This window comes from Cupriavidus oxalaticus (genome assembly GCF_016894385.1).
In the GTDB taxonomy this organism is placed as follows: domain Bacteria; phylum Pseudomonadota; class Gammaproteobacteria; order Burkholderiales; family Burkholderiaceae; genus Cupriavidus; species Cupriavidus oxalaticus.
Window position 1 is genome coordinate 560,966 of sequence record NZ_CP069812.1, and the last position, 226,081, is coordinate 787,046.

Below are 226,081 nucleotides of genomic sequence, written 5' to 3' on the forward strand. Positions count from 1 at the left end.
GCTGGCGCGCCAGATGCGCGAGATCTCGATCCGCCTGTACAAGGAAGCGGCCGAGTTCGCCGCCACGCGCGGCATCATCATCGCCGACACCAAGTTCGAGTTCGGCCTGGACGACAACGGCGTGCTGACGCTGATGGACGAGGTGCTGACCGCCGACTCGTCGCGCTTCTGGCCGGCCGATTCGTACCAGGTCGGCACCAACCCGCCGTCGTTCGACAAGCAGTTCGTGCGCGACTGGCTGGAAGCCGTGCGCATCGACGGCAAGCCGTGGCCCAAGACCGCGCCAGCGCCGCAACTGCCGGAAGACGTGATCGAGAAGACCGCGGCGAAGTATCGTGAGGCGCTGACGCGGCTGACGGGTGAAGCGCTGAAGTAATTTCGTTGCCACCGGCTTTTCAGAAGCCAATGGTGTTCCCCTCTCCCCGCATGGCGAGAGGGTAGGGTGAGGGGTGGTTTAGCAAGGCACCACGCATCGAGAAGCGCATGGCCCTCACCCCCGGCCCCTCTCCCGCAAGCGGGAGAGGGGAGCAAACAAGCAAGGATCAAACGTGAGCAAGCAAGACAAGCCGCTGGTCGGCGTCGTGATGGGCAGCAGTTCCGACTGGGACGTGATGCAGCACGCGGTGGCCATGCTGAAGGATTTCGGCGTGCCGTTCGAAGCCCAGGTGGTGTCCGCCCACCGCATGGCCGACGACATGTTCCGCTATGCCGAGAGCGCGCGCAGCCGCGGCATCCGCGCCATCATCGCGGGCGCCGGCGGTGCCGCGCACCTGCCGGGCATGATCGCCGCCAAGACCATCGTGCCGGTGTTCGGCGTGCCCGTGCCGTCGAAGTACCTGCGCGGCGAGGATTCGCTGCTGTCGATCGTGCAGATGCCCAAGGGCGTGCCGGTCGCCACCTTCGCCATCGGCGAGGCCGGCGCCGCCAATGCCGCGCTGCATGCCATCGCCACGCTGGCCACCACCGATGACACGCTGGCCGCCGCGCTGGAAGCCTTCCGCGCGAAGCAGACCGAAGCGGCGCGCGCCATGACTTTGCCGCTGTAATGCTGCCGCTGTAATGCTGCCGCTGTAATTCTCCGGACCCACACGGAACCGAGCAATGCCGACCGATATCCATCCCTACCTCTCCGAAGCCCACACGCCGGAATCGCGCGCCGAGTTCGGCGTCGACCGTCCCGACGCGCCCATCCTGCCCGGCGCGTGGCTGGGCATGCTGGGCGGCGGCCAGCTCGGCCGCATGTTCACGCATGCGGCGCAGGCGATGGGCTATCGCGTGTGCGTGCTCGATCCCGACCAGGACAGCCCGGCGGGCGCGGTGGCCGACAGGCATATCTGCGCCCAGTACACCGACGAGGCCGCGCTGGCCGAGATGGCCAAGCTGTGCCCGGCGGTGAGCACCGAGTTCGAGAACGTGCCGTCGCTGTCGCTGGACCGGCTCGAGCAACTGGGTTCGTTTGTCGCGCCGCGCGGCTACTGCGTGTCGATCGCGCAGAACCGCATCGGCGAGAAGAAGTTCTTCGCCGCCTGCGCCGAGCGCACCGGTGTGCCCACGGCCCCGCACTGGGTGATCCAGCACGACGCCGACGTCGACCAGCTGCCCGACCACGTATTGCCCGGCATCCTCAAGACCGCGCGCATGGGCTACGACGGCAAGGGCCAGGCCCGCGTGAAGACGCGCGACGACGTGCGCGCCGCGTGGAAGGCGATGCAGCACGTGCCGTGCGTGCTGGAGCAGATGCTGCCGCTGGCCTATGAAGTCTCGGTACTGGCCGCGCGTGCCGCGGACGGTTCCACCGCGACCTGGCCGCTGGCCGAGAACGTGCACCGCGACGGCATCCTGTTCTCGACGGAAATGCCGTCGGCCAGCGTCTCGCCGGAGATCGCCGACCGCGCCCGCGCCGCCGCCGCCGCCATCGCCACGGAAATGGGCTATGTCGGCGTGCTGTGCATCGAGTTCTTCGTGCTGACCGACGGTTCGCTGGTCGCCAACGAAATGGCGCCGCGCCCGCACAACTCGGGCCATATCACCATGGATGCCTGCGAGACCAGCCAGTTCGAGCAGCAGGTGCGCGCCATGGCCCGCCTGCCGCTGGGCAGCACGCGCCAGCATTCGGCCGGCAAGATGCTGAACCTGCTGGGCGATGTGTGGTTCGAGTTCGGGCTGGAGCGCACGCCCGCCTGGGACGAGGTGGTGGCGCAGCCGGGCGCCAAGCTGCACCTGTATGGCAAGAACGATGCGCGCCCGTCGCGCAAGATGGGGCACGTCAACTGCATCGGCGAACATGCCGAGGCTGCCGACGCTGCCTTTGCCGCCGCCGCGGCGGCACTGCATATCCCGCTCTGACGCAAGGAACACGATGTCGCCGCGCACGCCCACGGCCGCTGAACTCGATGAAGCCGTCCGCCTGCTCGAGGCGGGGCAACTGGTCGCTTTTCCGACGGAGACGGTCTACGGCCTTGGCGCCGACGCCGAGAATCCCGAGGCGGTCGGCCGCATCTTCGCGCTGAAGGGGCGGCCGTCCAACCACCCCGTGATCGTGCATGTGGTCGACGGCGCGGATATCGGCTACTGGACCGACGAGGTCCCGGAGGCCGCGCAGAAGCTGATCGATGCATTCTGGCCAGGGCCGCTGACGCTGATCCTGAAGCGCGCTTCGCATATCGATGCCGCGGTGGCAGGCGGGCAGGACAGCATCGGCTTGCGCTGCCCGTCGCATCCGGTGGCGCAGGCGCTGCTGGCGCGCTTCAAGCGCGGTCGCGGCGGGATTGCGGCGCCTTCGGCGAACAAGTTCGGGCAGGTCAGCCCGACTACCGCGCAGCATGTGCGGGATGAATTTGGCGATGCGGTTTATGTGCTGGAAGGTGATGGGGTCGAGGTCGGGATTGAATCGACCATCGTCGACCTGTCGCGCCTGGACGCCGGCGTCGGGCCGGTCTTGTTGCGTCCCGGTGCCGTCACGGTCGGGATGCTGGCCCAGGTACTGGGCGAAGCGCCGCTGCCCCCCGATGCCGCCGCGCCGCGCGCGTCAGGCACGCTGAAGGCCCATTACGCGCCGCACACGCCCTTGTTGCTGGCGGATGCGCAGGCGGCTGCCGCGCGGCTTGTCGCGCTTCCCGGCGATGCGCGCGTGGCGTGGGTAGGACGCGCGCCATTGGCGGACCAGCGCTGCACCTGGGTGCAGGCGCCGGGGGATGCCGCTGCATATGCGCAGGAGCTATACCGGCTGTTGCGCAAGCTCGACAAGCAGGGCTATTCGCAGCTGGTGTTCGAGACGTTGCCTGAAGGGCAGGATTGGGCCGGGGTGCGGGATCGGCTGGAGCGGGCGGCTGCGGCGTTCGGGGGCTGAAGCAGGACAAGGCGGGCGCTTCCAGGCGCACCAGCCCTTACTCGCACCAGCCCTTACCCCAATAACCGCAACGCCGTATAAACCGCCATCCCCACCGCAATCATCCCCACCATCCGCCGCGTCAGCAGGTAGAACGCAGTGGCCACCACCCCCGCCATCAGCTTGTAGTTCGACAGGGCCGCGGTGAAATGCCCCTGCCACGTCATCAGGTCCGGCAGGATGATCGCCGCCAGCGCAGCCGCGGGCGCATAACGCAGTGCCCGCTGGATGCGGTCAGGCACCGAGACGTGCTCGCCGGCCATCAGGAACAACGCGCGCGTAATCACCGTGACCACGGCCATGCCCACCAGCGCGATCCAGATCTCGACATGGCTCATGCCCGGTCTCCCGGCGGCGCATCGGCCGCATTGCCGATCGGCGCAGACTTGCGCCGACGGATACCCCGCAGTGCAGCGCGCGCCGCCAGCTCATCGCTCGCCATGCCCGCAGCGATCGCGCCCACCACCGCCACCACCAGCCCGAGCCGGTACGGCAGGTCAAAGCACAACAACGCCAACACTGCCGAAATCACCACGGCCATCAGCGTCGAGCGCGAATTGATGGTGGCGATCATCACCGGGATCAGCGCCATCGTGCCCGCCAGTCCCAGCCCCCAGCTGTCCGGAAACAGGCTCGCCAGCACGATGCCGAGGATCGACGACACCTGCCACATCGCAAAGTTGATCAGCGCCATGCCCCAGAAGTAGCCTTCCTTGCCGGGCTCGTAGCCCGGCGTCGAATACTTCTGCATGAAGTAGACGAAATGCAGGTCGCCGTTGAAGAACCCCAGCACCGTGCGCCGCGCCAGCGTCAGGTAGCTGAAGTGGGGCTGCATGGCGGCGCTGAAGATGACGAAGCGCAGGTTGACCATGGCGGCGGTCAGCCAGATGGTCCACAGCGGCAGCCCGGCGGCGAACAGCGGCAGCACCGCCAGCTGCGCCGAGCCGGCATAGACCAGCAGCGACATGCCGATGGCTTCGGGCACGGTCAGCACCGATTTGCTCATCGCCACGCCGGTCACCAGCCCCCACGAAAACACCGCGGGAAGGGATGGGGCAAAGCGGCGCACGCCGGCCATGAAGCCGTCGCGTTCGGCGGGTGCGAAGCGATGCCAGAAGCGCAACCACACCGAGGGTCGTCGGAAAGTCATGTCAGAGGAAGGGGGCGATGCAGGCCCGGGGCCGGGGGCCGGCCCGGAAAGCTGCCGCCGCAGAACGCGGCCGGCACCCTGGCATTATAGGGTCGGAACGCGCCCTGGTAAGCGGGCGCTTAACAAAATGGCGCGCCGGCGTTGGCGGCAGGCCACGCCGGGTGGCCCGGCGGGCGCAATCGTGCGCGCAATCTCAGGGCGCGCCGCGATACACCCATTGCATCAGCGCGTCGTGCGCCCCCCGCGCCTGCGCGGCGTTGGGGTGGTTGATCATGCTCACCAGCACGTAGCGGCTGCCGTCTTCCGCGTCGACATAGCCGGCCAGCGCGCGCACGTCGGCCAGCGTGCCGGTCTTGAGGTAGCCGCTGCCGGCCGCATTGGCGCCGGTCAGCCGGTTGCGCAGCGTGCCGTCGACGCCCAGCACCGGCAGCGAATCGACCAGGGCCGGGCCCACGTTGCTGGCCGCGGCCTGCTGCAGCAGGCGCGCCATGTCGTAGGCGCTGATGCGTTCCTCGCGCGACAGGCCGGAGCCGTTGTCCAGCACCAGCCCGGGCATGTCCAGCCCCTGCTTCGCGAGCCAGCGCCGCACCACGCGGATCGAGCGCTCGGGGCTGGCCGGGCCGCCGCGGTCCAGCTCGGCGCCGATGGTCAGGAACAGCTGGCGCGCCATCACGTTGTTGGAGAACTTGTTGATGTCGCGCACGATGTCGGACAGCGGCAGGCCATAGTGGCGCGCCAGCAGCACCGCGCCGCGCGGCACCTTGCCGCTGCGCAAAGCCGGCAGGTGGGTAAAGCGCCCGCCTGCGCGCTGCCATTCGGCGACAAAGCCGCCCCAGGTGAATTCCGCGTGCGACAGCGTGGCGATATTGAGCACGTGCTCGCCGCAGTCGCTCGAATAGTCGCCGGCGAACGATGCCAGCACGGTGCCGTCGGACTGCGGCTGCACGCTGGGGGTGGCACGGCTCTGCCAGTCGCCGCAGCGGCCGTTGGTCAGCGCCAGCTGGTTGTCGAGCCTGAGTTGCGCCAGTTCCGGCGTGACGCTGACCGCCACCGTCTGCGTGACGGGATCCGGCGTCAGCGTGAACGACAGGGTCTTGAAGGCATAGAGCAGGGCATCGGGGCCGACGTTGTAGGCGCGCTGCGCTTCGCCGTCGATGGTGCCGTTGCCGTCCAGGCCATCGGCAAAGTAGCTGCGGTCCAGCACCAGGTCGCCGTTGATGGCGGTGGCCCCCCCGGCGCGGGCGCTGGCGACCAGCTTGGCCATTTCCTCCGGCACCAGCTTGGGATCGCCGCGGCCGCGCAGGTAGACATTGCCGTTGACGGTGCCGTCGAAGCCGGGCTGCGCGTCGGCGTAGAGCGAGGTCTGCCAGCGGTATTCGGGCCCCAGCAGCTGCAGGCCGGCGAAGGTCGTGACCAGCTTCATGGTCGAGGCCGGATTCATCGGCTGCTGCGCGTTCCAGCTGGCGCGCGCGCTGGGTGCGCCCAGCTTGACCACGTAGAAGCTCGTAGCCGAAGCCGGCACGCCGGCGCGGCGCAGGGCCGCGGCCACCTGCGCCGGCACGCCGGCCTGCATCAGGCCAGCATCGGCGGAAGGCGTGGCTCTTGCCGTCTTGCCGGCAATCTGGTCTTTCTGTGCCTTCGCGCTTTTCTGGACCTTCTGGGCCTTCTGGACCTTCTGGGATTTTTGTACCTTGGCCGGCGCCTTGGCCAGCGCCGGCGCGATGACAGGCCCGCCGGCCATCAACAAGGCGGCGGCAAGAAGAGGCGACAGGCGGCGCAGCAGCGCGCCAGGGCGCGATGCGGTTCGCGTGGCGGTTGTTCTTGGCATGGCGGCCATGTTAACGCATGGCAAGCGCCTGCCGGATGACAGCGGGCTGGCGCTCAGCCTGCGCGCGGCGGGGCCAGCCGGGACAGCAGCGATTTCAGCGTGGCCTGGTCGCTGTCCGACAGCGCGCTGCCCACATGCGCGTCATGCTCGACCACGGCGCGCGTGGCAGCGTCCAGCGTCTTGCGGCCCGATGGCGTCAGCACCAGGCTGTAGGCGCGCCGGTCGCCCGCCGCCGGGCGGCGCGCCACCAGTTTCATCTCTTCCAGCGCATCGACCAGCAGCACCGCGCCCGAGCGCGCAATGCCCAGGATGTGCGCCAGCTCGGTCAGCTTCAGGTGCGGATTGCGCGAGATGATCACCAGCGCCGAGAAGCGCGGCGGGGTGATCTGCCATTGCGACAGCGACAGCACGAAATCCTCATAGATGCGGATCTGCGCGCGGCGGATGGCGTAGCCGATCAGGCTGTCGAGCACGCCATAGTCGACATTCGGCACATGCGGATCGAAGCCGCCGTCGGCCACCGCCGGATCCGGCGCAAGCGGCTCGCGTGGCTTGCGCCGCGCGCTGGCGGTGTGGGTGCTGCCAGTCTTGCCTGCCGCGGCGGGTGCGTCGGAGGCACCGGATGCGTTTGGAATCATTGCAGTAGTTTCCAGTTGCCGTTGTCGATCGTCAGCATAACGCGGCCGCGCTGGTCAAAGCCATAGTGGTCTTGCCCACTGTAATTGAGCACGCCGTGCGACACCACGATGTCCCGCTCGGTCTCCAGCGCGTGGCGCAGCGCCTGGCGGAAGGCGGGCGTACCCGGCTTGGCGTGCTTCAGCGCCACCGGCACGATCCGCTCCAGCACCAGCCCGGCATCGTAGGCATGGGCGCCGAACTGCGTGCGCGACTCGGCGCCGTATTGCTTCTCGTAGCGGGTGACGTAGTCGAGCCCCGGCTTGCGCACCGGATCGCCGGCTGGCAACTGCTCCGGCACGATCACCGGGCCCGCCGGCAGGATCGCGCCATTGACCAGGCGTCCGCCGATGCGGATCAGGTCCTTGGTGGCGGCCCCGTGGGTCTGGTAAATGGCGCCGCCGTAGCCGCGCTCGCGCAGCGTGGTGTGCGGCAGCGCCGCACCGGTGCCTGCGCCGGCGATCAGGATGGCGTCGGGTTTGGCGGCGATCAGCTTGAGGGCCTGCGCGGTCACGCTGGTATCGGCGCGGCCGTAGCGCTCGGTGGCGATCAGGCGCAGGCCGTTGGCCGTCGCCGCGGCGGTGAAATCCTTCAGCCAGGTTTCGCCATACACGTCGGCAAAGCCGATAAAGCCGACGGTCTTGACGCCCCGGGTCTTGGCGGTGGCGGCGACGGCATTGGCCATCAGCCGCACCGGCTGCGCCAGCCGGAAGGTCCAGGCGCCCCGGCCGGGCTTGAGCTCGATCGGCGAAAAGGCGAGCTGGACGGTCTGGCTTTCCTCGGCGACCTCGGCAATGGCGATCGACGGCGCGACCGCGGATGAGCCGAGAATGATGTCGACCTTATCCTCGGAGACGAAGCGGCGCGCAACCCTGGCGCCCTGGCTCGGATCGGAGGCGTCGTCCAGCACGATGTAGCGCACCGCCTCTCCGCCGATCTTCTGCGGCAGGTACGGCATCGAGTTTTTCTGCGGGATGCCGAGCGAAGCGGACGGGCCCGTGGTCGACAGGCTGACGCCCACGGTGATGTCGGCCAGCGCGGCGGTGGTGCTGAAGGCGAGGGCGGTGGCCAGCGCCAGGCGGGTGAGCCGGGTTGGTTTCAGGGGCGCCATGTTGTCTCCTCTTGATTTTTTCTGGTTGGATCTGACGGATCGGGACGCTATCGCCCGCCGCCCTGCAACGACTGCCGGTCGAACCCCGCCAGCTGCTTGTAGCGCAGCGAAATCGCCTCCAGTTCGGCGCGCGGAATCACCTCGCCGATATCGCTGAACCCCTGCGGCGCGCGTTCCTCCGCCAGCTGCATCACCTGCTCCGGCCCGTTCATGCGGTTGCGCAGCACGATACCGGCAGTGCGCGGCAGGCGCTCCGCCTCGTATTCGCGCAGCGCGTAAGGCGTGTCTTGCGTGCCCAGCAGGCTGTCGAGCAGGTAGCGCGCGTCCAGGATCGCCTGCGCGCTGCCGTTCGAGCCGATCGGGTACATCGGGTGTGCGGCATCGCCAAGCAGCGTGACGCGGTCGACGGTCCAGCGCGGCAGCGGGTCCTTGTCGACCATCGGGAATTCGTAGATCGCCCCGGCACCGTCGATCAGCGCGGGGATGTCGATCCAGTCCCATTGCCAGCCGGCAAACTGCGCCCGGAACACCGACTTGTCGACCTGCTTGTTCCAGTCGCTACGCGGCGGCGTGTCGGAAACGCTGTCGGGCACGCGCAACTCGGCGATCCAGTTGACCAGCGCACGACCCTGCCGGCGCAACGGCTCGGAAATGGGATAGGCGACGAACTTCTGGTCCTGGTGGCCGGCCATGAACATCGAGCGGCCGTCGAGGTAGGGGGGCGCCTCGGTGACCGCGCGCCACAGCATGCGGCGCGAGAAGCGCGGCGCATCGCCGGTGGGGTAGAAGTGGCGGCGCACCGCGGAATGGATGCCGTCGGCGCCGACCAGCACGTCGGCGCTGGCTTCCACCCCGGCACCATCGCCGCGGCGGCGCAGGACGAAACGCGCCGGCCCGCGCGCGCCGGTATCGAGCACGGTCTCGAACGCATGCCCGGTGCGGACCGCATCGGCACCCAGCCGCTCGACCACGGTGCGATGCAGCAACATCTGGAACTCGCCGCGATGGATCGAGAACTGCGGCCAGTCGTAGCCCGCCGCCAGCCCGCGCGGCTCATGCCAGATGCGCTGGCCCAGCTTGTTGTAGTAGGCGAGCGACGAGGTCTCGATCGCGAGCTCGGCCAGCGCGTCGCGCAGGCCGAGCCCGGACAGGATGCGTACCGCGTGCGGCAGCAGGTTGATGCCCACGCCCAGCGGGCGCAGCGATTCGCTGGCTTCCCAGACTTCGGCGTCGATGCCGTGGCGGTGGCACAGCAGCGCCAGCGTCAGCCCGCCGATGCCGCCGCCGGCGATTGCGATCTTCATGTTGTCTCCCCGCTTGCGGCGCGCAGCGACGCGCCCGGCCTGTCGAATTTGTTATGGAGTATAACAATTCGCATCCGCACGACAAGGTGGGAAAACACCCCGGCGTGGCCTGTCCGGGGTCAGGAAAAACCCGGCCTCAGCCGGCCGCAGCGCCGTCCGGCCGGGCGGCAGCGTGTTTCAGGGATGGCACCGGGAACACGATGTCGTAAAGCCAGTTGTACACCAGCGCGTAGACCATGTAGAAGACGGCCACGGCGATATCCATGACCAGCGCATCGAGCAGGCTGATGTTCAGGTACCACGCCAGCGCGGGCAGGAACACCACCAGCAGGCCCAGCTCGAACAGGATCGCGTGCAGCACCCGCACCACGACCGACTTGCGCAGCTGGCCGGTCCAACGCAGCATGGCCTTGTCGAACAGCAGGTTGTACAGGTAGTTCCAGCCCGTCGCGATCAGCGACGCGACCGCGCCGATCAGGCCCATCTGGTGCAGCTCGTAGCCAAAGGCCCAGCTGGCCAGCGGCGCGAAGATCAGCAGGCCGACGACCTCGAAGCCAACGGCGTGGCGGATCCGGTCCCGGGTAGTGCGCATGGGTTTTCTCCTGCGATGCAAGAATTCAGACCGGGCCAAGTCTATCTGCTTTGCAGGGATTGCCAAGTTGGATACTATCGTCAAAACAGATAGATCTTACAAAAGGGCGTCGTATGAGTCTCTCGTTGGACCAACTCCAGGCTTTCGTCGCTGCTGCGGAAGCCGGCTCGTTTTCCGCCGCCGCGCGCCGGCTCGGCAAGGCCCAGTCAGTGGTCAGCGCCGCCGTGTCGAACCTGGAGATCGACGTCGGCAATGCGCTGTTCGACCGCGCCGGCCGCTATCCCGTGCTGACCCCGGCCGGCGAGCGGCTGCTGGCGGAAGCGCGCGTGATCCTGGAGCGCTGCGAGCATTTCCGCGGCGTGGCCAAGAGCCTGGGCGAGGGCGTGGAGACGCGGCTGGTGCTGGCCGTCGACGAGTTGTACCCGGAGGAAACGCTGGGCCAGCTGCTCGAAGCGTTCTCCGGCCGGTTTCCGGCGGTCGAGCTCGAAGTGCTGTTCCCGCTGATGGAAGACGTGAGCCGGCTGGTGCTGGAGGGCGGCGCCGACCTCGGCATCATGTGGCGGCAGGAAGTGCTGCCGCCCGAGCTGGGCTTTCATGCGCTGGGCTGGATGCCGATGCAGATCCTGTGCGCGCCCGATCATCCGCTGGCGTCGCAGCGCGTGGACTGGGAAGAGCTGAAGCGCTACCGCCAGCTGATGGTCGCCACGCGCACCGACAGCGAAGAGAAGATGCGCCTGCGCGTGGCGGCGGATGTGTGGTGGGTGGAGAGCCAGTGGGTCATCGTCGAGCTGGTCAAGCGCGGGCTGGGCTGGGCGTTCGTGCCGTGGCACGTGGTGGCCAACTCGCCGGCCGCGGCGCAGCTGGTGTCGCCGCCGCTGGCGTTCCAGCAGCAGGACTGGCCGGTGGCGATGGAACTGGTGTGGCACAAGCAGCGGCCGCTGGGCAAGGCCGCCACCTGGCTGCGCGAGCGCATCTGCGCGCAGCCATTGCCGAACGCGCCGCAGCGCGGCGCCTAGCGCTGGCCGACCGTCGTGGCGGGGGCGGCGGGTGCGGCGCCGGCGGTCGTACCCTCCAGTGGCTGCGGATGCCAGTTGCCGCCCAGCGCCTTGATCAGCACCACCGCCGCCGTGTACTGGCGTCCGGCGATCGACAGCGCGGTGCGCTCGGCGGTGTAGGCAGCGGTCTGCGCCGTCAGCACGTCGAGCAGGCCCGCGGTGCCGGCGCGGTAGCGGTTGTTGACCAGCGCCAGCGCCTCGCGCGCGGAGCGCAGCGCGTCGTTCTGCACTACCGCCTCTTGCTCCAGCAGCCGCTGCGCGGCGAGGTTGTCCTCGACTTCCTGGAACGCCGACAGCACGGTCTGGCGATAGTTGGCCACGGTCTGGTCATAGGCGGCCACGGCCTGCGCCTTGGCCGCGCTGCGCAGCCCGCCGTCGAACAGCGTGCCGGCCAGTCCGCCGCCGATCGACCAGATGCGGTCCGGCAGCGACATCCAGCGCGCCAGCGTGCTGGCGGTCAGCCCGCCGCTGGCCGACAGCGACAGCGTCGGGTAGTACGCGGCCTGCGCCACGCCGATCTGCGCGTTGGCCGACGCCATGCGACGCTCGGCCGCGCCGATGTCGGGCCGGCGCTCCAGCAATTCCGAAGGCACCGCGGCCGGCACGCGCGGCGGGGCCTTGCCGAATTCGTCCGCGGCCAGCGACAGCGCCGCGGGCGGCTTGCCGACCAGCACGGCGATGGCGTGCTCGAGCTGCGCGCGCGTGATCTGGATGTCGATCTGCTGCGCCTGCGCGCTCTTGAGCTGGGTCTCCGACTGCAGCACGTCGGAGCGTTGCGCGGTGCCGGCGGCGTACTGGTTCTGCACCAGCTGCAGCGACTTCTGGTAGTCGGCCACGGTGCGGTCGAGCAGCGCCTTCTGCGCATCGGCCACACGCAGCAGGAAATAGCTCTGCGCCAGCGTCGCCTGCGTCGACAGCAGCGTCGACGCCAGGTCGGCCTGGCTTGCCTGCGCGCTGGCTTCGCTGCTTTCCACCTGGCGGCGCACGCGGCCCCACACGTCGATCTCCCACGTCGCACCCAGCGTCAGGCTCTGCCCGTTGAGCGTATTGCCGCTGGCGCCGCGCGCACGCGACGCACCGGCCTGCGCATCGACGGTCGGGAAGAAGCCGGCGCGGGCCGCCTGCAGCGCGGCCACGGCCTGGCGGTACTGCGCTTCGGCCGCCTTGATGTTCTGGTTGGAGATCTGCACTTCCGACATCAGCGCATCGAGCTGCGGGTCGCCAAAGACCGTCCACCAGTCGGCGCGCGCGATGGCATCCTGCGGCTCGGCGGTCTTCCAGTCGCCGCGCCAGGCATTGGCATCGGTCGTGGTGTCGGTGCTCGCATCGGTGGCTTCCTTGAAGGCTTCCGTCACCGGTGCGTCGGGCCGCTTGTAGTCGGGACCGACCGCGCAGCCGGCCAGCAGCAGCGCGCACGCGAGCGGCAGCGGCAGGGCATGGGCCAGGAATCGGCCAAACACGGGCTTGAACAAAGGGCTAAACACAGGGCTAAACACAGTCATGTGGAATCTCTGCAAATTCAGACGGCGGCCGGCTGGTCAGGCGTGCCGCCGCGGCGGCGCCGGCGCCAGGCCTTGACCTTCAGGCGCCAGCGGTCCAGCGTCAGGTAGACCACCGGCGTGGTGTACAGCGTCAGCAGCTGGCTCACCACCAGGCCGCCGACAATCGAGATGCCCAGCGGCGCGCGCAGCTCGGCACCGTCGCCGCGGCCGATCGCCAGCGGCACCGCGCCCAGCAGCGCGGCCATGGTCGTCATCAGGATCGGGCGGAAGCGCAGCAGGCAGGCGCGGTAGATGGCATCGCGCGGCGACAGCCCTTCGCGGCGCTCGGCGTCGATGGCGAAGTCGATCATCATGATCGCGTTCTTCTTCACGATGCCGATCAGCAGGATCACGCCGATCAGCGCGATGATGCTGAAGTCCGTCTTCGACGCCATCAGCGCCAGCAGTGCACCTACGCCAGCCGAAGGCAGGGTCGACAGGATCGTCAGCGGGTGGACATAGCTTTCATACAGCACGCCCAGCACGATGTAGATCGTGACCAGCGCGGCCAGGATCAGGACCGGCTGGCTCTTGAGCGAATCCTGGAACGCCTTGGCGCCGCCCTGGAAGTTGGCGCGCAGCGTTTCGGGCACGCCGATGCGCGCCATCTCGCGGTTGATCGCATCGGTTGCCTGCGACAGCGAAGTCCCTTGCGCCAGGTTGAACGAGATCGTCGATGCCGCGAACTGGCCCTGGTGGCTCACGCCCAGCGGCGTGCTGGTCGGGATCACGCGCGCGAACGCGGACAGCGGCACGCGGTTGCCGTTGCCGGTGACGACGTAGATGTCCTTGAGCGCGTTCGGGCCCTGCAGGTACTCCGGGCTCAGCTCCATCACCACGCGGTACTGGTTGAGCGGATGGTAGATGGTCGACACCAGCCGCTGGCCGAAGGCGTTGTTCAGCACCGCATCGACCTGCTGCGCGGTCACGCCCAGGCGCGATGCCGCATCGCGGTCGATGATCACGGAGGTCTGCAGGCCCTTGTCGTTGGTGTCGGTGTCGATGTCCTCCAGCCCCTTCAGGTTGGACAACGCCGCGCGCACCTTGGGCTCCCACGCGCGCAGCACCTCCAGGTCGTCGGACTGCAGCGTGAACTGGTACTGCGAGCTGCTCTGCCGCCCGCCGACGCGGATGTCCTGCACCGGCTGCAGGAAGAGCCTTGCCCCCGGTTCCTTCGCCAGCTTGTCGCGCAGCCGCGCAATGATCGCGTCGGCCGATTCCTTGCGCTCCGCCAGCGGCTTGAGCGTGACGAACATCTGCCCGGTATTGCGCTGCGAGCCGCCGGTAAAGCCGGTCACGTTCTCCACCGCCGGGTCCGACTGCACGATCTTGATAAAGCTGTCGAGCTTGCCGCGCATGGCCTGGAACGAGGTGGCCTGGTCGGCGCGGATAAAGCCGATCAGCCGGCCCGTGTCCTGCTGCGGGAAGAAGCCCTTGGGCACGATCACGTACAGGTACACGTTGAGCGCGATGGTGGCGATCAGCACCAGCCACACCAGCGGGCTCAGCCGCAGCGCGGTGGACAGCGAACGCGCATAGCCATCCTGCAGCCACTGGAACATGCGCTCGGTGGCGCGGAAGAAGCGTCCCTGCTTCTCCGGTTCCACCGGCCGCAGCATGCGCGCGCACATCATCGGCGTGGTGGTCAGCGACACCACCAGCGACACCAGGATCGCCACCGACAGCGTGATCGCAAACTCCTGGAACAGGCGCCCGACGATGCCGCCCATCAACAGCAGCGGAATGAACACGGCAATCAGCGACAGGCTCATCGACAACACCGTGAAGCCCACCTCGCGCGCGCCGCGCAGCGCGGCCGCCAGCGGCTTCATGCCCTCCTCGAGATGGCGCGAGATATTCTCCAGCACCACGATGGCATCGTCGACGACGAAGCCGGTGGCGATCGTCAGCGCCATCAGCGACAGGTTGTTCAGCGAGAACCCGGCCAGGTACATCACCGTGAAAGTGCCGATCAGCGAGACCGGCACCGCCACGCTGGGGATCAGCGTCGCGCGCACGTTGCGCAGGAAGATGAACACCACCATGATCACCAGCGCCACCGAGATCATCAGCGTGTGCTCGACCTCGCGCAGCGAAGCGCGGATGGTGGGCGTGCGGTCCATCATCACGTCCATCGAGATCGCCGCCGGGATCATCTTCTGCAGGTTCGGCAGCATCTCGCGCACGCGGTCGACGGTCTCGATGATGTTGGCGCCGGGCGAGCGGTTCAGCACCAGCAGCACCGACGGCTTGCCGTTGGCCGAGCCGGCGTTGCGGATGTCCTGCACCGAATCGACCACGTTGGCCACGTCGCGCAGTCGCACGGGCACCGCGAACGAGTTGGGGCCGCTGGTGGCGCTGGCGCCCCCGGTGGCGCCGCTGGTGATGGTGGTGGTGCCGCTGCTGGTGGTCAGCGTGGTCACGGTGACGCCGTTGACCACCTTGGTGCTGACGCCGCCGCTGGCGGTCGCATTGGCGGTGCTGGCGATCAGCGCGCCCGCCGACGCCGACGAGTAGGTGCCCGGCGTGGCGTAGCGGATGATCAGCGGCATGTAGTCTTCCGCCTTCATCATCTGGTCGTTGGCGTAGACCTGCCAGTTGTTGCTGGCGTTCTCCAGCGTGCCGAGCGGCCGGTTGGCGTTGGTCGCACTGATGGTGTTGCGCACGTCCTCCAGCGAGATGCCGTAGTTGTTCAGCGCGGTCGGGTTCAGCTCGACCCGCACCGCCGGCAAGGAGGCGCCGCCGATGGTGACCTGTCCCACGCCTTCCACCTGCGACAGCTTCTGCGCGAGGATGGTCGAGGCCGCATCGTAGAGCTGCCCGCGCGTCATCGTGGGCGACGTCAGCGCGATGATCATGATCGGCGCGTCGGCGGGGTTGACCTTGCGGTAGGTCGGGTTGTTGGGCAGGCTGGTCGGCAGCGTCGCGCGCGAGGCGTTGATCGCCGCCTGCACGTCGCGCGCGGCGCCGTCGATATCGCGCGACAGGTCGAACTGCAGCGTCACGCGGGTCGAGCCAAGCGAGCTGCTGGAGGTGATTTCCGTCACGCCGGCGATGGTGCCGAGCGCGCGCTCCAGCGGCGTCGCCACGGTGGCGGCCATCGTTTCCGGGCTGGCGCCAGGGAGCGACGCCGAGACCGAGATGGTGGGGAAATCCACCTGCGGCAGCGGCGACACCGGCAGCAGCCGCAGCGCCGCCAGCCCGGCCAGCAGGATGCCGAGCGTGAGCAGCGCGGTCGCGACCGGGCGATGGATAAAGGCAGCCGAAAGATTCATCGCGGGGTGGACTCCTGCGCCGGCTCCTCGCCCGTGCCGCCTTCCTCCGGATCACCGAAGCGGCGCTTGCGCCAGCCCTTCACGCGCGTGGCCACGCGGTCGAAGGCCAGGTAGATCACCGGCGTGGTGAACAGCGTCAGCACCTGGCTGACCAGCAGGCCGCCCACCATGGTCACGCCCAGCGGCTGGCGCAGCTCGCTGCCGATGCCGGAGCCCAGCATCAGCGGCAGCGCCGCCAGCAATGCCGCCATGGTGGTCATCAGGATCGGGCGGAAGCGCAGCAGGCAGGCCTGGAAGATCGCGTCGCGCGGCGTCATGCCGCCTTCGCGCTCGGCCTCGAGCGCGAAGTCGATCATCATGATCGCGTTCTTCTTGACGATGCCGATCAGCAGGATGATGCCGATGATGGCGATGATGCCCAGGTCCATCCCCGCCACCAGCAGCGCCAGCAGCGCGCCCACGCCGGCCGACGGCAGCGTCGACAGGATCGTGACCGGGTGGATCGTGCTTTCATACAGCACGCCCAGCACGATATACATCGTCACCACCGCGGCCAGGATCAGCCACAGCGTGTTCGACAGCGACGCGCGGAACGCCAGCGCCGCGCCCTGGAAGCTGGTCTGCATCGAGATCGGCAGGCCGAGTTCCTGTTCCACCCTGGTGATCTTGTCGACCGCGGCGCCAAGCGATTCGCCATGCGCCAGGTTGAACGAGATCGTCGCGGCCGGGAATTGCCCCTGGTGGTTGATCACCAGCGGCCCGGTGCGCTCGGTGATGCGCGCGAACGCGCCCAGCGGCACCTGTCCGCCGGAAGAGGAGGGCAGGCGCAGCTCGGTCAGCGATTGCGGGCTGGTGCGGAATTCCGGCATGGTCTCGAGCACCACGCGGTACTGGCTCGACTGCGTGAAGATGGTCGACACCAGCCGCTGGCCGAAGGCGCTGTACAGCGCGCTGTCGATCACCGCCGTGGTGATGCCGAAGCGCGCCGCGGCGTCGCGGTCGATATCGACATAGGCGCGCAGGCCGTTGTTCTGCTGGTCGCTGGTGACGTCGCGCAGCTCGGGCTCCTGGCGCAGGCGCTCCACCAGCCTCGGCACCCACGTGGCGAGCGTCTCGGGATCCGGATCCTCGACGGTGAACTGGTACTGCGTGCGCGAGACCTTGTCCTCGATGGTCAGGTCCTGCACCGGCTGCGTGAACAGCGACACGCCGCCGAGGCTCTGCACCGCCTGCTGCAGGCGCTGCGTGACCACGTCGATCGGGTCGCGCTCGCCCTTGGGCTTGAGGTTGATCAGCATGCGCCCGGCGTTGAGCGTGGTGTTGCTGCCATCCACGCCGATGAACGACGACAGGCTCGCCACCGCGGGGTCCTGCATCACCACCTTGGCCACTGATTCCTGCTTGCGCGCCATGGCGCTGAACGAGGTGGTCTGCGCGGCCTCGGTGATGCCCTGGATTACGCCGGTGTCCTGCACCGGGAAGAAGCCCTTGGGCACCAGCAGGTACAGCAGCACCGTCAGCGCCAGCGTGGCCACCGCAACGACCAGCGTGGCCCTCTGGCGATCGAGCACCCACTCCAGCCCGCGGCCGTAGCGCTCGATCACGTTGTCGAAGAAGCGGCCGGTGGCACGGTGAAAGCGCGACAGCTTCTCTTCCGGCACATGGTGCAGCAGGCGCGCGCACATCATCGGCGTGAGCGTCAGCGATACCACCGCCGAGATCAGGATCGACACCGCCAGCGTGATCGCGAACTCGCGGAAGAGGCGCCCCACCACGTCGCCCATGAACAGCAGCGGGATCAGCACCGCCACCAGCGAGAAGGTCAGCGAGATGATGGTGAAGCCAATCTGCTTGGAGCCCTTGAGCGCCGCCTGCATCGGCGAATCGCCCTTCTCGATGTAGCGCATGATGTTCTCGATCATCACGATCGCATCGTCCACCACAAAGCCGGTGGCAATGGTCAGCGCCATCAGCGTCAGGTTGTTGATCGAGAACCCGGCCAGGTACATCACGCCGAAGGTGCCCACCAGCGACAGCGGCACCGCCACGCCGGGGATGATGGTGGCAGGGATATTGCGCAGGAACAGGAAGATCACCATCACCACCAGCACGATCGCCAGCAGCAGCTCGAACTGCACGTCCTCGACCGAGGCGCGGATGGTGGTGGTGCGGTCGGTCAGCAGCTGCACGTGCACCGATGCCGGCAGCGCGTTCTGCAACTGCGGCAGCAGGGCCTTGATGCGGTCGACCACCTCGATCACGTTGGCGCCGGGCTGGCGCTGGATGTTCAGCACGATCGCGGGCTTGTCGTTGGCCCACGCGGCCAGGCGGCTGTTTTCGGGGCCGTCGACGATCTCGGCCACGTCGGTAATGCGGATCGGCGCGCCGTTCCTGTAGCCCAGGATGATCTGGCGGTACTCGTCGGCGGAGCGCAGCTGGTCGTTGGCGTCGATGGTCGAGGCGCGCTGCGGGCCGTCGAAGCTGCCCTTGGCGCCGTTGACGTTGGCCGAGCCGATCGCGGTGCGCAGGTCGTCGATCGACATGCCGAGCGAGGCCAGCGCGGTCGGGTTGGCCTGGATGCGCACCGCCGGGCGCTGCCCGCCGCTGATGGTGACCAGGCCCACGCCCTGGATCTGCGAGATCTTCTGCGCCACGCGCGTATCGACCATGTCCTGCAGCTTGGGCAGCGGCATGGTGTCGGACGTCATGGCGATGGTCATGATCGGCGCATCCGCCGGGTTGACCTTGCTGTAGACCGGCGGCATCGGCAGGTCGGACGGCAGCAGGTTGCTGCCGGCATTGATGGCGGCCTGCACCTCCTGCTCGGCCACATCCAGCGGCAGCGTCAGCTCGAACTGCAGCGTGATCACCGAGGCGCCGCCCGACGAGGACGACGACATCTGCTTCAGGCCGGGCATCTGGCCGAACTGCCGCTCCAGCGGCGCGGTCACCGACGAGGTCATCACGTCGGGGCTGGCGCCGGGGTAGAGCGTGGTGACCTGGATGGTCGGGTAGTCGACCTCCGGCAGCGCCGACAGCGGCAGCAGCCGGTAGGCCACCAGCCCGGACAGCAGGATGGCCAGCATCAGCAGCGCCGTGGCGACCGGGCGCTCGATGAAGAGGCGTGAGGGGTTCATGCGCGGTCCTTACTGCTGCTGCTGCTGCTGCTGCTGCTGCTGCTGCTGCTGCGGCTGGCGGCGCGGGCTTTCCGCAGCCGGGGCACCCGGGGCACCCGGCGCACTGGCGCCGCCGGCGCCGTCGCGGCTGCGCCGGCCGCGACCGCGCGGCTGGCTGGCCGGCACCGTGGCCGCGGCGCGCGCGGCCGGGTCGACCGCCTCCACCGTCATGCCTTCCTTGAGCCGGTCGGCGCCATCCACCACCACGCGCTGGCCGGGCGCCAGGCCCTTGAGCACCGCATTGCGGCTGCCATCGCCGGGTCCGAGGGTGATCACCTGCACCTTGACCTTGCTGGCGTCGTCCACGGTGTAGACAAAGGTGCCCTGCTGGCCGCGCTGGATCGCCGCGACCGGGATCACGGTGGCGTCCTTGAGCGTGTCCACGCGCGTGCGCACGTTGACGAACTGGTTGGGGAACAGCATGCCGTCGGCATTGGGGAAGACTGCCTTGAGCTTGACCGTGCCGGTGGTGGTGTCGATCTGGTTGTCGGTGGTCAGCAGCTCGCCTTCGCCGAGCTGGTTGCGCACCTGGCGGTCCCAGGCCTGCACCGGCAGCTTTTCTCCGGCGTTGAGCTTCTTCAGCACCGACGGCAGGTTGTCCTCCGGGATGGTGTACATCACGGCGATCGGCTGGATCTGCGTGATCAGCGCGATGCCGTTGGTGTCGCTGGTGTTGACGATATTGCCCGGATCGACCTGGCGCAGGCCGATGCGGCCGGACACCGGCGCCACGATCTTCGTATAGCCCAGCTGCAGGCGCGCGTTGGCGACATTGCCCTGGTCGGTCTTGACCACGCCCTCGTACTGGCGCACCAGCGCGTCCTGGGTATCGACCTGCTGCTTGGAGATCGAGTCCTGGCCCAGCAGGGTGCGGTAGCGCTGCTGGTCCAGCCGCGCGTTCTGCAGCAGCGCCTGGTCGCGCGCCAGCTGGCCCACGGCCTGGTCCAGCGCGGCCTGGAACGGGCGTGGGTCGATCTCGGCCAGCACGTCGCCGGCCTTGACCATCTGGCCCTCCTTGAACAGCACCTTCAGCAGCGGGCCGGACACCTGCGCGCGCACGGTCACGTTCGAGACCGGGGTCACGTTGCCCAGCCCGTTCAGGACCACGTCCATGTCGCGCTGGGCCACGGTGGCAACCACCACCGGCGAGCGGGGCATGCCGGCGCCTCCGCCCGGGCCGCCGGGACCTCCTGCACCGGGCCTGCCGGCGCCGCCCGGGCCGCCTGCGGTGCCTTGGGGGGCGTCACCGCGGTGGGCATACCAGTACCAGCCGCCCCCGGCGAGCAGCAGCACCAGCAGCCCGGCATACAGCCGGCGCCGGTTCCTGCGCGGCGGGGTGCCGCCGGGCGGCAGGGGCGGGCGGGAAGACGGGGACGGGGAGGGGTTAGGTTGGCCTTGTTCGGGGTTGGACATGTCCGCAATCCTGGGAGCGGCGCGCCCGGCGCGCCGCGGTGTTCTGCTGGCAAGTGACGATGCAGCAGTATGCCGCAACGCAATCGGCGCCGGCCGGCCGCGCGGGCAGCGCGCTCAGGGGCCGACCGGCGTGCCGGCAAGTGCCGTGCAGCGCGCATGGCGCGGCGCCGACGGCAAGTCATGCGGCAAGGATAATGTGCGGGCGCGGACGCCCGTATTTCGGCGCCCGGCGCTTTTATTACAGAGGATTACCAACGAGCCGGGTGTAACCTCCGGAAACAAAACCGCCCGGCCGATCCGGCATGTGCGCAGCCCGGGCTGACTATCATGTGCCTATGCGAACGAACCAGCCTACCCAGATCCTCGTCGTCGACGACGATCCCGAACTCCGCGACCTGCTGCGCGAGTACCTGACCCAGCAGGGCTTTGCCGTCTCGGTACTGCACGACGGCGACGGCCTGCAGGCGCGCCTGGAGCGCGAACGGCCGGCGCTGATCGTGCTCGACCTGATGATGCCCAAGGTCGATGGCCTGACCGCGCTGCGCAACCTGCGCGCCAAGAACGACGACATCCCGGTGATCCTGCTCACCGCCCGCAGCGACGAGATCGACCGCATCGTCGGCCTGGAGATCGGCGCCGACGACTATCTCGGCAAGCCCTTCTCGCCGCGCGAGCTGCTGGCGCGCATCAACGCCGTGCTGCGCCGCAAGCTGGCCCGCCCCGCCGCGGCGCCCGAGGACCGCGAATCGGTCGCGTTCGGCCCGTTCCGTGTCAATTTCCGCCAGCGCACGCTGACCCGCGCCGGCCAGCCGCTGTCGATCAGCGATACCGAATTCGCGCTGCTCAAGCTGCTGCTGATGCATCCGCTCGAAGTGCTGTCGCGCGAGCGCATCGTCGAGCTGATGTATGGCAGCGCCAGCGGCATCAGCGACCGCGGCATCGACGTGCAGATCTGGCGCCTGCGCCGCCTGCTGGACGAAGACGCGCAGCGCCCGCGCTATATCCAGACCGTGCGCGGCCGCGGCTACACCTTCGTGCCCGACGAAGCGGAAGAGATTCCCGCCGAGCTTTCCGATTAAAGCCCGCGGCGGCCGGCCGTTTTATCGCCTGACGCGCCGCCGCGTGCCACCCGAGCCTGCTTCCCGATGAAGTTGCGACGTATCGACACCCTGTTCGGCCGCATTGCCTTGCTGATCGCGGCCGTGCTCGTGATCAGCCATTTCTCGTGGCTGGCCATCCTGCGCATGGACCGGCGCCAGCAGCAGGTCGACTATTCCGTGGAGCAGATGCTGTTCCAGCTCGACAGCATCGAGCGCGCGCTCGATGCGCGCCCGCCGGCGAAGCTGCCCAGCCTGGTGGAGACCGCCGACACCGCCAGCGCCGATGAGCACGCCACCGTGCCCAAGGGCGGGCGTTCGCGCCGCCTGGTCGAGCAGTTCATCGCGCGGCTGCCGCAGGGCACCGAGGTGCGCCTGGAAGACGAGACCACGCCGCGCATCTGGATCAAGCTGCCGAGCCGCGCGGACTGGATCGCGATGCCGATCCTGTGGGTCCACAACCCGCCGCCAGACAACCGCCTGGTGCCGGGCGTGATGCTGGTGGTGGGCGTGGCCATCGTGTTCGCGCTGCTGATCGCGTGGCAGCTGCAGCGGCCGGTGCGCGACATGGCCAACGCGGCCGAGTTGCTGTCGCGGCAGCGCGAAGTGCCGCGCCTGCGCGAACGCGGGCCGCATGAGCTGCGCCAGCTGATCGAGCGCTTCAATCGCATGGTGGCCGACCTGGCACGCATCGACCAGGAGCGCAACACCATGCTGGCCGGCATCGCCCACGACCTGAAGACGCCGCTGGCGCGGCTGCGGCTGCGCGCCGAAATGCTGGCCGATCCCAAGGCCGCCGCGGGGGTGACGCGGGACGTGGATTCGATGCAGGCCATCGTCGAGCAGTTCCTGAGCTTCGCGCAGACCAGCGAATCCACGGCCCGCCCCGTGCCGGTGGACCGGCGCGTCAACGAACTGGCGGCGTCGCTGGCCGAGCAGGAGCGCCAGGTGGTGCTGTCGCTGGGTGCGGGCGAGGGCTTCCGCATGATCGCGACGCAGCTGGACCGGATCATCGGCAACCTGGTCGACAACGCCTATGCCTATGGCAAGCCGCCGGTATGCATCGCGACCACGCGCACGCCGGACGGCTACCTGCTGGTGGTCGAAGACCATGGCGAAGGCATCCCCGAAGCGGACAAGGAGCGCGTCACGCTGCCGTTCGTGCGGCTGGACCCCGCACGCGGCGGCAATGCGCATTCCGGGCTGGGGCTGGCGATCGTGGATCGGCTGGTGCGGCAGGCCGGGGGCAAGCTCAACCTGGTCAATGCGCACGGCGGGGGTTTCCGTGTGGAGATGCTGTTTGGCGGGGCGACGGCGGCATGAGTCGGAAGCGTGATGCTGCGGCTGCGGCTGCGGCTGAACGCGTCGCTGCGCTCGCTTAGCGTTTTCGCTGGAAACCCCCCTGGCCTTTGCTTCCCGCTGGTTTGCTCCCCTCTCCCGCGCGCGGGAGAGGGGCCGGGGGTGAGGGCCGGAGCCTCGACGAAGTCACGCCGTAACCCGCTCGCCAATCCCGCAGGTTGCCGATGCACCAAACTCACTCAATCGCTCGCGGTGAAGCCCGAGGCCTCGACCGCGGGCTTCCATCGGGCCCGCTGTGCCAGGATGGTCTTGCGCAGCTCCGCCGCGGGCTGGCCGTTCATCTCCATCCCCAATGTCGCCATCTTGTCCCGCACGTCGGGCGCATTGACCGCTTCCAGCAGCGCTTTCTCTAGCCGGGCGGCCGTGGCGGGCGGGGTGCCGGGCGGCGCGAATGCCGCATACCATCCCGAGGCGGCCTCGAAGCCAGGCGCGCCGGCTTCGGCCAGCGTCGGCACATCGGGCAGCAGCGCCGAGCGGCGGGTTCCGGTCACGCCGAGGAAGCGGATCTTGCCGGCGCGGTACAGCTCCATCTGCCCCGCGATGGCATCGATGCCGATCGGCAGCGTGCCGCCGATTTCGTCGGTCAGCATCATGACCACGCCGCGGTACGCGGTGGGCACCAACGGCACGCCGATGGCCTTGCTGAGGTTCATCACGCCGAAATGGATGCTGCCGCCGAGCGTGACCAGCCCGACCCCGCCTTTTGACGGATCGCGCTTCACCCATGCCAGGTACTCCGGCATCGTGCGGTACGGCTGGCTGACGCTGGCCGATGCCACCAGCGGCACGTCGGCCAGGTAGGCGACCGGCAGCAGGTCCTTGTCCGGGTCATAGGGCAGGCGCTTGTAGGTCAGCGGAAAGATGGTGAAGGGTGGCGCCGGTGAAATCAGCAGCGTCTTGCCGTCGGCAGGCGCGCGGCGGACGTTGTCCAGCGCCAGCCGCGCCGACGCCCCCGGACGGTTTTCCACCACCACCGGCGTGTCGAGGGAAGTGCGCAGCTTCTCCGCCAGCGTGCGGGCGAAGATGTCGAGGGCGCCGCCGGCCGCGAACCCGACCACGATGCGCAGCGGGGTATCGCCCGGGGCCGCCTGCGCGGTGGCCGGCAGCGAAGCGATGCCAAGGGCAAGGGAAATGCCGACTGCGAGGCTGCGCAGGGCGAATCGGACTGGCATGGTGTCTCCTGTAGGAAGCGGGATACTTCGGTGATCAGGCGGCGTGCATCGAGGTGTGCTCGTCCAGCGGGTAGATCGGGCGGCGCAGGTTGCGGAAAGGGAACTGGCTGTAGTCGGAGCTGCATACCCCCGGTCCGGCCACCAGCACGATCTCTTTCGCGATCGGCTCGAAGCCGGCCCGGAAATGCTGGCGCGACTTGATCAGGACATATTTGCGGCGCGACAGGTCGATGCCGGCGTGCGTGAACACGCCCGTATCGAACGGCTCCTGCGGTTGCTCGCAGACCACCACCAGCGTGCCGCCGACGTCGAGCACCGCCGTGCGCCCGAGGCTGAGCTGCATGCCGGTGAACATCGGTCCCGTCACCTGGTAGCTGCCGTCCGTCACGCAGCGGACGCGGCCGGTCAACCGTAGAGGCTTGCCTTTCAGGCCAAGCGCCGGCGTGTCGGTCTTGCCGCCCACGTCCACCGTCACGGTATTGCCGACACCGGCCGCGACCAGGATGGCGACAGCGGCCGGATCCCAGTATGGGCCCGCGACAACATCCTCCAGCCCCTGGCGCAGCACTTCGCCAAGCACGGTCATTTCATCGGTCGGTCCGCCCGCGCCACAGTTGTCGCCGTGGTCGACCAGGATCACCGGGCCGGCCTGCGCAGCGCGCGCCCGCGCGATGGACACCTCCATCGGCTCGAGCGGAAAGACGAAGTCGGCGCGTCGTGCCCATGCCGCGGCGCAGAGTTCGTCGAGCAGCCGCGCGCCCGCGCTGGTGCGATCGGCCTGGTTGCCATCCGCCACCACCAGCACCGTCAGCCCGGTATGCGGGATGTCCGCCAGCGGGAAGCCGCCGAACACGGAGACGTTCAGTACCTCGCCGTCGCGCTCGGCGGCGATGGCCCGGTCCATGATGTCCTTCATCGGCTGCTCGCGCGGCGTCTGGCGCAGCATGTGGGTGAGCATGGGCAAGGTCCGCCACAGCATCACGGGACGGGCTTCGCCCCGCAGCGCGGCCATCAGCGTCCGCGCCGCGCGCGCGCCGGTTTCGTACACGTCCACGTGCGGGTAGGTGCGGTAGCCGGCGATGACGGTGGCGTTGTCCACCAGTGCCGCGCTGAAATTGGCGTGGAAATCGAGCGAGACGGCAATCGGGATCCCGGGCGCGGCGGCGCGGATCCGGGCCAGCAGTTCGCCTTCCGCGTCGGCAAGGCCCTCGGCCACCATCGCGCCGTGCAGGTCGAGCATGACGGCGTCGCAGCCTGCCCGCACGGCCTCGATGATCGTGGCCGACATCGATTCGAAGGCCTCGCGCGTGACCACGCCGCTGGGTACGGCATTGGCCATCAGCGGCATCACGAACTCGTCGCCCTGGGCCCGCACCAGGTCCATGAATGCCGCCGCCGCGCTGTTGGTGCCCTGGCACGCGCGGGCTGCGTCGTCGCCGTAGAGCGGGGCGCCGGTGCTGCTGCCGCGGCTGAAGGCCGACAGCGGCGTGGGAATCGGCGAGAAGGTATTGGTCTCGTGCCGCATCAGGGCGATGACGAAGCGCATTAGGTTGCTCCCGGTGAAGTGGGTCTGACGCAAGGTCAGGTTCGATGCCAGTGTCGACGTCAGTTGGATTCGAGGTTGACCGTGCGCGCGATTGCGCCATAGCGCACGGTTTCCGCATGGATCAGGCGCCGGCTCTCGGCGGGCGTGGTCAGGACCGGCTCGTAGGCGAGCGCCTGCAGCCGCTCCAGGAAATCCGTTTCCTGCACGCTGGCGCGGACTTCCCGGTACAGCCGTTCGACGATGGCATCCGGAGTGCCGGCCTTGGCGACCAGTGCCAGGTTGGCGCGCACGAGCAGGGCGTCCTTGTTGTCGGGCACCTGCCGCTCCAGCCTGGGGAACTGTGCGACCGTCTCGGTCTGCAGCACGGCAAGCGGCTTGACCTTGCCGTCGCTCACATAACTGACGGACGAGCCGATGACATCCACGTGCGCATCGGTCTGGCCACCGATCAGGTCCGACATCGCCGGCGGCGATCCACGGTACGGCACGATGGTGAAGTCCAGGCCGTTGCGGCGTTTCCAGTCCGCCAGGCCGAGGTGTGCCGCGCCGGCGACCGCATTGATGCTGATCGAGACCTTGCCCGGATGCTTGACGATGTAGTCCTTCAGCCCGGCCAGCGTCATCGGCTTGCGGTCCGCGCGCGCCACGATCCAGTGCGGCACGGTGTTCACGATGGTGACGGGCGTGAGATCCCGGTCGGGGTGGTAGCGCAGTCCCTTGACCGTATGCGGGTTGATGTTCAGCGTGCCGTCGCTGGCCAGCAGCAGGGTATGGCCGTCTGCCTTTTCCTTCAGTACCGACATGACGCCGGGCACGGTGGCCCCGCCTGCAATGTTCTCGACCACGACCGGCTGGCCGAGCCGCTGCTCGAGCTTGCGGGCAAGGGTGCGTCCCACGATGTCGTAAGAGCCGCCGGCGGGGAACGGCACCACCAGCCGCAGTGGCCGGTCCGGCCAGGCTGCGGCGCCAGCCGCGTTCATGGCGAGCATGGTGGCGCCCGCAATCACGCCACGGATGATCGTGGCAAGCGAAATCGCTTTGTTCATCGGTTCTCCTCCTGAGGTCTGTTGCCTCGTGTCTGCGCGATGGGATGGGCCGACTATAAGGGATCGATGTCTCTACCAAAAGCGAATAAAAGTCGTGTTATGTTGAGAAAATGGTTAACTCATGAAATGCGGCGAATCCCGCCTTTCCTCTTCATCTGCTCATGCCGAACGATCCGCTTTCGCTTTCCGTTGCCGATGCGCGCGACGCCGCACACGCCCTGCTGGGCCGGCTGAAGCTGCGCCACCTGCGCCTGGTCCTGGCGCTCAGCGAAGCGCACACCGCCGCGGCGGTGGCCGAGCGCCTCCACGTGAGCCCCGCCGCGGTGTCCAAGGCACTGGGGGAGATCGAGGACATCGTCGGCACGCCGTTGTATGTCAGGGGCCGCCGCGGCCTGGTGCTGACCGAGCCGGGGCGCGAGATGGCGGCACATGCCATGGTGCTGCTGGCACAGTTCGAGCGGCTGGCGGAGTCGCTCCACGCGGTGCGTGCTGGAAGCCAGGGCGAGGTACGCATCGCCTTCCGCACGATCTCCGTGCAGCCGCTGCTGGCGCAGGCCATGACCGATTTCCATCGCGACAATCCGCGCGTGGAAATCAGCGTGGTCGAGGGCGGCATCGGCGAAATGACCGAGCAGCTGGTCGACGGCTCGCTCGACCTGCTGTTTGCCTACGACGATCCCCGCTTGTCGCGGCGGGCCCTGCGCACGGCACCGGTGGTGCCGGCGCAGAAGGTGGTGGTCGTGGCCAGCCGCGACCATCCGCTGCTGTCGCGCCGAAAGCTCACGGCCCAGGCGTTGTCCTCCGAGCGGTGGTGCATACCCGCGGCCGGCTCGCGCATGCTGCATCTGCTTTACACGGCCTTCCACGGCTTTGGCGTGGCGCCGCCAACATCCGGCATCCGCACCAGCGACGTGGCCGCTACCGCGAGCCTGATGCAGACCGGCCACTACCTCGGCGTATTCCCCGAGCGGATTGCCGCCCAGCTTTGCGAGGCCAAGGTGGCGCGGATCCTCCGCTTCGATCTGTGCAGCCACGTGGAGCCGGTAGTCGCGGTCTGGAATGGCGAAGTCACGCCGCGGCCAGCGGCGCAGCGTTTCCGCGAGCTGGTCGTCGACCGCGCCAACCTGGGCACGTGGCGGCACGAGGACGTGCCCCTGCTGGGTGCGCGCGCCGTGGCCGCGGCAAGCATCGTGGACCGGTAAGCGAACCGCTCAACGAACCGCTCAACGAACCTCTCAACGGATCGCTCGACCGGTCAGCACGCAGCCGGCAACAATCGCGCAGCGGGCCAAAAGCCGTCTCAGGATTTCCTCCATTGACAAAGCGGCAAGCGGCCGCACAGCCACGCGCCTGCTCGCCGGCGGCGCAGGGCGGCGCCGGCTGGCCCAAGCGAATCTCCCCAACTGGACCTATCGAGCCCAGCGCCGCCGCGCCTATAAGACCAGGGGGCCGCAACGATCCACGCGCCCCGACCGTCCCGCAGTCAGTGACATCCCACCGCCGCCTTGCCTGCCCGCGGCGCCTTTAGGTCCTTTAGGTCGTGCCATCTCTGGTGGTGCCGGTGCTGTCCGCCGGCACCCCGGACATGAAGGGAGAGCCGATGTTGACGTGTTTCAAGCAGATGGTGCGCGCCGGCGCGCACTGCGGTACCGCCGCCTTGCTGATGTCCGCCGCCGTCCAGGTGCAAGGCCAGGAAGCCACCCGCGGCGGCAATCTCAATGTCCTGTCGATCACCGCCATCAATTCGCTCAACCCGGCGATCCAGTCGGGCGTGGCCACGGGCGTGCCGGCGGCACAGTTGTTCGCCAGCCTGCTGCAGGCCGATGCGAAATGGCAGTTCCACCCCTACCTGGCCGATAGCTGGAGCGTGTCCGCGGACGGACTGCGCTATACCTTCAAGCTCAACAAGGACGCGAAGTTCCATGACGGCAAGCCCGTCACCTCGGCCGACGTCGCGTTCTCCGCCGAGACCGTCAAGGCCAACCATCCCTTCGGCCCGGCCATGCTGGCCGCGCTGGACAAGGTGGAGACGCCGGACGCCCATACCGTGGTGTTCCAGCTGAAGCAGCCCAATCCGGCGCTGCTGCTGGCCTCTTCCACGCCGGCGCTGATGCCCATCCTGCCCAGGCATGTCTACGGCGACGGGCCGATCCGGCAGAACCCGAAGAACAATGCGCCGGTCGGGTCGGGGCCGTTCCGCTTTGTCGAGTACAAGCCGGGGGAATACCTCACGCTGGCGCGCTTCGACGGCTACTTCCGCAAGGGCAAGCCGTACCTGGACAAGATCACCTACAACATCGTGCCGGACCGCGCGGCCGCGGCGCTCGCCATGCAGCGCGGCGACATCCACTACGTTGCGTTCGCGCCGTTCCGCATCGCGGACGTGGACCGGCTGGCGGCGGATCCCAAGCTGACCGTCACCCGCAGCGGCTACGAGGGCGTGGGCTCGCTCAACTGGCTGGCGTTCAACATGCGCGAAGGCCCGCTCGCGAACGTCAAGGTGCGGCAGGCCATCTCGTACGCCATCGACCGCGACTTCATCTCGCAGAAGCTGCAGCGCGGCCGCTCGCAGCCGGCGTGGGGGCCGGTGCATCCGGCCAGCCCCTTCTACAGCAAGACGCTGGAGCCGTACAAGCTGGACCTGGCGCGCGCCAACAAGCTGCTGGACGAGGCCGGCTACCCGCGCAAGGCGGACGGCACGCGCTTCGCGCTGCGCCTGGATTTCCTGCCGGGCGCGCCGGATACCTCGCAACTGGTGGCGGAGTACCTGCGCCCGCAGCTGGCCAAGGTCGGCATCCAGGCCCAGCTGCGCCCCTCGCCGGACTTTCCTACCTGGTCGCAGCGCATCGCCAACTGGGATTTCGACATGACCACGGACTCGGTCTTCAACTGGGGCGACCCGGTGATCGGCGTGGCGCGCACCTACCTGTCGGGCAACATCAAGAAGGGCGTGATCTGGTCCAACACGCAGGGCTACGCCAACGCCGAGGTGGACAAGCTCCTTGCCGAAGCCGCCGCCGAGACCGACGCCGCCAGGCGCGCCGCGCTCTACGAGCGCTTCCAGAAGATCGTCAACAGCGAGGTGCCGGTGGCCTGGCTCAACACCGCGCCGGTCAGCACGGTGGCCAGCAAGAAGCTGCGGGGCGTGCCCAACAGCATCTGGGGCGCGTTCGCGCCGTTCGACGAGGTGTACTGGGCCCGGTGAGCCCCGCCATGCCGCGGGGAAGGGGGCATCCGCATCGGCGGCAGGCCGCCTTCCCCCCGGCAGACCGACCATCGCAGATCGTCAACCAAGGGGAGCCGTTCCGCATGCATACCCTGTTCTACCTGTCGCGCCGCGTCGGCGCCGGCGCCCTGATGGTGCTGGCCGTGGTGGTGCTCAATTTCCTGCTGCTGTCGGCCGCGCCCGGCGATGTCGCGGACGTGATCGCGGCGCAGTCCGGCGGGGCCACCGCCGAACAGCTGGCCGCGCTGCGTGCGCAGCTGGGCCTGGATGCCGGGCTGCCGCAGCGGCTGATGGCCTACGTCGGCAACGTGCTGGCGGGACGCCTGGGCGATTCGCTGTTCTTCCACCAGCCGGTGACCACGCTGATCTTCGAACGCGTGCCCAACACACTGATGCTGGTGCTGCCGGCGCTGCTGCTGGCAGTGGTGGCCGGCACCCTGCTGGGCGCGGTGTCGGCACATCGCCCGCGCGGCGCCGTCAGCGGGCTGGTGACCTTCCTGTCGCTGGCCGGCTTCGCCGCGCCGGTGTTCTGGAGCGGCATGATGCTGCTGATCGCCTTTGCCTACTGGCTTCCCGTCTTTCCGGCCTCGGGCATGTACACCATGGGGCAGCGCGCCGAAGGCTGGGCGCTGGCGCTGGATGTGCTGCACCACCTGGTGCTGCCGGTGGTGTCGCTGGCGCTGATCTACCTCGCGCAGTACAGCCGCCAGGCGCGCGCCACCATGCTCGACGTGCTGGGCGCCGACTATATCCGCACCGCGCGCGCCAAGGGTATGAGCGAGCGCGTGGTGGTCTACCGGCACGCGCTGAAGAACACGCTGCTGCCCATCGTCACCCTGGCCGGGTTGCAGTTCTCGCATGCGCTGGCAGGCGCGGTGCTGGTCGAGACAGTGTTCAACTGGCCCGGGCTGGGCCGGCTCGCGTCGGACGCGGTGCTCAACCGCGACTATCCGCTGATGCTCGGCATCCTGCTCATGTCCAGCCTGCTGGTGGTGGTGGCCAACATCCTCACCGACTACCTCTACAGCCTGCTGGATCCCCGCATTCGCACCGGAGACTGACATGAATACCGGATGGAAGCTGTTCCTGCACAACCGCGGCGCGGTGCTTGGCGCCCTGGTGCTGCTTGTTATCGCGCTGACCGGACTGGTCGGCCCGAGCCTCTACCCCGTCGATCCGCAGGACGTGGTGGCCGCGCCGCTGTCGCCGCCATCGGCCGATGCGCCGCTGGGTGCCGATTACCTTGGGCGCGATGTGCTGGCGGGCCTGGTCCATGGCGCCGGTGTCACGCTGGCCATCGGCCTGGCGGCGACCGCGGCGACGCTGGCGATCGGCGTGCTGGTCGGCGCGCTGGCCGGCTATTACCGTGGCTGGATCGACAACGTGCTGATGCGCCTGACCGAGTTCTTCCAGGTGCTGCCGCCCATCCTGCTGGCCATGGTGCTGGTGGCGGTGTTCGGCGCCAAGATCGGCACGGTGATCCTGGTGATCGGCCTGGTCAGCTGGCCGCCGCTGGCCCGGCTTACCCGCGCGGAATTCCTCAAGCTGCGGGAGCGCGAGTTCGTGCGTGCCGAGCGCGCCATCGGCACCGGGAGCGGCAACATCATTTTCCGCGTGATCCTGCCCAATGCCTCGCCGCCGCTAATCGTGGCGCTGGCGCTCAATGTCGGCGTGGCCATCCTGTTCGAATCCGGCCTGGCCTTCATCGGGCTGTCCGACCCGGACATCACCAGCTGGGGCTACATGATCGGCAGTTCGCGCGACCAGATCTTCGAAGCCTGGTGGTCGGTGATGTTCCCGGGCATGGCGATCTTCTTCACCGTGCTGGCCATCTGCCTGGTAGGAGACGGCCTCAACGATGCCCTCAACCCGAAACTGCGCCAGCGATAAAGGAGGCCGCATGCCGCTGCTAGAAGTCGAAGGGCTGTGCGTGGACTTCCGCACTGCCAGGGGCCCGGTACGGGTGCTGGACGAGGTGGGCTTCCACCTGGAGGCTGGCGAGGTGCTGGGCATCGTGGGGGAGTCGGGCTGCGGCAAGAGCATGACCAGCCTGTCGCTGCTGCAACTGGTGCCGGCGCCGGGCCGCATCAGCGGCGGCGCCATCCGCTACGGCGGGCAGGATCTGCTGGCGCTCGGCCCCGCGCGCATGCGCGACGTGCGCGGCCGCGACATCGCCATGATCTTCCAGGAACCCATGACCGCGCTCAACCCGGTCTTCACCGTGGGCCAGCAGATCGTCGAAACCATTGTGCGCCATCGGGGCATGGGCCCGCGCGCTGCCCGCGCCGAAGCGGTGGCGCTGCTGGACGCGGTCAGGATCCCGGAGCCGGCCCGCCGCGTGGACCAGTATGCGCACGAGCTGTCGGGCGGCATGCGCCAGCGCGCCATGATCGCCATGGCACTGGCCGGCCAGCCCAAGGTGCTGATCGCCGACGAGCCGACCACCGCGCTCGACGTGACCGTGCAGGCGCAGATCTTCGACCTGCTGCGCGACCTGCGGCGCCAGCTCGGCACGGCGATCATCCTGATCACGCACAACATGGGCGCCATCGCCGAGCTGGCCGACCGCGTCATGGTGATGTACGCCGGACGCAAGATCGAGGAAGGGCCGGTCGATACGGTGCTGGCCCATCCCTCCCATCCCTACACGCGCGGCCTGCTGGATTGCGTGCTGCATGTGGATGCCGCCAGAGCCGTGCATGACAACGCGCCAGCGCCGCTGCCGGAAATCCCGGGCGTGGTGCCGGCGCTGGACCAGCTCGGTGCCGGCTGCGCCTTCGCGCCGCGCTGTACGCGGGCGGCAAGCCGCTGCGGGAGCCTCCCGCCGCTGTTCGACAACGGTGGCCACCTGGCCGCCTGCTGGCTGCGCGAATCCGCCAATGCGGCGCCGGCCGCCATGATCGGAGAGGGTTGAACCATGTCGATGCCCATGTCACCACCATCCAGCCACGACGTCCTGCTCGACGTGCGCGACCTGCGCGTGCACTACAGCCTGCGCCGCCCGCACCCCTTTGCCGCCGCGCCCAAGGTATATGCCCTGGATGGCATCAGCTTCCAGGTCCGGCGCGGCAGCGCCTTCGGCATCGTCGGCGAATCGGGCTGCGGCAAGTCCACCACCGCGCTGGCCCTGATGCAGCTGATCCAGGCCACCGGCGGCCATGCCTCGCTCGATGGCATCGATTTGCTGCATGCGCGCGGCAATGCGCAGGCGCGGATGCGCCGCCAGGTCCAGATGATCTTCCAGGATCCGTATTCCTCGCTCGATCCGCGCCAGCGGGTGGAAGCCATCATTGCCAAGCCGATGCGCCAGCTGACGGGCATGGATGCGGCACAGATCGCTGCCAGGGTCGATGAACTGATGGGGCTGGTGGGCCTGCGGCCGGACCAGAAGCATCTGTTCCCGCACCAGTTCTCGGGCGGGCAGCGGCAGCGCATCGGCATTGCGCGCGCCCTGGCCGTGGATCCCGCGCTGGTGGTCTGCGACGAGCCGGTTTCGGCGCTGGACGTGGCGATCCAGGCCCAGGTCATCAACCTGCTGGCGCGCATCCAGCGCGAGCGCAGGCTGACCTACGTGTTCATCTCGCATGACCTGGCGGTGGTGCAGCACCTGTGCGACGAGGTGGCGGTGATGTACCTGGGCCGCATCGTCGAGCGCGGCAGCCGGGCGCGCCTGTTTGGCGCGCCGCTGCATCCCTATACGCATGCCCTGATGTCCGCCGAGCCTGCGCGGCATCCCGCGGAGCGCGCCAGCCGCTCGCGCATCCGGCTGGAGGGCGATCCGCCCAGCCCGCTGAATCCGCCCGCCGGCTGCCATTTCCATACGCGTTGCCCCGTTGCCGAGGCCCGCTGCCGGACCGAAGCGCCCGCGCTGCGCCAGTTCGGCGCCGACCATGCGGTGGCCTGCCATCGCGTGGAACTGGTGCAAGGCCTGCCACGCTCGCCCATGGGCGGCAGCGCCGCAGGCCGGCTGGCGCTGGTCGCGGCGTGAATGCACACGGCCTTGGTGGCGTCCTTCCCGCCATCGCCATCCCAACCACGATCCCGCAAGCAGGATCAACCCGGAGACCAGATATGAGCCAAGCGACCGTCACCGTCTACGCGGCGCGCAAGATCATCACCATGAACCCCATCCAGCCTGTTGCCACCCATGTCGCCGTGCGCGACGGGCGCATCCTCGGCGTGGGGCGTGCGCAAGACATGGCCGGGTGGGGCGCGGCGACGCTGGATACCCGTTTTGCCGACAAGGTGCTGATGCCCGGCCTGATCGAGGGGCACTCGCACCTGCTCGAGGGCGGCATGTGGAAATTCGTTTATGTCGGCTACTACGACCGGCGCGGACCCGACGGACGGCTGTGGCCCGGCCTGAAGAGCTTCGACGCCGTGGTGGCGCGCCTGCGCGAAGCCCAGGCGCAGCTGCAGGATACCGCGCAGCCGCTGCTGGCGTGGGGCTTCGATCCCATCCACTTCGGCCGTGCGCGCATGACCGTGCGGCACCTGGACCAGGTGTCGGCCACGCGCCGGATCGTGGTCATGCACGCCAGCATGCACCTGATGAACGTCAACACCGCCATGCTCGACGCCGCCGGTATCGATGCCGAGACCCCCGTGGACGGCATTGCGAAAGACAGCGACGGCCTGCCCACCGGCGAACTGCAGGAGTTCGCCGCCATGTTCCTGGTGTTCAAGACCATCGGCAATGTGTTCTTCGATGCCGGACAGACCGAAGAGGGCATCCGCAACTTCGGCCGCGTGGCGCAGCAGGCCGGAGTGACCACCGCGACCGACCTGGTCAACAGCCTGGACGCGGATGCCGTCGCGAACCTGAGCCGCGTCACCGCCGATCCGGACTTCCCGGTGCGCATGGTGCCCGCCTACGCACCGCTGCGGGACCTGCAAGGCGGCGGCGCGCAACGCGTGGCCGAAGCCATGGCAAGCAACACCGACAAGCTGCATTTCGGCCTGGTCAAGCTGGTGGTCGACGGCTCGATCCAGGGCTTTACCGCGCGGGTGCGCTGGCCGGGCTACCACAACGGCGCCGCCAATGGCCTGTGGCTGGTGCCGCCGGCGCAGATCGAGGAACTGCTCGCCGTCTATCACCGGGCCGGGCTGACCGTGCATATCCATACCAATGGCGACGAAGCCACCGAGCTCGCGCTGGACGCGGTCGAGGGCGTGCTGCGCGCGCATCCGCGCTGGGATCATCGCCACACGCTGCAGCACTGCCAGCTTGCCGATGCCGCCCAGTTCCGGCGCATGGCGGCGCTCGGCATGTGCGCCAACCTGTTCGCCAACCACCTCTACTACTGGGGCGATGCGCACCACGCCATGACGGTGGGGCCGGATCGCGCCAACCGCATGAACGCCGCCCATACCGCGCTGCGCAGCGGCGTGCCGTTTTCCCTGCATTCGGATGCGCCGATCACGCCGATCGGGCCGCTGTTCACCGCCTGGTGCGCGGTCAACCGCCAGACCGCGAGCGGGCGCATCCTGGGCGAGGGCGAGCGCATCCCGGTGCAGGACGCGCTGCATGCCATGACCCTGGGTGCCGCCCATACGCTGCGCCTGGACCACCTGGTGGGCAGCATCGAGGTGGGCAAGCAGGCGGACTTCGCCGTGCTCGACGACGACCCGCTGGCGGTGCCCCCCGCCGCGCTGCGCGATGTGCCGGTATGGGGCACGGTGCTGGGCGGCAAAGTGTTCGCCGCACCCGGAAACGCATGATGCGGCGCCCGGACATTCCCCTGACGGTGCTCGGCGGCTTCCTCGGCGCCGGCAAGACCAGCCTGCTCAACCACCTGCTGCGCACGCAGCAGGGCGAGCGCGTGCTGGTGATGGTGAACGATTTCGGTGCCATCAACATCGATGCCGAACTGATCGCGAAAGCAGCGCCAGGCATGCCCGAGGGCATCGTCAGCCTGACCAACGGCTGCGTGTGCTGCTCGGTTGGCGGCGACCTGATGCAGGCCTTCCTGACGGTGCTGAAGCTCCCCGAGCCGCCCGGGCGCATCGTGGTCGAAGCCAGCGGAGTGGGCGACCCGGCCCGCATCGCGCAGCTCGGCCGCGCCGGCGGCGGCTTCCGCAGCGAGGGCGTGGTCACGGTGGCAGACGCCGAAGCCGTGCGCCGGCTCGCCGGCGACCGCTATGTGGGCGATACGGTGCGCGCCCAGTTGCGCGCGGCGGACCTGGTGCTGCTGAACAAGGCCGACCTCGTCGGCGCGGGTGAGCTCGACGCGCTGCGCGGCTGGCTGGGCACGCAAGTACCGGATGCCCGGGTGATCGCATGCCAGCACGGCCAGGTCGATGCGCGCCTGATCCTGGGACCGGCACCGGGCGCCATCGAAGCCGCGGCACGGGCCGGGGCAGGCAGGGAGGGCGGGCATGGCGTGGCGATGGACACCGACCACGCTGCGGCGTTTTCCGGCAGCAGCTTCGCTTCCTCCATCCGCTTCCGCCGCGCGGCGCTGGAGGGCGCGCTCAATGCCTTGCCGCCGCAAGTGTTGCGCGGCAAGGGCATGGTGTTCCTGGAGGGGGAGGACAGCCCGCGGCTGCTGCAGATCTGCGGCAAGCGCTGGACCCTGGAGCGTCCCGGGCCACCGGAAGCGGCAGCGCGCTCACGCATCGTCTTCATTGCCGCGAAGCAGGCAGAGGGGGCGACGTTCGATCCCTGGCGCCATTTCAGTCCGGCGCTGGCCGGATAGCGCTCAGACCTTCTTCTTGTCCCCGATCCGGCTTTCCTTGCCGGCCAGCAGCTTGGCAATATTCTGCCGGTGCCGGGCGATCAGCAGCACGCTGATCGCGAAGATGGCGCCGGTCATCACGTCCACACCATTCATCAGCACATAAAAGAACGGCGCGAAGATGGCAGACACCAGCGCCGCCAGCGACGAATAGCGGAAGAAGAACGCAATGATCAGCCAGGTGGCCAGCGTGCCCAGCCCCAGGACCGGGTCGATCGCCAGCAGGATGCCGGCCGCCGTGGCCACGCCCTTGCCGCCGGCAAAGCGGTGGTACAGCGGGAACAGGTGGCCGAGGAATACCGCCAGCGCCACCATGGCCAGGCCGGTTTCATTCAACCCGTAGGCGGGGCCGAAGCGCGCCGCCAGCCACACCGCCAGCCAGCCCTTCAGCGCATCGCCGATCAGCGTCAGGATCGCGGCCTTCTTGTTGCCGGTGCGCAGCACGTTGGTCGCCCCCGGGTTGCCCGAGCCGTACGAATGCGGGTCCGGCAGCCCCATCAGCTTGCTGACGACGACAGCAAAGGAAATCGAGCCGATCAGGTAGGCGGCGAGGGCGAATATCAGGTTAGGCAGGTTAGCCATGTGCAGTGGGGTGTTTTCAAGCTGGCGCGATTGTAGCGCGGCGGCGCCCTCACCACGTCCGTGACTTCCCGGATTGGCATGCGCGGCCGCCGTGCGCGTGGCGCGAGGTGACGGCTGGGGCGCCTGGCCGGTGTTTCAGTCAGGCAGCGCGCATTGGACCGGTTGGGCATCGACCAGTCCGTGCAGCAGCTTCGGGTTCAGGCTGACGAGGTAGCCGCGCCGCCCGCCGTTGATGTAGATGCGCTCCAGCTCCAGCACCGTGGCCTCCACATACACCGGCATGCGCTTGCGCGTGCCGAACGGCGAGGTGCCGCCGACCATGTAGCCGCTGTGGCGCTGCGCCACCTCCGGCTTGCACGGCTGCACGCTCTTGCGCCCGGTCTGGCGCGCCAGGTTCTTGGTCGAGACCGAGCAGTCGCCGTGCATCAGCACCACCAGCGGCTGCGCGCGCTCGTCTTCCATGATCAGGGTCTTGACCACGTCGTGCTCGGGAACGCCGAGCTGGCGCGCCGATTCTTCGGTGCCGCCATGCTCGACGTATTCATAGGGGTGTTCGCCGAAGGCCACGCCCTGCTTGCGCAGGAACTGGGTGGCGGGGGTTTCGGAGACGTGCTTGTTCTTGCTCATGGCGATGGTGCCGCTCAGTGCCACTCAGCCGCGCGGATGGTGCTGCTGGTGCAGCTCGCGCAGGCGCTCGCGCGCGACGTGGGTGTAGATCTGCGTGGTGGAGATATCGGCGTGGCCGAGCAGCAGCTGCACCACGCGCAGGTCGGCGCCGTGGTTGAGCAGGTGCGTGGCGAAGGCGTGCCGCAGCGTGTGCGGCGACAGCGGCGCGTGCACGCCGGCATCGCGCGCGTGGCGCTTGATCAGGTGCCAGAACGCCTGCCGCGTCATGCCTTCGCCGCGCTGCGTGACGAACAGCGCGTCGCAGGCGCGCCCGGCCAGCAGCGCGGGACGCGCGCTGGCGAGGTAGCTGCGCAGCCAGTCGGCGGCCTGCTGGCCGAACGGGACCAGCCGTTCCTTGTCGCCCTTGCCGCCGACCACGCGCGCCACGCCCTCGTTCAGGCCGATCTCGATGGTCTTCATCTGCGTCAGCTCGGACACGCGCAGGCCGCTGGCGTACATCAGCTCCAGCATGGTGCGGTCGCGCAGGCCCAGCGGCGTGCCGGTGTCGGGCGCTTCCAGCAGCGCATCGACCTGCGCCTCGGTCAGTGTCTTGGGGTAGCGCGGCGGCTGCTTGGCGGGGCGCAGCAGCAGGCAGGGATCGGCTTCGACGATGTGCTCGCGCAGCGCCCACTGGTAGAAGCGCCGGAACACCGCCAGCCGGCGGTTGGCCGACGACGCGCGCGTCTGCGTGTGGCGTGCGTTGAAGTAGGCCGACAGCACGCTGTCGTCCACGCCGGGCAGCTCGCCATGGCCTTCGTGGCGCAGCCAGCGCGCCAGCAGGGTCAGGTCGCGCCGGTAGGCGTCGATGGTGTTCTGCGACAGGCCGTCTTCCAGCCACAGCGCGTCGCAGAAGCGGCTGACCAGCGCCGCGTCGGCATCGCCGGGAGCCGTGGCGAGCTCTGGTGGTGTGTCCGCCGCCACCGTCCGTGACACGGGGCTCATATCAGCATGGCGCCTTCATGGCGCAGCAGCCAGCGTTTGACGTCGAGGTAGAAACCATCTTCGGCATGATGGGAGAAACCGCCGATGCCGCGGGCCGAGACCACGCGATGGCAGGGGATCACGATCGGGAACGGGTTCTGGCCGCAAGCCTGGCCCACCGCGCGCGGCATCGCGCCGATGGCCCCGGCAATGGTGCCGTAGGTGGTGGTGGCGCCGCGCGGCACGGCGGCGATGGCCTGCCAGACGCGCTGCTGGAAATCGCTGCCCGCCGGTGCAAGGGGCAGGTCGAAGCGCGCGTCGGGGTTGGCATAGTAGGCCGCCAGCTGGGCTTCCAGCCGGGCCACGAGTTCTCGCGTCAGCGCATCGGCTGCCGGCGCGCGTGCTTCGACGTGTCCGGGCAGGTAGACGATGGCCCGGATGCGTTCGCCGTCCGTGCGCACGCCGACCTTGCCGAACGGGGCAGGGAGGATGGCATCGTAAGTGGCTGGCATGGCGGTCCGACTGCTGACTGGGGCGAATGCTGGATTTTAGTGCTTTTTGCGTTGGCAAGAAAAAAGGCCGCCTTCCGGCGGCCCCTTGCTGCAAGTCTGGCAAGTGCTGCAAGCCGGATTACTGCTCCAGCTTGATGTTCTGCACCTTCACCAGGTTCTTCATCTTGTCGAACTCCTTCTTGATCTCGGCCGCGTGCTGCGCCGGCGTATTGCCCGACGGCTCGGCGCCGGCGGTGCGCAGGCGTTCCTGGAAGCCCTTGTCCTGCAGCGCCTTGACCGCGGCGTCGTTCAGCTTCTTGATAACGTCGTCAGGCGTGCCGGCCGGCGCCACCAGGCCGTACCAGGCCGGGTCGTTCGGCTCCTTCAGGCCCATTTCGCCGAAGGTCGGCACGTCCGGCAGCGAGTCCAGGCGCTTGTTCCAGGCCACTACGATCGGGCGCAGCTTGCCGGCCTTGATGTAGGGCATCGACGACGGCAGGTTGTCCACCATGATCGGCACCTGGCCGGCCAGCACGTCGTTCAGCGCCGGGCCCGCGCCGCGGTAAGGGATATGGACCATGAAGGTCTTGGTCGAGACCTTGAACTGCTCGCCCAGCATGTGGCCGAAGCCGCAGGTGCCCGACGACGCATACGAATACTTGCCCGGATTGGCCTTCAGCACAGCCAGGAATTCCTTGTAGTCCTTGGCCGGGAAGTTCGGGTTGACCGCGATCACGTTGGCCACGTTGGCCAGGTTGGTGATGGGCTTGAAGTCCTTGATCGGGTCGTACGACAGCTTGGGGTTGCAGGCCGGGTTCACGGCCATGGTCGACACCGTCGAGATGCCGATGGTGTAGCCGTCCGGCGCCGCCTTGGCGATCGCGTCCGCACCGATCGAGCCGCCCCCGCCGGCGCGGTTTTCCACGACCACCGGCTGGCCCAGGATGCGGCTCATCTGGTCGGCGGCACCGCGGCCGACGATGTCGGTGGTGCCGCCCGGTGCGAACGGAATAATCAGGCGGATCGGCTTGGTCGGATAGCTCTGGGCGTGCGCCGTGGTGGCGGCGGCGGCCAGGGCCAGGGTCAGAGCGAGTTTGCCAGCTTGCATGAGATCATGTCTCCCGTCAGAAATCCGGGCAGGGTGCTGCCCGGAAGCAAAGAAACCGTCGCGGTGCCACAGGTAAAGGCACGGCGGCGGCAGCGTAAAAGAGGTCGGCCCTTGTCAGCCGCCGAGCAGTCCGCGCTTGACGTCCGGGTCGACCGGATGGTCGCCCAGGAACACCCGCAGCACGGCCTGGTAGAAGTCTTCGCCAGGGATCGGACGGCCGCGCGGCGTGCCGTTGATGGCGATGACCGTGCCCGTCTGCGGGGCAAAGTCCAGGTTGATCACGTCGCCCTTGTGCGCGTTGCCGACCTCGCCCAGGGTGCGCTCGAACTGCACCAGCCGCGCGGCCAGGCCCTGCACCTGCGCTTCGCTGTGGTTATCGCGGATGCCCTGGCGGATGGCGCGGGCAAAGGCGGGCGGTTCGGCCTCGCGCAGCATGCGCAACTGTAGCCGCTTGGCGCCGGGCGTGCCGAGTACCACGGTCGCGTTGCGGGCTTTTTCCTGCAGGTACAGCGCGGCCACGTAGCCCTTGGTCAGGAAGCGCGCGCGCAGCGCGGCGCCGTTGAGCTGCAGCTCCTTGCCGCCCACGCGCGCGGCATCGTCGAAGCGGATCCCTTCCATCTCGACCGCGCGCGCCGGCATGGCACCGGCAGCCGTGGTGGCGCACAGCATCACCAGCAGGGCGGCCGCGCGCGAGCGCAGGCGGCTGGTCATGACGGTGGGCAGGCCAGGGCGTGAACGGGAGCGAAAGTGGGTGTCCGGGCCTGGCGGCGCGGAACGGATGCGGGACAACATGGCGGCAGGGCATACAACTTGGCATGCCATGCTGACCCAAATCTGGAAAAATACCTATCCGTATCTGCCCTAGTCTGCACATTCCCGCGCACCGGCCGTTATTTCTTCCCCCACGCGGCCGGGACCATGGCCGGATGCGAGGCAGATGCCGCGCCGTGCCCTCGCCCTAACAACAACGACAATGTCTTCTGCTCTCCTGCTGGTGCCGGACTTCAGCCTGATCCTGATCGGCTGGCTGCTGGTGCGCTATTCCCCCTTCGACCGCGCCTTCTGGGGCGGGGTGGAGCGGCTGGTCTACTTTGTGCTGTTCCCGGCGCTGCTGCTGCAGTCGACCAATGCCGCGGTCTTCGATTTCTCTTCCACCTCGGCGATGCTGGGCCTGGCGCTGCTGGCGCTGGCCGTCGGCATGGCCGGCGGCTACGCCGTCAAATGGGTGCTGAAGCCCGATGCGCTGAGCTTTGCCTCGGGCCTGCAGACCGCCTTTCGCTTCAATTCCTATATCGGCCTGGCGCTGGCGTCGCGCCTGGGCGGCAGCGAGGGGCTGGCGCTGATGGCGGTGATCGTCGGCTGCACCGTGCCGCTGTGCAACGTGGCGGCGGTGTGGGCGCTGGCCCGGCACGGCGAGACCGCGCTATGGAAGGAACTGGCGCGCAACCCCCTGATCCTGGCCACCGCCGGCGGCCTTGCGACCAACCTGCTGGGCCTGCACCCGCCCGAGGTGGTGGCGATGACGCTGAACCGGCTGGGCTCGGCGTCGACCGCGCTGGGGCTGATGACGGTGGGCGCCGGGCTGCAGATGAGCGGGGCGACCGGCACGGTGGGGCCGGTGGCGTGGTGGACCGGGGTCAAGCTGCTGGCGATGCCGTGCGTGGCGTGGCTGGTGGGCCGGCACCTGCCGCTGACCGCGCTGCAGTACCAGGTCGTGGTGCTGTATGCCTCGCTGCCGACCGCGTCGAGCGCCTATATCCTGGCGGTGCGCATGGGCGGCAACGGGCCCATGGTGGCGGCCACGATTTCGGTGATGACGGTGGGGGCCATCGTTACCACGCCGCTGTGGCTGGCGCTGGTCAGCTAGTGCGTGCGGGCTCGCCCTGCGCGAGTGCCCAGTCGATATGCTCCTGCACCAGCGGCGAAGCGGAATCGCGCCGCGCCTGCAACGCGGCCCGGACGCGCGCGGCCAGCGCGGCGTCTTCCGCGCGCGTGCCCGACAGCGCCGCGCGCAGGCTGTTGCCAAGCCCCACCGCCAGGTTGCGCAGCCAGCGCTCATGGCCGATGCGGCGGATCGGGCTGCCCTCCAGGCGCTGGTTGAACTCGTCTTCGGTCCACTGGAACAGCGCCATTATGTCGGGCGCGTCCAGGCCATTGCGCACGTCGAAATCCGGCACGCTGGCCACGTGCGCGAACTTGTTCCACGGGCAGGCCAGCTGGCAGTCGTCGCAGCCATAGACGCGGTTGCCCATCGGCGCGCGGAATTCGACCGGGATCGGGCCCTTGTGCTCGATGGTCAGGTAGGAGATGCAGCGGCGCGCATCGAGCCGGTAGGGCGCGACGATGGCGCGCGTGGGGCAGATGTCGAGGCAGCGGTGGCAGTTGCCGCAGTGGTCCGTTTCGGGCGCATCGGCCGGCAGCGGGATATCGACCAGGATCTCGCCCAGGAAGAACATCGAGCCGCCGTCGCGGTCGAGCAGCAGCGTATGCTTGCCGCGCCAGCCGAGTCCGCCCTGGCTGGCCAGCGCCACTTCCATCACCGGCGCGGAATCGGTGAAGACACGGTAGCCGAATTTGCCGATCTCAGCCTCGATCCTGCTGGCCAGCTGCTGGAGACGGCTGCGCAGGACCTTGTGATAGTCGCGGCCGCGCGCGTACAGCGACACCACCGCGGTGGCCGGGTCGCCCAGCCGCGCCAGTTCGCGCCGGCGCCAGTCGGGGGCGCCCGGCGGGGTCTCGGTGGCGGGGACATAGGGCATGCGCGCCACGATGGCGCGGACCGTGCCCGGCACCAGTTCGGCCGGACGGGCGCGCCGCAAGCCGTGGTTCGCCATATAATCCATGTCGCCGTGGCAACCCTGCTCCAGCCAGGCCAGAAGCCCCGGTTCGGCGTGGCCAAGATCGACGTCGGCGATGCGCACCGACGCAAAACCCAGCGCGGCGCCCCAGGCGCGGATGGATTCCGCAAGCGCCGCCAGCTCCTCAGGGTCGGCCTGGCCGGCGTGGCCGGCGTGGCCGGATTGCCCTGGAGCGTTTGCGGGAACACTGTGCGCGCCTGGCGCGCTGGCCGGCGGCTTGACTGCTGGGTCGATCATCCCTGAATTGTACGCAATGCCCTTGCTCGAAGAACGCACCCTGACGCTGCCCGACGAAGCCGCCACCGCGCGCCTGGGCGCCGCGCTGGCCGCCACCGTGCAGACCATGCCGCCGCGCGCGGTGCATGTGCAGCTGTCCGGCGACCTCGGCGCCGGCAAGACCACGCTGTCGCGCGCGGTGCTGCGCGCGCTCGGCCATGCCGGCAAGGTGCGCAGCCCCACCTACACGCTGTGCGAGCCTTACGAGGTGGCCCGCGCCGACGGCTCGCCGCTGACGGTCTACCATTTCGACCTGTACCGCTTCGCCGATCCGGAGGAGTGGATCGACGCGGGTTTCCGCGACTGTTTTGCCGAACCGGCCTTCAACCTGGTCGAATGGCCGGAGAAGGCGGGCCGCCTGCTGGGGGAACCCGACCTGCACGTGTTGCTCCAATCGGACATGGTACGGCCGGCCGACAGCGAAAAGCTCGCGGGCGATGCCGGCGAGCGGCGCATCGCGACGTTGCGCGCCTATACTCACACTGGACTTTCCTTGCTGAACGCATGCTGATCAAGCGACTAGCCACCGACCGCCCCGATGGACCAGACGGCCTGCTGCCGGCGCGCCGCAAATGGATGGCGCAGGCGCTGAAGCTGGGCGCGGGCACTGCCGTGCTGACGTTGGCCGGCCCGCAGATCGCGTTCGGCGCCGGCATCGTCGCGGTGCGCGTGTGGCCGGCCGAGGACTACACCCGCGTCACCATCGAATCCGACGCGCCGCTGGCCGCGGTGCACCAGATGATTCGCGATCCGGACAGGCTGGTGGTGGATATCGACGGCCTGGACCTGTCGCCCACGCTGCGCGAGCTGGTGGCCAAGATCACTCCCAACGACCCGTATATCCAGACCGTGCGCGTCGGCCAGAACCGCCCGCGCGTGGTGCGGATGGTGTTCGACCTGAAGGAGAGCGTGGCGCCGCAGGTGTTCACGCTGTTGCCGATCGGCAGCTACCGCAACCGGCTGGTGTTCGACCTGTACCCGGTCAACCCGCCCGACCCGCTGTGGAAACTGGTGCGCGACACCGAGGACAAGCAGCGCCGCTTCGCCACCTCGGACCCGGCCCCGGGTCCTGACAGCATCGCCGGCGCCCCGGCCGGGGCCGAGGAAGATGCCATCGGCGCGCTGGTGCGCAAGTTCGACGAGAAGGGCGAAGTGCCGGCCACGACTGCGCCGCCGCCCCCGGTGGTTGCGGCCCGGCCCAGGCCATCGGCCCCCGTGGTGCCCAAGCCTGATGCCCCGGTGGTGCCGCCGGTTGCGCGCGACAACCCCACCGCCGAGCGCCCGTTCAAGATGCGCCGCCTGCTGACGGTGGCCATCGATCCCGGCCACGGCGGCGAAGACCCGGGCGCGATCGGCGCCGCCGGCTCGCGCGAGAAGGACGTGGTGCTGCAGATCGCGCACCGGCTGCGCGCCAAGATCGACGCGCAGCCCAATATGCGCGCGATGATGACGCGCGACGCCGATTTCTTCGTGCCGCTGAACGTGCGCGTGCAGAAGGCGCGCCGGGTGCAGGCCGACCTGTTCGTGTCGATCCACGCCGATGCCTTCCTGTCGCCGGAAGCCAATGGCGCTTCGGTGTTTGCGCTGTCCGAGCGCGGCGCCTCCAGTACCGCGGCGCGCTGGCTGGCCAACAAGGAAAACGCCTCCGACCTGATCGGCGGCGCCAACATGGGCAACAAGGATGCGCAGGTCGCGCGCGTGCTGCTGGACCTGTCCACCACCGCGCAGATCAATGACAGCCTGCAGGTCGGCAAGACCGTGCTGGGCGAGATCGGCGGCATCAACCGGCTGCACAAGGCGCACGTGGAGCAGGCCGGGTTTGCGGTGCTGAAGGCGCCGGACATCCCGTCGATCCTGATCGAGACCGCGTTTATCAGCAACCCGGCGGAGGAGCGCAAGCTTAACGACAGCGCACACCAGGAACAGCTGGCGAATGCCATCCTGCGCGGGATCAAGGCGTACTTCGCGAAGAATCCGCCGCTGTCGAAGAATCCGTCGGTGTGATCGGAATGGACGTAAAAAAACCGGGCATGCCCGGTTTTTTTACGTCCGTGCCGCCTTACGCCCGCGCCGCCGCGCGATCCTCCAGCAGCGCATCCCGGTTGGCGTAGCGCGACGCAATCACCGAGCAGACGATCAGCTGCAGCTGGTGATAGACCATCAGCGGCAGTACCAGCAGCCCCAGCGCGGGATGTCCGGCAAACAGGATCTTTGCCATCGGGATGCCGTTGGCCAGGCTCTTCTTCGAGCCGCAGAACACCGCGGTGATTTCGTCCTCGACCGAGAAACCCATGCGGCGGGCGGTCAGCGTGGTGAAGCCCAGCACCACGAACAGCAGCACCGCGGCAATCAGCATCACCGCGCCGATGGTCTGCCACTGGTACTGGTGCCACAGGCCTTCGGCAGTCGCATCGCAGAACGACGAATAGACGATCAGCACGATCACGCCACGGTCGATCTTGGTGGTGATCGGCTTCTTCTTCGCCAGCCAGTTGCCGATCAGCGGGCGCAGCAGCTGGCCCAGTGCGAACGGCAGCAGCAGCTGCAGCGCCACGCCGGTGAGCGCCTTGCCCAGCGGCATCGAGGCGCCGCTGGCGCTGATCACCAGCCCCATCAGCAGCGGCGTGACCAGCATGCCGATCAGGCCCGAGATGGTGGCGTTGAAGATGGCGCCCGACACGTTGCCGCGCGCCATCGAAGTCATGGCGACCGACGACGACACCGTCGACGGCAGCGCGCACAGGAAGAACACACCCAGCAGCAGGTCCGCCGGCAGCGTGTTGTGCAGGGCCAGCATCAGCAGCGCGCCGACCACCGGGAAGACCACGTAGGTGAACGACTGCACGAACACATGCAGGCGCCAGTTCTTGGCGCCCGCCACCAGCTTGTCGCGCGACAGTGCCGCGCCATGCAGGAAGAAGACCAGTGCCACGCCCACGCTGGTGACCACGCCCAGGTGCAGCGGACCCTTGCCGGTGCCGATTTCCGGGGCCGCCAGGGCGATCGCGATGGCGGTCAGCATGATGAGGACGAAGCCGTCGATCAGGTCATAAAGTTTCTTGAGTTTGGCAAAAAGACGAGACATGACTGCGGTTGGTTAGGGTTTTGCCTAGTATTGGACGCCAGCCGGGTCTAGAATGCAAATTCATTTATAGAATCTATTTATCCGGTCGTTGCATGAATTACACACTGCGCCAGTTGCGCGTCTTCCTGGCGGTGGCCAGCAGCGGCGGTTTCAGCCGCGCCGCCGACGTGGTGGGACTGACCCAGCCGGCTGTCAGCCGCGGCGTGGCGGAGCTGGAAGAGGCACTTGGCGTCAAGCTGCTTGACCGCACCACGCGTGAAGTGGTGCTGACCGATGCCGGGCACGCGCTGGTGCCGGCGCTGGAGCGGCTGCTGGGCCAGCTCGACGATACGCTCGAAGAAACGCGTCAGTTAGGTGAACGCTATCGTGGGCGCGTCGTCATAGCCGGCGCTCCGACCATTTCCGCGCGGCTGATGCCGATGTATGTCGCCGCCTGCGCCGCGCAATACCCCGATATCCGCCTGACCGTGCGCGACAACGTGCAGGCCGACGGCCTCGAGCAGGTCCGCGCCGGCGCCGTCGATTTCGGCGTGCTGATCGATCCGCTGGTGCGCGAAGGGCTGGCGGTAGAGCCGGTGGCGACCGACCCGTTCTGCTTTGTCTGCCGGCGCGACCACCCGCTGGCGCAGTCGGCAACGGTGCCTTGGTCGGCGCTGCACGGCATGCGGCTGGTGCTGCTGGACTTCGCCTCCGGCAGCCGGCCGCTGATCGACCGCATCTTCGGCCGCCACGGCGTGGCGCCGCAGGTGGTGCAGGAACTGGGGCACTCGGCCAGCGTGTTCGGCATGGTCGAGGCCGGCATCGGCGCTTCCGTGCTGCCCTCTTTCTCGCTGCCGCTGCCCGCCGCATCGCCGCTGGTGTGGCGGCCGCTGGTGCCGCGCGAGGAGCGCAGCATCGTCATGGTCCGGCGCGAGGACCGCTCGCTGTCGCCGGCCGCGGCGGCGGTGTGGGCGCTGGTGCGGCGCCTGACGCTGCGCGTCGAGGCGCCCGCGATGGGCGCTGCGGCCTGAGCGCCGGAGCCTGCTTACTTCGGCTGCATCCGGATCGCGCCGTCGAGGCGGATCACTTCGCCGTTCAGCATCGTGTTTTCGATGATCGCGCGGGCCAGCCTGGCGTACTCCGCCGGGCGGCCCAGGCGCGGGGGGAACGGAACCATCTTGCCGAGGGCGTCCTGCACTTCCTGCGGCATGCCGAGCAGCATGGGCGTTTCAAAGATCCCCGGGGCGATGGTCATGCAGCGGACGCCGTCGCGGGACAGGTCGCGGGCGATGGCCAGGGTCATGGCGACCACGCCGCCCTTGGAGGCGGCATAGGCGGCCTGGCCGATCTGGCCATCGAAGGCGGCCACCGAGGCGGTGTTGATGATCACGCCGCGCTCGCCCTCGCTGTCGGGAGTGTTCTGGACCATGGCGGCGGCGGCCAGGCGGATCATGTTGAAGGTGCCGACCAGGTTGATGCGGATGGTCTTGTCGAAGGCATCCAGCGGATGCGGGCCGTTCTTGCCGACCGTCTTGTTGGCGGTGGCGATGCCGGCGCAGTTGACGAGGCCGGACAGGCGGCCCAGTGCCTGGGCGGCGGCGACCACGGCCTGGCCGTCGGCCTCGGAGGTGACGTCGCAGCGGATGAACAGGCCGTTCAGTTCGGTGGCGAGGGACTGGCCGGTTTGTTCGTTGAGGTCGGCGATGACGACTTTGGCGCCGGCTTCCGCCAGCATTCTTGCCGTGCCGGCGCCCAGGCCGGAGGCGCCGCCGGTGATGATGAAGACGTTGTCTTGGATTTGCATTTTGCGGTGTCTCCTTTGGGTGGTGTTTCCGTTTACGTAAACGTCAACTATTGTACGGGGTGGGGGTTGTTGTGCAAGGGGGATGGGCCCCGTGCTGGCATCTGGTGGATACTTGATGTGCCCGGTTCCGCCCTGAAGGGCGGGTAACTTTTTGTCCGAGCGACAAAAAGTCACCAAAAAGCGCGTTTACGGCCCTGCGGGCGGCCATTCTTATCGTAGTAGGCGACGGCTTTCGTACGGGGCTTTGCTTCGTTGCAGGGCAGGACTGCCTGACGCCTTGGTGCGCCACGGTGGCTTGGGATTGAAGCGGGGATTGAACGAGCCCAGAGCTGTGAGTGGGCCCTGCTGCTGGCGGCGTGGTAGGAACGCCTTCGGCTGCGCTGCGCGCGGCCCCAAAGAAAAAGCGGCCCGTGGGCCTAATGCCGTTCAGTTAAGGTATCAAGCCCCACCGTCATTCCCGCGAAGGCGGGAATCCAGCGTCTTTTGAAGTCACTGGGTTCCCGCCTTCGCGGGAACGACAGTGGTTAACTGAACAGCATTAGGCCCCTGGGCCGCCTTTTATTGTCGTATCGTTCGACTGCCGATTATTTCAGCGCGTCAAACACTTGCGCCGTGATCTCGTCGACGTTGCCGACGCCCGAAATCTTCCGGTACTTCGGCGGCGCGACCTTGGCGCTGGCGTCGCCCTTGGCGGCCCAGTCCGAGTAGTAGTCGACCAGCGGGCGGGTCTGCTGCGAGTAGACGTCCAGGCGCTTCTTGACGGTTTCTTCCTTGTCGTCGTCGCGCTGGATCAGCGCTTCGCCGGTTTCGTCGTCGATGCCTTCGGCCTTGGGCGGGTTGTACTTGACGTGGTAGGTGCGGCCCGAGGCCACGTGCACGCGGCGGCCGCTCATGCGTTCGATGATGGCGTCGAACGGCACGTCGATTTCCAGCACGTAGTCGATTGCCACGCCGGCGTCCTTCATCGCCTCGGCCTGCGGGATGGTGCGCGGGAAGCCGTCGAACAGGTAGCCGTTCTTGCAGTCGTCCTGCTTCAGCCGGTCTTTCACCAGGCCGATGATGATGTCATCCGACACCAGTCCGCCCGCGTCCATGACCTTCTTGGCCTCCACGCCCAGGGGCGTGCCGGCCTTGACCGCCGCGCGCAGCATGTCGCCGGTGGAGATTTGCGGAATGGCGAACTTCTCGCAGATGAACTTGGCTTGCGTGCCTTTGCCGGCGCCGGGTGCGCCCAACAGGATCAAACGCATTTACGGGTCCTCAGAGTTTTGAATCTGGTGTGGCGGGAGATCAGAAGGAGGGTAATGCCGCAACTTGACGCAAGACTTACTGCTGTCTTGTCGGATGTCGACGGCATTTGGCGCAGGCACACGCCCACGCGGACGTCCGGCGGCGGCTGCCAGGGGGATGGCGGCGCGGCGCACCAGTCGGGCTCTATCTTTATCTCCCCACCGGGCCTTGGCCGGCAGCGCGTTGGCGCACAGCCGGGGCGGCCCTGTATCGGCAAGCATTATGCCATGAGGCGGCGCCGATCCGGCCTGAAATCCGCCCCCCGGTTCAGGTTGCAGCAGTTTGAACCTGAGCGGGCGGCCGGCCGGGCCGGGTGGCGTTCAGGGCCCGTCCTGCGCCATCGACTCGGCCCACAGCACGCGCACGCGCTCCAGGTCGGCCGGGGTGTCGACGCCGGGCGCCGGCGCGGCAGCGGTTTCCACCACCGCGATGCGCTCGCCATGCCACATTGCGCGCAGTTGCTCCAGCGCCTCGGTCTGTTCGAGGGGCGCGGCGGCCAGGGTCGGGAAGCGCCGCAGGAAGCCGGCGCGATAGGCGTACAGGCCGATATGGCGCAGCACCGGCATGGCCGGCAGCGGCACCTGGGCCATGGCGGCGGGCACGGCCGGCACGCCCGCCCAGGCGTCGCGCGCCCACGGGATCGGCGCGCGCGAGAAGTACAGCGCGCGTCCGGCGGCGTCGCACACGACCTTGACCACGTTGGGATTGAAGACCTCGGCGATGTCGTGCAGCGGGTGGGCCGCGGTGGCGATGGCGCAGTCGGCGTGCTGCGACAGGTGCAGCGCCACCTCGTCGATCAGCGTCGGGTCGATCAGCGGCTCGTCGCCCTGTACGTTGACCACGATGGCGTCGTCGGGCAGCCCGAGTTGCGTTGCCACTTCCGCCAGCCGGTCTGTGCCGGTGGGGTGGTCGGCGCGGGTCAGCACGGCTTCGATGCCATGGTCCGCGCAGGCCTGCGCCACGGACGGGGCGTCGGTGGCGACCACGGTGCGCCGGGCCGACGAGGCATGGGCGCGTTCGGCCACGCGCACGATCATCGGGCGCCCGCCGATATCGGCCAGCGGCTTGTCAGGCAGGCGGGTCGAAGCGAGCCGCGCGGGGATGACGACGGTGAAGGCCGGGACGGTCATGGTGCTGACTCAGTGGTTCTCAGTTGCCGTTGGCCGGCGCGTCCGGGTCGATGGCACGGCCCGGCACCGACTGGCGCGCTTCGTCGGCCAGCATCACCGGGATGCCGTCGCGGATCGGGTATGCGAGCTTGTCGGCGTGGCAGATCAGTTCCTGCGCGGCGCGGTCGTACTCCAGCTTGCCCTTGCACAGCGGGCAGACCAGGATTTCAAGCAGCCGGTTGTCCATCTCGGTGTTCCTCGTTGCGCCCGGCGCTGCCGGACGTGGCCGCCGCGGACTGCGCGGTCGGTGCGGTGTTGATATGCGCCAGCACGGCGCTGCGGATTTTGTCGATCAGGCCCGCGTCGATCACCGGCCTGGTCGGCACGACCCAGATGCGCGGGTCGTCGAAGCGCTCGCATTTTACGGCATCCTTCTCGGTGATCAGGATCACGTCGGCATCGAGCGCGTCGGCGTTGCCGGCGAACGGGTCGTCGGCAAAGTCATAGTGGTCGGGCAGCGGCAGCGTCTTCGGCGACAGGCCGGCACCGCGCAGGCTGGCGAAGAAGCGCTCGGGGTTGCCGATGCCGGCCGCGGCCAGCACGCGCCGCCCGGCAAAGGCGGAAACCGGCCGTGCCATGGCCGGGTCGTTGAGCTGCCAGGCGTCTTCCAGCTCCAGCCGCATGCCGTAGACAGCGGGGCGGTCGGGCGTGGCGCGGAAGTTGGGATCGTTGACCAGCGTGGCGTCGCGCGGGCGCGTCAGCGGTTCGCGCAGCGGGCCGGCCGGCAGCATCAGGCCATTGCCGCCCATGCGCGTGTCGAACATCACGATCTCGAAATCGCGCTGCAGCTTGTAGTGCTGCAGGCCGTCGTCGAGCAGCAGCACGTTGACGCCGGGGTGCGACACCAGCATGGCCTGCGCGCACAGCGCCCGGTCCGGGAACACCCACACCGGCACATCGGTGGCGCGTGCGATCAGCAGCGGCTCGTCGCCGACGTCGCTGGCCTGCGAGGTCGGCTTGACCCGGCGCGGATGCTTCAGCTCGACGCCATAGCCGCGCGATACCACGCCGGGCCGCAGCCCGGCTTCGGTCAGCGCATGGGCCAGCGCGATCACGGCCGGCGTCTTGCCGGTGCCGCCCACGGTCACGTTGCCGACCACCACCACCGGCATCGGCAGCCGCGTGGACTTGAACCAGCCGCGCCGGTAGCCGTGCCGGCGCACCCGCGCCACCAGCCCGAACAGCAGCGAGAACGGCAGCATGACCCAGGCAAACCAGCCGCGGCGCTGCCATTGGGCGGTCACGAAGTCGGCGAGGGCATGGCGGGGAGCGGGCATGGACGCGGCGGGTCGGTCAGATCGTGGATGGGATGGGATTGTAGTGCGCTCGGGATCTCGCATCCCGAAAGGGAGGGTCGGCAGAAACGCGCAAATCAACCCATTATGGGCACTGCGCAGCGCATGGGGCAAGCCCGGCCAGGCGCCGTGCCCGACCGCAAGGCCGCCGGTCCCTGCTTATGCGGGGATGACGATGGCCCGCGCTCAGCGCGGCTGCGCGCCCTGCGTGGCGAAGGTCAGGCGCGACAGCCCGGCCAGCCGCGCGGCTTCCATCACGTTGACCACCGCCTGGTGGCTGGCCTGCGCGTCGGCGTTGACGATCACCACCGGTGGCTGGCCATCCCCGGCGGGCCCGGAGGCGGCGCGCAGGTGGTCGGCCAGGCTGGTGACGTCCTTCTGCTCCAGCACTTTCTTGTTGACCGAGTAGACCCCGCGCGACGACACCGACACCACGATTTCCTGCGGCCGCTGCTGGGCGCGCTCGGCGTCGGCGGTGGGCAGCTGGATCTGCAGCTCGGTATAGCGCGAGTAGGTGGTCGTGATCATCAGGAAGATCAGGATCACGAGCAGCACGTCGATCAGCGGGATCAGGTTGATCTCCGGCTCTTCGCGCCGCTGGCGGGAACGGAATCGCATGGCGTGGCGGGTCCGTGATCAGCTGCGGCGCTGCGGCAGGATCGCGTCCAGGAACGCGGTGGCACGGAATTCCAGCTCGGCCACGTAGTCGTCCACGCGGCGGCGGAAGTAGCGCCAGAAGATCAGCGCCGGGATCGCCACGATCAGGCCGAAGGCGGTGTTGTACAGCGCCACCGAGATGCCGTGCGCGAGCTGTTCCGGGTTGGCGCCGGTGCCGCCCTGGCTGCCGAAGATCTCGATCATGCCGATCACGGTGCCCAGCAGGCCCATCAGCGGCGCCACCGAGGCGATCGTGCCGAGTGCGTTCAGGTAGCGCTCCAGCTCATGCGCGACGGCACGGCCGGCTTCCTCGACCACATCCTTGGCGGCGTCGCGCGAGGTGTGCGGTTGCAGCACCACATGGCGCAGGCCGGCGGCCAGCACGCGGCCGAGCGGCGAATCCTGTTCGAGCGTGTTGACCACTTCCGGCGTGGCGCGGCGCTGCTGCGCGGCGGCCAGCGCTTCGTCATAGAGCCGGGGCGGCAGCACCTTGCTGCGCTTGAGCGACAGGAAGCGTTCGACGACCAGTGCCAGCGCAAGGACCGAGGCCAGCAACAGCGGCCAGATCGGCCAGCCGGCCGCTTGAATGATGGAAAACAATTGGACCCCCGGGATCACAACCCAATAAAGAAACCCCAACCAGCTGGTCGGCATGCCTTGAGGCACGTCTGCACGCAGCGCGCTCCGGCATTGCTCTGAAAAATCAGGCGCAACTCTAACCCGCGGCCTGCCGCGCGGCAAGCGACGGCAGGGCTGGCTGTCTCGGGCGCGCATCGGCGCCGGCCGATGTCGCCGGCGGCTTTCCACAGGGTGCAGGGACAGCATTGTGGATCGATTGTGGAAAGCCGCCGGACAAGCGATGCAAGTGCTTGATTCGCAAAAGGAAGCTTGGGTCTGCTTAAAAATTGTGCAGAGCCGCGTGGAAGGCTCGCGACGCTTGCCGCACATCAGGGAAAAACGGCTGGGATGCAGTTGTAACCCCCTGTCTGGTCGCTGGCGCGCGATGCGAGGCGGTCTTCCACATGAGTGCGGGACAGGATTGTGGACCGGTTGTGGACAGGTGTCGGAGAAGCCACCTAAGTCATTGATTTTAAAGGTTAGGAATGTGATTGCTTAAAAAACAGGCAAATGCGCGCTGACGCGTCCCCCAGCGGGGCGGCGGCGCGTCGCGTGGGTAAACCCGTGCTTTTCCACACCGGGCAGGGAGAGGATTGTGGACGGCCTGTGGATAAAGTCTGGAGAGGTAGGCTAACCCATTGATTTTATGAGGTATGCGAGGGGCTGCCTGGAAATTAGGCAATCCATCGCTTATCGCCGTTCCACATGATGCCTTGCCGACGCGTGGCATGACATGCCGGCTACGCCGCCTGGGGCGTGACGCTGACCACGCTTGACCGGCAAGGCCGCGGTAAAGTCGGGTAAACCCCGTACTTTATCCAGAGAATCTGTGGATAACTTTGTGAACAAGCCCCATCCGTACTCGCTAAGTGGTTGATGCAAAAGAGAATTAGTTATATTGCCTACTTTTTATTGCGGTCATAAAACTCATAAAAATCAAAGAGTTGTACGAAACAATGCGGCCTGCGGGGCAGCATCCGGCTATCATCGCTACCCTCTTGACAGACCAGTTATGCTGTGGACATGTCCCATTAACGCCGCTCGACCGGCGTGCGCCATGCCCGACCTGACCAGCTTTTCGCGTGACGCTTCCCCCACCGGTTCACGTAGTGGCCGTGAAGTCATTCCTGTCGGCGAGCTGAACCACACCATCGCCCGATTGCTGGAGCGCAGCTTCCCGCTGGCCTGGGTGCGCGGCGAGATCTCCAACTTCACCCGTGCGGCCAGCGGCCACTGGTATTTCTCGCTCAAGGATGCGCGCGCCCAGATCCGCTGCGTGATGTTCCGCGGCCGCAACCAGCATGTCGACTTCCAGCCGCGCGAGGGCGAGGCGGTCGAGGTGCGCGCCGTGGTCACGATGTACGAGGCGCGTGGCGAACTGCAGCTCGGCGTGGAGGCGATGCGCCGCGCCGGCCTGGGCAACCTGTACGAAGCCTTCCTGCGGCTGAAGGAAAAGCTGGCGCAGGCCGGGCTGTTCGCCCCCGAGCGCAAGCGGCCGGTGCCGGTGCACCCGCGCACCATCGGCGTCATCACCTCGCTGCAGGCCGCCGCCCTGCGCGATGTGCTGACCACGCTGCGCCGGCGCGCGCCGCATGTGCCGGTGGTGGTCTACCCGGTACCGGTGCAGGGTGCCGGCGCAGCGCAGAAGATCGCCGACATGATCGACCTGGCCGATGCGCGCCGCGAGTGCGACGTGCTGATCCTGTGCCGCGGCGGCGGCAGCATCGAAGACCTGTGGTCGTTCAATGAAGAAGTGGTGGCGCACGCGATCGCGCGCTGCGCGCTGCCGCTGATTTCCGGGGTGGGCCACGAGACCGACTTCACCATTGCCGATTTCGTTGCCGACGTGCGCGCGCCCACGCCGACCGGCGCGGCCGAACTGGTCAGCCCCGACCGTGCGCACCTGCTGGCGCGGACCCTGCGCGGCCGCGACGCGCTGGCGCAGGCCATGCGCCGTGCGCTGGACCTGCGCGCCCAGCACCTGGACTGGCTGGCGCGGCGCGTGCGCAGCCCGCAGGCGCAACTGCAGGAGCGCCGCGCGCGCGTCGACAATCTGGCCCGACACTTGCGGTCGGCATTGCGCGACACCGTGGTGTCGCAGCGCCACCGCCAGCAAGTGCTGGCGATGCGCTGGCGCGCATGCCGGCCCGACACGGCCGCGGCACAGGCGGACCTGGCACGGCTGCGGCAGCGGCTGCAGGCCGCCGCCACGCGCCGCCACGAGCGCGCCGGCCAGCGCCTGGCGCGCGCCGCCGGTGCGCTGGAGCTGCTGGCGCCGCAGCGCACGCTCGAGCGCGGCTACGCGGTGCTGCTCGACCAGCGCGGACGCGCGCTGCGCTCGCCCACCGAGATCCGCCCGGGCAGCGTGGTCGAGGCGCACCTGGCCGAGGGCGTGGCCGACCTGTCGATCGCCGGCGTGCAGGCGAAGCTGGGCGATTTCTGAGGGTGCTCCTTAGTGGCCCGAACTTGCCCAAGCAAGGTGTTCTCCCTCTCCCCTCAGGGGAAAGGGCTGGGGTGAGGGTGGTCTAGCCAGGCACCACATCAAGCAAGGCCAACGGTTTTCACCCGCGGGTGTCAGCCTTTGACCCGCCTGCCCTCACCCCCGGTTGCTCTCCCGCCAAGCGGGAGAGGGGAGCAAACCGGCGCCTTTCTCAATCGCCCCGGAAACCCGCCTCCGGACCAACTAACATCGGAGCAGGGGGCATAGGCCTGCGGTTTGCGTGGGTATTACAAGTCCCCTACAATCGGCAATTCCGGACCCTACAACCCCAACCCACAGAGACAGAACAATGGAACACAAGCTCCCCCCGCTTCCGTACGCGCATGATGCCCTGGCTCCGCACATCTCCAAGGAGACGCTGGAGTTCCATCATGACAAGCATCACCAGACCTACGTCACCAACCTGAACAACCTCATCAAGGGCACCGAGTTCGAGAACGCGACCCTGGAAGAGATCGTCAAGAAGTCGTCGGGCGGCATCTTCAACAACGCTGCCCAGGTGTGGAACCACACCTTCTACTGGGATTCGCTGAAGCCGAACGGCGGCGGCCAGCCGACCGGCGCCCTGGCTGATGCCATCAACGCCAAGTGGGGCTCGTTCGACAAGTTCAAGGAAGAGTTCACCAAGGTTGCCGTCGGCACCTTCGGTTCGGGCTGGGCCTGGCTGGTGAAGAAGGCCGACGGCTCGCTGGACCTGGTGTCCACCTCCAACGCCGCGACGCCGCTGACCACCGACGCCAAGCCGCTGCTGACCTGCGACGTGTGGGAACACGCCTACTACATCGACTATCGCAATGCCCGTCCCAAGTACGTCGAGGCATTCTGGAACGTCGTGAACTGGGACTTCGCCGGCTCGAACTTCGCTGGCTGATCCACGGCCAACGCTGCACCAGTGAAAAGCCCCGGAATTCCGGGGCTTTTTGCTGGGTATTTGATTTTGCCGGGTACTTGAAGTTCGCCGTTCGCGCCGCTCACGGCTTCTGCGAGGTCACCTGCGAAGCCAACTGCCGCGCCATCTCGAGGTGGTGGTTCAGCGTCGGCAGCGTCTGCCGCGCGAAGGCCTTGACGCCCTCGTCCTTGGCGTCGTCGGCGGCCTTGCGGAACAGCGCCACCGCCTCCTGGTGGGCATCGACGCCGATCTGCCGCGCGTAGGCGCTGTCGAACGCGCTGCCGCTGAGCTTGCCCAGGTTTTCCAGCTCCTGCTTCTTTACTTCCGGCGGCGACGCTGGCAGCTGAATGCCGAGCTTTCTCGCCAGCTGGAGCATCTTCTCGTCCGCGGCCTGGTGGTCGCGGATCATCTGCGCGGCGAAGGCCTTGACCGCTTCGCCGCTTGCGCGCGTCTGCGCGAGCTTGCTGGCCGCGATCTCCAGTGCGCTGGCCTCGGCCGCGTCGCGCAGGAACAGCGCGTCCTTGTTCGGCGCCATCGCGGTGCCTGGCTTGTCCGACAAGGGCGCCGCATAGGCACCGGTGGCAAGCAGCAGCGCCATCGCTGCAAGGGTCGTCTTGGGGATGGATCGCAGCATGACAGCCTCCTCAGTCCTGTTTCGGTTGCCCGTTCGACGCCATCAGTCCGCCATCGACGGGGAGGTTCACGCCGGTGACAAAGCGCGCATCGTCGCTCGCCAGGAACGCGATCACCGCGGCGATGTCTTCGGGCTCCGCGGTACGGCCCAGCGCGATACGGTCGCGAAAGCGCTCAATCAGCGCTTCGTCCTCGAACATGTCCCTGGTCAGGTCGGTGCGCGTCAGCGACGGGCACACGGCATTGACGCGCACGCCGTCGCGGCCATAGTCCATGGCCAGCGCGCGCGTCAGGTTGCTGACGCCGCCCTTGGCGGCGTTATAGAAGGACAACCCCCAGTCGCCGCCCAGTCCCGATACCGACGACACATTGACGATGCAGCCGCGCGACTTGAGCAGCGCGGGCATGGCGGCGCGGCAGCCGTGGAAGACACCGTCGAGGTCGATCGCGGTCACCTTGCGCCAGTCGTCGAGGCTGGCCTCGGTGATGCGGCCCTCGACCGCCACGCCGGCGTTGTTCACCATCACGTCGAGCCGCCGGAACCGCTGCAGCGCCGCCGACACCAGCGCTTGGACCTGCTCCCACTGCGAAACGTCGGTGACCTGCACCAGGCGGCGGCCCTCGGGCAGCGTGCCGGCGATGGTGTCGAGCTTCTCGCGCGTGCGCCCGGCAAGCACCACGCTGGCGCCTTCTTCGGCAAAGCGGCGCCCGGTCGCCGCGCCGATGCCCGATCCTGCGCCGGTCACGATGACCACCTTGTCGGTAAAGCGTTGCATGAAGTCTGCCTCCTCTGTGAACACGCGGGTTCGAGCCGATTTCAACGTCCTTTTTCAACGTCCCTTTTTTTCAACGTCCCTTGGAATCGGGTACGCGGGTCTGGTCGATGCTGGCGCCGCCGCTGCCGGTGCGCGGCTTGCCGTGCAAGCCATCGCGGTCGACCTTGCCGGCGCTTTCCGACGCCGGCTTGGGTTGGTCGCGGCCAGGCAGGCCGCCCGCCGTATGCGGTTCCCTGGGCACGTCGCCCAGATCCCGGGCGAGCCCGCCGGGATTGGTCGGCGTGGCGCCCGGCGTGCTCGCCGGCGCCACCCCGGCGCCGGGCGGCGGGATGGTCTGGCTGCCTATGGGGCCCTTGTCGGTGCGCACGCCGGTGCTGTCGATCTTCTGGGCCAGCGCGCCGCCGGCCAGCAGCGACAGCAGCGCGGCGGCGGCTGCAAAGCGCGAGGAAAAGCGGATGCGCATGGATCTCTCCTGGAGTGACAGTGTCCTGCTGTTGTTGCGCAAAGCATTTGCCGGGCCATGGACTGGACACCGGCCTGCGTCAGCGCGGCCGGTCGCTGGCGGGTCGTCATATCGCACTTTCTACAAGCGCTGGCGGTTCTTACAGGCGTCATCGGCGGCATGCCGTGTGGTCGGGGAGGGGCCGGGGAGGGGCCGGGGATGGGCCCCCCATGTGTCCGGTCCGCCGCAGCCGCGCTGCCGTGGAACGAAAGTTGCGCGCCATGCAGAAGTGGCCGCGCCGCGGCCGATGCCTCAGGAGGTGCCATGAAACAAAGCAAGCACGACACGTCGGGCGACCCGTCGCTCGACCAGCGCCAGGGACTGGATGACCGCGAACTGCAGGAAAACGCGGCGGAAAACCAGCGCGCGCGCGAACGCGCCGCGGCGGACTGGGAGCATGCGGCTTCGCATCGCAAGGACGAACCCAAGGAGCAGTCCGCACGGCGGCGCGAAGAGAGGCCCGGCCGCGGAGACTTCCCGCCCGGCGTCGGCAAGCGCGACCTGCACGACCCGGGCAGCCGCGATCCCGATGCGCCGCCCACCGTGAACCGTTCCTGATACTGGCTAGCTTTCACCGCGCGCCAGCCGCGCGGCGGCGCGCAGGCTGCGCACGATGCGGTCGAACGCGGCCGCGCGCGCGTCGTCGGAACGCTGGCGCAGCGCGAACGACGGGTGATACGTGGCGATGACGAGCCGGCCCTCGTGCTCGACCGGCGTATCCATCATCGTGCCCAGCGTCACGCTCTTGCGGCCCAGCACCGCGCGCGCGGCGGTGGCGCCCAGCGCGACGATGATCCTCGGATCCACCTGCTTCAGCTCGCGCTCGAGCCACAGGTGGCAGGCTTCGATCTCCAGTTGGCCCGGCGACTTGTGCAACCGCCGCTTGCCACGCAACTCGAACTTGAAGTGCTTGACCGCATTGGTCATGAACAGCTTGTCGCGGTCCAGCCCGGCCTGTTCCAGCGCATCGTCCAGCAGGTGTCCCGCGGGGCCCACGAACGGCGAGCCCTGCAGGTCTTCCTGCGAGCCGGGCTGCTCGCCCACCAGCATGATGCGCGCGTGCGACGCGCCGGCGCCGGGCACGCCCTGCGTGGCGTTGCGCCACAGCGGGCAACGCCGGCATTCATTCAGTTCGGCACGGCTGACTGGTGGCTTCCTGCGCTCGGGCATGGCATCGCTACAACATCGGTTATTGGAAAGGAAGGGAATCAGCCTTGCGCGGCTCGCTGGCCGACAGCGACCAGTAGCGCTCCGGCGCGCACAGGTCGCACAGCTGCGCTTCGCCGAGCATCTGCACCTGGCTCTGGTAGGCATTGACCGCGTAGCTCTTCTGGGCCAGGAGCTGGTTGACCGGCAGGTTCACGGGGGTCGCGTGCAGGCCCGCACGCAGGCATTCGGCCAGCCGTTGCTGCAGCACACCGGGCAGGCGGCGGTAGATCGCGTCTTCGTAGTACAGCCACTGCACCGGCAGTGCCGGCGCCGCTTGCGCGCGCGCGGGCACCAGCAGCGCCGCCCCCGCCGACGCGCGCGCCTGCGCCTCGTGCATCAGCAGGCGGCAGGCGTCATGCGCCAGCACGTGGTCGGAATGGAACAGGCCGAGCGGCGCCGCCACCATGCCGTCGGCCAGCATCAGCAGCACCGGCTGCAGGCTGTCGGCGATCTCGCGCGGCGTATGGCTGCGGCCGTACTGGCTGTCCGGGAAATCGAGCCAGACCGCCTGCGCGCCCAGCATGCCAAGCGCGCGGTTGTCTTCGCGCCGGCGCGCGAGCATCGCCTGCTCGGCGCTGTCGAAGCCCGCGGCGCGGTCCCGGCCCGGTGCCACCACGCCGGCGGCCGGCACGCCGGCGAAGATCGTCACCACGCGCGCGCCGCGTGCCGCGGCGATCAGGCCGCCGCAGCTGAACACCGCGTCGCCCAGGTGCGGTGAAATCACCGTCACCGGGCCGGCTATGTCGGTCACCATGGAATCACCATTGCCATCGCCACTCTGCCGTCGCCACTCCAGGTAGCCGCGGCTGCCCAGTTGGCGGGCGAGGTGCGCCACGTAGATATTCTGGCCGCCGCAATCCGTGCTGCCGACACTGGCCAGCGGCGAAGCGTGTTCACTGATGAGCGCGATCTTGCGCATGGTGGACTCCTGTTTGCCGCCACGCCCGCCAATGCGGGCCGACCTGGGCAGGCGCTGGCCTCAGCAGCTAGGGTGCCAGTGCGGGAACCCGGTGCATGCGCTGCGGAATGGGACGAGACGCTGCGCATGGTGGCGGGGTGAGCCGCAAGGGAACCGAAGGCAATCCGTTCAGCCTTTGCCGCGGGCCAGGCCATTTCCGGTGACAATGCCGCTGCCATGGCCGTCCAGTGCCCCACCCGCGCCTTTGCGCGCGGAGGTACCGGCCGAGACGGTGCAGCAGACCAGGTAGTACGCCCGTTTCAGCGCCATCGCGGCCTGCACTTTCGCGCCTGCTGCGGCGCTGGCAAACGCCTCGTGCAAGCAGTGGTCGATACTGTCGGCGGTGCCATGCTGCTCGAACAGCCCCTCGGGCCGCTGTGCCCATAGCGTGAGCAGGACCCGTTGGCGTTGCGCCATCGTATGCGGTGGCCATACCCGGTCGCGGCTCAGCAGTTCCAGGCGGGTCGCCAGCAGGGTCTCGAGGAACAGGGTGGGCCGCGCAGCGCGCGGGGCGGGGGAGGCCGGCTGTAAGGCCGGTGCGCAGGCAGCGCAGGCTACCTCCGCCGGATCGGTCTCCGCGGGCGCGTCGTGATGCAGGAAGAGGGTCATGGCGGTGAGGCGGCTTCCGCGGCTGCCACTCATGCGAAGCATGGCGCTGCGCCCCGGTGCCGGAGTCTGGTTGCGCTTGCGCGCTCACAGGTATCGCTGCAAGGAGCGTTCCACCGCGCCTCCGAGGCGGCAGGCGCGGCGCCAGCCAGCGTGGTGCCGCACCCTGCGGGGATTATTGCAATGCTGCGCGTAAATCCGGCCCGGGCGTTCGCGGCCGCACCGGCGATCTCGGGGCGACGTGGGGGCGACCTGGGGCGAAATTGCGCGCGAAACCTGCGCCGCTGTGCATCAGGCCACGCGCAGTTCCCGGATGGCGTTCAGCAAGGCCTCCAGTGAAACCGGCTTGGTCAGGTGGGCGTCGAAGCCTGCCTGCATCGACTCCCGGATATCGTCCGGCCGGCCATAGCCGCTCAATGCAATCGCGGTCAGCTTGTGCAGGTGCGGCTGGCGGCGGATGGCGCGAATGAAGTCCAGCCCCGACATGCCGGGCATGCCGATGTCAGACAGCAACAGGTCGGGACAATGCTGCCCGAGGCGGTCCAGTGCCTCCTGCCCGCTGGTGGCGACCGATACGCTGGCGCCCTCCATTTCGAGCAGCAGCTTGAAGGTCTCGACCGTGCCGGAATCGTCGTCGACCAGCAGGATCTCGGTGCCGCCCAGCGGCAGCGACGGCGCGGGCGCCGGCGTGGTGTCGGCCGCGATTTCCTCGCGCAGCGGGAACGTCACCGTGAACACCGAACCCTTGCCGATCCCGTCCGAATTCGCGCGCACCGTGCCGCCCTGCATGGTCGCCAGCTCGCGTACCAGCGACAGGCCGATGCCAAGGCCGCCCTGCCGTGCGCTCGGCGCGGTGCCCTGGCGAAACATATCGAAGATATGCGGCAGGCTCTGCGCGTCGATGCCAACGCCGGTATCGCGTATCTCCAGCACGCCTTCGCCGCGCTCTCGCGCCAGCGAAACCCTGATGCTGCCGCCGGCGCTGGTGTACTTGAGCGCATTGCTGATCAGGTTCCAGACCACCTGCTCGACCCGGGTCAGGTCGGCGTCGATCATCAGCGTGCCGGCCGGCAAATCGCGCTCGAGCGCGATGCTCTTGCGCCCGGCCTCTTCCTCGATGGCGCGGCAGACGCGGTCGACCACTTCGTGCCAGTCGACCGGCGCGCGCGCAATCGACAGCTTGCCGGTGCGCAGGCGCGACATGTCGAGCAGGTCGTCGATGATGTGCGCCTGGCCGATCACGGTGCGCCGGATGGTGCCGGCGGCGCGCTGGATCACCGGGTTGCCGCGCGCTTCGGGGGAACGGATGATCAGTTCGGCGCTGGCGCTGATCAGGTTGAGCGGATGCTTGAGTTCGTGCGACACCACGGCCAGGAACTCGTCGCGCATGCGTTCGGCACGCGCGTCGGCGCGTTCGCCGGAGAGCGCATCGGGGGAAGCGATGACCCCCTGGCGCCCGGTGCGCGTGGCCAGCCGCGTCAGCGCCACTTCGTCGAGGTTGCGCATGATCTTGGCAAAGCCGCTGAAGCCGCCCTTGTCCAGGCGCGACAGCACGCCGCTGGCGCGGAAGCGGCTGCCGTCCTTGCGCTGGTGCCAGCGGTCTTCTTCAACGCGGCCGTACAGGCGCGCCTGCGCCATTTCTTCCTGGGCAATGCGGGCGGCACGGTCTTCGGGCGTGTACAGGACTTCCGCCTCCTGTCCGAGCATCTCCGCCTCGGCATAGCCGAAGATGCGTTCCGCGCCGGTGTTCCAGCTGGTGACGCGGCCTTCGTCGTCGAAGGTGATGATGGCGTAGTCGCGGGTGCTTTCGGCCACGATATTCATGCGCTTCTCGCCTTCGCTGAGGCGCTCTTCCGCGGTGCGGCGCGAGGTGATGTCGATGAACGACAGCACCGCGCCCTCGATGCGGTCCTCGGTGGTGCGGTACGGCAGGAAGCGCGCCAGGTACCAGCAACCGTCGTTGCTCTTGACCTCGCGTTCGATCAGGCGCAGGGAATCGAAGGCTTCGCCGGCATCGTCGGCAAGCTTGTCGTAATCGAGCCGGTGCGTGATATCGAGCAGCGAACGGCCGATGTCGGACGGGATGATGCTGAAGACATCGGTGGCACGCGGGGTGTAGCGCTTGATGCGCAGGTTGCGATCGACGAAGACCGTGCCGATGTCGTTGGCCATGATCAGGTTCTGCAGGTCGTCATTGATCTTGCCGGTTTCCTCGACCTTGGACTTGAGTTCGGCGTTGACGGTGGTCAGCTCTTCATTGATCGACTGCAGTTCTTCCTTGCTGGTCTCCAGCTCTTCCGTGGTCGAGCGCAGCTCCTCGTTGATCGCCTGCAGTTCTTCGTTGGAGGCCTTCAGCTCCTCGGTCGAGGTCTCGGACTGCTCGATGGTGGCCTGCAGCTGCTCCTTGGTGCGATGCAATTCGCGTTCGAGCTGCGCGATCAGCGGGTCGCGCTCGTCGGCGGCCTGGCCGCGCGGCGTCGCGCTCATGCTGTCCTCGACCTCATCGAACAGCACCAGCACGAAGTCGCCGTTGGCTTCGGCGTCGTGTACCGGGCGCGCGGTCATGTTGACGAAGAACTGCCTGCCGTCGCGTTCGAGCTGCACGCGCCTGGCCTCGACGCTGTGGTTGGTCTGCAGCGCCTGGTAGATCGCGGTACGCAGTTCCAGCCGCAGTTCCTGGCGCACCGCGCCGATGATGTTGTGCGAGGGCACGCCGCCGGCGTACTGCAGGAAGCGCCCGGCGCGGTCCGACAGGTGCACGATCTCGGAATCGCGGCTGACCAGCACGCTCGGCGGCGCGTGCTGCTCGATCAGGCGCTGGTGCAGGTCGCCGAAGGAGAACTTGCGCTTGCCGGCGGGCTGCAGCACCGTCACCGGCGAGCGCGCATTGAGCATGCCGGCCGACAGCGGCAACGGCGTTTCGACGCGCACCGCGACGTTGGCGCGGTAGATGCGGGCCTTCTTGTCGACCACCGAAAACAGGTTGCTGACGCTGTCGGCGGCTTCGGAGCTGCCCAGGAACAGGTAGCCGCCCGGGCGCAGCGCGAAATGGAAGGTGCGCAGGATCTCGGCCTGCGCCTCGCGGTCCAGGTAGATCAGCAGGTTGCGGCAGCAGATCAGGTCCAGCCGCGAGAACGGCGGATCGCTGAGCACGTTGTGCAGCGCGAACAGCACGCGCTCGCGCAGCTCCTTGCGCACGCGGAAGTGCGTGCCGTCCTTGGTGAAGAACTGCCGCACCCGCGCCGGCTCGACGTCGGCGATGATCGGTTCGGGGTACAGCCCGTTGCGCGCGATCGCCACGGCGCGTTCGTCGATATCGGTGGCAAAGACCTGGAACGGCAGCTGGTCGGGGGTCTGCGACGACGTTTCCTGCAGCAGCATGGCCAGCGAATACGCTTCTTCGCCGGTGGCGCAGCCAGGCGCCCAGACCCGGATCGAGTCGTTCTCGGTGCGGTCCTGGAACAGGCGCGGCAGCACGTCGGCGCGCAGCAGGTCAAACGCTTCCCTGTCGCGGAAGAAATTGGTCACGCTGATCAGCATGTCCTGCAGCAGCGGTGCCGTTTCTTCCGGGTGCAGGTGCAGGTAGTCGCGGTATTGCTGCAGGTCCGTCAGGCCATTGACCTGCAGCCGGCGCTCGATGCGGCGCAGCACCGTGGCGCGCTTGTAGTGGCGGAAATCATGCGAAGTGCGGGTGCGCAGGATCACCATGATCTCGCGCAGCGCGCGCTCGTTGCTTTCCGATGGCGGCGCGGGCTCGGGTGCGTCTTCTTCGTCGGGCGGCCTGGGCAGCTGGATATGGCTGGCGGTATTCCACAGGTCGAGCAGGCGCTGCGGGATCTCGTTGGCGCGCATGACGAAGTCGACCAGGCCGGTGCTGATGGCTGTGCGCGGCATGCTCGAGTATTCGGCTTCCTCCGGCTCCTGGGCGATGGTGATGCCGCCCAGCTCCTTGATGCGGGTCAGCCCGACCGAGCCGTCGGAGCCGGCGCCGGACAACACCACGCACACGGCGCGCTGGCGATGGGCATCGGCCAGCGAGCGGAAGAACAGGTCGATGGCCGCGCCGCGGCCGTCGCGGCGTTCCTGCGGGCCCACGCGCAGGTAGCCGTCGATCATGGTCAGGCTGTGGTTGGGCGCAATGACGTAGACGTGGTTGGCTTCGATGCGCGTGGTGTCGGTGACCTGCCGTACCGGCATGGTGGTGTGTGCCTGCAGCACCGGCGCCAGGTTGCTGGCGTGGTCGGGCGCGAGGTGGACGACGAGGACAAAGGCTGCGCCGGTGCGGGCGGGCAGCCCGTCGAATACCTGGATCAGGGCTTCAATACCCCCGGCGGACGCGCCGATCCCGACCACGGGAAAGACGAGCTGGCTGGACAGGGGGCGTTCACGATTCTTGGCCATCGCTGCGTGGATAAGTTGGGTGCGCCGGCCGGGTGCGGCGCTATCCCTCGCGGAGCCAGCCTTCGATGCGCTTCGCGGACGCTGCAGCGCGGCCCGCTGCCTCGGTGTACCGGCGTGATTCGCCGGTTTCGCCGACTTGCATATGATACGCCGCAATCTGCGTGTAAAGCTCGCGCTGTTCGTGCAGCGCGCGCAAGGCATCGAAGAGCGTGTGTTCGAGTGAGCCATCGGCGGCGTGGCGCAGCGTCGACATGCCGAAGGCATGGCCGGTGTGGCAGCGGAAGCGTGGCGGCTGCGTGTCGCGCATCTGCCAGAGGGCGCCACCGCATTCAGGGCACGTCAGCGCTGACGGCAGCGCAATCCTTTCCACGGCCTCGATCGAGGAGGGGCCCAGCGCTACGCCGTGCTCGATGCGCAACGATTCGGGCAGCTCGGCGAAGGGGCCTGCCGCGGAGCCGGCCAGTTCCACCAGCCTGGGCGCGATCGCCGCCAGCGGCAGCACGTAGTCGGGCGGCGAGGCGCGCATGGCGTTGCGCGGCATGTCGGCCGCGAAAGCGCTGTCGGGATCCTGCACGATGGTTACGCCGCCGCACTGGCGCACTGCGCGCAGGCCGGCCGCGCCGTCGTCGAGCTGGCCGGTCAGCACTGCCGCGACCACGCGGTTGCGGCGCGCCACGGCCGCGCTCCGGAACAGCGGATCGATCGCCGGCCGCGCAAAGTTCTCTTTCGGCCCGCGCACCAGCTGCGCATGCTCGTCGACGATCATCAGGTGGTGGTCGGGCGGCGCCACATAGATCGCGCCGGGCCGCAGCGGCTCGCCATCGCGGGCATGGCGAGCCGGCAGCGGCCCGGCGCTCGCCAGCATGTCGGGCAGCATGCTCGGATTGGCGCCGATATGCAGCACGGCCAGTACGGTCGCCTCCAGGCCGGCCGGCAGACCGGCGGCGATTTCCCGCAGCGCATCGACGCCGCCGGAAGAGGCGCCCAGGACTATGGTGTCGCGCTTCATGGAATCTCGGGTGGGTTTCAGGCCGCTGCCCGCAGCGGGAATCGGTCGGCAGGCTGCCGGCCTACTCCACGGTGGATACCTCTGCCGGCACGTCGGGCGCGGCAGCGGTGCCGGTGGCGATGCCGGTGCCGGATGGCTGGACGATGGCCGGCGCCGCCGCGCGTATCCGCAGCACGGTCTGGCGCGAGGTGTTGAAGCGCCGCGCGGTTTCGCTGACCGTCTGGCCTTCCGCCAGCGAGCGCAGGATGGCATCGCGCTCGTCGGGCTTGTGCTTGGGCGGGCGCCCCACCGCCCGGCCCATGGCCTTGGCCGCAGCCAGGCTGTCGCGCACGCGCGCGCTGCGCGTGCTGCCCTCCAGCGCGGCCACGGCGCGCAGCACCATGACCGCCTCCGGCGGTGCGGCGCAGGCCAGGTTGGCGCGGCTGAGCTGCACGCAATGCAGCGCCACCCCGAGCAGGCGGAACCGGCGGATCGTGCCCAGCACTTCCTGCACGCTCCAGCCCAGGCAGCTCAGCTGCATCGTCACCAGGGTATCGCCGGCCCGCACCCGTTGCAGCAGCGACAGCAGCCGCGGCCGTTCGGCCGCGGGCACCGAGGCCGGCTCGCACTCCCAGAAAGCACGGCGCAGGTCCACGGTATAGCCGGCCCGGTCGGCTATGCGCAGTTCGTCTTCCATCGCTTCGAGGTCACGGGCGCGGTTCGAGTAGATGAAGGTAGACGTCATGAGGATTCCTCGTTCTGGTTTTCGTCTCCGGTCGCGCGGCGCGGCGTCCCTCCGGGCAAGTCCGGCAGGCGACCTCTTTCTTCTGATTAGCAAAACTCGTCCCACCAGCAGGGGGCGGCAAGATAGTGACGGTTAACGTGCTTGTGTGTGCATTCCTGACATGTACGTAAAACAGGTTTTACGTACTCTCTGCGGACGCGCTGTGACTGCTATAAGGCGCTGCCGGAAGCCGGAGCGTGGCCGGCGCAGCGCTGTTTCGGCTATCTCCCTATCTCCTTTACGGCGCGGTGCTGGGGCAAGGCCCGGGTCGACATGCGCCTGCGTGGGCCAGGCCCGAAGGTTGACCCGCAGGTTGGCGGTTCTGGCCCGTTCGACAGTCGTCCTCGGGGCGTCGGCAGCGCCTTGGCGGGCACAAATAACAACCCTTCGCGCAGGAATTGCAATGATTGCCGGGCGCGCGTGCCGGATCCGTGCCGCTGTTGCCCCGGCCCCACCATGTGCGGGCCCGGCACAGAACCTGCCTGCCTGGTCGCAAAGCCGGGTCAGGCCGGCTCCCCACTCAAGCTCCCAGGAGGCAATCGTGGACAAGTCGAAGATTCCCGCAGACCAGGCCGAGGCCCTCGGCGCCTTGATGGACGATCACCGCGCGGTCAAGAAACTGTTCAAGGCGTTCAAGGACACCGGGGACCGGCATGAAAAGAAATCGATCGCGCTCGAGGTCTGCCAGCAGCTGACCGTGCATGCCACCATCGAGGAAGAGATCTTCTACCCGGCGCTGCGCGGCGTAGGCGATGACATCGACGACATGCTGGACGAAGCCCAGGTCGAGCACCAGGTCGCCAAGGACCTGATCGCGGCGATCGAGGAGGACCCGGCAGGGGATATGCTCGAAGCCAACTTTACGGTGCTGTCCGAGTACGTCTCCCACCATATCGAGGAAGAGGAAGGCGAACTGTTCAAGCACGCGATCAAGGCGAAGGTCAACCTGCGCGACGTGGCAGCGGCCATGGCGGCGCGCAAGGAAGAACTGATGCAGCAAACGGCCTGATTGCTGATTGCTGACTACGGATCGCCGCGGGCCGGGTACGTAACCTGAGCGCAGCGGATGGACTTCAGGCGATTTGGCTTCAGGCGATTTGAAGGAGTCGCACAAGGCCGCGCCACCTGCGCCGCTTGCCGGGCGGCTACGATGGCGCGGTCTTGACTGCCGTACCCCGTTTGCCCATGACCTTTGTCGTGACGGATGCCTGCATCCAGTGCCGCCACACCGACTGCGTCGAAGTCTGCCCGATGACGTGTTTCCACGAAGGGCCCAACTTCCTCGCCATCGACCCCGACCAGTGCATCGACTGCTCGATGTGCGTGCCGATGTGCCCGGTGGGCGCCATCTATTCCGAGCATGACCTGCCTGGCGACAAGCGCCATTTCATCGCGCTGAACGCCGAGCTGTCGCGCCGGCCGGACTGGCCGCCGCTGCTGCAGGCCAAGGGCCCGATCGCGGGTCACGAGCAATGGGCGGATCATCCTGACCGTCTGGCACTGCTGGCGCGCTAGCGCGTGCCGGTGTAGTCGGGAAACGCTTCGTCCAGCGTCAGCACGCTGCCGGTCAGCGCGCCGTCATAGCCCGGCAGCGCATCGACGCGCTGGCGGAACGCCTCGCTGGTCAGCGCGCCGACCGCGCCGGACAGCGCCGCGCTGCGCAGCATCGATTTTTCGATGGCGAAGAAGTAGCGCTCCTTGATCACCGGCTCGAAGCCCAGCCCGAAGCGCCGCGCCGCGGTTTCCACGCCGAAGCCCACATCCGCCATGCCGCTGCCGATATACGCCGCCACCGCGGCGTGGGTGAACTCGCCGTTGCTGTAGCCCTCGATCCGTGCCGGGTCGATATGGCGCGCGGCCAGCATCAGGTCGAGCAGCAGCCGCGTGCCCGAGCCCACCTGCCGGTTGACGAAGCGCACCTCGCGCCGGGTCAGGTCTTCCAGCGTGCGGATCCCGAGCGGGTTGCCCGGGCGCACGAACAGGCCCTGGCTGCGCACCGCCAGGTGCACCAGGCAGTGCGTGCCGGGCTTGAGCCAGGTGGTGAAGTGGCGCCACATGCCGTGCTCGAACTCGCCCACCGGCACATGGAAGCCGGCGATATCGCACGCGCCCTCGGCCAGCGCCGCCACCGCCTCGACGCTGCCGCAGTACTTCAGGTCGTGCCGCACCTGCTGCTCGTCGAGGAAGTCGCGCAGCGCGGCCACCGCGAAACCATGGCTGGCATGCAGCCGCACTGCCGCCCCGGACTGCTCCATCAGCTTCTTCAGTTCGATTTCCAGCTCGGAGGCCAGGCTGTCCAGCGTTGGCGACAGCCGCGCGCCGATCCGCTTGCTGGCCCACACCAGCTGCTGCGCCAGCGGGGTCAGCGCGCTGCCGCGCCCGCGGGTCTTGTCGATCAGCGGGCCGCCGAACAGGGCCTCGGCGTCACGCAGGATGCCCCAGGCGTAGCGGTACGACAGCGACACCGCCTGCGCGGAGTGACTGATGCTGCCCGATTCCTCGATATGGCCCAGCAGGGCGACCAGCCGCGACACGTCGAGGGCCCCGGCGCCGGGGCTGCCGTCGTCGCGGATTTGCAGGTGGGGGAGGATCGAGATGCGAAGCATATGAAAAAAATAGCTTATTGATAGACCGTTGTCACTCTCATATATTGCATCCACGGGCCAAACGGCAGGGTTGAAGGCTCGGAAATAGGAAAAAAATAGCATATAGAGGGTCCGGCGGCCATGCTGAGAGCCCCAGCGACCCCACAGGAGACGCCATGCCAGACACTGCTCCCAACGCCCAGGCCTGCGCCGCCGCGATCGACGCCATCGTGGCCGCGCGGCAAGACATGCCGGGCGCATTGCTGCCGATCCTGCACGAGATCCAGGATACGCAGGGCCATATCCCCGAGGCCGCCGTGCCGGTGATCGCGCGCGCGCTGAACCTGTCGCGCGCCGAGGTGCATGGCGTGATCACCTTCTACCACCACTTCCGCCAGCAGCCGGCCGGCCGCCATGTGATCCAGGTGTGCCGGGCGGAGGCTTGCCAGGCGGTCGGCGCCGAGGCGCTGGCAGAGCATGCCACGCGCTCGCTCGGCTGCGGCTTCCATGAAACCAGCGCCGACGGCGCGGTCACGCTGGAGCCGGTGTACTGCCTGGGCCAGTGCGCGTGCGGCCCGGCCGTGATGGTCGGCGAGCGGCTGCACGGCTATGTCGATGCGAAGCGCTTCGATGCGCTGGTCCGGTCGCTGCGCGAAGCACAGGCCGCCAACGAAACCGCGGAGGTCCAGGCATGAGCGCCGCTGTCAACTCCACCGTCAACACCATCTTCGTGCCGCGCGATTCCACCGCGCTGGCGCTCGGCGCCGATGAGGTGGCCCGCGCGATCGAACGCGAGGCGGCCCGCCGCGGCGAAGCGGTGCGTATCGTCCGCAACGGCTCGCGCGGCATGTTCTGGCTGGAGCCGCTGGTCGAGGTGCAGACCGAAGCGGGGCGCGTGGCCTATGGCCCGGTCAGCGCGGAAGACGTGCCGGCGCTGTTCGATGCGGGCCTGCTGCAGGGCGGCGCGCATGCGCTGGCGCATGGCCTGACCGAAGAGATCCCGTTCCTGAAGAAGCAGGAGCGCCTGACCTTTGCCCGCATCGGCATCACCGACCCGCTGTCGCTGGACGACTACCGCGCGCACGAGGGGTTCGCCGCCCTGGAGCGCGCGCTGTCGATGGCGCCCGCCGAGATCGTGCAGGAAGTCACCGATTCCGGGCTGCGCGGCCGCGGCGGCGCCGCCTTCCCGACCGGCATCAAGTGGAAGACCGTGCTGGGCGCGCAGTCGGCCGTCAAGTACATCGTCTGCAATGCCGACGAAGGCGACTCGGGCACGTTCTCCGACCGCATGGTGATGGAAGACGACCCGTTCATGCTGATCGAGGGCATGACCATCGCCGGCCTCGCGGTGGGCGCCGAGCAGGGCTACATCTACTGCCGTTCCGAATACCCCCACGCCATCGCCGTGCTGGAAAGCGCGATCGCCATCGCCCACGCGGCCGGCTGGCTGGGCGACGATCTGCGTGGCAGCGGCAAGCGCTTCCGCCTTGAAGTACGCAAGGGCGCGGGCGCCTATGTCTGCGGCGAGGAAACCGCGCTGCTGGAAAGCCTGGAAGGCAAGCGCGGCGTGGTGCGCGCCAAGCCGCCGCTGCCGGCGCTGGAGGGCTTGTTCGGCAAGCCCACGGTGATCAACAACGTGATCTCGCTGGCCACCGTGCCGGTGATCCTGGCGCGCGGCGCGCAGTACTACCGCGACTACGGCATGGGCCGTTCGCGCGGCACGCTGCCGTTCCAGCTGGCCGGCAACATCAGACAGGGCGGGCTGGTGGAAAAGGCGTTCGGCGTCACGCTGCGCGAGCTGCTGGTCGACTACGGCGGTGGCACCCGCAGCGGCCGTGCCATCCGCGCGGTGCAGGTGGGCGGCCCGCTGGGCGCCTACCTGCCGGAGTCGCGCTTCGACGTGCCGCTGGACTATGAGGCCTATGCCGCGTTCGGCGGCGTGGTCGGCCACGGCGGCATCGTAGTGTTCGACGAGACCGTCGACATGGCGAAGCAGGCGCGCTACGCGATGGAGTTCTGCGCCATCGAATCGTGCGGCAAGTGCACGCCGTGCCGGATCGGCTCGACCCGCGGCGTCGAGGTGATGGACCGCATCATCGCCGGCGAGCAACCTGTGAAGCACGTCAAGCTGGTGCGCGACCTGTGCGACACCATGCTGTACGGCTCGCTCTGCGCCATGGGCGGCATGACGCCGTACCCGGTGCTGTCCGCGCTGAATGAATTCCCCGAGGACTTCGGCCTCGCCCCCAACCCGGCCCACGCGGCCAAGGCGGCGTGAGCTGACGCCAGAACAGAAAACGGGAGACAAACCATGGACTGCCGCGATGTGATCGATTTCGGTACCCCCGCCAGCGAATCGACCCAGCTGGTCACCCTTGAAATCGACGGCGTCAGCGTCACCGTGCCGGCCGGCACTTCGGTGATGCGCGCCGCAATGGAGGCCGAGGTCAGCGTGCCCAAGCTGTGCGCCACCGACAGCCTCAAGGCCTTCGGCTCGTGCCGGCTGTGCCTGGTCGAGATCGAAGGGCGCCGCGGCTATCCGGCCTCGTGCACCACGCCGGTGGAAGCCGGCATGAAGGTGAAGACGCAGAGCGACAAGCTCGCCGACCTGCGCCGCGGCGTGATGGAGCTCTATATCTCCGACCACCCGCTCGACTGCCTGACCTGCCCGACCAACGGCAACTGCGAGCTGCAGGACATGGCGGGCGTGGTGGGGCTGCGCGAGGTGCGCTACAACGACGGCGGTCCGGAAGCAAAGCCGATCGCCACGCACACCGCGCTGGAGAAGGACGAATCGAATCCTTACTTCACCTATGACGCCTCGAAGTGCATCGTCTGCAACCGCTGCGTGCGCGCCTGCGAGGAAACGCAAGGCACCTTCGCGCTGACCATCAGCGGACGCGGGTTCGATTCCCGAGTCTCCCCCGGCACCAGCCAGTCATTCATGGACTCGGACTGCGTCTCGTGCGGCGCCTGCGTGCAGGCGTGCCCGACCGCGACGCTGACCGAGACCTCCGTCATCAAGCTGGGCCAGGCCTCGCACAGCACCGTCACCACCTGCGCCTACTGCGGCGTGGGCTGCTCGTTCAAGGCGGAGATGAAGGGCAACGAGGTCGTGCGCATGGTGCCGTACAAGGACGGCAAGGCCAACGAAGGCCACGCCTGCGTCAAGGGCCGCTTTGCCTGGGGCTACGCCACGCACAAGGACCGCATCCTCAAGCCGATGATCCGCGCGAAGATCACCGATCCGTGGCGCGAAGTGTCGTGGGAAGAGGCGATCGGCTACGCCGCATCGGAGTTCAAGCGCATCCAGGCGAAGCACGGCAAGGATTCGATCGGCGGCATCGTGTCGTCGCGCTGCACCAACGAAGAGGGCTACCTGGTGCAGAAGCTGGTGCGCGCCGCCTTCGGCAACAACAACGTCGACACCTGCGCGCGCGTTTGCCATTCGCCCACCGGCTATGGCCTGAAGCAGACGCTGGGCGAATCGGCCGGCACGCAGACCTTCAAGTCGGTGGAAAAGGCCGACGTGATCATGGTGATCGGCGCCAACCCGACCGACGGCCACCCGGTGTTTGCCTCGCGCATGAAGAAGCGGCTGCGCGCCGGCGCGAAGCTGATCGTGGTCGATCCGCGCCGCATCGACCTGGTCGACTCGCCGCATATCCGCGCCGACTACCACCTGCAGCTGCGCCCCGGCACCAACGTCGCGCTGGTGACGTCGCTGGCGCACGTGATCGTCACCGAAGGCCTGCTCAACGAAGCGTTTATCGCCGAGCGTTGCGAGGACCGCGCGTTCAACCAGTGGCGCGATTTTGTCGCGCAGTCGGAGAATTCGCCCGAGGCGATGGAAAGCGTCACCGGCATCCCGGCGGAACAGCTGCGCGGCGCCGCGCGCCTGTACGCCACCGGCGGCAACGCCGCGATCTATTACGGCCTGGGCGTCACCGAGCATGCGCAGGGCTCCACCACCGTGATGGGCATCGCCAACCTGGCCATGGCCACCGGCAATATCGGCCGCGAGGGCGTGGGCGTGAATCCGCTGCGCGGGCAGAACAACGTGCAGGGCTCGTGCGATATCGGCTCGTTCCCGCATGAGCTGCCGGGCTACCGCCACGTATCGGACTCGACCGTGCGCGGCATGTTCGAGGCCGCGTGGAATGTCGAGATCAGCCCCGAGCCGGGCCTGCGCATTCCCAACATGTTCGAGGCCGCGCTGGGCGGCAGCTTCATGGGCCTGTACTGCCAGGGCGAGGACATCGTCCAGTCGGACCCGAACACGCAGCATGTGTCCGAAGCGCTGTCGTCGATGGAATGCATCGTGGTGCAGGACATCTTCCTGAACGAGACCGCCAAGTACGCGCACGTGTTCCTGCCGGGCTCGTCGTTCCTGGAGAAGGACGGCACCTTCACCAATGCCGAGCGCCGCATCTCGCGCGTGCGCAAGGTGATGCCGCCCAAGGCCGGCTACGCCGACTGGGAAGCCACCATCCTGCTGGCCAATGCGCTCGGCTACCCGATGGACTACACCCATCCGTCGCAGATCATGGACGAGATCGCGCGCCTGACGCCGACGTTCTCCGGCGTCAGCTACAAGCGGCTGGACGAGCTGGGCAGCATCCAGTGGCCGTGCAACGCCGACGCGCCGGAAGGCACGCCGACCATGCATATCGACGCCTTCGTGCGCGGCAAGGGCAAGTTCATCATCACCAAGTATGTGCCGACCACCGAGAAGATCACGCGCGCCTTCCCGCTGATCCTGACCACCGGCCGCATCCTGTCGCAGTACAACGTGGGCGCGCAGACGCGGCGCACCGACAACGTCTACTGGCACGCCGAGGACCGGCTGGAGATCCATCCGCACGACGCGGAAGAGCGCGGCATCAAGGACGGCGACTGGGTCGGCGTGCAGAGCCGCGCGGGCGATACGGTGCTGCGCGCCATTGTCAGCGAGCGCATGCAGCCGGGCGTGGTCTACACCACCTTCCATTTCCCCGAGTCCGGCGCGAACGTGATCACCACCGACAACTCGGACTGGGCCACCAACTGCCCGGAATACAAGGTCACCGCGGTGCAGGTGATGCCGGTTGCGCAGCCGTCGGCCTGGCAGCAGCAGTACCACGACTTCAACACGCAGCAGCTGCAGTTGCTGGAAGCGGCCAGCGCGGATCCGGCACAAACCGCCGCGCAGGCGGCAAACTGAGCGGAGGGCGACATCATGATGCGCTGCATGCAGTCACCGCAAGCCGATCCAGCTGCGCTGGACGAGATGCCGACCCACAGCACCTTTGCCGTCAGCCGCTGGCGGCAGGGCGAAATCTCGCTGAGTCCCGACGAGGTGGCCGAGGAGGTACCGGTCGCGCTGGAATACAACGGCATCTCGCATGCGGTGATGCTGGCCACGCCGGCCGACCTGGAGGACTTCGCGCTCGGCTTCAGCCTGAGCGAAGGCATCGTCTCGACGGCGCGCGATGTCTATGACATCGAAGTCGACATGCGCGAGCATGGCATCGCGGTGCGGCTTGATATTGCGTCGGAAGCGTTCATGCGGCTGAAGGACCGCCGCCGCTCGCTGGCGGGGCGCACCGGCTGCGGCCTGTGCGGGACCGAGTCGCTGGAGCAGGTCATGCGCACGCCGGCACCGGTGCGCAGCGGCGCCAGCTTCCATACCGACGTGATCCAGGCTGCGTTCGTGCAGCTCCAGCTGCGCCAGGCACTGCAGCACGACACCGGCGCCACCCACGCCGCCGCATGGCTGCGTGCCGACGGCCATGTATCGCTGGTGCGCGAAGACGTGGGGCGCCACAACGCGCTCGACAAGCTGGCCGGCGCGCTCGCGCGCAGCGGCGAGGACATCGCCACGGGCGCGGTGCTGGTGACCAGCCGGGCCAGTTATGAAATGGTGCTGAAGACCGCGGCCATCGGCGCCGGCGTGCTGGCGGCAGTGTCGGCACCGACGGCGCTGGCGGTGCGGCTGGCCGAGCAGGCCAATGTCACGCTGGCCGGGTTCGTCCGGGCCGGCGCGCACGTGGTCTATGCCCATCCCCAGCGCCTGCAACACGGCCTGCAACACGGCCTGCAACACGAAGCGAGCCTTGTATGAACGTCGAGAACCTGATCACCATGGCCAACCAGATCGGCAGCTTCTTTGAAGCGATGCCGGATCGCGAGGAGGCGGTCTCCGATATCGCCGGGCATATCAAGCGCTTCTGGGAGCCGCGCATGCGCAGGGCGTTGCTGGGGCACGTCGATGGCGAATCCGGCGTCGGGCTGGATGCCATCGTGCAGGAGGCGCTGGCGCGGCACCGGAGCGTGCTGGAATAAGGAGGCTTGCCGGCGCCGTGCGTCAGGCGCTGCCACCGTATTCCAGCTGCGGATACCAGTCCCCACCGCGCCCTTCCGGCGTGGTATCCAGCAACGTCCAGAGCGGGTCCAGGTCCGGCGCGCCGCGCGGATCCTGTCCGGGATCGGCCGTGAGGGCATACATCTCGCCGCTCCAGAAGTGCCGGATCTTGCCGTCGCGGCGCGTGAAAACCGTGTAGCCGGGCACGTCACCGTCTTCCGGGCTGACATAGTCCCGCGTGAATGCGCCGTCGACGTCGGCATAGACCTTCAGTCTGGTCCAGCCGCGCGCCTTCTTCGCCTGCAGCAGGCGCTCGACCGGCGAGCGGGCGACCATCGCCAGCGCCACGCGCTGCTCGATATCCGGCACCTTGTGGTCCCATGATCCCATCAGCGATGTGCACATCGGGCAAGGCCGTTCGCGCTGCGGCCCGAACATGTAGCTGTAGACCACCAGGGTGTCCTTGTCGCCGAACAGTTCCTCCAGCGTCACGGGACCGTGTTCGCCCTGGAAGGCATAGCGTTTGGTGACTTCGCCGCCGGGCGGCAACCGGCGGCGTTGCGCTGCAACGCGTTCGATATGCCGCCGCAGTTCGATCTCTTCAGCCAGCAGCGCATTGCGCGCCTTGCGGTACTCGGCGCTTTCGTTGGGGAAATGAACCGGATTGCGCTGCGCCAGGTCCGTGGCGGGGGTGAGTGTTGCCTTGGCATCCATGTCGGCCCTCCTTGTCAGGCTAGCTTCCCGGAACCGCCATGCAAGGTGCGCTGCCCGCCACCAGGCGGGCTCGCGGATGGCATGGCCCGTCATGGTTGGTGCCCGCCCGGCAGGGAATCGTTCCCGCGCCGTATGTCCCGGGGCGTCACTTCAGCCGCAAAGGCTCCAGCAGCGCCCCGTCGTATTCCGGATGCGAAATCCTGCCCAGCTCCAGCATGCGCCGCAGGATATAGACCTGCCGCTGCCGCGCCCGGCGGGGGTTGGCAACCGGGTTGTTCGCCGAGGGCGCCTTGGGCAGGCCGGCCAGCATCGCGGATTCGGCCAGCGACAGTTGCGCCAGCGGCTTGCCGAAATAGGTCTGCGACGCATCGGCGAAGCCATACGCGCCCTGGCCGAGATAGATCTTGTTCAGGTACAGCTCGAGGATCTCGTCCTTGCTCAGCGCGTCCTCGATCCGGTACGACAGCAGCACCTCGTACAGCTTGCGCGTATAGGTCTTGTCGCGCGACAGGTAGAAGTTGCGCGCCACCTGCATGGTGATGGTCGACGCGCCCTGCGACAGGTCGTCCGACAGGTTGGCAACGCCCGCGCGGACCACGCCGACGTAGTCGATGCCGTCATGCACGTAGAAGCGCTCGTCCTCGATCGCCACCACGGCGTCGATCAGCTCGCGCGGATAGCGCGACAGCGGGACGTAGTCAGCGGTGCGGCGGAAATCCGTCAGTGCGTCGAGCGGCGGCAGCTGCCGCTGGACGGCGAGGATGGCAACGGTGGCAAGCAGCGCGCCGCCGACCACGGCGAGCACCAGCAGCTTGACGAAGGCGGACCAGAGGCTTTTCATGCCGCGTATTGTGCCAGCCGCGGGCGGCGGGTAGCGCCGCGCGGGTTTTCCGGCTGGATGGCGTCCTCATATCCAGCCCAGCCAGCGCCAGTACGTGGCCGCGAACAGCAGCATCAGGGCATAGCCGACGATGGTGACCGGGATGCCGATGCGCGCGAACTGGCGGCCATTGAAGGTCTCGGTGCCCAGGCAGACCATGTTCTGCGGCGCGTTGATCGGCAGGATAAAGCCGAAGCTCACGGTAAAGCCCAGCAGCATGGTGATGCCGACGCGGTTGATGTCGCCCGGCAGGGTCTGCAGCACCGAGATCAGGATCGGCAGCAGCGCCGCGGTCAGCGCGGTGGCGCTGGCAAAGCCCAGGTGGATCAGGATCAGGAACGCCGCCAGGATGGCGAATACCATCACCGCGCCCTGCGTGGCCAGGCCCGAATGCGTCACCACGAACTCGCCGAGCCACTGGCCGGCCTTGGTGGACAGCAGCGCCGTGCCCAGGCTGATGCCGACGCCGAACACGATCAGCGTGCCCCACGGCGTGCGCTGCTGCATGGTCTTCCAGTCCATCACGCCGATGCGCGGCAGCATCAGGATCACCAGCCCGACAAAGGTCACGGTGGCGGTGTCGAAGCTGTGCAGCTTGCCTTCGGTGGCCCAGAACAGCAGCAGGCCGATCGACACGGCGGCCAGGCGCTTCTGCGGGGCGGCCATCGGGCCCAGGCCGGACAGCTCGCGCTGCACCGCTTCCTTGCCGCCGGGAATGGCTTCGGTCTCGGGCGGCAGCAGCCAGCGCACCAGGAAGTAAAGCACCACCGACATGACGATGGCCCATGGCGCGCCCGCGATCAGCCATTGCAGCCAGGTGATCCGCTCACCGAGCAGCTTGTCCATGAACCCCACCGTCAGCAGGTTCTGCGCGGCGGCGGTCTGGATGCCGACGTTCCAGATGCTGGTGGCCTGCGCCACCGTGATCATGATGCCGGCGGCGATATTCGACTTCTTGTCGACGCCGAACGCGGCGATCACGCCCATCATGATCGGCACCACGCACGCGCTGCGCGCGGTGGCGCTTGGCACCACCAGGCTCAGCGCGATGGTGACGGCGATCGTGCCGATCAGGATGCGGCGCGTGCTGGTGCCGATGGCCGACAGCGTCACCAGTGCGATGCGCCGGTCCAGCCCGGTCACGGTCATCGCCGCGGAGATGAACAGTGCCGCGGCCACCAGCGCCAGCGCGGTGTTGGAGAAGCCGGCCAGCGCCATGCCCAGCGCCCGCGAGGTGCCGTACTGCACGCCAGGGTCGTTGACCGTCGGCGCGAAGCCGATCAGCCCGGCCATCAGCGAGGTGATCATGATCGCGCTGGCCTCGTACGACACCGCCTCGGTGATCCACACCACGATGGCGAAGGCAAGGATGGCCAGCATGCGCTGGCCGGCAATGGTCAGGCCTTCGGGCTGCGGGATCGCGAGTACGGCGAGCAGCACGGCGACGGCGACGAACAGGCCCCAGTGCAGCGTCATCCTGGGCGCGGTGGCGCTGGCGGCTTCAGGGGCCGCAGGGGCCGCAGGGGCCGTGGGTGCAACTGGCGGAGTCGGGGAGGCCGGGGAAGCTTGAGAGGTATCGGGCATTGCCGTCATCCTTGTCGTTGATGATCCCTCGTCGGATGTCGGCAGCCGCGCCGGGCTTGCTCCGGCGGCCGGGCTCCTGGCCTGGCCGCCGCGTTCGACATGATAGGAATTGTCCGAGCCGGCAGGGGCGCTGTCGAGGCTCCGAATTGCCTCATTGCGCCGGCAATGATTCAAATCAAGTTTGATTTCGAACGACGGATTTTTGCGGCGGCTGCGCTATCCCATCTGTAAAGGCTGGCGCCACAAGGCGCGGCGGGCGATGCGGCGCACACGCCGCCACAGCCGGCCCACCGGGTGATGCATGCGTCGGTGTGATCTGAAATAATTGGAGCCGATGATGAAGGTTTTGGTACGCGGGCTGAAGGCAGGGCTCAGCGCTGCGGCGCTGCGCAAGGCACTGGCAAAGTACGCCAGCATCCGCTCGGTCGAGCTGGTCGAGGCCGGCGACCCGAGGCACCCGTGGGCCTGGGTCGATATCGACGCCGGCGCCCTCGCGGTGTGGAAGCTGGTGGCGCGGCTGGACCGGCGCTATGTCGCCGGCTGCCATCTGCGCTGGCATGTGCCGGCCTACCGCGGCCGCTGACGCGGCCAGCTGCCACGCCCGCATCGACAAGAACATTCAGGGAGCAACCATGAACAAGTGGTTTCAACGGGCGTTGCCGCAGGCCCACGCGATCGTGTCGCCGGGACCGGCGGCAGTGGACAGCACGGTCGGCAACGCGGCACTGGTCTTCGACACCATCAGCAATGCGCGTGACCTTGGCGGGCTGCGCGGCGCAGCCGGCCGCCGCGTGCGCAGCGGCCGGCTGTACCGCAGCGGCAACCCGGCGCTGGCCAGCGCGGCCGACCTGGAGCGGCTGCATGCGCTCGATCTCGACATGGTGGTCGACTTCCGTTCTCCCGGCGAGAAGTCGCCGGACGAGGCCGGCTTCGGCGCGCGCTTCAACTGGGTGGCGGTGCCGGTGCTGGACGGCAGCATGGCGATGGACGTGCTGATGCCGCGCCTGCGCGCCAGCACGCCGGCGCAGATCGACGGTTTCATGCTGGAGGTCTACCGCGATTTCCCGGTGCGCTACCGCGACGCCTTCGGCGGCTTCATGCAGACCGCCCAGGAGGGCAAGACGCTGCTGTTCCACTGCACCGCGGGCAAGGACCGCACCGGCTTTGCGTCGCTGCTGCTGCTGTCGGCGCTGGGCGTGGCGCAGGACGATATCCTGGCCAACTACCTGGAATCGAACCAGCGCAATGCCCGCTTCAACGAAACGGCGCTGGCACGCATGGCGCAGCTGGGCGTGAGCGCCGAGGCCATGATGCCGCTGCTGGAAGTCCGTGCCAGCTATCTCGATGCCTCGCTGCAGGCCATCGAGCAGGGCTGGGGCAGCGTCGACAACTACCTGGGCGACGCGCTCGCCGTCGACGTCGCGCAGCTGCGCGCGCACTACCTGGAAGACTGACGGATCGTGCCCATGCTTGAACTCCAGGGAGCCATCTGGTTCCGCTCCGGCTCGCAGGACTGGGGCGGCAAGGACCGCATCGCGCTGCTCGCCGCCATCGGCGAGCACGGTTCGATCACCGCAGCCGCGCGCGCGGTAGGCATCAGCTACAAGGCCGCGTGGGACGCCATCGACCTGATGAACAACAGCGCCGGCGAAGCGCTGGTGGTGCGCGCCGCCGGCGGCAAGGGCGGCGGCGGCACGCGCCTGACCGCGCGCGGCGAGCAGCTGATTCGCACCTACCGCGCGCTCGAGGACGAGCACCGGCGCTTTGTCGCGCAGCTGTCGCGGCTGGGCGAGGGCGCTGCCGACGACATCCACCTGATGAGGCGAATGATGATCAAGACCAGTGCGCGCAACAAGCTGTTCGGGCGTGTGGCCAGCGTGCGCGGCGGCGCGGTCAACGACGAGGTGGTGCTGGCGCTGCCGGGCGGGCAGCAGATCGTGTCGACGATCACGCATGAAAGCGTCGAGACGCTGGGGCTGGCCGCAGGCGTGGAGGCGTTCGCGCTGATCAAGGCGTCTTCGGTGCTGGTGGGCCTGCCCGACCCGGGCGTGCGGCTGTCGGCGCGCAACCAGCTGCCGGGCGTGGTGTCGCGCGTGATGCCTGGGGCGGTCAATGCGGAGGTGGTGATCGAGCTGGACGGCGGCGGCACCATCGCGGCGATCGTTACCAATGGCAGTGTGGAGACATTGGGGCTTGCCGCGGGCGTGCCGGCGGTGGCGGTGTTCAAGGCGTCCAGCGTGATTTTGGGGGTGGTGGGGTGAGGGTGGGGTGCTGACGGGCTTCACTTCGTCGATGCGCTGGCCCTCTCCCCCGGCCCCTCTCCCGCAGGCGGGAGAGGGGAGCAACCCGTTGGTATGCAAGAGCGTTGGAACTTGCCAATACCCCTGGCGATCGCAGACCTGCTGCGCCCTCAGGCCACGCGCGCCGACGCCGGCGCGTAAACCGGCGGATGGTGGCGGCCGGTGCCGCTGCCAAAGATGCGGCCTTCGCGGATCTCGAGCACGTGGTCGCCCAGCGCTTCCACGTCGGCGGGATCGTGCGAGATCACCAGCATGGGCACCTCCAGGCTCGCCTGCAGCGCGCGCAGCTCTTCGCGCATGCGCGCGCGCAGCGCGGGATCGAGCGCGGAGAAGGGCTCGTCGAGCAGCACGATGTCCGGCTCGGCCACCAGCGCGCGCGCCAGCGCCACGCGCTGCTTCTGGCCGCCGGAGATCTCGGCGGGATAGTTGCCGACGATCTCGGCCAGGCCGAAGGCGTCGATCCAGCGCTGCGCCTGCGCAGGCATCGCGCCGCGGCGCGGATTGCGCCAGCCGCGCGCCAGGCCGAAGGCGACGTTCTGGCCCACGGTGAGGTGCGGGAACAGCGCATATTCCTGGAACAGGTAAGCCACGCGGCGCTGCTGCGGCCGTATGTCGATGCCGGCCTCGCTGTCGAACAGCGTGCGCCCGTTCAGCACGATGCGGCCGCTGTCCGGCGGCAGCAGCCCGGCAATGGCGCGCAGCGTCAGGCTCTTGCCCGCGCCCGACGGCCCGAACAGCGCAATGCGGCGGCTGTCCGAATCGAAATCGATCTCAAGCTCGAAGTGCCGGTCGGCCGACACCATCTGCTTGCGGATGCTGACATGCATGCTCATGGCTAGGCCCGGGTGGCGCGCGGGCGCGGGCGCCGGCGTTCGTACGTGTCGGCAGGATTGCGCGCGGTGGCGGGCACCAGCCGGCCGGCAACCACCAGCAGCAGCACGCACGTGACCGAGGTCACCAGCACCAGCAGGTTGGCGGTGTTGTCGTCGCCGGCCTGCACGGCCTCGTAGATCGCCACCGACAGCGTCTGCGTGCGCCCGGGCAGGTTGCCGGCGATCATCAGCGTGGCGCCGAACTCGCCCAGCGCCCGCGCGAAGGCCAGCAGCACGCCGGCGATGATGCCGCGCGCGGCCAGCGGCAGCGTCACGCGGAAGAAGATGCCCGATTCGGAAACGCCCAGCACGCGCGCGGCGTTTTCCAACTGGTGATCGACTCCTTCGAAGGCAGCGCGCGCCGACTTGAGCACCAGCGGGAAGGCCACGATGGTCGAGGCCAGCACCGCGCCCTGCCAGGTAAAGATCAGCTCGATGCCGAGGCTGGACAGCCACTCGCCAAACACGCCGCGCCGGCCCACCAGCACCAGCAGATAATAGCCGAGCACGGTGGGCGGCAGCACCAGCGGCAGCGTCAGCACCGCGTCGACCACGTCGCGCAGCGGCGAGCGCCAGCGCGCCAGCGCCCACGCCGCGCCGACGCCAAGCACGGTGTTCAGCGCGGTGGCCCAGCCGGCAACCTTCAGCGATAACAGCAGCGGGACCCAGGCGGCATCCATGGCGTGGCGGAAATCAGGGCTTCTGGAAGCCGTAGCGCGACAGGATTGCCTGGCCTTCCGGCGACGCCACGAAGTCGACGAACTGCGCCGCTTCCTTCTGCTGGCGGCTCTGGCTGGTGATGGCGATGGGGTAGGTCACCGGGGTGCGGCTCGGCACGCGCACGGCCACCTTGACCTTGTCCGGCATCACCGTGGCGTCGGTGGCGAAGACGAAGCCGGCCTCGACCTCGCCGCGCGCCACGTAGTCCAGGCTCTGGCGCACGTTCTGCGCCGGCACGCCCTTGGCGGCGACCGCGTCCCACAGCCCGGCGGCTTCCAGCGCGCCGCGGGTGTAGCGGCCGACCGGGACCGAGGTCGGGTTGCCGTAGGCGATGCGCTTGACTTCCGGGCGGGTCAGGTCCTGCAGCGAGCTGATATTCAGCTTGCTGTCCGACGGCACGATCAGCACCACCTCGTTGGCGGCGAAGTTGCGGCGCGAGGCCGGCGCGACCACCTTCTCGGCCTCGGCCTTGTTCATCGCCTCCTGGTCGGCCGAGGCGAACACGTCGGCCGGGGCGCCCTTGACGATCTGCTGCATCAGCACGTCGGACGCGCCGAAGTTCAGCACCACCTTGGTCCCGGGATGGGCGCGCTCGTACGACTCGGCCAGCGACTTGAAGGCGTTGGTCAGGCTGGCTGCGGCGGAGACCACCAGGTCGGCGCCGAAGGCCGGGGGGGCCGCCAGCGCAAGGGCGGCCAGCAGGGCACCGGCGGCGCCGGCAAATACGGAGCGGCGCCCGGTGCGGGCGGAGCGGAACGCGGACATGGGAATCCTCTGCGAAGCGGCCAGCAAGGCTGGCGCTGGTATGGGTGGACTGTCAGGCGCAATATACGTCCGTATATAGCGGTGCGTCAATGATGCGCCATGCACGCTGTCATGGGTATTCGGGTGCGGATAAGTGCGGTATCAGGGGCTGCGAATGTGCCCCGGGGCGGGCGAGGCTGGGGGCTGGCGCCATTGCGGCGCCAGCTTGTCCGGCTTCAGGCCGGTGGCGTGCCTTCCTTGAACAACGACTTCAGCTGGGTGCGCAGCTCAGGGGTGTCCTGGTGCTGGTGCACCGCGACCGCGTGCTGGACCGCGGCTTCGAGCAGTTCGTCCTCGCTGTCGGCGCTCAGCGCAACCGTGCAGCCGATGTCGCTCGGGTAGTCGCGGCAATCGATAAACTTGCGTCCCATGGTGCCTCCTGTCACCGGCCGCGCGGCCGGCGTATCCAGTATAGGCAGGGGACCGGCCACTACAGCACCGGCGTTAGCACCTTGCCATCGGCCAGGAACGCATCGAGATTCTGCAGCGTCAGCGCGGTCATCGCGGCGCGGGTCTCGTGCGTGCCGCTGGCCATGTGCGGCGCGAGCACGACGTGGTCGAGCGCCAGCAGCGCGGCCGGCACGTCGGGCTCGTCCCGGAACACGTCGAGGCCGGCGCCGCCCAGCCGGCCCTCGGCCAGCGCCGCCACCAGCGCGTCTTCGTCGATCACGCTGCCGCGCGAGACATTGACCAGGATCCCCCTGGGCCCGAGCGCGTCCAGGATCTCGCGCGACACCAGCCCGGCGGTTTCCGGGCCGCCCACGCAGGCCACCACCAGGAAGTCGGACCATGCGGCCAGCGCCTTCAGGTCCGGCTCGAAGCGCCACGGCGCGCCATCGCGCGGGCGGCGGTTGTTGTACGCGATCTCCATGTCGAAGCCCTGCGCGCGCCGCGCCACGATCTCGCCGATGCGGCCCAGCCCCAGGATGCCGAGCTTCTTGCCAGAGACCCGTGTCGTCAGCGGAAAGCCGCCCTGTGGCCAGCGCCCTGCGCGCACGAAGCGGTCGCCGTGGGCAATGCCGCGCGCCGCGTCGAGCAGCAGGCCGAAGGCCAGGTCGGCGACGCAGTCGTTGAGCACCTCGGGCGTGTTGCTGACCTGGATGCCGCGCGCGCGGGCGGCGTCCAGCGCGATGGAGTCATAGCCCACGCCGAAGCTGACGATGGCCTGCAGCGCCGGCAGCGCGTCGATCAGCGCGGCGCTGCAGCCATGGCGCGCCGAGGTCACCACCACGCGCACCTGCTGGCCGTGCTCGCGCGCCCAGGCGAGCGCATCGCCCTGCTGCCACAGCGCGATGGCACCGTACTGTTGCCGGAGCGTGGCATTGGTCTGCGGCGCGAGCGGGCCGACCTGGAGGATCTGGATGATCTGGGGTGAGGGCATGGGGCGTAGCGGGTAGCGGCGGAGGGAGCGGAGATGGTAGCGCAAGCCCCCGCGCCGTGCAGGCCACGCAGCCCCCGGGGCGCCTGTTGGCGTGCGAACTTGTGCGATGTTCGTGCGCCGCCGGGTTATGCTGCGGCATCTTTTCCTTGTCTGACACCGCCATGAAAACCATTTACCTCGCCGGCTTCGACGTCTTCCGCAAGGACGCCATCGCCTGGGGCGAGCAACTCAAGTCGCTGTGCGCGGCGCATGGCTTCACCGGGCTGTATCCGCTCGACAAGGCGGCACCGGCAGGCCTGCCGGCGCCAGACACGGCGCGCTGGATCTATGACGCCAATATCGCGCTGCTGCGCCGTGCCGACATGGTGATGGCCAACCTCGACGATTTCCGCGGGCCGGGAGAGCCGGACTCGGGCACGGCCTTCGAGGTGGGGTTCGCGGTGGCGCTGCAGAAGCCGGTATGGGGCTACAGCGCGGACCTGGGCACGGTGCGCGACCGCGCCACGGTGGTGACCGACGAGGAAGGCCGGCCGCTGGATGCGCGCGGGTTTGTGGTGGAGGATTTCGGCTTGCCCGTGAACCTGATGCTGGCGTGCCCGGTGAAGCTGGTGCGGGGCGGGGCGGCGCAATGCCTGGCGGCGATGGCCGAGGCCGTCCACCGGCGCGCGGCGGAGGCTGCGGCGCGGCGGGGACGGGATGCGGCGGCGCGGGGGGATGACTGAGGGCTGTTCCCGACCGCTGGTTTGCGCCCCTCTCCCGCTTGCGGGAGAGGGGCCGGGGGAGAGGGCAGGAGGGTCAAAGGCTGAGGCCCGTGGGTTTAAACCGTTAGCCCCGCTTGATGTGGTTCCTAGCCAGACCACCCCTCACCCCAACCCTCTCCCGCCGCCGAGGGGAGAGGGAGAACACCTTGCTTTGGCTAGCTCCCGCGGCTTGGGTGCAACTTCCTTCCGGCAGGCGCCGTCGCCTTCGGTTTATCGCCGCAACGCCTCAACCCCCGCCGCAATATCCTTCGCCGTGCTTGCCACGATCTCGCGGTAAGCCGCCACCACGCCATCGACCTCGCCGGGCGCGGGCAACTCCGCCTGCGTCCGGCCGCTGACCACCTTGCCGTCCGGCAACCGCCGCACCGTCCAGTTGATCGTGGCGCCCGCGCGCTGCCCGACTTCCGCGTCGAGCCGCAGCACTTCCGTCGTGATCCGATACAGCGGCTGCACGTCCGACAACCCCTGCTGGTAGGTATCGACCGCGCCCAGCGTGGCCTGCAGGCGCTGCGACAACGCATCGCGCAGCTCATCCGGCAGCGGCGACGACCAGCGCGCGAGGTCGAGCAGGCGCAGGCTGGCGTCATTGCCGCCGTCGCGCACTACCAGCTGCGGCCGGTTAAGGCGCTCCGGCACACGCACCGGCGCGACTTCCAGCCACAGCGTGCTGGCCGACGGCGCGGGTGTTGCCGCCGGCAGCGTGGCGACTGCCATGGGACCTTGCGCCAGCGTGTAGTAGCGCGGCTCCGGCGAGGCGCAGCCTGCCAGCACCGCAGCGCCCATCACGCCGGCGATGGCACAGCGCGCGAGCGCGGCGGAAACGGTAAGGCGCTTCATCAGTCTTTCTCCGGCTTGCCGCGCAGCAGCGCTTCGGGATGGCGTTCGAGGTAATCGGTCAACGTGCGCAGCGACGTGGCGGTGCGCGTCAGTTCCTGCAGCATGCGGCGCGTGTCCTGCTGCAGCGGGGCATCGGACGCCAGCGTGCCATTGGCCGCAGTCAGCGTCTTGCGCGCGTCCTGCAGCGCCGCCAGCACCTGTGGCGCGACGTCGCCGTTGAGCTGCTGCACCAACTTGTCGGCCGTGTCGAGCGTCTTGTTCAGGCTCGCCACGGTCGTGCGCAGGTCCTGGCCGATCTGGTCGAACGGAATCTTGTCGATGCGGTTGACGATCTCGCCGACCTGCGCCTGCAACTGGTCGAAAGTGCCGGGCGTGGTGGCGAACTCGGGAATCGGCGCGTCCAGGTTCACCTGCGCCGGCGGCGCCTTCGGGAAGAAGTCGAGCGCCACGTACAGCTGGCCGGTCAGCAGGTTGCCGGTGCGCAGCTGCGCGCGCATGCCGCGCTTGAGCAGGCCCTCGATGATCTGCCGGGCGCGCGCGCGGTCTTCCACGTCGCGTTCGCGGAAGCCCATGCGCGACGGGTACAGCTCGACCACCACCGGCATGCGGAACGCCTTCTTGTCGCGCTGGTATTCGATGCCGATCGAGCGCACCTGCCCCACGATCACGCCGCGGAAGTCCACCGGCGCGCCCGGCGACAGGCCGCGCACCGACTGGTCGAAGTTGAGCACGGCCAGCGTCGGCGCCAGTTCCTCGGGCTCCTTCATGGCCTCGGACTGGTCGGCAGCCAGCAGGAATTGCGTATTTTCCGCGGCGGCATCGGTGGCGGTGGTGCGCTCCGGCGCCTGGAACGCAACGCCGCCCAGCAGCACCGTCACCAGCGATTGCGTCGACAGCTTGAGGCCGCCGGCATCGAGCTTGAGGTCGACGCCGCTGGCATGCCAGAAGCGCGTGTCGGCGGTGACCAGCTTGTCATAGGGCTTGTTGACGAACACGCGCAGCGTGATGTCGCGCCCGTTGGGCTCCAGCTGGTAGGCCACCACCTGGCCCACCTGCACGCGCCGGTAGTAGACCGGCGAGCCGATGTCGAGCGAGCCCAGCTCGGACGCGCGCAGCACGAACTGCTTGCCGGATGCGTCGGTGGTCACCACCGGCGGCACTTCCAGCCCCTTGAATTCGCGCGTGGTCTCGCTGGACTTGCCGGCATCGACGCCGATATAGGCGCCCGACAGCAGCGTCTCCAGCCCCGACACGCCGCTGGCGGCGAAACGCGGGCGCACCACCCAGAAGCGCGTGTCGGCCACGGCGAAGTTCTCGGCGTCCTTGGTCAGGTCGATCGACGCGATCACGTGCGAACGGTCGCGCGCGAGCCGTACCGCCTTGACCAGGCCGATATCGACATCCTTGTAGCGCACCGCGGTCTTGCCGGGCGTCAGGCCCTCGGCGGTGCGGAAGCTGACGGTGATCTCCGGCCCGCGCGAAGCCAGCGTGTGCACCAGCAGCGACACGCCCACGACCGCCGCGACGATCGGGATCAGCCATACCAGCGATGGCAGCCAGCGCGCGCGGCGCCGGCGCTCGGGCCGTGGCAGGCCTGGGGGACCGGGTGGGGCGGACGGGTTGGGCGGATGTTGTTCAGTGTCGGGCATTGTCGTCTTCCAGCGAATCCCACAGCAGGCGCGGATCGAAGCTGAGCGAGGCCAGCATGGTCAGCACCACGACCGCGCCGAAGGCCAGCGCGCCGCCGCCCGGGATGATGGTGGCCAGTGCCCCGGCCCGCACCAGCGAGGCCAGCAGCGCCACCACGAAAATATCGAGCATCGACCAGCGGCCGATCACCTCCACCAGCCCGAACAGCCGGGTCTGCTGCCGGATGCGCCAGGTCGCGCGGAAATGCACCGACAGCAGCAGGAAGGTGAGGATCACCATCTTCAGCAGCGGCACGATGATGCTGGCGATCAGCACCAGCACCGCCAGCAGGCGCGAGCCGGACAGCCACAGGTAGATCACGCCGGACAGGATGGTGTCCCGCTGGGTGCCGAGGATCGATTGCGTGACCATCACCGGCAGCATGTTGGCCGGGATGTAGAGGATAAAGGCCGCCAGCAGGAAGGCCCAGGTGCGCGCCAGGCTGTCCGGCTTGCGGTGGTGCAGCGTGGCGCCGCAGCGCGGGCAGGGCTCGCCTTCCAGCGTGCGCGGGCTGACCAGGTCGCAGGCGTGGCAGGAGAGCAGGCCCAGGCGGCTGGCGGTGGGCACCTGCGGCAGCGGCGTGCGTTCGTCGTCGTCGGTCAGTTCGGCCACCACCTCGCGCGCGAGCCGGCGCGGGCGGGCCAGGGGGCCGGGGCCCGGCGGCCGTGGCGGTTGCGGCGGTTCCGGCGGTTCCGGCGGTCGTGCGTTCGTCATCGGCCGCCCTCGCCGGGACCACCCGGCGCGCCCGCGTCATCGTCCGGTGTTTCCAGGTAGCGCCACAGGTCGCGCGGGTCGAACGAGAGCATCGCCGCCAGCACGATCACCAGCGCGGCGAACGACCACAGCGCAATGCCAGGCAGCACGCGCGCCATCGTGGACAGCTTCACCAGCGTGACCAGCACGCCGATCATGAAGACCTCGATCATGCCCCACGGCCGCGTCCGGCGAATGCCGCGCACGATGCGGTCGAAGCCCACGGGCATGCGGTGCTGCGCCATCGGCACCAGCAGGTACATCATCATCAGCAGCTCGGACAGGGGGAACAAGATGGTGGTGGCGAACACCAGCGCCGCCACCAGCGCCATCTGGTCGTCGTACAGCGCCTGCACCGCGCCCAGCAGCGTGGTTTGCGTGCGCACGCCCTTGAGGTCCATCTCGACGATGGGGTAGGCGTTGGAAACCAGGAACAGGATCAGCGCGGTGATCACCAGCGGCAGCAGGCGCCGGTAATGGCGCCGGCTCTCGCGGTACAGCTCGCCGCCGCAGCGCAGGCACAGCGCGCGCTCGCCGGGCGAGATCGGGGTGCGCTCGTAGACCGCATCGCAGTATTCGCACGCCACCAGCCGGCGCAGCGCGGCGGGCGAGGTATCGGGCAAGGCGGGCGCGGGGGCGTTGTCGGGACCTGCCATCAGCCGTTCAGCCGGGGTGCTTGCCGGTGGCCGCCGGCGGCACGTCGGGGTTGTCGACCACGGCCGCTGCCGCCGTCGCTGCCGGCACGGGTGGCGCTACCGCAGGCGCGCCGCCCGGCTTCAGGTCTTGCGCGAGATCCTGCGCCAGCTCGTCCTGCGAGCCGATGGTCCAGTCGCGCAGCAGCGCATACGCCACCGCCAGCAGCGTCGGGCCGATGAATACGCCCAGGAAGCCGAATGCCAGCGCGCCGCCCAGCACGCCCAGCATGATCCAGATCAGCGGCATGCCGGTGCCCTTGCTGATCAGCAGCGGCTTGACGACGTTGTCGGCCATGCTGACCACGCCCGCGCCCCAGATCACCAGGAAGATGGCCCAGCCGGTGGACCCGGTGTGGTACAGCCACAGCGCCGCCGGCAGCCACACCAGCGGCGGGCCCACCGGCACCACCGACAGGAAGAAGGTGACGAAGCCGAGGATGGCCGCGCCCGGCACGCCGGCGATCCAGAGCCCGATGCCGGCCAGCACCGCCTGGATAAAGGCGGTGCCGAGCACGCCATAGACCACGCCCTTGACCGTGCTGCCGGCCAGTTCCAGCAGGTGGTCGGCACGCTCGCCGGCAATGCGGCGCATGCCCGCGCGCAGCCAGGCGATGGCGAACTCGCCGCCGGTATAGAAGAAGAACGCCAGGATGATCGACAGCGCCAGCTGTCCCAGCCCCGCGCCGATCGACAGGCCGGCGCCGAGCAGCGCATGCCCGACCGGCGCGATCAGCTTGCGCAGGTTGGCCACCATCTCGGAATCGGCGTTGACGATGCGGTCCCACGAGCCTTGCAGGTAGGTGCCGACATAGGGCAGGCTGCTCAGCCATTGCGGCAGCTGCGGGATGCCCTGCTCCATGTAGCGGTTGACCAGTGCCGACAGGTCGTCCAGGTGCGCCGAGAAGCTGGCACCGGCGTAGACAAAGGGCCCCAGCACGATCACCGTGGCCAATAGCACGCAGATCAGCGCCGCCAGGCTGCGCCGGTTGCCGAGCCAGCGCGACAGCACCGTGTACGGGTACCACGAGCTGTAGGCCAGGATCGCGCCCCACAGCAGCGCCGTGGTGAACGGCGCGAGCACCAGCAGCGAGCCGCCGATCAGCACGATCAGCGCAAAGACTGCAGCAATCTTCTCGATTAACTGGCCGGAACTCATCGATGGCTCTCCCTGGGCCCGCCGGTGTGACGGAAACGGCGTAAATATAGCCTACGCCGGGGCGGGCGATGCCAAAGGGCTGCTGGAGGGGTGCTTCAGGCGCCACCACCGCGGTGCGCCGGCGCAGCATGCCCGGACGTATCCACAGTGCCATAGCTTTGTGACGTTGAACAGCGCGGTGCGGGAGAGACGGCGGCGCGCTCAGGTGCGCTGGCTTGCCTTCCTAAGTTGCCTTCCTAAGCCGACACGACAGCAGACGCTCAGCCCGGCACGGCCATCACGCCGCTCTTGAGCAGCGCGGCAACCAGGTCGGATTGCGTCACCATGCCGACCACGCGGTGCTTGTCGTCGATCACCGGCGCATGATGCAGGCCGCCATCGGAGAAGGCCTGCGCCAGTTCCACCATCGGCTGCTCGGGACGGGCGGTGACCACGGCGCGCGTCATCAGGTCGCGCACGGTGCCGGCCAGCCGGCGCGCGCCGGTATCGCGCTGCGCGGCGAAGAAGTCACTCTGAGTGATGATGCCTTCGAGCCGGTTGTTCGCATCGACCACGGGCAGCGCCTTGATGCGGTGCCGCGACAGCAGGTGTCCGGCCTCGTGCGCCGGCTGCTCCGGCCGCACCATGACGACGTCCCGCGACATGATCTCGCCGCACAGCACGTTGCCGAAGTGGCGCCGGTACGCGTGCAGCTGCGCCGCCACCAGGATGGCTTCCAGGTCGTCTTCTTCGATGTCGAGGAATTCGCCGCGTGCCTGCAGGGCCGCGTCCAGGTCGGCGCGGGTAAAGCCCACGCGCTGCGTCGGCGGCACGTCCCGGGTGCCATGCTGCACCGCGGGCTCGGGCGGGCGGTGCGGGTAGCGCCGCTGCGACAGGTTGTTGAAGGCCAGCGCCATCAACAGCAGCAGCATCGAGTTGAACAGCACCGGCACCACCACGAAGCCGAAACCGAGCGCGCTGACCGCCGGCCCGCCGAATACCGCCGTGATCGCCACGGCGCCGCTGGGCGGGTGCACGCAGCGGAACTGGAACATCACGGCAATCGCCACGGCCACCGCTGTTGCCGCGGCAAGGCCCGGGTCCGGAATCCAGCGCGCGCAGGCCACGCCTACCAGTGCCGCAAACAGGTTGCCGCCGATGATCGACCACGGCTGCGCCAGTGGCGAAGACGGCACTGCGAACAGCAGCACCGCCGAAGCGCCCATTGGCGCGACGAACCAGGGATTGAATCCGCCCAGCGTCTGGTGGCTGATCCATTCGGTGCAGAACAGGCCGAGCAGCGCGCCGAGGCAGCTCTTGATGCGCTCATGGCGGTTGGCAGCGACCGGCAGCGGGACAAAAGTGCGCAGCCATGCACGGGTATTTTGCGCCAGCGAGGCGTCAGCGGGGGCGGTTGGCATTCTTGGACGGGGGCGGCTTGGGAATGGTGCACGTAATATATCACGGGATGATATATTTGGCCGCCTTTGGTGCAGTGCATCCCTGTCTTGGGGCGTGATGCACCGCACAAGCGCAAACAGGACAAGAGCAAACAGGAGTCGCCCCCCATGTCGTTCCCTGCGTCATCCACCGCCGCGCCCGTCGAGAAGCGTGACTACACAGTCAACCGCCGCCTGCTGATGCTGTCGGCGATCGCCCTCGGCATCGGCGCGCTCAGCACCGTCGCGGCCAGCGTGCTGGTCAACCTGATCCGCTTCTTCACCAACCTGTTCTTCTACCAGACGCTGTCGCTGGCCGAGACTTCGCCGGCAGACCATGCGCTGGGCGCGTGGGTCATCGCCGTGCCGGTGATCGGCGGCCTGGTGGTGGGGCTGATGGCGCGCTACGGCAGCGACAAGATCCGCGGCCACGGCATCCCCGAGGCGATCGAGGCGGTGCTGTTCGGCAAGAGCAGGATGTCGCCGCGGGTGGCGGTGCTCAAGCCGCTGTCGTCGGGCATCGTGATCGGCAGCGGCGGGCCGTTCGGCGCCGAGGGGCCGATCATCATGACCGGCGGCTCGCTGGCGTCGCTGCTGGCGCAGTACCTGCACCTGACCGCCGGCGAGCGCAAGGCGCTGCTGGTGGCCGGCGCGTGCGCGGGCATGACGGCGATCTTCGGCACGCCGGTGGCGGCGGTGCTGCTGGCGGTGGAACTGCTGCTGTTCGAGCTGCGCCCGCGCAGCCTGCTGCCGGTGGCGCTGGCCTGCGCGGTGGCCGGCTTCCTGCGGCCGCTGTTGTTCGAGGCAGGCCCGCTGTTCCCGCTGCAGACCGCCGCCGCCGGCACGCCCGCGCTGGCTTCATGCGTGATCGCCGGGCTGTTGTGCGGCGCGCTGGGCGCGGGGCTGACGCTGGCGCTGTACCGCACCGAGGACGCGTTCTCGCGCCTGCCGCTGCACTGGATGTGGTGGCCGGCGATCGGCGGGCTGGTGGTCGGCATCGGCGGCTATTTCGAGCCGCGCGCGCTGGGCGTGGGCTATGACGTGATCGGCGACCTGCTCAACCACCGCATCGCCATCGGCATTGCGCTGGGGCTGCTGGCGGTCAAGGCGGTGATCTGGATCGCGGCGCTGGGTTCCGGCACGTCGGGCGGCGTGCTGGCGCCGCTGCTGATGCTCGGCGCCGGGCTGGGCACGGTGCTGGCCCCGTGGCTGCCGGGCGGTTCGCCCGAGCTGTGGGCGCTGGTGTGCATGGCCGGTGTGCTCGGCAGCGTGCTGGGCGCGCCGCTGACCGCGATCGTGTTCGCTTTCGGGCTGACGCACGACACGCAGGCGCTGCTGCCGTTGCTGCTGACGACGGCGGTCGCTTACGGCTTCTCCGTGCTGACCATGAAGCGCTCGATCATGACCGAGAAGATCGCCAGGCGCGGCCTGCATATCTACCGCGAATACGGCGTCGATCCGCTCGAGCGCGCCCATGTGGGCGAGCTGATGACGCATGCGGTGGTGACGATCGATGCCGACCTGCCGGTGGCCGATGCCATGGCGCGCTATTTCGGCGAGCACGCCGCGCATCGCGCCTATCCGGTGGTGGCGGGCGGGCGCGTGCTGGGGATGCTGGAACGCGCCGCCATCCGCGGCGCGGCCGCCGGCGAGGTGCCGCCCGGCCTGCGCTGCCGCGACCTGCTCAGTGCGCCGGCGCATGTGCTGCTGCCTGAACAGACCGCACGCGCGGCGGCGGGGAGCATGGCCACGCTCAGCGTGGCGCGGTTGCCGGTGGTGGAGAGCGTGGACAGCATGCGGCTGGCGGGCATCGTGTCGTTGCGCGACCTGCTGCGGGCCAGTTCGCAGGTCCATCACGAGGAAGCGCGGCGCGAGAGGTTGCGGGGGCGGGCGGTGGGTTGAGGGTTCGTCTGCAAGAGCGGTCGAGCCAGCTGCGAACCCGAGCAGACGCTCCCCTACCCAGGAACCCTTGCTACCTCATTGATTCCGTTAGCACCACCGAAGCTTCAAATGCCACCGTCATTCCCGCGCAGGCGGGAATCCAGCGTCTTTGAAGTCCCCGCAGGGGACAAAAAGCCACTGGGTCCCCGCCTTCGCGGGGACGACAACCGTTGGTGACTGGCAAGCAAGCCGGCACGTGCAAGCGTGCAACCAGCTGCGCTATTTGTACGTCGACAACAAAATACTCGTCTCCGTAGCACTGATCCCCTCGATCAACCGAATCCTATCCAGCGTCCGGTCAAACGCCTCCAGCGTATCCGCACGCAGCTCCGCAATGATGTCCCAGCGCCCGTTGGTGGTATGCAGCGCCTGCACGTTGGGCTCGCCCCTGAGCGCCTGCAGCACCGCGCGCGCCTTGTTTCCCTCCACCGCGATCGTCATCCACGCGCGGATCCGGTGCGCCTCGGCCTCGGGCCGCAGGCGCACGGTATAGCCGACGATCAGTCCTTCCTTCTCCAGCTTGTCGATGCGGTTCTGCACGGTCGCGCGCGACACGCGCAGCGCCTGCGCCAGCGCGGTGACCGGCGTGCGCGCGTTGTCGCGCAGCAGGGAGAGCAGCTGTTGATCGGTAGCGTCCATGGGCTTGCGGGGCGTTCTGTCGATTTGCCAATGAAGCCTGGCGTTTTGCTTGATGAAAGGAACAAATTGCACAACTTGCTGGCTATTAGTTAACACCAGCCTGCACCAGAATGCAATCGACTGAATTCTTCCCAGAACCCCAAGAAAAGGAGCCGCCGTGATTCACACCCCCACGATCCTGCTTGTCGAGCCGACCTTCTACGACGTGTCGTACAGCATCAATCCGTGGATGGACCCCGACGCCTGGGCGCGCGATCCGCGCGGCATGCACCGCGACGCCATGCAGTCCTTCGACGCACTGCGCACGGCGCTGGGCCGGGCCGGCTTCACGGTGGAAGTGGCCGCGGGCGCGCCCGGCCTGCCCGACATGGTTTTCCCGGCAAATGCCGCCGTGGTGCTCGACGGCCGCGCACTGCTGGCACGCTTCCGCTACCCGCAGCGCCGCGGCGAAGAAGCGCCGTTCGCGCAGATCTTTGACGCGCTGCGCGAGCGCGGCCTGCTCGATGACGTGGCGCTGCTGCCCGAAGGCTGTTTCCAGGAGGGCGCCGGGGACTGCATCTGGGATGCTGGCCGCGGCCATTTCTGGGCCGGTTTCGGGCCGCGCTCGTCGCACGGGGCGGCCACCGCCGTGTCGGAGTTCTTCGGCAAGGAAGTGGTGGCGCTGGAGCTGGCCACCGAGCAGAGCTACCACCTCGACGTATGCTTCTGCCCGCTGTCCGGCGGCGAGATCCTTTACTACCCGCCGGCCTTCAGCGAAGCGTCGCTGCGCGCGCTGCGCGCGCGCCTGCCGGCGCGCCTGCGCATCGAGGCCAGCGCCGACGACCTGCGCCACTTCAGCGTCAACGCCGTCAACCTGGACGACCAGGTGGTGATGACCCGCACCACGCCGCACCTGCGCACCGAACTGGGCCGGCGCGGCTATCAGTTGCACGAGGTCGACCTGACCCCATTCATGCTGTCCGGCGGCGGCGCCTATTGCATGACGCTGCGGCTCGACCGCAGCAGCGGGCCCGGCATCGCCGCGGCCGCGGCCTGATGGAGCCAATCATGAAAGAGACCGCCCGTTCGCTGTTCCTCGACGCCAACGACGTGGCCCGGCTGGTGGCCGCGCTCGGCGTGCAGCCCGCCATCGTGCAGATGGCCGAGCATGTCCGCCAGGACTTCCTGCGCTGGGATGCCTTCGACAAGTCCGCCCGCCTGGCCAGCCATTCCGCGCGCGGGGTGATCGAGCTGATGCCGGTGAGCGACGGCATCCAGTACGCGTTCAAGTACGTCAACGGCCATCCGCGCAATGCGCAGCATGGCATGCCGACCGTGATGGCGTGCGGCCTGCTGGCCGAAGTGGAAACCGGCTTCCCGCTGATGCTGGCCGACCTGACGCTGGCCACCGCGCTGCGCACCGCCGCCACCTCGGCGCTGGCGGCGCAGGCGATGGCGCGGCCGGGCGCGCGCACCATGGCGCTGATCGGCAATGGCGCGCAGGCCGAGTTCCAGGTGCTTGCCTTCCACGCCATGCTGGGCGTGCGCGAGATCGCGGCCTACGACGTCGACCCCGCCGCCACGGCACGGCTGATGCGCAACCTTGCCGGCGTGCCGGGGCTGGTGATCCGCGCCGCCGAGTCAGTGCAGGCCGCGCTGGACGGCGCCGACATCGTGTCCACCGTGACCGCCGACAAGACCCGCGCCACCATCCTGACGCCGGCGCAGGTGCGCCCGGGCATGCACCTGAACGCCGTCGGCGGCGATTGCCCCGGCAAGACCGAGCTGCATGCCGACATCCTGCGCCAGGCCCGCATCGTGGTGGAGTATGAACCGCAGACGCGCATCGAAGGCGAGATCCAGCAGCTGCCCGCCGATGCGCCGGTGACGGAGCTGTGGCAGGTGCTGGCCGGCGCCGCGCCGGGCCGTGCCGCGGCCGACGAGGTGACGGTGTTCGATTCGGTGGGGTTTGCGCTGGAAGACTACGCCGCGCTGCGCTGGCTCTATGCCGCCGCGCATGCCCGGCGCGCGGGCAGGGCGGTGGAGCTGGTGGCGATGCCGCCGGATCCGCGCAATCTCTATGGCTGGATGATGGCGCAGGCCGAAGGCCGCGACGCCGGGCTGGAACTGCCGCGGCTGGCGTCGCTGGCCTGATTGCGGAAGCGCTCCCCCTCGGTGCGAGGGGCGCTCAACTCAGCCTGCGCGCCCCATCATCAGCTGGGCGCGCAGGAAGCCCTTGACCTCTTCCAGCGAGGGCGTCTTCAGGAACACCATGATGCCCCAGTGCTGCAGCGCGTCGGCCACGCCATCGTAGGCTTGCCGGTTGGTGATCACGGCAAAGATCACGTGCTGGCTGGCAAAGAAATTCTGCAGTTTCTCGATGGTGGCCGACTCGGCGTCGTTGAGTTCGTCGACGTAGTACAGCACCACGCGCGGATGCGCGCTGACCGAGGTGATGACGGTGTCGAGCACATCGTCGACCACCACGCTCTTGAGCGGCAGGCCCCACTTGCCCAACTGGCCGTGAATGCGCTGCGCTTCCTGGTGGTTGGGATGGAACACCACCAGGTCCAGGCCATGGGGCGTTGCGGTCTCGGGCCCGATGCGCGTCGCCAGCAGGCGATGCACGGTTTCCTTGTGGATGCGCCGATGGCCGCCGTTGGTCTTCCAGGCGCCAAGTTCGCCGCGCTCTACCATCTTCTGGACGGTGCCCAGCGAGACATTGAGCAGTTTTGCCGCTGTACGCGTGCTGTAGTAAGGCTTTTCAGCCAGTGCCGGATCCAGTTTCATCCAATCACCCGTAGTCCTGAAGGCAGTCCGCGCCTGCAAGGCGCACGCGGTACCAGGCACCTGCGCCACGTATTGTCACTGCCAATGGTTGACTGACCCTGTGTCCTGGCCGCTCCCCCGCCGGCCGGACGATTATTTATCGTCGATTTGACGTTTTTGTCATTTCCCGCAGACTGCCCGCACTTGATGGCTTTGCATGTCCCGGGTCCGGATTTGCCGGAAGCCCATAATATGCCGCAAAGGTCAGGTAATCAGTAAGAAAAAACTACAAAATCATCGAACTTTTGTTTTTCAGCGCACGCTGAGGACTGGCCCCGGTCCCGGGACTCGCCGTCAGTAACTGGAGACATCGGGCTGCCGGGGTGGTTCCCCGCGCTACCGGCGCTAGCGGCGCTACCGGCGTTACCGGTCTTGCAGGCCGTGCTTGCGCACCTTGTCGAACAGCGTGGTCTTGGCCACGCCCAGCGCCTCGCTGGCGCGGCTGAGGTTGCCGTCGTGCCTGCGCATGGCGTCGGCGATCAGCGCGCGCTCGAACTGGTCGACCGCCTGCGCCAGCGGCAGCGCTTCCGGGGCGGCGGTGCCCTGGCCGGGGTTGCAGCCCAGCCCGAGGACGTGGCGCTCGGCCAGGTTGCGCAACTCGCGCACATTGCCCGGCCAGGGGTAGGCCACCAGCGCCGCCAGCTCGGCCGCACTGGCGGGCACGGCCTCGCGCTCGAAGCGCAGCGCCGCCTGCGCGACGAAATGCTCGAACAGTGCCGGCACGTCTTCGCGCCGCTCGCGCAGCGGCGGCAGCTCCAGCGTGATGACGTTCAGGCGGTAGTACAGGTCGGCGCGGAACTGGCCGGCATCGGACAGCGCGCGCAGGTCGGCCTTGGTCGCCGCCACCACGCGCGCGTTGACCGGCACCGGCTGGTTCGAGCCGAGCCGCTCCACCACGCGCTCCTGCAGCACGCGCAGCAGCTTGATCTGCAGCGGCATCGGCATGCTCTCGATCTCGTCGAGAAACAGCGTGCCGCCTTCGGCGTGCTCGATCTTGCCGATGCGTCGGCGCGCGGCACCGGTGAACGAGCCCGCCTCATGGCCGAAGATCTCGCTTTCGAACAGCTGTTCGGGCAGGCCGCCGCAATTGATGGCGACGAAGTGGCGCGCATGGCGCTGGCTGGCCTCGTGCAGGCAGCGTGCCACCAGCTCCTTGCCGGTGCCGGTCTCGCCGTGGATCAGCACGTTGGCGTCGGTGCCGGCGAGGTCGGCGATCAGCCGGCGCAAGCGCTCGACCGCGGGCGAATGGCCGATCAGGCGGGTTTCGAGTTTTTCGCGTCCGGCCAGACGTTCGCGCAGTTCTGATACTTCCAGCGCGAGCCGGCGCTGCTCCAGCGCGCGGCGGGTGGCGTCGACCAGCTGCTCGGGCGAGAACGGCTTTTCCAGGAAGTCGTAGGCGCCTTGCTTCATCGCCTGCACCGCAAGCCCCACGTCGCCGTGGCCGGTGATCATGATCACCGGCAGCGCGGGGTCACGTTCGCGCAGCTGCGCCAGCAGTGCCATGCCGTCCATGCCGGGCAGGCGGATGTCGCTGACCACCACGCCGGCATAGCCGGGGCCGGCCTCGCGCAGCGCTGCTTCAGCGCTGGCCACGCCGCGCGTGGCTAGCCCTTCCAGGCGCAGCGCCTGCTCGCAGCCCAGGCGCACGTCGGCATCGTCCTCGACGATCAGTACGGTCAGTTCAGGCGGCATGTTTCGGATCCTGTGCCCTCGGCTCGTGCGGCGCCAGCGGCAGCACCAGCGTGAAGGAGGCACCGCCGTCGGGGTGGTTGGCGGCGGACAGGCTGCCGCCGTTTTCATTGAGGATGCCGGCCGACAGGGTCAGGCCCAGCCCCAGCCCCTGTCCGGCGGGCTTGGTGGTGAAGAACGGCTCGAACAGCCGTGCGAAGGCTTCCTCGGACAGGCCGGCGCCGTTGTCGCGCACGGTCAGGTGGGCCATGGCGCCGCTCACGTACGCATGCAGCGCGATGCGCGGCGCGGGCCGGCCGGCGACCGCGTCGAGCGCGTTGCCAAGCAGGTTGACCAGCACCTGTTCGAGCCGGTTGGGGTCGCAGATCACGGCCAGCTCGGGGTCGACGTCGCGGAGCAGTTCAGGCTGAACCGCTTCCACACGGGTCTGCAGCAGGAACAGCGCGTTGTCGACCGCCTCGCCCAGGCGGGCCTGGCCGCGGCCGTTGCCCGACTTGCGCGCAAACGACTTGAGCGCGCCGGTGATGCGGCCCATGCGCTCGACCAGCCCGATGATGGTGTCGAGGTTGGTGCGCACGGTGGCGTAGTCGCCGCGATCGAGGAACTTGCCTGTGTTGCCGGACAGCGTGCGCAGCGCCGCCAGGGGCTGGTTGAGCTCGTGCGCGATACCGGTCGACATCTGGCCCACCGCGGCCAGCTTGCCGGCCTGCAGCAGGCCGTCCTGCGCCTGGCGCAGCACGGTCTCGGCGCGGATGCGCTCGGTCACCTCGGCCTGCAGCCGGTGGTTGGCGGCGGACAGGTCGATGGTGCGCTCGGCCACCTTGCGCTCCAGCTCGCTGTTGGCCGCTTCCAGCGCGGCACGCGCGGCCAGGCGCTCGTTGACGATGCGCCGGCGTACGTTCCAGGCCGCGCCCAGCAGCAGCACGAAGGCAGTCAGCACGCCCGCCAGCGTGGCGCTGTTGAGTGCTGCCACGCGCGCCTGCGAGGTATTGGTCAGCAGCGTCAGCTGCCAGTCGGTGCCGGGCAGGGCGGCGTGCTGGGCCAGCATCGGCGGCCCTCGGCGCAGGCGCACCAGTTCGTCGCTGCTGCCCCCGGTTTCATTGGCAAGCTTGCGTACCGAGACCAGCGGCAGCTGCGGCAGCGGCGCGCGGTTGTACTGCAGGCTGCGCGACAGCCGCTGGCGTGCCTCGTCCGAGAGCGGGCGCAGCGCGGCCAGCTTCCACGACGGGTCCGAGGCGAGGATCACGACGCCGTTCTCGTCGCTCAGCAGCATCTGGCTGTCGGCGCCCTGCCAGCGGTTTTCCAGCGGCTCCAGCCCGATCTTGACCACTGCCACGCCGGCCGGGTTGTCGCGCTCGCCCAGCGGCGCCGACAGGTAGTAGCCCGATTCGCTGCGGGTGGTGCCGACTCCGTAGAAGCGGCCGAGCTGGCCTTCCATGGCGGCCTGGAAGTAGGGGCGGAAGCTGAGGTCCTCGCCCAGGTAGCTGTCGGGGCGCTGCCAGTTGCTGGCGGCCAGCACCTTGCCGTGGGCGTCCAGCACATAGACCACGCGCGTGCCGGCGCGGGCATTGAGCGAACTCAGGTATTCGTTGGCACGGGCCACGCGCGCGGCGTCGTCCGGGCGCAGCAGCAGTCCGGAGATGCGCTCGTCCAGCGACAGCAGGCCGGGCACGTAGTCGTAGTGCGCCAGCTCGCTTTCCAGCGCCTGCGTGTACAGGCGCAACTGCACCTGGCCGCGCTCGGCCTGGCGCGCCAGCGCATTGTCGTAGCTGTAGCGGTAGCCGAGCGCGCCGGCCAGCCCGATCAGCACGGCCAGCGCCAGCAACGCCAGCAGCGGCGCGGCGCCGCGCAGGCCATGGGGCAGGCGCGAGGGCGTGGCGGGTGTGGCGGCGGGCGCGTGCGGAGTGTCGCCTGGAGGGTGGAGCGGGCCGGTCATCAGGAAGTCTGGTCAGGCAAGGGCGAAGCGGCCGCGCTGGCGGGACAGTGATCCATGGCAGTCTTTTCGGGGACCGGGGCGGCGCGGGTGCCTACTTTTACCACACCGGCGCTACGGTGCCCGCGTCGTGGATGCAAAAAGGCCCGGTTGCCTTGTCGGCAACCGGGCCCTGGCACGCCTGGCAGGCTGTGTTACTTGCCGGCCATGGCCTGGACCGATGCCAGGCTGGTGGTGGTATCCGCGACGACGGGTTCATCCTCGTCGGACAGTACCGGCGCGCCGATGGCGCCTTCGCTTTTGGCGACGACGGCGGTGGCAATGGCATTGCCCAGCACATTGGTCACGGTGCGACCCATGTCGAGTACGTGGTCGATGCCCAGCACCAGCAGGATGCCGGCCTCCGGCAGGCCGAACATCGGCAGCACGGCGGCGACCACCACCAGCGAGGCGCGCGGCACACCGGCGATGCCCTTGCTGGTGACAAGCAGGACCAGCAGCATGGTGATCTGCTGGGAAAGCGACAGCTCGATGCCATACACCTGGGCCACGAACAGCGCGGCGAACGAGGTGTACATGATCGAGCCGTCCAGGTTGAACGAGTAGCCCAGCGGCAGTACGAAGTTGGTGATGCGCTCCTTGACGCCGAAGCGGGTCAGCTGGTCGATCACCTTCGGGTAGGCCGATTCGCTGCTGGCGGTGGCGAAGCCGATCATCAGCGGCGTGCGCATGCCCTTGAGCAGGCGGAACACGTCACGGCCCAGGAAGAAGTAGCCGCCGGCGATCAGCGCCACCCACAGCAGCGCCAGCGCCAGGTACAGGCTGCCGATCAGCTTGGCATAGACTGCCAGCACACCCAGCCCCTGCGCGGTGATCACCGCCGCGATCGCGCCGAACACGCCGACCGGCGCGAATGCCATCACGTAGTTGGTGACTTTCAGCATCACGTCGGCCAGGCCCTCGATGGCCTGCAGCACGGGCTTGCCCACGCCTTCCTTGACCGTGCCCAGCGCGAAGCCGAAGAACAGCGAGAACACCACGATCTGCAGGATCTCGTTGTGCGCCATCGCCTCGGCGAAGCTCTTCGGGAACATGTGCGCGATGAAGTCGCGCAGGTTCAGGGCGCCGGTCTTCAGGTTCGAGGCGGCGTCCGCTGCCGGCAGCGGCAGGTTCATGCCGTGGCCGGGCTGCAGCACATTGGCCATCACCAGCCCGAGCAGCAGCGAGGTGACCGAGGCGGCGACAAACCACATCATCGCCTTCATGCCGATGCGGCCCACGGCACGGCCGTCGCCCATGCTGGCGATGCCGGTCACCAGCGTGGCAAATACCAGCGGCGCGATGATCATCTTGATCATCCGCAGGAAGATGTCGGTCAGGATGGACAGGTGGTCCGCAATCGATTTGGCGGTGGCGGCGTCCGGCGCCATGTTGTGCGCGGCGGTGCCGACCAGCACGCCTAGCAGCATCGCAATGAAGATCAGGGTGGGCAGTCGATTCAGTTTCATCGTGGATCAGGCCTGTGCGTCCGTTCCCCGCGGACAGGGTCGGACGTCGGTATTGCGGGATGGCTGGAGGGCTTTTGGGGCCGCGCCGGCCATGCGGATTTTTTTCAGCGCGGCAACAGGTGCCAGCGGGTCGCCCGGGCGGCGAGAGGGGGGATGGGCAAGGCGGGGTCAGTCATGTGTTTCCTCCTTTGTTTTTTGGCGAGGCCGGCGCGTTGGGAAACGTGCCGGCCGACCTGTCTGGGCGCTGTTAGCGGCGGCCTATATTGCACGTGGCGTGCCAGGCGGGAGGGGTTCTATTGGCTATACAACCCGTTGAATTCAAAGGGGAAATTGAAGTGACTCCGGCGCACTGTTCGGGGATCCGGATGGGTGGCGTGGAGGAGTGTTCGGGAATCCGAACGGTGGTCTAGGTGTAAACCCGCGGATTTGGAGGGGCTGGAGGGGTTTGAATTGCCGCCGGTTTGCTCCCCTCTCCCAGCGCGCGGGAGAGGGGCCGGGGGTGAGGGCAGGAGGGTCAAAGGCTGAGGCCAGTGGGTTAAAACCGAAGGCCTTGCTTGATGTGGTGCCTTGCTAGCCCCCCCCCTCACCCCAGCCCCCATGAGGGGAGAGGGAGAACACCTTGCTTAGGCTAGTTCGGGCGGCTTGGGTGCACCTTGCCCCGGCCAGCTCGTATGTCTTGGTGGGCTTGCTTCAGCCACCCAACAACCGATAGCACAATCTCGCCGCCACCCGCGCCCCACAGCCATCCCGGTCATACAGCGGATTGAATTCCGCTATATCCGCCACGCGCAGCTTGCCGCTGTCGCGCAGCCGCGTGGCGATGGCTTCCACCACCGGCAACGGCACGCCGTAGGCCGCCGGTGCCGAGACGGCGGGCATCACCGCGGCGGGCAGCACGTCGAGGTCGATCGTCAGGTAGACGTGGTCGGCCTCCGCCACCCATTCATCCAGCGCGGCCAGCCGTGCGTCGAGGTGGCGCTCCTGCAGGTCCACATCCTCCACATACCGCACCCCGAGCGTACTGGCGCGCGCGAACAGCGCGGCCGTATTGCCGAGCCGGCTCACGCCCAGGCAGGCGTAGTCGAAGCGCAGGCCGCGGCGCTGGCAGTCGATGGCGATCTGGTCGAAGGGCGTGCCCGAGCTGGCGGGCCGGCTGCCGCGCAGGTCGAAATGCGCGTCCAGGTTGACCACCAGCACGCGGCCGCGGTCGCCATGCGCGTCCAGGTGCGTGCGCAGGCCCTGCCACGTGCCCCAGGCCACCTCGTGGCCGCCGCCGAGCACCAGCGGCCACGCGCCTACCGCCAGTTCGGCGGCGACGGCCTGGCCCAGCCGCTGCTGCGCGTCTTCCAGCGCATCGCCTTCGCAATGGATGTCGCCGCCGTCGATCAGGCGGCCGATGCCGTGCGCCGGCACGCCCGCCAGCGCGCGGCGGATCTCGCGCGGGCCGCCGGCGGCGCCGGGGCGGCCCTGGTTGCGCAGCACGCCGGCATCGCAGCAGAAGCCCAGCAGCACCGGCACGCCGGGCGTGCGCGGCGCATCCGGAGCGTGGCGGCCGGCGACGATATCGAACAGGCGGCGCGTGTCGCCGGCCTCGCCGGCATCGCGCCGGCCGCGCCAGGCCGTGTCGCCGGCCTGCGCGAGTTCGGCCACGGTGCTCATTTCAGCCGGCGTCCCAGGGTTTCGGGCACCATCGCCAGGCCGATCAGCGAGACCAGGCCGCAGCCGATCACGTACAGCGCCGGCGCATTGGCGTCGCCAGTGATCTGGATCAGGCGGGTCGAGAAGTACTGCGCAAAGCCGCCGAAGATCGCGATCGCCACGCAATAGGCGATGGACAGGCCGGTGGCGCGCAGGCGCTGCGGCAGCACCTCGCTGACCAGCACCATCGACGCCGGTGCGGTCATCGACATCGGCACCGACAGGCAGCCCACCACCAGCAGCAGGCGCGCCAGCGACGGCTCGGCATTGATCAGCACGAACGCCGGGTAGATCATCATCAGCAGCGCCACGCGCGACCACAGCACCACGGTCTTGCGGCCGATGCGGTCGGCAAGCCAGCCGGCGAACGGCGACAGCACCACCTGCACCAGCGCCGCGATGCACGCGGCCCAGATGCTCAGCGACAGCGGCATCTTCAGCACGCTTACGGCGTAGTTGCTGATGTAGTAGACGACGATGTAGGTGGACGAAGCCAGGCCGATCATCAGCAGGATGCTGGCAATCACCTCGCGGCCATGCTGGCGCAGCAGCGGCCATTGCGCGGCGTGCTCGCCGTGGCGCGCGGGGGTGGCGGTCTCTTCCAGCCGGCGGCGGATCAGCAGGCCGACAGGAATGACCAGGATGCCGATCAGGAAGGCCAGGCGCCAGCCCCACGCTTCGAGGTCGGCCGGCGCCAGCACGTTGCTCAGCACCAGGCCGGTGATCGCGCCCAGCAGCGCCGCCAGGCCCTGGCTGAACGGCTGCCAGGCGGTATAGAAGCCGCGCGTGCGGTCATCGGCGTATTCCAGCAGCAGCGCGGTGGAGGCGCCCATCTCGCCACCGATGGCGAAGCCCTGCACCAGCCGTGCGATCACTACCATGATCGGCGCGAGGAGGCCGATCTGCGCGTACGGCGGCGTGACCACGAAGATCAGCGAGCTCAGGCCCATCAGCCACAGCGTCAGCGCGACCGCCGGCTTGCGCCCGACGCGATCGGCGTACATGCCGATCAGCAGGCCGCCCAGCGGCCGCATCAGGAAGCCGACGCCAAAGGTGGCGAACGACATCAGCAGCTGGCCGGTGGGGTTGTCGACGGGGAAGTAGAGCCGGCCGATCAGCGTGGCAAAGAAGCTGTAGACGACGAAATCGTAGAATTCGAGGCCGTTGCCGATGGTGATGGCGGCAATGGCGCGCGTGCGCGACAGGGCTGGAGTGTGGGCGCCGGCCTGGGCGCCGGCGACACCATCGTAGGCGGGCGCAGTGATATCGGAGGGCATGCGGATTGTCTCCCGGTGAGGCTTGATGTAGTCGGTTTGGTTGCTCCCCTCTCCCACGCCAGTGGGAGAGGGGCTGGGGGAGAGGGCCGGCGTTTCCACAGAGGACAGCGTATCGCCATTGCGAGCGCCCGCCCTCTCCCCCGCCCCTCTCCCGCAAGCGGGAGAGGGGAGAAAACACTAGGGTCTTGAACGCTGGTCAGTCGCGCAGCATCGGCAGGTCCAGGCCCTGCTCGCGCGCGCAGTCGACGGCGATCTGGTAGCCGGCGTCGGCATGGCGCATCACGCCGGTGGCGGGGTCGTTGTGCAGCACGCGGGCGATGCGCGCGGCGGCCTCATCGGTGCCATCGCACACGATCACCACGCCGGAATGCTGCGAAAAGCCCATGCCCACGCCGCCGCCGTGGTGCAGCGAGACCCAGGTGGCGCCGCTGGCGGTGTTCAGCAGCGCGTTCAGCAGCGGCCAGTCGGACACGGCGTCCGAACCGTCCTGCATGGCTTCGGTCTCGCGGTTGGGGCTGGCGACCGAACCCGAGTCCAGGTGGTCGCGGCCGATCACGACCGGCGCCGACAGCTCGCCGCTGCGGACCATCTCGTTGAACGCCAGGCCCAGCTTGGCGCGCAGGCCCAGTCCCACCCAGCAGATCCGCGCCGGCAGGCCCTGGAAGCTGATGCGCTCGCGCGCCATGTCGAGCCAGCGGTGCAGGTGCTCGTCATCGGGGATCAGTTCCTTGACCTTGGCGTCGGTCTTGTAGATGTCCTGCGGATCGCCCGACAGCGCGGCCCAGCGGAACGGGCCGATGCCGCGGCAGAACAGCGGGCGGATGTACGCGGGCACGAAGCCGGGGAAGTCGAAGGCATTGGCCACGCCTTCTTCCTTGGCCATCTGGCGGATGTTGTTGCCGTAGTCGAAGGTCGGCACGCCCAGCTTCTGGAAATCCAGCATGGCTTGCACATGCGCGGCCATCGACGCCTTGGCGGCCTTCACCACCACGGCCGGCTCGCGCTGCGCGCGCTCGCGGTATTCGTCCCAGGTCCAGCCGGCGGGCAGGTAGCCATTGAGCGGGTCATGGGCGCTGGTCTGGTCGGTGACCATGTCGGGGCGCACGCCGCGGCGCACCAGTTCGGGCAGCACCTCGGCGGCGTTGGCGCACAGCGCGATCGAGATCGCCTTGCCTTGCGCGGTGTAGCGGTCGATGCGGGCCAGCGCGTCATCCAGGTCGGTGGCCTGTTCGTCGACGTAGCGGGTCTTCAGGCGGAAATCGATGCGGCTCTGCTGGCATTCGATGTTGAGCGAGCAGGCGCCGGCCAGTGTCGCGGCCAGCGGCTGCGCGCCGCCCATGCCGCCCAGGCCCGCGGTCAGCACCCAGCGGCCCTTCAGGTTGCCGTTGTAGTGCTGGCGGCCGGCCTCGACGAAGGTCTCATACGTGCCCTGCACGATGCCCTGGCTGCCGATGTAGATCCAGCTGCCGGCGGTCATCTGGCCGTACATGGCCAGGCCCTTGGCGTCGAGTTCGTTGAAGTGTTCCCAGTTGGCCCAGTGGGGGACCAGGTTGGAGTTGGCGATCAGCACGCGGGGGGCGTCGCGGTGGGTCTGGAACACGCCGACCGGCTTGCCGGACTGGACCAGCAGGGTCTGGTCGTCTTCCAGGCGGGTCAGGGCCTCGACGATGCGGTCATAGCATTCCCAGTTGCGGGCGGCGCGGCCGATGCCGCCGTAGACCACCAGTTCCTTCGGGTTCTCCGCGACCTCGGGGTCGAGGTTGTTCATCAGCATGCGCAGCGGGGCTTCGGTCAGCCAGCTCTTGGCGGTGAGCCTGGTGCCGTGCGGGGCGCGGATCTCGGTGTCGCGGAAGCGGGTGGTGGTCATTTGGATGGCTCCTTCGGTGTTCCTTGCTTTGCCTTTGGGTGTCGCTTTTTTGAGCGACGCATAGGCATGTATATTCTTGTATATACAGGTACGGATATATCGGGGTTATCCCGTAGACAAGCGATATGTGGAACTGCGGATACCTACCGCCGTGAGTCATGTGACGTTATCGTTGCGTCCTCGAAAAGTCACCATCGGTAAGCACGGATTTTGGCATCAGATGATGCTAGGATTTATGCAGAATGCTCAACGGAGGCTTCCATGCGCACCACGCTTGCCCTGGACGATGATTTGCTGCGCAAGGCCCAGGCCCTGACCGGCCTGTCCGAAAAATCCTCGCTCGTGCGCGAAGCGCTGCGGGCACTGATCGAGCGCGAAAGCGCGCGCCGCCTGAGCCGTCTCGGCGGTACCGAACCCGACCTGGAATCCGCGCCGCGCCGCCGCGCGGAGCCGGCATGATCCTGGTCGACACCTCGGTATGGATCGACCATCTGCGTACCGGCGACGCGGCACTAGCGGCTTTGCTCGACGCCAGCCGGGTCCTGGTGCATCCGTTTGTGATCGGCGAGATCGCGCTGGGTAGCCTGCGGCAGCGGGGCGAGGTGCTGGGCGCTTTGCGTGATTTGCCAGGCGCCGTCGTGGCGACGGACGACGAAGTCGACCGGATGATCGATGACCAGAAGTTGTACGGGATAGGGATTGGCTACGTGGATGCGCATCTGCTGGCCGCCACCCGATTGACGCCCGGCAGTGCGCTATGGACGCGGGATCGTCGCCTGCTCGCGGTCGCCGAGCATTTGGGGCTGGCCGCGCGGCCTGCGCATTAGCCCCCGCTGCGCCGAAACCCTCAGGACAGGATGCGGATCGCGGGGCCGGGCTATGAAGTGAACCGACCTTCCAACCGGTGCAACGACCCCGGATGCACCAGCCTGACAGACGTCACAACCCTTCCTGCCGACCATGTCCGTCTACGGATCAGCAAACACGGCTCACCCTTGTCGATGTCCAGCAACCCGCATTCCTCCGCATGCGCCAGCACAGCTTCCACGACGTGCTCCCCTTCGGTCAGCGGCGCGACGCGCGTCAGGTATTGGTAGGGCGTTTCGCGCGTGAAGTCTTGCTCCAGGTAATCCGGCGCGACCGCGGCATTGACGTAGCGGTCTTCCAGCTGGATCGCGACATCGTCTTCGTAGTGCACGATGACCGAGTGAAACACGCGCTGCTCCAGCGGCACATCCAGCGCAGCCGCCTGCGCCGCACCGGCGCGTTCCTCCTGCACGCTGACCACGCGCGCATGATGCCGGTGCCCCCGCGCAGCAATGTCATCCGCAATATTGTTGACCGCATAAAGCGCGGTCCGCAGCTTGGGCTCCGCAACAAAGGTCCCGACCCCCTGCAGCCGCACCAGCATCCCCTCCGCGGTCAACTCCCGCAGCGCCCGATGCACGGTCATGCGGCTGACGCCCAGCGCCTCAACCAGTTCGGCCTCCGAGGGCACGCGATGGTGGGGCGGCCAGCTGCCGTCAGCAATCCTGCTGCTGATGTGTTGCTTGACGCGCGCATAGAGCGGCGCCGGCGTGGATGCGAGCGGCAACGGTTTCCCCCGGGTGGCGACAGCCGCCGAATGTATCACGCCCCCTGTTGTTGTTCGACGCCGCGTGGCCCGCACGCTTGCAGGAAAGCTTCCAGCGGGATTGGCCGCCCGATCGCATAGCCCTGCGCATAGTCGACGCCGATCGCGCGCAGCGCGTCGAGCGTGCGCTCATCTTCCACCCACTCCGCCACGGTCTTCACGCCGAGCCGGTGGCCGATGTCGTTGATCGAGCTGACGATCTCGCGGTCGACGGCGTTGTCGGCCAGCTGGCGGATAAAGCTGCCGTCGATCTTCAGGAAATCGACCGGGAACTGCTTCAGGTAGGCAAACGACGACAGCCCCGAGCCAAAGTCGTCGAGCGACACGGTGCAGCCCGCGCGCTTCATCTCCGACACCAGTCGGTTGGCCGCCGCCATGTTGTTGATCAGCGCCGTCTCGGTGATCTCCAGCCGGATGCGGCTGGCGGGCAGCGCGCTGGCGTCCAGCTCGGCATGCAGGAAGGGCAGCAGGAACGGCTCGCCCAGCGAGTTGGCCGACAGGTTGATCGACACCGACAAGCCCGGCACCGCACGCAGCCGCTCGCCGTAGGCATGCAGCACATTGTGGATGACCCAGCGGTCGACATGACCCATCAAATCGTAGCGCTCGGCGGCGGGAATGAAGGCGCCGGGCAGGATCATGTCCCCGCTCTCGTCGACCATGCGCACCAGGATCTCGATGTGGCGGTGTTCGCCACGGCCCGTGCCGGCTGGCTGCAGCGCGCGGATTTCCTGCGCGAACAGGCGGAAGCGGTTGGCTTCCAGCGCAGAGTGGATGCCCGCGGCGACCTCCAGTTCGCGATGGTGGCGGCGCGCGTCGCTCTCGTCGCGGCGGTAGACCGAGACCCGGCTGCGGCCGGCGGCCTTGGCGGCGTAGCAGGCGACGTCGGCGCGGCTCATCAGCTCGCTGACGGGCGGCACGTCGAGATCGATCGCGGCGATGCCGATGCTGGCGCCTACGTCATAGACCCGGCCTTCCCACGGGAAGCGGCGGCCGCGGATGGCGTCGATCACGCCCTCGCAGGCCTGCTCGGCCTGGTCCACGGTGCAGTCCTTGAGCAGCAGCGCGAACTCGTCGCCGCCCAGGCGCGCCAGCAGGTCGTCGGGACGCACGTGGTTGCGGATCAGGTAGCCGAGCTCGCGCAGCAGCACATCGCCGGCGCCATGGCCGGCGGTGTCGTTGACGATCTTGAAGCGGTCCAGGTCGATGAAGCACAGCGCGGCGCGGTGGCCATGCAGCCGCGCGGCGTCGCAGGCCTCGCGCAGGCGCTTTTCGAACCAGGTGCGGTTGGGCAGGCCGGTGAGCGCGTCGTGCATGGCCGAGCGCGCCAGCTCGCGCTGCAGCGCGCGGGCGGTGGTGATGTCCTGGAACACCAGCACCGCGCCCAGCACCTCGCCGCCGGCGGTCAGCACCGGCGCGGCGGAGTCCTGCACGTCATGGCGCTCGCCGGTCAGGCTCTGCAGCACTGCGCCATCCTGCAGGTAGGCAGGCGTCAGCGTTCGCAGGCAGGATTCGACCGGGCTCGGGATCGGATCGCCGCTGGCTTCGTCGACGAGGCGGAAAACCCGCTCCAGCGGCAATCCGCTGGCGCTGCCCATGGTCCAGCCGGTCAGCTGCTCGGCGATCGGGTTCATGAAGGTGACGTGCATGCTGGCGTCGGTGCAGATCACCGCGTCGCCGATCGAGCGCAGCGTGATGTGCAGGCGCTCTTTCTCCTCGAACAGCGCCTCGGTCAGGCGGCGCTGCTCGGTGATGTCCCAGTTGGTGCCGACCAGCGCATGCGCCATGCCGTCGGCGCCGCGCGAGACCATGGCCATGGCGCGCACGTGGCGCACCGCGCCATCGGGGCGCCGGATGCGGTACTCGGTGTCGAACGGCGCGGCGCCGCGGATGGCCTGGCGCATCTCGGCACTGACGCGGCTGACGTCTTCCGCGTGCAGCATGGCGATCCACTGCTCGGACTGCGGCGCGCCGCGCCCGGGATCGGTGCCGTGCAGCGCATGCATGCGCGCATCCCAGGTGATGACGGCGCTGGCGAAGTCCCATTCCCAGATGCCGACGCCGCCGGCCTCCACCGCCAGCTGGATGCGGCGCGACAGCCGTTCCAGCTCTTCCTGCGCCAGCTTGCGCGCATGGATGTCCTCCACCTGGGCGATGTAGTGCAGCGGCGCGCCGGTATCCTCGTCGCGCACCAGCGAGACCGCCAGCAGCGCCCAGCGGTACTCGCCACTCTTGTGGCGGTAGCGCTTTTCCATGCGGTAGGACTCGATCTCGCCGTCCACCAGCAGCGCCACCTGGCGCAGGTCGTCGCTCAGGTCGTCAGGGTGGGTCAGCTGCTGGAAGGTGATGGCGCGCAACTCCTCGCCGCTGTAGCCCAGCAGTTCGGTCATGGCGCGGTTGACGGTCTCCCAGCGGCCGTCCATGCCAACCAGCGCCATGCCGATCGCCGAATGCTCCATGGCCTGGCGGAAGCGTTTCTCGCTGCCGCGCAGGCTGGAGCGGCCAAGGCGGTTCTGTTCGGTCAGGTAGGCGATGCAGACCGGAAGCACCATGATCACCGCAGCCGACAGCGGCACCGCTTCATGGTCCTGCCCGGCCAGCATCAGCGCCTGCAGCGACAGCGTCGCCACCAGCGTCAGCAGCGCGGTGGCGAACGGGTTGCCGGCCAGCGCCACCAGCACCAGCGGCAGCGACATCGCGGCAAACGGGTCATGGCCCTGCCATTGCGCGAGCGCGCCGATTGCCAGGCACAGCGCCAGCAGGCCGGCCTGCGGCGCCAGCACCGGCCGCGCGAAGGCGGCGCGCACGCGCCCGGGCGTCATCGACAGCATCATCGGCAGCAGCAGCGCCATGCCCAGCGCACTGGCCTGCCACCAGGTCCACCACACCGAGGCAAAGCCAGTGCCGTGCACGCTGGCGATGGCCGCGGCACCGGCGGTGGCGCCCAGCGCCGGTGCGACGATGCCGGCGACCGCCAGCATCACCGCGAACGATGCCAGCGGCCCGTGGCGGACCAGCCCGGCGTGGCGCTCGAGCAGCCGCAGCAGGCCGGTGGCACACAGGATCTCGGCCAGGTTGGCGCCGGCCAGCATCAGCGCGCTGGCGGTGCTGTCGCCGGCGGCATGGTTGGCCAGCAGGTTCGCGCCCAGCATGCCGGCCAGCAGCCACGGCGTCTCGCGGCGCGGGCGGTGCAGCAGCAGCCCCAGCGCGAAGGCGTTGGGCAGCCATACCGCGGCCACGTTGCCCGGCAGCCGCGCCAGCCACAGGCCCGCCGCCGCCAGGGCGAAATAGCCGGCACCGGCCAGCAGCAGGGGCTGCCAGCGGCGTGGCGCGGTGGAAGGGGCAGTGGCTGCCTGGTGGCTCGGCGGGGCCGTATCGGGCGTCATGAACGGGTGCTGTGCGATGGGCGATGTGAATCGGTCGGGGCCGGGCGGCCATTCCGGCGCGCCGGGGTAGAGGCCAGGCGCGCGGACGGACTGCCGCCCAGCATAGCGGCCACTGTAACGGGGATGGGCACCCGGGCAAAAGCCGGACAGCGGGCTGCCGTGGGCGTTGTTGCCACTGGTGTTCGCGCCGGTTTTTTGGTAAGGCGTGCGGGCGGTGCCGCGGCCGCCCCTGGCCGCCCCTAAGCGCCCCTAAGCGCCCCGGCGTGCCTGTGTGGCCTGCCCCACCGACAGCCCCCCGTGCGCTGGACGCATCCTGCTGCATCCAGTGCGGCGGACAGGGGAGCGAAGATGGCGCGTGTTCTGCGGGTGGCGGCGTGGGGACTGGCCGGCGTGGCCGCCGCCGTGGCCGTGGCGGCCTATGCCGCGGTCTGGGTCGGCGAGCGCAAGGCGACACGGACCGTGGCGGTGCAGGTCGCGCCTCTGCCCTTGCGTGACGACGCCGCCGCCATTGCCCACGGCAAGTACCTCTATGAATCGCGCGGCTGCATGGAGTGCCACGGCGCCGGCGCCGGCGGCAAGCAAGTGTTCGACGAGCCCAACGGCCTGCGCGTGCGCGCGCCCGACCTGACCCGCGCCAACCCCGCCATCGCCGCGTACCGCGCCGAGGACTGGGTGCGCAGCGTGCGCCATGGCGTGGCGCCGTCGGGCCGGCCGCTGCTGATCATGCCGAGCGAGGACTACAACCGCCTCAGCGACGAAGACCTCAGTGCGCTGGTGGCCTACCTGCGCAGCCTGCCGCCGGGCATGGGCGCGCCCGCCGAGGTCACCCTGCCATGGATGGTGCGCGCGCTGTACGGCGTAGGCATGGTGCGGGATGCGGCGTCCAAGATCGACCACAGCCTGCCGGTGCAGCCGGCGCAGGTGCCGGCGGCCACTGCGCAGTACGGCGGTTATGTCGCCAATGCGTGCCTGGGCTGCCATGGCCATGACTTCAGCGGCGGCAAGATCCCCGGCGCGCCGCCCGACTGGCCGCCGGCGGCCGACTTGCGCCCGGTCTCGGGCGGCCCCATGTCGCGCTATGGCCAGGCCAGTGCATTTATAGAGATGATGCGCAGCGGCAAGCGGCCCGACGGCTCGCAGATCAGCCGGGTGATGCCGTTCGACTCGTTCGGGCGCATGAACGATACCGAGCTGACGGCGCTGTACCTCTTCCTCGCGGATATGCCGCGGCGCTGACGTCGGGCTGTCACCGCGCTCGCCTCATTGCCTTGCCAGCCGGCGTCCTGCGGCGATGCCCGGCAGCTCCACCCAGCGGTGCAGCAGCAGCGCCAGGCCCAGCGCCAGCCCGGCGTCGATGGCAAAGCGCAGCAGCTGCAGGCCGGTCTGGTCGGGCGTCAGTTCGGGCATCAGCCGCTTGACGCCCTCGATCACCGTCGGATGCACCAGGTAAAGCGCGTACGACAGCTCGCCCAGCCACACCAGCGCGCGCGGCACGCGCAGCATGCCGGTATGCTCGGCCGCGACCGCGCCCGCCAGCAGCAGCGCGGCGGGCACGCCGCGGCCGGCCAGGCTGAAGTCCGGGCCGACCAGCGGCAGCGACAGCGCGAACGCCGCACAGCCGGTGGCCAGCATCGCCAGCGCGATCGACGGCGTCAGCAGGTGGCGCCAGCGCGCATAGGCCCAGGCCAGCAGGCAGCCGAGCAGGAATTCCAGCACCAGCGGGTTGCTCGCCATCGCCAGCCACGGCGACGCGAACGGGTAGCCCTGCGCGGGATCGGCGACCAGCGTGCCGAAGCGCCACCACGGCAGCACCAGCGTCGCCAGCGCGAACAGTGCCAGCACCACCCACAGCGCGCGCCGCCCGGCCAGCAGCAGCCCGAGCGCGAACGCGGCATAGAACGCGATCTCGTAGTTGAGCGACCAGCCTACGTACAACGCTGGATAGCCGTAATAGGGCGCGTGCGCGGTGGTGGTGGGCAGGAACGCCAGCGATGCGGCGAACAGCGCCGGCGTCACCGGGTTGAGCAGCAGTGCGTGCAGCACCGACATGGCCCAGTACGGCGGCGCCAGCCGGAACGCGCGGCGGACCAGGAAGCTGAGCGGGTGCTCGGGGCGCGGCCGCGCCAGCACCGCGACCCAGGCAATGATGAAGCCGCTGATGACGAAGAACACATCGACGCCGACATGGCCGCGCTTGATCACGTTGGCGGTCAGCCAGCCCAGCACGGGTGCGTCGGCCCCGCCCAGCGCGAGGCCGGAGTGGTAGACGACCACGAAGGCCGCGGCCAGGCCGCGCAGCGCCTGGATGCTGTCGAGCCGGGCAATGGCAGGGGAGGTGCGGAAGGTGCGGAAGGTGGCGGGAGCGTCGGCGGCGCGGGGGGCCGCGGCGGGCCGCACCGCGCACGGCGGTGCTGGCGTACCCGTCACCGGAAGGTGGCGTTCTGGAATAGTCGGCGGCACTGTTTCAGCGGCGGGAATCCGCAAGCGATGAATCCATGAGGGACAGCGGCCGGATGCACAAAGTTCGTCAAAAGCCGTCGAAGCGCGCGTATGCGCCCCACGCGACCCAATACACGGGCCCAATACACGGCCCACCGCCTCCGTCAAGGTGACCGGAATTGCACTATTCCCGCTGGTCCCGTGCGCCGCGCCTGTGCATCCCCGGAATGCTGGCGGGTGCGCTTGCTGCCATCGCACCAGTGCTTGCGCCAGGGTGCTGCACCCTATTGCGTTTGCGCGCCGGGCCGCGTAGAACGTGGAGACACTGCGCCGTCCGGCTGCCCCGCTGCACACCGGCAGCACCGGACCGGCGCGCCGGACGTTCGAGGTGTGGCCATGGAGACCCAGGAAAGTACCCTAACCCTTGCGCTGATGACGGAGCCCGCACGGGCCCGCGTGTGCCGCGCGCTGCTCGACGCGGGCGAGAACGGGCTGCCCGCGGCCGACCTGGCCCACATCGCGAAGGTGAGCCTGGCACGTGCCGGCCACCTGTTCCAGGAACTGGTGCAGGCCGAGGTGCTGGCACTGTCGATCCAGGAGCGCAAGGTCTGCTACGTGCTCAAGGCGCGGCGCGCGGTCACCGAAGCGCTCGGCTACATCGACGCGAGCGGCCTGGCTGACTGAGTGCGTCCGGTGCCACGCGGACGGCAAAATGCCGGCCACTGATGCCGGCCCACTGTGCTGGTCACTGATCCCGGCCGCTATTTCTGCATCTGCCTGATCGCGCGGTCGCGCGTCACCTGCATGTCCTGCATGAGCCGGTATGCCGCGTAGTACTTGAAGATATTGCGCACATAGGTGGTGGTCTCGATGCCGATCTTCTCCGCCACCACGATCTCGACATTGTTGAACCACTTGTCGGGATCCAGCCCGCGCGCCGCCGCTTCCTTGCGCATCTTGGCGATATTGCCCGGCCCGGCGTTATAGCTGGCAAAGGCGAACAGCGGCCGGTTCGATTCCGAGAAATGCGCGTCGGGGAAGTACCTCGTCATCAGCCGGTCCATGTATTTGGCGCCGGCGTGCACGTTGGCCTCGGCCATCCGGATATTGCCGACATTCAGCTCCTTGCCGGTGGCCGGCATGATCTGCATGATGCCGACCGCGCCGACATGGCTGCGCGCCTCCTGGTTCAGCTGTGACTCCTGGAAGCCCTGCGCGGCCAGCATCAGCGGGTCGAAGCCATAGTCCTTGCCGTACTTCTCGAAGAAGGCGATGGTCTGCTGGAAACGCTTGTACTCGGCATCGTCGGTGTTGTTCTTGATCTGTTTGACGCGCTGCATGGTCTGCTTGAGCAGGTACTCCGCCACGCCCTGCTTCTTGACAAAGTTGACGTAGAAGTCATCGATCGCCTGCCGCAGCTGCGGGCTGTTCTTGCGGAAGGCCCAGCCGACATAGCCGCCTTCGCGCACGGCCAGGTCCTCGCGCACCTTGATGTCCGGCAGGATCTGCGCCCACGTCGCGGCCTTCCAGTCATCGACCACCACGATCTGCAGCACGCCCGCGTTGAGCATCTCGAGCACGTCTTCGTCTTCGAGCGCGTCGGGCAGCATGACCAGCTTCATCGGCGCCTTGCCGGCGTGGCGCAGGCCGTCGTTCAGCACGGTCAGGCTCTCGAAATAGCTGCTGGCGCGCCGTACGTGCACGGTCTTTCCGGCGAGGTCGTCGAGGCGCTGCAACGCCGGCGCCTTCGGCCCCGTGACCACCAGCTCGCGCACCGGCTTGCGGTCGCGCGGCGCGGCGAAATCGACCTGCTTCAGCCGGTTCTCGGTCTCGGTCAGGTTGCCGGCGGCGATATCGCCAAGCCCCGCCGTCAGGTCGGGCAGCAGGCGATCGCGCGTGGTCGGGATGATGATGACGGTCAGCGGGCGCTTGCCGAGCTGGTCGGCGTATTTCTTGTTCAGGTAGCGCTCGAAGTTGCGCACCAGCTCCGCGGTCAGCCCGCGCTCGCGCCCCTTGTCGCTGAAATAGAGCGTGCGGCTGTATGGCACCAGCACGCGGATGACGCGGCTCTTGAGCATCACGTCGAAGTCGCCGGTACGGGGCTTGTTGGCAAGGCTCAGGCCGCGTGGCTTGGCGGGTTCCGCCTTGCTCGGCGCGGCGGTCGCGGGAGGGGCCACCGCCGCGGATGCCGGATTTTGCGCAGGCGGTTTTTGCTGCGCTACGGCAGAGGGTCCACACAGGCTGAACGTGCCCATCAGGCCGGACAGAAGGAGGCCTGCCAACCAACGGGAAGGGCGGACAGCGGACATGGCGGGGAATGCAAGCCGCGCAAGCAGGCGCGCGGTTTGCCCATATGGAGTCTAGGCGCGAAATGGCGACTTGCAAGCGGGCGGCAGTGCGCAGGCTAGGGGAAGCGCGGAGGTGGACAAGGAAGGAGGGAACGCGTTGCGGCAGCAGAAGAAGATGGCCGGCTTGCGCCGGCCATCGATCTCGTTTGCAGCTTGCGTGACTGCGCTACTGCTTGGGCGCGGCCATTTCCTGGCGGGCCGTCGAGTCCGCGGCCTTGTTCTCGACCTTGCGCTCCTGCTTGGCCTCACCAACTTCTTCCTTGTACTCGCCCTTGGCGGCCTTCTTCTTCGCCTTGTATTCGTCGGAGGCGCGCTTGCGTGCCTCGCGGCGCTCGACCAGCGGGTCCTTGGGCGGCTCGATCTGGGTCATGCCGGGCGGCACGCCTTGCGCGCCGGCCGCCGGTGCCGCGGGTGCGGCCGTGGTCTGGGCGAAAACGGTGGCACAGCTGAGGCCTGCCAGGCCGGCGGCAATCGCGCCGACGATCTTGGGAAGGCGAGCGGGCTGTTTCGGATCCATGGAAAACCTCCAGAGTTGTTGTCGGAGGCGCCGGCAGTGGAGGGTCCCGGCGCGGCTGGTACCGCGCATCGACACCGGGGCGGGATGCAGCGGTAGCACTCAGTCTAGGCAGCGGGGCCATGTTGCGCTGTCGGTCGCGCGCTGATGCGGCGCCGGCATTACTCCTACACGGCCGCGTTGATGCCTGGCCGCAACAAGCTCCGGGCAAGGGAGCGGATTTCAGCGAGGCGGCGCCAGCGCCACGCCCAGCAGCGCGGCGATCAGCGGCCGGTCCTTGCGCACGTCCAGGCAGCACAGCGCGTAGTCGATCGACAGCAGCGCGTCGTCGACCGGCACTTCCTGCAGTCCCGGCAGCGGGATGCATTCGATCTGCGTGACGAAGCTGATGCCCATGCCGCTGGCCACCGCATGCAGCGTGGCCTCGCGGCTGTTGATCTCCATCGTGCAGTGCAAGGCCACGCCATGCTGCGCGCAGGCGCGTTCCACGCGGTCGCGCGTCTTCGAACCCGGCTCGCGCAGGATCACCGGCTCACCGGCAAGGTCCTGCAGGGCGATGGCATTGCGCGCCGCCAGCCGGTGGCCGCGCGGCACCACCGCGACGATGCGTTCGCTGCGGTAGGGCACGATGTGCAGCCCCGGCACGGGATCGGGTTCGGCCACGATGCCGAGGTCGATGTCGAAGTCCTGCAGGCCCCGCAGCACCGACTCTTCCGAACCGATGGTGACGGTCAGTTCCAGCGAGGGATGCGCTTCGCGGAAGGCATGCGCCAGCCCCAGCGCGATCGGCGGCGAGACCGCGCCCACGCGCACCAGCCCGGTCTTGAGCTTGTGCGCGCTGTGCAGAAACTGCATCGCTTCCTCTTCCTGCCCGAACAGTCCCTGCGTGATGGCGTAGAGGCGCGCGCCGGTGTCGGTCAGGCGCACGGTGCGGCCGGCGCGCAGGAACAGCTCCACGCCGAAGCGCATCTCCAGCGCCTTGACCTGGTCGGTCACGGTGGGCTGCCCGATATGCAGGTACTGCGCCGCGGCGGTGAAGCCGCCGGTGCGCGCCACCGCGTGGAAGCAGCGGATCGCCTTGTAGTACTGGTGGAACATGTGGGGTCGTAGTGGTCTGGCCAGGACTGTCCGCGGGCCGGTGCCGCGGCGCCAAGAGTCTCCCACAGTCACACGGTGGCGCCCACGCGGGGTTTCCCCCGAGGCCGCGCGATCCATCGGTTTTTCCGCATCGGCCCGTCAAAGATGCGATTGGACCGGCCCCTTGCGGTCTCCCACACTTCGGTCAACGCAGGGCGCGGCGCATGCCGCCTCCGCCCGGCCACAAAGAAAAGTGAGGAGACCCGATGATCCATGCGTACTACAACCCCGTCTCGATCCACTGCGGGCTGGGCAGCCTTGACCGGCTGCCCGCCTTGCTGCACGGCCGGCGCGCCGTGGTGGTGACCTTCCCCGAAGCGCGCGCGCTGGGGCTGGTCGCCAGGCTCGAGGCACTGCTCGGCGCCGACCTCGTTGCGGTGATCGAGGACGTGCAGCCCAATCCCGACGTGGCGCAGCTGTCGGGCCTCTACAACCGCTTCTGGGAACAGCCCGACGCCTGCGATGCGATCGTCGCGGTCGGCGGCGGCAGCGCCATCGATACGGCCAAGGCGCTGATGGTCGGCACGGCCGGGACAACAGGCGGTGGCCGCTTCGATTCGCTGGTCAGCCTGCTCGCCACCGGCAAGCCATTCGTGCCGGCGCACGTCAAGCCGCTGATCGCGGTGCCGACCACCGCGGGCACCGGCAGCGAAGTGACGCCGTGGGCCACCATCTGGGACGCGGCCAGCCAGAAGAAATATTCGCTGCACCTGGACGCCACCTGGCCGGAAGCGGCCATCGTCGACCCTGGGCTGATGGTGTCGGTGCCGCTGGGCACCACGGTCTCCACCGGCCTCGACGCGCTCTCGCACGCGCTGGAATCGGTGTGGAACGTCAACGCCAACCCGATTTCCGACACCTACGCGGTGTCGGCGGTGGAAGACATCTTCGAGACCCTGCCGGCGCTGGTGCGCAACCCCGCGGACATCGCGCTGCGCGAGCGCATGGCGCTGGCCGCGCTCAAGGCTGGCCTGGCGTTCTCGAACACCAAGACCGCGCTGGCCCATTCGATCTCGTACGAAATGACGCTGCGCCACGGCCTGCCGCACGGCATCGCCTGTTCGTTCACGCTGCCGCTGGTGCTGGAGAAGGCGTGGGCGCGCCGCCCCGACCGCGACCGCACGCTGCAGCGGCTGTTCGGCCCGTCGCTGCAAGCCGGCCAGCAGCGGCTGCGCGCCTTCCTGCAAGGGCTGGGCGTGAAGACCGAGTTTGCCGACTACGGCGTTTCGGACGAAGAGGCCGGCGCCATGATCGCGCGTGCGCTGGACGGCGCGCGCGGCAGGAATTTCATCGGCGCCGTGCCGGCCTAGCGGCGCGCCCGCCACGGCCAAGCCACGGCCAATGTAACCCCGCCCCCCCCCCCAGAGCCCGCCATACGGGCCGACAATACAACAGGAGACAAAAATGGAAACTGCCGATCGCATCCAGGTGGGGGCGTTCGTCGCCCCGGCTGCGCAATCGTTCCGGCGCGCGCAGTGGCGCATGCTGCTGGCCGCGATGTTCTGCTACTTCTTCTTCTACACCGGGCGCCAGACCTTCGGCTTTGCCATCCCCGGCATCCAGCAGGAATTCGGTTTTTCCAAGGAAGCGCTGGGCTGGGCCTCCACCTGCCTGTTGTGGTGCTACGCGATCGGGCAGGCCATCAACGGCAACCTCGGCGACAAGTTCGGCGGGCGCCGCGTGATGACGGCAGGCGCGATCCTGTCGTGCGCGGCCAACTGGGTGGTGAGCTTTGCCGTCGGCTTCAAGAGCCTGGCGATTCCCTGGGGCATCAACGGCTATTTCCAGGCGCTCGGCTGGGCGCCGGGCAGCCGGCTGCTGTCGAACTGGTGGGGCGCCGGCGAGCGCGGCAAGGTCTACGGCTTCTATGTGTTCGCCGCGGGCTGCGCGTCGGTGCTGTCGTTCGTCACGTCGATCGTGGTGGTCAATATCCTGCACCTGGACTGGCGCTGGATCTTCCGGCTGCCGGTGCTGCTGATGCTGCTGGGCGGCATCACCTTCTACCTGATCGTGCGCGAGCGTCCGGAAGACCTGGGCTACAAGTCGCCGGATACCGGCGCGGCCAGGGCCGAGGATGCCGGCCGGCCCGCGCCGGTGGAGACCGATGCCGACGAAAGCTCGTGGTCGCGCTACAAGGCCGTGCTGCGCAACCCGCGCCTGCTGATCGCAGGCCTGTCGATCGGTTTCCAGAATGCCGCGCGCTATGGCCTGATCGTCTGGGTGCCGGTGCACTTCCTGGGCAAGAACTGGAAGAGCGCCGAGACCCTGATCGACCCGGCATGGATCTCGGTGGCGTTGCCGGTGGGCATGGCCTTCGGCGCGCTGTCCAACGGCTGGATTTCCGACCGGCTGTTCGGCTCCAGCCGCAGCAAGGCCATCATGCTCTACATGGTGCTGGGCGCGATCGCGTCGATGGTCATGTACCAGCTGCCGACGGGCATGGGCGCGATCATCGCGCTGTTCCTGGCCGGCTTCTTCGTCTATGGACCCGCCTCGTCGTTCTGGGCGCTGTGCCCGGACCTGGTCGGCGCCAGGCGCGCAGGGACCGCGACCGGCATCCTGAACTTCTTCTCTTACCTCCTCGCCGGCCTGGGCGAGCCGCTGATCGGGCGCATCCTGGACCAGTCGGGCAATACCTCGCTGGTGTTCCCGATCGTGGCGACCAGCTGCATGATCAGCGCCATCATCGCGGCGTTTATCCGCCGCTGAACGCAGGGGCCGGCACCGCGCCGGCTCCTGCGTCCCGTATTCCCCCATCCCGAAGACATCCTCCGCACATCATGAACGCACTGCAAGCCATCCCCCAGATCCGCCATGAAGCGCTGCGCATCGCCGGCGAAAAGATCTACCGCGAAGACGTGATCGAGGTGACCTACCCGTACACGGGTGAAGTCATCGCCACCGTGCCCAGGGCCACGCTCGACGACGTGCGCCGCGCCTACCGCATCGCGCGCGACTACCAGCCCGCGCTGACGCGCTACGAGCGCTACAGGATCCTGATGCGCGCGGGCGAGATCATCGCCTCGCGGCTGGACGAGATCTCGCGCACCATCACGCTGGAATCCGGGCTGTGCCGCAAGGATTCGCTGTACGAAGTGGGCCGTGCCTCCGACGTGCTGCTGTTCGCCGCCAACCAGGCGCTGGTCGACGACGGCCAGGTGTTCTCGTGCGACCTGACGCACCACGGCAAGAGCCGCAAGGTCTATACGCTGCGCGAGCCGCTGCTGGGCGTGATCACCGCGATCACGCCGTTCAATCATCCGCTCAACCAGGTCATCCACAAGGTCGCGCCGGCGGTGGCCACCAACAACCGCATGGTGCTCAAGCCCAGCGAGAAGACGCCGCTGGCGGCCTTCATGCTGGCCGATATCCTGTACGAGGCCGGGCTGCCGCCGCAGATGCTGTCCGTCGTCACGGGCGACCCGCGCGAGATCGCCGACGAGATGCTGACGCACCCCGACGTCGACCTGGTGACCTTCACCGGCGGCGTGCCGATCGGCAAGTACATCGCGGCGACGGCCGCCTACAAGCGCCAGGTGCTGGAGCTGGGCGGCAACGACCCCATCATCGTGATGGAAGACGCCGACCTGGAAGAGGCCGCGTCGCTGGCCGCCAGCGGCTCGTACAAGAACTCCGGGCAACGCTGCACGGCGATCAAGCGCATGCTGGTGCATGAAGCCGTTGCCGACCGCTTTGTCGAGCTGCTGGTGCAGAAGACCGAAGCCGTCAACTATGGCGACCCGATGGATCCCAGGGTCGACATGGGCACCGTGATCGACGAGGCCGCGGCGATCCAGTTCGAGAAGGTGGTGAACGACGCCATTGCCGCCGGTGCCACGCTGCGCTACGGCAATATCCGCCGCGGCGCGCTGTACTCGCCGACGGTGCTTGACCATGTCGATCCGGAGATGACGGTGGTGAAGCATGAAACCTTTGGTCCGGTGTCGCCGGTGATCCGCTTCAGGGACATCGATGACGCGATCCGCATTTCCAACGGCACGGCCTACGGCCTGTCGTCGTCGGTCTGCACCAACCGGCTCGACCACATCACGCGCTTCGTGCGCGAACTGAAGGTCGGCAGCGTCAATGTGCGCGAAGTGCCGGGATACCGGCTGGAGCTGACGCCCTTCGGCGGCATCAAGGACTCCGGGCTGGGCTACAAGGAGGGCGTGCTGGAGGCGATGAAGAGCTTCTGCAATACCAAGACCTATTCGCTGCCCTGGTAACTCACGCAAGAAATGCGTCGCCCGATTTTTTCTGCTCCCCTCTCCCGCTTGCGGGAGAGGGGCCGGGGGAGAGGGCCGGAGCATCAACGCAGTGCAGCGCTACACTCCGCGGACTTCCTCGACGCTGGAGAACCCGGCGATGCTGGAGCAACCAGTGCAAGCACGATAAGAATGCGCCGGTCGCCAGGCGTTCGATGCCGGCCGCAGCGTGCCGCGTAACGGGGCGGGGTGTGCCAGCCCCGCCCCGCGCTGCAACACTATTCCCTATTCCGCCTTCACATTGGCGCTGCGCACCACCTCGCCCCAGCGCTTGAGTTCTGCCGCGGTGAAGTCCTGGAACTGCTTGCCAGGCAGGTAGCTGGGCAAGGCGCCGTCGGCCTCCATCGCGGACTTGAGCTTGGGTTGGGCGAGCGCCTTGCCCACTGCGGCCTGCAGTGTCTCCAGCACGTCCGGCGGCGTCTTCGCCGGTGCCGCGATGCCGGCCCATGACGTGACCTCGAATCCCGCAAGCCCCGACTCGGACAGGGTCGGCAGCTGCGGCAACGCCGGCGAGCGCTGGCCCGATGTCACGGCAAGGCCCTTGAGTTTGCCGGACTTCACGTGCGGGATCATGGCGGGGATGGTCTCGATCGTCATGGTGACCTCGCCGCCCATCGCGGCAAGCATCGCCGGGCCGCCGCCCTTGTAGGCGACATGGGTCAGGTCGACCCTGGCCATCGACTTGACCAGCTCGCCGCTGAGGTGGCCGGGCGAGCCGGAGCCCGCCGACGAGAAGAACACCTTGCCGGGATTGGCGCGCATGTAGGCCAGCAGTTCGGCGGAGGTCTGCGCCGGCAGCGACGGATTGACCGCCACGACCAGGGGGTAGCGCGCGACCAGCGCCACCGGCTCGAAGCTCTTGATCGGGTCGAATGCCAGCTTCTGGTAGATCCAGGGATTGATGGCCTGGCTGCTCAGGGTCGCCATGAACAGGGTATAGCCATCCGGCGCCGCTTGGGCGACGTACTGCGCGGCGATGTTGCCTGCCGCGCCCGGGCGGTTCTCCACTACCACTTGCTGGCCGAGCGCATCCTGCATTTCCTTGGCCAGCAAGCGCGCCAGTTTGTCGGTCGAGCCGCCGGCGGCGAAGCCGACCACCAGGCTGACCGGCCGCGCGGGATAGCCGCCCTGCGCGTAGGCAGCGCAGCACGCCGTCGCGGCCACGCCGAAGATTGCCAGGGTTGCGCGGATGCGCCGGGACGGTTGCGGCTTGCGCTGGGTGATTTGCATGTCTGTCTCCTGTGTAGACGTTCGTCTTGTTGTCGTTGTGGGTTCACGCCGCGCCGGGACTGCCGGCGGCCAGCGCTGGGACTGCTTCGTGCATCGCGCCGCGCAGCAGGTCCGGCATGCCCGCCGGCGCGGCGCACAGCAGCGCATTCATCTGCGACAGCTCGCGCAGCGTATCGAGGTGCAGCGCGCTGGTTTCCACGCTGGCCGTGCGCCGCTGCGACACGCGGGCCAGGTGGCGGGCGGTAAAGCGTTCGGCGCGTGCCTGGAAGTGCGCGGCGCAGTCGTTGAGCAGCGCGTGGGCGGCGCGGTCGCCGGCGACGAACAGCGACATCCGGGTGCGCAGGTTGGCCGCCAGCATGTCGCACAGCTCGAGCAGCTCGGCGCTGCCCTCGTCCGAGAAGCAGTAGTTGCGGCGCAGCTTGCGCTGGTCGAGGTCGACCAGGGTCCGCTCCGCGATATCGCCGGCATATTCCAGGTTGATATTGAGCAGCATGATCTCGTCCCAGCGCGCGGCATCCTCCGCGCCGAGCTGGCCGGCATCGACGCCGGTCAGGTACATCTTGACCGACGAATAGAGTTCGTCGATGCGGTCGTCCAGCGCGCAGCAGCGCGCGTTCGCGGCACGGTCGTTGGCGGCGATCGCCAGCTTCATGCCGGCGAGCATGTCCTCGATGACGTCGCCGATGCGCACGACTTCGCGGGTGGCATTGCCCAGTGCCACCGACGGATGCCGCAGGTCGCCCTGGCTCAGGTAGCGCGCGCCGCGCGCTTCGGCCTCGCGGTGCGTATCGGGCAGCCAGCGCGTGCACAGCGACGCCACCGGCCTGACGAACCAGATCAGCGTCGCGGCCAGCGTCAGGTTGAAGGCCATGTGGAAGTCGATGGCCATGGTGGCGGCGCTGCTGCCGAGGCCCGCGAGCAGCGGCGGCACGGCCTCCAGCAGCGGCAGGAAGACCAGCACCCCCGTGATGCGGAAGAGCAGGTTCGCCAGCGATACGCGCCTGGCCGCGGGCGCGCTGGCGGAATTGGCCAGGCAGGCAATCAGGCCGCTGCCGAGATTGGCGCCAAGCACCAGGGGCAGGGCGGTCTGCGGCGCGATGACGCCGCCCATGGCCAGCGTTGCGGTCAGCAGCACCGCGGCCAGGCTGGAGTACGCCAGCAGGGCCAGCATGGCGCCGATCACGACCGCGAGCAGCGCGTCCTGGCCCAGCGACGCAAAGATGGCGCGCACCAGGTCGGCATGCAGCAACGGCGCGGCATAGAGGCGGATCAGCTGCAGGGCCAGCGTGATCAGCCCGAGTCCCACCACGACTTCGCCCGCGCGCCCGCGCAGGCTGCCCTGGCTGGACAGCCGCATGGCGATGCCGGTCACCAGCAGCAGCGGCGACAGCCACGAGATATCGACCGACAGCAGGCGCGCCATCATGCTGGTGCCGACATCGGCGCCGAGCACGATCGGCAGCGCCGCCGACAGCGACACCAGGCCCTCGGCGACGAAGGCGCTGGTCATCAGCGCCGTGGCGCTGCTGCTCTGGATCAGCGCGGTCACGCCCAGCCCGGCCACGAAGCCGCGCGCCGGGCTGGCCGTGCCCGCCGCCAGCACCAGCCGCAAGCGTGGCCCCAGCAGCTCCAGCATGCCGTGGCGCGTGACATGCGTGCCCCAGATCAGCAGGGCGACGCCGGACATCAGGGAAAGCAGGATCTGCATGGCGCCTCGCTCTGCCGGCGGGTTTCAGTGGGCTCGGTTCAGTCGGCGTAGATCAGGCGGCGTGGATCAGTCCGCGCAATTCAGCGCCAGCCTCAGGATGTCGAAATTGCGCAGCCGCTGGCCGGCCGGCGCGCTCACCCTGCGGTTGAACAGCAGCGGCACCTTCTGCTCGGACAGCCCGCCGTGCGAGCGCAGCGGCACGTCGAGCCCGCTCAGGTCATGGCGTGCCGGCGTGGTGCCGATCACGGTCAGGCGCTCGCTGACCACCACCAGGTCGCCGATGCGGTCGGCCGGCAGCTCGAAGCGCTCGCAGGCGGCGCGCTTGTCGAGCACCAGCTCGATGCCCGGCAGCGCCGCGATCGCGTCGTGCACCGCGCGCGGGGCGGTGCCGGCCGGCAGGTACACGGTGGCATACGACCCCAGCGCGCCATGGTGCGCCACGTACGGGTCGGTGATCGGCAGCAGCACGCGCGTGGCCGCCGTGCCGAAGCGCTCGTCCAGCCGCTGCTGCAGGTACAGGATGTTGGCCTTGCCGAGCGAATCGGTCTTGGCGTTCATGCCATGGTCGGCGGTCACGCCGATGACCGCGCCCAGCGCGTCGAGCCGCTGCAGGTAGCGGTCCATCATCGCGTAGAACGCATTGGCACCGGCCGTGCCGGGCGCGTGCTTGTGCTGGATGTAGTCGGTGGTGGACAGGTACATCAGGTCCGGCCGCTCGGTTTCGAGCAGCGCCACGCCGGCGGCGAACACGAACTCGGACAGGTCCGCGCTGTAGACCGACGGCAGCGGCATGCCGACGCGGGCCAGCACGTTGTCGATGCCGTTTTCTTCGACGCTCGCCTGGTCGGCCTTCTCCGCGGAGAAGCAGATGCCCTGCAGGCCGTGGCCGAGCAGCGCGCGCAGCTTGTCCTTGGCCGTCACCACGGCGACCCTGGCGCCGGCCTTTGCCGCGGCGGCCAGCACCGTGGGCGCGCGCAGGTAGCGCGCGTCGTTCATCAGCACCTCTTCGCCGGCTTCGGTGTCGTAGAAGAAGTTGCCGCAGATGCCGTGCACCGACGGCGGCACGCCGGTCACGATCGACAGGTTGTTGGGGTTGGTGAATGACGGCACCACACAGTCGCCGGTCAGCACCGTGCCGCGCTGCGCCAGGCTCGCAAAGAAGGGCGCGACGCCGGCCTGCACGGCGAGGTTGATGTACTCCTGCTCGCAGCCGTCGATGCAGACGATCACGGTGGGGCGGGCGGGAAGCTGGTAGCGGTGTCCGTTGACTTCGATGTGGGCGTGCATGGCGGGTCTCATAAGAGGGAATCAGTAAGCCGCTGCCGGACGGGGCGGCGCGGCGCTTTTCGTTGAGACCCATGCTAAGGTTTCCAATAAACTCACACAAACGAGTTTATTTCCCACAATCTGTCAGGAAATATCACAGTGCCGCATAAGCTACCTCCGCTCAACGCGCTGCGCATTTTCGAGGTTGCCGCCCGCGCCGGCAGCTTTTCCGCCGCGGCGCGCGAGCTGCACCTGACGCATGGCGCGGTCAGCCGCCAGATCGAGATCCTGGAGCAATGGCTGGGGCAGCCGCTGTTTATCCGGCAGGGGCAGCGCATGGTGCCTACCGTGCATGCGCAGGCCTTCGGGCGCGAGGTCAGCACTGCCTTTGACCATCTCAGCGCGGCGTCGGAGCGCTACGGGCGCATCGCCACGCGCAAGGTGGTGCGCGTGAATGCGCCCGCCACCTTTGCCATGCGCTGGCTGATCCCGCGGCTCGACGATTTCCGCAAGCAGCAGCCGGAAGTCGACGTGCGGGTCTCGACCGCCTTCAGCAACGAGGCCGGCTTCAACGGCACCTTCGACCTCGCCATCCGGCGCACGCTGGAGCGCGGCGAGCAGTTCGAGTCGGTGCCGATCTTCGCCGAATACCAGACCGTGATCGCCAGCCCCGCGTTGCTGGCGCAGGCGCCGGTGCGCGATGTCGAAGACCTTGCCGACGGCGTGCTGCTGTACACCGAGACCCGGCCCGGCAGCTGGGAATCGTGGCTGCAGCAGGCCGGCCATGCCTCGCTGCGGCCGGTGCGCACGCTGCGCTTCGACCACTTCTTCGTCACGCTGCAGGCGGTGGTGGACAGCCTGGGCCTTGCCATCGGCACCTTCCCGACGCTGGCAGCGGACCTGGACGGCGGGCGCATTGCCGCGCCGTTCGCCGAGGTCCGCGCACCGGGCAATACCTACCACGCACTGGTGCCGCGCGATGCCGACAAGCCGCTGCACCTGCGCGCGTTCGTCGAGTGGCTGGTGCAACAGGGCGAGGCCGCTGCGGCGGCCGGCGGGCGCAAGGGCCGCCGCCAGCGGTAAGCGCTCAGATCACCCCCTCTGCCCGCAACGCCTGCATGTCCTGCCGGGTCAGGCCGAGCCCGGCATAGATCTCTTCATTGTGCTCGCCGACTGAAGGCCCGGTTCGGGGCACGCCAGGCTCGTAGCCGGAAAAGCGCGGCACGTGGCAGGGCGCGGGAACCGAGCCCAGGTCCGGATCGGGCAGGCGCACGATCGCCTCGCGCGCGCGGAAGTGCGGGTCCTCCAGGATGTCCTGGATGGTGAAGATCTTGCTGAACGGGATCTGCTGCGCTTCCAGCGCCGCGGCGACGGCGGGGTAGTCGTGCGCCGCGAACCAGGCACCGATCGCCTCATCCAGCGGGTCGAGGTGCCGCACGCGCGCCGGGTTGGTGGCGTAGCGCGGGTCGTCCGCCAGTTCCGGCCGGCCGATCGCCGCGCACAGGCGCCGGAAGATCGGGTTGGACGACGCCACCATCGACACCCAATGGCCATCGGCCGTTGCATACATGTTGGACGGCGCGGTGTACGTGGCGCGGTTGCCCGCGCGCTGGCGCACCTGGCCGAGCTGTTCGTACTCCACCGCAAGCGGCTCCAGCAGGCGGAACAGCGCCTCGGTGGCGGACAGGTCGATATCCCTGCCGGGCGCCGCGGGATCGCGCCGACGCTCGGCTGCGGCCGTGGCGATGGCGAATGCGCCGAACAGGCCCGCCACCACGTCGCCGGCGGGATAGTTCATGTGCAGCGGGGGACCGCCCGGCTCGCCGGCAAGGTTGGTGAAGCCGCTCATCGCCTCGAACACGCGCGCGAAGCCGGCGCGCGACGCATACGGGCCGGTCTGGCCGAAGCCGGTCAGGCGCAGGATGATCAGGCGCGGGTTCGCTTCGCGCAAGGTCGCGGCGTCGAGGCCCCAGCGGTCGAGCGTGCCCGTGCGGAAGTTCTCGACCAGCACGTCGAATTCGGGCAGCAGCCTGAGGAACAGCGCGCGCCCCTGCGGCTGCCGCACGTCGAGCGAAATGCCGCGCTTGCCGCGATTGGCCACCTTCCAGTACAGCGGCAGGCCGTCCTTGACCGGGGCCAGGCCGCGCAGCGGATCGCTGCCGTCGGGCAGCTCGAGCTTGACCACGTCGGCGCCCATGTCCGCGCACAGTGTGCAGGCGAGCGGCGCGGCCAGCACCGTGGCCATGTCGAGGATGCGCAGGCCGGCGAGCGGGCCGCCGGCCTTGCCGTTGCCGTTTGCAAGCGAGCTCTGGTTCATGCGTCCACCTTGATGTCGCGCGCCTTGATCAGCGTTGCCCAGCGCGTTGCCTCGGCCTGCAGCAGCTGGTCGAACTGCCTGGCGTCGAGCGCGAGGATTTCCGCATCCAGTGCCGCCAGCCGGTTGCGCACGTCGGCGGTGCCCATCGCCGCCTGCAGCGCGGCGCCAAGGTAGTCGACGATGGCCGGCGCCGTGCGTGCGTGGACGGCAAGGCCATACCAGGACTGCACCAGCGCGTCCGGGTAGCCCGCCTCGGCGATGGTCGGGACCTCCGGCAGCGAGCGCGTGCGCCGTGTGGCATTGACGGCGAGCGGCCGCACGCGTTTCGACTGGATCAGCGGCAGCACCAGGTTCTGCGACACCAGCGCGAACTGCAGCTGCCCGCGCCCAAGGTCCGGCACCGATGGCGGCTGGCCCTTGTAGCCGACGTTGGTCACGCGCACGCCGGTGGCCTCGAAAAACAGCTCCTGCGCCAGGTGCAGCGAGCTGCCGGCGCCCGGCACCGGCACGTTGACCGCGCCGGGCCGCGCCCTGGCCCACGCCGCGAACTCCTTCAGCGTCTTCACGGGCACGTCGTTGTGCACCACGAACACCGACGGCACCGCGGCCACCGCGCCAATGGCGCGGAAATTCTGCACGCGGATGCCGGAGTCGGGGTAGAGCGTCTGCGCCACCGCCAGCACCGGCGTGACGCCGAGCAGCGTGTAGCCGTCCGCCGGCGCGCGGCTGGCGGATTCGATGCCGATGCGGCCATCGGCACCGGGCTTGTTCTCCACGACCACGCGCTGCGGCAGGTCGAGCGACATGCGGTCGAGCGCGGCGCGCAGGGTGACGTCGACCACGCCGCCCGCCGGGTAAGGGATGACGGCGCGCAGCGGCCGCTCGGGGAAGTTGCCCGGGCCGGTGCCGGCGCGCGCCAGCGCCGGCAACAGGCCGGGCGCGGCCATCATCAGGGCGGTGTGGAACGCGGTCCTTCCGAATGCTCGGCGGTCCATGCTGTCTCCTTCGTTCTTGTATCGGTGTTGGTGCCTGCCGGTCAGTCCGGCAGGTAAGGGCGCAGGCATTCGAGCGACTGGCGCGTCTGCCGCACCAGCCGGTCCATGATCCGCGCCACGGGCTCGACTTCCTTCACCCAGGCCACGCTCTGGCCGGCCGCCTCGTACATCAGCGGCGCGATCTCGTGCTCTTCCACCGCTGCCAGCAGGCGGCCGGTCAGGGCCTGCTGGTAGGGCATGTCGAGCGGCGCCGGGGCATCGGCTGCCGCCCATGCGTCGGAGAAGGCGCTGCGCACCACGCGGCAGGGCTTGCCGCTGTGCGCGCGCGTGATCACCGTGTCTTCGCTGCCCGCGGCCAGCAGCCGCTCGGTCAGCGCGGCCGGCAGCCGGTGCTCGGCGCTGCCCAGCCACACGGTGCCGAGCCATGCGCCCTGCGCCCCCATCGCCAGCGCCGCGGCAATCTGGCTGCCCTCGCCGATGCCGCCGGCGGCGAGCACCGGGCGCCCCTCGGCGGCCGCGATGATCTGCGGCACCAGCGTGAAGGTGCCGATCGCGCCGGTATGCCCGCCGGCGTCGTAGCCCTGGGCGACCAGCACATCGACGCCGGCCGCGATGGCCTTGCGCGCATGCTTGACGGCGCCGACCAGCGCCATGGTGGTCTTGCCGGCACGGCGCACCCTGGCGATGGTGTCGGCCGGCGTGCCGACCCCGGCGGCGAACACCTCCACTTCGCTCTGCGCCACGGCGGCGACCTGTTCCTCGAACAAGGCCTGCGAGCGCACGTACTGCGAGAAGAAGTTGCCCGCCGTGGCCGGCGGCACGGCGAAGCGCTCGAACAGGCCGTCGACGAAGCGGCGATGTCCTTCAGGAATCGCGGCGCTCACATCCTCGGGGGTGGAGACGCCCGGCAGCGCGGTGGGCAGCAGCAGGTCCACGCCGACCGGCACGTCCGGGCACAGCGCGCGCAGGTCGCGCAGCTTCTGCGCCAGCTCGTTGGGGCCATCGCGTGCGGCGGCATACACGCCGAGCCCGCCGGCATTGGAAATGGCCGCGGCGACTTCGATGCTGTGCGCCAGCCCGAACACCGGGTAGCGGATGCCCAGCCGGCGGCACAGCGCGTTGGCGAGGCTCTGGTCAGAAGTGCTTGCCATCATTGTGCTCCGAACAGGTCCGGCTCGAAATCGAGGCAGGGGTGTTGCGGCATTGCCGAGGCGGTCTTCATCACGTGCCGGCCGATCAGGTTCTTGTGGACCTCGCTGGTGCCTTCGCCGATCTGGTTCATCTTGGCGTCGCGCAGGAAGCGCTCGATCGGATACGCATTCAGGTAGCCGTTGCCGCCCAGCAGTTGCGCGCAGTCCACCACCACGCGCATGCACAGGTCGGTGCTGTGCATCTTGGCGATCGAGGCGTGGATCGAAGTCTCAGGGTCCTTGCGGTCGTAGCGCTGCGCCGAGCTGTAGACCAGGCAGCGCGCGGCTTCGATGCGCGCCGCCATGTCGGCCAGCATCCACTGGATGCCCTGGTGCTCGCCCACCGCCTTGCCCGATACCTGCCGGTGCCCGGCGTATTGCGCGGCAATCTGCAGCGCGCCGCTCATCCGCCCCAGCGCGATCGCGGCATGGCCGATGCGAGCGCGCACCAGCGTGTCCTGCGCCAGCGCCATGCCCTGTCCCTCTTCGCCGAGGCGATGCGAGACCGGCACGAACACATCGTCGAGCCGGACCTCGGCGATCGGCACGCCGTGCCAGCCGAGCTTGGGAATGACCGGCGAGACGCCCAGTCCTTCGGCATCGCGCGGCACCAGGAACGCCGTCAGTCCCTTGCTGCCGCCGGGACCGTCGGCCAGCGATGCCACCACGACAAACATATCGGCCACGTTGGCGCGGGTGATGAACTTCTTTACACCTATGAGCCGATAGCCGCCGGGGTGCCGGCTGGCGACGGTGCGCAGCCGCGCCAGGTCCGATCCCGCGCCGGGCTCGGTCAGCGCGAAGGCGGACTGCTTGCTGCCACTGGCCAGCAGCGGCACTGTCTGTGCGCGAAGCTCCGCGGAACCGCCCGCGACGATCGGGCGCGACGACAGGTCGGTGCCGGTGACGAGCGATGCCGCCGTGCTGCACGTCCGCGCGATCTCTTCGATGATCCTGACGCGCAGCAGCATCGAGGCCTCGGTGCCGCCGAGCGCGGCGGGAAATGCCGTGGCGATGACGCCGCTTTCCGCCAGCGTGCGGAAGGTGTCCCAGGCGAACTCGTCGTTGCGGTTCGCTGCATTGGCCCGGGGGCCGATGGTGTCCCGGACCAGTGCCTGGACACGGGCCAGCATGTCGTTCTCCGCCGCGTCGAGCGGCGCCAGCGGATGGTGTTCGGCGGAAAGGGGCATGGGCGGGGTCTCCTTGGTGGTTGCTTGATGGTTGCTTGGTGGGCGGGTGCGATTGCCTCTAACGATAGAGAGGCGGTATCCTCGGATCAATGCCGCCATAAGAAAGCAGATATCTCCACAGGAGATAGCAGGAGGGAATATGCAAACGGATGCGGGGCACGACCTGACGCTCAAGGCGCTGGCCACCTTCGTCGCCGTGGCGCGCACTGGCAGCGTCTCGGGCGCGGCGGCGCAGCTTGGCCTGGCGCAGTCGGCAATCAGCCGGCAGGTCGCGGAACTGGAGAAGATGTTCGGCGGCCCGCTGTTCTACCGCACGGGGCGCGGCGTGCGCCCGACCACGCTGGCCGCGCAGGTGCTGGCCGATGCCGAGCCGCTGCTGGACGGTGCCAGGCGGCTGGTCGAGTCGGCGCGCGGCCGCGCCGGCAATGTCAGCGGCATGGTCACGCTGGGTCTGGTGCCGGCGGTGGCGCCGCTGCTGTCGAGCCGGCTCTACGGCGCCGTGCAGGAGCGGCTGCCCGCGGTGAAGCTGCGCATCGTGGAAGGCTACAGCGGCGAGATCGAGACGCGGCTGACCCAGGGCAGCATCGACCTCGCCGTGCTGAACCGCTATCGTGCCGAAGGCCGCAACAGCTACCGCCGGCTGCTCGATACGCCGCTGATGCTGGTCGGCCGGCGCGAGACCTTGCAGGCCCACTGGCGCGGTGCGGGCGGCAGGCCGGCGTCGATGCTGCTGCGCCAGCTCGGCGGCGTGCCGCTGGTGCTGCCGGTGCCGCCCAACGCCATCCGCAACCTGCTGGAAGAGGCTGCGGCCGCGCACCGCATCGCCCTCGATGTCTGCATGGAAGCCAGCTCATCGGTGGTCATCAAGCGCATCCTGTCCGACCATGCCGCGTTTTCCGTGCTGCCGTACCACGCGGTGGCGGCCGAGTTGGAGAGCGGGGAGTATGACGCCGTGCCTTTGGCGGACCGCGCCATGCGGCAGAGCGTGGTGCTGGCAACCAGCAGCCAGCGCCCGTTCACCGCCGCGGCGCGGCAGGTGGCGCAGATGATCCCCAGGCTTGCCGAGGCGCTGATCGGCGAGGGGAAGTGGCGGCGGTGACGGCGCTCAGCGGCGCTCTGCGCTATCTGCCCGCTCCAGCAACCGTGCCGGCAGCGCCAGCAGCAACGCCACGGCACCCACCGCCAGCAGCGCGGCAAGCAGGTCGAACGCCAGGTACAGGTCGCCGGTTCGGGTCTTGATCGCGCCTACCGCGATCGGGCTGAGCAAGGCCGCCACGCCGCCCAGGCTGCTGATCAGCGCGATGCCGGCGGGTGCCTGCCGGCCGCCCAGGTATGCCGGCGGAATCGTCCAGAACACCGGCAGCGCGGCCAGGCACGCGGCGGCGCCGACCGTCATGCACGCCACCGCGGGCGCCAGTTCGCCGCGCGTGAGGCCCATCAGCAGGAAGCTGGCGGCGGCAACCAGCAGGCAGCCCGCCACGTGCCAGCGCCGTTCCAGCCGGCGGTCGGAACTGCGCGCGAGCAGGTACATCGTCAGCAGGCCGAGCACATAGGGCAGCGTGGAGATCCAGCCGATGCGCGCCACGTGCGCCTCGCCGAAGCCCTGGATCAGCGTCGGCATCCAGTAGGCGATGGTATTGGTGCAGGCATAGATCGACAGGAAGGCCAGGCCGATGACATAGATGCGTGGATCCTTGAGCAGCGCCAGGATGCCGCCGTGCCGGCGCGCGTGGACCTCCTTGCCGAGGTCGCTTGCGAGCATGGCCTTTTCCGCCGGCGTGAGCCACTTTGCCTGCGCGGGGCCGTCGTCGTCGAGGCAGTGCCAGGCAACCAGGCCCAGCACCATCGCGGGAAGGCCTTCCACCACGAACAGCGCCTGCCAGTCGCGCAGCCCCAGCCAACCGCCCAGGTGCAGCATGATCGCTGCCGCCAGCGGACCGCTGTTCATCCCGGCGAAGGCGCCCGACATCAGGAACAGCGACGTGATCCGTCCGCGGCGCTGCGCGGGGAACCAGTAGGTCAGGTACAGGATGACGCCCGGGAAGAAGCCGGCCTCGGCCACGCCCAGCAGGAAGCGCGCGGCGTAGAGCGCCTCGGGCGAATTGACCTGGCTGGTGGCGACGGTCGCCAGGCCCCACAGCAGCAGGATGCGCGTGATGGTCCGGCGCGCGCCGGTCTTCTGCATATAAAGGTTGCTGGGCACCTCGAACAGGATGTACCCGGCGAAGAAGGCCGCCGCGCCGATGCCATAGGCCGCATCCGAGAGGCCCAGGTCGCTGGCCATGCGCAGCTTGGCGAACGAGATGTTGATGCGGTCGATCGTGTTCAGCACATAGGCCGCGAACAGGAACGGCAGCAGCCGCCAGGTGATCTTGCGGTAGAGGGCGGCAAGCGAGCCGGCATCCTGCGGTGGCGCCGAGGAAATGGCAGAGGCGGGGGCGAGTGGTTGCACTACGTACTCCTGGGCGTTGCGAGTGTTGTCTCCCCTCTCCCGCAAGCGGGAGAGGGGAGAAAAGCCGGTGGTGGGTCAGGCTGCGTCTTCCCGCATGGCATGCTCCAGCATCGGCACCGCGAGTTCGCACGCTTCGATGCCTTGCAGGCTGACGATCTTCAGCACCGCCAGGATCTGCGCGCGCGTGGCGCCGAGGCGCAGCGCGGCTTCGATATGCCGCTGGGTGCCGTGGCCGTACATGTGGGTGATCGCGGCATCGCCGGCGATGCAGAGGAATTCGATCCACAGCGGCGGCAGGATGTTGTCTGTCCACAGGCCGAAGCCCATCGCCAGGAATTTCTCCAGGTACTGCGGATCCCAGCGGTACAGCGTTTCCCACAGCGGGTTGAACATGCCGTTGGCACGCACCGCGTCGCACACCGGCGTCGCGCCTGGCGTAACGGACGCAACGGCGGGCTCATCCGGAATGCCCGCGCGCGCCAGTTCCTCGGCCAGCGCCGGCACGCCGACCGCGCAGGCATGGATGCCGACTACGCTGGCCAGCTTGAAGACTTCCAGGATCTCGGCGCGCGTGGCGCCCAGCCGGATGGCCTCGCGCACGTGGCGCGATACGCCCGGCCTGTACAGGTGCGTGGCGGTGACGTCGAGATTCAGGCGGATCAGCGCGACCAGCTTGGGGTCGAGCACGCCTTCGGCCTGCGCATCGCGCGCCAGCGCGACCCAGCTGGCAATCCACGTGGGATCCCATTCGGTCAGTGGATCGAGTTCGCTGCCGAGCGCGCCGGTGTCGCGCAGCGCCCTGTAGTGGGGAAAGAGGTTGTGTTGCATGGCTGTCCTGGATCTGGATCTGGATCTGGGGCCGGCTCAGATGGCAGAGCCGCCGTTGGGGCTGATGACCTGGCCGACCAGGTAGTGCTCGTCGCTGGCGAGGTGCAGCACGGTGGCGGCGTATTCCTCGACGGTGCCGAAGCGGCCCGCCGGACAGCTTTGCCAGAGCCGGTTGCGGCCGTCCTCGCCGATCTTTTCCAGGTATTCGTTGAAGGCGGGCGTGGCGACACCGCCGGGCGCCATCGCGTTGACGTAGATGTTGGCGCCCGCCACTTCCAGTGCCACGGAGCGGGTGAAGGCAACCACCGCGCCCTTGGTGGCGCTGTAGTGCGGGCTGTGCGCGCTGCGCGACGAGATCCCGGCGATCGAGGCGATATTGACGATGCGGCCGTAGCGCTGCGGCTGCATCAGCCGCAGCGCCTCGCGGGTGCAGTAGAAGGTGCCGTGCACGTTCACGCCCCAGTAGCGCAGCCATTCTTCGTCGGTAATCTCGCTGGTGAAGCCGAGCGAGTCGCGCGGCACCGGCGTCTGCAGGTACGCATAGAGCCGGTTGCGGCGCTCGGTGTCCACCGGGCGGTTGGGCGTCAGCGCGGCGTTGTTGACGAGGACATGCACGGTGCCGAAGGTCTCGCGCGCCTGCGCGAACATGCCGGCCACTTGCTGGCTCGACGATACGTCGCACACGACGGACAGGCAGCGGCGGCCTTCGGCGAGGACCGCCTCGCGCGCGGCTGCCAGCGCTTCAGGGTCGATGTCGCAGATCACCAGGTCGGCGCCGGCGCGCGCCAGCGCCACGGCGATGCCCTGGCCCAGGCCGGGGCCGACGCCGGTTACCACGGCGATCTTGTCGGTCAGTTTCATGATCGGTTGCTGCAAGAAGGGCTGTATTCGGAAGCCAACGGCACGCGCGGCCAAGGCAACGCGCATGCCGTGGTGGATGGCTGCACTCAGACGCTGCCCGGCACCGTGAAGCCGCGCTGCCCCGGCTTGCGGTTCGGCGCCATGCCGAGCTGGCGGATGGTCTCGTCCGCGCTGTCGTACCACTCGTCGATCTTGTAGATGCGGCGCGCTTCCTTGCCGTTGGCGACGTCGCGGCCGAGCTCGCGCGCCAGGCGCACGGTCTGCTCGATCTGCTGCACCGAGGTCATGCGCTCACCCTTGCGGCCCCACAGGTTGTCCTCGATGCCCACGCGCACATGCAGGCCCAGCGCGATCGCCATGGCGTTCATCGGCAGCACCGCGCGCATCGCGCTCTCGATGGTCAGCACCGCGCCGTCCGGCGTGCGGCGCGCGAACTCGATCATGTCGGCCGGATGCAGGCCCGCCGCGCCGCCGCCGATGGCGACGTAGTTCAGGATCAGCGGGCCGCGGTACTGGCCCTTGCGGATCAGGCGCTCGACCGTCTCCAGCTGCGCCACGTGGCCGAGCATGAAATGCGGCTGGATGCCGGCCTTGCCCAGGCGCTCCAGGTGCTCGATGAAGAACGACGGCTTGGAATCCACCACCATCTCGCTGTACGCCTTGAGGTACTCGGGCTTTTCGAGGATGGTGCCCTGCACGTCGTCGGCGGTCAGCATCTCGCAGATATTCATCTGGCTGGTGTTGATCGCGATCGTGACCTGGTCGGGCTTCGGGTCGAGTTCGGCCAGCATGTGGCGGGTGTCATAGTCCAGCCACTCGGCGGCCTTGCCTTCGCCTTCGGGCGCGAACGAGATCGAGCCGCCGACCTGCAGCACCATGTCGGGCACGGCTTCGCGCAGGCGCGCCAGCATCTCGTTGAACATCGACAGGCGCTTGGAGCCCTTGCCGTCCGACTCGCGCACATGCACGTGCAGCACGGTGGCGCCGGCGTTGTAGCAATCGACGGCCTTCTGGATCTGCGCATCCATGCTCACCGGGATGTCGTCCGAGTCGGAGGGCAGCCACTGCGGGCCGTAGGGCGCGACCTGGATCACCAGTTTTTCCTGGTTTTCGGGAAGCAGGCTGTCGTCGAGAAAATGCATGGATGGTCTCCTGATGGTGAAGCCCTTTGCATGGGGCGGTGCAGCTATTCTGGACGCCGGCCGCATGCTGCGTTTATCCTGTTGTCACTATTTCCTATCCCTTTGTCACAGCTGGTGAAAACCCGAACCATGAAGCCGGAGAGCCGTTCGGTCCCGGTCGGCACGCTTGCGCGGGTGGTCGAGGTGCTGCGGGCGCAGGGCGCCGACCCCTGGCCGCTGCTGGGCCGCTACGGCATCGGCCCGGCGTCGCTGGAAGAGCCCATGGCGCCGCTGGCGCTGACGCTTTGCGGCCGCATCCTGGCCGATGCGGCGCAGGCCTCCGGCCGGCCCCAGCTCGCGGTGCAGGTCGGCGCGCGCGCCAATATGGAGAACGCCGGGCCGCTGCGCCTGCTGCTGCTGTCTTCGCGCAATGTGCGCGACGCGGTGGACGGGCTGCTGCGCTACGGGCGCATCTGGTACCGGGGCATCGACACGGCGCTGACCGTGCGCGAAGGCTATGCGGTCTTCTCGGTCGAGATCGACGGCGCCTGCGCGGGCCGAGACGACCTGCTGACCGCCTACCTCGCTGCCAACCTGCAGATGTTCCGGCTGATGCTCGGCAAGCCCTGGTTGCCCGCGGCGGTCTCGCTGTCGCGTCCGCCGCCGCCGGAGCTGGCGCCGTTCGTCGCGCACTTCGGGCCCGATGTGCGCTTCGGCCAGCCGCGCGACGAATTCGTGTTCCCGGCCGGCACGCTGGAGCAGCGCTGCGGCGTGGCGGACGAGGCGGTCGAATCCTCGGTGGTGCGCTACCTGAGCGAGCTGGAATCGCATGTCGCGCCGGATTTCCTGGGCCAGGCCCGGCAGGCGATCCGCGACCTGATGCTGCTGGGCGAGTGCACCGCGCCGCGGCTGGCCTCGCTGTTCGCGGTGCATCGCTTTACGCTGCATCGCCACCTGCAGGACCACGGCACCTCGTTCGCGCAACTGCTGGATGAGGAGCGCGAAGCGCTGGCGCGGCGGCTGCTGGGCCACACCGACATGCCGCTCGGCGATGTCGCGCGGGCACTGGGCTTCAAGACGCAGGCCGGCTTCAACAAGGCCTTCCACCGCTGGCAGGGTGTCGCGCCCGGCACCGTGCGCGCGGGCGGGCGCCGGAGGCCGCGGCTTAGGTTGCATCGCGATTGAGCCGACGCACGGCCCGCCGTGCTGGCATGACCAATTGCTTATGCTTCCGCGGTTTTATTTCATTGGTTTTCGCGGCCGGATCGTGCGCAAAATCCCGGTGCACACACGCCGCCGATGCCGCCGTGAACTCGGGCATCGCCATCCACAGAAGCGGCGTGGGCTTACGGAGACGATATGAAATCAAGCCCGACATGCCGCGGCAAGCGCGCATGGCATCTCGCAGTACTGACCGCCACCGCGCTGGCAGCCGCCCCCGTCCTCGCGCAAGGCACCTGGCCCTCGCGCCCGATCCGCATGGTCGTGCCCAGCCCCGGCGGCAGCGGCCCCGACGTGCTGGCGCGCGTGTTCGCCGAGCAGATCTCGCAGGCGCTGAAGCAGCCCGTGGTGGTCGACAACAAGCTCGGCGCCAACGGGCAGCTGTCGGTGGATGCCGTCGTGCGCGCGCAGCCGGATGGCTACACCATACTGCTGGCGAGCGCCTCGGCCACCGTGATGAACCAGGCGATCCAGCCGAAATTACCGTTCAACATCGTCGATGACCTGGTGCCGGTGGCGCAGATCGGCTCGGGCGGCGTGCTGCTGGTGGTCACGCCGGACTTTCCGGCCAGGGACATGAAGTCCTTCGTGGCAACGGTCAAGGCGCAGCCCGGCAAGTATGACTACGGCAGCTGGGGGATCGGCTCGGGCGGGCACCTCGCCATGGCGCAGCTGCATACGCTGGCCGGCATCGACCTGACCCATGTGCCCTACAAGGGCGTGCCGCCGATCCTGACCGACCTGCAGGGCGGCGTGCTGAAGATCGCCTTCGTCGACATCACCACCTCGGTGCCGCTGGTGAAGAACGGCAAGATCCGCCCGCTGGGCATCACCGGCAAGCACCGCGCGCCCGCGTTCCCCGATGTGCCGACCATGGCCGAGCAAGGCTTCCCGATGACCAACGAAGGCTGGTATGGGCTGTTCGTGCCCAAGGGCACGCCGCGCGAGATCATCGTGACGCTGAACCGCGAGATCAACAGGGCGCTGCGGGCGCCGGCGCTCACCACGCGCTTCCAGCAACTCAACATGATGGCCGATCCGCCGCTGACCACGCCGGAGGAGTTCGCGCGCACGGTGCGCAACGACTATGCCACGTGGGCCAGCGTGGTGAAGGTCAACGGCATCAGGCCGGAATAGCGGGCGCGGGACGAATAGCAGGCCAATCAGCCCGCCGCGGCCTGTTCCGCGCACTGCTGGAACAGTTCGACGGCCTGCTGTGCCTGCGCACGGCGCGGCGCGGCGGCATGAGCAGCATTGCCAGCTCGATGGCCATCCACAACGCCATGCTGCGCGAGCATCCCGAACTGCTGGCGCGGCTGTACCAGCCCTTTGCGTTCGACCGCCGGCACGAGGAAGCGCCGGGCCAGGCGCCGTACACCATGACGCATGTGTTCAGCTGGCACAACGGCCGCCTGTTCAACCGCTATATCCGCAGCTTCATCAACACCGCGCAGCGCTTCCCGGACGCGCCCCGGCTGGCGCCGGAGGATATTGCCGCGCTCGACCAGTTCGACGCCTGCACGCAGGACCCGCGCTTCCGCATCGACATGGAGCTGGCGCCCGGCGACATGCAGTTCCTGAACAACTACGTCGTGCTGCACTCGCGCACCAGCTACGAGGACCATCCCGAGCTCGACCGCAAGCGCCACCTGCTGCGGCTGTGGCTGTTCACGCCGGGACTGGCCGATGTGCCGGAGAGTTTCCGGCTGCGCTACCTGCTGACCGACGCGTGGGCGAAGAACCCGCGTCCGCCAATCTATGACGTGAACCAGATCATGGGCGTGGCCACGCATTGAAGCGTGCCGCTATTCGACTATCCCAGACAAAGGAATCCCCGCAATGAACGCCCCCACGATTTCCCTGCACGGCAAGACCGCCTGGATCACCGGCGGCTCCAGCGGCATCGGCCGCGCCTGCGCGCTGTCGCTGTGGCAAGCCGGCGCGACCGTCGTGATCTCCGCCCGCAGCGAAGCGGCAATCGCCTGCATGGTCGCCGGCATGGTCGCCGATTGCGGCAATGAGCGCGTGATCGCGCTGCCGCTGGACGTCTCCGACCGCGAGGGAGGCATCAAACACTACCGTCATTCCCGCGCATCTTGCCCCGGAAGGGCGGTCAGGCGGGCTGCAAGCCACATTGGCCGGCTGTCCGGGAAAACCCCCATCAAGCCGCTGTCTTGAAATGGCCATACCCCGTCCCTATAATTAGCACTCGTCGGGGGTGAGTGCTAACAGCATCAAGCGCCCCTTGCGACACCTGAAAATTTCAGTTGGCCGTCGCCTCGGTTAGCCGGCCAATTTGTGATTAAACACTCACTTTTGTATTTAGGAGTCCGTATGAACCTGCGTCCTCTGCACGACCGCGTGATCGTGAAGCGTCTGGACAACGAAACCAAGACCGCGTCCGGTATCGTGATTCCCGACAACGCTGCCGAGAAGCCCGATCAAGGCGAAGTGCTGGCAGTCGGTCCCGGCAAGAAGGATGACAAGGGCAACAACATCGCCCTCGACGTCAAGGTTGGCGACCGCGTGCTGTTCGGCAAGTATGCCGGCCAGGGCGTGAAGGTGGAAGGCCAGGAACTGCTGGTCATGCGCGAAGAAGACATCATGGCCGTGGTGAACAAGTAATTCACCGACTGACCGCCACCCGTACAGATTTCAGGAGATTTCAAGAATGGCAGCTAAAGACGTAGTGTTCGGCGACGCCGCACGTGCCAAGATGGTCGAAGGCGTGAACATCCTCGCCAACGCCGTTAAAGTGACCCTGGGCCCGAAGGGCCGTAACGTGGTGCTGGAGCGCAGCTTCGGCGGCCCGACCGTGACCAAGGACGGCGTGTCCGTGGCCAAGGAAATCGAGCTGAAGGACAAGCTGCAGAACATGGGCGCCCAGATGGTCAAGGAAGTGGCTTCCAAGACCAGCGACAACGCCGGTGACGGTACCACCACCGCTACCGTGCTGGCCCAGTCGATCGTGCGCGAAGGCATGAAGTACGTGGCCGCCGGCATGAACCCGATGGACCTGAAGCGCGGTATCGACAAGGCTGTCGGCGCCGCCGTGGAAGAGCTGAAGAAGGTCAGCAAGCCGACCACCACCAGCAAGGAAATCGCCCAGGTTGGCGCGATCTCGGCCAACAGCGACACCTCGATCGGTGAGCGCATCGCCGAAGCCATGGACAAGGTCGGCAAGGAAGGCGTGATCACCGTCGAAGACGGCAAGTCGCTGGCCGACGAGCTGGAAGTCGTGGAAGGCATGCAGTTCGACCGCGGCTACCTGTCGCCGTACTTCATCAACAACCCGGAAAAGCAGGTGGTCCAGCTGGACAGCCCGTTCGTGCTGCTGTTCGACAAGAAGATCAGCAACATCCGCGACCTGCTGCCGGTGCTGGAGCAAGTGGCCAAGGCCGGCCGCCCGCTGCTGATCATCGCTGAAGACGTCGAGGGCGAAGCCCTGGCGACCCTGGTGGTCAACAACATCCGTGGCATCCTGAAGACCGCCGCCGTCAAGGCCCCGGGCTTCGGCGACCGCCGCAAGGCCATGCTGGAAGACATCGCCATCCTGACCGGCGGCACCGTCATCGCCGAAGAAGTCGGCCTGACGCTGGAAAAGGCCACCCTGAACGACCTGGGCCAGGCCAAGCGCATCGAGATCGGCAAGGAAAACACCATCATCATCGATGGCGCCGGCGACGCAGGTGCGATCGAAGGCCGCGTGAAGCAAATCCGCGCCCAGATCGAAGAAGCGACCTCGGACTACGACCGTGAAAAGCTGCAAGAGCGCGTGGCCAAGCTGGCCGGCGGTGTTGCCGTGATCAAGGTTGGCGCTGCCACCGAAGTCGAAATGAAGGAAAAGAAGGCCCGCGTGGAAGACGCCCTGCACGCCACCCGCGCTGCGGTGGAAGAAGGCATCGTCCCCGGCGGTGGTGTGGCCCTGCTGCGCGCCCGCGCTGCGATCTCGGCCCTGACCGGCGACAACGCCGACCAGAACGCCGGTATCAAGATCGTGCTGCGCGCCATGGAAGAGCCGCTGCGCCAGATCGTGCTGAACGCTGGTGAAGAAGCTTCGGTCGTCGTTGCCAAGGTCATCGAAGGCAAGGGCAACTACGGCTACAACGCGGCTTCGGGCGAGTACGGCGACCTGGTCGAAATGGGCGTGCTGGACCCGACCAAGGTCACCCGCACCGCACTGCAGAACGCCGCTTCGGTGGCTTCGCTGATGCTGACCACGGACTGCGCAGTTGCCGAAACGCCGAAGGAAGAATCGGCTCCGGCAATGCCGGGTGGCATGGGCGGCATGGGCGGCATGGAAGGCATGATGTAATTTGTGCCGACCGACTGCTGGCGGGGTGTCACAACCCGGGCCGGCAGGCTGTCACAGCAAAAACCCCCGCAGGTGCGAGCCTGTGGGGGTTTTTGTTTGGGTGCTTGCCTGCTTGATGGCTTGTCGGGGCTGGTCAGACCTCAACCACGCAGCACCAGTCGAAGCACTTGTTTTCCAGCTCGCCCGTGCGCCGGCTGACATAACCCCGAGGATTGCACACCACGCGCGAATCGTCGATGCAGTAGTCGAAGCTGGTATGGGTATGGCCATGGATCCACAGGTCCGCCTGCGCCACCAGGTCGGGCCGGCGCGACAGGAATCCGCCGGATACCAGGTCATGCGAGTAGCGCGGGTCAAGACTGCCCAGGTCAGGGCCATGATGGGTGACCACCACGGTCTTGCCCTCGAACGGTCGCGCCAGCTGCGCGGCCAGCCAGGCCGAAGCGGCCTCGTGGCGCGCCAGCGCGTCTGCCGGCGTGAAATGGCGGGCCTTGCCGTTGCCGCCGTCGACTTCGATCAGCCGGTGGTCCAGCATCACGCCCGCGCAGGCCTGCATCGCATCCTCGCGCCGGTCCACGCCGAACAGCGTGTAGTCCGTCCACCAGGTCGTGCCCAGGATGCGCACGCGGCCACTGGCGCCGTCGAACTCGGCAACGGCCCCGTTGAGCACGTGCATGCCGGGATGCTCCGCCGAGGCTTCGGCCATCTGCCGGTCGACCGCATCGAAATTGCTCTCGTAGTACTCGTGGTTGCCGGGCACATAGATCACGGGTTGCGCGAACGTGCGCGCGGCCCAGTCGATGCCGTCGCGGCCGTTGGCGATGTCGCCGGCCAGCACCACGATGTCGGCATCGCAGCCGGGCACTTGCTGCGGCATGTTGTGCTCGATATGCAGGTCGCTCAGGATGCGCAGTTTCATGGGAACTCCGGGGCGATTGGGTCTGGCTGCATCCGTCGCGCCGGCGGCGGGGGCAGTGGTGGCATTCTTAAGAACCCTGGCGCCGCGGTCAAGTCCCCGGCTCGCACGCCCGCCACCAAAGCAAAAAAGCCCGGAACCAGGTCCGGGCAAGGGACTGTCTGGCCGGCGTTGCACCGGGAGACAGCCGGGGGAACCGTTCGGGTTACCCGTGCGTCCTATCCTCCCTGTCCCGCCATGGTCGGCAACAGGACACGATAGATCTGGATAAACGCCGGCCCCAGCAGCACCAGCAGCAGCGAGGGAAAGATGGTGAAGATCAGCGGGAACAGCAGCTTGAGCGCGATCTTGGCGGCCTGTTCCTCGGCGCGCATGCGGCGCTTGGTGCGCAGCATGTCGGACAGCACGCGCAGGGATTCGCCCAGGCTGGTGCCGAAACGGTCGGCCTGGATCAGCATCGAGGCAAATTTGTCGACGTCCTCGACGCCGGTACGCAGCGACAGGTTGGACAGCGCCTTTTCCTTGGAGAAGCCCGAGCGCAGTTCCAGCAGCATCAGCTGCAGTTCGTCGGCCAGCACCGGGCAGCGCAGCTCCAGTTCGTCGGCCACGCGCATCAGTGCGGCGTCGAGACCCAGGCCGGCTTCCACGCAGACTGTGAGCAGGTCGATGACGTCCGGGAATTCCTCGAACACCGTGCGCTGGCGTTGTGCCACCTTGCGTGACAGCACGATGTTGGGCAGGTAATAGCCGATCGCACCGAGTACCGCGAGCAGCGCGAACATCATGAAATGGTCCTGGAAGGCGGGATGGGCGCTTGCCGCCACCAGTCCGATCATCGGCAGCGTCACGGCCAGCACCGTCTTGGCGGCAAAGTACAGCGGCGCGGCTTTGGCCTGGCGCCAGCCGGCGTTCATGAAACGCACGCGCAATGGCGAGTTTTCCCAGCCCTCCTTGGGCAGCGACAGCCGCGACACCGGCTGCGCCCACCGGACCAGCTTCTCGATCAGCGCGTGCTGGCGGCCGGCGTCGGGCATGAATTGTCCGGCCTGCCCGGAAAGCTGCTCGACCCGGCCGCGCATGCGGTTGGGCGAGAACACGTAGAGCACGCCGAACACCGTGCCGAACGCTGCCACGAAGACCAGCGCAAGCACGACGAACTGGTCGGCCTGGAAACCCTGGATGAATTGCATGATGGACTCCCGTATGGATGGCTGTCCAAAGCCCTGCTTAGTGAGTCACGGCGCGGCGCATGACACGCGGCGCCGGCTTCATACCCGGATCCGGATGATCTTGCGCATCCACAGCACGCCAAGGATCATCGACACCAGCGCACCGCCGACCATGCGCAGCCCGAGCGGGTCTTGCCACAGCACTTTCATGAAGTCCGGATTCACGACCAGGATCATCCCGGCGGTGCCGAAGGGCAGCAGGCCCAGCACCCATGCCGACATCCGCCCCTCGGCCGACAGCACCCGGATCTTGTCGAACAGCTTCAGGCGTTCGCGCACCATGGTCCCGATGGTGTCCAGGATCTCGGCCAGGTTGCCGCCGCTTTCGCGCTGGATCAGCACGGCGATGACGAAGTAGCGCAGGTCGCCCACCGGCACGCGGATGGCGAGGTTGGTCATGGCCTCGTCCAGTGCCACGCCGTAGTTGATCTCCTCGAACGTGGTGCGGAACTCGGGGCCGATGGGCGCTTTCATTTCCTGCCCGACCATGCCCAGCGCACCGCTGAACGAGTGGCCCGCGCGCAAGGCGCGGCTGATCATGTCGACGGCGTCGGGCAGTTGCGCTTCCAGCTGCTTGATCCGCCTGGCGCGCAGGCTCATCACATGCAGCACCGGCAGGATGCCGGCGACCGCCGCGATGGCGAGCATGAGCGGAAGCGGCAGCGGCAGCAGCGGTATCAGCGCCACCGTGCACAGCACCACGGTCGCGCAGTAACCCATCAACTGACCGACCGACCAGGTGCTGCCCGACTGCTCCAGCCAGCGGTCGAGCCCGCTGATGCGCGGCATGCTCATCAGCCAGCGCTGCAGGCGCGGCGAGTCGCTGAGCAGCCGCTTCTTCAGGATCGACAGCCGCTCGGCATTGACCTGGCCGCCGGCGGAAATGGCGCGCAACCGCGCGTCGATCCGGCGCGCGGCAGGGCCGTGATAGTTGTTCCACCACAGGTAGATGCCCTCGACACAGAGCACCACCGCCACGAACAGCAGGATGCCGAAGGCATAGAAGATCGTGCTCATGTGCGTCTCCCCGGTCGTTGTCGTTGGCTTGCCTCGCGCTCAGACTTCGTAGCGCTTGGCCGGGTCATAGGTCTCGTCCGGCAGTCCTACGCCGAACACGCGCAGCCTCTCGGCGAACTTCGGGTACACGCCGGTGGCGCGGAAGTGCCCGCGTACGGTGCCGTCCTTGTCCACCCCGGTACGCTGGAAGGTAAAGATCTCCTGCGTGTTGATGATGTCGCCTTCCATGCCGGTGATCTCCTGGATGCTGATGATCTTGCGCCGCCCATCGGTCATGCGCGCGGCCTGCACGATCACCGTGATGGCCGAGGCGATCTGCTGCCGCATGGCTTTCGCCGGCATGGTGAGGCCAGCCATGCTGACCATGTTTTCCAGGCGGGTCAGCGCATCGCGCGGCGTGTTGGCGTGGATGGTGGTCAGCGAACCTTCATGGCCGGTGTTCATGGCGTTGAGCATGTCGAGCGCCTCGCCGCCGCGCACTTCGCCCAGGATGATGCGGTCCGGGCGCATGCGCAGCGCGTTGCGTACCAGCGAGCGTTGGGTGATCTCGCCCTTGCCCTCGATATTGGGCGGACGCGTCTCCAGGCGCAGCACATGCGGCTGGCGCAGCTGCAGTTCTGCCGCATCCTCGATCGTGACCACGCGCTCGTCTTCCGGGATAAAGCCCGACAGGATGTTCAGCAGCGTGGTCTTGCCGCTGCCGGTGCCGCCCGACACCAGCACGTTGATCTTGGCCGCGGACAGCGCCTGCAGCAGTTGCGCCATCGGCGGCGTCAGGCTGCGCAGGTCGACCAGGTCCTTGACCTGGAGCGGATTCACCGCGAAGCGGCGGATCGACAGCAGCGGGCCGTCGATGGCCGATGGCGGGATGATCGCGTTCACGCGCGAGCCGTCCGGCAGGCGCGCATCCACCATCGGGTTGGTTTCGTCGATGCGCCGGCCAACGCGCGACACGATCTTCTCGATCACCTTCATCAGGTGCGCATCGTCGTAGAAGACCACATTGGTGAGCTCCAGCTTGCCGCGCCGCTCGACATAGGTCTGCCGTGCGGTATTGACCAGGATGTCGGACACCGTGGGATCCTTCAGCAGCGGCTCGAGCGGGCCGAAGCCGAACATCTCGTCGTAGATCTCCACCGTCAGCTGGCGGCGCTCGTTGTCGTTGAGCAGCACCTTCTGCTCGTCGATGATCAGGTTGACCAGCGCGGCGATCTCCTGGCGAACCTGTTCCTGCGGATAGCGCGCCAGGCGTTCCAGTTCGACGCGATCCAGCACGGTCTCGTGCACATCGCGCTTGAGCGCATGATAGCCGGCCGAAGCGCCGGCGCCCGCGGCGGTCGAAAAATGGATCGCTGCATGGCCGTTGGCGGTGAAGGCGGGGCTGGTCTGGGCCAGCTGTTCACGGATCGACATGATGGGCTCCTTGCTTTCGGGTTCGGGTATCCGGTAGGGCACGCGCTCAGGCGCTCCTGGCACGCAGCATCAGGCGGCGCAGCGGCGACGTCGGCTCCGGGCGGGCATGGCGCTGGGTCTCCGGCGCGGCGCACAACTGTGTGGCCATGGCCTGCAGCGCGCGCGTCATGGCGCTGCGCCGGCTCAGTTTGGCAATGGGTTCGCCGTGGCTGATGGCTTCGTCCACGGCAGAGTCTTCCGGCAAGACATAGGTGGCCCGGGTGCCGAATACTTCTTCCATGCTGGCGCGCGGCACCTCGTTCTTCCGGCCGGCACGGTTCAACACCAGCCGGATCTTGTCGGAGGGATAGTGCAGGGCGCGCAGGATATCGAGCAGCCGGCGGCCGGGCCGCCCGCAGGCAATGGTAGGTTCCATCACCACGCAGACGCGGTCACTGTGGTCGAGCACGCTGATCGACAGGGGGTCGATGCTCTGGCCGAGATCGAAGATGACGAAGTCGTAGCCGGGCTGCACGACCGAGAGGATCCATTCGAGCTTGTCCTTCTGGATCTGGCTGGCCTTGACGGGGTCGGTGGCGCCGGCCAGCACGTCGAAGCCCTGGCTTACGTGCACCAGGCTGGCGTCCAGCAGATTGGCATCCATACGGTCGATCTGGCCGCACAAGTCAGGCAGCGTGGACGGGGGTGCCTGGTCGCAGACCATATAGGTGAGATCGCCGAAATGCCGGTTCAGATCGATCACCAGCACGCGTTTGCCCAGGTGCCGGGCGAGCGCATCGCCCAGGTTCGCGGCAACGAAGCTGGTGCCGGTCCCGCCCTTGCAGGAAATCACCGACACCAACTGCGCGGCTTCGCGCGTCCGTGGAACATGGGTTGCCTCTACACGCTTGATCGCCTCGGCCAGTTGTCCCTTGTCCAGCGGCCATGACAGCACGTCACGGATACCCGCGCGCATGGCTCTGATCAGCAGCGCTGAATCCGGCGATTCGGTGATCAGGATGCAGGGCAGGTCGGGGTGCTGCTCGCGCAGCGTCTCGACCGCATGCATCTGCGCCGCGCCGATCGACGGCAGTTCGAGGACCAGCAGGTCGGCCATGCGGAGCCGGCTGGCGTGGAGCGGAAAGCGTGCCAGGCCTTCCTGCAACGACATGGCCTGGAAGTTCCCGACCACGGCGCTGAGCCGGTTGATTTCGGCGAGCCGGTCGGCGTCTTCGGATGCGATCAGGATCTTCAGCATGGTCTTGTCTCCGAAATCTGTGGCTTAGCTGCAAACCGGACCGCCGGTGGCACTGTTCATGCTCTCGCGGGAGAGCGTGGTGGCGAACGGAGGCATGTTGACGTTCAACGGAACGAACGGGATAAAGGTGCTGACGGAAACGCCGGAAACGCTTACCGTGACGGATTCGCAGCTGCTTCGGGCGGTTGCGGGATCCGCCCCGCATCCGTCCGGGAGATAGGTGAGCTCGATGTTTCCTGGCTTCAGGATCGGCAGCAGCCCGGTCATCTTGTTGGTGATGATTCCCGCATTGGCATCGCAGACCACGGCCATGCGCGCGCCAAGGCGCGTGGCTTCGCCCGCGGTGTTCCAGTAGAACAGCAGACGCGAGAATTCGACGATGCCCAGCAACAAGGTCAGGAACACCCCGGCGACCAGCGCAAACTCGATGGCGGTGGCACCACGTTGTCTGCATGGCAAGCGAACGTATGGGACGGCTTTCATAGCACTTGCCTCATCACAGTGACAATGTTGGAGAACGTGATGCCTGAGGCGTTGATGAAGGACTGGAGCGGCGAATACTGGAAGCCGGAGATCTTGACAGCGACAAGGCTGATCGTTCCGGCTGCGGCGCCTGTGCCCGAGCTGTTGTCATAGGTGCTGACCGTGCCGTAGATGGCGTCACTGCAGTCCGAGGTGTGCAGGCGGTCGCAGACCGTCACCATGGATGGCGTGAGCCCACTGACCAGTGCAGAACCGGTGCAAGAGACGTTGCCGTAGACTGCCAGGCACTTCGCTTCATCCACCGGATAAGCGAGGTCTTCCGGCGAGAACTGGGACAGGTATCTTGCGGCGCTGCGGGTGGATTTGGTAAGGGCGTCGTACTGGTAGATCGCGCGGCCGTACTCCGCTACGCCGGACACCAGGATCACCAGTGGAATCAGGACGATGGCGAACTCCACAGCCGCAACACCTCGCATGCGGCCGGAACGGTATCGATGTTCTCGCATGACTTCTCGCATGACAGGTCTCCTATTGCACAAGCATTGGAACCTGGGGCCCTGCACCCGTGCCGGAGCCTGGGATGCCCTGGGTCGCGCACGGGCTGCCCGCCGAGGTAGAGATGCCCCGGTATTCGACCCGTACTGCGTTGTTGTTGCCGTTGTTCTGCATCGGCTCGATCATCAGCAGGCATGCCCATGCCGTGACGGGCGCCTTGCCTCCGCTGAAGGCGGCGCAATCCACCACGGGTGCGAGCATCAGCCGCCGGTCGGCGCCGCTCTTGTATTCCTCCTGCGACAAGGGGGTGCCCTTTGTTCCATTGGGATTTGTCCAACCCATTGCGGCGTCGCCTTGATAGCGCTCATATGCCTTGCGCTTGTTGACGAAATCGGGATACGCGTTCTCTTTTGCGGACCAGGTCGTGTCGTTGTAGGCATAGCCCGTGAAGTCAGGTACGCCCAGCCGCTTGCCCGACGGCGGCGCGATCCCGAAGCGGCTGTTCCAATAGTCGGGAACGGAGTTGACGTTGCCTTGCGTACCGACCTTCTCGATGCCGGTGAGATTGCATTGCCCTGCACCCTGCAACTGCTCCATCAGCGATTTGGCGTTGTCTTCCACGAGGCTGGCCCAGCCGAAGCTCCCGGGGCCATACTGGCTGGGGTTGCTGGCATCGAATTTCGAACTCAGCCATTGGCCGATCTTGTAGGGGGATGCCGGGTCGGGCTTGCACACGAAGATCGGAATCGCACAGGCTGTCTGGGCCGAGGCCGTGGTCGCCATGGCAAAAGAACTGACGGTTGACGGACCGATGTTCACCTGGGGCAGCAGGTTGAGGACCTGGATGAACCACGTGGCGATGCCGCTGCGCTGGTTGCTGCACTTGACATACTTGATGGTGTCCAGGGGATAGGCACCGATTGCGCTGTCTTTGGGATAGAACGCATGGTCGGGTGCGTCGCTGAACTGGACACTCAGGTCGGCGACCAGGGAAGTGGTCTCTTTCTGGAACATCATTTTGTTGATAGAGCCCGCTGTAATGCCCGCAGCTTCCGCAACAGCCAGAGGCGTGGCGCCGGTCAGGTCCCGGGCCGCCGCCAGCGCACACGCATCCATGCTGTTCTGTTGCTCGCTCTTGGCAACGTAGAGCTTGCCAAGATCGAGCGCCAGTCCGACAAAGCCGATCAGTACGGCAAGGGAGAGACCGACCATGATGGCGACAGCGCCGCGCTGACGAGCGAGCCGCGGTTTCGCCCGGCGTCGCGAAGGTGATGACAGGACCATGATGGGTTCTCCCAGATCGGTACCAGGCTTCAGCGGCTGCCGTTGCCGCCCGACATGCCGATGCCGCCATAGCCTCCGGCACCGAAATCAACGGTGAACCCCGGGGTGCCGTTACCTTGCGCACTGCGGACCAGCGAACGGTCAAGGTTCTTCATCGCCGCCACTGCCGTCTTGCCATCCGTTCCGGTAATGGTCGGCAGGCCCGCGGGCGCATCCGGATTGATGATCTGCATCTGCGTCACTGTGGCCAGCGCCACGCCGCGCTGGCCGTCCCAGACCGGCGTGGAGGTCATGCAGCCCGCCAGCGCCAGGCAGGCCGCGCTGCCCAGCATCAGGACGGCAGCGCCGCGCGAAAGCTTCAGTGTCTTGTTCATGGTCGTTCTCCAGGTTCTGCTGGTGACGGCGGATCAGTTGCCGCCAGACGTCGCGCCTGCTGCCGTGCCCGCGGCCCTGGCCAGCGCCAGGCGGGCGGCCGTGGCTTCGATGCGGGCGATGCGCGCGGCGGTGTCTTCGGGCGGCGGCAGGGCCGCGGTGCTGCGCACCGGTGCCGCCGATGGCGTTGGTGCCGCAGCCACGGCCGTTACCGTTACCGGCGGCACGGCAGCGGCCGGCGGCTCGTCCAGCGGCCTGCCCGTCGGCACCATCGAGATCGACGTAGCGGGCGCGCCTTCGGTGCGCGGAGGCGTCGGCGTGGCGGCGGGGGCCGCTGCCGGTGCGGCCGGCTGCGACGGCGCGGGCGCGGGCAGCGGTGCGGGCTTGCCACTGCCTTCCATATTGCCCATGAAGTACAGCGACAGCGGGTTGGGTGTGGAGAAGCTGTCGGTCGGCAGCGGATAGTTGTTGGTCTGCATCGGCTTGACCAGGCGCGGCGTGATGACGAACACCAGCTCGGTCAGGTCCTGCTGGTACTGGGTGCTGCGGAACAGCGTGCCGAGCACGGGCACCTCCCCAGCGCCCGGCAGTGCCTTGAGCGAGCCGCGCGCGCTGTCCGTCAGCAGGCCGCCGATGGCGAAGCTTTCGCCATCGCGCATCTGCACCGTGGTGGAGGCGCGGCGGGTAGTGATGAGAGGAAGCACGGTCTGGCCGGCCAGCGTGCTGCCGCTGACGGTGGCGCCGGTGGGCGACAGCTCGGACACCTCCGGTGCCACCTTCAGGTGGATGCGGCCGTTTGCGAGCACCGTGGGCGTGAACTTCAGTCCCACGCCGAACTCCTCTTCCTGCAGCGTGACGGTGCCGGCACCATTCAGCACATTGGCCTGTGCCACCGGGATATAGATCTTGCCGCCTGCCAGGAAGCTGGCTTCCTGGCCGCTGATGGTGACCAGGTTCGGTTCGGCCAGGATCTTGACCAGGCTGTCGTTCTTCTGCGCATCGACGGCGATGTCAAAGGGGCGGTTGTTGGCCTTGCTGGCAAAGATCGCGGTCGAAGCGCCAGTCAGCAGCGAAGTCACCAGGCCGCCGGTCCATGAGCCGAAGCCGCCTTGCAGGTTCACCGTCGAGCCGAGCTGGTTGAGCAGCGTCTTGGAGACCTCGGCCACCTTCACTTCCAGCATCACTTGCTGTGGCGTGTCCACCGACAGCATGTTGAGTACGTTGCCTTTCTTGTTGGCGTCGCTGTGCGCCGCGTTGGCGTAAGCCTGGGCAATGTCCATGGCTTGCTGCGCGGCCTGGGCGTTGGTGACGCTGCCGGTCAGCACCAGGTTGTCGGCGGCGGTCATGACCCGGATGCCGGGCTCGCCGGGCAGCAACTGCCCGAGTGAAGTCTGCAGGCCGCCGGCATCCGCATTGACCACCACGTTGATGATGCTGCAGGCGCCGCTGCGGCCCTGCACGATCATGTTGGTGGTGCCGACGGTGCGGCCCAGCACATAGAGGGTTTGCGGCGACACCATGGTGGCCTGGACGACGGCGGGATTGCCCAGGGTACGGTTGCGGACGGGCTCCTGCAGGCTGATCAGCTGCGACTTGCCGACCGGCACGACCACGCTGGATTCATTGCGGACGGCGCCGATGCAATTGGGTCCGCGTGCCTCGGCGGCGGGTGCCGCAGCCGTGTTCTGCGCCACCGTGGCAGGTCCGCCGGGCGTCATGCTGATCGTCATCTGCATCGGGCCGGCTGGCGTTTTGGCGGCAGCGGGTGCGGCGCCCCTGGTCAGGTTGCCGGCCTCCATGGCGGCCTGTGCGGCCGCCGCAAGGGGCGTGCAGAGAATGGCGGCCAGCACCAGGATGCGGGCACTGCCTGCGGCTTTGGTTCTGTTGTGGTGCATTTTGGATCCTCCCCCCGGAGCGGTGATGCCTTTCAGGATTCGTTGGGTGCGCTGCAGGAATGGCTCAGAAGCATTCGACACCACCCTGCATGCCGGCCAGCACGCCGATGCAGTTGCCGGAACGTGCCGGCTGCGCGGCCACGGTACGGGTCTTCACGACGGTGCGCGTCGCGGTCTGCGTCACCACCTTGACCGGCGCTTCCGGCGCCTTGCCCAGCAGCGTGCCCTTGGTGGCGCCGCCGGTGTTGATATCGGCCACGTCCATCTGGTTGCGCAGCACCAGCGACAGCGTGCCGACGCTGCGTGCCACGTCGAGCTTCTCTGCCTGCTCGGGCGTGACTTCCAGCGTGACGGCGTTGACCACCTTGGGCTGGGTGTCGTCGCGGCTGACCTGTTGCGCGACCGCCAGCACCAGGATCTTTTCCAGCACGATCTTGGAGATGCTGTTGCCGTTCTGCGCGCTCTTCGCTTCTTCGTTGGTATTGACGATCACGTCGACATAGTTGCCAGGCAGCGCGAAGCCGGCCACGCCCACGACGTCGTTGACGCGCACGGTGATGGCGCGCTTGCCGTCGTTGATCACGGCGGAGAGACCGCCCTTGGTGCCCTCCGGCGCCAGCTTGGCGTCGAGGATAGGCTCGCCACGCTGGAGGCTGGTGCGCACCACGCGTCCTTCCAGCGTCTTGACGTCGTCGAACGCGCCCGGCGGCACGCTGGTGGTGGGCCAGCTGACCAGCCGGAGCTGGCTGCCATTGAGCGGTTGCCCGAGATTCAGGTCATTGGCGGCTACCACTACCTGTTTGACCGAGCTGGACGATTGCTGGACCAGCCAGCGCGAGGCGGATACCACCGCGGCCACGCCGGCGACCAGGGCAATCAGCAGCATCAGGATTGCGCGCGTGTTTTTCATGATGACTCTCCCTGCGTTGGATGCTTATGGGGTGATGCGGGCAATGTCCGGGCTCAGACAGTGGCCCGGTGGCTACCGGCCCAGCGGTGCGCCATGCCGCCCGAAGCGGCCTCCGGTGTTGGCCGAAGGCCGTAGTAGTACTGCCAGGCGCCGATCAGGCTGTCTTCGGTAATGGCTGGCGTCCGGCCGTGGTAGCGCACCTCGGAGGCCACCAGCCGCAGCAGGTCGCGCGGGATGCAGGCGAGCAGCGGCATATCCGCGGAGAAGTGCAGGCTTTCCACCAGGAAATCGAAGACGGCTTCGGTGCTGCTCAGCCCGAAATCCGCTGCGGTGCGCTGGTACACCTCGCGATAGTCATCGCGTGACAGGGGGCCTACGTAAAGCTTGCTGCCGAGCCGGCGCAGGAAAGCCTCGTCGCCCAACTCGCCTGGCTCGAGATTGGTGGAGAACACAGGCCATACGTCGAACGGCACCGCGAAGCGCACGCCGGTGCGCAACGTGAACATGTCGACGTTGCGGTCCAGCGGCACGATCCAGCGGTTCAGCAGGTCGGACACGCTGACCAGCTGCCGGCCCAGGTCATCGATGATGTAGATGCCGTTGTTGGCCTTCATGTGCGGCGGCGCCTGGTAGAAGCCCGAGGTATCGTCGTAGCGCAGGTCCAGGGTCGACAGTGTCAGTTCACCGCCGGACAGCACCACCGGGCGGTGGCACAGGATCCAGCGGCGGTCCAGCGTGCGGTGCGCCAGCGAGGCCTTGCCGGCGTCGAACGGGACATGCACCAGCGGATCGAACACCTGGATGATCTCGCCGGCCACCGTGATCGCGTGCGGCACGGGCACGGCGCCGGGCAGCAGCACGCCGAGGCGCTGCGCCAGGTAGGTCTTGCCGCTGCCCGGCGGGCCGTAGATCATCAGCGCACGGGAGGTGTTCAGCGCCATCCCGATCGCATCCAGCAGGTGCAACGGGACCACCAGGTCATGGAAGGCCGCGGTGACGTCTGCCTTGGTCACGGCTGCCTGGCTGACCGAGTGGCGTTGCACGGCATCGAGGTAGGCGTCGAGCGTGACCGGCGCAGCGCCGGTGTAGTTGCAGCGCGCGGTAGCCTCCGCGGCGCGCGTGTAGCCGGCGTCGGTCAGGCGGAAGCGCACGTCCAGGTCGCTGGCACCGCGATGCGCGATCTCGAACAGGCGCTCGCGCACGGCCACGGCGGCGATCTCGTTGACCACGGTGGCGGGCAGCTTCAAGGTTTCGGTGAGCACTGCCAGCGTGACGCTGCGGTGCAGGTAGGCGGCCTTCAGCACCAGGCTCAGCAGTTGGGTGATCTCCAGCCCGGTTTCAGCGATGCTCCGCGGCAGGACATGCCACGGCGGCACTGGCAGCTGGCCAAGCTCGGCGTGGCTCTGCCTGGTACCCGCAACCGGCTCCAGGTGCCGCGGCGCTTGCGCTGTGTCGTGATGCTCGATCATTGCCGTCCCCCGTTTGCTGATGTGCATTTCCGTTCTGCAGGGCGACTGCCGAGGGCAGGCGCGTTTGTTCTGTTATGTGTGCTCATCTGGCGGCAAAGAGCATGACCAGCGTGCCGGCGGCGATGGCTACGCCATAAGGCAGCGCACCGACCGACGGCGCGCCCGCCTTGCCGCGGACAATGCCGCCAATGTTGCGGAACACCTGGCCGCCGCTACGGAACCAGTACACATGGGCAAGAGCCCAGACGCCGCCCAGCAGGAACGCCGCCAGCGCAATCTCGAAGGCCATGGCTGCGCCTAGCCAGGCGCCGATGGCGGCCATCAGCTTGACGTCGCCGGCGGCCATGCCGCCCAGCATGTAGAGCGGCAGGAATACCGCGAGCCCGGTAAGCCAGCCGAGTGTCCAGCCAACCAGACCGCTGCCGAAGCCAAGCAGCGCGACCTGTGCCGGCAGGGCCAGCAGCCAGGCGCCGAATGTCAGCCAGTTCGGGATGCGGCGCCGCTGCAGGTCGATGGCTGCAGCTGTCAGTACGATCGCAATGGCGATCGGGCCAATAAAAGGTGAGAGCGCGGAGGCGGTGTGCATGGCGTCCTCTTGTTTCAAGGCATGGCCGGCATGACGGCGACCACGGCTTCAAACAGCTCATTGACCTTGGTGCCCAGGAAGCCCACCGTCACCACGATCACCATGGCAATCAGCGCGCCGATTAATGCGTATTCGATTGCAGTGACGCCGTGCTCGTCGCGTTGCAGCGCTTTCCACTTCGCGATGATGGTTCGCATGCTGAGCTCCGGTAACAGATGCAGTCGCTGCATGCGCGACGTTGACGTTTGGCGGCATCCACGTCGCGCAGTACGTTGCTGTGCCGGATCAGGTTGACGGCACCGTCAGCTTCGATGCGATGTAGCTGAAGATGCTGGTCAGGTTCGTGCCGACGGTCGTTACCGTCGCGATGATGACCACGGCGATCAGCGAGGCGATCAGGCCGTACTCGATGGCGGTGACGCCATCTTCGTCGCGGACGAAATTCAGCATGGATTGGGTCAGGGTTTTCATGACAAGCTCCTTAGACAGGTAGAACGACTGCTGAACTGCAAAATGGATCACTGCTGGGTGGCGGGACTGCCATGGAGGCAAGACCCCCGGGCCGGCGTTGACGGTAACAAGGCGGTGCGCAGATGGCGCAGGCGTGGAAGGGCCAGCGGCCCGGACCGCTTCGGGTGACTGATTGACGGCGCGCCTGCAGGCGGCGCTCGGCAGAGGCGTGCATGCACCGGGCTGCATGTTGTGCGTGTCCGGCGCGGGCCAGGCAACGCAGCGGCACGCTGCCGCCACCGTGTCGAGCGCAGGTGGCGCCGGCGGCGTGGCTATGCAAGATTGCGGGCTGGCGTGCAGCTGGCATGGTGAGATTCCCCTTATCTGACTTTGCTGCCGACAATCGCTGTGCCGGCAGTCGCGGCGTACCGGTTGGGTATCGCTGCATGCCTGGCATAGGCAAAGCGCGGGCCAGCCGGATCGAAATCGTTGTGGCACAAGGCTTTGCGGGAAGCAGCGCTGCGTACGCTGTGCGCCGGATGGCCGAAATGGTGGGGTTCTGCCATCGCTCGTTGCCTGATGGAAACGCAGCGGCGGCATGGCAGTTTGGATGAGGCAACTTAAGGATGAGGGCGGGTTGGAGGCGTGCGCGTGCCGCGATGGTGCGGGTGCAGCGCGTTCGTCAGCCAAAAGCATGAGGAACCGGGTGCCGACGATGTCGTGCCTACCGCAGTTGATCTAGTGCCGGTGGCACCGGAACGCCTGGCACGCGCCGCGGGACGACAGATGGACGAGCGGCACGTCTGGCGGACCGACGTTTCCGGTTGGAAACGTTCATCGCATCGAGGCTGCCGGACAGCGCTGGCGGGAATCGCCCACCGCCTGCCCGGATCCCTTGCCCGGCGCCGCTTCCGGGGATCGGCGCAGGCCGTGATTCAAACGAGAAACGTTGGTGCCTGTCGCCGCGTTTCATGCCCGGACAACGCAGCGAACCGGACCTGGCGTGCCTTGCGTTATCGCATCGTCGCAACAAGACTTAGCGAAAACGAGTGCGCCCATGCCGCAGCGATACGCGTGCAGTGCAAGCGCACAGACGATAGCGGGGGATCCACGATGTACCAGACATCCACGCGGGCGCCGCGATGCCCGGCTCTAGCCCTTTGTTCTGCTGCCGTGCGGGCAGCGGAGACCTGAGATGGAAGCCGCACAGGCCACGACCGGCCGGTCGTTATACGCGGCGGCCGACACGCACTGGCTGGATGGTGAGCGCTTCCGTCTGTACACGAAGGTCGCGCTGCTCTGTTATGTGCTGTATTTCGGCGGCTGGACCTTACGCGCCTGCGTACTGAAGGTGCCGGGTGTGTTCGCCCCCGGCGCGGACTTTGTCGTGTTCTGGAGTGCGGCCAGGCTGGCACTGACCCAGGGTGCCGCGGCACCCTATGACCACGACCTGCTGCGGCAGATGGAGTTGGCGGCGGTGCCAGGCCTGGCGATCGGCGATGGCGTTCTACCCTGGCTATATCCGCCCACATACCTGCTGTATGTACTGCCGCTGGGTTTGCTTAGCTATGGCATGGCCACGGTGGTGTTCTTCAGCGGCGGCGCCTGCTGGTATGGATGGGCGTTGTGCCGCACACTGCCCCGCAATGCCTGGCTCGCAGGCCTGGCTTTCCCGGGCATTGCGGTAGTGCTGGCCACCGGCCAGAACGCACTGTGGCTTGCTGGCTGCGCCGGCCTGGCGCTGGCCTGCCTGCGCACCCGTCCGCTGCTGGCCGGCATGCTGCTGGGGCTGGTGACAGTGAAGCCTCACCTGGCCCTGATGTTTCCGGTGGCGCTGTTGTGCGCGCGCGCCTGGCCGGCGCTGGGCGCGATGATCGCCACGGCCATGGCACTGGCGAGCGTGTCGTTGCTGGCATTCGGCATCGAGCCGTTCACTGCCTTCCTGGGCAATGCCACCGTAGCGCGCGAAGCGGTAGAGCAAGGCGCTGCGCTGCTGCCGCGCATGCCCACCGTATTTGCTGCCGTGAAGATGCTGTCGGGCGGGGTGATGCTGCCTTACGTCGTGCATGGGACCGTCGCGGCAGCGGCTCTGGCTGCCGTGGTTTATGCCTGGTCGCGTCCGTGCAGTTATGCGCTGCGCGCCGCCGTAGTGATCAGTGCGGGGTTGCTTGTGTCCCCTTACCTGTATGACTACGACCTCGCCTTCCTGGGGCTGGCCATTGCGTGGCTGGGCCCCCATGCCTGGCGCAACGGATGGCTGCGCGGCGAGCGAGAACTTCTGTTGCTGCTATGGCTGTTGCCGCTTTGCGGCCTGGTGGTCGGCGCGAGGATCGGCATCCAGCCGATGCCGTTGGGATTGATCGCCGCGCTGGCTCTGGCCGTCTGGCGCATCCGGCTGGAACGAACGGGCAAGGCATCGCGCGATGCCTGATGACGCAGGGCGCGGTATCGGGTGATATCGGGCGCCCAGGAGGGAGCAAATCATGGCCAACTATGAAACCCAGCTGGTTTCGCTGGTAGTGCCGTTCTACAACGAGTCAGACGCGTTGCAGTCCTTCTTCACGCGGGTGCTGCCTATCCTTGAGTCGATCCCGGCGACCCACTTCGAGATCGTCTGCATCAATGACGGCAGTACGGATGACACGTTACCCCGGCTGGTTGAGATGGCGCGCCGCGACGCGCGCATCCGCGTAATCGACCTGACGCGAAATTTCGGCAAGGAAGCAGCGCTGACAGCGGGCATAGACGAGGCCGCCGGCGATGCCGTGATCCCGATCGACGCTGACCTGCAGGACCCTCCCGAACTGATCCCGACCCTGGTCCTGCGCTGGCGGCAGGGAGCGGATGTGGTGCTGGCACAGCGCGCCAGGCGCACCAGCGATTCGCTGCTCAAGCGTGTCACGGCTGCTGCGTACTACCGCGTGCACAACCACCTGTCTGACCTGAAGATTCCTGAGAACGTGGGCGACTTCCGGCTGATGGATCGTGCCGTGGTCAACGCACTGAAGCAACTGCCGGAGCGTCACCGCTTCATGAAGGGCCTGTTTGCCTGGGTCGGCTTCCATACCGTGACGGTCCAGTACGAGCGCATGCCGCGCGCCGCTGGCAAGTCCAAGTTCTCTGGCTGGCGGCTGTGGAACCTGGCGCTGGAGGGGATCACGAGCTTTAGCTCGGTGCCGCTGAGGAGCTGGACTTATCTCGGCACTTTTATCGCCATGCTGGCTTTTTGCTACGGCATGTACATCGTGGCGCGCACGCTGATCCTTGGTGTCGATGTGCCAGGCTACGCGTCGGTGTTGTCGCTGCTCCTGTTCTTCGGTGGCGTGCAGCTGATCGGGCTGGGCGTGGTGGGCGAGTACATCGGCCGGATTTACGACGAGGCCAAAGGCCGCCCGATTTACCTGGTCAAGCGCCGCTACCAGGAGCGCCGTCCGCACGGACGTGCGGCAGGCAATGGTCGGGTGATCTCGCTGGTGGCGGGCAAGCGCAACTGAGCAGCCGCGGCTTAGGCCCCGGCTGTCGCGGTGCCGGAGGTAGGGCGCGCGACGTGATGCCGGCGCGCAATCATCCCGAGCAGCGCGAACAGCACGACGGGAGCAACCTGTGGCGAAGGCAGCGCAATCACCACCAGCAGCGCATGCGCCGGCACGATCCAGACCAAGCACAGCAGCAATCGCTCGGTCAAAGTGCTGCCATGCCGGGCGAAGTCGCTGCAGAGCAGCGCGATGGGAATCGCCAGCCATGCCAGATCGTAGTACATGAGGTAGGGCTGCACCAGCAGCGTGCCGACTACCAGGGCCGACGCACCCAGCGCCGGCCGAGTATGGGTCAACCACAGCCAGGTACAGGTGCCAGCGGCGATGGCCGCACCCAGGGCATGGCCGGCGTACGACAGCCCCGCTTCCGCGCCTGCGGTGCGTAGCACCGCGAAGATGGTCGGCGCGCCGCGCAGCAGCGGACCACCATGTTCAGCCACGGTCCTGCCAAACATCGTCATGCTGCGGGCGAACGCGGGAAAAATGTCGATGCCGAAAGCCATGCCGGAGAATGCGAAGAAGACGGCCGAGCATGCTGCCGCGCTGGTCATGACGGCCCAGCGCCGCTCGCACGCAAAAAGCAGGGGAAACAGTACGCCCAGCTGTGGCTTGATGCATAGCAGCGCGACGCAGGCACCCGCGGCAAATGCATGGCGATGCATCAGCAGCAGCGCTGCGGCGCAGGCTGACGCGGTGATCAAGGTATTCTGGCCCGCAAGTAGCGCGGCCCAGATACCGGGAAAGGCGAGCGCGGGCATCCACCAGCGGGCGTACTGGCCGTGGACCGCGGCGCGCATGGCCCACAGGTAGAGCACAAGTCCGATGATGGAGGACAACAGCAGGGCCAGCCCGAAGGACACCGAAGCGAGCGGGTAGACCATCAGCAAGAAGGTCGGCGGATAGGCGAAAGGGCCGAAGGTGCCAGGAAGCAGGGGTGCCTCTGCCGCCTGTAGCAGGGGCCAGTCATAGGCGGCGGCAGCCCCATGCCCCTGCGCCAGGCCGGACGCGCTCCAGTAGACCGCGAGGTCCCAACCCAGCAAGGGCACTTGGGGCGCTTTCAGTATCCAGTGGCCGTACCACCATGCGGCGGTGAGTACGGATTCGATGATGAGCACGGCGGCGGCATACAGGTACACGCGCTCTGGCGTGAGCCAGCTGTGCGCCGAGTTGTGCGGAAGGCCGTGCGGTGAAACGATCGCCGACACGCAGGCTGCCGCCTTTTTGGTCACTCCAGACATGGCGTCCCCTCAGATTGCTGTAAGCAGGCGCGTAGGCAGAAATCATCGATACGTCCAGCGCCGGTGCAGCACGAAAGTCACGGCCGGCACCACCGACAGGATCGCAGCCAGCCCCGCCCAATAGCCCGCTCCCAGCGCCTGCGCGCCGACGGATATCGCCAGCGTCATGCCGAGTCCCATCAGCGACACCGTCAGGAAGCGCAGGTAGCTATCCCGCCCCGGCTTCGCGCCGAAACTCCACAATGTATTGAGCAGGTAGGAACCGACGTTGGCGACGACGAACGCCACACCATTGGCGCTGGGCTGGGAGGCATGCATCAGGTAGATCAGCGGCGTGGCTACGGCAATGTGGATGCCGGTGGCAATCACGCCCGAAATGCCGAAGCGAAACAGCCTGCCCAGCGTTTCGTTGCCGTGCAGGCCGCGGATGGAATCGCGCCGCGTGCGCGCGGCGCGGGATTTGGCATGGAGCATGGGCGGATTCCGGCGTGCCGGAGGTAGCGACGTCAGCCTCTACCCCTGCACGCAGACCATCCCCATATCCCCCTTCTTCACCTGCAGCTTGTAATCCCGCATCAGCCTGAACAACGTCACCCGCGAAATCCCAAGCTCGGCGGCCACATCGATCAGCCGCTCATGGTTGCGCTGCAGCGCCTCGACGATCGCATGCTGCTCCGCTGCCTCCCGAATCGCCGCCAGCGTCTTCGGCCGTTCTTCCGCAGGTGTTGCCAGCTCCAGGTCCGTCGGCTGGATCACGCCGTCCTCGCACATCGCCGCCGCATGCCGGATCCGGTTGATCAGCTCGCGCACGTTGCCAGGCCAGTTGTGCTGCTGGATCGCGCGCAGCGCGGTTGGCGAGAAGCCGCGGATGCGGGCCGGCGACTGCTTGCGCACGCCTTCGAGCACGTGCTCGGCGATCAGCATGATGTCGCTGCCGCGCTCGCGCAGCGGGGGCTGGCGCACGCGCAGCACGCACAGGCGATGGTAAAGGTCGCCGCGGAAGCGCTCGGCGGCAATGGCGGCCTCGAGGTCGACGTGGGTGGCGGAGACGATGCGTACGTCCACCTCGACCGATTCGGTGCCGCCCAGGCGCTCGATGCGGCCGGTCTCCAGGAAGCGCAGCAGGCTGGTCTGGCTTTCCAGCGGCATGTCGCCGATTTCATCGAGGAACAGGGTGCCGCCCTGCGCCATCTCGATGCGGCCGGGCTTGCGCTTGGTCGCGCCGGTGAAGGCACCGCGCTCGTAGCCGAACAGCTCGGACATCAGCAGCGTGGGCGGGATGGCGGCACAGTTGACGGCCACGAACGGCTGCGAGGCGCGTTCCGATGCGCGGTGGATCGCCTGCGCGGCCAGTTCCTTGCCGGTGCCCGACTCGCCGGAGATCAGCACGGGGGTGTCCCAGCGCGATACTTTCTCGATGCCGCGGAACAGCGTCTGCATGGCCGCGCAGCTGCCGATCATGCCGTCGGGGCGCAAGGTGCCGGGCGTGGCGCGCTGCAAGCCGGGCCGCAACTGCGCCATGCCTTGCGCATGGCCGAGCGAGTGGGCCAGTTCGGCGTGCTCGAACGGCGCGGTGTAGTAGTCGACGAAGTACAGGCCAAGCAGCCGGCGCGCGCTCTCGGTCAGCGCCTCGTGCCTGGCGACGGCGCCGATCCAGCCGATATGGGGCTGCGCGAGCCAGGGCTCGAACGATTCCAGGTCGGCGTCGCTGAAGCCGCTATGCAGGTCCAGCAGCGCGGCCTGGGGCTGGTTGCCGGCCGGCAGGGCATGGAGGTCTTCCAGGGAGGACGCGAAACTGAGCTTCCAGCCGCGTTGCGTCAGGACCCTGCAGAGCATGGCGTCGTGATGCTGCGACAGGTACAGCAGCGGGCGGTTGGCATACGCGCTCATACGATTTCCCCGGATTTCTTCTTATTTAACGAAGCCCGCGGCGGCAGTTGCCGCGCACCGGATTCGGTGGCCCTGAAGCCTGCGCCAGCGACGCATCATGGATGCTTCGTGCTGGCGTCTTCCCCGAATTCTGTTCTTGCCGTCCCGCTGTTGCGCCGCGTAGTCCACCGCTGCCGTGCCGATGTCGATGGCATCGGTCACGGCAGCGGCGTCTCGCCGCACCTGCATGGCAGGCCGGTCAGCACCCCATTCATCCAGACGCGCCGGCAAGCCGGTACATCCGCGATCCCCGTGCCGCCCGGTGGTCCGGGCTGGCGGGGTCTTTCCAGGTTCCACGGGCCGCGCGCAAGCGCGCGGCCCGTGTCCCGAAAGACCTCCTCTGATCTTGTCGGCGGCCCCTGTACCGGCCAGCCGGTGCGGGCCAGTTCCTGCCGCGTGGCCCAACGCTTACAGCACCAGCCCGACGCCCACCCTGGGATGCGAGAGTCGTTCTGAAACTGAACTTCGGCGAACGCGTGCCAGTATGTTTGCCGCTTCCGTTTCAGACTTCCCCTGTGTCGGGCTTCTGTTCGCGGAGACATAAGTGCGACGAACGTGCCAGTGCGACACAAGTCATTGATTCGAAAAGATAATCGTAAAAAGTGGGCGTTCCGGGCGCCGCCGTGGCGTGAGGAAACGTTCCGATCCTGATACATCGCAGGCCTGGTTTATGCTGCAACGCAGCATGAGTGAGGTTGTCGACGCCAGGTATACGTCACAGTTTTATGAAGCGGAGTGCCGAAAGGTCTACCTGGACGGATTCGCGCCATCCGAAAGAGGGGAGGCGGCATTTTGGAGGTTCGGGCGTCATGGCTTCGATGCTGCACGCGATGGCCCGATCGCCGGAGTTGCATTTCCTTTACAACGGGACGAAGCCTTTTTAAGCGGAACCGGTGTGCCAGACTTCGCCTGTCTCAGCCTTTTAGCGCTTTACAGCCAAGCCTAGCTGTGCTGGAGGGCTACTGGGACGGCCGTTGACAAGCATTTGCACGGTTTCGCGGATGACGCCAAAGGCCCGGCCTCATCTTTTTGGATGGGTGGCGCGGGAGATTCCTGCGCGCTGGCACGGCTGACAAAATGGTTGCATTGATGAAACTCAGGCGGCTTCCCCAGGGAGTCGAAGGTCGCGTTCAGAAACACCGCGCCCGACGTTGCGATCGCCGGCCAGCCGTTGAAATACCTGGGGTTATCGAAAATGATTCGTATTGCCAACATCGGCGTACGAAACAATTTCATGAATGAAACTGCCGGGGTTGCCCGCCGACGGTGGGATGCGTTTGCGTGGCTTCGCCGCGCACCTGCTCCTGCAGCCAGGCGTGGAAGGCATGGATCGCCTTTTCCCGCGGGTTGCCTTCGCGCCAGGTGACCCAGTAGTGCAGGCTGGATGGAATGCGGGTCGAGCCGATCTGCACCAGCTGGCCGCTGGACAGGTAGTCGTGCGCCAGCTGCAAGCGTGCGGTGGCAAGGCCCAGGCCGGCCACGGCTGACTGCAGCATCAGTCCCGCGTCCTGGAAGATCGGGCCGCGCCCGGGCTCGTCGCCCGGCAGGCCGGCCGCTTCCAGCCAGTCGCGCCAGGGGCGCAGCGCAAAGCGCAGCATCGGCAGGCGCGGCACGTCGGCCAGCGTGAAGCCGGGGTAGCGCGCCAGCAGCGCCGGGCTGGCCACGGCGATGACGTGGTCCTCGATCAGGTTGTGGCACTCGAAGCCGGGCAGGTCCACGCGCTGGTGCCAGATGCCGACGTCGACGCTGTACGGGTCGGGCGGGGTGATCTCGGCGTGCAGCCGCAAGTGCAGGTCCAGCGACGGCACCTGGGCGTGCAGGCTGGGCAGCCGCCGGATCAGCCAGGCATTGGCCAGGTCCTCCATCACGCTGACCTGCAGCCGCACCACCGGCGGCGCGGCGCTGTTGCCGGCCTCGCGCAGCGCGCTTTCGATGCTGTCGAGCGCGGCGCGCACCTGTTCGGCCAGCCGCGCGCCCGCGCTGGTCGGCGTCATCTGGCTGCCGGTGCGCTGGAACAGCTTGGTGCCCAGGCTGGCTTCCAGCCCGCGGATATGGTGGCTGATGGCGCTGTGTGTGAGCGCCAGCTCTTCGGCCGCGCGTGAAAAGCTGCGGTGGCGCGTGGCGGCCTCCAGCGCTCGCAGTGCTTGCAGCGGAGGCAGGTGGACGGGGCGGTTGGCGGGTTTGCCGGGGGATCGGGCCATGGCCGTCAAATTCTACTCACAATTCCCGCGGCTATGTTTCGTTGGCCTTGCACCGGAATGGGGACGACAATGCAGGCCATGACGACTACCACCTCTCCCGGCTTGTCTTCCGCCCCCGCGCCGACGCAGCAAGCCGGCGTCCGCTGGCGCGTGCTGGCCGTGTTCTCGCTGGGCTTCCTGGTGTCCTATGTATTCCGCGGTGTCAACCTGGGCTTCGCGCCGCACCTGACGCGCGAACTGGGGCTCAATGCCGGCGACCTGGGTTTGCTCACCAGCTTCTATTTCCTCGGCTTTGCCTGTGCCCAGCTGCCCGCCGGCATCCTGCTGGACCGCTACGGCCCGCGCCGCACCGAGGCGGCGATGCTGCTGGTGGCCGTGGCCGGCTCGCTGGTGTTTGCGCTGGCGCCGGGCATGGCGGGGCTGGCCGCCGGCCGGCTGCTGATCGGCGTGGGCGTATCGGTGTGCCTGGGCGCCGCCATCCAGGCGCTGTCGATGTGGTTCCCGCTGTCGCGCATGCCGTTGCTCAACGGCGTGGTGATGGCGATCGGCGGGCTCGGCGCGGTGCTGGTCGGCACCCCGCTGTCGTGGCTGCTGTCGCTGACGGACTGGCGCACGATCAGCGCCGGGCTGGCCTGCATGTCGCTGGCGATGGCGGCGCTGTTGTGGTTCAGCGTGCCCGACAAGCCGCGCGCCGGCAAGGAAAGCCTGCGCGAGCAACTGCGCGGCACGCGCCAGATCCTGGCCAGCGAGCGCTTCTGGCGCGTGGTGCCGCTGACGCTGCTGAACCAGGGCGTGTTCCTGGCGGTGCAGACGCTGTGGGTCGGTGCCTTCCTGCGCGACGTGCCGGGCTTCGATCCGGCCACCAGTGCGCGGCTGGTTTCGGTGATCGGGTTCGCGATGATGGCGGGCTGCGTCGGCTCGGGCTGGGCGGCGCGCCACCTGGAGCGCATCGGCGTCAGCCTCTATGCCTTTGCCGGCATCGGCATGACCGGCTTTATCGTGGTGCAGGCGCTGCTGATGGCGCAGGTGCCGCTGCCGCCGGTGCTGCTGTGGGCGGCCTACGGCGTGTTCGGCTCCAGCGGCATCCTGACCTACGCGGTGCTGGCACGCAGCTTCCCCGACGCGCTGATCGGGCGGGCCACCACGGCGCTGACGCTGACGGTGTTCCTGGCGACCTTTGCGTGCCAGGTCGGGGTGGGGTTCGTGCTGGACCTGTGGCCGTCCAGCGGCGGCCACTACCCGAAGGCGGCGCACCTGGCGGCGTGGGGCGGGCTGGTGGCGCTGCAGGTGCTGGCGGCGCTGTGGTACCTGATGGGCGCACGGCGGGCGCCGGCGGGTGCCGGTGCCCGATGAAGCCTGCGCGGGTGGGCCCTATGCATCAGTAGATGCCAGGCACCGCGCGAAACCGGACTTTCTCGCGATACTGGCGGTATTCGGGGTCGTCGGACAGCAACGCCTCTTCCCGATTGATCCGCACGGCCTGAAGTGCATACAGGCCGGTGTAGACCAGCAGGTTTTGCAGTCCGAAGTTCGTGAGCAGGAAGCCGACGTCAGCGATGAGGTAGCCCAGGTAGATCGGATGCCGCACGAACCGGTAAGCCCCGTGCGACACGATCCCGCGGTTGGCAGGCAGTATTCCGAACGAGAAGCGCAGCGTCAGCTTGGCGTAGATCTGCCATGAAATCCCGACAAGCTGCAGGCACGCTCCGACGATTTCCGGCGCTAGGTGTTGCCCGGGTGCCAGCTGGATGCCAAGGAAATAGTAGGAAGCGCCCAATGAGCACAGGACTGTGATTGGATTCCAGTCCCGCTTTTTTGGCACCCGGACAAAAAGGGACAGTCCGACTGTCAGGCAATTTGCAATCACCAGCAGCAGCAAGGTGATGCGCGATGGATCGGCCAGCCACTGCCTGATCGCCACATAGGCGAACACGCCCAGCACAAGGGCAGTGGAACTCCTGAGTACCACCTCCAACAGGACTTCCCGAAGGTTGCTCTTGGGTGCTGCGTCGGCCCGATCGTTTGCCGCCAGGATTTCTGACATGGTTTCCCCCGTTTATCCAGCGGAATCTTCGCTCCGCCGTGATGCCTGCTTGTGCACCAAGCGTAGCGTCATGGCTCCGGAGGCCATATCGGGCAAAAGTATGTTTCACCCGTGAACGCCCGCGCAGGGAATCCGATCAGATCACGACCGGCCGGTCATCCAGCTCATTGGGGTTGTGCCCGCCGTCAGACGGGAAATGGTGGGCCAGCAGCTCGTGGATGCGCGCCACCGTGACCAGCACCGGTGCCACCGACAGGTCCTGCTTCAGGCCGTGCGCCAGTTCGTCGCATAGTTCGCGCCATACCGCCGGCCCCACGCTGGCGTCGATGCCGCGGTCGGCCAGCAGTTCGACGGCGTGGTCGGCCAGGTTGATATAGAGCAGCACACCGGTATGGTCGGCGGTATTCCAGACTTCCAGCGCGCCGAACAGGAAGCGGGCGCGCTCGCGCGGGGTCACGCCGGCCCAGGCGTGACCCAGCGGCAGGCTGGCTTCGATGACCACGCGGATCTCGCCGCGATGGCGCGACTCGCCGGCATGCACGGCCGCATGGAGCTGCTGCTGGGCCTCGGCCGGGAAGTGCCTGCGCGCGGTGCCGGCGGTGGTGGCGAAATGATGCAGGGCGCGTCGGAGATGGGGCATGGTCGTCGGTCCTTGTTTGTCACCAGTTGCCGGACGCGCCGCCGCCATCGAAGCCGCCGCCGCCTCCGCCGCTGAAGCCGCCACCACCACCACCACCACCGCCGAAACCGCCTCCGAAGCCGCCGCCGCGCCGCCCCCAGTCCTGCCCCATGCCGTAGCCGCCCAGCCCGCCCAGGCCGCCGGCGATCACGTCGCGGCCGCGCCGGGTGGTGACGATCTGCGGCCCGCGCGAGCGCCGCATGGCGCCGATAAAGAAGAACAGGATGATCGCCAGCGGAAACAGCACCGGCAGCCAGTCGGCCAGCGCCGAGGATTGCTGCGGCTTGCGCGGCTGCGGCCCGGCCAGGCCTTCCTTGTCGATGGTGGCCTGGATGGCGGAAATGCCCGCCGCCAGCCCGCCGTAGAAGTCGTTCTGGCGGAAGTGCGGCGCCATCACGTCCTGCAGGATGCGCTTGGACATGGCATCGGTCAGCGATCCCTGCACGCCGCGCCCGACCTCGAGCCGCATCTTGCGCAGGCCCGGCGGATTGTCCTTGGCGATCAGCACGATCACGCCGTCGTCGATGCCCTTGCGCCCGGCGCGCCAGGCGTCGGCCACGCGGATGCTGTAGGCGTCGATGGGCTCGGGCTCGGTGGTCGGCACCATCAGCACGAAGATCTGGCTGCCGCGCTGCTGCTCGTATTCGGCGAGCACGTTTTCCAGCGCGGTGCGCTGCTGCGTGTTGAGCGTGCCGGTCAGGTCGGTGACGCGCTGGGTCAGCGGCGGCACCGGCACGAAGCCGTCGGCCGCCAGCGCCGGCGCGCACAGCCATGCCGCCAGCCACAGCAGCAGCGCGGCCAGCCCGGTGCGCCAGGAGGACGGCTGCTGCGAACGGCCGCTGGTCAGGCCGCTGGTCAGGCCCATGGCCGCTGCCTCAGAACTTGACCGCCGGCGGCGTCGAGATGGCCTTCTCGTTGTCCACCGTGAACGACGGCTTGACCGGGTACTTGAAGATCATCGCGGTCAGGTTGGTGGGGAAGCTGCGCGCCAGGATGTTGAAGTCCTGCACCGCGGCGATATAGCGCTGGCGCGCCACGGTGATGCGGTTCTCGGTGCCTTCAAGCTGCGACTGCAGGTCGCGGAAGGAGGCGTCGGCCTTCAGTTGCGGGTAGTTCTCGGACACGGCCAGCAGGCGCGACAGCGCGCCGGACAGTTCGCCCTGCGCCTGCTGGAAGCGCTTGAACGCTTCCGGGTCGTTCAGGGTCTCGGGCGAGACCTGGATGCTGGTGGCGGCGGCGCGCGCCCTGGTCACCGCTTCGAGCGTCTCGCGCTCGTGCGTGGCGTAGCCCTTGACGGTATTGACCAGGTTGGGGATCAGGTCGGCGCGGCGCTGGTACTGGTTGATGACCTCGCTCCAGGCCGCCTTGACCGCCTCGTCCTTGGCCTGGAAGTCGTTGTAGCCGCAGGCGCTCAGCAGGCTGGCCATGGCCGCCAGGAGCAGCCAGCGCAGCACGGGCAGCGGCGAGCGCGTCGACGAAAACAAGGAGGAAGAGGCACGCATCTTGAGACTCCGCAGGTAGGCGTGGTGGCCATGGATAGGCGAGTCCCAAGTGTAGCGCACCGCCCATCTGCCGGGCGACGGGCAGGCGACGCCCCGGCGCGTCGCCTGCGGGCGGGGTCTCAGGCCGCCGCGAACGCCTTGCGCGCGGCGTCGAGGGTGGCGCCCAGGATGGCGTCGTCGTGCTGTGCCGAAACAAAGCCGGCCTCGAACGCCGACGGCGCGAGGTAGACGCCGTTGTCCAGCATGGCATGGAAGAAGCGATTGAAGCGCGCGGTGTCGCCCCTGGTCACCTCGGCGAAGCTGCCGGGCACGCCTTCGCGGAAATACAGGCCGAACATGCCGCCGATGGCGTCGGCCGCGAACGGCACGCCGGCCGCCCGCGCGGCGTCGGCCAGGCCGTCGGCCAGCTTGCGGGTCTGCGCGGCCAGCTTGTCGTAGAAGCCGGGCGCCTGGATCAGCTTGAGCGTGGTCAGGCCGGCGGCCACCGCCAGCGGATTGCCCGACAGCGTGCCGGCCTGGTAGACGCCGCCCAGCGGGGCCAGCTTGGCCATGATGTCGCGCCTGCCGCCGAAGGCCGCCGCCGGCATGCCGCCGCCGATGACCTTGCCCAGGCAGGTCATGTCCGGGCGGATGCCGTAGTGGGCCTGGGCGCCGCCCAGCGCCACGCGGAAGCCGGTCATCACTTCATCGAAGATCAGCACCGCGCCGTCGCGGGTGCACAGCTCGCGCATGGCCTTCAGGAAGGCGTCGCTGGCGCGCACCAGGTTCATGTTGCCGGCCACCGGCTCGACGATCACCGCGGCGATCTCGCCGGCATGCTTGGCGAAGGCCTGCTCCAGCTGCTCGACGTTGTTGTACTCCAGCACCATGGTGTGGCGCGTCACGTCGGCCGGCACGCCGGCCGAGGAGGGCGCGTTCTGCGTGGTGTCGGCAAAGGTCAGCAGGCCCGAACCGGCCTTGACCAGCAGGCTGTCGGCATGGCCGTGGTAGCAGCCCTCGAACTTGATGATCAGGTCGCGGCCGGTAAAGCCGCGCGCCAGCCGCAGCGCGCTCATGGTGGCCTCGGTGCCGGAAGACACCAGCCGCACCTGCTCGATCGACGGCACCAGCTTGCAGATTTCCTCGGCCATGGTGATCTCGGCCTCGGTCGGCGCGCCGAACGAGAAGCTGTGGGCCGCGGTCTCCTGCACCGCGCGCACCACCTCGGGGTGGGCATGGCCGACGATCATCGGGCCCCAGGAGCCGATGTAGTCGATATAGCGCTGGCCATCGGCATCCCACATATAAGCCCCTTCGGCGCGCGTGATGAAGCGCGGCGTGCCACCCACCGAGCGGAAGGCACGCACGGGGGAGTTCACGCCGCCAGGAATGGTCTGCTGGGCGCGGTCGAAGAGCTGCTGGTTACGGGACATGGCGTTGATTGGGATCAAGGACTGCTGGGAACGTGGCGGCGCGGCCGGCGTCTCGTCGACATGCAGGCAATACCGTGGAATTTCACGGCAATTGACTGCCAATCCGGCGCTAACATGCGCGAACACGGCGGAACTGGCACGATTCTGGCGATCGCCGGCTGGCGCGGGCGGCACGGTTTCGGTACCATCTGCGCTGGATTTTAATGGAGAGTGGCCAGAGCCTGTTATGGAATACAAGACTTGGATGTGCCTGATCTGCGGCTGGATCTACGACGAAGCCGCAGGCGCGCCGGAAGACGGCATCGCCCCGGGAACCCGGTGGGAAGACGTGCCCATCAACTGGACCTGCCCGGAATGCGGCGCGCGCAAGGAAGATTTCGAGATGGTGGCCATCTGACGCTGGCCGCCATCCGGCACGACGCCAGCTTGCGCGCCATCGAAGCTTCATAGAAAGCCGCCACACTGGCAGCGCGCGTCGCGCCGATACGACAGAACGCCATCAAGGGCCCGCCGCCCCGGATTGACGGCCCACCGGCGTCTTGTCACACTCTGTTGCAAATTATGTGGCCGTCCATCCGCCATTGGTGGGGAAGACGGCAGGCAGGTGCGGGTTCCACGCACCGCCACTGCCGGGTCCGGCCCGGCCTTGAAGGGAAGCAGAATCATTTTTCGGGGGTCCGTCGGGGCGCGCATGGGTCGCGCTGCTCCGCACGGGTGTTCTCTAGTGTTTGCCGGCGCGCCGCATGGCGTGGCCGGTCGCGGGAACAACATGCGGGTCGCTCAAACAGAAGAAAACCAGCGGGTCAATGCCGCCGGCGCCAGCATTGCGGCGCCTGGCGTACCAATGCCGGACACCCGGGCGCACGCGCGCCGCAAGGTGCTGGTCATCGACGATTCCAGCACCATCCGCCGCACCGCGGAGATCTTCCTGTCGCAGGCGGGATACCAGGTATTGCTGGCCGAGGACGGCTTCGAGGCGCTGGCCAAGGTCGGCGAGCTGCATCCGGACCTGGTCTTCTGCGACATCCTGATGCCCCGGCTGGACGGGTACCAGACCTGCTCCCTGATCAAGAAAAGCCCGCGCTTCCACGCCATCCCCGTGATCATGCTGTCCTCGCGCGACGGCGTGTTCGACCGCTCGCGCGGCCGCCTGGTGGGGGCGCATGACCATCTGGCCAAGCCGTTCACCCGCGAAACGCTGCTGCATGCCGTGCAGGCCTGCCTGCCGCTCCGCGCTGACGTGGCGGAAAAGGCTTTGCCGGCATGCTGACGGCCTGAACGAACCGAAGGAAACCTCATGACTGCCATCAACAAGATCCTGATCGTCGACGATTCCCCGACCGAAGCGCTGTTCATGTCCGACCTGCTCGGCAAGCGCGGCTTCAAGGTCTCGGTCGCCGGCAACAGCGACCAGGCCTTCGCGCGCCTGGAATCGGAAAGCTTCGACCTGATCCTCATGGACGTGGTGATGCCCGGCCAGAACGGCTACCAGGCGACCCGCGCGATCAAGCGCGACGACCGCTTCAAGGACATCCCCGTGATCATGTGCACCAGCAAGGGACTGGACACCGACCGTATCTGGGGGATGCGCCAGGGCGCGTCGGACTACATCGTCAAGCCGGTCGACGGCGAGGAACTGCTGGGCAAGATCGCCGCGCTGGCGCACTGAGCCGCCAGCGCCGGCCGTACGGGATGCCACTACCAGTACCGGGGACCGCCACATGAATGCGCCACGCCAAGACCTACGCGCCCGCCACACCCGCCTGCAGGACTACCAGGCCATGCTGGCCCGGCGCCTGCGCGAGGCGCGCAGCCTGCCCGCCGCAGACAGCTACCTGGCGCTGCAGATCGGCGCGCGCCACTGGCTGCTGCCGCTGGCGGAGACCGGCGAGGTGCTCGACATGCGCCAGCCCAGCCGCGTGCCGCTGACACAGCCGTGGTACAGCGGCCTGGTCAATGCGCGCGGCAGCCTGCTCGGCGTGATCGATTTCAGCCTGTTCTGCGGCGGCGCGCCCACGCCGGTGCAGCCCGGCAGCAAGCTGGTGGTGCTGTCGCGCCAGGTGGAGCGTGCCTGCGCGATCGTGGCCACGCGCGTGGCGGGCTTGCGCCATGCCCCGGACCTGGGCCTGCCGCATGGGGAGGCGGCGCAAGGACACGATGAGGTGGCGGCCTGGGAGGGCCAGCGCTTCGCGGACCGCGACGGGCGCGACTGGCAGGTGCTCGACGTGCGCGCGCTGCTGGAGGCGCCGGCGTTCCTGCAGGTGGGCCGCAGCGCGGCCTGAGGCCGGCGCGCGCAGCGCCACGCCGCAAGCGGGCAAAGAGCACGCGCCGGCCCCGGGCTGGCGCACCCGGCACGAGCCGCCGGGCACAACAACGAATAACACGGAAGAGGGTGCCATGGGTTTCAAGACATTCAGCCTGGGCCGGCGTGCGCCGGCAGCCGATGCCGCCGCTGCGGCCGCCGGGTCCGCCGGGTCCGCCGGGGCCGCCGCAGCCGCCGGGCTCGGCGCCACGCCAATGGAGCACGTGTCGGCATGGCTGGGCCGCCTGCCGTTCTCGTCGCAGCAGCGGGCGCTGACGGTGGGCGTGGTGGTGTCGCTGGTGGCGCTGCTGGGCTCGGTGTACCTGGACAACCGCATCGCCAACAATGCGGCCGCGCAGATCGAGATCGCGGGCGACATGCTGATGCACTCGCAGCGCCTGGGCAAGGCGGTGCCGGTGGCGCTGCTGGGCAATGCGCAGGCCTTCACGCAGCTGCGCGAATCCAAGGAGACGCTGGCAAAGGACCTGAAGGCGCTGCAGGCCGGCAGTGACGAGAAACGCGTGCGCGCCACCACGGGCGATGCCGCGCCGCTGCTGGAGACCGCCATGACGTCGTGGAAGCGCTCCGAGAAGAGCGCGGCCGACGTGCTGGCCCAGCAGCCGGTGCTGACCACCATCGGCCAGACCCTGCAGGTCTTCAACGCCTCGAACCCGGAACTGCTGGAAGCCGCCGAGCAGGTGGCCGCGATCAAGCTGCAGTCCGGCGCCAATGCGCGCGAGGTGGCGGCCTCCGCCCAGCTGGTGATGCTGACGCAGCGCCTGGGCAAGAACCTGAACGAGTTCCTGGCCGGCGAAGGCGTCAACCCCGAGACCGCCTTCCTGCTCGGCAAGGACACCAACACCTTCCGCGAGACGCTGGACGGGCTGATGAACGGCAGCGAGGCGCTGCGCCTGAATGCGGCCACCGACGACGAGACGCGTGGCTACCTGAAGCAGCTGTCGCAGCGTTTCGACGCGGTGCAGAAGACCACCCAGACCATCCTGCAGAACCTGCCCGGCCTGATCGCCGCCAAGCGCGCGCAGCAGCAGATCTTCAACGACAACGAGGCGCTGCGCGGCGAGCTGTCGGCCTTGCAGCGCGCCTATGCCGAGTCGGCGCGCTCGCGCCCGGTGACGCTGGGCGCGACCGTGGTGTCGGCGCTGCTGACGCTGCTGTGCCTGGTGGGCCTGGCCGCGCTGTACCTGCGCGATTCGCGCATGCGCGCGCTCGAAGCCGAGGCGCGCGAACGCGAGGCCGAAGCGCGCCGCCTCGATGAAAAGCGCAACAACGACAATACCCAGAAGGCCATTCTGCAGCTGATGAACGAGCTGCAGGACATCGCCGACGGCGACCTGACGCGGCAGGCCACGGTGACCGAGGACATCACCGGCGCCATCGCCGACTCGGTCAACTACACCGTGGAAGAACTGCGCGAGCTGGTCGGCCGGGTGCAGCAGACCGCCGGCGAGGTGACGCAGGCTTCGGGGCAGGTGCAGGCCACCTCGACCCAGCTGGTGTCGACCACCGAGGAGCAGTCGCGCCAGATCCGCCAGACCGGCGAATCGGTGGTGGAGATGGCCGACCGCATCACGCAGGTATCGCGCGGCGCGGCGGAGTCGGCCAATGTCGCACGTGCCTCGCTGTCTGCCGCCGAGCAGGGGCAGCAGGCGGTGCAGAACGCCATCACCGGCATGAACGACATCCGCGAGCAGATCCAGGAGACCTCCAAGCGGATCAAGCGCCTGGGCGAGTCGTCGCAGGAGATCGGTGAAATCGTCGAGCTGATTTCCGACATTACCGAGCAGACCAACGTGCTGGCACTGAACGCCGCCATCCAGGCCGCCTCGGCCGGCGAAGCCGGACGCGGCTTCTCGGTGGTGGCCGAGGAAGTGCAGCGGCTGGCCGAACGCTCCGGCGAGGCCACCAAGCAGATCGGCGCGCTGATTCGCACCATCCAGACCGATACCCAGGACGCCGTGCACGCCATGGAGCGCAGCACGCAGGGCGTGGTCGAAGGCGCGCGCCTGTCCGACAACGCCGGCGCGGCGCTGGTCGAGATCGGCCGCGTGTCGCGCCAGCTGGCGGAGCTGATCGAGCAGATCTCGCAGTCCACCTCGCACGAGGCCGACCTTGCCACCACCGTGGCGCGCCATATCGAACGCATCCTGCAGGTTACCGAGCAGACCACCAGCGGCACGCGCCAGACCGCGCAATCCGTGCGCCAGCTGACGCTGCTGACCGAGGAGCTGCGCAACTCGGTGTCGCGCTTCAAGATCGCCTGAGGGGCCGGATGTCGCCTGCGACCGCTTCCGCGCAGCGCGGTAACTGGCGCCACCGCCGCCACCGCCATCTTCGCGCCTGCCAACCAGCCAACCCAGCGCCTGCCTGCCGCCGCGGCGGGCCGCCCGCGGCCGCCCTGGCGGCGCCGCACTGGAAGCCGTCATGTCCATGAATTTCCCCAACCCGTGCCAAGCGGCCGATGCCAGCGCATCGTCGCCGGCGCCCGCCATGCCCGAACCGGAAGCGGCGCCCCTGCCTGCCTCTGCCTCTGCCTCCGCATCGGCCACCACTGCCGCGCCGGCCGACGCCGGCGGCGCGGCGCGCGACCTGTCCGGGCTGGCGTGGCTCGCGCCGAGCCTGCGCGGCGCGCTCGAAGATGCGGCCGCGGAGCTGGGCCACTACGTCGATGAAATCCGCCAGGCGCCCGAGGCGCTGGGCGCGCGCGACACCACCTCGCTGCGGCTCGCGGGCCAGCACCTGCACCAGGCCGCCGGCGCGGTGCATATCGTCGGGCTGCGCGGCACCGACCCGTACTGCCAGGCGCTGCGCCGCCTGCTCGAGGCCATCGACGCCGGCCAGCTTGCCGCCGACGCGCAGGCGCTGGCGGTGTTCCGCGCCGGCGTGCAGGCACTGGCCGAATATGTCGACGACCTGATGGCCGGCGACGACGAGGCCCCGCTGCGGCTGTTCCAGCCCTACGCCGGCGTGCTGGCGCAATTGCGCGAGGAGCGCGTGCATCCCGCCGACCTGTGGCTCGACGAGCTGCAGATGCTGCCCGGCATGCTGCTGCCGGCGCGCAGCCCCGCCGCCATCACGCGCGCGCGCCAGCAGTTCGAGGCCACGCTGCTGAAGGCCATGCGCCTGCCCGCCGCATGCCAGGACGCGGCCCTGCTGCGCGAGGCCTGGCTGCCGCTGCATGCGGCGCTGGACGAAGTGCGCGCCAACGAGCAGGAGCCGCGCCGCGCTGCCGACCATCCGGACCGTGACGTCTGGCACGTGCTGGGGCTGGTGTTCCGCGCGCTCGCACATGAACTGCTGCCGTCCGACCTGCTGGCCAAGCGCTTTGCCGGCCGCGCCAACCTGCTGCTGCGCCAGTACCAGCAAGGACATGTGCGCGTGCCGCAGGCGCTGCTGAATGACGCGGTATTCCTGCTGGTGTGCACAGGGCTGGCGAAAACTCCTGCCGGCGACGCGGTTCAGGCCGAGGGCGCCGCGGCCGTGCGCAGCGACATCGCCCGTACGCTGGTGGCCTTCCGCCTCGATGCCGCGCACGCGGTGGCCGATGCCGACTTCCGGCTGCGCTACTACGGCTGGCTCGACCCGATCGATACGCGCAACCTGCAGCAGGCTGCCGCGGGGCTGGAGCAGGCCGCGGCCGGCGACCAGGCCGGCTGGGAAACCGCGCTGGCGGCGCTTGCCGAAGCCGCGCAGCCGCTGGCCCAGCCGGGCCTGCAGCGCTGCCTGGCGCAGGCGGCGGCGTCCGCCGCGGGGGGCGCGTGGGAACGCCGCCGTGCCGGAGCGCTGGGCGCCACCGGCATCGCGCTGTTCCTGGCGCGTGCGCTGGCCTTGCCGTGGCGCGTGCACGGACAATCCGCCCATCCCGCCGCGGCGCGCTTTGCCGCGCAGTGCGAGGCGCTGGCCGATTGCCTGCGCCAGTCGGTCTCGGATCCGGGCGTGGGGGCGCCGGCGTGGCTGGCCAGCATGGTCGACGATGCGCGCGCGCAGGCACTGCGCAGCAAGGCCGTGGTGCAGCTGCGCGCGCAGCTCGACAGCGGCGAATCGTGGCTGGACAGCTATGACCGCAATGCCGCGCGTGCCGATGGTGCCAGCCACCTGCGCGATGCGCGCCAGGCGTTCGCGGCGCTGGACAATACGCTGGAGCGGCTGCAGGCGTCGCCGGCGCTGCCGGCCGTGCTGGCCGGGGACGCGGGCAGGGCCATGGCCGCAGTGCAGGCCGTCAATGAGCGGCTGGCCGCTGTCAGCGATGCCTCCCATGTTTCCGATGCCGTCACGCGCACCGAACTGCTGGCGGCCGTGGCGGCAGAACTGGGCACCGTCCATGCCTTTGCCGATGCGCTGGAATTCGGCCGCACCCGCCGGCACGACATGCCCGCCGAAGCCGCAGCCGTCGAGGATGTGCGCGCTGTGCAGCATCCGCTGGCTGCCGCCCGCGACGCCGCGGTCCAGGCGCTCCAGGCCGGCCCCATGCCCGACGCACCGCAGGTGCAGCGCCTGCGTGCCGCGCTGCAGGCGCTGGCGGACCAGGCCGCGATCGACGACAACGCGCCGCTGCGCCGCCGTGCCGCCGATGCCACCACGCAATGCAATGCCTGGCTGGCCGGCAGCGATGATGCCGCCGGTCGCCTGATGCTCGCGCTGGCCGATGCCGTAGGCGAGCCCGAACCCGCGCCGGAACCCGCGCCCGAACCCGCGCCGCTATCTGCTGCTGCCATGGCGCCGGCCACGCCCGCCGCCGGCGGCCGCGCGGCGGTCGATGCCGAACTGCTCGACATCTTCCTGCACGAAGCCGACGAGGTGCTGGGCGGCATTGCCGGCGACCTCAACGCAGGCGTCGAGGCCTTGCGCGATACCGATACGCTCAGCCGCGTGCGGCGCGCGTTCCATACGCTCAAGGGCTCGAGCCGCATGGTCGGGCTGCATCGCTATGGCGAAGCCGCGTGGGCGGTGGAGCAGGTGATGAACCTGTGGATCGCCGAATCGCGCGTGCCGGTGCCGGCGCTGCTTTCGCTGCTGCGCCGCGCGCACGCCGAGCTGTCGGCATGGGTGGCCCAGCTGCACCGCAATGCAGGCGCGGCGCACGACATCGCGCCGCTGGTGGCGACCGCCGAGGCGGTGCGCGACGGCGGCCTGGCCCAGGACGACGAAGCGGTGCCATCCGGGCCCTCCATCCCCGAGGAAGCTCCGCAGCCAGCGTCCGCGGACGACCGCCAGCCGGGCGCGGCGGCACCGCAGGACTCGCCCGCCGACGAAGACAACGTCATCCCGTTCCGGCTGGCCGGCGGCCTGTCCAGCGAGGAGGACAACTACAAGGTCATCGGCCCGGTCCGCATCGGCCTGGCGCTCTACAACGTCTACCTGCAGGAGGCCGACGACCTGCTGCGCCAGTTCGCCACCGATATCTCCGAATGGCGCCATGAGGGGCATCCGTGCCCGAGCGAGCTGGCCCTGCGCGTGGCGCACACGCTGCAGGGCAGTGCCTCGACCGTGGCGCTGGAGCCGGTGCGCGAGATCGCCGAAGCGCTGGAGGGACTGCTGCTGCAGCTGGGCTCGCACCCGGTGGCGATGCATCCGGGCGACTTCCGCCTGCTGGAGCAGGCGGTGGAGCGGCTGCGCGGCATGCTGCACCAGTTTGCCGCCGGCGTCTGGCCGCAGGCCGACGCCGGCCTGCGCCGCGGCCTGGTGGAGTTCGGCGAACGCGCCTTGCTGCGCCCGCGCGTGGCGGTGCCGGCGCCGCCCGCGCCGGTGGATGGGATGGCGCGGCTTTATGGCCAGCCGCTGCACGAGGACAACGAAGCGCCGTTGCTGCCCGCACCTTCGCCTGCGCCGGCCCAGCCCGCGCCGCCTGCGCAGCATGACGCCGTCGTGATTGCGCTGCCGACCTCGCACCGGCCGCCGGTCGCGGCGGAGGCGGGCGGCCCCGCGGCGGATCCCGCGCCCGACCCCGCGCTGGTCGAGATCTTCCTCGAGGAAGCCCAGGGCACGCTGCCCGAACTCGGCAAGCTGGTGCGCACCTGGGAAGCGGCGCCCGCTGACACGCGCCACGGCGGACTGGTGCTGCGCGCGCTGCATACGCTCAAGGGCAGTGCGCGCATGGCCGGGGCGATGGCGCTGGGCCAGGCCGCGCACGAGATGGAGACGCTGCTCGATGCCGGCCTGCGCGCGCAGGCCGGGCAGGGCGCCGGCCCGCAGCTGTTCGGGCGCCTCTACGCCTGGTACGACCGCATCCTCGCGCACGCCGAAGCGTTGCAGGCCGGCCACCTGCTGCCTGCCGACGACCCCGAGGTGGTCAACGGTCTGGGCGGGTCGCCGCAGGATGAGGCGGATCCCGCTGTCGAAGCGCAGCCTGACGCGGCCCCGGATCCTGCAGCCGATGCCGCCGTTGCGGTTTCCATGCTGCCGGTCATGCCCGGGCCCGCGGACGTGATGGTGCCGATGCCGCCCGCCGCGTCCACCGCGCTCACGCCGGCCGCCGAGCCGCAGCGTGCGCTGGTGCGCGTGCAGGCGCGCGCGCTCGACACGCTGATCAACGAGGCCGGTGAAATCGGCGCGACGCGCGCGCGGCTCGACAGCGAGCTTCACGCGATGCGCACCTACCTGGGCGAACTCAACGACAACGTCGCCCGCCTGCGCGGCCAGTTGCGCGAGATCGAGATCCAGGCCGAATCGCAGATGGCGTCGCGCATCGCCGACGCACAGCACAAGCAGGAGTTCGACCCGCTCGAGTTCGACCGCTTCACCCGCTTCCAGGAACTGACGCGGATGATGGCCGAATCGGTCAACGACGTGGCCACCGTCGAGCAGAACCTGCAGCGCGGCTTCGACCGTGCCGCCGGCGACCTGGCCGCGCAGGCGCGCCTGACGCGCGGACTGCAGCGCAGCCTGATGCAGGCGCGCATGGTGCAGTTCGACGCGCTGGCCGAGCGCCTGTACCGCGTGGCGCGCCAGGCCGCCGCCGAGACCGGCAAGGAAGTGCGGCTGCTGATCAAGGGCGGCACGGTGGAGATCGACCGCTCCGTGCTGGACCGCATGGCCGGCCCGATCGAACACCTGATCCGCAATGCGGTGGTGCACGGGATCGAGCCCGCGCCGCAACGCCGCGCCGCCGGCAAGCCCGCCACGGGCGCGCTGACGCTGGAGGTGCAGCAGGAAGGCAATGAAGTGGTGCTGCACTTCGTCGACGACGGCAACGGCCTGGACCTGGTGCGCATCCGCTCGCGCGCGGTCGAGCGCCGCCTGCTCGCGCCGGACGACGACGCCGGCGAGGCGCGCCTGACCGAGATGATCTTCACCCCCGGCTTCTCCACGGCCGATGCGGTTTCCGAGCTGGCCGGGCGCGGCGTCGGCATGGACGTGGTGCGCGCCGAGACCGTGGCGCTGGGCGGCCGCATCACGCTGGCATCGAAGGCCGGGCAGGGCACCACCTTTACCGTGCACCTGCCGCTGACCACGGCCATCACGCAAGTGCTGGTGTTCTCGCTGGGCGCGCGCCGCTATGCGGTGCCCAGCGGCATGATCGACCAGGTGCAGCAGCTGCGCGCGCCGGCGCTGGCGGAGGCCTACAACCAGGGACGCTTCGCGGCGGCCGGCGCGGAAGTGCCTTTCTTCTACTTCGGTGCCCTGCTGGACGAGGGCAACGCCGTGGCGGCCGGCCACAAGTACTCGCCGGTGGTGCTGGTGCGCAGCGGCGCCGAACGTGTCGCCGTGCACGTGGACGAGGTGGTCGGCAACCGCGAAGTGGTGGTCAAGCACATCGGGCCGCACCTCGCGCGGCTGGAAGGCATTGCCGGCGCGACCACGCTCGGCGACGGCGAGATCGTGTTGATCTACAACCCGGTGGTGCTGGCCCAGCGGCTGCTGCGCGAGCGCGGCCAGCCCGCGCCGCCGCAGATGGTTCCCGCGCAGTCCGCGCCGCAGTTGGCGCAGCCAGTGGCCGAGCCGCTCGGCGCCGTCGCCGAACTGGCCGGCGACGGGAGTGCCGCGCCGGTGCGCGGGCTGGCGCTGCAGCCCACGGTGATGGTGGTCGATGACTCGCTGACCGTGCGCAAGGCGACCCAGCGCCTGCTCGGCCGCGCCGGCTACCAGGTAGTGCTGGCGCGCGACGGCGTGGATGCGCTCAAGCAACTGCAGGACGTGATGCCGGATGCGATGCTGGTGGACATCGAGATGCCGAACATGGACGGCTTCGACCTGACCCGCAACGTGCGTTCCGACTCGCGCACGGCGCATATGCCGCTGGTGATGATTACCTCGCGCACGGCGGAGAAGCATCGCCGCTATGCGGAGGAAATCGGCGTCAACGTCTACCTCGGCAAGCCGTATAACGAGGACCAGCTGCTGGCCACGCTGCAGCGCCTGCTGGGCGAGCGCGCGGCGGGAACGGCGGCATCGGTGGCGCAGATGCTGGGCGAGGGGCCAGCGGCCTGACGGTTTGCTCCCCTCTCCCGCGTGCGGGAGAGGGGCCGGGGGAGAGGGCGGGCGCAGGCATACCGACTCGCTTCACTTCGTCGATGCTCCGGCCCTCACCCCAACCCTCTCCCGCAAGCGGGCGAGGGAGACCCCCGGCAGCCGCTCGGCTGCCTGCAGACAAGAAAAAGCGCGGCGTCGCGAGACGCCGCGCTGTTCCTCTCCTCCGACAACGCCGCGTTGCGGCGCTGCCACCCTGAACCTACCAGCGCATCTGGTTGTTGCGCCCGCCGGTGCTTACCGTGGCCGTCTTGGTCCGGCCCTGGTAAGTCGCCCGCACGTTGTACGTGCCACTCGGCGCCTTCAGCAGGCAGCGCGGCCCGTCGGCGACAAAGCTCGCCACTTCCTTGTTGCCGCGCATCAGCTTGACGTCGACATCCGACAGGTACTCGCCGCGCGCGCCCTGCGTAAAGAGCAGGCTCATGTTGTAGTTGCGTGCCAGGCTTTGCAGCGCAACCTGTTCATCCTCGGCAACGCCGCCGCAGATGTAGGTCACCGGCCCCGCGGTACGCTGCACCATCGCGTCACGTGGAGGCGGAGGCGGCGGCGTGGTCAGCGGCGGGCGTGGCTGGGCCGCGGTCGGCGGCGGAGCGGGCGCGGCGGGAACGGCACCGCCCGGTGCCGGGGCAGGCGACGCCGTTGGCGGTGGCGCTGCAGTGCCCGGTGCCGGTGCAGGTGGCGCAGGCTGGGCAACCGGCGGCGGCATGGTGCTGGGCGGCTGCGTCGCGGGCGCGGTCACGCCCGGCGTTGGTGCGATGGCGCCGGCCGGCGCAGGGGCGGCCGGTGCCGGAGCAGTCGCTGCCGGCGCTGGCGCAGGCATGGCGGGCGCCGGTGCCGGCGTGGCTTCGACCACGGGTGCCTGGGCATGGCTGGCAGCCGGAACAAGGGCCAGCAGCGCGACCACGCCGGCGCTGAGCGCGATCACAAGGCGCTTGACGCGAGTGCGGCGTGCGAGCCGCGCTTCGACGCGCTCTAGTGACTGGGTCGGGGCAAACGGGGGCAGGTGCGGCATCGTGGCCTCCTTGGCGGACTTCAGGATTCACATGCCCGGAGGACCCCGTGTGGATCACTCCGGGTGTCTTCCTTTCCATGCTAGGGCGCAGGCCAGGACCACACTGCCGGGTTTGGTCCTACATCGGCGTCAGCGAACGGCGCGTCGTCGCCGCACGAGCGGTGCGCCAGCCACTTGCTCGGATCCCATGAAAAACGGCGCTTTCCTTGCCGGAAAGCGCCGTTGCCGGCCACCCGCGAAGCGCTTGCCTACCTGCGGCTCACCAGCCGCGCCGGGACCGACAGCGTCAGCGCCGCACCCACCACCAGGCACGCGGCCAGCAGGTACATGCCAGAGTCCGTGCTCCGGGTCAGGTCCTTGAGCCAGCCCACCGCATATGGGCTGAGAAAGCCGGCGAGGTTGCCCAGCGAGTTGATCAGCGCAATGCCGGCTGCCGCGCCGGTGCCGGCCAGGAACGACGTGGGCAGGCTCCAGAACAGCGGCAACGTGGTCAGGATGCCGATGGTGGCCAGGGTCAGCGCGAACATGGCCAGCGTGGTATCGGTGGCCCAATGCACCGACAGCAGCAGGCCGAGCGAGCCGAGCAGCGCCGGGATCGCGATATGCCAGCGCCGTTCGCCGCTGCGGTCGGCGCTGTACGCCACCAGCACCATGCCGATCACCGCGCAGCCATACGGGATCGCGGTCAGCAGGCCGATGTCGAGCGCGCTCTTCACGCCGGTCTGCCTGATGATGGTCGGCAGCCAGAAGCTGACACCGTACAGGCCCATGACGAAGCAGAAGTAGATCGCGCTCATCAGCCAGACGCGCGGGCTGAACATCACGGTGCGGATCGGCGGGTCTTCCTTGTGCGCGTCTTCGGCGGCGATATTGCGCTCGAGCAGCGCCTTTTCCCCGGCCGTGAGCCACCTGGCGTGCGCGATGCGGTCGTCCAGGTAGGCCAGTACCCACAGCCCCACCAGGATCGACGGCACACCTTCCAGCAGGAACATCCACTGCCAGCCCGCCCAGCCGTTGTGGCCGTCGAACGACTGCATGATCCACCCCGACAGCGGGCCGCCGATCACGCCCGCCAGCGCCACCGCGGTCATGAAGAAGGTGGTGGTGCGCCCGCGCCGGTTGGCCGGATACCAGTAGGTCAGGTACAGGATGATGCCGGGGAAGAAGCCGGCCTCGGCAATGCCCAGCAGGAAGCGCAGCACGTAGAACATGGTCGGCGTGGTGACGAACATCATCGCCGCCGAGATCGCGCCCCAGGTGATCATGATGCGCGCGATCCAGATGCGCGCGCCCACCCTGTGCAGGATCACGTTGCTGGGCACTTCGAACAGGAAGTAGCCGACGAAGAAGATGCCAGCGCCCAGCCCATAGACGGTCTCGCTGAACTGCAGGTCGTTGAGCATCTGCAGCTTGGCAAAGCCCACGTTGACGCGGTCCAGGTAGGCGACCACGTAGCACAGCAGCAGGAAGGGCACCAGGCGCCAGCTCACCTTGCGGTAGGTGGCGTCTTCAAAGGCGGCGTCGCCGATGCCGGGATTCACTGCGGTCGTTGTCATGCCGTCTCCTGAGGATGGTTGCGTTCTTGCGACGGGGTACAGCGGGTACAGCGGGTACAGCGACGTTGCGACAAGGAAATTTCCGCGGGCTCAGACACAGCGCCCGCCGTCGACTTCGATGCAGGTGCCGGTGATGAAGGCGGCTTCGTCGGAAGCCAGGTACAGGCAGGCATTGGCCACGTCCTGCGGGGTCGACATGCGCCCCATCGGGATGGTGGCGAGGAACTTCGCGCGGTTCTCGGGCGTGTCGGGCATGCCCATGAATTCTTCGAGCAGCGCGGTGGCCCCGATCACCGGGTTGACGCAGTTGACGCGGATATTGTCCTTGCCCAGTTCCGCCGCCATCGCCTTGCTGGCGGTGATGACCGCGCCCTTGCTGCCGTTGTACCAGACGAGTCCGGGACGCGGGCGGATGCCGGCGGTGGAGGCAATGTTGACGAACGCGCCGCCGCCGCGCTGGCGGAAGTGCGGGATAAAGGCGCGCGCCGACCAGTAGATGCTCTTGACGTTGACCGCGTAGACGCGGTCGAACTCTTCCTCGGTGATGTCGAGGATGGGCTTGTTGCGATGCGTGGTGCCGGCGTTGTTGACGACGACATGCACGTCGCCGAAGGCGGCCAGCGCGGCCTCGCGCATGGCCTCGGTATCGTCGCCGCGCGAGACGTCGGCGCGCACCGCGCGCGCCTGGCCGCCGGCCTCGCGGATCGCCGCGGCAACGCGCTCGGCGGCGTCTTCGCGCAGGTCGGCCACCAGCACGCTGGCGCCCTCGCGCGCGAAGGTGCGGGCGATGCCTTCGCCGAAGCCGGAACCGCCGCCGGTGACGATCGCTACCTTGTTGGCCAGTCTCATTGGTTGTCTCCTTTGTGTTGTGGTTATTGCTACGGCATTTGAACGTCTGCCGGTTTGCTCCCCTCTCCCGCTTGCGGGAGAGGGGCCGGGGGAGAGGGCGGGCGGTGGCAATAGCGAAGCGCTTCACTTCGTGGATACTCCGGCCCTCACCCCCACCCCTCTCCCGCGGGCTGGAGAGGGGAGCGTTTGCCAGGGGCGGCAGTACTGCTGAGGCGCCGTCAGTGGGCAGGCGCTACATGCGTGCCCTCAATGCGAAAACGGCCCCCGTCCCCGCAGCGCATTCGCGACCATCATCACCGCCAGCAAGAAGGGCAGCGCCACATACAGGCACCAGTGCACGCGATCGCCCATGACGTCGCCCCACTTGCGCTTGAACACCTGCAGCCGCGGCATGCCGGAGGGATTGGTGGCGCGCTTGTTCCGCACATGCCAGGCCATCCAGAAAAAGAAGATGGCAAAGGCGACGGAAAGGAAATTGATGTTACCCATGTTGGATGGCGATGGTTTTCAGTGTGGTGAATCCGTACAGGGCCTCGAAGCCCTTCTCGCGGCCGTAGCCGGACTGGCCGGTGCCGCCGAAGGGCAGCTCCACGCCGCCGCCGGCGCCGTAGTTGTTGATAAAGACCTGGCCCGCGCGCAGCTTGTGCGCCAGGCGCAGCTGGCGTCCGCCGTCGCGGGTCCAGACGCCGGCAACCAGGCCGTAGGGCGTGCCGTTGGCCAGCGCGACGGCTTCGGCCTCGGTGTCGAAGGGCATGGCCGCCAGCAGCGGGCCGAACACTTCTTCCTGTGCCAGCCGGTGCGCGGGCGGGACATCGCGGAACAGCATCGGCACCTGGTAGTAGCCGGCCTCGGGCGCCTCGGCCACGATCTGGCCCTGCGCCATGACCGCCACGCCGGCGTGCTGCGCGTCGGAGACGAAGTCCCACACGCGCTGCTGCTGCTTGCGGCTGATCAGCGGGCCGCATTCGAGGTCGAGTTCGGCCGGGCCCACGCGCAGCGACTCGAACACCGAGGCAATCCGGTCGAGCAGCGCGTTATAGACCGGGCGCTCCACCAGCAGGCGGCTGCCGGCCGAGCAGGTCTGGCCGGCGTTCTGCACGATGCCGTTGACCACCACCGGCACCAGCGCATCGATGTCGGCATCGGCAAACACGATCTGCGGCGACTTGCCGCCCAGTTCCAGCGTGACCGGCACATGGTTCTCGGCGGCCAGTTGCGACACCAGCTTGCCCGTCTGCGGCGAGCCGGTGAACGAGATGTGGTTGATGCCGGGATGGCGCGCCAGCGCGGCGCCGGCCTCGTGGCCGTAGCCGGTGATGATATTGAGCGCGCCTTCGGGCAGGCCGGCCTCGGCGGCGATCTCGGCCACGCGCAGCAGCGACAGGCAGGCGTCCTCGGCCGGCTTGACCACGCAGGCATTGCCGGCGGCCAGCGCCGCGCCCACGCTGCGGCCGAAGATCTGCAGCGGGTAGTTCCACGGGATGATGTGGCCGGTCACGCCGTGCGGCTCGCGCACCGTCAGCACGGTGTAGCCGGGGTTGTAGGGAATGGTCTGGCCGTGCAGCTTGTCGACCGCGCCGGCGTAGAACTCGAAGTAGCGCGCCACGGCGCGGGCATCGGCGCGGGCCTGGCGCAGCGGCTTGCCGGTATCGCGCGCTTCCAGCGCGGCCAGATCCTCTTCATGGGCCATCAGTGCCACGGCAACGCGGTTGAGCAGGCGCACGCGCTCGGCCGGGGCCATCTGGCCCCAGGCGCCGTCGGCGGCCTGGCGCGCGGCGTGGACCGCGACATTGATGTCGGTGGCGTTGCCGCGGGCGATCTCGGCGAAGGGCTCGCCGTTGGACGGGTCGAACACCTTGATGCGCAGGCCGTTGTCCGGCGCGATCAGGCGGTTGGCGACAAAGTGCTGGGCATGCATGGGTGGCTCCGGGGCAGCACGAAGGCTGCGGCTATTCAGTGTCGGCTGAAGAATGCGCCATTATCGCGCACGCCGGCGCCGCTGCAACGCGTTGCAGCGCGCAGCCAGGCAGGAAGGGGCGATGGCTTGTCAGCAACCGGTCAGGCGCAAGCCGCTATAATGCCCGCCATCCGACAACACAGCGCAGGCATCTGGAGAACCGCATGAGCTTCAACCTCGTCACCCCGGGCAAGGACATCCCCAACGATTTCAACGTCATCATCGAGATCTCGGCCCAGAGCGATCCGGTGAAGTACGAAGCCGATAAGGAAACCGGCCTGTTGTTCGTGGACCGCTTTATCGGCACCGGCATGCGCTATCCGGCCAACTACGGCTACATCCCGCAGACGCTGTCGGGCGACGGCGACCCGGTGGACGTGCTGGTGCTGTCCCCGTTCCCGATCCTGGCCGGCGCGGTGGTGCGCTGCCGTGCACTCGGCATGCTGAAGATGACCGACGAGTCGGGCGTGGACGCCAAGCTGGTCGCCGTGCCGGTGGACAAGCTGTCGCCCGCCACCGCCTACATGAAGGGCCTGTCGGACGTGCCGCAGAACCAGCTGGACCAGATCAAGCACTTCTTTGAGCACTACAAGGCACTGGAAGCCGGCAAGTGGGTCAAGGTCGAAGGCTGGGCCGGCATCGAGGAAGCCCACAAGGAAATCACCGACGGCGTGGCGAACTACAAGAAGTAAGCTGAACCGACGCTGAAGGAACCCCGCCGCGGCGGGGTTTTTTGTTGCCTGTCGCTTGATGGCGGTTAGGACCCGCGCGTGCCGCTTGCGCTACGCTGGCTCCGTGTCGAACGAGAAGGAGAACCACCATGAACCGCGCTACACAGCGCATCAAACCGATGCAGGGCCTGCCGGAAGTATCGTCACCATCGCGCCGCTATGACGGGCTTGCGGTGTGCTTCCATTGGGCGGTGTTCGTGCTGGTGGCGCTGGCGTGTGCCGCCATCGAACTGAAGGGCAATTTCGACAAGGGCACGCCGGCGCGCGCGCTGGCCATGGGCGTCCATGAATGGGCCGGGGCACTGGTGCTGGCGCTGGCGCTGCCGCGGCTGCTGTGGCGGCTGGTGCGCGGCGCACCGGCGCCCGAGCCCGGCGCGCGCTGGATGCGGCTGGCGGGCGAAGCCATGCACTGGGTGCTGTACCTGTTTATCCTGGCGCAGCCGCTGCTCGGACTGCTGGCGATGAATGCCGGCGGACACCTGCTGGCGCTGCCGTCGCTGGGAATCGAGGTGCCCGCGCTGGTGGCGGCGGACCCGGCGCTGAAGGGCACGGTCAAGGCCCTCCACGAAACGCTGGGGACCGCGTTCTACCTGGTCATCGGGCTGCATGCGATGGCTTCGCTGTTCCACCACTACATGCTGGGCGATAACACGCTGCGGCGCATGTGGCGCTGAGCGCCACGGCGGCTCAGGAGCGGGCGAAGGGATTGCGTTCGCCCAGCTCGTCGAGGTAAGCATCGATGCCGTGGCGCTCGCGCGCGAGGAAACGCTCCACGGCATCGGCAAAGTCGGGATGCGCCAGCCAGTGCGCCGAGCGCGTGGCCACCGGCAGGAAGCCCCGCGCCATCTTGTGCTCGCCCTGCGCGCCGCCTTCGAAGGTGCGGATGCCGTGGGCGATGCAGAACTCCAGTGGCTGGTAATACGCGGTCTCGAAGTGCAGGCACGGGTGGTATTCCAGCGCGCCCCAGTAGCGGCCGTACAGCGTGCTGACCTGCGGCGCATCGTCGTAGACCAGCAGCGACGAGGCGATCGGCTGGCCCGCGCGCTCGGCCACCACCAGCAGCAGGTGCTGCGGCATCGCCGCGCCGATGCACCGGAAGAAATCCAGGTTCAGGTAGGGCGTGGAATGGTGCTCGCGATAGGTCTGGCGGTAGCAGCGGTTGAAGAAGCGCCAGGCCTCTTCATCGATCTCGTGGCCGCGCAGGTGGCGGAAGGTGATGCCGGCCTGCGCCACCTGGCGCCGTTCGGCGCGGATGTTCTTGCGTTTCTTCTGTGACAGCGTGGCAAGGAAGCCCTCGAAATCAGCGTACAGCTTGCTGCCACCTTCGCCGCCATTGGTCCAGTGGAACTGCACGCCGTGCCGCATCAGCATGCCGGCCTGCTGCATCAGCCCGGCTTCGGCCTCGTCGGGAAAAAGGATATGCAGCGACGACATGCCGCTTTCCGCCGCCAGCGCCAGCGCCACCTCCAGCAGCAGCCGGCGCGCCGGCGGGTCTTCAGCGAGCAGCCGCGCGCCGCGCACCGGCGTGAACGGGATCGCCGACAGCCACTTGGGGTAGTACTCGATGCCGTGCCGGGCATAGGCATCGGCCCAGGCCCAGTCGAACACGTACTCGCCGTAGGAATGCGCCTTGGCATAGAGCGGCATTGCCGCGGCCAGCCGGTCGCCTGCCCACAACGTCAGGAAGCGCGGATGCCAGCCGGTCTCGGCGCATGCGCTGCCGCTGGCATGCAACGCATGCAGGAAGGCGTGGCGCAGGAAGGGCGTGGGTTCGGGCTGGCGCGCCAGCAGCGCGTCCCACGCGGCCGGGTCGATCTCGGCCAGGTCGGAGACGATGCGCGTCTGGTAGTCCGGGGTGTCCGCCTGGCGGGCCTTCTGGTCGTCTGCGCGGCTGCCTGTGGCCGCCGTGTCGCCGGAATCCGACTGCATGGGCTGTAGCTGATGGGATGAAAACGGGAGTGCCGCGCGCGGCGGCGGCGGCTTGAGTCTACCGGAAACGGCGGGCAGGCGCTGCGGCACGGCACCTGCGGCAGGGCGCCGGGTGGCGACGTAGAATGGCGGATATGCGTCACCCCCCAGGTTCAGGCGCGGATGACCCGCCCCATGCCTGCCATACCCCAGGGCCCGATATGAAGACTCCGTTTTTCAACCTCTATTCCCACGGCTTCGCCCGCGTCGCGGTCGGCGTGCCGGTCTGCCGCGTGGCCGACCCGGCCTTCAACGCGCGCGAGACGCTGGCGCTGGCCACGCAGGCCGCGCAGCGCGGCGCGGTGCTGGCCGCCTTCCCCGAGCTGGGCCTGTCGGCCTATACCTGCGACGACCTGTTCCACCAGCGCACGCTGCTCGATGCGTGCGAGACCGCGCTCGGCACTATCGTCGAAGCCTCGCGCAAGCTGCCGCTGGCGATGGTGGTGGGCATGCCGCTGCGCGTGCAGCACCAGCTGTTCAACTGCGCCGTGGTGGTCGCCGCGGGCCGCGTGCAGGGCGTGGTGCCCAAGTCGTTCCTGCCCAACTACTGGGAATTCTATGAAGGGCGCCAGTTCAGCGCGGCCGACTGCGCCACGGCCGACAGCGTGCGGCTGCTGGGCCAGGACGTGCCGTTCGGCGCCGGGCTGCTGTTCGATATCGAAGGGCTGCCGTTCTTCCGCTTCCATGCCGAGATCTGCGAAGACGTGTGGGTGCCGGTGCCGCCGTCGTCGTTCGCGGCGATGGCGGGCGCGACCGTGCTGGTGAACCTGTCGGCATCGAATATCGTGATCGGCAAATCGGGCTACCGGCACCAGCTGGTGTCGCAGCAGTCGGCGCGCTGCCTGGCGGCGTACCTGTACACCTCGGCCGGCAAGGGCGAATCGTCGACCGACCTGGCCTGGGACGGGCAGGCGCTGATCTACGAGAACGGCGAAATGCTGGCCGAATCCGAGCGCTTCTCCGACGACTCGCACCTGCTGTTCGCCGACGTCGACGTCGAACGCCTGTCGCGCGAGCGCATGCACCAGGTCACCTTCGGCCATTCGGTGCGCCGGCACAAAGCCGAGGTGGAAGCGTTCCGCGTGGTCACCTTCGCGCTCGAGCTGCCGCGCGACAAGTCGCTGCCGCTGGCACGCAACGTGGCGCGCTTCCCGTACGTGCCGGCCGATCCGCGCCAGCGCGACGAGCGCTGCATGGAGGTCTACAACATCCAGGTGCAGGCGCTGGTGCAGCGGCTGTCGGCCAGCAGGATCAGCAAGGTGGTGATCGGCGTGTCCGGCGGGCTCGACTCCACGCACGCGCTGCTGGTCTGCGCCAAGGCAATGGACCGCCTGGGGCTGCCGCGCGCCAATATCCTGGCCTACACCATGCCCGGCTTCGCCACCAGCGACCGCACGCTGGACCAGGCGCGCAAGCTGATGCAGGTGGTGGGCTGCAGCGCCACCGAGATCGATATCCGGCCCAGCTGCCTGGCCATGCTGAAGGACCTGGGCCATCCGTACGCGGCCGGCGAGAAGGTCTATGACGTGACCTTCGAGAACGTGCAGGCCGGCGAGCGCACCAACCACCTGTTCCGGCTGGCGAACTTCCACGGCGCCATCGTGATCGGCACCGGCGACCTGAGCGAGCTGGCGCTGGGCTGGTGCACCTACGGCGTGGGCGACCACATGTCGCACTACAACGTCAACGCCAGCGTGCCCAAGACGCTGATCTCGCACCTGGTGCGCTGGGTCGCCGAGACCGGGCAGATCGGCGAGGGCGGGGCGGACGTGCTGCTGGCGGTGCTTGGCACCGATATCAGCCCGGAGCTGGTCCCCGGCGACAGCAACCATGGCCCCGAGCAGAAGACCGAGAGCGCCATCGGGCCTTACGAGCTGCAGGATTTCAACCTCTACTACACGCTGCGCTTCGGCTTCACGCCGTCCAAGATCGCCTTCCTGGCCCAGCACGCCTGGGGCGACCGCGAGCGCGGCGTGTGGCCATACGGGCCGGAAGTGGCGCGCAACCAGTACGGGATGCCGGAGATCAAGCGCAACCTCGCGATCTTCCTCGACCGCTTCTTCCGCACCAGCCAGTTCAAGCGTTCCTGCATCCCGAACGCGCCCAAGGTGGGGTCGGGCGGCTCGTTGTCGCCGCGCGGCGACTGGCGCGCGCCGAGCGATTCGGAGTCGGCGGTGTGGCTGGCGGACCTGGCGACGGTGCCGGACTGATGTCCCAGTGTCGCTGAGCAGTGAAATGGCCCGCACTTTGCGTAATGCCGTTCAGTTAACCACCGTCGTTCCCGCCTGCGCGGGAATGACAGTTGTGATTGATACCTTAACTGAACGGCATTACCGCACTGTGCGGGCCATTTTCCTGCGGGAGCGCCGTCACGCGGCCGGGCCCGAGACCAGCTTGAGACCCACCACGCCGCACAGGATGAGCGCGATGCAGCCCGCGCGCGCCAACGATGCCGGCTCGCCCAGCCACAGCATGCCGAGCGTCGCGGTGCCGGCTGCGCCGATGCCGGTCCATACCGCATAAGCCGTTCCCACCGGCAGCGCGCGCAGCGACAGCGTCAGCAGGACGATGCTGGACAGCCCGGTCGCCACCGCATAGACGCTGGGCCAGAACCGGCTGAAGCCGGCCGACCATTTCATGCCGAAGGCAAAGGCGATCTCGAGCACGCCGGCCACGACCAACAGGGTCCATGACATCGGTCAGCCGGCCAGCAGGCGATGCGTGAACAGGCTGTGCAGCGTGCGCACGGACAGCACCGCGATCGCCACCGTCAGGACCAGCAGGATCAGCCCCGCCAGCCAGGCGAGCGCGCTGGCCTGCGCATGGCCCGCATATTTCAGCGCCGCGTTCGACAGCGCCGCCATCGGGAAGCTGATCGCCCACCACGACGGCGCAAACGGCACCGGACGGCGGAACACGCGCCACGACAGCAGCACGAACAGGAACAGGCCGAAGTAGAACAGCATGCCGGCAAACAGGTCGACATGGCCGGTCACATTGACGTAGGCCAGGAAGCCCACCTCGAACGGCGCGATCAGGATGATCAGCGACGGCACCATGCCGGCGGGCAGCGGATCGTGGTGGACCAGCCGCGAGAAGATCATCTTGAAGAACACCAGCGCGATCATCGTGCCGACGGCGGCGGCAAACAGGTTGACCTCGTGCGCCCACGCCATCGGCATGGTGCCGCCGGCCACGGCGATGTCGAGCGTCGCCACGCCGGGGATCAGCCATGCCGGCACGGCATCGGCAGGCTCGGTGCGGCCGCGGAACAGCCGGCCTGCGATGAGGAAGGTCAGCGCCACGGTGATCACCGTGCCGACCGCCCAGATTGCCTGCCCCAGCGCCTCGTGGTGCACGCCGACCACCGACGACAGCAGCAGGATGGCAATGGCGATGGTGCCGAAGAAATTGCCGGCGACGGGATGGCTGAATTCCGCGCGAACCGCTTCGGGGTAGCGCTTCCACTTGGCGAGATAGCCGCCGGCCAGGGCAGCGAAGGCAAGCACCGCGACCACGCCAATGGCGTCGCCGATGGCCGGGCTGGCACCGAAGGCGGTGACGGCGCCGCGCCATGCCATCGACAGCCCGGACAGGCCCATGACGGCGCCGAACAGGTTGACAGGGAGGTGCTTCACCGAACTGCGGGGCGCAGGCAGGGTGGCCGCGGGATGGGCTGCAAGAGTCATGGCGTCTGGCTTCGGTTGGCCCGCGAGTGGACGGGCGTAGGGAGGGGGGGCCGTGCCCGCTCGTCGGAGTGGGGCGGGGCCTGGTGAAGGGAATTATGGTTTTCCGGCGGATTGTCCGATAGGAGATAGATACGTCAAATCCAGCCAATGGTCGGGCGCTTGCTGCCAGTGGCGCCGCAGCGCTGCTTTTCCTGCCTAGACTGCGCGCCGTTTGCATTTGAAGCAGAGGAAATCAGATGAAGCCAACCTTGACGAAGCGGGCCAGGGTTCCCGCACTGCTGCTGTTGTGCTGCGTGGGTCTCGCGGCCTGCATCCAGGCGCCGATCCGGCGCCACGAAGGCGAGCCGCTGCTGCGGCACGGCCAGGGCGGCGCACGGGAGCACGTCGACGGCGTCGACATCTGGATGCGGGGCGAGCCGCCGCGACCGTACGAGGTGCTGGCCTACACCACCGTGGAAACCGCGGAGGGGTGGATCGGCGAGCGCTTCCTGCTGAAGCGGGTTGCCTCCCGGGTGCGCGAAGCCGGCGGCGACGCTGCGCTGATCGGCGACCAGCGCAGCCGGCTGGTGGCGTTGCAGCGCGCGGGCAGGCACACCGAGCTGGCGGATTCGCGGCGAATCGTCGAAATATCCATCGTGCGCTACCGTTGACACGCCGCTGGCTGTATCTGCCTAGACTTTCAATATCCAGCCACGCCGGACTACGGTCCCGGTTCTTGCCCTGCCATCCATGAAAATCGCCGTCGTTGCCTTTCCCGGCTTCCAGATGCTTGATCTGGCCGGTCCCCTGGATGTCTTCCACGAAGGTGCGCGCCAGGCGGGGCAACCGGATGCGTACAAATTCGAGATCATCGCGCCGGCGCAAGGGATGCTCACGGCCTCCAACGGCATGCGCATCGAACCGGACGCGACGCTGGAGACCGCCAGTGACGATATCGACACGCTGCTGGTCGCGGGCGGCCCTGCGCTATGGAAGCAGGCGCAGGATGAAACCATCGGCGCATGGCTGGCCCGGCAGGCACGCACGGTGCGGAGGATCGGGTCGGTCTGCTCCGGCGCGATGATGCTTGCACATGCGGGCCTGCTGGACGGACGCAGCGCCACCACGCACTGGAACACCACCGACCGTCTGGCGCGCATGTTTCCGGGCGTTCAGGTGGAGCCGGACCGCATATACGTCAAGGATGGCAACGTGTACACCTCCGCTGGCGTGACCGCGGGGCTGGACCTGGCGCTGGCGCTTGTCGAGGAGGATTTCGGCCGCGTGGTGGCGCTACGGGTGGCGCGCGAACTGGTGATGTTCCTCAAGCGGCCAGGCGGGCAGTCGCAGTTCAGCGCCCACCTCGCGGCGCAGACGGCGGAGCGCAATGCCATCCGGGAGGTACAGGGCTGGCTGGTCGAGAACCTTGCCGGCGACCTGTCGGTCGACGCGCTGGCCGCACGTGCCGGCATGAGCACGCGCAACTTTGCCCGCGTCTTCCGCCAGGAATGCCAGGTGACGCCGGCCGATTTCGTCGAGGCCGCGCGCATCGATGCCGCGCGCCGGCTGCTGGAAGGTTCGCGCCATCCGCTAAAGCGCGTGGCGGCGCTGGCCGGCTTTGGCGATCCCAACAACCTGCGGCGCGCCTTTTTGCGGCGCGTCGGAGTGGCGCCTTCGGATTATCGGCGCCGCTTCCTCAACACAGCGTGACCGGGTGATGTGCACAGGGTTTGCACAGGCTCTGCACAGGATTTCCCGGGGCTGTCCACAGGGTTGTCCACAGGCTCAGGCGGCATCGCGCCGCCCGGCGATGCGTGCTGTCGAACGTTCCGGCCGCGCCAGGCGCGGGATAGCGGGGAATGCATGGCGCCAATGGCTGTTAAAATGCCAGCCGGAGAGCGCCGCGTCCGCGGCGGTGCGCCGCCAGGCGCGTGAACAAACGATAACCAGGGGCCAGTCATGAAGCAGATTACCGCCATCATCAAACCGTTCAAGCTCGACGAGGTGCGTGAAGCCCTCGCTGATGTCGGCGTGACCGGGCTGACGGTGACCGAGGTGAAGGGATTTGGCCGCCAGAAAGGGCATACCGAGCTCTACCGCGGCGCCGAATATGTCGTCGATTTCCTCCCCAAGATCAAGATCGAGGTGGTGGTGGCCGAGAACCAGCTGGACACCGTGCTGGACGCCATCGTCAAGGCCGCGCATACCGGCAAGATCGGCGACGGCAAGATCTTCGTGACCGAGATCGAGCGCGTGATCCGCATTCGTACCGGCGAACAGGACGAAGCCGCGGTCTGAGCCGCCGGCCATAACAAGAACGCCGCCTTCACCGGGCGGCGTTCTTGTTTGCGCGGGGCATATTCAGCTCGGCAGCTTCCAGCCGTAGCGCACCGATACCAGCCGCATGGCGATGATCGCCAGCGCCCCGGTCAGCAGGGCCGCTTCCTGGTGGACATCCAGCCAGGTCATGCCGACATAGATCCAGCAGCCGACGAAGGAGCAGGTGGCATAGGGGGAACGGTCGCGCAGGATCATCGGCACTTCATTGCACAGCACGTCGCGCAACACCCCGCCGAACACGGCCGAGATGATGCCCATCATCACGGCCACCGTAGGTGTCATCTGCGCCACCAGCGCCAGCGAGGCGCCGGTCACCGAGAACAGGCCCAGGCCGATGGCATCGGCCACGATCAAGGTGCGCTCGGACGCCACGCGGCTGACCACGCGCAGCACGAAGGACGCGCCGAACGACATCAGGAAGATCAGCAGCACATAGCCTTCGTGGTCGACCCAGTAGAACGGGCGCCGGTCCAGCAGCACGTCGCGCAGCGTGCCGCCGCCGAAAGCGGTGGCGAAGGCGACCACGAAGGTGCCGACCACGTCCAGGCGCTGCTTGCGCGCGTCGACCACGCCCGACACCGCAAAGGCGAGCACGCCGATCACCTCCATGATGTGGAGGATCAGGGGCAGCCGCCCCATCAGCAATTCGAGGGGAAGATGCATCCGGGGCCCGGTGCAGGGTCAGGTACGCGGCTGGCGCAGCAGCACCATCAGCGCGCCGGCGCCGCCTTCGGCCTCGCGCGCCTGCACGAAGGCGAGCACTTCCTCCTTCTGCACCAGCCAGCTGCGCACCTTGCCCTTGAGCACCGGCAGCTTGTCGGGCGAGCCCAGGCCCTTGCCGTGGATCACGCGCACGCAGCGCACGCCGTTGCGCACCGAGCGGCGCAGGAACTCGGCCAGCGCCTCGCGCGCCTCGTCGCTGCGCAGGCCGTGCAGGTCGACCTTGTCCTGCGGCACCCATTCGCCGCGGCGCAGCTTGCGGATCACGTCCATGCCGATGCCGGGCCGGCGGAACGACAGGGTCTCGTCGGTCTCCAGCAGGCTTTCGACATCGAATTCATCGGACAGCGAGGCTTGCAGCACCGCCTGGTCGTTGCGCTGCGATTGCACCGGTACGGGCGCGGGCTTGCTGGCCGGGTGGTGGGCGCGGTTGCGGTCGCGCAGCTGGCTGACCTGGCCCACGCTGGCGCGGAACACGTCGGCCTCTTCGCGGGCACGCTGCGCCGCCTGCTCGGCGGCCAGGCGCTCGGCTTCGCGCCGCTCGGCATCGGCCTTGAGGTTGTCGCGCAGGCTGGACAGGTCGTTCAGGCCGAAGCGCTGGGTCGGGCGGTCGGGTTTGCGGGCGCCGTGCGTCATGAAAAATCTCCGGGTACTCGCCGGGATTATATCGACTGGGGCATGGCAGCCGAGGGCGGCTGAGAGGAGGAGGATGAACCGGCCGCGGCGGGCCGGTTCAGGACGGCCTGGGCTTACTTCTCAGGCTTACTTCTCAGGATTACTTCTCAGGCTTACTTCAGGGCTTCGACAAAGCGCTGCGCATCCAGCGCGGCCATGCAGCCGGTGCCGGCGCTGGTGATCGCCTGGCGGTAGACGTGGTCCTGCACGTCGCCGGCGGCGAACACGCCCGGCACGCTGGTGGCGGTGGCGTCGCCCTGCAGGCCCGACTTGGTCACCAGGTAGCCGTTGTGCATCTCCAGCTGGCCGGTGAACAGGTCGGTATTGGGCTTGTGGCCGATGGCAATGAACACGCCCGCCAGCTTCAGGTCTTCGGCCTGGCCGGTCTTGGCGTTGCGGATGCGGATGCCGGTCACGCCCGAATCGTCGCCCAGCACTTCGTCCAGCACGTTGTCGTAGCGGATCTCGATGCGGCCTTCCTTCTCGCGCTGGAGCAGGCGGTCGACCAGGATCGGCTCGGCGCGGAAGCTGTCGCGGCGGTGGATCACGGTGACCTTGCTGGCGATGTGCGACAGGTACAGCGCTTCTTCCACGGCGGTGTTGCCGCCGCCGACCACGGCGACTTCCTGGTTCTTGTAGAAGAAGCCGTCGCAGGTGGCGCAGGCCGACACGCCGCGGCCCATGAAGGCTTCTTCCGACGGCAGGCCCAGGTATTGGGCCGAGGCGCCGGTGGCGATCACGAGGGCGTCACAGGTGTATTCGCCGGCATCACCGATCAGCGTGAAGGGGCGGGCCGGCTTGCCGTTCTCGTCCACCAGCTTCGCGGTGTGGATGTGATCGAAGATGATTTCGGTCTTGAACTCTTCGGCATGCGCCAGCAGGCGCTGCATCAGTTCGGGACCCTGGACGCCCTTGGCATCGCCCGGCCAGTTCTCGACGTCCGTGGTGGTCATCAGCTGTCCGCCCTGGGCCAGGCCGGTGATCAGCACCGGCTGCAGGTTGGCGCGGGCCGCGTAGACCGCGGCGGTATAGCCGGCGGGACCAGAACCGAGAATCAGCACTTTTGCGTGTTTTGCCATGATGCGTTCCTGTGGCCGGTGCGGCATGATGCCCACCGGCATTGCTCGAAACCGACATTATAAGAGGAGCCGGATTTGCCCACTGTTGCAAATTCCAATGGGTGCGATAGCCGCCGCCCACGTTAAAATGGCCGCCACGACGGGTTTAAGTCACCGGTGACTTAAGTTCGCCGGACCCGAAACAACCCGGAATACTCCGACAAGCGAGTCTTGATCACGCATGGCCCGAGCTACCACGACCACCCGTACCGATCCCTCAGCCTTGCCATCCCGCATCGGCAAACTGCTGGGCGAGGTGCGCTGGTTCCTGCTGCTGGCCGTCACGCTGGGCTTCCTGTGCGTGCTGGCCAGCTACAGCAAGACCGACCCCGGCTGGTCGCACGCGAACCAGGTCGCCGATATCCATAACCTGGGCGGCCGTGTCGGCGCCTGGGTAGCCGACGTGCTGTTCTTCATCTTCGGCTTCTCGGCCTACTGGTGGGCCGTGCTGCTGGTGCGGCGCTGCTGGCGCGGCTGGCGCACCCTGACGGCCGATCTGCCCGAGCGCGCCGACGACCGCCAGCATCGCCAGGGCGTGACGGTGAGCTGGATCGGCTTCGTGCTGACGCTGCTGTCCAGCATGGGGCTGGAGGCGATCCGCATGTATCCGCTGCGCGCCGCGCTGCCGCGCGCGCCGGGCGGGGTGCTGGGCGACACGCTGGGCGGCTGGATGCAGGTGGCGCTGGGCTTCACCGGCGCGACGCTGCTGCTGCTGTTGCTGTTCGCGATCGGGCTGTCGCTGTTCTTCCACTTCTCGTGGCTGTCGGTGGCCGAGCATATCGGCGGTTTCGTCGAGACCCTGTTCCAGGGCTTCAAGGCGCGCCGCGAGAGCAAGCAGGACCGCATCATCGGCGAGGCCGCCAAGGTCGAGCGCAAGGAAACGGTCGAGGTGCAGCGCGTGCGCATCGAAGAGGCGCCGCCGGTGCAGATCGTGCGGCCGCAGGCGGTGCCCAAGCACGAACGCGTGGAACGCGAGAAGCAGCAGCCGCTGTTTGCCGACATCCAGGATTCGGACCTGCCGCCGCTGTCGCTGCTCGACCCGATCCCGCCGCACCAGGAGACGGTCAGTGCCGAGACGCTGGAATTCACCTCGCGCCTGATCGAGAAGAAGCTCAAGGACTTCGGCGTCGAGGTGAAGGTGGTGGCGGCCTACCCGGGACCGGTCATCACGCGCTACGAGATCGAGCCGGCCACCGGCGTCAAGGGCAGCCAGGTGGTCAACCTGGCGCGCGACCTGGCGCGTTCGCTGTCGCTGGTGTCGATCCGCGTGGTCGAGACCATCCCCGGCAAGAATTACATGGGGCTGGAATTGCCCAATCCGAAGCGCCAGACCGTGCGGCTGTCGGAAATCCTGGGCTCGCAGGTCTACAACGAGAGCGCTTCCAGCCTGACCATGGCGCTGGGCAAGGACATCGCCGGCAAGCCGATGGTGGCGGACCTGGCCAAGATGCCGCACTGCATGGTCGCGGGCACCACGGGCTCGGGCAAGTCGGTGGGCATCAACGCGATGATCCTGTCGCTGCTGTACAAGGCCAAGCCGGACAACGTCCGCCTGATCCTGATCGATCCCAAGATGCTCGAAATGAGCGTCTACGAGGGCATCCCGCACCTGCTGTGCCCGGTGGTGACCGACATGCGCCAGGCCGGCAACGCGCTGAACTGGGCGGTCGGCGAGATGGAGCGGCGCTACAAGCTGATGAGCAAGCTGGGCGTGCGCAACCTGGCGGGCTACAACAAGAAAATCGACGAGGCCGCTGCCAGGGAAGAGAAGATTCCGAACCCGTTCAGCCTGACCCCGGACGCGCCGGAGCCGCTGGACAAGCTGCCCACCATCGTTATCGTCATCGACGAGCTGGCCGACCTGATGATGGTGGTCGGCAAGAAGGTGGAAGAGCTGATCGCCCGCATCGCGCAGAAGGCGCGCGCCGCCGGCCTGCACCTGGTGCTGGCCACGCAGCGCCCGTCGGTGGACGTGATCACCGGCCTGATCAAGGCCAACGTGCCGACCCGCATCGCCTTCCAGGTCAGCAGCAAGATCGACTCGCGCACCATCCTCGACCAGCAGGGCGCCGAGACGCTGCTGGGCATGGGCGACATGCTCTACCTGGCGCCGGGCACCGGCTTGCCGGTGCGCGTGCATGGCGCCTTTGTCTCGGACGATGAAGTCCACCGCGTGGTGGAAAAGCTGAAGGAAGGCGGGGAGGCGAACTACATCGAAGGCATCCTCGAAGGCGGCCTCACGGACGACGGTGGCGGCGATGGCTTTGGCGGCGGCGCCGGTATCGGTGGTGGCGGCGGCGAGGCTGATCCGCTGTATGACCAGGCCGTGGAAGTGGTGCTGAAGAACCGTCGCGCGTCGATCTCGCTGGTGCAGCGCCACCTGCGCATCGGCTACAACCGCGCCGCGCGGCTGCTGGAGGATATGGAGAAGGCCGGGCTGGTGTCGGCCATGTCTGGCAATGGCAACCGCGACATCCTGGTGCAGGGCGGTGGCGCGGCTGCGCGGGATGATGAGTGACTAGCGGAGGCGGGCATTCAGGCTGGCCGTGGATTGCCCAGCCTGAGTGTGCTAGCGGCGCTTAAGCAGTAGGTCGAGCTTCGCGGTGACGTTGTCGACCTTGGCGGTGACGTTGTCGACCTTGGCGTTGACGTTCTCTAACTTCTCGTTGAATTCTTCAAAGCCTTTTTCGACCCGCACCTCCAGGCGCTCGATGCGCGAATCAACTGCGTCCAGGCGACCCGTGAGGCGGCGGTCCATTTCGGTGATTCGAGAGGCGAGCGGACCGGTGGCCTTTTCGATCTTGTCCTGGGTGCTCTCATTCAGCCACGACATCACGGAAAAGACGAACGCTACACCGGCCAGAATGCCCGTGACTACCATGGCGGGATTAAAGGGTTTGGCAGCGGTCTTTTCCTGCCAGGCGTCGAGTTCAATCCTGACCTGGCGTGTCGCGATCCTCTTCATCTCGTCGCGGTCGAGACGCCTGGCGTCGTGCCGGAATGGCTGACGCCCGGCAGCAGGTTTGGCGTTGGTCATATTGCTGGCCCAGTGGATTTGGCCGCCTCCCGGCGAAGCAGCGAGCAAGAGGCGGCGTGGCGAGTGCTCTACGTACATGCACTGCATTGTCTTCCACGCCAAGTAAAGAAGCGTTTCATCCTGATACGAGATTCGCTTTGCTGGGTCCTTTACCGCAAATTGAGAGTTTTCGTGCCTGAGCCGGCGCAGTTCGCGCACCATCTGCCGTAATATCCGGTTACCCGCGAAGCACGGGCGGCGCGGAATCCTGCACCAGCTGCCGGCTCTAACCAGACACGTTGACCGTGCAGCGGACTGCCTGCCAGACGCCGCACAGGGTCAACGCATTCGATAACAACCAGGATCCAAATCATGCGCAACCGCATCCTCGTGTCGGCCTGCGCCGCGCTGGCGATGTTTGCCATCCAGGCGCCGGCCCATGCCGCAGCCACCGACCAGCTGCAGAGCTTCGTCACCGGTGTGAAGAGCGCGCGCGGCGAATTCACGCAGCGCCAGGTCAAGGGGCAGGGCGCCAACGTGAAGGTGACCGGCAACTCCAGCGGCACCTTCGTGTTTTCGCGCCCGGGCAAGTTCACCTGGCGCTATACCAAGCCCTACGAGCAACTGCTGCAGGCCGATGGCCAGACCCTGTATATCTATGACAAGGACCTGAACCAGGTCACCGAGCGCAAGCTCGATGCCGCGCTGGGTTCCAGCCCGGCGGCGATCCTGTTCGGCAGCAACGACCTTGAAAAGAACTTCGCCATCAAGAACGGCCCGACCCGCGATGGCGTGGAATGGCTGGAGCTGACGCCCAAGGCCAAGGACACGCAGTTCGAGCGCATCGGCATTGGCTTCAAGGGTGGCAACCTTGAAGCGATGGAGTTGCGCGACGCCTTTGGCAACACCACCTTGCTGACCTTCACGAACATGCAGAAGAACCCGCCGCTGGCGGCCGATGCCTTCCGGTTCACGGTGCCCAAGGGTGCCGATGTGATGAAGCAATGAGGCCCGCCATGATCGCCAACTCAGCCATGGCTGCTCGCATCGTCGCTGCCCGCGGACGTTCCGGCGCAGCGATCCTGGCCAGCGCCGGCGCGCTGGCGCTGGCGGCTTGCACCAGCACCGGCGGCGGTGCCAGCAAGTTCGATGTCGATTCGTTCCTGCGCGCGCCGGACACGGCATTGCCCGAAGTGCTCGGCAACGCGGCGTTCCTGAAATCGACGCGCGTGCCCGCATCGGAATGCGCGGTCATGCTGCAGTCCGCCAGCACCGGCGTGCTGGAAGACCTGCCGCCCAGCAGCAACGCGCGCGGCCCCGCCTGGCTGCTGCACCCCAGGGGCGAGCCCGAGCAGGTCTGGCTCGTCGTCAGCGAGTCAGGCGGCGAACGGACATGTCACGGCCCGTTGCCGGCCGACGCGATGAAGACGCTGGCCGAACGGGCCAAGGGCTGAACCAGCGCCCCCCTCGCCGCCCCCTCGCGGCCCTCAATGCGGCTTGACCGCGATCTTCAGCACGCCATCGCGCTGGTTGGCAAACAGCTCATAGGCCGCGACGATATCGTCCAGCTTGTACTGGTGCGTCACCAGCGCGCCCAGGTCGACGCGTCCGGACTCGATCACGTTGATCAGCCGGCGCATGCGTTCCTTGCCGCCGGGGCACAGCGCGGTATTGATCTTGTGGTCGCCCAGCCCGGCGGCGAAGGCCGACAGCGGGATGGTCAGGTCGCCGGAGTACACGCCCAGGCTCGACAGCGTGCCGCCGGGCTTGAGCACGCGCAGCGACTGCTCGAAGGTTACCTGCGTGCCCAGCGCCTCGATCGAAGCATCCACGCCGCGCCCGCCGGTCAGCTTCATGATCTCGTCCACCACGTCGCAGCGGCGGAAGTTCAGCACCACGTCCGCCCCCATCTTGCGCGCGATCTCGAGCCGGTGGTCGTTGCCGTCGATGGCGATGATGGTGGTGGCGCCGCACAGCCTTGCGCCGGCGGTCGAGCACAGCCCGATCGGCCCCTGCGCGAACACCGCGACGGTGTCGCCGATGCGGATATTGGCGTTCTCGGCGCCCTTGAAGCCGGTCGACATGATGTCCGGGCACATCAACACCTGTTCGTCGGTGAGGCCGTCGGGGATCGGCGCGAGATTGGCCTGCGCATCCGGCACCAGCACGAATTCCGCCTGGGTGCCGTCGATCAGGTTGCCGAAGCGCCAGCCGGCCGTGGCCTTGTAGCCGTGGCAGCCGCACAGGCCTTGCGGCACCAGGTAGCTGCCGTCCTGCGAAGCCACGCCGTCCTGCGCGGCATAGGAATTGAAATTCGGGCAGATGGCGCCGGCGATGACACGCTGGCCCTCACGGTAGCCGGCCACGGCGCTGCCGAGCCGCTCGATCACGCCGACCGGCTCGTGGCCGACGGTTAGGCCCCGCGCCACCGGGTACTCGCCCTTGAGGATGTGCACGTCGGTGCCGCAGATGGTGGTGGTGGTGATGCGCACCAGCGCATCGTTGGGGCCGACGTCGGGGACGGGCTTGTCGGCCAGTTCGATCCTGCCGGGTTCGACGAAGACGGCGGCTTTCATCATTGCGGTCATGCGATACCTCCATCGTGGTGCGCGGCTGGGCGCGGGTTTGCGGCGACGAGCGGCCGGACGCAGGCCATCACCGCCAGGTTGTTGATAGCACGCATGGGTTATAGGCCGGTTTATCCGGGATCAAGCGCAGGCCATCCGGCAAATGCGGCGGCCGCTTGGCAATCCGGCAAAGATTTCAGATCTGCCTGCAAAGAAACTGAACGCCGCTGTCTGTCATGTGTCCCAGAATCCTCTTACTTGACATACCGACAGGAGAACGGAATGACTGCCAAGCGGATGACGACACGAGCCCGGCTGCTCCCCTGGATTGCGGCAGCGGCCGCCCTGGTCGCCGGCTGCGCGACGCAGCCCAACGAGCCGGCGCCCATGCCAGGGCCGCAAGGTGGGCGGGGCACGCCGGCCGGCTGTGCCGCCGACAAGTTTGCCGACGACGCGCTGCTGGGCAAGAGCGAGGCGGAGGCCGTCGGCCTGCTGCAAGGCTGCGCGTGGCGGCTCGGCGAACGCGACGGGCAGCAGTTCCCGGGCACGATGGACTACAACCCGCAGCGCCGGACCCTCGGCATCACGGCTGGCAAGGTCGCGTGGGTGCGGCGCGGCTGAAGCGATGTATAGGCTGCGCCGCATGATGTGCAGGCGCGCAATCATTGATCACTCAACGGCGACCAACATGACAAAAATGTAATTTGACCGCTTGAACAAGAATCAATATTGTTTCTGGCTGTCCGGAATCCAATAACCGGGCAGTCCCGGGTGTCCCGGATGCTGGTGACTGCCCAACCATGCTGGGGAGCCATCCGCGTGAAGACCACTATCCGAACCTTGCTGCCGCGTGCCGCGGCGCTGGCCCTGCTGACGCTGCCGCTGGCGGCCGCGGCGCAGGAAAAGGTGCTGAACCTCTATACCGCGCGGCACTACCAGACGGACGAGGCGCTGTACGCCAACTTCACCAAGCAGACCGGCATCAAGGTCAACCGCATCGAAGGCCAGGAAGATCCGCTGCTGGAGCGCATCCGCAATGAAGGCGCCAACAGTCCGGCGGACGTCTTCATCACCGTCGATATCGGCCGGCTGTGGCGGGCCCAGCAGGCCGGCGTGTTCGCGCCGGTCAAGTCGAAGGCGCTGGAATCGCGCATCCCCGCCAACTACCGCGACCCGAACGGGGAGTGGTTCGGATTCTCGGCGCGCGGCCGCGTGATCGCGTACAACAAGACCGCGGTCAAGGCCGGCGACATCGCCACCTACGAGGACCTGGCCGATCCCAAGTGGAAGGGCAAGGTGTGCACGCGTTCCAGCGGGCACGTCTACAACCTGTCGCTGGTGTCCAGCCTGATCGCGCACGACGGCGAGGCGCGCACCGAGCAGTGGGCGCGCGGCGTGGCCGCCAACCTGGCGCGCGCGCCCAAGGGCGGCGATACCGACCAGCTCAAGGCCGTGGCCGCGGGCGAGTGCGACGTGGCGATCTCCAACACCTACTACATTGCACGCCTGCTGAAGTCGACCAAGCCGGAAGACAAGGCCGTGGCCGACAAGCTGGGCGTGGTATGGCCCAACCAGAAAAGCCAGGGCGTGCACATGAACATCTCCGGTGGCGGCATGCTGAAGCACGCGCCGAACAAGGAGGCGGCGGTCAAGTTCCTGGAATACCTGGCCAGCGACGAGGCGCAGCGGTACTTTGCCGACGGCAACAATGAATGGCCGGTGGTGCAGGGCGTGAAGGTCAGCAACCCGGCGCTCGATTCGCTGGGCGAGTTCAAGGCCGACGCCATCAACGTGGCCGAGCTGGGCAAGTACCAGCCGCAGGCACAGAAGCTGCTGGACCGCGCGGGCTTCAAGTAAGCCGCAGGTCAGGCCGGCCGCCCCTGCACGAGGGGCGGGCCGGCCGGTTCCGCGTTACAGCAGGAACCGCTTGTTTCCCTTCACCTCTGCCGGCTCGACCTTGCGGAACGTCAGCTTGACGCTGCTGTCGAGCCGCCGCCCGGCCTGGCGCCGGATCAGCGCGCGCTGCAGCAGGCGCCTGTGGCCGACCGTGCCTTCCGCATAGGGCTGGTCCCCGACCGTTCCCAGCGCCATGGCGGCCAGCGCCTGGTTACGCTCCGCCGCACTTTTTTCCAGCAGCTTGTCCAGCGCCATGCGGGCGCGCACCTGCGCGGCCAGCGCCGTGTCGCCGGGATTGGCGCGGGCACGCTCGGCATCCCAAGGCAACCGCACCTTTCCCGCCAGCCGGCGCAGCGCCGCGCGCAGCTCGGCGCCGTCCATGCGCGTTTCCTGCACGATCCACACCGCATCATGGCGCACTGCCGCTTCGGCATCCGCCATGCGGCGCACCAGTGCGGGCTGCAGGCTGGGCGAGGTGAACTGGCGTCCACGGCGGATCGCGTTGAGCGCGATGCGGCGCACCTGCGGATTGGCGTGGTCGGCAAGGTCGCCGATGATGCGGGTCGCAGTGTCGGCGGATCCGATCATCTCGGCCAGTTGTCCGGCCAGCGAAATTTCTTCCACGCCGCTCAGCTTGTTGCGGTTGACCAGCCGGTTCAGCTTGAACAACAGGATGTGGTATCGCAGCATACGCCCCCGTCATGCGTTCCGGCGGCAGGCGCCGAAGGGCCCGGCGTGCCGCTGTTCTTGTCCCCGGGCGAGCGCCGGGCCATGAAAGGCTATCGGCGCGGCACGGCGGGACTTTAGCGGGCTAGCGGGCTAGCGTGCGGCTCAGCGCTGCGCCTCGCGCCGGATCGTGCGCGACAGCAGGATCACCGGCAGCAGGCCGACGGCGACGATCACCAGCGACGCGGTCGCGGCTTCGGCCAGACGTTCGTCGGCAGCGAGGTTGTAGGCCTGCACGGCCAGCGTATCGAAGTTGAACGGCCGCATCACGAAGGTGGCCGGCAGTTCCTTCATCACATCGACAAAGACGATCAGCGCCGCCGTCAGCAGGCTGCCGCGCAGCATCGGGAAATGCACGCGCCGCAGCGTGGCGCCGGGGCCGTGGCCGAGGCTGCGCGCGGCGGCGTCCATGCTGGGCGTGATCTTGCCCAGGCCGGCATTGACCGTCTGCAGCGCCACGCCCAGGAAACGCACCAGCAGCGCATACACCAGCGCCGCGATGCCGCCGGTCAGCAGCAATCCGACCGACAGCCCGAACTGCTGCTGCAGCCACGCCGACAGCGCGTTGTCAAAGCGCGCCACCGGCACCAGCACGCCCACGGCGATGACCGAGCCGGGCAGCGCATAGCCCATGCCGCACAGCCGCGTCAGCCCGCGCACCAGCCAGCCGCGCCGGCCGTTCGCGGCGCGTCCGGCGTAGCCGATCGCCAGCGCCACCAGCACCGCCGCCAGCGCCGTCGCGCTGGCCAGCAGGAAGCTGTTGCGCACCAGCCCGACAAAGCGCGGGCCGAACTGGGCATCGCCGTCGGTAAAGGCCATGCGGCACAGCATCAGCGCCGGCACCAGGAAGCCCAGCAGCACCGGCACCGCGCAGACCGCCAGCGCGAGCCAGCCGCGCGTGCCGCCGAGCGTCCATGCCGCGGCGCGGCGCTGGTTGCCGTAGACCTGCGCGCGGCCGCGGCTGGCGCGTTCCATCAGCAGGATCACGGCGACGAACAGCAGCATGCATGCCGACAGCTGCGCCGCCGCATTCTTGTCGCCGAGCGAAAACCACGCCCGGTAGATGCCGGTGGAGAACGTTGGGATGGCAAAGTACGCCACGGTGCCGAAGTCGGCCAGCGTCTCCATCATCGCCAGCGCCGTGCCGGCGACGATGCCGGGCCGTGCCAGCGGCAGCACCACGCGCCAGAGCCGGCTCCAGGTACCGTGGCCGAGCAGGCGGGCGGCTTCGATCGTGTTCTGGGTCTGCTGCAGGAAGGCGGCGCGCGCCGTCAGGTAGACGTAGGGATACAGCACCAGCGAGAACAGTGCGATGGCGCCGCCCAGCGAGCGGATGTCCGGGAACCAGTAGTCGCGCGCCTTCCAGCCGGTCAGCTCGCGCAGCCACCCTTGCACCGGCCCGGCGAACTGCAGCGCATCGGTGTAGGCGTAGGCGATCACGTAGGCCGGCATCGCCATCGGCAGCACCAGTGCCCATTCCATCACGGCATGGCCGGGGAAGCGGTAGGTCGAGACCAGCCATGCCGTGGTCACGCCGAGCAGCAGCACGCCCGCGGCCACGCCCAGCAGCAGCCAGATGGTGTTGATCACATACTCTGCCAGCACCGTGTCGATCAGGTGGCGCCAGGTTTCGCCGGCGGGCAGCAGCACGGCCGAGGCGACCACCAGCACCGGCACGGCGATCAGCAGTGCCATCGCAAGCGTGGCCAGGGTCAGGGGGTGGAAGTGGCGGCGGCTGGGCAGGAGCATGCGGTAAATTCGAGGGAAGCGCGCCCGGACAATGTGTTGTCGGCGCGGCACGGGCTGCCGCATTCTAGCAATGCCACGCACGAGAGGGCCCGTGGTGCGACGCCACGTCCTTATAATGCGCACATGCGAACCGATTCCTATTCCCGATTACCCGCAGCCCAGGCACGCGCGCGGCCGATGGCGCGCAGCGGCGCCCACGAGACGGCCGCCGGCGCCGCCGTCATCGAGGTCGACCGTATCCGGCATGCCTTCGGCCGGCACGCGGTGGTCAAGGGCCTGTCGTTCAAGCTGGCGCGCGGCAATATCGCCTGCCTGCTGGGTCCCAGCGGCTGCGGCAAGACCACGGTGCTGCGCGCCATCGCCGGCTTCGAGCCGTTGCAGGACGGACGCATCGTGCTGGAGGGACAGACCGTATCGTCGTCGGACGCGCTGGTGCCGCCGGAGCAGCGCCGCATCGGCATGGTGTTCCAGGACTACGCGCTGTTCCCGCACCTGGACGTGGCGGCCAACGTCGGCTTCGGGCTGCACAGTACCGGCCGCGCCGGGCGAGCGGCGCGGGTGGAAGAGGTGCTGGAACTGGTGGGACTTGCCGGCTCGGGGCGCAAGTATCCGCATGAGCTGTCCGGCGGCCAGCAGCAGCGCGTGGCGCTGGCGCGCGCGCTGGCGCCGCGGCCCGAGCTGCTGCTGCTGGACGAGCCGTTCTCCAACCTCGATGTCGATCTGCGCGAGCGCCTGAGCCTGGAAGTGCGCGCGATCCTGAAGGCACAAGGCACCACCGCCATCCTGGTCACGCACGACCAGTACGAGGCCTTTGCCATGGCCGACGAAATCGGCGTGATGCATGACGGCGTGATCGAGCAGTGGGGCAGTGCGCATGAGTTGTACCACCGCCCGGCGTCGCGCTTCGTCGCCGGCTTTATCGGCCAGGGGGTGCTGATGCCGGGGCACCTGCGCGGCGATGGGCGGATCGAAGTGGAGCTGGGCATGCTGCACCCGGCAGTGCCCCTGCAGCTGCCCGCGGATGCCGCCGTCGACGTGCTGGTGCGCCCTGACGACATCGTCCACGACGACGCCAGCCCGATGCAGGCGGAGGTGGTGCACAAGGCCTTCCGGGGCGCCGAGATCCTGTACACGCTGCGGCTGGCCAGCGGCGGCCGCGTGCTGGCGCTGGTGCCCTCGCACCACAACCACGCGATGGGCGAGCGCATCGGCATCCGCGTCGAGATCGAGGACGTGGTCGCCTTTGCCGCCTAGCCCGCGACGGGGCCTGGCACAAGCGCGCAGCGCCGATGGTCTACACTGTGGCGTTCTGCAATCGCAAGGTTTGATGACGTGGCGGACTCGCTGTTCTCCGATACCCCTGACCGTTCCCGGCAACCGCTGGCCGAGCGCCTGCGCCCGCGCACCATCGACGAGGTGATCGGGCAGCAGCACCTGCTGGGCCCGGGCAAGCCGCTGCGCGTGGCGTTCGAGTCGGGCGAGCCGCATTCGATGATCCTGTGGGGCCCGCCCGGCGTGGGCAAGACCACGCTGGCGCGGCTGATGGCCGATGCCTTCGACGCCGAGTTCATCGCGCTGTCGGCGGTGCTGTCGGGCGTCAAGGACATCCGCGAGGCGGTGGAGCGCGCCGAGCAGTTCCGCGCGCACGGGCGGCGCACGCTGGTGTTCGTCGACGAGGTGCACCGCTTCAACAAGAGCCAGCAGGATGCCTTCCTGCCGCACGTCGAGAGCGGGCTGTTCACCTTCATCGGCGCGACCACCGAGAACCCCTCCTTCGAGGTCAACGGCGCATTGCTGTCGCGCGCGGCGGTCTATGTGCTCAAGAGCCTGGACGATGCCGAGCTGACGCAGCTGGCCCTGCGCGCCAGCGAAGAGCTCGGCGGCATCGCGTGGCAGGACGAGGCGCTGCAGCTGATCGTGGCCTCGGCCGACGGCGACGGGCGCAAGCTGCTGAACAACATCGAGATCGTGGCGCGCGCCGCGCGCACCGCCGGCGCCGCGCAGATCGACAACGCGCTGCTGGGCAGCGCGCTGTCGGAAAACCTGCGCCGCTTCGACAAGGGCGGCGATGCCTTCTACGACCAGATCAGCGCGCTGCACAAGTCCGTGCGGGGCTCGGACCCCGATGCCGCGCTGTACTGGTTCTGCCGCATGATCGACGGCGGCGCCGATCCGCGCTACCTGGCGCGGCGCATCGTGCGCATGGCGTGGGAAGACATCGGACTGGCCGATCCCCGCGCCGCGCGCATCACGCTGGACGCGGCCGAGACCTACGAGCGCCTGGGTTCGCCTGAAGGCGAGCTGGCGCTGGGGCAGGCGCTGATCTACCTGGCCGTCGCACCCAAGTCCAATGCCGGCTACAACGCCTACAACGCGGCGCGCGCCTTCGTCGGCAAGGACAAGTCGCGCGCGGTGCCGGTGCACCTGCGCAATGCGCCGACCAGGCTGATGAAGGAGCTTGGCTACGGCCATGCCTATCGCTACGCGCACGACGAGCCCGAAGCCTACGCCGCCGGCGAGCATTACTTCCCGGACGACCTGAAGGCGCAGGGCTGGTACCAGCCGGTGCCGCGCGGGCTGGAAGGCAAGATCGCCGAGAAGCTGCGCCACCTGCGCGAACTGGATGATGCCTGGCATCGCGAGCAGCGCGCGGCCAAGGCGCGCGAAAGCAAGGACGGCGGAAAGGGCGGCAAGGCGGAGTAATGCCGTTCAATTAACCACCGTCGTTCCCGCGCAGGCGGGAACCCAGTGACTTTATCCACAGGGGACGTGATCCCCAAGGGGGACGTGAAGACGCTGGATTCCCGCCTGCGCGGGAATGACGGTAGTGTTTGATACGACATTGCGGCAAGGCGGACGCCCTCATGCGCCGCCAGTTCGCTCGTCCCGGCCCATGCGGGTGCAGTAAAATGGCGGGTCCGCCGGCATGTCGCTGGCCCTGCACTTCATCTCAAGCAACATGCTCGACATCCAGCTGTTCCGCAAAGACATCGACGCCGTGGCGCAACGCCTTGCCACGCGCGGCTTCCAACTCGACGTGGCGGCGTTCCAGGCACTCGAGGCCGAACGCAAGCAACTGCAGACCCAGACGGAGGAACTGCAGGCGCGCCGCAACAGCCTGTCCAAGCAGATCGGCATGCTCAAGGGCAAGGGCGAGGACGCCTCGGCCGTGATGGCCGAAGTCGGCGGCATCGGCGACACGCTCAAGGCCTCGGCCGCGCGGCTCGACGAGATCCAGGCGCACCTGTCAGAGCTGATGCTGTCGATCCCCAACCTGCCGCACGAAAGCGTGCCGGTGGGCAACGACGAGACCCAGAACGTCGAAGTGCGCCGCGTGGGCGAGCCGCGCCAGTTCGACTTTGCCGTGCGCGACCACGTCGATGTGGGCGAGAAGCTGGGCCTGGACTTCGATACCGCGGTCAAGGTGACCGGCTCGCGCTTCTCGATGCTGCGCGGCGGCGTGGCGCGCATGAACCGCGCGCTGGTGCAGCTGATGCTCGACACCCATACGCAGGAACACGGCTATACCGAAATGTACGTGCCGTACATTGTCAACGCCACGTCGATGCGCGGCACCGGCCAGCTGCCCAAGTTCGAGGAAGACCTGTTCAGGGTGCCGCGCAAGGTGGGCAGCGAGGAAGGGGAGCGCATCGAGAACTTCTACCTGATCCCGACCGCCGAGGTGCCGCTGACCAATATCGTGCGCGACGCCATCGTCGCCGGCGAGAAGCTGCCGCTGCGCTTCGTCGCGCATACGCCGTGCTTCCGCTCGGAAGCCGGTTCGTACGGCAAGGACACGCGCGGCATGATCCGCCAGCACCAGTTCGACAAGGTCGAGATGGTGCAGATCGTGCCGGCCGCGCAGTCGTTCGACGCGCTGGAAGAGCTGACCGGCCACGCCGAGGCGATCCTGAAGAAGCTGGACCTGCCGTTCCGCACCATCGTGCTGTGCACGGGTGACATGGGCTTTGGCAGCACCAAGACCTATGACCTCGAAGTGTGGATCCCGGCGCAGAACACCTACCGCGAGATCAGCTCGTGCTCGAACATGGGCGACTTCCAGGCGCGCCGCATGCAGGCGCGCATGCGCGCGGGGCAGGGCAAGCCGGAACTGCTGCACACGCTGAATGGCTCGGGCCTGGCCGTGGGCCGCACGCTGGTGGCCATCCTCGAGAACTACCAGAACGCCGACGGCTCGGTCACGGTGCCGGCCGCGCTGCAGCCTTACATGGGCGGCGTCACTCGCCTGGAACCGGAGCTGTAAAAAAATCTGTTGCCGGCCTCTTGCACTGGCCGGTGCGGTGTGGCTATAATCTCGGTTTCGCCACACGGCAAAGCAGTTACCGGAGAGGTGGCAGAGTGGTCGAATGTACCTGACTCGAAATCAGGCGTACCGGCGACGGTACCGTGGGTTCGAATCCCACCCTCTCCGCCAGACAAGAAGCTGCCCGGTCTCGACCGCCGGACAGGCAACAACAGTGTAGTAAAACTCGGACCGACTCCCGCGCAAGTGGGCGTCGGTTTTGTTTTTCCGGCGGCCGGTTTCATTGATGCCGGCGCCTGGCGGTGCACTATCATGGCGATCCAGCGGACTGCCATGAATGAGGCCACCGATGACACTGCCACCCGAGCCACCCGCCACGCCTGCCGAATTCCACGGCGATCCCGCGGAACTTCCCGGCGACCCCAATCTGATTGCCGGCATGCCGTACCGCCACCACAAGGGCGGTGCCTATGCGGTCGTCGGCATCGGACGCCTGGAGGCCGACCTCGCGCCGGCGGTCGTCTATCGCGCGATGCGCGATCCCGCCTTGCTCTGGGTGCGCCGCGCCGATGTGTTCACCGAACCCGTGGCGACGCCGCGGGGCGAGGTGCCGCGCTTCGCTCCGGACTGGCCCGCGGCGCTGGCCTGTCTCGACTTCCTGCCGCGCAAGACGGTGCTGGATGTGCTGGCGCTGTATGACACGCCATACCGGCACTACCACGGGCGCCGCCATGTCCTCGAGATGTTCGAAGTCGCCCATGCGCGCGGCGTCGCGCTGGATCCGGCGCAGGCGCTGGCGGTGCTGTGCCACGACGCGGTCTACGTGCCGGGCTGCGAGCACAACGAGCCGGCTTCGGCGGCCCTGGTCGAGACCGTTGCACCGGAGGTGGACCGCACGGTGCTCGGCCGGGCCGCGCAGATCGTGCGCGACACGCGCACGCATACGCCGACCATCGACGGCGCGGACACCGTGCTCGATCTCGACCTGTTCCGGCTGGCCGCTCCCCCTGATGTATTCGATGCCCACAGCGCCGACGTCTTCGCCGAGAACCGCGCCATGCTGGCTGCGCGCACCGGCTTGCATGGCGATGCGCTGCTGGCGGAGTTCGGGCGCCGGCGCGCGGCCTTCCTGGGCGAGCTGGCGCAGCGCCCGCGCCTGTTCCTGACGCCGCCCTTTGCCGACTGCGAGGCCCCCGCGCGCGCCAATATCGTGCGCATCGGCGGCAGCGGGGTGTCGCGTGCCTGAACTGCCGGCGCGCGTGGGCGCGATCGCCGATGCGTGGGTGACGCCGGGCACGGTGCTGGGCTTGCTCGGTTTGTTCACGCTGGCCACGGTATTGCTGCTATGCCTGGTGCCGCTGCTGGTGGCGCTGTTGCGCCCGCTGGTGCGCTGGCTTGACGGCATGCGCGTGTGGGGTGCCGGTGCCTTGTCGGCGCGCGTGGCCGCGCGGCACCGGCCGCGCCGGTTGAGCACGCTGACGCTGCGCGTGCTGGAACGCGATATCGCCGAGCTGCTGCTGGTGCTCGTGGCCGGCGCCGCGCTGCTGGCGTGCGGGGCGGCGCTGTTCTGGCTGGCGGCCGAAGTGGTCGAGGGCGAGGAAGTGGTCCATCTCGACCAGCTGGTGTTCGCGCAGCTGCGCGCATGGCGCCGCGACTGGCTCGATGTCGCCATGGTCGCGGTGACCGAGCTGGGCGGTGCGCGCATCTCGGTGTCGGTCGGCGTGGCGGTGTTCGCGTGGCTGTGGTGGCGGCGCGCGTGGGTCACGGCGCTGTACTGGGCCGCGGCGCTGCTGGGCGCGCGCGCCTGCGTGATGGCGCTCAAGCTCGGCATGGCGCGGGTGCGGCCGGCCAGCATCTACAGCGGGCTGGAGTCGTATTCCTTTCCCAGCGGCCACGCCACCGCCAGCATGGTGACGTACGGCTTCCTGGCGTTCCTGCTGTGCCTGCGCCAGCCATGGCGCGTGCGCATTCCGGTGCTGGCGCTGACCGCGGTGGCGGTAGCGGCGATCGGGGTGTCGCGGCTGTACCTTGGCATGCACTGGCTGTCCGACGTGGCCGCGGGCTATGCGCTGGGGCTGGCGTGGATCGCGCTGCTCGGCACCGCCTACCATACGCTGCACGTGCCGGCGCCACGGGATGCGGTGGCGCCGTGGCGGCTCGGCGCGGTGGCCGCGGCTGCGGTGGTGGCGGCGTTCGGCTACGTGGCATGGTTCCGCATGCCGGATACGCTGGAGCGCTATCGGGAGGCAGGAGCGGCGGCAGCTACGGTTGGTGCGCAGCAGGCTCTTCTGGCGACGGCAGGCGCGATACCAGCAGCTGGTCGATCTTGTGATGGTCGATGTCCAGCACTTCAAAGCGATAGCCCGCCACGGTGATCGACTCTGATTTCTTCGGAATGCGCTTGAGCGCGTAGATCACCAGCCCGCCGGCGGTGTCGACATAATCCTCGCCGGGCAGGGCATCGAGCTCCAGCGCTTTCTTCAGGTCCACCAGCGGCGTCAGGCCGTCGACCAGCCACGAGCTGTCGTCGCGGCGCACGATCTGCTCGTCTTCGCTGGAATAGAGGATGTCGCCCATCAGCGCGCCGACGATATCGTCGAGCGTGACGATGCCCACCACCAGCCCGTACTCGTTCATCACCACGGCAAAGTTCTGGTGCATCTCGCGGAAGCGCGTGAGCGCCTCGGACAGCGTCAGCGTGTCGGGGACCACCAGCACGTTCTTGTCGTGGTGGCGGCCGATATTGCCGATCACCGCGGCGCTCTCGTCGGCCAGCAGCAGCTGCAGGATGTCCTTGGAATCGATATAGCCCTGCACGTCGTCCAGGTCGTGCCCGCACACCGGGTATTGCGCATGCGGCTGGTTGACCAGCTTGCGCCGCACGCTGTCGGCGGGCTCGTCCAGGCTCAGCCAGACCACGTCGTCGCGCGGCGTCATGATCGCGGTGATGCCCTTGAAGCCGAGCTCGAACACGTTCTCGATCAGGTGCAGTTCATGCTTGTGCAGCACGCCCGCCTCGGCTCCGGCATCGACCATGGCGGTGATGTCCTCGGTGGTGATCTGGTCGACCGGCTTGGTCGGCAGGCGCAACAGCCGCAGCGTGGCATCGGCGGCGGCGTTGAAGACCCACACCAGCGGCTTGAGCACGCGCAGCAGCGTCAGCATCGGGTCGATCACGGCCAGCGCGCACGCCTCCGGGAATGTCATCGCGATGCGCTTGGGGATCAGGTCGGCAAACTGGATGAACAGCAGCGTCACGATCAGGAACGAGCCGATGTTGGCCACGCGCTGCGCGTGGACCACCGGCATATACGGCGACAGCGTTTCCAGCAGCAGGTCGGACACGTGCTTCTCGCCGAGGATACCGGCCAGGATGGCCACGCTGTTGACGCCGATCTGCACGATGGTGAAGAAATTCCCTGGCTCTTCCTTGAGCAGCAGTACGCGCGTGGCGCGGCCATCGCCGCGCTCGGACAAGACCTGCAGCTTGGTGCGGCGTGCGGCGGTCAGCGCGATCTCGGAGACGGAGAAGAAGGCGCTGACCAGGACAAGGGCGGTCAGGGTCAGGACGAACATAGGCAATCTGGCGCTTGCGGCCAGCGAGTGCAGGCGACCTGATGATGGTGCACCGCCTGTGACGCTGTCAAATAAGCTGTCAAATCGCCGCCGGCGCGGCCGTCATTCCGGCATCGCCGTGCGTGCCCTGGCGCCGCCCGGCAGCGCGCCGTCCAGGCTCACCACCGGCGCTTCCAGCCGCTGTGGCAGCGTGGCCGCCAGTTCCTGGGCGGCCTGCGCGAACTGCACGCGCAGGTCGTCGGCCAGGCTGGAGCCGGCGCGGTGGCTGGCGCGCAGCATCTGGATCTCGAACGGCAGTTCCGGCGCCACGTCATGCAGCGCCACATGGCCGGGATTGGCGCTGAGCGCGGTGTACTGGTCCAGCAGCGTCAGGCCGAGTCCGGCATCGACCAGCGCCAGCGCCAGCGAATACGTCTGCACCTCCAGCGTCGAGCGCGGCTCCAGCGCGTGCCGCGCCAGCGTCTGGCGCACCAGCAGGCCGAGCGAGCTGTTGTCGTCATAGCCGATGAAGGGGCGCTCCATCAGCCGCTGCATCGGCACCTGGCGGCGGCGCCCCGCGGCGGGCAGCGGCTGGCTGCGCGGCACCGCCAGCAACATGCGGCCGCTGGCGACCGGTTCGCTCGAAATGGCCTCGTGGCGCGGCGGCGAGAAGGCGAAACCCAGGTCGATCTGGTTGGCCAGCAGCGCGCCGACGATCTCGTCGGTATGGTGGGTCAGCACCTGCACCTGGGTGTCGGGGTGGCGCGCGCAGAAGCGCCGCACCGCCGGCACCAGCAGCGGGTTGGCCAGGCTCGGCGTGGCCGCCACGCGCAGGCGTCCGGCGCCCTTGTGGCGCAGGCTTTCCGAGACGCGCCGCACCCGCTCGATCTCGCCGTATAGCCTTTCGACATCGCCATACAAGGCGTTGGCCTCAGGCGTCGGCTGCAGCCGCCCGCGCACGCGCTCGAACAGGCGGAAGCCGAGCGAGGCCTCGGCATGCTGCAGCACGCGCGTGACCACGGGCTGGGACACGTGCAGCAGGCGCGCGGCTTCGCTGACGGTGCCGGTGAGCATTACGGCGCGAAAGACTTCGATCTGGCGCAGGCGCATGGGTTTAAGCGGGAGTGCGGGAAATTGCGGGGTACAGGCCATCCATAGCCTGAAGACATATTCTGGCACGTATTCGCATTGGGCAAGCCGGCCCCGCTGTTCTACCCTCTGGCATCGGTCTGTTGATGCAACAAGGAAGTCAATGCGGGTAGTGATCGTGGGCGCCGGGGTGGTCGGCATGACGACGGCGTGGCGCCTGGCCCAGGACGGGCATCAGGTGACGGTGCTGGAACGGCACCAGGGTCCGGGCGAGGAAACCAGCTTTGCCAATGGCGGGCAGCTGAGCTACAGCTACGTGGCGCCGCTGGCGGGGCCGGGCGTGATGGGCAAGGTGCCGGGCTGGTTGCTGCGGCGCGATTCGCCGATGCGCTTCCGCCCGGTGGCCGATCCCGCGCAATGGCGCTGGCTGGCGGCCTTCATGAGCGCCTGCAATGCCGGCACCAGCGAGGCCACCACGCGCAAGCTGCTGCGCCTGGGCTTCTATTCGCGCGACCAGCTGCAGGCGTTCGTGGCGCAGCACGAGCACGAGGACAGCGGCTTCGGTTTCGATTTTGCACGGCGCGGCAAGCTGGTGGTGCACCGCGACGAAGCGGCGTTCGCCTCGGCCTGCCGGCTGCTGGATTACCAGGCCAGCCTGGGCTGCGAACAGCAGGCGCTGGACCGCGATGCCTGCGTCGCGCTGGAGCCTGCGCTGGCCGGCATCCGCGACGAGATCGCCGGCGCCATCTACACGCCGAGCGAGGAGGTGGGCGACTGCCATCGCTTCTGCGTGTCGCTGGCACGGTTGCTGCAACCCGGCAGCCGCCGCACTGGCGTGTCGCTGCGCTTCGGCACCGTGGTGCAGGGACTGGTGCAGCAGGGCGGGCGCGTGACCGGCGTGCGCACCGATGCCGGCGAGGTGCCGGCCGACGTGGTCGTGGTCGCGGGCGGCATCGGCAGTGTGCCGTTGCTGCGCCCGCTGGGCGTGCGGCCGATGCTGTGGCCGCTCAAGGGCTATAGCATTACCGTGCCGCTGGCCAGCGGCGCGCGCGCACCGCATGTCAGCGTGACGGATTTCGCCAACAAGATCGTCTACGCGCGGATCGGCAATACACTGCGGGTGGCGGGCATGGCCGACCTGGTGCGCGGCGGCACCCGCATCGACCCGGAGCGGGTCGGCACGCTGGTGGCGCAGACGCGCGCCTTGTTTGACGGCATCGTGCCGGACCTGCCGCTGGCGCAGCTGCAGCCGTGGGCGGGCCTGCGGCCGGCCACGCCGGACGGGCTGCCGCTGATCGGGCCATCGCGCGTGTCGGGCTTGTGGCTGAACCTCGGCCACGGCGCGCTGGGCTTCACGCTGGCAATGGGCAGCGCCGGCCTGCTGGCAGACCGGCTGGCGGGGCGTCGCCCGGCCCTCGACGCCGCGGATTTCGATGCCGCGCGCGCGTAGCGCAGCGGCATGCAGCAATGGTTCCCGCAGTACCCGTGAGTTCGCATTACCTCGAGAAAACGAGCCTCAATGACCAAGCCCCACTACAAGGAGCGCGACATGAAACCACTGCACACCCGTTCTGCCATCCGTCCTGCCACCCGCCGCACGCTCGCGGCCGCTGCACTGCTGCTGGCCGCCGGCATGGCCCAGGCCGCCGATGGCGACACGCTGAAGAAGATCAAGGACAGCGGCGTGATCTCGCTGGGCTACCGCGAATCGTCGATCCCGTTCTCGTACACCGATGGCAAGGAGGTGATGGGCTACTCGCACGAGATCCTGCTGCAGATCGTCGACAAGGTGAAGAGCGAGCTGAAGATGCCGAACCTGCAGGTGCGGCTGACGCCGATCACCTCGCAGAACCGCATCCCGCTGGTGCAGAACGGCACCATCGACATCGAATGCGGCAGCACCACCAATAACCTGGAGCGCCAGAAGCAGGTGGCGTTCTCCAACAGCCTGTTCGTCTACGGCATCAAGATGCTGACGAAGAGGGACTCGGGCGTGAAGGAGTTCGCCGACCTGAAGGACCGCAACGTGGTCACCACCGCCGGCACCACCGGCGAGCGCCTGCTGGTCAAGATGAACGGCGAGAAGACGATGAACATGAACCTGATCAGCACCAAGGACCATGGCCAGTCCTTCCTGATCCTGGAGAGCGGCCGCGCCGCGGCCTTCGTCATGGACGAGCCGCTGCTGTATGGCGAGCGCACCAAGGCCAAGAGCGCCGGCGACTGGGTGGTGGTCGGCGCGCCGCTGCAGACCGAGAACTATGCCTGCATGTTCCGCAAGGACGATGCTTCGTTCAAGAAGCTGGCCGACGGCGTGATCGCCGACCTGCAGACCAGCGGCCGCGCGGAGAAGCTCTACAACAAGTGGTTCATGGCGCCGATCCCGCCGCGCAACATCAACATGAACTACCCGCTGTCGGCTGACATGAAGGCACTGTTCGCGGCGCCCAACGACAAGGCCTATCAGTAAGCGGGCAGGGCGGTGCCGCCGTGGCGTATGCATCGCCCCGGCGGTTATATAGCCATAATGAATCGTTATTTCGCCATCGATAGCGTTTGCGGTAGTGTAGAGCCCGATATAGGCTCATAGCAGCACAACCGGCCGGCAGCCCTCCACGAGAGAACAGCCGGCGTTGCCTGCCCACTTACTGCTTATCCGCATCCACTGGAGAACATATGCGATCGATTCGTACTGGCTGGTTCAAGTCGCTGCTGGCGGCCTCGCTGATGGCCGGGGCCGGGCTGGCGGCCACCGCGGCCCATGCCGCCGACCTGCTCGATACCGTCAAGCAAGCCGGCGTGCTCAAGATCGGCCTGGAGGGCACGTACCCGCCGTTCGGCTTCCGCGGCGCCAGGAACGAGCTGGAAGGGTTTGACGTCGACGTCGCGCGCGCGGTGGCGGGCAAGCTGGGGGTCAAGCCCGAGTTCGTCACCACCGAATGGAGCGGCATCATTGCCGGCCTGCAGGCGGGCAAGTTCGACGTGATCGTCAACCAGGTCAACGTCACGCCGCAGCGCCAGCAGGTGCTGGACTTTTCCACGCCCTACGTCTACTCGGATGCGCAACTGATCCAGCGCAAGGACGACAAGCGCCAGTTCAAGTCGCTGGAAGACCTGAAGGGCCACAAGCTCGGCGTCAGCCTGGGCAGCAATTACAACGAACTGGCGAAGTCGGTGGTGGGTATCGACGTCAAGACCTATCCCGGCGCGCCCGAGTACCTGCGCGACCTGGCGGCGCAGCGCGTCGATGCCGCGCTGAACGACCGGCTGATGGTTGCCTACCTGGTCAAGACCGCCAACCTGCCGCTGCGGCCGGGCGCGGTGGTGCCGGGTGCCACCACGCAGGTGGCGATCCCGTTCCGCAAGGACAACCCCAAGTTCGCGCAGGCGGTCAACCATGCGCTGGATGACCTGCGCAAGGACGGCACGCTCGGCAAGCTGTCGGTGAAGTGGTTCGGCGCTGACGTGACCAAGCCCGCCGGCAAGCCAATCAAGTAAGCCAGTCAAGTAAGCCAGTCAAGCAAGCCGGGCGGTATCATGTCGCGGCGCGGCGGCCTGCAGGGCTGCCGCGCCGCTTTGTTTTGTGCCCCTTGTTGTCGATTTTTTTCTCGCCGCCACGCTCATGCCCGCTCTCCAGCTCGTCATCGATTCCCTGCCCGTGCTGCTGCAGGGCACGCTGCTGACCATCAAGTTCGCGCTGTGGTCGATGCTGTTCGGGCTGGTGCTTGGCAGCGTGGTCGCGCTGATGGGCATCAGCCACAGCCGCGCGCTCAAGGCGGTGGCGCGCACCTATGTCAGCATCATGCGCGGCACGCCGCTGCTGGTGCAGATCTTTGTCGTGTACTACGGGCTGCCGGGCGTCGGCATTGCGCTGGAGCCCACGCCGGCCGGCGTGCTGACGCTGAGCCTGAATGTGGGGGCGTACCTGTCGGAAAGCATGCGCGGCGCGATCCTGGGCGTGGCGCGCGGCCAATGGCTGGCGGCGTACAGCCTGGGACTGACGCCGGCGCAGGCGCTGCGCTACGTGGTGGGCCCGCAGGCGCTGCGGCTGGCGGTGCCGAGCCTGTCGAACAGCCTGATCAGCCTGATCAAGGATACGTCGCTGGTGTCGGTGATCACCGTGACCGAACTGCTGCGCACCGCGCAGGAGGTCATCGCGGCGACATACCAGCCGTTGCCGCTGTACCTGGCGGTGGCGGCGATCTACTGGGTGCTGAGCACGGGGTTGTCCGGGCTGCAGCATATGCTGGAGCGCAGGCTGTCGCTGCCAGGCAGGCACTGACCCCCACGGGCAAGAAAGAGGAGGGCGGTTTCGGGTGCTCCCAGGCCGCCCGAGCTTGCCTAAGCAAGGTGTTCTCCTCTCATGGGGAGAGGGCTGGGGTGAGGGGTGGTCCAACTAGGTACCACATCAAGCGGGGCCTACGGTTTTAACCCACGGGCATCAGCTTTTGACCCGCCGGCCCTCACCCCCGGCCCCTCTCCCGCGAGCGGGAGAGGGGAGCAAACCTTACCCCTGCGCGATCCGCCCGGCGATATGCCCCAGCGCCTCTTCCACCTGGTCCACCAGCACCAGGCACAGGTCGCCCGGCTTCAAATGCGACAACGCGGTGTCGATGGCCAGGAATTCGCCGCGGATTTCCTCGACCTGGCTGGTGCGCTGCGCGCCTTGCAGGCCTTCGCGCAGCAGCGCCAGCACTTCGCCGTCGGCACGCCCGCGCTGGCACTGGTCCTGGTACAGCACCACTTCGTCGAACACGCCGCCCAGGATCTGCGTCTGACGACGGATGTCCTCGTCGCGGCGGTCGCCGGCACCGCTGATCACGACCACGCGGCGGCCGGCCGGCATGGTCTCGACCGCGTTGCACAAGGCCTGGATCGCGTCCGGGTTGTGGCCGTAGTCGGCGATCAGCATGGCGCCCTGGTAGTCGAACACGTTGAAGCGGCCGGGCGCCGTCGCGGCGTCATTGACGAAGGCAGCCAGGCCGCGGCGGATGATGGCCCAGTCGATGCCCAGCGCCCACGCGGCAGCGATCGACGACATCGCGTTCTCGACCTGGAAGCCGATGGTGCCGTTGCGCGTCAGCGGGATCTCCGCCAGCGCGATGCGCACCTCGGTATCGCCCTCCGACGCCACGATCTCGGCGCCGTCGACAAAGACCACGCGCTTGCCTTGCGCACGATGCGTGGCCATTGCCGGCTGGTTCGGATCATGCGCGAAGAAGGTCACGCTGCCGGGGCAGGCGTCGGCCATGCGCACCACCATCGGGTCGGCGGCGTTGAGCACGGCCGTGCCGTGCGGCGCGACGTTCTGCACGATCACGCTCTTGAGCACCGCCAGGTCTTCCACCGAATTGATGTACGACAGGCCCAGGTGGTCGCCTTCGCCGACGTTGGTCACCACGGCCACGTCGCAACGGTCGAAGGCCAGGCCCTCGCGCAGCAGGCCGCCGCGCGCGGTTTCAAAAACGGCCGCGTCGACATCGGGGTGCAGCAGCACGTTGCGCGCGCTGCGCGGGCCGCTGCAGTCGCCGGTGTCGATGCGCTCGCCCTGGATGTAGACGCCGTCGGTGCCGGTCATGCCCATGCGCAGGCCGCTCGCGGCCATGATATGGGTGATCAGGCGCACGGTCGTGGTCTTGCCGTTGGTACCGGAGACGGCCACCACCGGGATGCGGCCATCGTCGCCATCGGAGAACATGGTCGAGATGATTGCCTCGCCCACCGCGCGGCCCTTGCCGTACGACGGCTGCAGGTGCATGCGCAGGCCCGGCGCGGCGTTGACTTCGACGATGCCGCCGGCCTGTTCCTCGAATGGCTTGAGCATGGTCTCGCACACCGCGTCGACGCCGGCGATGTCCAGGCCCACCATCTGCGCCGCGGCCACGGCGCGCGCGGCGATGTCCGGGTGGACGTCGTCGGTCACGTCGGTGGCGCTGCCGCCGGTGGACAGGTTGGCGTTGTTGCGCAGCACCACGCGCGTGCCCTTGGCCGGCACCGAATCGGCGGTCAGGCCCTGCTTGGCCAGCACCGCCAGCGCGATATCGTCGAAACGGATCTTGGTCAGCGAGGTGGCATGGCCCTCGCCGCGGCGCGGATCGCGGTTCACTTCCTCGACCAGCGCGCGCACGGTGTGCACGCCGTCGCCGGTCACCTGCGGCGGGTCGCGGCGCGCGGCCGCCACCAGCTGCTTGCCGACCACCAGCAGGCGGAAGTCATGGCCCGGGATGTAGCGCTCGACGATCACGTCGGAGCTGATGTCCGAGGCGACCTCGTAGGCCGTCATCACTTCCTCGCGGGTGCGGATGCGCACCGCCACCCCCTTGCCTTGGTTGCCGTCGCGCGGCTTGACCACCACCGGGGCGTCGATCTCCTGCGCGGCGGCCCAGGCTTGCTCGGCGCTGCGCACCGAGCGGCCCAGCGGCACCGGCACGCCGGCAGCGTGCAGCAGGCTCTTGGTCAGTTCCTTGTCCTGCGCGATCGATTCGGCCACGGCGCTGGTGCGGTCGGTCTCGGCGGCCTGGATGCGGCGCTGCTTGCT

The 226,081-nt window shown here is 68.2% G+C and carries 202 protein-coding genes and 1 tRNA gene (2 of these 203 cut by a window edge); 82 read left to right on the top strand and 121 right to left on the bottom strand.

Translation table 11 applies throughout. The features are described from left to right. The 4 genes from JTE92_RS14935 to JTE92_RS14950 form a co-directional block, all read left to right on the top strand. Window positions 1–376: the 3' portion of a phosphoribosylaminoimidazolesuccinocarboxamide synthase gene (locus JTE92_RS14935; RefSeq protein ID WP_063236971.1), read on the top strand. The gene continues 533 nt to the left of window position 1, outside the view; only the last 376 of its 909 coding nucleotides appear in the window; its start codon lies off the left edge, out of view; it ends in the stop codon at window positions 374–376. Window positions 377–548: 172 nt separating this feature from the next. Beyond that, window positions 549–1,046, top strand: a complete 498-nt coding sequence (purE, locus tag JTE92_RS14940; protein ID WP_063236865.1) for a 5-(carboxyamino)imidazole ribonucleotide mutase — start codon at window positions 549–551, stop codon at window positions 1,044–1,046. Between the two features lie 55 nt (window positions 1,047–1,101). Continuing rightward, entirely contained in the window at window positions 1,102–2,346 is a 1,245-nt protein-coding gene (locus JTE92_RS14945; protein WP_063236866.1) for a 5-(carboxyamino)imidazole ribonucleotide synthase, read from the top strand. 13 nt (window positions 2,347–2,359) lie between these two features. Beyond that, window positions 2,360–3,349 carry an L-threonylcarbamoyladenylate synthase gene (locus JTE92_RS14950; RefSeq protein ID WP_063236867.1) on the top strand — a complete coding sequence of 330 codons (990 nt, stop codon included), beginning with the start codon at window positions 2,360–2,362 and terminating at the stop codon, window positions 3,347–3,349. A gap of 53 nt (window positions 3,350–3,402) precedes the next feature. On the opposite strand, the gene JTE92_RS14955 is transcribed toward JTE92_RS14950, so the two are convergent. From JTE92_RS14955 to JTE92_RS14985, 7 genes are all read right to left on the bottom strand, one after another. Further along, window positions 3,403–3,726 (bottom strand): AzlD domain-containing protein, encoded by a 324-nt coding sequence (locus JTE92_RS14955; RefSeq protein WP_063236868.1) that lies wholly within the window; start codon window positions 3,724–3,726, stop codon window positions 3,403–3,405. Beyond that, entirely contained in the window at window positions 3,723–4,538 is an 816-nt protein-coding gene (locus JTE92_RS14960) for an AzlC family ABC transporter permease (RefSeq protein WP_063236869.1), read from the bottom strand. Before JTE92_RS14960 ends, JTE92_RS14955 begins: the two co-directional genes overlap by 4 nt. Before the next feature lie 193 nt (window positions 4,539–4,731). Beyond that, window positions 4,732–6,375, bottom strand: a complete 1,644-nt coding sequence (gene dacB, locus JTE92_RS14965; protein WP_063236870.1) for a D-alanyl-D-alanine carboxypeptidase/D-alanyl-D-alanine endopeptidase — start codon at window positions 6,373–6,375, stop codon at window positions 4,732–4,734. A 44-nt stretch (window positions 6,376–6,419) separates the two neighbouring features. Then, entirely contained in the window at window positions 6,420–7,004 is a 585-nt protein-coding gene (locus tag JTE92_RS14970) for a MarR family winged helix-turn-helix transcriptional regulator (RefSeq protein ID WP_063236871.1), read from the bottom strand. After that, window positions 7,001–8,152 carry an ABC transporter substrate-binding protein gene (locus JTE92_RS14975; protein ID WP_084254420.1) on the bottom strand — a complete coding sequence of 384 codons (1,152 nt, stop codon included), beginning with the start codon at window positions 8,150–8,152 and terminating at the stop codon, window positions 7,001–7,003. The genes JTE92_RS14970 and JTE92_RS14975 overlap by 4 nt, the downstream gene beginning before the upstream one ends. Window positions 8,153–8,199: 47 nt before the next feature. Then, window positions 8,200–9,456: a flavin-dependent oxidoreductase gene (locus JTE92_RS14980; protein WP_063236872.1), complete on the bottom strand. Its 1,257-nt coding sequence runs from the start codon at window positions 9,454–9,456 to the stop codon at window positions 8,200–8,202. Between the two features lie 136 nt (window positions 9,457–9,592). After that, window positions 9,593–10,048 (bottom strand): PACE efflux transporter, encoded by a 456-nt coding sequence (locus JTE92_RS14985; RefSeq protein WP_063236873.1) that lies wholly within the window; start codon window positions 10,046–10,048, stop codon window positions 9,593–9,595. 113 nt (window positions 10,049–10,161) lie between these two features. Between JTE92_RS14985 and JTE92_RS14990 the strand changes: the two genes are divergently transcribed. Further along, window positions 10,162–11,064 carry a LysR family transcriptional regulator gene (locus JTE92_RS14990; RefSeq protein ID WP_063236874.1) on the top strand — a complete coding sequence of 301 codons (903 nt, stop codon included), beginning with the start codon at window positions 10,162–10,164 and terminating at the stop codon, window positions 11,062–11,064. Here JTE92_RS14990 and JTE92_RS14995 read toward each other — a convergent pair. From JTE92_RS14995 to JTE92_RS15010, 4 genes are read right to left on the bottom strand one after another with little or no spacing between them, the layout of a single operon-like run. After that, window positions 11,061–12,563: an efflux transporter outer membrane subunit gene (locus JTE92_RS14995; RefSeq protein WP_063236973.1), complete on the bottom strand. Its 1,503-nt coding sequence runs from the start codon at window positions 12,561–12,563 to the stop codon at window positions 11,061–11,063. The genes JTE92_RS14990 and JTE92_RS14995 overlap by 4 nt on opposite strands. Before the next feature lie 59 nt (window positions 12,564–12,622). Further along, window positions 12,623–15,919 (bottom strand): efflux RND transporter permease subunit, encoded by a 3,297-nt coding sequence (locus tag JTE92_RS15000; protein WP_063236875.1) that lies wholly within the window; start codon window positions 15,917–15,919, stop codon window positions 12,623–12,625. Beyond that, the gene (locus tag JTE92_RS15005) at window positions 15,916–19,056 is read right to left on the bottom strand and encodes an MdtB/MuxB family multidrug efflux RND transporter permease subunit (RefSeq protein ID WP_063236876.1); all 3,141 of its coding nucleotides are present in this window, start codon (window positions 19,054–19,056) and stop codon (window positions 15,916–15,918) included. Before JTE92_RS15005 ends, JTE92_RS15000 begins: the two co-directional genes overlap by 4 nt. Before the next feature lie 9 nt (window positions 19,057–19,065). Then, on the bottom strand, window positions 19,066–20,508 hold the full coding sequence (locus JTE92_RS15010) for an MdtA/MuxA family multidrug efflux RND transporter periplasmic adaptor subunit (protein WP_063236877.1): 1,443 nt from the start codon (window positions 20,506–20,508) through the stop codon (window positions 19,066–19,068). On the opposite strand from JTE92_RS15010, the gene JTE92_RS15015 reads away from it, so the two are divergent. The 3 genes from JTE92_RS15015 (at window position 20,507) to JTE92_RS15025 (ending at window position 22,928) form a co-directional block, all read left to right on the top strand. Continuing rightward, window positions 20,507–20,830 carry a hypothetical protein gene (locus JTE92_RS15015; RefSeq protein ID WP_147318545.1) on the top strand — a complete coding sequence of 108 codons (324 nt, stop codon included), beginning with the start codon at window positions 20,507–20,509 and terminating at the stop codon, window positions 20,828–20,830. The genes JTE92_RS15010 and JTE92_RS15015 overlap by 2 nt on opposite strands. A gap of 13 nt (window positions 20,831–20,843) precedes the next feature. Next, window positions 20,844–21,587 carry a response regulator gene (locus JTE92_RS15020; RefSeq protein WP_063236878.1) on the top strand — a complete coding sequence of 248 codons (744 nt, stop codon included), beginning with the start codon at window positions 20,844–20,846 and terminating at the stop codon, window positions 21,585–21,587. A 66-nt stretch (window positions 21,588–21,653) separates the two neighbouring features. Then, complete coding sequence (locus JTE92_RS15025) at window positions 21,654–22,928, top strand: ATP-binding protein (RefSeq protein ID WP_063236879.1); 1,275 nt, start codon at window positions 21,654–21,656, stop codon at window positions 22,926–22,928. A 215-nt stretch (window positions 22,929–23,143) separates the two neighbouring features. On the opposite strand, the gene JTE92_RS15030 is transcribed toward JTE92_RS15025, so the two are convergent. Genes JTE92_RS15030 through JTE92_RS15040 form a run of 3 tightly spaced genes read right to left on the bottom strand, consistent with a single transcriptional unit; the run spans window position 23,144 to window position 26,728 of the window. After that, window positions 23,144–24,136 carry a tripartite tricarboxylate transporter substrate-binding protein gene (locus JTE92_RS15030; RefSeq protein ID WP_063236880.1) on the bottom strand — a complete coding sequence of 331 codons (993 nt, stop codon included), beginning with the start codon at window positions 24,134–24,136 and terminating at the stop codon, window positions 23,144–23,146. A 34-nt stretch (window positions 24,137–24,170) separates the two neighbouring features. Next, window positions 24,171–25,682, bottom strand: coding sequence for a M81 family metallopeptidase (locus JTE92_RS15035; protein WP_063236881.1), 1,512 nt, complete (start codon window positions 25,680–25,682; stop codon window positions 24,171–24,173). Between the two features lie 59 nt (window positions 25,683–25,741). Continuing rightward, complete coding sequence (locus tag JTE92_RS15040; RefSeq protein ID WP_063236882.1) at window positions 25,742–26,728, bottom strand: Bug family tripartite tricarboxylate transporter substrate binding protein; 987 nt, start codon at window positions 26,726–26,728, stop codon at window positions 25,742–25,744. Window positions 26,729–26,889: 161 nt separating this feature from the next. Here JTE92_RS15040 and JTE92_RS15045 point away from each other — a divergent pair, with 161 nt between their 5' ends. The 8 genes from JTE92_RS15045 (at window position 26,890) to JTE92_RS15080 (ending at window position 36,652) form a co-directional block, all read left to right on the top strand. Continuing rightward, window positions 26,890–27,930, top strand: a complete 1,041-nt coding sequence (locus tag JTE92_RS15045; protein WP_063236883.1) for a LysR family transcriptional regulator — start codon at window positions 26,890–26,892, stop codon at window positions 27,928–27,930. A 338-nt stretch (window positions 27,931–28,268) separates the two neighbouring features. Further along, the gene (locus JTE92_RS15050) at window positions 28,269–29,933 is read left to right on the top strand and encodes an ABC transporter substrate-binding protein (RefSeq protein WP_198065735.1); all 1,665 of its coding nucleotides are present in this window, start codon (window positions 28,269–28,271) and stop codon (window positions 29,931–29,933) included. A gap of 104 nt (window positions 29,934–30,037) precedes the next feature. Further along, window positions 30,038–31,015 carry an ABC transporter permease gene (locus JTE92_RS15055; protein ID WP_063236884.1) on the top strand — a complete coding sequence of 326 codons (978 nt, stop codon included), beginning with the start codon at window positions 30,038–30,040 and terminating at the stop codon, window positions 31,013–31,015. 1 nt (window position 31,016) lies between these two features. After that, a complete protein-coding gene (locus JTE92_RS15060; RefSeq protein WP_063236885.1) occupies window positions 31,017–31,844 on the top strand; it encodes an ABC transporter permease in 828 nt (275 codons plus the stop codon). 10 nt (window positions 31,845–31,854) lie between these two features. Continuing rightward, window positions 31,855–32,868 (top strand): ABC transporter ATP-binding protein, encoded by a 1,014-nt coding sequence (locus JTE92_RS15065; RefSeq protein WP_063236886.1) that lies wholly within the window; start codon window positions 31,855–31,857, stop codon window positions 32,866–32,868. A 3-nt stretch (window positions 32,869–32,871) separates the two neighbouring features. Continuing rightward, window positions 32,872–33,942 carry an ABC transporter ATP-binding protein gene (locus JTE92_RS15070; protein WP_232353221.1) on the top strand — a complete coding sequence of 357 codons (1,071 nt, stop codon included), beginning with the start codon at window positions 32,872–32,874 and terminating at the stop codon, window positions 33,940–33,942. 83 nt (window positions 33,943–34,025) lie between these two features. Continuing rightward, on the top strand, window positions 34,026–35,675 hold the full coding sequence (locus JTE92_RS15075; RefSeq protein ID WP_063236887.1) for an amidohydrolase: 1,650 nt from the start codon (window positions 34,026–34,028) through the stop codon (window positions 35,673–35,675). Further along, window positions 35,672–36,652: a CobW family GTP-binding protein gene (locus JTE92_RS15080; protein WP_167525682.1), complete on the top strand. Its 981-nt coding sequence runs from the start codon at window positions 35,672–35,674 to the stop codon at window positions 36,650–36,652. Before JTE92_RS15075 ends, JTE92_RS15080 begins: the two co-directional genes overlap by 4 nt. A gap of 3 nt (window positions 36,653–36,655) precedes the next feature. On the opposite strand, the gene plsY is transcribed toward JTE92_RS15080, so the two are convergent. The 6 genes from plsY to JTE92_RS15110 form a co-directional block, all read right to left on the bottom strand. Next, window positions 36,656–37,264: a glycerol-3-phosphate 1-O-acyltransferase PlsY gene (plsY, locus tag JTE92_RS15085; RefSeq protein WP_084254428.1), complete on the bottom strand. Its 609-nt coding sequence runs from the start codon at window positions 37,262–37,264 to the stop codon at window positions 36,656–36,658. Window positions 37,265–37,408: 144 nt separating this feature from the next. Beyond that, a complete protein-coding gene (gene ybaK / locus JTE92_RS15090; protein ID WP_063236976.1) occupies window positions 37,409–37,900 on the bottom strand; it encodes a Cys-tRNA(Pro) deacylase in 492 nt (163 codons plus the stop codon). 24 nt (window positions 37,901–37,924) lie between these two features. Continuing rightward, a complete protein-coding gene (xerD, locus tag JTE92_RS15095; RefSeq protein WP_063236890.1) occupies window positions 37,925–38,881 on the bottom strand; it encodes a site-specific tyrosine recombinase XerD in 957 nt (318 codons plus the stop codon). After that, a complete protein-coding gene (locus tag JTE92_RS15100) occupies window positions 38,878–39,372 on the bottom strand; it encodes a methylated-DNA--[protein]-cysteine S-methyltransferase (protein ID WP_063236891.1) in 495 nt (164 codons plus the stop codon). The genes xerD and JTE92_RS15100 overlap by 4 nt, the downstream gene beginning before the upstream one ends. Window positions 39,373–39,490: 118 nt before the next feature. Continuing rightward, on the bottom strand, window positions 39,491–40,459 hold the full coding sequence (locus tag JTE92_RS15105) for a tripartite tricarboxylate transporter substrate binding protein BugE (protein WP_063236892.1): 969 nt from the start codon (window positions 40,457–40,459) through the stop codon (window positions 39,491–39,493). A 114-nt stretch (window positions 40,460–40,573) separates the two neighbouring features. Beyond that, complete coding sequence (locus JTE92_RS15110) at window positions 40,574–41,170, bottom strand: chalcone isomerase family protein (RefSeq protein ID WP_063236893.1); 597 nt, start codon at window positions 41,168–41,170, stop codon at window positions 40,574–40,576. Window positions 41,171–41,432: 262 nt separating this feature from the next. On the opposite strand from JTE92_RS15110, the gene JTE92_RS15115 reads away from it, so the two are divergent. Continuing rightward, window positions 41,433–42,326: an AEC family transporter gene (locus tag JTE92_RS15115; RefSeq protein WP_063236894.1), complete on the top strand. Its 894-nt coding sequence runs from the start codon at window positions 41,433–41,435 to the stop codon at window positions 42,324–42,326. Here the strand turns inward: JTE92_RS15115 and queG are convergent. Continuing rightward, window positions 42,319–43,554: a tRNA epoxyqueuosine(34) reductase QueG gene (queG, locus tag JTE92_RS15120; protein ID WP_232353223.1), complete on the bottom strand. Its 1,236-nt coding sequence runs from the start codon at window positions 43,552–43,554 to the stop codon at window positions 42,319–42,321. The two genes, JTE92_RS15115 and queG, sit on opposite strands and share 8 nt — an antisense overlap. A gap of 16 nt (window positions 43,555–43,570) precedes the next feature. Between queG and tsaE the strand changes: the two genes are divergently transcribed. After that, window positions 43,571–44,104, top strand: coding sequence for a tRNA (adenosine(37)-N6)-threonylcarbamoyltransferase complex ATPase subunit type 1 TsaE (gene tsaE, locus JTE92_RS15125; protein WP_063236896.1), 534 nt, complete (start codon window positions 43,571–43,573; stop codon window positions 44,102–44,104). Next, on the top strand, window positions 44,098–45,597 hold the full coding sequence (locus JTE92_RS15130) for an N-acetylmuramoyl-L-alanine amidase (RefSeq protein ID WP_063236897.1): 1,500 nt from the start codon (window positions 44,098–44,100) through the stop codon (window positions 45,595–45,597). Before tsaE ends, JTE92_RS15130 begins: the two co-directional genes overlap by 7 nt. 55 nt (window positions 45,598–45,652) lie before the next feature. On the opposite strand, the gene JTE92_RS15135 is transcribed toward JTE92_RS15130, so the two are convergent. Beyond that, complete coding sequence (locus JTE92_RS15135; RefSeq protein ID WP_063236898.1) at window positions 45,653–46,678, bottom strand: bile acid:sodium symporter family protein; 1,026 nt, start codon at window positions 46,676–46,678, stop codon at window positions 45,653–45,655. 92 nt (window positions 46,679–46,770) lie between these two features. Between JTE92_RS15135 and JTE92_RS15140 the strand changes: the two genes are divergently transcribed. Then, window positions 46,771–47,688 carry a LysR family transcriptional regulator gene (locus JTE92_RS15140; RefSeq protein ID WP_063236899.1) on the top strand — a complete coding sequence of 306 codons (918 nt, stop codon included), beginning with the start codon at window positions 46,771–46,773 and terminating at the stop codon, window positions 47,686–47,688. 14 nt (window positions 47,689–47,702) lie between these two features. Here JTE92_RS15140 and JTE92_RS15145 read toward each other — a convergent pair whose 3' ends face one another. The 7 genes from JTE92_RS15145 to JTE92_RS15175 form a co-directional block, all read right to left on the bottom strand. Beyond that, window positions 47,703–48,461, bottom strand: a complete 759-nt coding sequence (locus JTE92_RS15145; protein WP_063236900.1) for a 3-hydroxyacyl-CoA dehydrogenase — start codon at window positions 48,459–48,461, stop codon at window positions 47,703–47,705. A gap of 584 nt (window positions 48,462–49,045) precedes the next feature. Then, window positions 49,046–49,711: an adenylate kinase gene (adk, locus tag JTE92_RS15150; RefSeq protein ID WP_063236901.1), complete on the bottom strand. Its 666-nt coding sequence runs from the start codon at window positions 49,709–49,711 to the stop codon at window positions 49,046–49,048. 360 nt (window positions 49,712–50,071) lie between these two features. Continuing rightward, entirely contained in the window at window positions 50,072–50,881 is an 810-nt protein-coding gene (gene kdsB, locus JTE92_RS15155; protein WP_063236902.1) for a 3-deoxy-manno-octulosonate cytidylyltransferase, read from the bottom strand. 19 nt (window positions 50,882–50,900) lie between these two features. Then, entirely contained in the window at window positions 50,901–51,107 is a 207-nt protein-coding gene (locus JTE92_RS15160; RefSeq protein ID WP_029047914.1) for a Trm112 family protein, read from the bottom strand. Beyond that, window positions 51,088–52,197 carry a tetraacyldisaccharide 4'-kinase gene (lpxK, locus tag JTE92_RS15165; RefSeq protein ID WP_063236903.1) on the bottom strand — a complete coding sequence of 370 codons (1,110 nt, stop codon included), beginning with the start codon at window positions 52,195–52,197 and terminating at the stop codon, window positions 51,088–51,090. The genes JTE92_RS15160 and lpxK overlap by 20 nt, the downstream gene beginning before the upstream one ends. 204 nt (window positions 52,198–52,401) lie before the next feature. Then, complete coding sequence (locus JTE92_RS15170; protein ID WP_063236904.1) at window positions 52,402–52,833, bottom strand: ExbD/TolR family protein; 432 nt, start codon at window positions 52,831–52,833, stop codon at window positions 52,402–52,404. An 18-nt stretch (window positions 52,834–52,851) separates the two neighbouring features. Then, a complete protein-coding gene (locus JTE92_RS15175) occupies window positions 52,852–53,472 on the bottom strand; it encodes a MotA/TolQ/ExbB proton channel family protein (protein ID WP_063236977.1) in 621 nt (206 codons plus the stop codon). Between the two features lie 1,075 nt (window positions 53,473–54,547). Between JTE92_RS15175 and xseA the strand changes: the two genes are divergently transcribed. Together xseA and sodB are read left to right on the top strand one after the other, a co-directional pair. After that, window positions 54,548–55,933 carry an exodeoxyribonuclease VII large subunit gene (gene xseA, locus JTE92_RS15180; RefSeq protein ID WP_174544827.1) on the top strand — a complete coding sequence of 462 codons (1,386 nt, stop codon included), beginning with the start codon at window positions 54,548–54,550 and terminating at the stop codon, window positions 55,931–55,933. Window positions 55,934–56,279: 346 nt separating this feature from the next. After that, window positions 56,280–56,861 (top strand): superoxide dismutase [Fe], encoded by a 582-nt coding sequence (sodB, locus tag JTE92_RS15185; protein WP_063236906.1) that lies wholly within the window; start codon window positions 56,280–56,282, stop codon window positions 56,859–56,861. 100 nt (window positions 56,862–56,961) lie between these two features. Here sodB and JTE92_RS15190 read toward each other — a convergent pair whose 3' ends face one another. From JTE92_RS15190 to JTE92_RS15200, 3 genes are all read right to left on the bottom strand, one after another. Further along, window positions 56,962–57,513: a DUF4142 domain-containing protein gene (locus JTE92_RS15190; protein WP_063236907.1), complete on the bottom strand. Its 552-nt coding sequence runs from the start codon at window positions 57,511–57,513 to the stop codon at window positions 56,962–56,964. A 10-nt stretch (window positions 57,514–57,523) separates the two neighbouring features. Continuing rightward, window positions 57,524–58,288: a meso-2,3-butanediol dehydrogenase gene (budC, locus tag JTE92_RS15195; RefSeq protein WP_063236908.1), complete on the bottom strand. Its 765-nt coding sequence runs from the start codon at window positions 58,286–58,288 to the stop codon at window positions 57,524–57,526. A 70-nt stretch (window positions 58,289–58,358) separates the two neighbouring features. Continuing rightward, the gene (locus JTE92_RS15200; RefSeq protein ID WP_116386750.1) at window positions 58,359–58,751 is read right to left on the bottom strand and encodes a hypothetical protein; all 393 of its coding nucleotides are present in this window, start codon (window positions 58,749–58,751) and stop codon (window positions 58,359–58,361) included. 303 nt (window positions 58,752–59,054) lie between these two features. Here JTE92_RS15200 and JTE92_RS15205 point away from each other — a divergent pair, with 303 nt between their 5' ends. Further along, complete coding sequence (locus tag JTE92_RS15205; protein ID WP_063236909.1) at window positions 59,055–59,348, top strand: hypothetical protein; 294 nt, start codon at window positions 59,055–59,057, stop codon at window positions 59,346–59,348. 6 nt (window positions 59,349–59,354) lie between these two features. On the opposite strand, the gene JTE92_RS15210 is transcribed toward JTE92_RS15205, so the two are convergent. The 6 genes from JTE92_RS15210 to JTE92_RS15235 form a co-directional block, all read right to left on the bottom strand. Beyond that, complete coding sequence (locus JTE92_RS15210; RefSeq protein WP_063236910.1) at window positions 59,355–59,960, bottom strand: UdgX family uracil-DNA binding protein; 606 nt, start codon at window positions 59,958–59,960, stop codon at window positions 59,355–59,357. Between the two features lie 19 nt (window positions 59,961–59,979). Beyond that, window positions 59,980–60,753, bottom strand: a complete 774-nt coding sequence (locus JTE92_RS15215) for a PIG-L family deacetylase (RefSeq protein ID WP_063236979.1) — start codon at window positions 60,751–60,753, stop codon at window positions 59,980–59,982. Window positions 60,754–61,086: 333 nt separating this feature from the next. After that, window positions 61,087–61,566 carry a hypothetical protein gene (locus JTE92_RS15220; RefSeq protein ID WP_116386751.1) on the bottom strand — a complete coding sequence of 160 codons (480 nt, stop codon included), beginning with the start codon at window positions 61,564–61,566 and terminating at the stop codon, window positions 61,087–61,089. 288 nt (window positions 61,567–61,854) lie between these two features. Beyond that, on the bottom strand, window positions 61,855–65,964 hold the full coding sequence (locus tag JTE92_RS15225) for a CheR family methyltransferase (RefSeq protein ID WP_063236911.1): 4,110 nt from the start codon (window positions 65,962–65,964) through the stop codon (window positions 61,855–61,857). A gap of 40 nt (window positions 65,965–66,004) precedes the next feature. Beyond that, window positions 66,005–66,973 (bottom strand): chemotaxis protein CheB, encoded by a 969-nt coding sequence (locus JTE92_RS15230; protein WP_063236912.1) that lies wholly within the window; start codon window positions 66,971–66,973, stop codon window positions 66,005–66,007. Between the two features lie 61 nt (window positions 66,974–67,034). Then, window positions 67,035–67,697 carry a recombinase family protein gene (locus JTE92_RS15235; RefSeq protein ID WP_084254423.1) on the bottom strand — a complete coding sequence of 221 codons (663 nt, stop codon included), beginning with the start codon at window positions 67,695–67,697 and terminating at the stop codon, window positions 67,035–67,037. A gap of 580 nt (window positions 67,698–68,277) precedes the next feature. Here JTE92_RS15235 and JTE92_RS15240 point away from each other — a divergent pair. After that, a complete protein-coding gene (locus tag JTE92_RS15240) occupies window positions 68,278–68,745 on the top strand; it encodes a hemerythrin domain-containing protein (RefSeq protein WP_063236913.1) in 468 nt (155 codons plus the stop codon). 176 nt (window positions 68,746–68,921) lie between these two features. After that, complete coding sequence (gene fdxA, locus JTE92_RS15245; protein ID WP_063236914.1) at window positions 68,922–69,251, top strand: ferredoxin FdxA; 330 nt, start codon at window positions 68,922–68,924, stop codon at window positions 69,249–69,251. Here fdxA and JTE92_RS15250 read toward each other — a convergent pair. Then, window positions 69,248–70,342: a substrate-binding domain-containing protein gene (locus JTE92_RS15250; protein WP_063236915.1), complete on the bottom strand. Its 1,095-nt coding sequence runs from the start codon at window positions 70,340–70,342 to the stop codon at window positions 69,248–69,250. The genes fdxA and JTE92_RS15250 overlap by 4 nt on opposite strands. Window positions 70,343–70,497: 155 nt before the next feature. Between JTE92_RS15250 and JTE92_RS15255 the strand changes: the two genes are divergently transcribed. From JTE92_RS15255 to JTE92_RS15275, 5 genes are read left to right on the top strand one after another with little or no spacing between them, the layout of a single operon-like run. Next, the gene (locus JTE92_RS15255; RefSeq protein WP_063236916.1) at window positions 70,498–71,016 is read left to right on the top strand and encodes a formate dehydrogenase subunit gamma; all 519 of its coding nucleotides are present in this window, start codon (window positions 70,498–70,500) and stop codon (window positions 71,014–71,016) included. Next, window positions 71,013–72,599, top strand: coding sequence for a formate dehydrogenase beta subunit (locus JTE92_RS15260; protein ID WP_063236917.1), 1,587 nt, complete (start codon window positions 71,013–71,015; stop codon window positions 72,597–72,599). The genes JTE92_RS15255 and JTE92_RS15260 overlap by 4 nt, the downstream gene beginning before the upstream one ends. A 33-nt stretch (window positions 72,600–72,632) precedes the next feature. Further along, window positions 72,633–75,524, top strand: a complete 2,892-nt coding sequence (fdhF, locus tag JTE92_RS15265; RefSeq protein ID WP_063236918.1) for a formate dehydrogenase subunit alpha — start codon at window positions 72,633–72,635, stop codon at window positions 75,522–75,524. 15 nt (window positions 75,525–75,539) lie between these two features. Continuing rightward, window positions 75,540–76,424, top strand: coding sequence for a formate dehydrogenase accessory sulfurtransferase FdhD (fdhD, locus tag JTE92_RS15270; RefSeq protein ID WP_084254424.1), 885 nt, complete (start codon window positions 75,540–75,542; stop codon window positions 76,422–76,424). After that, window positions 76,421–76,645 (top strand): formate dehydrogenase subunit delta, encoded by a 225-nt coding sequence (locus tag JTE92_RS15275; protein WP_063236919.1) that lies wholly within the window; start codon window positions 76,421–76,423, stop codon window positions 76,643–76,645. Before fdhD ends, JTE92_RS15275 begins: the two co-directional genes overlap by 4 nt. Window positions 76,646–76,667: 22 nt before the next feature. Here the strand turns inward: JTE92_RS15275 and JTE92_RS15280 are convergent, their stop codons facing one another. The 3 genes from JTE92_RS15280 to JTE92_RS15290 all read right to left on the bottom strand — a co-directional run bounded on the left by JTE92_RS15280 (window position 76,668) and on the right by JTE92_RS15290 (window position 79,734). Next, window positions 76,668–77,378, bottom strand: coding sequence for a DUF899 family protein (locus JTE92_RS15280; RefSeq protein ID WP_063236920.1), 711 nt, complete (start codon window positions 77,376–77,378; stop codon window positions 76,668–76,670). A 145-nt stretch (window positions 77,379–77,523) separates the two neighbouring features. Continuing rightward, the gene (locus JTE92_RS15285) at window positions 77,524–78,219 is read right to left on the bottom strand and encodes a transglycosylase domain-containing protein (RefSeq protein WP_063236921.1); all 696 of its coding nucleotides are present in this window, start codon (window positions 78,217–78,219) and stop codon (window positions 77,524–77,526) included. A gap of 66 nt (window positions 78,220–78,285) precedes the next feature. Beyond that, window positions 78,286–79,734, bottom strand: a complete 1,449-nt coding sequence (locus tag JTE92_RS15290) for a DASS family sodium-coupled anion symporter (protein WP_063236922.1) — start codon at window positions 79,732–79,734, stop codon at window positions 78,286–78,288. 445 nt (window positions 79,735–80,179) lie between these two features. On the opposite strand from JTE92_RS15290, the gene JTE92_RS15295 reads away from it, so the two are divergent. The 3 genes from JTE92_RS15295 to JTE92_RS15305 are packed head-to-tail and all read left to right on the top strand — an operon-like array spanning window position 80,180 to window position 82,103. Further along, the gene (locus JTE92_RS15295; protein ID WP_063236981.1) at window positions 80,180–80,425 is read left to right on the top strand and encodes a hypothetical protein; all 246 of its coding nucleotides are present in this window, start codon (window positions 80,180–80,182) and stop codon (window positions 80,423–80,425) included. 49 nt (window positions 80,426–80,474) lie between these two features. Then, the gene (locus JTE92_RS15300) at window positions 80,475–81,296 is read left to right on the top strand and encodes a tyrosine-protein phosphatase (protein ID WP_063236923.1); all 822 of its coding nucleotides are present in this window, start codon (window positions 80,475–80,477) and stop codon (window positions 81,294–81,296) included. Between the two features lie 12 nt (window positions 81,297–81,308). Next, on the top strand, window positions 81,309–82,103 hold the full coding sequence (locus JTE92_RS15305; RefSeq protein WP_063236924.1) for a TOBE domain-containing protein: 795 nt from the start codon (window positions 81,309–81,311) through the stop codon (window positions 82,101–82,103). A gap of 149 nt (window positions 82,104–82,252) precedes the next feature. Here the strand turns inward: JTE92_RS15305 and JTE92_RS15310 are convergent, their stop codons facing one another. From JTE92_RS15310 to JTE92_RS15330, 5 genes are all read right to left on the bottom strand, one after another. Continuing rightward, the gene (locus JTE92_RS15310; protein WP_063236925.1) at window positions 82,253–82,975 is read right to left on the bottom strand and encodes an ATP-binding cassette domain-containing protein; all 723 of its coding nucleotides are present in this window, start codon (window positions 82,973–82,975) and stop codon (window positions 82,253–82,255) included. Between the two features lie 2 nt (window positions 82,976–82,977). Further along, the gene (gene modB / locus JTE92_RS15315) at window positions 82,978–83,694 is read right to left on the bottom strand and encodes a molybdate ABC transporter permease subunit (protein WP_063236926.1); all 717 of its coding nucleotides are present in this window, start codon (window positions 83,692–83,694) and stop codon (window positions 82,978–82,980) included. 13 nt (window positions 83,695–83,707) lie between these two features. Continuing rightward, window positions 83,708–84,499, bottom strand: a complete 792-nt coding sequence (gene modA, locus JTE92_RS15320; protein ID WP_063236927.1) for a molybdate ABC transporter substrate-binding protein — start codon at window positions 84,497–84,499, stop codon at window positions 83,708–83,710. 215 nt (window positions 84,500–84,714) lie between these two features. Further along, on the bottom strand, window positions 84,715–84,909 hold the full coding sequence (locus tag JTE92_RS15325) for a DUF1059 domain-containing protein (RefSeq protein ID WP_063236928.1): 195 nt from the start codon (window positions 84,907–84,909) through the stop codon (window positions 84,715–84,717). Window positions 84,910–84,968: 59 nt separating this feature from the next. After that, window positions 84,969–85,919: a 2-hydroxyacid dehydrogenase gene (locus JTE92_RS15330; protein ID WP_063236929.1), complete on the bottom strand. Its 951-nt coding sequence runs from the start codon at window positions 85,917–85,919 to the stop codon at window positions 84,969–84,971. Between the two features lie 161 nt (window positions 85,920–86,080). Here JTE92_RS15330 and JTE92_RS15335 point away from each other — a divergent pair, with 161 nt between their 5' ends. After that, on the top strand, window positions 86,081–86,641 hold the full coding sequence (locus JTE92_RS15335) for a nucleoside 2-deoxyribosyltransferase (RefSeq protein WP_063236930.1): 561 nt from the start codon (window positions 86,081–86,083) through the stop codon (window positions 86,639–86,641). Window positions 86,642–86,890: 249 nt separating this feature from the next. Here the strand turns inward: JTE92_RS15335 and JTE92_RS15340 are convergent, their stop codons facing one another. The 6 genes from JTE92_RS15340 to JTE92_RS15365 all read right to left on the bottom strand — a co-directional run bounded on the left by JTE92_RS15340 (window position 86,891) and on the right by JTE92_RS15365 (window position 93,210). Next, window positions 86,891–87,517: a PqiC family protein gene (locus JTE92_RS15340; RefSeq protein ID WP_116386752.1), complete on the bottom strand. Its 627-nt coding sequence runs from the start codon at window positions 87,515–87,517 to the stop codon at window positions 86,891–86,893. After that, on the bottom strand, window positions 87,517–89,166 hold the full coding sequence (locus JTE92_RS15345) for a PqiB family protein (RefSeq protein ID WP_063236932.1): 1,650 nt from the start codon (window positions 89,164–89,166) through the stop codon (window positions 87,517–87,519). The genes JTE92_RS15340 and JTE92_RS15345 overlap by 1 nt, the downstream gene beginning before the upstream one ends. Beyond that, entirely contained in the window at window positions 89,153–89,920 is a 768-nt protein-coding gene (locus tag JTE92_RS15350) for a paraquat-inducible protein A (protein ID WP_063236933.1), read from the bottom strand. Before JTE92_RS15350 ends, JTE92_RS15345 begins: the two co-directional genes overlap by 14 nt. Then, the gene (locus JTE92_RS15355; protein ID WP_063236934.1) at window positions 89,917–90,615 is read right to left on the bottom strand and encodes a paraquat-inducible protein A; all 699 of its coding nucleotides are present in this window, start codon (window positions 90,613–90,615) and stop codon (window positions 89,917–89,919) included. Before JTE92_RS15355 ends, JTE92_RS15350 begins: the two co-directional genes overlap by 4 nt. Window positions 90,616–90,622: 7 nt before the next feature. Then, window positions 90,623–91,810: an AI-2E family transporter gene (locus JTE92_RS15360; RefSeq protein ID WP_063236935.1), complete on the bottom strand. Its 1,188-nt coding sequence runs from the start codon at window positions 91,808–91,810 to the stop codon at window positions 90,623–90,625. Window positions 91,811–92,070: 260 nt separating this feature from the next. Then, entirely contained in the window at window positions 92,071–93,210 is a 1,140-nt protein-coding gene (locus JTE92_RS15365; RefSeq protein ID WP_063236936.1) for an HPP family protein, read from the bottom strand. Between the two features lie 147 nt (window positions 93,211–93,357). On the opposite strand from JTE92_RS15365, the gene JTE92_RS15370 reads away from it, so the two are divergent. Beyond that, window positions 93,358–95,130, top strand: coding sequence for a chloride channel protein (locus tag JTE92_RS15370; RefSeq protein WP_063236937.1), 1,773 nt, complete (start codon window positions 93,358–93,360; stop codon window positions 95,128–95,130). Between the two features lie 258 nt (window positions 95,131–95,388). Here the strand turns inward: JTE92_RS15370 and JTE92_RS15375 are convergent, their stop codons facing one another. Next, entirely contained in the window at window positions 95,389–95,808 is a 420-nt protein-coding gene (locus tag JTE92_RS15375) for an Lrp/AsnC family transcriptional regulator (RefSeq protein WP_063236938.1), read from the bottom strand. Window positions 95,809–95,965: 157 nt separating this feature from the next. Between JTE92_RS15375 and JTE92_RS15380 the strand changes: the two genes are divergently transcribed. Beyond that, a complete protein-coding gene (locus JTE92_RS15380; RefSeq protein ID WP_063236939.1) occupies window positions 95,966–96,844 on the top strand; it encodes a dimethylarginine dimethylaminohydrolase family protein in 879 nt (292 codons plus the stop codon). An 11-nt stretch (window positions 96,845–96,855) separates the two neighbouring features. Continuing rightward, entirely contained in the window at window positions 96,856–97,941 is a 1,086-nt protein-coding gene (ocd, locus tag JTE92_RS15385; RefSeq protein WP_084254425.1) for an ornithine cyclodeaminase, read from the top strand. Window positions 97,942–97,980: 39 nt separating this feature from the next. On the opposite strand, the gene JTE92_RS15390 is transcribed toward ocd, so the two are convergent. The 7 genes from JTE92_RS15390 to hutU all read right to left on the bottom strand — a co-directional run bounded on the left by JTE92_RS15390 (window position 97,981) and on the right by hutU (window position 108,588). Beyond that, entirely contained in the window at window positions 97,981–98,577 is a 597-nt protein-coding gene (locus tag JTE92_RS15390; protein ID WP_063236941.1) for a helix-turn-helix domain-containing protein, read from the bottom strand. Window positions 98,578–98,979: 402 nt separating this feature from the next. Continuing rightward, the gene (locus JTE92_RS15395; protein ID WP_063236942.1) at window positions 98,980–100,308 is read right to left on the bottom strand and encodes a sigma-54-dependent transcriptional regulator; all 1,329 of its coding nucleotides are present in this window, start codon (window positions 100,306–100,308) and stop codon (window positions 98,980–98,982) included. Next, complete coding sequence (locus JTE92_RS15400) at window positions 100,298–102,241, bottom strand: sensor histidine kinase (RefSeq protein WP_063236943.1); 1,944 nt, start codon at window positions 102,239–102,241, stop codon at window positions 100,298–100,300. Before JTE92_RS15400 ends, JTE92_RS15395 begins: the two co-directional genes overlap by 11 nt. A gap of 191 nt (window positions 102,242–102,432) precedes the next feature. Next, the gene (locus JTE92_RS15405; protein ID WP_063236944.1) at window positions 102,433–103,746 is read right to left on the bottom strand and encodes a dicarboxylate/amino acid:cation symporter; all 1,314 of its coding nucleotides are present in this window, start codon (window positions 103,744–103,746) and stop codon (window positions 102,433–102,435) included. Between the two features lie 690 nt (window positions 103,747–104,436). Continuing rightward, complete coding sequence (hutG, locus tag JTE92_RS15410) at window positions 104,437–105,405, bottom strand: formimidoylglutamase (protein WP_063236945.1); 969 nt, start codon at window positions 105,403–105,405, stop codon at window positions 104,437–104,439. Further along, window positions 105,402–106,721: an MFS transporter gene (locus JTE92_RS15415; RefSeq protein ID WP_063236946.1), complete on the bottom strand. Its 1,320-nt coding sequence runs from the start codon at window positions 106,719–106,721 to the stop codon at window positions 105,402–105,404. Before JTE92_RS15415 ends, hutG begins: the two co-directional genes overlap by 4 nt. Window positions 106,722–106,917: 196 nt before the next feature. Next, window positions 106,918–108,588 (bottom strand): urocanate hydratase, encoded by a 1,671-nt coding sequence (gene hutU, locus JTE92_RS15420; protein WP_063236947.1) that lies wholly within the window; start codon window positions 108,586–108,588, stop codon window positions 106,918–106,920. Window positions 108,589–108,849: 261 nt separating this feature from the next. On the opposite strand from hutU, the gene JTE92_RS15425 reads away from it, so the two are divergent. Beyond that, window positions 108,850–109,047: a type II toxin-antitoxin system VapB family antitoxin gene (locus tag JTE92_RS15425; RefSeq protein WP_063236948.1), complete on the top strand. Its 198-nt coding sequence runs from the start codon at window positions 108,850–108,852 to the stop codon at window positions 109,045–109,047. Then, window positions 109,044–109,415 carry a type II toxin-antitoxin system VapC family toxin gene (locus tag JTE92_RS15430; RefSeq protein WP_063236949.1) on the top strand — a complete coding sequence of 124 codons (372 nt, stop codon included), beginning with the start codon at window positions 109,044–109,046 and terminating at the stop codon, window positions 109,413–109,415. Before JTE92_RS15425 ends, JTE92_RS15430 begins: the two co-directional genes overlap by 4 nt. A 50-nt stretch (window positions 109,416–109,465) precedes the next feature. On the opposite strand, the gene hutC is transcribed toward JTE92_RS15430, so the two are convergent. Continuing rightward, window positions 109,466–110,182 carry a histidine utilization transcriptional repressor HutC gene (hutC, locus tag JTE92_RS15435; RefSeq protein WP_063236950.1) on the bottom strand — a complete coding sequence of 239 codons (717 nt, stop codon included), beginning with the start codon at window positions 110,180–110,182 and terminating at the stop codon, window positions 109,466–109,468. Window positions 110,183–110,217: 35 nt separating this feature from the next. Further along, window positions 110,218–113,607, bottom strand: a complete 3,390-nt coding sequence (locus tag JTE92_RS15440; RefSeq protein WP_063236951.1) for a diguanylate cyclase — start codon at window positions 113,605–113,607, stop codon at window positions 110,218–110,220. A gap of 348 nt (window positions 113,608–113,955) precedes the next feature. On the opposite strand from JTE92_RS15440, the gene JTE92_RS15445 reads away from it, so the two are divergent. Beyond that, the gene (locus JTE92_RS15445) at window positions 113,956–114,843 is read left to right on the top strand and encodes a c-type cytochrome (RefSeq protein WP_063236952.1); all 888 of its coding nucleotides are present in this window, start codon (window positions 113,956–113,958) and stop codon (window positions 114,841–114,843) included. Window positions 114,844–114,867: 24 nt separating this feature from the next. Here the strand turns inward: JTE92_RS15445 and JTE92_RS15450 are convergent, their stop codons facing one another. Continuing rightward, window positions 114,868–115,932 carry an acyltransferase family protein gene (locus JTE92_RS15450; protein WP_063236982.1) on the bottom strand — a complete coding sequence of 355 codons (1,065 nt, stop codon included), beginning with the start codon at window positions 115,930–115,932 and terminating at the stop codon, window positions 114,868–114,870. 510 nt (window positions 115,933–116,442) lie between these two features. Here JTE92_RS15450 and JTE92_RS15455 point away from each other — a divergent pair. After that, entirely contained in the window at window positions 116,443–116,730 is a 288-nt protein-coding gene (locus tag JTE92_RS15455; protein WP_063236953.1) for a helix-turn-helix domain-containing protein, read from the top strand. 77 nt (window positions 116,731–116,807) lie between these two features. On the opposite strand, the gene JTE92_RS15460 is transcribed toward JTE92_RS15455, so the two are convergent. The 3 genes from JTE92_RS15460 to JTE92_RS15470 form a co-directional block, all read right to left on the bottom strand. Beyond that, on the bottom strand, window positions 116,808–118,355 hold the full coding sequence (locus JTE92_RS15460) for an MltF family protein (protein ID WP_063236954.1): 1,548 nt from the start codon (window positions 118,353–118,355) through the stop codon (window positions 116,808–116,810). Between the two features lie 205 nt (window positions 118,356–118,560). Further along, complete coding sequence (locus JTE92_RS15465) at window positions 118,561–118,911, bottom strand: hypothetical protein (RefSeq protein ID WP_063236955.1); 351 nt, start codon at window positions 118,909–118,911, stop codon at window positions 118,561–118,563. Between the two features lie 219 nt (window positions 118,912–119,130). Continuing rightward, window positions 119,131–120,006 carry a LysR substrate-binding domain-containing protein gene (locus JTE92_RS15470; RefSeq protein ID WP_063236956.1) on the bottom strand — a complete coding sequence of 292 codons (876 nt, stop codon included), beginning with the start codon at window positions 120,004–120,006 and terminating at the stop codon, window positions 119,131–119,133. A gap of 245 nt (window positions 120,007–120,251) precedes the next feature. On the opposite strand from JTE92_RS15470, the gene psrA reads away from it, so the two are divergent. The 3 genes from psrA (at window position 120,252) to phnY (ending at window position 124,271) form a co-directional block, all read left to right on the top strand. Then, window positions 120,252–121,355 carry an iron-containing alcohol dehydrogenase PsrA gene (gene psrA / locus JTE92_RS15475; RefSeq protein WP_063236957.1) on the top strand — a complete coding sequence of 368 codons (1,104 nt, stop codon included), beginning with the start codon at window positions 120,252–120,254 and terminating at the stop codon, window positions 121,353–121,355. Window positions 121,356–121,449: 94 nt separating this feature from the next. After that, entirely contained in the window at window positions 121,450–122,754 is a 1,305-nt protein-coding gene (locus JTE92_RS15480) for an MFS transporter (protein WP_063236983.1), read from the top strand. A gap of 71 nt (window positions 122,755–122,825) precedes the next feature. Beyond that, window positions 122,826–124,271, top strand: coding sequence for a phosphonoacetaldehyde dehydrogenase (gene phnY / locus JTE92_RS15485; protein ID WP_063236984.1), 1,446 nt, complete (start codon window positions 122,826–122,828; stop codon window positions 124,269–124,271). A 264-nt stretch (window positions 124,272–124,535) separates the two neighbouring features. Here the strand turns inward: phnY and JTE92_RS15490 are convergent, their stop codons facing one another. The 3 genes from JTE92_RS15490 to phnA form a co-directional block, all read right to left on the bottom strand. Then, window positions 124,536–125,540 carry a Bug family tripartite tricarboxylate transporter substrate binding protein gene (locus tag JTE92_RS15490; protein WP_063236985.1) on the bottom strand — a complete coding sequence of 335 codons (1,005 nt, stop codon included), beginning with the start codon at window positions 125,538–125,540 and terminating at the stop codon, window positions 124,536–124,538. Window positions 125,541–125,583: 43 nt separating this feature from the next. Further along, window positions 125,584–127,248, bottom strand: a complete 1,665-nt coding sequence (locus tag JTE92_RS15495; protein ID WP_063236986.1) for a Na/Pi cotransporter family protein — start codon at window positions 127,246–127,248, stop codon at window positions 125,584–125,586. Between the two features lie 66 nt (window positions 127,249–127,314). Beyond that, window positions 127,315–128,535 (bottom strand): phosphonoacetate hydrolase, encoded by a 1,221-nt coding sequence (phnA, locus tag JTE92_RS15500; RefSeq protein ID WP_063236987.1) that lies wholly within the window; start codon window positions 128,533–128,535, stop codon window positions 127,315–127,317. A 138-nt stretch (window positions 128,536–128,673) separates the two neighbouring features. Here phnA and JTE92_RS15505 point away from each other — a divergent pair, with 138 nt between their 5' ends. After that, entirely contained in the window at window positions 128,674–129,597 is a 924-nt protein-coding gene (locus JTE92_RS15505; RefSeq protein WP_063236988.1) for a LysR substrate-binding domain-containing protein, read from the top strand. A gap of 4 nt (window positions 129,598–129,601) precedes the next feature. Here the strand turns inward: JTE92_RS15505 and JTE92_RS15510 are convergent, their stop codons facing one another. From JTE92_RS15510 to JTE92_RS15525, 4 genes are read right to left on the bottom strand one after another with little or no spacing between them, the layout of a single operon-like run. Next, window positions 129,602–130,831: a CaiB/BaiF CoA transferase family protein gene (locus JTE92_RS15510; protein ID WP_063236989.1), complete on the bottom strand. Its 1,230-nt coding sequence runs from the start codon at window positions 130,829–130,831 to the stop codon at window positions 129,602–129,604. After that, entirely contained in the window at window positions 130,828–131,826 is a 999-nt protein-coding gene (locus tag JTE92_RS15515) for a Bug family tripartite tricarboxylate transporter substrate binding protein (RefSeq protein WP_063236990.1), read from the bottom strand. Before JTE92_RS15515 ends, JTE92_RS15510 begins: the two co-directional genes overlap by 4 nt. Window positions 131,827–131,867: 41 nt before the next feature. Then, window positions 131,868–132,977 (bottom strand): NAD(P)H-dependent flavin oxidoreductase, encoded by a 1,110-nt coding sequence (locus JTE92_RS15520; RefSeq protein ID WP_063236991.1) that lies wholly within the window; start codon window positions 132,975–132,977, stop codon window positions 131,868–131,870. Next, window positions 132,977–134,206 (bottom strand): acyl-CoA dehydrogenase family protein, encoded by a 1,230-nt coding sequence (locus JTE92_RS15525; protein WP_063236992.1) that lies wholly within the window; start codon window positions 134,204–134,206, stop codon window positions 132,977–132,979. The genes JTE92_RS15520 and JTE92_RS15525 overlap by 1 nt, the downstream gene beginning before the upstream one ends. Before the next feature lie 139 nt (window positions 134,207–134,345). Between JTE92_RS15525 and JTE92_RS15530 the strand changes: the two genes are divergently transcribed. After that, the gene (locus JTE92_RS15530; protein WP_063236993.1) at window positions 134,346–135,305 is read left to right on the top strand and encodes a LysR family transcriptional regulator; all 960 of its coding nucleotides are present in this window, start codon (window positions 134,346–134,348) and stop codon (window positions 135,303–135,305) included. Between the two features lie 6 nt (window positions 135,306–135,311). On the opposite strand, the gene JTE92_RS15535 is transcribed toward JTE92_RS15530, so the two are convergent. From JTE92_RS15535 to JTE92_RS15550, 4 genes are all read right to left on the bottom strand, one after another. Further along, window positions 135,312–136,658, bottom strand: a complete 1,347-nt coding sequence (locus JTE92_RS15535; RefSeq protein ID WP_063236994.1) for an MFS transporter — start codon at window positions 136,656–136,658, stop codon at window positions 135,312–135,314. A 75-nt stretch (window positions 136,659–136,733) separates the two neighbouring features. After that, on the bottom strand, window positions 136,734–137,486 hold the full coding sequence (locus tag JTE92_RS15540) for a carboxymuconolactone decarboxylase family protein (RefSeq protein WP_063236995.1): 753 nt from the start codon (window positions 137,484–137,486) through the stop codon (window positions 136,734–136,736). A 36-nt stretch (window positions 137,487–137,522) separates the two neighbouring features. Continuing rightward, window positions 137,523–138,347: an SDR family NAD(P)-dependent oxidoreductase gene (locus JTE92_RS15545; RefSeq protein ID WP_063236996.1), complete on the bottom strand. Its 825-nt coding sequence runs from the start codon at window positions 138,345–138,347 to the stop codon at window positions 137,523–137,525. Between the two features lie 86 nt (window positions 138,348–138,433). Beyond that, complete coding sequence (locus JTE92_RS15550; RefSeq protein ID WP_063236997.1) at window positions 138,434–139,489, bottom strand: beta-keto acid cleavage family enzyme; 1,056 nt, start codon at window positions 139,487–139,489, stop codon at window positions 138,434–138,436. A 129-nt stretch (window positions 139,490–139,618) separates the two neighbouring features. Between JTE92_RS15550 and JTE92_RS15555 the strand changes: the two genes are divergently transcribed. From JTE92_RS15555 to groL, 6 genes are all read left to right on the top strand, one after another. Beyond that, a complete protein-coding gene (locus JTE92_RS15555; RefSeq protein WP_063236998.1) occupies window positions 139,619–140,653 on the top strand; it encodes an AraC family transcriptional regulator in 1,035 nt (344 codons plus the stop codon). 174 nt (window positions 140,654–140,827) lie between these two features. Further along, on the top strand, window positions 140,828–141,826 hold the full coding sequence (locus JTE92_RS15560; RefSeq protein WP_063236999.1) for a Bug family tripartite tricarboxylate transporter substrate binding protein: 999 nt from the start codon (window positions 140,828–140,830) through the stop codon (window positions 141,824–141,826). Window positions 141,827–141,933: 107 nt separating this feature from the next. Next, on the top strand, window positions 141,934–142,485 hold the full coding sequence (locus JTE92_RS15565; protein WP_063237000.1) for a TauD/TfdA family dioxygenase: 552 nt from the start codon (window positions 141,934–141,936) through the stop codon (window positions 142,483–142,485). A gap of 43 nt (window positions 142,486–142,528) precedes the next feature. Then, window positions 142,529–142,867, top strand: a complete 339-nt coding sequence (locus tag JTE92_RS15570; RefSeq protein WP_063237001.1) for an SDR family NAD(P)-dependent oxidoreductase — start codon at window positions 142,529–142,531, stop codon at window positions 142,865–142,867. A gap of 156 nt (window positions 142,868–143,023) precedes the next feature. Next, window positions 143,024–143,314 carry a co-chaperone GroES gene (gene groES, locus JTE92_RS15575; RefSeq protein ID WP_063237002.1) on the top strand — a complete coding sequence of 97 codons (291 nt, stop codon included), beginning with the start codon at window positions 143,024–143,026 and terminating at the stop codon, window positions 143,312–143,314. A gap of 46 nt (window positions 143,315–143,360) precedes the next feature. After that, the gene (gene groL, locus JTE92_RS15580) at window positions 143,361–145,004 is read left to right on the top strand and encodes a chaperonin GroEL (RefSeq protein WP_063237003.1); all 1,644 of its coding nucleotides are present in this window, start codon (window positions 143,361–143,363) and stop codon (window positions 145,002–145,004) included. Window positions 145,005–145,137: 133 nt separating this feature from the next. On the opposite strand, the gene JTE92_RS15585 is transcribed toward groL, so the two are convergent. The 15 genes from JTE92_RS15585 to JTE92_RS15655 all read right to left on the bottom strand — a co-directional run bounded on the left by JTE92_RS15585 (window position 145,138) and on the right by JTE92_RS15655 (window position 158,781). Beyond that, entirely contained in the window at window positions 145,138–145,923 is a 786-nt protein-coding gene (locus tag JTE92_RS15585; RefSeq protein WP_063237004.1) for a metallophosphoesterase, read from the bottom strand. Between the two features lie 215 nt (window positions 145,924–146,138). Continuing rightward, window positions 146,139–147,113: a type II secretion system F family protein gene (locus JTE92_RS15590; RefSeq protein WP_116386755.1), complete on the bottom strand. Its 975-nt coding sequence runs from the start codon at window positions 147,111–147,113 to the stop codon at window positions 146,139–146,141. A 75-nt stretch (window positions 147,114–147,188) separates the two neighbouring features. Beyond that, the gene (locus tag JTE92_RS15595; RefSeq protein ID WP_063237006.1) at window positions 147,189–148,166 is read right to left on the bottom strand and encodes a type II secretion system F family protein; all 978 of its coding nucleotides are present in this window, start codon (window positions 148,164–148,166) and stop codon (window positions 147,189–147,191) included. A gap of 39 nt (window positions 148,167–148,205) precedes the next feature. Further along, window positions 148,206–149,579 carry a TadA family conjugal transfer-associated ATPase gene (locus JTE92_RS15600; protein WP_063237007.1) on the bottom strand — a complete coding sequence of 458 codons (1,374 nt, stop codon included), beginning with the start codon at window positions 149,577–149,579 and terminating at the stop codon, window positions 148,206–148,208. A 46-nt stretch (window positions 149,580–149,625) separates the two neighbouring features. Next, the gene (locus tag JTE92_RS15605) at window positions 149,626–150,816 is read right to left on the bottom strand and encodes a CpaE/TadZ family protein (protein WP_063237008.1); all 1,191 of its coding nucleotides are present in this window, start codon (window positions 150,814–150,816) and stop codon (window positions 149,626–149,628) included. Window positions 150,817–150,840: 24 nt separating this feature from the next. Continuing rightward, window positions 150,841–151,299: a TadE/TadG family type IV pilus assembly protein gene (locus tag JTE92_RS15610; RefSeq protein WP_063237009.1), complete on the bottom strand. Its 459-nt coding sequence runs from the start codon at window positions 151,297–151,299 to the stop codon at window positions 150,841–150,843. Next, on the bottom strand, window positions 151,296–151,805 hold the full coding sequence (locus tag JTE92_RS15615) for a TadE/TadG family type IV pilus assembly protein (protein ID WP_063237177.1): 510 nt from the start codon (window positions 151,803–151,805) through the stop codon (window positions 151,296–151,298). Before JTE92_RS15615 ends, JTE92_RS15610 begins: the two co-directional genes overlap by 4 nt. Window positions 151,806–151,827: 22 nt before the next feature. Next, the gene (locus tag JTE92_RS15620; protein WP_063237010.1) at window positions 151,828–153,078 is read right to left on the bottom strand and encodes a pilus assembly protein TadG-related protein; all 1,251 of its coding nucleotides are present in this window, start codon (window positions 153,076–153,078) and stop codon (window positions 151,828–151,830) included. A gap of 29 nt (window positions 153,079–153,107) precedes the next feature. After that, window positions 153,108–153,452, bottom strand: coding sequence for a hypothetical protein (locus tag JTE92_RS15625; RefSeq protein WP_063237011.1), 345 nt, complete (start codon window positions 153,450–153,452; stop codon window positions 153,108–153,110). Window positions 153,453–153,485: 33 nt separating this feature from the next. Beyond that, window positions 153,486–155,345, bottom strand: coding sequence for a type II and III secretion system protein family protein (locus JTE92_RS15630; RefSeq protein ID WP_063237012.1), 1,860 nt, complete (start codon window positions 155,343–155,345; stop codon window positions 153,486–153,488). A 64-nt stretch (window positions 155,346–155,409) separates the two neighbouring features. After that, complete coding sequence (cpaB, locus tag JTE92_RS15635; protein ID WP_063237013.1) at window positions 155,410–156,255, bottom strand: Flp pilus assembly protein CpaB; 846 nt, start codon at window positions 156,253–156,255, stop codon at window positions 155,410–155,412. Between the two features lie 53 nt (window positions 156,256–156,308). Beyond that, window positions 156,309–157,724 carry a DUF8689 domain-containing protein gene (locus JTE92_RS15640; protein WP_063237014.1) on the bottom strand — a complete coding sequence of 472 codons (1,416 nt, stop codon included), beginning with the start codon at window positions 157,722–157,724 and terminating at the stop codon, window positions 156,309–156,311. Between the two features lie 82 nt (window positions 157,725–157,806). Beyond that, window positions 157,807–158,310 (bottom strand): A24 family peptidase, encoded by a 504-nt coding sequence (locus tag JTE92_RS15645; protein WP_063237015.1) that lies wholly within the window; start codon window positions 158,308–158,310, stop codon window positions 157,807–157,809. A gap of 14 nt (window positions 158,311–158,324) precedes the next feature. Continuing rightward, complete coding sequence (locus JTE92_RS15650; protein ID WP_063237016.1) at window positions 158,325–158,507, bottom strand: Flp family type IVb pilin; 183 nt, start codon at window positions 158,505–158,507, stop codon at window positions 158,325–158,327. Window positions 158,508–158,595: 88 nt separating this feature from the next. Beyond that, window positions 158,596–158,781 carry a Flp family type IVb pilin gene (locus JTE92_RS15655; RefSeq protein ID WP_063237017.1) on the bottom strand — a complete coding sequence of 62 codons (186 nt, stop codon included), beginning with the start codon at window positions 158,779–158,781 and terminating at the stop codon, window positions 158,596–158,598. A gap of 1,174 nt (window positions 158,782–159,955) precedes the next feature. On the opposite strand from JTE92_RS15655, the gene JTE92_RS15660 reads away from it, so the two are divergent. Together JTE92_RS15660 and JTE92_RS15665 are read left to right on the top strand one after the other, a co-directional pair. Further along, window positions 159,956–161,191 (top strand): glycosyltransferase family 87 protein, encoded by a 1,236-nt coding sequence (locus JTE92_RS15660; RefSeq protein ID WP_063237018.1) that lies wholly within the window; start codon window positions 159,956–159,958, stop codon window positions 161,189–161,191. A gap of 52 nt (window positions 161,192–161,243) precedes the next feature. Beyond that, window positions 161,244–162,254: a glycosyltransferase family 2 protein gene (locus JTE92_RS15665; protein ID WP_063237019.1), complete on the top strand. Its 1,011-nt coding sequence runs from the start codon at window positions 161,244–161,246 to the stop codon at window positions 162,252–162,254. An 11-nt stretch (window positions 162,255–162,265) separates the two neighbouring features. Here the strand turns inward: JTE92_RS15665 and JTE92_RS15670 are convergent, their stop codons facing one another. From JTE92_RS15670 to JTE92_RS15690, 5 genes are all read right to left on the bottom strand, one after another. Then, window positions 162,266–163,534: a glycosyltransferase family 87 protein gene (locus JTE92_RS15670; protein ID WP_084254431.1), complete on the bottom strand. Its 1,269-nt coding sequence runs from the start codon at window positions 163,532–163,534 to the stop codon at window positions 162,266–162,268. Window positions 163,535–163,576: 42 nt separating this feature from the next. Then, on the bottom strand, window positions 163,577–164,008 hold the full coding sequence (locus JTE92_RS15675; protein ID WP_084254432.1) for a GtrA family protein: 432 nt from the start codon (window positions 164,006–164,008) through the stop codon (window positions 163,577–163,579). 39 nt (window positions 164,009–164,047) lie between these two features. Then, window positions 164,048–165,424 (bottom strand): sigma-54 dependent transcriptional regulator, encoded by a 1,377-nt coding sequence (locus JTE92_RS15680; protein WP_063237020.1) that lies wholly within the window; start codon window positions 165,422–165,424, stop codon window positions 164,048–164,050. A gap of 21 nt (window positions 165,425–165,445) precedes the next feature. Next, window positions 165,446–165,694 (bottom strand): hypothetical protein, encoded by a 249-nt coding sequence (locus tag JTE92_RS15685; RefSeq protein WP_147318546.1) that lies wholly within the window; start codon window positions 165,692–165,694, stop codon window positions 165,446–165,448. A gap of 1,001 nt (window positions 165,695–166,695) precedes the next feature. Further along, window positions 166,696–167,664 (bottom strand): LysR substrate-binding domain-containing protein, encoded by a 969-nt coding sequence (locus JTE92_RS15690; protein ID WP_063237180.1) that lies wholly within the window; start codon window positions 167,662–167,664, stop codon window positions 166,696–166,698. Between the two features lie 78 nt (window positions 167,665–167,742). Here JTE92_RS15690 and JTE92_RS15695 point away from each other — a divergent pair, with 78 nt between their 5' ends. Next, complete coding sequence (locus tag JTE92_RS15695; protein ID WP_063237181.1) at window positions 167,743–169,017, top strand: MFS transporter; 1,275 nt, start codon at window positions 167,743–167,745, stop codon at window positions 169,015–169,017. Window positions 169,018–169,042: 25 nt separating this feature from the next. Here the strand turns inward: JTE92_RS15695 and JTE92_RS15700 are convergent, their stop codons facing one another. The 5 genes from JTE92_RS15700 to hemL form a co-directional block, all read right to left on the bottom strand. Continuing rightward, a complete protein-coding gene (locus JTE92_RS15700) occupies window positions 169,043–169,708 on the bottom strand; it encodes a methyltransferase family protein (protein WP_063237022.1) in 666 nt (221 codons plus the stop codon). A 136-nt stretch (window positions 169,709–169,844) separates the two neighbouring features. Beyond that, complete coding sequence (locus JTE92_RS15705; protein WP_063237023.1) at window positions 169,845–170,348, bottom strand: TPM domain-containing protein; 504 nt, start codon at window positions 170,346–170,348, stop codon at window positions 169,845–169,847. A gap of 19 nt (window positions 170,349–170,367) precedes the next feature. Beyond that, on the bottom strand, window positions 170,368–171,252 hold the full coding sequence (locus JTE92_RS15710; RefSeq protein WP_063237024.1) for a TPM domain-containing protein: 885 nt from the start codon (window positions 171,250–171,252) through the stop codon (window positions 170,368–170,370). A gap of 10 nt (window positions 171,253–171,262) precedes the next feature. After that, window positions 171,263–171,889, bottom strand: a complete 627-nt coding sequence (locus JTE92_RS15715; RefSeq protein ID WP_063237025.1) for a LemA family protein — start codon at window positions 171,887–171,889, stop codon at window positions 171,263–171,265. 119 nt (window positions 171,890–172,008) lie between these two features. Beyond that, window positions 172,009–173,301 (bottom strand): glutamate-1-semialdehyde 2,1-aminomutase, encoded by a 1,293-nt coding sequence (gene hemL / locus JTE92_RS15720; protein WP_063237026.1) that lies wholly within the window; start codon window positions 173,299–173,301, stop codon window positions 172,009–172,011. 226 nt (window positions 173,302–173,527) lie between these two features. Here hemL and JTE92_RS15725 point away from each other — a divergent pair, with 226 nt between their 5' ends. From JTE92_RS15725 to JTE92_RS15750, 6 genes are all read left to right on the top strand, one after another. Continuing rightward, window positions 173,528–173,698: a rubredoxin gene (locus tag JTE92_RS15725; RefSeq protein ID WP_010813017.1), complete on the top strand. Its 171-nt coding sequence runs from the start codon at window positions 173,528–173,530 to the stop codon at window positions 173,696–173,698. 372 nt (window positions 173,699–174,070) lie between these two features. Beyond that, complete coding sequence (locus tag JTE92_RS15730; RefSeq protein ID WP_063237182.1) at window positions 174,071–174,571, top strand: response regulator; 501 nt, start codon at window positions 174,071–174,073, stop codon at window positions 174,569–174,571. 27 nt (window positions 174,572–174,598) lie between these two features. Further along, entirely contained in the window at window positions 174,599–174,970 is a 372-nt protein-coding gene (locus JTE92_RS15735) for a response regulator (RefSeq protein ID WP_029045760.1), read from the top strand. 52 nt (window positions 174,971–175,022) lie between these two features. Then, the gene (locus JTE92_RS15740) at window positions 175,023–175,583 is read left to right on the top strand and encodes a chemotaxis protein CheW (protein WP_063237027.1); all 561 of its coding nucleotides are present in this window, start codon (window positions 175,023–175,025) and stop codon (window positions 175,581–175,583) included. A 115-nt stretch (window positions 175,584–175,698) separates the two neighbouring features. Continuing rightward, window positions 175,699–177,885, top strand: coding sequence for a methyl-accepting chemotaxis protein (locus JTE92_RS15745; RefSeq protein WP_063237028.1), 2,187 nt, complete (start codon window positions 175,699–175,701; stop codon window positions 177,883–177,885). A gap of 160 nt (window positions 177,886–178,045) precedes the next feature. Next, window positions 178,046–184,048 carry a hybrid sensor histidine kinase/response regulator gene (locus JTE92_RS15750; protein ID WP_063237029.1) on the top strand — a complete coding sequence of 2,001 codons (6,003 nt, stop codon included), beginning with the start codon at window positions 178,046–178,048 and terminating at the stop codon, window positions 184,046–184,048. Between the two features lie 241 nt (window positions 184,049–184,289). Here the strand turns inward: JTE92_RS15750 and JTE92_RS15755 are convergent, their stop codons facing one another. The 5 genes from JTE92_RS15755 to JTE92_RS15775 all read right to left on the bottom strand — a co-directional run bounded on the left by JTE92_RS15755 (window position 184,290) and on the right by JTE92_RS15775 (window position 189,422). Then, entirely contained in the window at window positions 184,290–185,099 is an 810-nt protein-coding gene (locus tag JTE92_RS15755) for a hypothetical protein (RefSeq protein WP_063237030.1), read from the bottom strand. Between the two features lie 248 nt (window positions 185,100–185,347). After that, on the bottom strand, window positions 185,348–186,655 hold the full coding sequence (locus JTE92_RS15760; protein WP_063237031.1) for an MFS transporter: 1,308 nt from the start codon (window positions 186,653–186,655) through the stop codon (window positions 185,348–185,350). A 90-nt stretch (window positions 186,656–186,745) separates the two neighbouring features. After that, the gene (locus JTE92_RS15765) at window positions 186,746–187,504 is read right to left on the bottom strand and encodes an SDR family oxidoreductase (RefSeq protein WP_063237032.1); all 759 of its coding nucleotides are present in this window, start codon (window positions 187,502–187,504) and stop codon (window positions 186,746–186,748) included. Window positions 187,505–187,750: 246 nt separating this feature from the next. Further along, complete coding sequence (locus JTE92_RS15770; protein ID WP_063237033.1) at window positions 187,751–187,993, bottom strand: hypothetical protein; 243 nt, start codon at window positions 187,991–187,993, stop codon at window positions 187,751–187,753. Beyond that, window positions 187,986–189,422, bottom strand: a complete 1,437-nt coding sequence (locus JTE92_RS15775; RefSeq protein ID WP_063237034.1) for an aldehyde dehydrogenase family protein — start codon at window positions 189,420–189,422, stop codon at window positions 187,986–187,988. The genes JTE92_RS15770 and JTE92_RS15775 overlap by 8 nt, the downstream gene beginning before the upstream one ends. A 203-nt stretch (window positions 189,423–189,625) precedes the next feature. Between JTE92_RS15775 and ppa the strand changes: the two genes are divergently transcribed. Then, the gene (ppa, locus tag JTE92_RS15780; RefSeq protein ID WP_063237035.1) at window positions 189,626–190,153 is read left to right on the top strand and encodes an inorganic diphosphatase; all 528 of its coding nucleotides are present in this window, start codon (window positions 189,626–189,628) and stop codon (window positions 190,151–190,153) included. 128 nt (window positions 190,154–190,281) lie between these two features. Then, window positions 190,282–190,866 (top strand): cytochrome b, encoded by a 585-nt coding sequence (locus JTE92_RS15785; protein WP_084254433.1) that lies wholly within the window; start codon window positions 190,282–190,284, stop codon window positions 190,864–190,866. Between the two features lie 13 nt (window positions 190,867–190,879). On the opposite strand, the gene JTE92_RS15790 is transcribed toward JTE92_RS15785, so the two are convergent. Next, entirely contained in the window at window positions 190,880–192,121 is a 1,242-nt protein-coding gene (locus tag JTE92_RS15790; protein WP_063237036.1) for a GNAT family N-acetyltransferase, read from the bottom strand. A 200-nt stretch (window positions 192,122–192,321) separates the two neighbouring features. Between JTE92_RS15790 and JTE92_RS15795 the strand changes: the two genes are divergently transcribed. Next, a complete protein-coding gene (locus tag JTE92_RS15795) occupies window positions 192,322–194,370 on the top strand; it encodes an NAD(+) synthase (protein ID WP_063237037.1) in 2,049 nt (682 codons plus the stop codon). Between the two features lie 159 nt (window positions 194,371–194,529). Here the strand turns inward: JTE92_RS15795 and JTE92_RS15800 are convergent, their stop codons facing one another. Further along, window positions 194,530–194,856 (bottom strand): DMT family transporter, encoded by a 327-nt coding sequence (locus tag JTE92_RS15800; RefSeq protein ID WP_063237038.1) that lies wholly within the window; start codon window positions 194,854–194,856, stop codon window positions 194,530–194,532. A gap of 3 nt (window positions 194,857–194,859) precedes the next feature. After that, on the bottom strand, window positions 194,860–195,849 hold the full coding sequence (locus tag JTE92_RS15805) for an SLAC1 anion channel family protein (protein ID WP_063237039.1): 990 nt from the start codon (window positions 195,847–195,849) through the stop codon (window positions 194,860–194,862). 236 nt (window positions 195,850–196,085) lie between these two features. Here JTE92_RS15805 and JTE92_RS15810 point away from each other — a divergent pair, with 236 nt between their 5' ends. From JTE92_RS15810 to glnK, 3 genes are all read left to right on the top strand, one after another. After that, window positions 196,086–196,499 (top strand): hypothetical protein, encoded by a 414-nt coding sequence (locus JTE92_RS15810; protein ID WP_063237040.1) that lies wholly within the window; start codon window positions 196,086–196,088, stop codon window positions 196,497–196,499. Window positions 196,500–196,578: 79 nt separating this feature from the next. Then, the gene (locus JTE92_RS15815) at window positions 196,579–197,538 is read left to right on the top strand and encodes a GlxA family transcriptional regulator (RefSeq protein WP_063237041.1); all 960 of its coding nucleotides are present in this window, start codon (window positions 196,579–196,581) and stop codon (window positions 197,536–197,538) included. Between the two features lie 249 nt (window positions 197,539–197,787). Then, complete coding sequence (gene glnK, locus JTE92_RS15820) at window positions 197,788–198,126, top strand: P-II family nitrogen regulator (RefSeq protein WP_006162803.1); 339 nt, start codon at window positions 197,788–197,790, stop codon at window positions 198,124–198,126. A gap of 63 nt (window positions 198,127–198,189) precedes the next feature. On the opposite strand, the gene JTE92_RS15825 is transcribed toward glnK, so the two are convergent. The 3 genes from JTE92_RS15825 to trxB all read right to left on the bottom strand — a co-directional run bounded on the left by JTE92_RS15825 (window position 198,190) and on the right by trxB (window position 200,642). Beyond that, complete coding sequence (locus tag JTE92_RS15825) at window positions 198,190–198,831, bottom strand: trimeric intracellular cation channel family protein (protein WP_063237042.1); 642 nt, start codon at window positions 198,829–198,831, stop codon at window positions 198,190–198,192. An 18-nt stretch (window positions 198,832–198,849) separates the two neighbouring features. Next, entirely contained in the window at window positions 198,850–199,524 is a 675-nt protein-coding gene (locus JTE92_RS15830; protein WP_063237043.1) for a Smr/MutS family protein, read from the bottom strand. Between the two features lie 152 nt (window positions 199,525–199,676). Next, on the bottom strand, window positions 199,677–200,642 hold the full coding sequence (gene trxB, locus JTE92_RS15835; RefSeq protein WP_063237184.1) for a thioredoxin-disulfide reductase: 966 nt from the start codon (window positions 200,640–200,642) through the stop codon (window positions 199,677–199,679). A 220-nt stretch (window positions 200,643–200,862) separates the two neighbouring features. Between trxB and JTE92_RS15840 the strand changes: the two genes are divergently transcribed. After that, entirely contained in the window at window positions 200,863–203,199 is a 2,337-nt protein-coding gene (locus JTE92_RS15840) for a DNA translocase FtsK (protein WP_063237044.1), read from the top strand. Between the two features lie 51 nt (window positions 203,200–203,250). Here the strand turns inward: JTE92_RS15840 and JTE92_RS15845 are convergent, their stop codons facing one another. Continuing rightward, window positions 203,251–203,919 carry a hypothetical protein gene (locus JTE92_RS15845; RefSeq protein ID WP_063237045.1) on the bottom strand — a complete coding sequence of 223 codons (669 nt, stop codon included), beginning with the start codon at window positions 203,917–203,919 and terminating at the stop codon, window positions 203,251–203,253. Between the two features lie 150 nt (window positions 203,920–204,069). Between JTE92_RS15845 and lolA the strand changes: the two genes are divergently transcribed. Both lolA and JTE92_RS15855 read left to right on the top strand, forming a co-directional pair. Beyond that, entirely contained in the window at window positions 204,070–204,705 is a 636-nt protein-coding gene (gene lolA, locus JTE92_RS15850) for an outer membrane lipoprotein chaperone LolA (protein WP_063237046.1), read from the top strand. Window positions 204,706–204,713: 8 nt separating this feature from the next. Beyond that, on the top strand, window positions 204,714–205,151 hold the full coding sequence (locus JTE92_RS15855; RefSeq protein WP_063237047.1) for a hypothetical protein: 438 nt from the start codon (window positions 204,714–204,716) through the stop codon (window positions 205,149–205,151). Window positions 205,152–205,184: 33 nt separating this feature from the next. On the opposite strand, the gene JTE92_RS15860 is transcribed toward JTE92_RS15855, so the two are convergent. Continuing rightward, on the bottom strand, window positions 205,185–206,285 hold the full coding sequence (locus JTE92_RS15860; protein ID WP_063237048.1) for an NAD(P)-dependent alcohol dehydrogenase: 1,101 nt from the start codon (window positions 206,283–206,285) through the stop codon (window positions 205,185–205,187). A gap of 261 nt (window positions 206,286–206,546) precedes the next feature. Here JTE92_RS15860 and JTE92_RS15865 point away from each other — a divergent pair, with 261 nt between their 5' ends. Beyond that, a complete protein-coding gene (locus JTE92_RS15865) occupies window positions 206,547–206,885 on the top strand; it encodes a hypothetical protein (RefSeq protein ID WP_063237049.1) in 339 nt (112 codons plus the stop codon). A gap of 198 nt (window positions 206,886–207,083) precedes the next feature. Beyond that, window positions 207,084–208,121, top strand: coding sequence for a Fe(3+) ABC transporter substrate-binding protein (locus tag JTE92_RS15870; protein WP_063237185.1), 1,038 nt, complete (start codon window positions 207,084–207,086; stop codon window positions 208,119–208,121). A gap of 54 nt (window positions 208,122–208,175) precedes the next feature. On the opposite strand, the gene JTE92_RS15875 is transcribed toward JTE92_RS15870, so the two are convergent. Continuing rightward, window positions 208,176–208,850, bottom strand: coding sequence for a hypothetical protein (locus JTE92_RS15875; protein WP_063237050.1), 675 nt, complete (start codon window positions 208,848–208,850; stop codon window positions 208,176–208,178). A 141-nt stretch (window positions 208,851–208,991) separates the two neighbouring features. Beyond that, window positions 208,992–210,635, bottom strand: a complete 1,644-nt coding sequence (locus JTE92_RS15880) for an ABC transporter permease (protein ID WP_063237051.1) — start codon at window positions 210,633–210,635, stop codon at window positions 208,992–208,994. Window positions 210,636–210,758: 123 nt separating this feature from the next. Between JTE92_RS15880 and JTE92_RS15885 the strand changes: the two genes are divergently transcribed. The 6 genes from JTE92_RS15885 (at window position 210,759) to JTE92_RS15910 (ending at window position 217,274) form a co-directional block, all read left to right on the top strand. Next, window positions 210,759–211,889, top strand: a complete 1,131-nt coding sequence (locus JTE92_RS15885; protein ID WP_084254434.1) for an ABC transporter ATP-binding protein — start codon at window positions 210,759–210,761, stop codon at window positions 211,887–211,889. 78 nt (window positions 211,890–211,967) lie between these two features. Beyond that, complete coding sequence (locus JTE92_RS15890; RefSeq protein WP_063237053.1) at window positions 211,968–213,338, top strand: replication-associated recombination protein A; 1,371 nt, start codon at window positions 211,968–211,970, stop codon at window positions 213,336–213,338. 256 nt (window positions 213,339–213,594) lie between these two features. Continuing rightward, entirely contained in the window at window positions 213,595–214,899 is a 1,305-nt protein-coding gene (gene serS / locus JTE92_RS15895; RefSeq protein ID WP_063237186.1) for a serine--tRNA ligase, read from the top strand. 81 nt (window positions 214,900–214,980) lie between these two features. Next, window positions 214,981–215,070 (top strand) — tRNA-Ser (locus tag JTE92_RS15900). Window positions 215,071–215,248: 178 nt separating this feature from the next. Then, a complete protein-coding gene (locus JTE92_RS15905; protein WP_063237054.1) occupies window positions 215,249–216,145 on the top strand; it encodes a DUF1653 domain-containing protein in 897 nt (298 codons plus the stop codon). Beyond that, window positions 216,138–217,274, top strand: a complete 1,137-nt coding sequence (locus tag JTE92_RS15910) for a phosphatase PAP2 family protein (protein WP_063237055.1) — start codon at window positions 216,138–216,140, stop codon at window positions 217,272–217,274. The genes JTE92_RS15905 and JTE92_RS15910 overlap by 8 nt, the downstream gene beginning before the upstream one ends. Here JTE92_RS15910 and paeA read toward each other — a convergent pair. Continuing rightward, window positions 217,162–218,475 (bottom strand): polyamine export protein PaeA, encoded by a 1,314-nt coding sequence (paeA, locus tag JTE92_RS15915; RefSeq protein WP_063237056.1) that lies wholly within the window; start codon window positions 218,473–218,475, stop codon window positions 217,162–217,164. The two genes, JTE92_RS15910 and paeA, sit on opposite strands and share 113 nt — an antisense overlap. 102 nt (window positions 218,476–218,577) lie before the next feature. Continuing rightward, window positions 218,578–219,564, bottom strand: a complete 987-nt coding sequence (locus tag JTE92_RS15920; RefSeq protein ID WP_063237057.1) for a LysR family transcriptional regulator — start codon at window positions 219,562–219,564, stop codon at window positions 218,578–218,580. A 142-nt stretch (window positions 219,565–219,706) separates the two neighbouring features. On the opposite strand from JTE92_RS15920, the gene JTE92_RS15925 reads away from it, so the two are divergent. The 4 genes from JTE92_RS15925 to JTE92_RS15940 all read left to right on the top strand — a co-directional run bounded on the left by JTE92_RS15925 (window position 219,707) and on the right by JTE92_RS15940 (window position 223,825). Then, a complete protein-coding gene (locus tag JTE92_RS15925) occupies window positions 219,707–220,993 on the top strand; it encodes a D-amino acid dehydrogenase (protein WP_063237058.1) in 1,287 nt (428 codons plus the stop codon). A 99-nt stretch (window positions 220,994–221,092) separates the two neighbouring features. After that, on the top strand, window positions 221,093–222,013 hold the full coding sequence (locus JTE92_RS15930; RefSeq protein ID WP_063237187.1) for a glutamate/aspartate ABC transporter substrate-binding protein: 921 nt from the start codon (window positions 221,093–221,095) through the stop codon (window positions 222,011–222,013). A gap of 206 nt (window positions 222,014–222,219) precedes the next feature. Continuing rightward, window positions 222,220–223,041: a transporter substrate-binding domain-containing protein gene (locus tag JTE92_RS15935; RefSeq protein WP_063237059.1), complete on the top strand. Its 822-nt coding sequence runs from the start codon at window positions 222,220–222,222 to the stop codon at window positions 223,039–223,041. 124 nt (window positions 223,042–223,165) lie between these two features. Further along, entirely contained in the window at window positions 223,166–223,825 is a 660-nt protein-coding gene (locus JTE92_RS15940; protein WP_063237060.1) for an amino acid ABC transporter permease, read from the top strand. Between the two features lie 225 nt (window positions 223,826–224,050). On the opposite strand, the gene cphA is transcribed toward JTE92_RS15940, so the two are convergent. Then, window positions 224,051–226,081, bottom strand: partial view of a cyanophycin synthetase gene (gene cphA / locus JTE92_RS15945; protein WP_063237061.1) — the 3' portion only. The gene runs 540 nt beyond the window's last position; only the last 2,031 of its 2,571 coding nucleotides appear in the window; its start codon lies beyond the right edge, outside the window — the gene reads right to left on this strand; its stop codon occupies window positions 224,051–224,053.

Excerpts from the sequence above, each read along its gene's own strand:
- JTE92_RS14945 (WP_063236866.1), top strand. The coding sequence starts at position 1,102 with ATGCCGACCGATATCCATCCCTACCTCTCCGAAGCCCACACGCCGGAA.
- JTE92_RS14950 (WP_063236867.1), top strand. The coding sequence starts at position 2,360 with ATGTCGCCGCGCACGCCCACGGCCGCTGAACTCGATGAAGCCGTCCGC.
- JTE92_RS14955 (WP_063236868.1), bottom strand. The coding sequence starts at position 3,726 with ATGAGCCATGTCGAGATCTGGATCGCGCTGGTGGGCATGGCCGTGGTC.
- JTE92_RS14960 (WP_063236869.1), bottom strand. The coding sequence starts at position 4,538 with ATGACTTTCCGACGACCCTCGGTGTGGTTGCGCTTCTGGCATCGCTTC.
- dacB (WP_063236870.1), bottom strand. The coding sequence starts at position 6,375 with ATGGCCGCCATGCCAAGAACAACCGCCACGCGAACCGCATCGCGCCCT.
- JTE92_RS14970 (WP_063236871.1), bottom strand. The coding sequence starts at position 7,004 with ATGATTCCAAACGCATCCGGTGCCTCCGACGCACCCGCCGCGGCAGGC.
- JTE92_RS14975 (WP_084254420.1), bottom strand. The coding sequence starts at position 8,152 with ATGGCGCCCCTGAAACCAACCCGGCTCACCCGCCTGGCGCTGGCCACC.
- JTE92_RS14980 (WP_063236872.1), bottom strand. The coding sequence starts at position 9,456 with ATGAAGATCGCAATCGCCGGCGGCGGCATCGGCGGGCTGACGCTGGCG.
- JTE92_RS14985 (WP_063236873.1), bottom strand. The coding sequence starts at position 10,048 with ATGCGCACTACCCGGGACCGGATCCGCCACGCCGTTGGCTTCGAGGTC.
- JTE92_RS14990 (WP_063236874.1), top strand. The coding sequence starts at position 10,162 with ATGAGTCTCTCGTTGGACCAACTCCAGGCTTTCGTCGCTGCTGCGGAA.
- JTE92_RS15000 (WP_063236875.1), bottom strand. The coding sequence starts at position 15,919 with ATGAATCTTTCGGCTGCCTTTATCCATCGCCCGGTCGCGACCGCGCTG.
- JTE92_RS15005 (WP_063236876.1), bottom strand. The coding sequence starts at position 19,056 with ATGAACCCCTCACGCCTCTTCATCGAGCGCCCGGTCGCCACGGCGCTG.
- JTE92_RS15015 (WP_147318545.1), top strand. The coding sequence starts at position 20,507 with ATGTCCGCAATCCTGGGAGCGGCGCGCCCGGCGCGCCGCGGTGTTCTG.
- JTE92_RS15010 (WP_063236877.1), bottom strand. The coding sequence starts at position 20,508 with ATGTCCAACCCCGAACAAGGCCAACCTAACCCCTCCCCGTCCCCGTCT.
- JTE92_RS15020 (WP_063236878.1), top strand. The coding sequence starts at position 20,844 with ATGCGAACGAACCAGCCTACCCAGATCCTCGTCGTCGACGACGATCCC.
- JTE92_RS15025 (WP_063236879.1), top strand. The coding sequence starts at position 21,654 with ATGAAGTTGCGACGTATCGACACCCTGTTCGGCCGCATTGCCTTGCTG.
- JTE92_RS15030 (WP_063236880.1), bottom strand. The coding sequence starts at position 24,136 with ATGCCAGTCCGATTCGCCCTGCGCAGCCTCGCAGTCGGCATTTCCCTT.
- JTE92_RS15035 (WP_063236881.1), bottom strand. The coding sequence starts at position 25,682 with ATGCGCTTCGTCATCGCCCTGATGCGGCACGAGACCAATACCTTCTCG.
- JTE92_RS15040 (WP_063236882.1), bottom strand. The coding sequence starts at position 26,728 with ATGAACAAAGCGATTTCGCTTGCCACGATCATCCGTGGCGTGATTGCG.
- JTE92_RS15045 (WP_063236883.1), top strand. The coding sequence starts at position 26,890 with ATGCCGAACGATCCGCTTTCGCTTTCCGTTGCCGATGCGCGCGACGCC.
- JTE92_RS15055 (WP_063236884.1), top strand. The coding sequence starts at position 30,038 with ATGCATACCCTGTTCTACCTGTCGCGCCGCGTCGGCGCCGGCGCCCTG.
- JTE92_RS15060 (WP_063236885.1), top strand. The coding sequence starts at position 31,017 with ATGAATACCGGATGGAAGCTGTTCCTGCACAACCGCGGCGCGGTGCTT.
- JTE92_RS15065 (WP_063236886.1), top strand. The coding sequence starts at position 31,855 with ATGCCGCTGCTAGAAGTCGAAGGGCTGTGCGTGGACTTCCGCACTGCC.
- JTE92_RS15070 (WP_232353221.1), top strand. The coding sequence starts at position 32,872 with ATGTCGATGCCCATGTCACCACCATCCAGCCACGACGTCCTGCTCGAC.
- JTE92_RS15075 (WP_063236887.1), top strand. The coding sequence starts at position 34,026 with ATGAGCCAAGCGACCGTCACCGTCTACGCGGCGCGCAAGATCATCACC.
- JTE92_RS15080 (WP_167525682.1), top strand. The coding sequence starts at position 35,672 with ATGATGCGGCGCCCGGACATTCCCCTGACGGTGCTCGGCGGCTTCCTC.
- ybaK (WP_063236976.1), bottom strand. The coding sequence starts at position 37,900 with ATGAGCAAGAACAAGCACGTCTCCGAAACCCCCGCCACCCAGTTCCTG.
- xerD (WP_063236890.1), bottom strand. The coding sequence starts at position 38,881 with ATGAGCCCCGTGTCACGGACGGTGGCGGCGGACACACCACCAGAGCTC.
- JTE92_RS15100 (WP_063236891.1), bottom strand. The coding sequence starts at position 39,372 with ATGCCAGCCACTTACGATGCCATCCTCCCTGCCCCGTTCGGCAAGGTC.
- JTE92_RS15105 (WP_063236892.1), bottom strand. The coding sequence starts at position 40,459 with ATGCAAGCTGGCAAACTCGCTCTGACCCTGGCCCTGGCCGCCGCCGCC.
- JTE92_RS15110 (WP_063236893.1), bottom strand. The coding sequence starts at position 41,170 with ATGACCAGCCGCCTGCGCTCGCGCGCGGCCGCCCTGCTGGTGATGCTG.
- JTE92_RS15115 (WP_063236894.1), top strand. The coding sequence starts at position 41,433 with ATGTCTTCTGCTCTCCTGCTGGTGCCGGACTTCAGCCTGATCCTGATC.
- queG (WP_232353223.1), bottom strand. The coding sequence starts at position 43,554 with ATGATCGACCCAGCAGTCAAGCCGCCGGCCAGCGCGCCAGGCGCGCAC.
- tsaE (WP_063236896.1), top strand. The coding sequence starts at position 43,571 with ATGCCCTTGCTCGAAGAACGCACCCTGACGCTGCCCGACGAAGCCGCC.
- JTE92_RS15130 (WP_063236897.1), top strand. The coding sequence starts at position 44,098 with ATGCTGATCAAGCGACTAGCCACCGACCGCCCCGATGGACCAGACGGC.
- JTE92_RS15135 (WP_063236898.1), bottom strand. The coding sequence starts at position 46,678 with ATGTCTCGTCTTTTTGCCAAACTCAAGAAACTTTATGACCTGATCGAC.
- JTE92_RS15140 (WP_063236899.1), top strand. The coding sequence starts at position 46,771 with ATGAATTACACACTGCGCCAGTTGCGCGTCTTCCTGGCGGTGGCCAGC.
- JTE92_RS15145 (WP_063236900.1), bottom strand. The coding sequence starts at position 48,461 with ATGCAAATCCAAGACAACGTCTTCATCATCACCGGCGGCGCCTCCGGC.
- adk (WP_063236901.1), bottom strand. The coding sequence starts at position 49,711 with ATGCGTTTGATCCTGTTGGGCGCACCCGGCGCCGGCAAAGGCACGCAA.
- kdsB (WP_063236902.1), bottom strand. The coding sequence starts at position 50,881 with ATGACCGTCCCGGCCTTCACCGTCGTCATCCCCGCGCGGCTCGCTTCG.
- JTE92_RS15160 (WP_029047914.1), bottom strand. The coding sequence starts at position 51,107 with ATGGACAACCGGCTGCTTGAAATCCTGGTCTGCCCGCTGTGCAAGGGC.
- lpxK (WP_063236903.1), bottom strand. The coding sequence starts at position 52,197 with ATGCCCGCTCCCCGCCATGCCCTCGCCGACTTCGTGACCGCCCAATGG.
- JTE92_RS15170 (WP_063236904.1), bottom strand. The coding sequence starts at position 52,833 with ATGCGATTCCGTTCCCGCCAGCGGCGCGAAGAGCCGGAGATCAACCTG.
- xseA (WP_174544827.1), top strand. The coding sequence starts at position 54,548 with ATGCCCGACCTGACCAGCTTTTCGCGTGACGCTTCCCCCACCGGTTCA.
- sodB (WP_063236906.1), top strand. The coding sequence starts at position 56,280 with ATGGAACACAAGCTCCCCCCGCTTCCGTACGCGCATGATGCCCTGGCT.
- JTE92_RS15190 (WP_063236907.1), bottom strand. The coding sequence starts at position 57,513 with ATGCTGCGATCCATCCCCAAGACGACCCTTGCAGCGATGGCGCTGCTG.
- budC (WP_063236908.1), bottom strand. The coding sequence starts at position 58,288 with ATGCAACGCTTTACCGACAAGGTGGTCATCGTGACCGGCGCAGGATCG.
- JTE92_RS15200 (WP_116386750.1), bottom strand. The coding sequence starts at position 58,751 with ATGCGCATCCGCTTTTCCTCGCGCTTTGCAGCCGCCGCCGCGCTGCTG.
- JTE92_RS15205 (WP_063236909.1), top strand. The coding sequence starts at position 59,055 with ATGAAACAAAGCAAGCACGACACGTCGGGCGACCCGTCGCTCGACCAG.
- JTE92_RS15210 (WP_063236910.1), bottom strand. The coding sequence starts at position 59,960 with ATGCCCGAGCGCAGGAAGCCACCAGTCAGCCGTGCCGAACTGAATGAA.
- JTE92_RS15215 (WP_063236979.1), bottom strand. The coding sequence starts at position 60,753 with ATGGTGACCGACATAGCCGGCCCGGTGACGGTGATTTCACCGCACCTG.
- JTE92_RS15220 (WP_116386751.1), bottom strand. The coding sequence starts at position 61,566 with ATGACCCTCTTCCTGCATCACGACGCGCCCGCGGAGACCGATCCGGCG.
- JTE92_RS15225 (WP_063236911.1), bottom strand. The coding sequence starts at position 65,964 with ATGGCCAAGAATCGTGAACGCCCCCTGTCCAGCCAGCTCGTCTTTCCC.
- JTE92_RS15230 (WP_063236912.1), bottom strand. The coding sequence starts at position 66,973 with ATGAAGCGCGACACCATAGTCCTGGGCGCCTCTTCCGGCGGCGTCGAT.
- JTE92_RS15235 (WP_084254423.1), bottom strand. The coding sequence starts at position 67,697 with ATGACGTCTACCTTCATCTACTCGAACCGCGCCCGTGACCTCGAAGCG.
- fdxA (WP_063236914.1), top strand. The coding sequence starts at position 68,922 with ATGACCTTTGTCGTGACGGATGCCTGCATCCAGTGCCGCCACACCGAC.
- JTE92_RS15250 (WP_063236915.1), bottom strand. The coding sequence starts at position 70,342 with ATGCTTCGCATCTCGATCCTCCCCCACCTGCAAATCCGCGACGACGGC.
- JTE92_RS15255 (WP_063236916.1), top strand. The coding sequence starts at position 70,498 with ATGCCAGACACTGCTCCCAACGCCCAGGCCTGCGCCGCCGCGATCGAC.
- JTE92_RS15260 (WP_063236917.1), top strand. The coding sequence starts at position 71,013 with ATGAGCGCCGCTGTCAACTCCACCGTCAACACCATCTTCGTGCCGCGC.
- fdhF (WP_063236918.1), top strand. The coding sequence starts at position 72,633 with ATGGACTGCCGCGATGTGATCGATTTCGGTACCCCCGCCAGCGAATCG.
- fdhD (WP_084254424.1), top strand. The coding sequence starts at position 75,540 with ATGATGCGCTGCATGCAGTCACCGCAAGCCGATCCAGCTGCGCTGGAC.
- JTE92_RS15275 (WP_063236919.1), top strand. The coding sequence starts at position 76,421 with ATGAACGTCGAGAACCTGATCACCATGGCCAACCAGATCGGCAGCTTC.
- JTE92_RS15280 (WP_063236920.1), bottom strand. The coding sequence starts at position 77,378 with ATGGATGCCAAGGCAACACTCACCCCCGCCACGGACCTGGCGCAGCGC.
- JTE92_RS15285 (WP_063236921.1), bottom strand. The coding sequence starts at position 78,219 with ATGAAAAGCCTCTGGTCCGCCTTCGTCAAGCTGCTGGTGCTCGCCGTG.
- JTE92_RS15290 (WP_063236922.1), bottom strand. The coding sequence starts at position 79,734 with ATGACGCTGCACTGGGGCCTGTTCGTCGCCGTCGCCGTGCTGCTCGCC.
- JTE92_RS15295 (WP_063236981.1), top strand. The coding sequence starts at position 80,180 with ATGAAGGTTTTGGTACGCGGGCTGAAGGCAGGGCTCAGCGCTGCGGCG.
- JTE92_RS15300 (WP_063236923.1), top strand. The coding sequence starts at position 80,475 with ATGAACAAGTGGTTTCAACGGGCGTTGCCGCAGGCCCACGCGATCGTG.
- JTE92_RS15305 (WP_063236924.1), top strand. The coding sequence starts at position 81,309 with ATGCTTGAACTCCAGGGAGCCATCTGGTTCCGCTCCGGCTCGCAGGAC.
- JTE92_RS15310 (WP_063236925.1), bottom strand. The coding sequence starts at position 82,975 with ATGAGCATGCATGTCAGCATCCGCAAGCAGATGGTGTCGGCCGACCGG.
- modB (WP_063236926.1), bottom strand. The coding sequence starts at position 83,694 with ATGGATGCCGCCTGGGTCCCGCTGCTGTTATCGCTGAAGGTTGCCGGC.
- modA (WP_063236927.1), bottom strand. The coding sequence starts at position 84,499 with ATGTCCGCGTTCCGCTCCGCCCGCACCGGGCGCCGCTCCGTATTTGCC.
- JTE92_RS15325 (WP_063236928.1), bottom strand. The coding sequence starts at position 84,909 with ATGGGACGCAAGTTTATCGATTGCCGCGACTACCCGAGCGACATCGGC.
- JTE92_RS15330 (WP_063236929.1), bottom strand. The coding sequence starts at position 85,919 with ATGCCCTCACCCCAGATCATCCAGATCCTCCAGGTCGGCCCGCTCGCG.
- JTE92_RS15335 (WP_063236930.1), top strand. The coding sequence starts at position 86,081 with ATGAAAACCATTTACCTCGCCGGCTTCGACGTCTTCCGCAAGGACGCC.
- JTE92_RS15340 (WP_116386752.1), bottom strand. The coding sequence starts at position 87,517 with ATGAAGCGCCTTACCGTTTCCGCCGCGCTCGCGCGCTGTGCCATCGCC.
- JTE92_RS15345 (WP_063236932.1), bottom strand. The coding sequence starts at position 89,166 with ATGCCCGACACTGAACAACATCCGCCCAACCCGTCCGCCCCACCCGGT.
- JTE92_RS15350 (WP_063236933.1), bottom strand. The coding sequence starts at position 89,920 with ATGACGAACGCACGACCGCCGGAACCGCCGGAACCGCCGCAACCGCCA.
- JTE92_RS15355 (WP_063236934.1), bottom strand. The coding sequence starts at position 90,615 with ATGGCAGGTCCCGACAACGCCCCCGCGCCCGCCTTGCCCGATACCTCG.
- JTE92_RS15360 (WP_063236935.1), bottom strand. The coding sequence starts at position 91,810 with ATGAGTTCCGGCCAGTTAATCGAGAAGATTGCTGCAGTCTTTGCGCTG.
- JTE92_RS15365 (WP_063236936.1), bottom strand. The coding sequence starts at position 93,210 with ATGCCAACCGCCCCCGCTGACGCCTCGCTGGCGCAAAATACCCGTGCA.
- JTE92_RS15370 (WP_063236937.1), top strand. The coding sequence starts at position 93,358 with ATGTCGTTCCCTGCGTCATCCACCGCCGCGCCCGTCGAGAAGCGTGAC.
- JTE92_RS15375 (WP_063236938.1), bottom strand. The coding sequence starts at position 95,808 with ATGGACGCTACCGATCAACAGCTGCTCTCCCTGCTGCGCGACAACGCG.
- ocd (WP_084254425.1), top strand. The coding sequence starts at position 96,856 with ATGAAAGAGACCGCCCGTTCGCTGTTCCTCGACGCCAACGACGTGGCC.
- JTE92_RS15390 (WP_063236941.1), bottom strand. The coding sequence starts at position 98,577 with ATGAAACTGGATCCGGCACTGGCTGAAAAGCCTTACTACAGCACGCGT.
- JTE92_RS15395 (WP_063236942.1), bottom strand. The coding sequence starts at position 100,308 with ATGCCGCCTGAACTGACCGTACTGATCGTCGAGGACGATGCCGACGTG.
- JTE92_RS15400 (WP_063236943.1), bottom strand. The coding sequence starts at position 102,241 with ATGACCGGCCCGCTCCACCCTCCAGGCGACACTCCGCACGCGCCCGCC.
- JTE92_RS15405 (WP_063236944.1), bottom strand. The coding sequence starts at position 103,746 with ATGAAACTGAATCGACTGCCCACCCTGATCTTCATTGCGATGCTGCTA.
- hutG (WP_063236945.1), bottom strand. The coding sequence starts at position 105,405 with ATGAGCACCGTGGCCGAACTCGCGCAGGCCGGCGACACGGCCTGGCGC.
- JTE92_RS15415 (WP_063236946.1), bottom strand. The coding sequence starts at position 106,721 with ATGCCCTCCGATATCACTGCGCCCGCCTACGATGGTGTCGCCGGCGCC.
- hutU (WP_063236947.1), bottom strand. The coding sequence starts at position 108,588 with ATGACCACCACCCGCTTCCGCGACACCGAGATCCGCGCCCCGCACGGC.
- JTE92_RS15425 (WP_063236948.1), top strand. The coding sequence starts at position 108,850 with ATGCGCACCACGCTTGCCCTGGACGATGATTTGCTGCGCAAGGCCCAG.
- JTE92_RS15430 (WP_063236949.1), top strand. The coding sequence starts at position 109,044 with ATGATCCTGGTCGACACCTCGGTATGGATCGACCATCTGCGTACCGGC.
- JTE92_RS15440 (WP_063236951.1), bottom strand. The coding sequence starts at position 113,607 with ATGACGCCCGATACGGCCCCGCCGAGCCACCAGGCAGCCACTGCCCCT.
- JTE92_RS15445 (WP_063236952.1), top strand. The coding sequence starts at position 113,956 with ATGGCGCGTGTTCTGCGGGTGGCGGCGTGGGGACTGGCCGGCGTGGCC.
- JTE92_RS15455 (WP_063236953.1), top strand. The coding sequence starts at position 116,443 with ATGGAGACCCAGGAAAGTACCCTAACCCTTGCGCTGATGACGGAGCCC.
- JTE92_RS15460 (WP_063236954.1), bottom strand. The coding sequence starts at position 118,355 with ATGTCCGCTGTCCGCCCTTCCCGTTGGTTGGCAGGCCTCCTTCTGTCC.
- JTE92_RS15465 (WP_063236955.1), bottom strand. The coding sequence starts at position 118,911 with ATGGATCCGAAACAGCCCGCTCGCCTTCCCAAGATCGTCGGCGCGATT.
- JTE92_RS15470 (WP_063236956.1), bottom strand. The coding sequence starts at position 120,006 with ATGTTCCACCAGTACTACAAGGCGATCCGCTGCTTCCACGCGGTGGCG.
- psrA (WP_063236957.1), top strand. The coding sequence starts at position 120,252 with ATGATCCATGCGTACTACAACCCCGTCTCGATCCACTGCGGGCTGGGC.
- JTE92_RS15480 (WP_063236983.1), top strand. The coding sequence starts at position 121,450 with ATGGAAACTGCCGATCGCATCCAGGTGGGGGCGTTCGTCGCCCCGGCT.
- phnY (WP_063236984.1), top strand. The coding sequence starts at position 122,826 with ATGAACGCACTGCAAGCCATCCCCCAGATCCGCCATGAAGCGCTGCGC.
- JTE92_RS15490 (WP_063236985.1), bottom strand. The coding sequence starts at position 125,540 with ATGCAAATCACCCAGCGCAAGCCGCAACCGTCCCGGCGCATCCGCGCA.
- JTE92_RS15495 (WP_063236986.1), bottom strand. The coding sequence starts at position 127,248 with ATGCAGATCCTGCTTTCCCTGATGTCCGGCGTCGCCCTGCTGATCTGG.
- phnA (WP_063236987.1), bottom strand. The coding sequence starts at position 128,535 with ATGCACGCCCACATCGAAGTCAACGGACACCGCTACCAGCTTCCCGCC.
- JTE92_RS15510 (WP_063236989.1), bottom strand. The coding sequence starts at position 130,831 with ATGAACCAGAGCTCGCTTGCAAACGGCAACGGCAAGGCCGGCGGCCCG.
- JTE92_RS15515 (WP_063236990.1), bottom strand. The coding sequence starts at position 131,826 with ATGGACCGCCGAGCATTCGGAAGGACCGCGTTCCACACCGCCCTGATG.
- JTE92_RS15520 (WP_063236991.1), bottom strand. The coding sequence starts at position 132,977 with ATGGCAAGCACTTCTGACCAGAGCCTCGCCAACGCGCTGTGCCGCCGG.
- JTE92_RS15525 (WP_063236992.1), bottom strand. The coding sequence starts at position 134,206 with ATGCCCCTTTCCGCCGAACACCATCCGCTGGCGCCGCTCGACGCGGCG.
- JTE92_RS15530 (WP_063236993.1), top strand. The coding sequence starts at position 134,346 with ATGCAAACGGATGCGGGGCACGACCTGACGCTCAAGGCGCTGGCCACC.
- JTE92_RS15540 (WP_063236995.1), bottom strand. The coding sequence starts at position 137,486 with ATGCAACACAACCTCTTTCCCCACTACAGGGCGCTGCGCGACACCGGC.
- JTE92_RS15545 (WP_063236996.1), bottom strand. The coding sequence starts at position 138,347 with ATGAAACTGACCGACAAGATCGCCGTGGTAACCGGCGTCGGCCCCGGC.
- JTE92_RS15550 (WP_063236997.1), bottom strand. The coding sequence starts at position 139,489 with ATGCATTTTCTCGACGACAGCCTGCTTCCCGAAAACCAGGAAAAACTG.
- JTE92_RS15555 (WP_063236998.1), top strand. The coding sequence starts at position 139,619 with ATGAAGCCGGAGAGCCGTTCGGTCCCGGTCGGCACGCTTGCGCGGGTG.
- JTE92_RS15560 (WP_063236999.1), top strand. The coding sequence starts at position 140,828 with ATGAAATCAAGCCCGACATGCCGCGGCAAGCGCGCATGGCATCTCGCA.
- JTE92_RS15565 (WP_063237000.1), top strand. The coding sequence starts at position 141,934 with ATGAGCAGCATTGCCAGCTCGATGGCCATCCACAACGCCATGCTGCGC.
- JTE92_RS15570 (WP_063237001.1), top strand. The coding sequence starts at position 142,529 with ATGAACGCCCCCACGATTTCCCTGCACGGCAAGACCGCCTGGATCACC.
- groES (WP_063237002.1), top strand. The coding sequence starts at position 143,024 with ATGAACCTGCGTCCTCTGCACGACCGCGTGATCGTGAAGCGTCTGGAC.
- groL (WP_063237003.1), top strand. The coding sequence starts at position 143,361 with ATGGCAGCTAAAGACGTAGTGTTCGGCGACGCCGCACGTGCCAAGATG.
- JTE92_RS15585 (WP_063237004.1), bottom strand. The coding sequence starts at position 145,923 with ATGAAACTGCGCATCCTGAGCGACCTGCATATCGAGCACAACATGCCG.
- JTE92_RS15595 (WP_063237006.1), bottom strand. The coding sequence starts at position 148,166 with ATGAGCACGATCTTCTATGCCTTCGGCATCCTGCTGTTCGTGGCGGTG.
- JTE92_RS15600 (WP_063237007.1), bottom strand. The coding sequence starts at position 149,579 with ATGTCGATCCGTGAACAGCTGGCCCAGACCAGCCCCGCCTTCACCGCC.
- JTE92_RS15605 (WP_063237008.1), bottom strand. The coding sequence starts at position 150,816 with ATGCTGAAGATCCTGATCGCATCCGAAGACGCCGACCGGCTCGCCGAA.
- JTE92_RS15610 (WP_063237009.1), bottom strand. The coding sequence starts at position 151,299 with ATGAAAGCCGTCCCATACGTTCGCTTGCCATGCAGACAACGTGGTGCC.
- JTE92_RS15615 (WP_063237177.1), bottom strand. The coding sequence starts at position 151,805 with ATGCGAGAACATCGATACCGTTCCGGCCGCATGCGAGGTGTTGCGGCT.
- JTE92_RS15620 (WP_063237010.1), bottom strand. The coding sequence starts at position 153,078 with ATGGTCCTGTCATCACCTTCGCGACGCCGGGCGAAACCGCGGCTCGCT.
- JTE92_RS15625 (WP_063237011.1), bottom strand. The coding sequence starts at position 153,452 with ATGAACAAGACACTGAAGCTTTCGCGCGGCGCTGCCGTCCTGATGCTG.
- JTE92_RS15630 (WP_063237012.1), bottom strand. The coding sequence starts at position 155,345 with ATGCACCACAACAGAACCAAAGCCGCAGGCAGTGCCCGCATCCTGGTG.
- cpaB (WP_063237013.1), bottom strand. The coding sequence starts at position 156,255 with ATGAAAAACACGCGCGCAATCCTGATGCTGCTGATTGCCCTGGTCGCC.
- JTE92_RS15640 (WP_063237014.1), bottom strand. The coding sequence starts at position 157,724 with ATGATCGAGCATCACGACACAGCGCAAGCGCCGCGGCACCTGGAGCCG.
- JTE92_RS15645 (WP_063237015.1), bottom strand. The coding sequence starts at position 158,310 with ATGCACACCGCCTCCGCGCTCTCACCTTTTATTGGCCCGATCGCCATT.
- JTE92_RS15650 (WP_063237016.1), bottom strand. The coding sequence starts at position 158,507 with ATGCGAACCATCATCGCGAAGTGGAAAGCGCTGCAACGCGACGAGCAC.
- JTE92_RS15655 (WP_063237017.1), bottom strand. The coding sequence starts at position 158,781 with ATGAAAACCCTGACCCAATCCATGCTGAATTTCGTCCGCGACGAAGAT.
- JTE92_RS15660 (WP_063237018.1), top strand. The coding sequence starts at position 159,956 with ATGGAAGCCGCACAGGCCACGACCGGCCGGTCGTTATACGCGGCGGCC.
- JTE92_RS15665 (WP_063237019.1), top strand. The coding sequence starts at position 161,244 with ATGGCCAACTATGAAACCCAGCTGGTTTCGCTGGTAGTGCCGTTCTAC.
- JTE92_RS15670 (WP_084254431.1), bottom strand. The coding sequence starts at position 163,534 with ATGTCTGGAGTGACCAAAAAGGCGGCAGCCTGCGTGTCGGCGATCGTT.
- JTE92_RS15675 (WP_084254432.1), bottom strand. The coding sequence starts at position 164,008 with ATGCTCCATGCCAAATCCCGCGCCGCGCGCACGCGGCGCGATTCCATC.
- JTE92_RS15680 (WP_063237020.1), bottom strand. The coding sequence starts at position 165,424 with ATGAGCGCGTATGCCAACCGCCCGCTGCTGTACCTGTCGCAGCATCAC.
- JTE92_RS15690 (WP_063237180.1), bottom strand. The coding sequence starts at position 167,664 with ATGGCCCGATCCCCCGGCAAACCCGCCAACCGCCCCGTCCACCTGCCT.
- JTE92_RS15695 (WP_063237181.1), top strand. The coding sequence starts at position 167,743 with ATGACGACTACCACCTCTCCCGGCTTGTCTTCCGCCCCCGCGCCGACG.
- JTE92_RS15700 (WP_063237022.1), bottom strand. The coding sequence starts at position 169,708 with ATGTCAGAAATCCTGGCGGCAAACGATCGGGCCGACGCAGCACCCAAG.
- JTE92_RS15705 (WP_063237023.1), bottom strand. The coding sequence starts at position 170,348 with ATGCCCCATCTCCGACGCGCCCTGCATCATTTCGCCACCACCGCCGGC.
- JTE92_RS15710 (WP_063237024.1), bottom strand. The coding sequence starts at position 171,252 with ATGGGCCTGACCAGCGGCCTGACCAGCGGCCGTTCGCAGCAGCCGTCC.
- JTE92_RS15715 (WP_063237025.1), bottom strand. The coding sequence starts at position 171,889 with ATGCGTGCCTCTTCCTCCTTGTTTTCGTCGACGCGCTCGCCGCTGCCC.
- hemL (WP_063237026.1), bottom strand. The coding sequence starts at position 173,301 with ATGTCCCGTAACCAGCAGCTCTTCGACCGCGCCCAGCAGACCATTCCT.
- JTE92_RS15725 (WP_010813017.1), top strand. The coding sequence starts at position 173,528 with ATGGAATACAAGACTTGGATGTGCCTGATCTGCGGCTGGATCTACGAC.
- JTE92_RS15730 (WP_063237182.1), top strand. The coding sequence starts at position 174,071 with ATGCGGGTCGCTCAAACAGAAGAAAACCAGCGGGTCAATGCCGCCGGC.
- JTE92_RS15735 (WP_029045760.1), top strand. The coding sequence starts at position 174,599 with ATGACTGCCATCAACAAGATCCTGATCGTCGACGATTCCCCGACCGAA.
- JTE92_RS15740 (WP_063237027.1), top strand. The coding sequence starts at position 175,023 with ATGAATGCGCCACGCCAAGACCTACGCGCCCGCCACACCCGCCTGCAG.
- JTE92_RS15745 (WP_063237028.1), top strand. The coding sequence starts at position 175,699 with ATGGGTTTCAAGACATTCAGCCTGGGCCGGCGTGCGCCGGCAGCCGAT.
- JTE92_RS15750 (WP_063237029.1), top strand. The coding sequence starts at position 178,046 with ATGTCCATGAATTTCCCCAACCCGTGCCAAGCGGCCGATGCCAGCGCA.
- JTE92_RS15755 (WP_063237030.1), bottom strand. The coding sequence starts at position 185,099 with ATGCCGCACCTGCCCCCGTTTGCCCCGACCCAGTCACTAGAGCGCGTC.
- JTE92_RS15760 (WP_063237031.1), bottom strand. The coding sequence starts at position 186,655 with ATGACAACGACCGCAGTGAATCCCGGCATCGGCGACGCCGCCTTTGAA.
- JTE92_RS15765 (WP_063237032.1), bottom strand. The coding sequence starts at position 187,504 with ATGAGACTGGCCAACAAGGTAGCGATCGTCACCGGCGGCGGTTCCGGC.
- JTE92_RS15770 (WP_063237033.1), bottom strand. The coding sequence starts at position 187,993 with ATGGGTAACATCAATTTCCTTTCCGTCGCCTTTGCCATCTTCTTTTTC.
- JTE92_RS15775 (WP_063237034.1), bottom strand. The coding sequence starts at position 189,422 with ATGCATGCCCAGCACTTTGTCGCCAACCGCCTGATCGCGCCGGACAAC.
- ppa (WP_063237035.1), top strand. The coding sequence starts at position 189,626 with ATGAGCTTCAACCTCGTCACCCCGGGCAAGGACATCCCCAACGATTTC.
- JTE92_RS15785 (WP_084254433.1), top strand. The coding sequence starts at position 190,282 with ATGAACCGCGCTACACAGCGCATCAAACCGATGCAGGGCCTGCCGGAA.
- JTE92_RS15790 (WP_063237036.1), bottom strand. The coding sequence starts at position 192,121 with ATGCAGTCGGATTCCGGCGACACGGCGGCCACAGGCAGCCGCGCAGAC.
- JTE92_RS15795 (WP_063237037.1), top strand. The coding sequence starts at position 192,322 with ATGAAGACTCCGTTTTTCAACCTCTATTCCCACGGCTTCGCCCGCGTC.
- JTE92_RS15800 (WP_063237038.1), bottom strand. The coding sequence starts at position 194,856 with ATGTCATGGACCCTGTTGGTCGTGGCCGGCGTGCTCGAGATCGCCTTT.
- JTE92_RS15805 (WP_063237039.1), bottom strand. The coding sequence starts at position 195,849 with ATGACTCTTGCAGCCCATCCCGCGGCCACCCTGCCTGCGCCCCGCAGT.
- JTE92_RS15810 (WP_063237040.1), top strand. The coding sequence starts at position 196,086 with ATGAAGCCAACCTTGACGAAGCGGGCCAGGGTTCCCGCACTGCTGCTG.
- JTE92_RS15815 (WP_063237041.1), top strand. The coding sequence starts at position 196,579 with ATGAAAATCGCCGTCGTTGCCTTTCCCGGCTTCCAGATGCTTGATCTG.
- glnK (WP_006162803.1), top strand. The coding sequence starts at position 197,788 with ATGAAGCAGATTACCGCCATCATCAAACCGTTCAAGCTCGACGAGGTG.
- JTE92_RS15825 (WP_063237042.1), bottom strand. The coding sequence starts at position 198,831 with ATGCATCTTCCCCTCGAATTGCTGATGGGGCGGCTGCCCCTGATCCTC.
- JTE92_RS15830 (WP_063237043.1), bottom strand. The coding sequence starts at position 199,524 with ATGACGCACGGCGCCCGCAAACCCGACCGCCCGACCCAGCGCTTCGGC.
- trxB (WP_063237184.1), bottom strand. The coding sequence starts at position 200,642 with ATGGCAAAACACGCAAAAGTGCTGATTCTCGGTTCTGGTCCCGCCGGC.
- JTE92_RS15840 (WP_063237044.1), top strand. The coding sequence starts at position 200,863 with ATGGCCCGAGCTACCACGACCACCCGTACCGATCCCTCAGCCTTGCCA.
- JTE92_RS15845 (WP_063237045.1), bottom strand. The coding sequence starts at position 203,919 with ATGGTGCGCGAACTGCGCCGGCTCAGGCACGAAAACTCTCAATTTGCG.
- lolA (WP_063237046.1), top strand. The coding sequence starts at position 204,070 with ATGCGCAACCGCATCCTCGTGTCGGCCTGCGCCGCGCTGGCGATGTTT.
- JTE92_RS15855 (WP_063237047.1), top strand. The coding sequence starts at position 204,714 with ATGATCGCCAACTCAGCCATGGCTGCTCGCATCGTCGCTGCCCGCGGA.
- JTE92_RS15860 (WP_063237048.1), bottom strand. The coding sequence starts at position 206,285 with ATGACCGCAATGATGAAAGCCGCCGTCTTCGTCGAACCCGGCAGGATC.
- JTE92_RS15865 (WP_063237049.1), top strand. The coding sequence starts at position 206,547 with ATGACTGCCAAGCGGATGACGACACGAGCCCGGCTGCTCCCCTGGATT.
- JTE92_RS15875 (WP_063237050.1), bottom strand. The coding sequence starts at position 208,850 with ATGCTGCGATACCACATCCTGTTGTTCAAGCTGAACCGGCTGGTCAAC.
- JTE92_RS15880 (WP_063237051.1), bottom strand. The coding sequence starts at position 210,635 with ATGCTCCTGCCCAGCCGCCGCCACTTCCACCCCCTGACCCTGGCCACG.
- JTE92_RS15885 (WP_084254434.1), top strand. The coding sequence starts at position 210,759 with ATGCGAACCGATTCCTATTCCCGATTACCCGCAGCCCAGGCACGCGCG.
- serS (WP_063237186.1), top strand. The coding sequence starts at position 213,595 with ATGCTCGACATCCAGCTGTTCCGCAAAGACATCGACGCCGTGGCGCAA.
- JTE92_RS15905 (WP_063237054.1), top strand. The coding sequence starts at position 215,249 with ATGACACTGCCACCCGAGCCACCCGCCACGCCTGCCGAATTCCACGGC.
- paeA (WP_063237056.1), bottom strand. The coding sequence starts at position 218,475 with ATGTTCGTCCTGACCCTGACCGCCCTTGTCCTGGTCAGCGCCTTCTTC.
- JTE92_RS15920 (WP_063237057.1), bottom strand. The coding sequence starts at position 219,564 with ATGCGCCTGCGCCAGATCGAAGTCTTTCGCGCCGTAATGCTCACCGGC.
- JTE92_RS15925 (WP_063237058.1), top strand. The coding sequence starts at position 219,707 with ATGCGGGTAGTGATCGTGGGCGCCGGGGTGGTCGGCATGACGACGGCG.
- JTE92_RS15930 (WP_063237187.1), top strand. The coding sequence starts at position 221,093 with ATGAAACCACTGCACACCCGTTCTGCCATCCGTCCTGCCACCCGCCGC.
- JTE92_RS15935 (WP_063237059.1), top strand. The coding sequence starts at position 222,220 with ATGCGATCGATTCGTACTGGCTGGTTCAAGTCGCTGCTGGCGGCCTCG.
- JTE92_RS15940 (WP_063237060.1), top strand. The coding sequence starts at position 223,166 with ATGCCCGCTCTCCAGCTCGTCATCGATTCCCTGCCCGTGCTGCTGCAG.